Consider the following 228,781-nt stretch of genomic DNA (forward strand, 5'->3'; position numbering starts at 1 on the left):
TTCGGTCGACGTCGCCTCGCGCAGGCGTGACTGAGCATGTTCCAACAGTCGGCGCGTGGAGAGACCACCGAATTCTTCGAAGAACTGGGGTCCGAAAAATTGCGAGGCGTCGGGGAAGCTCAGGCCGCCGCCATTGATTTCCGAATGATGCGCCAGCCGCTTCGAGATGATGAGGCGCGCTTCCTCCGGCGTGCGGCTTTCGCGCAAGAGAACGGGGCCCGATTTCTCGATGCGATCGATATACGACTGCGCGACGAGACTGCGCACCTGACCGTAGAAGTCTTCGAGGCACGAGATAATGATGATGGCGTTGGTCAGCCGGTTGGCGATCTGAATGAGATCGCGGACGGCGCGCTGGAAGCGGTCCTCGGCATTGTCGAAGAAGCGCAGGTCTTCGACCTGATCGATGCAGAAGACCAGCGCAGCGCGATCGACGGTCCAGATGAGCGCGCCGAGTGCGGCGATGATTTCGAAAGCGCGATCCTCGCCGTCATTGGGATCGAGCGCGCTGACAGCCTCGTGCGCGATCGCCGTCAACTGGCGGCCGTTGAGATACTGCCTGACGCGCTGATCAATGCGTGGATCGCGGCGCTGCAGGTAAAGCAGCGCGCGCACGATGTTGATGTCGAGCTCGCGCGTCTGGAACTTGTCGCAGGCGACGATCTGATCGGCGAGCCGGAGAATGAAATGCGCGAGCTGCTTGTCGTCGAGCGTCGCGTCGCGAAGCTTCTCGAGATCTTGCGATGAGATGACCTCAGAATCGAGCACCATCCGGTTCGTCAGACGCGACAGCGCGGACTCGCCGAAGCGATCCGGGTCGTATGGCTTTTCGAGCGAGTGCACGAGACGGCGCAGATAGAAGTCGGCGTAGTTCTGCACATCCGGCGTCATCTGCGCGTAGCCGAAATAGCTCTGGCCGCTGCGATGGCTATCAGTGCGCAAAGCCCGCAACAGATGGGTTTTTCCAGCGCCCGACTGGCCGTGGAACAGCAGGATGCGATCCTGCACGTGATAGCCGCGCCCGGATGTGACCGTCGTGAGGAGATCGTTGAATTTCTGGCGTGCCTTGGCGTGGATTTCCGGCACGTCGACGGGGTCGGCGCGCCAGAGATCATCTTCCCAGGTAATGGAATGCTCGAACGCTTCGCTCAGCTTGTCAGGCGCGAGCGAAGGAGCAAACGTCGGCTTGAGGGAAGCGCCTTCAACACCCATTGCGTACCGGAATGCCTTCAATCTTGAACGCGCACAAAGTGCCAGACAGTGTTCTTGTAGAGGATCTTCGAGTCCTCGAGCGATTTGAGGTCGCGACCGTCTTTGAGATCAGCGGTCGCGAGTTCGAGCTGGCCTGAACGATGGGCTTCCGCGAGCATTCCCTTGAATGCAATCTCGGATAGTCCCCAGTCCGGACGCGCGTTGCGAATCGCCTTCCATACCAAAGAGATAAACGCCTTCCGGTTGCCTGGCCAGCCCTCCGCCACCGGTCGTGCCGCATCGACAACAGCGCGACAGAATTCGGGCATGTCGGGAGGAGACGCAACTCGATAAGGCGCTGGCTGGCTCTCTTCAAGAGGAGCGCGGTCGTTTGCGGGCTTCGGGGTGGGCGCACGCGTCGCACGCCGCGGCGGCTCGGCGCGCGGATGGCTGGGCTGCGCACGGGCCCCCTCGTCATTGGGCACCATGAGCGCCCGCAGCAGCGCAAGTTCGAGCGCGACCAACGACGGCTCGCGGCAACCGGCGATTTCGCATGCAAGCTGGATGATCAGCTTGCCGTCGCTCGCGATCTCGCGCGGCTGCTTGAATAGTTGACCGGCGAGGAGCCTGCCCGGTTTGGCCGGCAGGCCCGCGCCCTTGCCGAGGCCGGTCTTTATTTTATTGCCGAAGGCGCGTTCGAGGGCGACGATTGCGAGTTCGGCCCTGAGATCGGCTGGCGAGTGGACCCGCGCCGTCGATTTTCTGAAGTGATGCTGCAACACGAGTGCGGCGAGGCCTTCCGCCCGCTGGATCGCTTTTCTGACTGATGGTGTGTCGCTGGCTCGGAGCGCGGCGAGGATGAGGCTGGTTTTGACGTCGGCCCAGGTTTCGGGAAAGCCGCGCGCCGGGGACAGTATGACCTCAGCCGCCTTCATACCCTTGGCGCCTGCCGTCAGGCGCCCTTTCGCTTCGGTTGTCAGCTGTAAACCGGCGAGCGTGCTCAGCGCCAGCTCGGCGGCCTGACGAAACTCGGTGCCCGAGATCCGCGGGGCCAGCAAGGGCGCGACGTCGCGTTGAAGATCGGCGCGCGTCGCTCCGCCCACGGCGATGCGAAGCAGCAAAAGGTCGCGAACACCGAGATGGTTCGAAAATCCGGCCGCGGCTGTCCGCTCGGATTTTTCCATGGCTGATTGTTCGATGGCTGCACTCATCGAAAAGTCCCCCCGCGCGAATCAGATGCGCTGTCGCGACAACTTCGATGATTGATCCTTCACTTCCAAGGGCCGCCCGCATTTGACCCACAACGGTTCTATGTCCTCGAAATGCTCGACGGCGGCCGTCGCGTCAGGCTTTCGCCGTGCCTCGGTCAAAATCGCGACACCTTATTGAGGCGATTATGGCCCTGGGGCAGGGGTTCGAGTTCGCGAGGGGTCCGGCGTAATGAGTGGCTCTGAAAGTTCGCAGTGGCGCGAGGTCACGAGCGATTCGCATCTCGTTAGCGTTAACGGGCAGTTAACGGATTTCCGGCAATGCTGACCACAGCCGCACGTTTCGTGCCGGGAGTAGCCAAAATGTATCGCGTCGCGCTCACCGCCGGGCTTGTTTCCGCATTAGCGGGTTGCAGCCTTGGCTCCACATCCATCTCTTCGGGCTTTACCGATCCCGGCACCACCGCGTCGATCACGTCGTCGCCGTCCGCTTCGTATGCTCCGACGGTCAAAAGTGTCGGTCTCGGCGGCGAACCTTCAGTGCCGCGTGACGTGAAGGTCGCCGCGCTCGACAAAGCACCCACGGGCACGTTCGAGAAAGCACCTCCTGGCGTGCTTTCCGATCGCGACTATTCCCGCACCGCTCTCAACGCGGAGATGGCGCGCGATCTCATCAATGCCTATCGCAAGAAGAACGGCCTGAAGCCGCTGAAGCTCAATCCGGAGCTGACCGAAGCCGCCAAGTCCCATTCCCGCGATCTCGCGAAGTGGGACCGCATCTCTCATTACGGTTCGGACGGCTCAAATCCGTGGGACCGCGTGAAGCGCGCGGGCTATCGGGCACGCCTCACGGCTGAGAACGTCGGCACGGGCCAGGTCAATTTCAACGAAGTGTTGAAGGGTTGGGAAGAGAGCCCCGGCCACAACAAGAACCTTTTGACGCCCGATGCGCAGCACATGGGCATCGCGCTGGTTCAAGATCCAAAAACCGAATTCAAATCGTTCTGGACGCTGGTCATCGGCTCGCCGATGTAGTTTTGATTGGCGCTGGCGACTCTTTTTGGATGGCGCTTGCGACTCCGCTTCGCGGAGCCGGCCGCAAGCGCGGGCCTTGATATGGCCGCCAGCGCGGAAGACGATCAGAACTTCGGCAGGTTGTTCCAGATCGGCATTTGGATACCGAGGCGCCGCCAGACGACGAGCGCGTTCAGAGATGCCGCCGTCATCAGCGAAAGTGCAGTTGCTGCCGCTGCGCCAATCATGCCGTACGTCGGCACCAACGCCATATTGAGCGCGATGTTGAGCAGCGCTGCCGAGAAGAGCACGGTCGCGCAGAGTTTCTGCTCGCCCAGCATATTCAGAAGAAATTCAGCCGGACCCATTGCCGACCGGAACAGGAAGCCGACGACGAGAACGAACATTACCGGGTAACCGGCGTCGAAGTTCGGACCGAAGAGCGAAAGAAGCGGCATTCCCAATGCGAGGATGATCACCGCTCCGGCGAGCGACGGCCAGAAGGTCCAGTTGACCGAATCTCTCACAAACGTTCGCAGGCCGTCGTGGTCTCCGCGCGCGTTGAATGCCGCGAACTTGTGAGCGACCGCGCTTCCGACCGCATAGTGGACGAACATGATGAGGGCCATCGTCTTACCGGCCGCAAAATAGATGCCGACGTCGGCCGGCGCCATGAAGCGAGAGACGACGAGGATGTCGGTATTCTGGAGAAGCAGCTCGGCCGTCAGAATAACCAGGAGCGGCGCGGAGATCGTCAGCCAGGACCGGAAATCGGTCTCACGCGGCGCCGCCGGGACTGTCGCGCGCACGCGTTTGTTTATCGACAGTGCCTGAAGCAATCCTGCCAGCCACGTCGCGACGATCGCGCCGCCAGCCGCTGTCGCGGCATTCATCGGCAGTCCGGCTTGATTGGCGACGAACATACTTGCGAGCAGAAGCAGTGGCCTCAGTATGTATGGCGGCACGAGTGCTGTGCTCATCCAGCCGTTGCCGCGTCCGATGCCGTCCTGCACGTCTGTCAAAGCGTAAAGCGGGATGCAGACGAGTGCGAGATAGATGGGCAATAGGAAGTTCGGTTCGATGCGGTCGCTGAAGAGCCAGACTCCAAGAACGCCGAGGAGCATGACGATGGTGCCGCCTGCGAGCGCCAGCATGCGCACGCCCCAGATCAGGCCGCGGAGATGCGCAAAGTCGCCCGTTTCGCGGTACGAGGGTGCAAGGCGGATCGAGGCGTAATTCAATCCCAGGTGGGACATCGCTCCAAGGATCAGGACCCAGGTCCAGACCGCGACGTAGATTCCGTATTGCGCGCCGCCCATCCAGCGGGCGAGCACGATTTGCGTGAGATAGAGAAGGCCGGCGCTCAGAACGCGGACGGCAAAGGCCAGGATCGCGTCGCGCTGGGTGCGCTCGCGCTCGTCCTTAGAAGCGATGAGGTTGACGGCGAGTTTCGGGAGGCCGGCGATGATGTCTCGCGCTATTGCGAAAACCCTGCGAGGTTGTTCGACGCGCGTTGGCGCGGTTTCCTCGTTCGCGACGCCCCCGGCCGGGCAGAACTTCTCGGCTGTCGCGCTCTTCACGTGCAGTAAATTCCCGTCGTTCAGATGCCCTCGAGGCGATCCCGTTCGCGACTACGAACGAGTTCAGCGATCCCCGTCCATGCCCAAGCCCGTCCCGCGTCCCCTCGCTGTCCATGATAGAGGGCGAAGAATTCGGCGATCCCCGCAGCGAATGTTCCGTGTTTGCCCTCGAGAACTTCGGCCATGGCGCCGAGATCTTGTGGCGGTGGCGTAAAGTCCAGGTCGGTGTTCTGCGTCGGGCGCAACGGCAAGGCCATCGTAAGGTCCTACTCAAGGCTTAAATCCAGGTTGACGGATTTCGGAAAAGCAAGTTTGACGCCATATTGTGCTCAGTCGCAGCGCGCTTCTTCGGCCATGTGGTTAATCAGAGGTGAGGCGGCGCCACGAGGCGGCTCGCCTCTCAGCTGCGAAAAGCTAGGACGATTGCGAAATGACTTGGATTTTGAGGGCTTCGGCGTTCTTCGCGACGGTCTATTTTCCGCTGGTCGCGGCCGGACACGCAGCCGATCGTGGAGCCAATTATGACGCGTCCCTATTCCTGAGTTGTGCCGGAATGGAACTTGCCCAGAACGGGGAGCCGAAAGAGGACACGCCTGACGCAAATCCCGGTACACCGTCCGACGACGGATCTGACGGGGTGAAGCCATCAGCGCCCGGCGACAACGATAACGGAGAGGATGGGGCTGGTTCGGACCAGGCGTTGCCGCCCGACACGGCTCAACCGCCAGGCTGCATTTTTCGAAAAGGGCCGCTGGACCTGATCGTCTAGCCGCTGGCTTTGGCCCGGCTTATTCAGGGGAGGCTTGGGCGGCTTGCGGCTGGGCTGCGCCGGCCGATGAACTCGAAGGCGCGCCCTCGGCGTCGGGCCCCTTCAATGCCGAGCGAGCGTCGTCGTCGGCTTCGCCACTTTTTTTCGCGCGTTTGACCTTGGACGTTGCGACTTTGTTTTTCGACTTGTGTTTACCGGCCGACGTGTGCCGCTTGTGGCCACCACAGCCCCATGCCGCCACCGTATCGCGTACCGTGGTGATGCCTTTGGCGCTCGGGTCCATCGGCAGCGTATCGATGGTGGTCGTGTTGAAAAGCTGCTTCCAGTCGTAAGTCTGGAATCCGTACTCCAACAGGCTGGCGGCGCGGATCGCCCGTTCGTTGCCGGACGATTCACCGAGAACGACTGCCATGAGGCGCCGGCCATCGCGGGTGGCGCTGGCAACGACGTTATATCCAGAATCGCATGTGAAGCCGGTCTTCAGGCCGTCGGCGCCCGCGAACGTTCTGAGGAGGGCGTTGTGACTGCCGAGGCGCCGCTTGCCGATGCGCATGTCGGGCATTGCCCAGTAACTCGCATATTGCGGGTACTCGCTGACGACGGCGCGGGAGATTTTTGCGATGTCGCGTGCGCTCGTGAGCTGGCCCGGATCAGGCAGGCCGTTCGTATTGACAAAATTCGTATGCGTCATGCCAAGGCGCCGCGCCGTCGCGTTCATTCGGTCGATGAAGGCGCTTTCGCTTCCGGAAATGGCTTCGGCGAGCATGACCGTCACGTCATTGGCGGATTTGATGATAACCGCTTGCAGGGCTTGCTCGACCGACAGCGTGGCGCCGACGTTCAATCCGACCTTGCTGGGCGGTTGCAACGTCGCGACCAGCGAGCAGGGGATCTTATCGTCGAGACGGACTTTGCCCTCTTTGATTGCTTCGAAGGCGACGTATGCCGTCATCAGCTTCGTCAGCGAGGCCGGGTGCCAGATGTCGTCGATGTCCTCAGCATAGAGGACCTTGCCGGTTGCGGGCTCGAACAGCAGCGTCGGGTTCGCCGAAGCCGGAAGGCTTGCCGTCAGCCATATCAACAATGTTGCAACTATGCCGGCTGCGTGTGACCGCATGAACGTCCTCAGTATTCGCCAAAGCTCGGCTAGCATATTCGTGAAGATGGGCCAACCGAACCCGATTTTGCGCCGAGCTTATGATGGGTTGTGTTGCTCCTGCGGCGCTACCTGCGGATAAGCGCCCTATGAGCGGGGTTCAGAAATTCGCGATTTCCCAATACCGTGTCCAGGTCACCCGGAGACACTACCGCGTTGCTCTCGTTGGGTTCCCTGGATTGATGCGCTGCAGAGCAATTGTGGCATTGCCAGGCGCAATGCCGGTTGACATCTCCGGTTTAAATCGTGCCCAGTCAAAAATATATACGCCACATAATCACGGGTCCGGCGTTTCCGCATCATGCAGTACACCCGTTCCGAAGCCCTGCCTCTGCCCGAGACCAGCACGCGCGACCGGATGACGATTTTTTTCGCGCTCTCCCTCGTGCTGCTGCTCGCTTCGCTCGATCAGACGATCGTCGCAACAGCACTTCCGACCATCGTGCGCGAGATCGGCGGCTTATCCCATCTCACCTGGATCGTGACGGCCTATTTGCTGGCTACCACCGTCGTCGTTCCGGTTTACGGCAAGCTTGGCGACCTTTTCGGACGCCGCTTGGTGTTGCAAGCGGCGGTGATCATTTTTCTCGTCGGGTCGGCACTTTGCGGGATCGCGCAAAATCTGCCGGAACTCATCGCCTTCCGCATCGTGCAGGGTCTCGGCGGCGGCGGCTTGATCGTTACTTCGGTCGCGGTGGTGGGCGACATCGTACCGCCGCGCGAAAGGGGAAAATACCAGGGGTTCGTCGGCGGGATATTCGGATTGTCCACGGTGCTTGGACCACTGATCGGCGGTTACATCGTCGACCATTCTTCGTGGCGCTGGATCTTTCTGATCAACTTGCCGTTCGGCATCCTTGCTCTCTTCGTCATCAATAGAACGTTCCGCCCGCACCTCCAGAAGTCCAACATTTATATCGACTACGCGGGCGCCGTGCTGCTCGGGACGGCGCTCTCCATGCTCGTGCTCATCACGAGTTTCGGGGCGGTTCTCGTCAAAGAAGCGCCGGTCAGCCTGTTCGCGTTCTCGCTGCTTGGCGTCGCGTCACTTGCCTCGTTCATTTATGTCGAGACGAAAGCCATCGATCCGTTGCTGCCGTTATCGCTTTTCAAAAACCGGACATTCGTCATTGCGGCCTCCATTGGCCTCATTGTCGGGCTCGCTCTGTTCGGATCGATCACGCTCCTGCCGCTTTATTTCCAGATCGTCAAAGGCCTCGATCCGACGAGCGCCGGCTGGCATCTCACGCCCATGATGCTCGGCGTTTTTACCAGCTCAATCGTGAGCGGTCAGATCATCGCGCGGATCGGGCGCTACAAGATATTTCCGGTCATGGGCACCGGCATCATGACGATCGCGCTCATGCTTCTGTCGCGCATCACGATTGAAACCACGCCATTCACGACTTCGGTTTACATGCTCATGCTCGGGCTCGGCCTCGGCATGGTCATGCAGATCCTGGTCATGGCGGTGCAGAATGCCGTGGATTTCGAACAGCTCGGCGTCGCGACTTCAGGGGTTACGCTCTTCCGGTCGATCGGCGGTTGCGTCGGCGTTGCAATGTTCGGGGCGATCTTTGCCTTCGTGCTGCAGCGGGAAATCATGGCATCGGCGCCGGAACTCTCGGCGACGCTGACCAATCCCGATGCCGTGGTGGCGCTTTCGGGAGACATGAAGTCCGCCTACGACAATTTCTTCATCGCGGCGTTGCATCCCGTGTTCCGCACCGCGACGCTATTGGCGCTCGTCGCGTTTCTGCTGTCATTCGCTATCCAGGAAGTGCCGCTCCGAAGCAGTATCACGAGGGAGCCGTCATCTGATCCGCTGCTCATGCCGCGCGACGCGACCTCGCTCGATGAACTCGAGCGGATTGTGGAGCGCATCACGGCACGGGAAAATCGCTGGCGCGTCTATCAGGCGGCGGCGTCGCGTCTTGGCATCGAACTTCAGCCGGATGAGTTGTGGCTTCTGGCGCGCTTGGGCGAACGGGGCGGCCAAGCGGAGAAGGACGACATTCGCAAGCTCCTCGGTCCCAAGGAAACGCGGCCGCCGCGTCCGTTCGGCCGGCTCGAAGCCGCCGGTATGGCCCGCGAGGCGGGAAGCATCATCGAACTAACAGACAAAGGCCGATCGATTTACGAGCGTCTTCTTCGTCAACGCGAAGCCGACCTGGCGCACATGCTGCATGACTGGGACCGCAACGAGCATCCGGAAGTCGTCGCGATGATGAAAAGGATGGCGAACTCTTTTGCGAGTTCGCCACCGGTACCGCCCGCGTTTGCTATTTCTTCTTCGACAGCTCACTGAGTTCTGCAAATTCGGCGTCGCTCAGCTTGATGTTTGCTCCGGCGACGTTCTCTTCGAGATGTTTCACCTTCGACGTGCCGGGGATGGGCAGCATGACAGGGCTGCGCTTCAGCAGCCATGCGAGCGCGATCTGGCTCGGAACGGCGTTGTGCTTTTTCGCGATCGACTCGAGACGCGAGCCCGGCTTCGCGAGATCGCCAGCGGCAAGCGGAAACCACGGGATGAAGCCGATATTCTGCTTCTCGCAGAAGTTCAGAACGTCCTCACTGCTGCGATTGCCCAGGTTATAAAGATTCTGAACGGTCGCGACCTTGAAGAATTTCTGAGCCGCTTCGATTTCGCTTACCTTGACCTCACTCAGGCCGACGTGGCGGATGAGACCTTCCGCCTGCATCGATTTGATGGCGTCGAACTGCTCGTTCTGCGGAACTTTCGGATCGATGCGATGCAGTTGCCAGAGGTCGAGGCGCTCGACACCCAATCTGCGGATGCTCATCTTCACTTCTTGAAGCAGGTATTCGGGCCGGCCGAGAGGAATCCAGACATCGGGGCCGGTTCGTGCAAGGCCCGCCTTCGTCGCAATGATCAAGCCTTTGTAGGGATGAAGCGCTTCGCGGATGAGCAACTCGCTGACTTCGGGTCCGTAGCTGTCGGCAGTGTCGATGAAATTGATGTCGAGTTCGGGGAGCCTGCGAAGCGTGCGGAGTGATTCCTGCTTGTCTTCCGGTTCACCCCAAATTCCTTTGCCGGTGATGCGCATCGCGCCGAAGCCGAGCCGGTTCACCGTCATATCGCCGCCGATGGCGAAGGTGCCGGAATGATTTTTTGTTACGGTCGCTGTGGACATGGCTGTGTGCCTTTCTAGGGGGGTGGGGAGTTTGCCACGGGGCTTGGCGCCGCGGAAATCAGCGGTGCCAAAGCAATCGAACTAGCGTGTGTCGCGTGAATCCGGCAGAACCTCCTCGCATGCTGTTTGCACGCGAATGTCGCTGCCGATGTATCTGCAGATTTCTTCCTTACGGGCTGGATTGTTGCGGATGGCGGTGTCGGCGACCTTGTAGCCATATGTCCGCGCTACGGCGGCTAAGTAATTATCGCGGCAATATGGCGTTGATATCGGGCGGCCCTGAACAATCTGATAATCTTCGTTGCATTCTATGGCGCTTGCGGACGTGGCGGTGGCGGCTGCGAATGCCGTCGCTAAGAGGCAGATTCGTGCGGACTTCGTCATGCGCGATCTCCAATTTGCGCTGGGTGCATGCGGGCACGAAGCATGGGGCCGGGCTGGCAGGCCCGATTTTGCTGGCTGAACGCCAAATGCTGGGTCGCGTTCCCGGCCAATATGGGGTCGGTATATATGACGCTCAATACGGTCCGCGTGATGCGATGCCTGCCATGACATTTTCGAGTTTCTCGATCCGCCGAGCGTAACTCGTCTGCAGGCATGCGATATTTTTGCCGCAAGCGTCGCGGGACTGCAGCCACTTGCGCTGGTCGTCTTGGATGTCGCCGCGCTGTCCCATAGGGACGAGCGATGTCGTGATGGCAAAGAGCGTCGCCATCCGAGCTTCGCTTTGGCCGAGGTCGTATTCGCGGCAGATCGTTCGTTCAGCCGGCGATTTCGCTTTGCTGCAATCGAGCGGGGCATAGTCGCCGGCGTTGGCCGCCGCTGATGACGATGTGATGGCAATGGCCATCATTGCGGGCGCGATCCAACGCATATGATTTCTCCCGCAGCACGGCGTTTAGAACATCGAGGAGATAGACCGCTGCAGCGTATCGAAGCCTTTGCTGATGGACGTCTGCATGTCGTCATATTGGCTGGGCTTGCGTTTTGCGGTCTTGGCTTTCTTCGGCTTTGGCGGTGGGGCGACCGGGGCTTCGGCAGCGGGCGCCAATTCGGCCGATGACGGGTCGTTCGCCTGCGGAGGCGGCAGAACTTTATCGTCTTGGAAATGAATTGTGGAAGGTGCCGGCGCGGCGACAGCCTCATTGGTCGAGGCGGCCTGAATGGTCGTCACAGCAACCGCCGGAACGCGCGGTTCATCCGATGCGGGAATGGCTGCTACGGTTTCCTTCCGTAGCGTGAGCATTTCGGCGGGAGCCCAAGGATGATCGAGCATGGTGCGCTCGTCCGCCGATGACCGCTCGACGACTGCCGCAGGCAGCGGTGCCGCTGGAGGAGAGATTTCCTCGCGTACTTGCTGAAGCGATGCTGAGCGCGCCTCAGAACTCAGCGCGCCCGTCGATATCGCGCGGCCGCGAGCGCATACGGCGGTATCATTGGATTCGACCAAGGCGACGAGCGTATCGTCCGGGTTATCGACCGGCAGCAGCGCGTTGACCGTTTCAGCAAAGCCGCGCATCGCGTCCTTCGACGCGTCGCTCCAGATGCCGCTGATCGGACCATTGTAGCATTGAGCCCGCGCCAACGCCTTCTGCAACTGGCGCACGCGCGCACCGCGATCCGACGGAAGAACGGGCGCGGCGACGGGTTTGGTCAAGGCCGTCGATGCGATGTTGACGACATTAGCGGACGGGGACGGCGATGAGACGGGAACGGCTCTCACGAGCGGAGGCGTTGCGATAGCGTCGATGTGGGCGGGTGCGGAGACGCTGTCGGGTGTGGTGACAACGTAGAGTACGAGGCCCAGTGCCACCGTCACCGACAGGAGAAAGAAGCCTCCGGCCGTGCTGGAGAAACTCGCTGCTATTTTTCGAACGACGCTCACAGGCGATACTCTTCACAATACAAACGCTACAGACGCAAACCGACTGGCGACTTGAACCCCGACATACGGCCCGAAACGCTTTCGCCTTTCTGGCATGCGGTGGCATAAGCCGCAATCGAGCAAAACTCCGTGTGTGGCCAGCGCGTGTGACTTTTTAAGCCCCGCCGTTGAAGCCGCCTAGTGCGCCCGAGCCAGCTTCCACCAAAATCGGCGGGCAAAATCGGTTCGTTCGGAGCTGCGGGTGGCGAGCGGGTCACAGCAAGATTGCGAATACAAGATGGACGGGAAGAATTCCGCGATCCGTCTCAACGGCTTCCAATTTCTATGAAATTTCATGGCTGACGACGCCACTTGCCGGCGCAGGTTGTGATTTTAAATTATGGAGATAATTTATCTGGCTCGACTCGACGTCCTTGCGTTCTCGGCGTCGTGCGGAGCCGTCGTGATCAACATCTGAAAGGGAGCCACTGTGGCAGATCGTAAGACAGGTTCACGGATCGTGGTGACAGGCATGGGGCTCGTGTCGCCGCTTGGTGCGAACGTGGACGCGGCGTGGAAACGTCTCATCTCCGGCCAATCGGGAATACGGCGCCTCGATGAAGCGATCGTGCCGGATGTCGATTGCAAAGTCGGCGGGGTCGTTCCCGATATTTCGGAAGATCCGGAAGGATTCGACCTCGCGGCGGCGGTTCCCGCCAAAGACCGCAAGAAGATGGATCGCTTCATCCATTTTGCGATCGAGGCGTCGCGACAGGCCTTGACGCAAGCCGGATGGGCTCCGCAAGACGAGCGGTCGCGCGAACGGACAGGAACGGTCATCGCGTCGGGCATCGGTGGATTTCTTACGATTACGGACGCAGTGCGGACGGTCGACAATCGTGGCGCAAAGAAGCTTTCGCCGTTCACGGTCCCGTCGTTTCTCGTCAATCTTGCTGCTGGGAATGTCTCGATCCTCTATGGTCTCAAGGGGCCGATCGGCGCGCCGGTAACGGCGTGTGCGGCGAGCGTGCAAGCCATCGGCGACGGCATGCGATTGATCCGCAGCGGGGAGGCCGATGTCGTGGTCTGCGGTGGCGCAGAGGCGTGCATCAACAGAGTTGCGCTCGGAGCATTTGCAGCGGCGCGTGCGCTTTCGACAGGCTTTAACGACGCGCCGGAAAAAGCGTCGCGACCGTTCGACAGGGCGCGAGACGGCTTCGTGATGGGCGAAGGCGCGGGCATGCTCGTGCTCGAAAGCGAGGAGCATGCGCTCGGCCGCGGCGCTGTTCCGCTCGCCGAAGTCGTCGGGTACGGCACGAGCGCGGATGCTTTTCACCTCACCTCAGGCCCACCCGATGGGAACGGTGCATTGAGGGCCATGCGCGATGCACTTGCGATGGCGGGCCTTTCACCTGACGCCATCGGCTATCTCAATGCCCACGCGACTTCGACGCAGGTCGGCGATGCGGGTGAGCTTGCCGCTATGCGCACCATGTTTGGGCATGGACGCGGGCCTGCGATCTCATCGACCAAGTCAGCCACGGGGCATTTGCTCGGCGCTGCCGGTGGGCTCGCAGCTGTATTTTCCATTCTTGCTTTGCGAAACGGCGTGCTGCCGCCGACGCTCAATCTCGCCGATCCGGATCCGGAAGCCGAAGGCCTGGATCTCATCGGTCCCGAGGCGCGGAAAAGCGACGTCGACTATGTTCTTTCGAACGGGTTCGGCTTTGGCGGGGTCAACGCGTCAGTGATTTTCCGCCGTTGGTCCTAACCGTCGACTGTTGCGGCGGCCCTTAGCCGCCGCTCAGTTGGTCGGCCATCGCCGCGATCGTTCGGTCGTAGACGTCGGCCTTGTTCCATTGGGCGATGACGCCGTAGTTGTGCGAGCCAGGTTCCCAACTGCCGCCGCGTTGCCAGCCGTGGCCTGCGAGAAAGCTCGCCGTCGAAGCGAGGATGTCGGGTACGCTGTGGATCAAATCCTTCTTGCCGTCACCATCGAAATCGACGGCGAAGCGGATGTATGGGGTCGGTAGAAATTGTGTCTGGCCGATCTCGCCTGCCCAACCGCCGCGCAATTGTGCAGGCGTCAGGTCGCCTTCTCCGACGATCCGCAAGGCGTCGAGCAATTGGCCGGTGAAGAATTCGCTGCGGCGGCAATCGTAGGCCAGGGTCGCGAGCGAACGGATGATCGAATAGCGGGCGGTTGCGTCGGCGCCGTAATGCGTTTCGAGGCCCCAGATCGCGATGATCACCGCGCCGGGTACGCCAAAGCGCTGTTCGATGCGATCGAGCAGCGCGCGGTGACGCTGCATCAGCACTCGACCGCGATTGATCAATGCCTTGTCGACGCGCCGGGCATAGAACTGCTGAAAGCTCAGCTTGAATGATCGCTGCGAGCGGTCGAGGCGAACGACTGCCGGGTCATAGGTCACGTCGGAAAGAGTCGATAGGATCGTCCCGGATGCGATGCCTTGCGCTGCAGCCTGCAGTCTGAACCGCTGTAGCCAGTTTGCAAATCCTGCCGCGCCGCTGCCGCACTGAGCTGCCACCGCGTCGCCTGGTGCGCCGAGGAGCAACAGCCCCACGAGCCATATCGCGTTCAGCCTGATCCTGATCGGGGCAACGAAGGTGGACGGCATCGTTTCTGCTTTCGGATTCGCCGGGGGAAACATGAGGAAGGGCGGGCCAAGACGTCGAGTGCCGTCCTTACTGTCATATCTTCGCAAGGACGCCAAATGCGCATCTCATCACGCGGAAAATCTGGTGTTTTCAAGGATTGAGGAAAACTTGGGCCAATGGAGCTGCCCGGGAGCTGCTGTAACGCGGGGAACAGCTTCGGAGCGAGCTTCGAGGCAACGTGGCGTTTGCATCCGGAGGACTGAGCCCCATGATGATCCGAGCCGCAACAACTGATCCATTCTCGTTAAGCGACGCCGCTGCGATCATCGCCGGCCTGGTCGTCGTTGGAATTTTGGTATTTTGCATCTCGATTTGCGCGGAGGAGTCGCCGATTTCGGAATTTCTGCACCGTACGCAGGCGGAGGCCGATGCCTCCCGCTTCAACGAATTGCTCGGAGCTTTGGACGGGCCGCAGCGAACATCACATCCTCGTGCGGGAGTGGAGCACGGGGCGGCGCGTAAGGACGAAGCAATGAACGTGTCGCTCGGACGGCAATCGCGAACGCGAAACGAGATCAGGGTTTCAGATCGGGATTGAAGGCACGATCAGCGCAGATTCAGTGTGGGCATGAAACATGAGGGGGAGGAAGGGGCAGTCCCGCCGCCGCCCCGCCGTCGAACGATTGTCCGCCTTACATCTTGCAGATGGTCGCCTGTGCGTGACAGGTCGACATCACGCCGTCTTGTGTGCAGTGGTATTTGCGCGGGCCGAAGCTATAGCCTGGGGTGCCGCCGCCGGTCATCCAGACCATAAACACTCCCATGTCCGTCTGCTGAAGAAGAGATTCATCGGCCAGGAATTTTGCGTTGGTTTCGCCGAGGGGGGATGATCCCAGCGAAGCCTTTTTGAAGCATTCCTTGGCGTCGGCTGTGGCCGAAGCGAAGGTTGCGGCGGCGAGAAGCGCGAGCGTCAACCCGGAAATCTTGCGCATTGAATTCACTCCCAGTGATTGCGAGATCGCGCTCCAACCGTGCCACGCTCTCGCGAGCCCTGGGGATGATAAATGAGACGGATACCGCCGATTTCAGTGAAGTTGCGGCGTCTATACATCACATCGCGCAGGTTCTTCCCGCATTCTCCTCGGTCGGAATTGAGCACAAGTCGCTTTGCAAATTTGCGAGAATTTCTTCATCCGGCGGTTGGCGTCATGAGCCTCACGTGCGCCGAGATGGTGGGGCGCGTTCTATTGCGATCCGATGCCTTCGAGGTATTATTCGGGAGCGGTTCAACCGTCCCGGGTAAGGTCTCTTGATCGGGCGGAGCAATTCATAAGCAGGGGGCTACACGCTTATGCCTCGTTTGGGAGGAGGGTATCGCAGGGTCGATTCCCTCATCGGCCAACGTATCCGTCTTTTTCGACATGCGTCGGGGATTTCGGCCGAGTACATGGCCCGCGTTTCCGGAATGGATGTCGGTGACTATGCAAGCCGAGAGCTCGGCGAGGTCCGGTTCAAGACGACCGAGCTCCATGAAATTGCAAAAGCTCTGAAAGTCCGGCTGACGGACATTTTCGGGATCCTCGCCGACCCCGTCGATTAGTCGGCTGGCGGCAGACGGTCGATGAGATCGGCGAATTGCCGAAGCCGCATGGCGAGTTCTGCCGTGACATTGCTTTGCTGGCGGCGCTGGGAGGTATCCATTGCCTCGCGGATTGCGTCCACGATCCGGCACAGGTTCACAACCAATTCGTCGGGCTGGTCGTGTTCGAAGAAAAACGGGCGTTCCATTGATGTGACTTTTCTTATTTCAGGATGCTGCACGGACCGGCATTGGCACTAGCTCTAGCTCCCGCTCCCGCGGGAGAATGATGCTTCGTTCGCGCGGCTCGCGAACCTTGAGCGACAATTGGATATCCGGCGGGATGAGTGTGACCGACGGTGTCGGCAATGGCGCCGGCACGGCGCTTTTGATCGTGATCGAAAACGCTGCTGCCATTTCCAAGGCTAGCAGCTGCAATTCGAGGTTCGCCAATCCCATACCGATGCAAACGCGCGGACCGGCTCCGAACGGGAGGTAGGCTTTTCCCGTGAAGTTTCGCGTCAGGTCGAATTTGTCGGGATTGACCCAATAATGCTCGTCGCGGTGCAATTGCCAGGGGCAGAAGATCAACGCGTCGCCCGCCTTCAAAGGTATGTTCCGGACGGTGATGTCGGTTCTGACGTCGCGCGAGAACCAGTGAGCCGACGGGTAAAGCCGCAAAACTTCCCGCACGAACGCCAGACTCTTTGAGGCGCGCGGGAGAATTTCTGGCCGCAACTCGCCCGTGTCGTCGGAGGAGGCTTCGGCTTCGGCGGCCAGCTCTTCGGCGAGGCCGGGCACCGTGCCCAGATAATACATGATCCATGCCGCGGCCGAGCCTGTCGTGTGATGTCCGGCGAGCAGCATCGTCACGATTTCGTCGCGTATCTCGATGTCGGACAGCCCAAGCGCGATCAACGCGCCGACGGCGGTCGAAGATGCTGCGCGGGCGCGGACCCTCGCGACAACGGCATCAATCATTCTCCTCGCCAATTCCCGCTTGCGGCGGCGGGCGGCGGCCTTCCAAGGCGGAAGCGGCAAAACGCGAAACAGATCGTCCGCGAGATCGGATTCGACAAGGCGAACCGCCTCGACGATCGCTCGTTCGTCCCCGCGCGAAAGCACGTCCTTGCCGAACATGGCGATGCAAATCATGCGTAGCGCCAACGGTGCGGTCAGCTCGTGGGCGGAAACCTCCGATTCCCTCGAAGCGGAAACGGCGGCCTCGCGGATGGCGGCCGACATCTCAGGAACAAATCGCTGCGCGACGCCTTTCGCGAAAACCGAATGAAGAACCGCGCGGCGCTTGCGATTTTCTTCGCCGTTGAGCGTCAGCGTGCTCTGGCCGACGACCGGACGAAGCTTGCCGACGAACCGCCCCTTGTCGACGAGGATCTCGTCGGCCTTGAGCAGATGCCTGACGAGATCAGGATCGGTTACCAGCCATACTGGCTTTGGCCCAAGATGGAGCCTCACCAGCGGATCGATCGCCGATTCCGCTTGGGTCAGGAAGAACTTGAGCGGATCCCGATTGAACGACCTCAGGTCTGAGAACCAATGTTTCATCGACAATCTCAACTGTTTGGAGGAGGTCCATGAGCGCTTCGTAGGCTTCGCCGCCCTGCTCTTGGATTGGGATTTCGCCGGCGACTGCGGTGAGGCGCCGGCCTTTTCGATCGTTACCGATGTACTGGGGAGACCCGTAGCGGCGGGTCTTGATGCCGATTTGTCTGAGCAACCGTTCGTGACAGAGGTCGACGAGAGCGACCAAGGCTTTGGCGCCGCGCAGCCGCGCAAGGTGAAGCATCACCGCATAGGTCACGCCGGCGATATTCAGGTCCGGCGGATTGACGCCCAGACGGCTAATTTCCCACATATCCGGCTGTCTCGGATACGGGCGCTCGGTGGCGAGTTGCGGGAATACCGACAGGGCCAGATATTCGTGATCGCAGCGAATAGCCCGGAATCCGCTGATCAGCTTGCCGTCGGCATAGATGGCGCAATAGGTCGCGGTGGCGCCGTCGAATTGATCGATTTCAAGATTTCCGAATACCGGTAAGTCCCATTGCAGGGTGTCGACAAAGAGTTTCCTTCGAAACTCCTGAAATTCGGTCACGAGTGCCGAATTGCTCTGGACATTGCAAAGTTTCGCAACCAGTCTCGGTCTTTGGGTACTCATGGCCACTGCTGTGCGCAAAGTTTTCGACCTCATCGGCACTTGGTGTGCTGGTGTTTTCCGATAGGGAAGTTTTTCGCGAGATGGCTTGCTTGGGAAATCCCCTGAATGGGGGAGAGTCGGTAAAATGACGGTTGAAGAGGCGATATCCGCGGTCGAAGCTTCAAGCGACCTCGACGAACTCAGAGACACGCTGCAGAAAATTGCAGAGGACTATGGGTTTTCGTCATTCAATTTTCTTGATGTCGGGAATCCGCACCAGGATGTGCCGTTCTACATGGGCACGACGGGCGCCGCTTGGGAGAGCGACTACAAGTCGAACAAGTTTGTCCATGTCGATCATTGCGTGAAATTTGCGCGACGGACCAATACGCCATTTTCTTGGGATGAGGTGCCGCTGCCGAGTGTGCCGAGCGGGCCAAAGCCCGGCGCATACAAAATTATGGAAGCCGCGCGGGATCACGGATTCAATAACGGTGTCGTAGTTCCCTTTCACTACCGAGACCGCTTAGGCCGAATGAATTCGAGCCTCTGTTCCTTCTATTGGAAGGACACGATCAGCCGCTTCCGCTTCATGCTCATGCGCAAGAAGATCGATCTTCATGTGGTGCTGGTCTATTGGGTTCAGCGCGCTGTCGATTTGATTGCCGAAAAACACAGAGACGATCCCAATCGCTTGCTGGCGCCCGAGTCGGTGGCCAGCGTGCCGCTGAGCGATCGCGAACGCGACGCGCTTGCGTGGGCCGGCCGGGGGAAGACGGTCGGGGAAACAGCGGAAATCCTCGGTCTCAGTGAAGAGACGATCAAAAGTCATTTGCGGAACGCCATGCGCAAGCTTGGCGCATCGAATAAAACGCATGCTGCGGTCCGCGCTCTCTACCTCGGATTGATCGACTATTGAGCGTCTGTTGCTTTGAAAGCGAGGCGTGGCGAATTGTTTGGCAATGGTGGCTTAGGGGTGGGATTAGGGCGTAAGGCGGCTGCCGCTGCGACGGTCGCGTTCGCATTCGCATCGCTCCACGTCGCGGACGTGCACGCGGCCGAAGGCGGGCTTACCAACTATGTTCCCGGCTACTACGGAGACTTTGCGGTGGCGGTCGCGCCACCCAAAGGTCTCTACGTCTACGGAACAGCCTATAGCTACCAAGCGAAGCTGAAGGGCCCCGCGGTTCCGAACACGGTGTCCGCCAGCGCCATGCTCTATCTCGGCGGATTTCAATACGTCACCGATTACAAGCTTTTCGGCGCCACCGTCGCGTTCGGGTCGTATACGACTTTCCTCGATGCCAACCTCGAAGCGAAGCCTCCGCCGTTCAGCCTCGATGCGAGCGTCTCAAATCGCGGCGACACGAGTGTCTCGCCGCTCATTCTCTACTGGTCGTCCGGCAATCTATATGTGAGCGCCTATCAAGCGGTGATCATGCCGACAGGCCCTTACGATCGCGGCGCGGCGCTGAACTCAAGTCGGAATTACTACAGCTTCGATTCCGTGCTTGCGTTGACTTGGCTCGATCAAAAGCAGGGGTATGAGATTTCGCTCGTACCCGGCCTCATGTTCAACACTCGGAATACCGCGACGGATTACCGGACGGGCAATGAGTTCCATCTGGACGGCATGCTCAATCGGTATCTCTCGCAGGATTTTGCGATTGGCTTGCACGGCTACGTTTATTCGCAATTTACCGATGACAGCGGCGCCGGGGCGCCGAAAATCCGCAGCTCATCCGCGGCCATCGGGCCTGCGGTTCTCTGGAATACGACCTCTCTCGGCATTCCGGGCAAAATCGTCGGAAAGTGGCTGCACGAAGTCGACGCGACCAATCGGTTTCAAGGCGATATTTTAAGCGTGACCGCCGCGATCAAATTCTAGCGGCGAAGCAGCATGACGAGCGGGATTTACTTTTCGTTCTCGTCCATTTTGGCCAGGTCGCGCTTCTCCGCGGAGTCGCGTTTATTGCAGGCGGGTTTCTTCAGCGCATCGGCATATGTGCGATTGATCTCATTTTCCAGGTCGGCCAAATCAATGAAATGATCGGCTTGCCGGCGCAGTTCATCGGAGATCATGGGTGGGTCCGTCTCGAGGGTGGAGACGACGGTGACGCGCTTTCCCAACTCCTGGAGCGCGGCGACGAGGCTGCGAAGATCTCCATCGCCCGAAAAGATGATCATGTGATCGAGTTGATTGGCCATTCGCATTGCGTCGACGGCTAACTCGACGTCCATATTCGCCTTGAACTTCTTTCGACCCGATGCGTCGGTGAATTCCTTCATCGGCTTGGTGATGACGGAATAGCCGTTGTAATCGAGCCAGTCGACCAAGGGGCGCATTGCGAAGTATTCGGGGTCGTCGGGGATGGCTGTATAGTAATGCGCTCTCAACAATTGAACCTTGCTTCGGAAGAGGTCCAGGAGGCGCCGGTAGTCGATGTCAAATCCCAATGATCTCGCTGACGCGTGAAAACTCGCCCCGTCAATCAGGAGAAGGGTTCGTTCGTTCGGATAGAGCTTCATCTTTCTGCCTGGACTGACGCACGAGGTGATCCCGGAGCATCTTGCTCTTGGGGCTAATAATTCGATCTGGAAGACAGTCGGAAGGGGGCCGCCAGCCGATCGCGCGGTTGAAGCTGCAATATTAATCTTTATACGTAGCAATTACGGCGTTCTTAGAGAGACAAGCAATAGTCAAGTTGGGTCGGCCTTGAATTTTTTATCGATCCAGCGGGGCGGCGACTTGGGTTTTGTGCACTTGCTCACGAGACTTCCGTTGCCTGGGCTCGCTGATGGTTGCGATGACGCCGGGTCGAATTCGGACATAAAAAAGGACCCGCCTCTCCGGAGGACGGGTCCTTTCTCGTTTCGGTGTTTTACGGCTTTACGGCTTCGGGGCTGCCGGTGCGGGGGCCTTCACGCTCGTGTCGGTGTTCGGGCTGGTGCCGCTGGTGCCTGTCGAAGCGCCTGTCGACGGTGAGCTGGTATCAGCAGGTGTCGAGGGCTTCGTGGTGTCAGTCGCCGCGTTCGTCGTGGGATGATTTACGTCGGCAACTCTCTGGGTGTGATTGTAGTAATACCAACCACCTAGTGCGATAGCCGCGACCACGAGAAGGCCGGCAATCCATGATCCCGTCGAATTTGCTACGTCGTCTTGGCCGAGATTGCGCTCCCGGCCTGTGCGAGGATCTTCATATGACATATTGTTTCCTCCAAATTGCTTCGAAGGGGGAACGAAATGGGCGCCATTCGGTTCCGATTTTCCCCGACCGGGCTGGCCCACCGACCAGGCTTTGCCGGTAACGAATGATTGCGGTGTCTTGCTTGTTCGACTGCCCATTCAGCGGGGCGCGGCTCTGTGCAAGTTCGCGCAATTGATGCCGCGGGGGGTAGGGGCTCTCCCCATCGCTGTGGCGAATCGCGACTTACGATCTGACAGGCGGCCACCGGTGGCGGGCCGCTAAGAAATGTCGTGAGTGCAATGATCAACATCTTTGCAGTTTCGTAGCTTGGTGCACAGGTTTCGGGCAAGTGATCCGTGTGCAGCGCAAAGACTTGATGGCCGCCTGAACGGTCATTGCGCATACTTTCAAGGCCTTGGCTATATTTTGGTCAGTCTGGCACGATTTTTGTTTCACTTCTCGTCGGACCCTCAGTCATTTCACACGGGGTTCGGCCGCCTCCACGACATTGAATCGGGGGCACATGAAACCGATCACAGCTGCTCTATGGCCGTTCAAGCGTCCTGAGTTGCGCGAAGCGCCGATCTCGATCGACGTTGCGGATGTGATCGTTTTTCGAAGTCGGGATTTTCTCGAAAACTCCAACTCCAATTTTCTCTCGACGCTACTCGCCGTTCCTCGCCAGCTTCCGGGGAGTGAATTTTCACGCGTTAATACGCATGCGGATGAATGGATCACGGAAGAAATACTTGTCGACAATTTCAATCCCATTTTCGAATTCGATCAGGGAGATTTAGGCGATGCTGCATTCCAACATTCCCTTCGCGGAATTCACGAAGGGCAAAATTCCATCGACCGCTAAAATATTTCGTAGCATTGCCCTTGCGCTGTTCGTGGCAAGCTTTGTCAGTTGCTTCGCATCGTCGTTGTCGGTCGCGCAGGACACCGCGCCCGCAGCCGCCGCGACGCCCGCTGCTGCCCCTCCCGCCCCGCCCGCGCCTCCAGCTTGCGATGCGAAGACGCAGGAGAAGTGCACGGTGAATAGCGGCGACACCGCATGGATGCTGACTTCGGTTGCGCTCGTCCTGATGATGACCGTCCCTGGCCTCGGGCTGTTTTACGGCGGCATGGTGCGCAAGAAAAACGTCGGCGACACCGTGATGACGTCGTTCGCGATCACGTGTCTGGTCACGGTCCTGTGGGCAGCTTTCAACTACAGCTTAGCGTTCCGCGGGGGGACGCCGTTCATTGGGGGACTCGATCGAGCATTTCTGCAAGGGATATTGAGCGATATCGCGACGGGCACGACCAATCCAAGTCCGCTTGCGCCAACGATTCCTGAGACTGTTTACATTTGCTTCCAGATGACGTTCGCGATCATCACGCCGGCGTTGATTGCGGGCGCCTTCGCGGAGCGCATGAAGTTCTCGGCGATGCTTTGGTTCATCGCCTTGTGGGCGACCGTCGTCTATGCGCCGATCGCGCACTGGGTCTGGGGTCCGGGCGGTATTTTGAATGCAGGCAACGATCAGGCGTGGTTCAAGGTTCTCGACTTTGCCGGCGGCACGGTCGTTCACATCAACTCGGGTACGGCCGGGCTGATCGCCTGCCTTGTGCTTGGGGCCCGGAAGGACAGCGGTCCTGCGCACAATATCGTCCTGACCTTCATCGGGGCATCACTGCTGTGGGTCGGCTGGTTTGGATTCAACGCCGGTTCGGCGGTGACGGCTAACGTTCAAGCCGGCATGGCCATGCTCGTCACGCAGCTTGCGACCGCGATAGCCGCCCTTACGTGGATGCTTGTCGAGTGGTCGATGCGGCAAAAGCCGACGGTGGTCGGCATTTGCTCGGGCGCCGTCGCGGGGCTCGTCGCGATCACGCCGGCGTCGGGTTTCGTCGGACCGATCGGCGCCTTGGTGATCGGTATTGCCGCGGGCGTCTTCTGCTATTGGGGTACGACCGGCCTCAAGCACATGTTCGGTTACGACGATGCGCTCGATGCGTTCGGTGTGCACGGGGTCGGCGGCATCGTCGGCGCGCTGCTGACAGGCGTTTTCGCGATATCCGAATATGGCGGTACGCCGGGCTGGATCGAAGGCAATCCGCATCAGGTGATCAATCAGGCGGCCGGTATATCGATCGTTTTGGTCTACGACGTGATCGTTACCTTCATCATCCTGAAGCTTATCGATTGGACGATCGGTCTGCGCGTCGCCCAGGATGTCGAGCGCGAGGGTCTCGATTTGACGCTCCACGGCGAGATCGTTCACTAGGGGGAGCTGGCCGCATCTTCGGAGCCCCATGTTTTCGGCTCCGAAGATCGCGGTTTGCCAGGGCGCCTGCGGCGAGCAACATAATCGAGGCCACGGCCTCTCCATAGTTAGGGCCGGACCGTCCCCCTAACTACGTGAATTCTTGATGATGAAATTCGGATGGTGCCCCAGGAGGGACTCGAACCCCCACACCCTTGCAGATAGCAGATTTTGAGTCTGCCGCGTCTACCGTTCCGCCACTGAGGCATGCACCCGGATAACCGGGCGAAGCGGCGACATATAACGGCCTAGGCGGCCGCGTCAACGCGCGAAGACATTATTTGAGGGTATGAGTGACGCGGCCCGTTGCATGGTGGTGCTCTACGACCTGGATATGGTCGCCGATCTTGATGCCGCGCGACTTATAGGCGAGCACCCGGACGAGCTGTCCTGCGTCGAGCTTGACGATGACGTTTTCGCCATCGGCCGCGTTCTGCTTGGAGACCAGGGGCTCGATGTCGGTCACGGTTCCCTGGACATCTGAGTTCGAAACGGAGAGATCGAGCGTTTCGTAGCCGAATGCCAGCCCTATCGCAGCGACGACCGCGAGGGCGATGCCGAGCTTTTTCGCGCGGTCAATCCAGAGTGCTCTTTCGAGCCGCTTTCGAGTTTCTTCCCGCAAAGGCCGCCCTCCCCTAGTCGCGCTGCCTGTACCAGACCTGTCCCCAGGGTGTCACCAGTTCCGTGATGGTTATGGCGCCTCCGACCGGTATGTTCAGCGGGATTCTTGCGGAGACCGTGACCAGGCTGCCATCCGGAAGGCGCGCCGTGTAGTGCGGGGGCGTCGGAGGATACCATTTCGGAAGGGGGTTGCCGAAATCGACGGCGGTGACGGTGCCGACGACGGTTCCCTGCACACGGGAGAAGACATCACGTGCGACGCCCCAGGCGATGCCCGCGGCGAGCAACAGAAGGAATAAGACGACCCAGGTTTTCATCGGCCAAGCGTAACGAGATCCGGCCGACGCTTGCAAGCCATCGTCCGGGGTGCCTCCTACCCTCAGGCTGCCTTGGCGTAGCGGTCCACGAGCTTCACGATGTCGGCCATGATGTCGTTCAGCTGGAAGTCCTTGGGCGTGTAGACGGCTGCGACCCCGAAGGCTTTCAACGTCTTGGCGTCCTCAGGCGGGATGATGCCGCCGACGACGACGGGAACGTCATCGAGCCCTTCCTTGCGCATCCGCTCCATCACGTCCTTCACGAGCGGCACGTGAGAGCCCGACAGGATCGACAAGCCGACGACGTGGACACCTTCATCGACGGCCGCGCGTACGATCTGGCCGGGCGTCAGGCGGATGCCTTCATAGACGACCTCCATGCCGGCATCCCGCGCGCGGACGGCGATCTGCTCGGCGCCGTTGGAATGGCCGTCGAGGCCCGGCTTGCCGACGAGGAACTTGATACGCCGGCCGAGGCGGTCGGACACTTCGTTGACGCTGGCGCGTACCGTCTCCAGCTGTGTGCTGTCGCGGGCGACCGCAGCCTGGGCGACGCCCGTCGGCGCGCGATACTCTCCGAAGATTTTGCGCAGCGCCGTGCCCCATTCGCCGGTCGTGACACCGGCTTTGGCGGCCTCGATGGAGCTATCCATGATGTTGCGGCCTTCTTTCGCGGCGCGCTCGACTTCGGCGAGGGCTGCGGCGGCCTTTTTGGAATCGCGGCTTTCGCGCCAGGCCTTCAGCCTGCCGATCTGCTCGGCTTCAACCGCCGGATCGACGACCATAATCGCGTCGGTGCCGCCCGACAGCGGGGACGGCTCGGTCTCGGTGAATTTGTTGACGCCGACGACGACCAGATCGCCGCTCTCGATCTCGGACAGCCTCGATGTGTTGCTCTCGACGAGGCGGCGCTTCATGTAGTCGATCGAAGCGATGGCACCGCCCATTTTCTCGATGGTCGCGAGTTCGGCCTTGGCTTCTTCCTTCAGCGCCGCGACCTTTTTCGCGACCTCGACGGAGCCGTCGAAGATATCGCCGTACTCGAGCAAGTCCGTTTCGTAGGCGACGATCTGCTGCATGCGGAGCGACCACTGCTGATCCCACGGCCGCGGCAGGCCAAGCGCCTCGTTCCAGGCGGGCAGCTGCACTGCACGGGCGCGCGCATTTTTCGACAGGGTTACGGCCAGCATCTCGATGAGAATGCGATAGACGTTGTTTTCGGCTTGAGGCTCGGTCAGGCCGAGTGAGTTGACCTGCACGCCGTAGCGGAACATCCGGTGCTTCGCGTCCGTCACGCCGTAGCGTTCGCGCGTGATCTCATCCCAAAGCTCGCCGAATGCGCGCATTTTGCACATCTCGGTGACGAAGCGCATGCCCGCATTGACGAAGAAGGAAATGCGGCCGACGACGTTGCCGAACTCTTCCGGCGGTACTTCGCCCGAGGTTTTTACGGTGTCGAGAACGGCGATGGACGTTGCGAGCGCGTATGCGAGTTCCTGAACCGGCGTCGCACCCGCTTCCTGCAAGTGGTAAGAGCAGACGTTCGTCGGATTCCACTTCGGAACGTTCCGGGTCGAAAAGACGATCGTGTCCTTGATCAGTCGGAGCGACGGCTCAGGCGGGAATACGTAGGTGCCGCGCGACAGGTATTCCTTGATGATGTCGTTCTGAATTGTGCCGGTGAGCTTGTCGCGTGACGCACCAGTCTGGTCGGCGACGGCGATATAAAGCGAGAGGAGCCAGGCGGCCGTCGCGTTGATCGTCATCGACGTATTCATCTGGTCGAGCGGAATGCCGTCGAGCAGGGTGAGCATATCCCCGATGTGGGAAACCGGGACGCCGACCTTTCCGACTTCGCCACGGGCAAGCTCGTGATCTGAATCGTAGCCCGTCTGGGTCGGCAGATCGAAGGCGATCGAGAGGCCGGTCTGCCCCTTCGCGAGGTTTTTCTTGTAAAGCTCGTTCGACTTTTGCGCCGTCGAGTGGCCGGCGTAGGTGCGGATCAGCCAGGGTTTGTCACGCGGGGTTTTTGCCGCTTTGGTTTTCGCGTGGAGAGTCTTGGTGTCCGACATCGAAAGGGCGCCCCTGGGCTCGGTTCTAATTGTGTTGGCGGAAGGATTTACCGTAGCTGAAGCCTGTGAAAAGGCAAAACCGGCAGTTCGCCGCGCTTTGGCGCAGCGATACTGGGGAAGGGCTCGGTAGAACGGCAGTTGGTTAGCGCCGCAAGCGGGGGGCGCGGCTCGGGATCGAGACGGGCTTAATCCGGCTGACGCGATGTTCGTTGAGGAGGGTCACAAGCCACTTGCTCAGCAGGATAACGAGGAGCATCGCGAGAATGCCCAATGCTGTCGCAGTGACGGCGTTGGCGTTCTTATCGTATGAAAGCGCGATCATTTGCCGGTTGAAGAACGCCGGGCCTAGCAAGCCGCCGATTATCAGCAAAGGGACCGAGCTCAAGGCAAGTCCCGAGGAACCGATGATTTCGCGGATGAACCAGGCAACGATCGCGACAAATAAGAGCGTCGTGTAGATGGTGAAGGAGTCGGTATTCTTAAGCTGCCAAAAGAGGTCTTGCATGAGCCGCGTCCCAACTGCCCGAACGGGTAGGAAAAGGAAGCCGGAACAATAACCCTCTCTCGTTAAAGAGGAATTGAGCCGGCATTAACGGCGGCCTAACCCTCTTCATTGCAGCGCAAAAACGTGCTTCATACTGCGGTCCCCAAGCGAAGTTGGGGGAGAAACGCGAAGAAGATGAGCCATAACGGCCCTCGTCGCGGGGAAAAGGTCGGGAGACGCAACACCAATGTCGAGCCAGAAGTTGGCAGCAAAAAGCGACGTGGCCGATGCTCAGTCGGCGGCGGGCATCAAGAAAGATCTTTACGAGATCGGAGAAATTCCGCCGCTCGGGCACGTCCCGAAGAACATGTATGCCTGGACCATCCGCAAGGAGCGTGAGGGTCTGCCCGAGACGGCCATGCAAGTCGAAGTCGTTCCTACGTGGGAACTCGACAGCCACGACGTGCTCGTCCTCGTGATGGCGGCCGGCGTCAACTACAACGGCGTCTGGGCGTCGCTCGGCACTCCCGTGTCGATGTTCAGCGTCCACAAGCAGCCTTACCACATCGCAGGTTCGGACGCGTCCGGCATCGTTTGGGCCGTCGGCTCGAAGGTGAAGCGCTGGAAGGTCGGCGACGAAGTCGTTGTTCACTGCAATCAGGACGACGGCGACGATGAGGAGTGCAACGGCGGCGATCCGATGTTCTCGCCCTCGCAGCGCATCTGGGGTTACGAGACGCCGGATGGCTCGTTCGCCCAATTCTGCCGCGTGCAGGACCGCCAGCTTCTCGAGCGGCCGAAGCATCTGACCTGGGAAGAGAGCGCTTGCTATACGCTGACGCTCGCAACAGCCTACCGCATGCTCTTCGGCCATCGTCCGCACGTGCTTAGGCCCGGCCATAACGTGCTCGTGTGGGGTGCGGCCGGCGGCCTGGGCGCCTTCGCGATCCAGCTCTGCGCGACCTCTGGCGCCAACGCGATCGGCGTCGTTTCAGATGACGACAAGTTCGACTTCGTGAAGCAGCTCGGCGCCAAGGGCGTGATCAATCGCAAGAAGTTCAACTGTTGGGGACAGCTGCCGAAGGTGAACTCGCCCGAGTATCACGAGTGGCTGAAGGAGATGCGCAAGTTCGGCCAGGCGATCTGGGAGATCACCGGCAAGGGCGTCAACGTCGACTGTGTCTTCGAACACCCCGGTGAGACGACCATTCCGGTTTCCGTGCAGGTCGTGAAGCGCGGCGGCATGGTCGTCATTTGCGCTGGCACGACCGGCTACAACCTGACGATGGATGCGCGTTACCTCTGGATGCACCAGAAACGCGTGCAGGGTTCGCACTTTGCCAACCTCGCCCAAGCATCGCAGGCCAACAAGCTGGTCGTCGAGCGCCGCATCGATCCGTGCATGTCGGAAGTTTTCTCGTGGGAGCAGATTCCGAAGGCGCACATGCGGATGTATCGGAACGAGCACAAGCCGGGCAACATGGCCGTGCTGGTATCGGCTCCGACGACGGGTCTGCGGACTCTGGAAGACGTCATCGAAGCTGGGCCGAAGCCACAATAATCGTTTCGTCCTCCTTCGCCGGTCAAAGGCGAGGGAGGACGACGTTGTTTCCCGTAAAATTCCTGATTTTCGGGGTGGCACGCTTTACGTGCCGCTCATCGTGCCGAGGCGCAGCGCCTCGCGCTCTGCCGCCTCACGGCGCATGCGTTTCATTTCCAGTATGCCGCGATTGAATTCAGCGCCGAGAAGAATTGTTATCGCGGTGAACTGGAAGAAGATCAGCGCGATCATCAGCTGCGAGAGACCGGCGTAAAACAGCGAATAATTGCTGATTTTTATGTAGTACGACCAGAGCCCGGCGAGCGCGAGCCAGAGAGCGATCGTCAGGAATATGCCGGGCAATACGTCCATGACGCGCCGCTTGCCTGCCACCAACCACAAATGGAGCGCAAGCAGCTGAGCCGCCATCACGGCGCCGGCGACGCAATAGCGAATCGCGGGTCCAAAGCTGATCGAGTCGATGAGCGTTCTCACCCATCCGGCGGAAAAGTCTTCGACGATGGCCGGTCCGAAGATGCTTGGGCCGACAACGATAAACCAGGTGATCACGAGCGTCGATATCGCGTTGACGAATACGAAGAGCATGCTGATCAGCAGGCAGAGCGCGTAGGGGCGCTTCTCACGGACGCGGTATGCGCCGTTCAAAGCGGCGCGCAATGTTTCAACAGCGCTCGTCGCGAAGAAGAGGGCCAGAAATGCCGACGCCGTCAGAAGGTCGATCCGCTGCGATCCCATGACCGCTTCGATCTGCGGGGCGATGCCTTTGGCGACCGGCTCCGGCAGGATGGCAAACAATTGATTGATGGCGTCCTGCGCGAGTTCGCGGCCTCCGAAGATACCGGAGAGGGCGCCGAGAAAGATGCAAAACGGGAAGATTGAAACGACGAACGAAAACGCGATCGCGCCAGCCATCGCGAAGCCCGAATGCTCGTAGACCCGATAGAGAGCTTCGAACAGTCTTCGCATGCGCTTCATGAGTGATCTTCTCTCCCCAGGCTTTTCAGGCTTTTTATATTTGGTGGCGCGGAACCTAGTGTTTCGCCGCTCCGGGGTCCACTACGGACCTCACCGGTCAGGCCGAGGGCGGCAATTTGCACGCAGGTTCGTGGTCATCCGTAGATCTAGTAAACGGCGGGAACTTTGTTGAGTTCGCTATCGTTCGTGGCGCCTGTCGCGGGCCATACTCGCGCAATTAGGTCGCGGAGGGTTTGTTGCAGGCCGGGACCAGTTGACTAATCCTTCCCGACCGGCGAATTGGTCGCGGAGTACCGCAAGGGTAGGCAAAATACTGTGTTTCTTGCCTTGGTCTCATGCCTTGGCATTCTTCAGGAGAATCGCATGTCCGTCACGCCGATGAAGGCTGGAGCTAGCATCCTTGCCGGAGGAGCCGCGAAGCTCATCGAGCGGTGCGGGGAGGCCGTCGGCGGCGCGGACAAGATCCTGCAGGCCGCCAAGGCCGGGGTTCGGATCAAGATCCAGGAAGCAGGCGGCATCGACGAAGCGCAGCACACGGCGCATGGGCTCGCGTGGCTGGCGACGACCGTCGAGGGTCTCCGCCAGATGCACGACTGGGCGGCCCGCCTCGAAGGGGAAGGGCGCTTCGGCGAATTCGAGCAGCTGTTGCTCATCGCGGCCTTCGGCGAATACGCCGCGCAGGTGGCAAGCGGCATTCCTATGAGCCAGCTCGAGATCACGCGGCCTGAGGCGCTGGGCGTGCCGAAAGCCGATCTTCGCCGTTACGAGGATTCCGTTGCCGATCTCGTCGCTGAGGGCGGTTCGGAAGCGGTGAAGGCGCGTCTTGGAGAGCTGATTGCCGTTCAGCCCGACGCGATGACGTTCGGCGACACGGGTCTCGACGAGACGCACGCGCAGATCCAGGATCTGATGCGCCGTTTCTGCCTCGATGAAGTTTATCCGCACGCCCACGAGTGGCATCTCAAGAACGAATACATTCCGCTCGATGTCATCGCGAAGCTTGCCGAGCTTGGCGTCTTCGGCTTGTCGCTTCCGGAAGACTTCGGCGGCATGGGGCTTGGCAAGGAGTCGATGTGCGTCGCGTCGGAAGAGCTGTCGCGCGGCTACATCGGCGTCGGTTCGCTCGGCACGCGCGCAGAGATCGCGGGCGAGCTGATCCTCCACAACGGCACGCCGGAGCAGAAGGAAAAGTTTCTCCCGAAGATCGCCTCGGGTGAGTTGCTGCCGACGGCTGTTTTCACCGAGCCGAATACCGGCTCCGATCTCGCATCGCTCAAGACGCGTGCGGTGAAAGACGGCGACGTCTACAAAATCACCGGCCAAAAAACGTGGATCACGCATCCGGTCCGCGCCGACGTCATGACGGTTCTGACGCGCACCAATCCCAACGAGCCCGGCTACAAGGGCCTGTCGATGTTCCTCGCCGAAAAACCGCGCGGGACCGATGCAGATCCATTCCCGGCCAAGGGCATGACGGGCGGCGAGATCGAAGTTCTCGGCTACCGCGGCATGAAGGAATTCGACATTTCCTTCGACAACTTCGAAGTGCCGGCCGACAGCCTGCTCGGCGGCGTCGAGGGGCAAGGCTTCAAGCAGTTGATGATCACCTTCGAGGGCGCACGCATCCAGACGGCCGCGCGCGCTGTCGGCGTCGCTCAATGCGCGATGGACCTCGGTCTCAAGTATGCGCTCGACCGCGTGCAGTTCGGCAAGCCGATCTATTCGTTCCCGCGCGTCCGCAACAAGGTCGTGATGATGGCCGTCGAGACGATGATCGCGCGGCAGCTCACATATTTCTCGGCGCGGCAGAAGGATGCCGGCCGGCGCTGCGATCTCGAAGCGGGCATGGCGAAACTGCTCGGCGCGCGCGTCGCGTGGGCCAACGCCGACAACGCTCTGCAGATCCACGGCGGCAACGGTTTCGCCCTCGAATACCCAATCAGCCGCGTGCTCTGCGATTCCCGCATCTTGAATATCTTCGAAGGCGCTGCTGAAATTCAGGCGCAGGTGATTGCACGGCGTCTGCTCGAAGGCGCCAACTGAAGCCCTAAAGGGGGGAACGCTCATGCGGTTCATCAAGGTGATCGTTATCGGCGCGCTCGCCTTGGCGATGAGCGGTCCCGTCCTTGCTGAGGACGATGAGGATGGTCCGCTCGCTGCAAGCTGGGTTGCGATCGAGCTCAACGGCCAGCGCGTCGAGGGGCTCACCTTCGACTACACTACGGAAAAGGTCTCGGGGACGGGCGGCTGCAACCGTTTCAGCGGGCCGATTTCCATCGAGGACGATGCCATCCAGATCGGTCCCTTGGCGGCGACGAAGATGGCGTGCGGGGGCAAATCCAAAATCGAAATGCAGTATTTCTTGGCACTCGAAGCCGCGCGTTCGTTCGTTGTTGAAGGCGATGTGCTGACGCTGAAGGGCGACGACGGCCACGTGCTCGCTAAGTTCAAGAAATAGTGCGAGCGGGCGGCTATCGCCGCATTACCGGAGCCCAATGGCACGCTCTATTCTCATCACCGGGTGCTCTTCCGGTATCGGCCTCGACGCGGCGCGCACGATGCGCGAGCGCGGCTGGCGCGTCATCGCAACGGCTCGTAAATCCGAAGACCTCGCCCGGTTGAAGAATTTCCTCGGCGTCGAAGTTCTGCCGCTGGAGCTCGCGGATTCCCAATCGATCGCGACGTGTGCCATCAGCGCGCTGGAGATGACGCGCGGCAAGCTCGACGCGCTTTTCAACAACGCGGCCTTCGCGCAGCCGGGGGCGATCGAGGATCTGACGCCGAAGCTGCTGCGTGAGCAATTCGAGGTCAACGTGATCGGCACGCACGATCTGACCCGCCGCCTTATCCCGGCGATGCGCAAGAATGGTGCGGGCCGCATCGTCAATTGCTCATCCGTGCTCGGGATGGTCGTCGCTCCCTATCGCGGCGCCTACTGTGCATCGAAATTCGCGCTTGAAGCGTTGACAGCGTCGTTGCGGCTCGAACTCGAAGGTTCGGGGATTTCGGTTTCGCTGATCGAGCCGGGGCCGATCCGCTCGCGGTTCGTGGAACATGCACTCGCGCGGCTGCTCGCGACGGTCGATATCGAGAACTCGCCCCATCGCGACGTTTACCAGGCGCGTATCGATGCGATGAAGGCGGGAGGCAAGATGTCATTCAAGCTCGAGCCCGAAGCGGTGACCAAGCGGCTTATTCACGCCGTCGAAAGCGCGCGGCCGCAGCGGCACTACTACGTGACGACGCCGACGTATCTCGCCGCCGCCATGCGCCGGGTGCTGCCGCAGTTCGCGATCGATTATTTCACGCGGAGTTCCTGACGACTGCCGGCTATGTGGCCTTTGAGCCTCGATCGCCAGACGGTGAGCTTCTCGTCGAGCGTTTTCGTGTAGAGCGGGCTCGATGACGGCAGTTCGATCAGGTCGAAATCATCTTCCGCCACGATGCCGGGCTTCACGACGAAGCGGCGGAATAAATCGCGGGCCTTCTGTCCATTGAAAGCAATTGCCTCAATCGCCGGATTGGCTGCGAGGTAGGTGCCGAATGCGTTCGCGGTCGGATTGCGTATCGCTGAGTCAGCACTGCCGATGCGCTCCGCGCCTTCGAGCACATCCCAAAGTGCCCAGCGGTTGACGTTCAAGAGCGCCAAGCGCTTTTCATAGATCGGCGGCAGCTCTCTGTTGGCGAGGGCGGCAATCAGCGGCCAGAAATGGTTTCGCGGATGTCCGTAATACTGCTGCCGTCGCAGCGACTCTTCGCCGGGGAGCGTGCCGAGGATGAGCAGGCGCGCATTCTTCGGGCCAATCGGCGGGAAACTGTATTTGACGACCGGACTGCTTTCGATCTGCTGCCCTTTTACTCGCTCTGCAGCCATTGCCCTCACGCTCGATGGTAGGGATGTCCGGATAGGATCGTTGCGGCGCGGTAAAGCTGCTCCACGAGAACGACGCGCGCAAGACCGTGCGGAAGGGTCAGGGAGCCGAGGGAGAGCTTCACGGCCGCAGCGGTTAAGGCTCCATCGCCGTGGCCGTCCGGACCTCCGATGAGGAAGTTGCACGTCTTGGCGCCGCCATCGCGTGTCTCGCGGATGAGGGCTGCGAAGGCTTCGCTGGTGAAAGAGCGTCCTAATGGGTCGAGCGCTATTGCGACGTCGCCCGGGCCGATCTCCCGCAGGAGACGGGCCGCTTCTTCGCGCTTGCGCTCGTCGGCGCCAGCCGCGCGGCTTTCGGAGAATTCGCGGATCTCGATGGGGCCAAGGCCGAGCGATTTGCCCGTGCCGTTGAGGCGTTTGGCATAGCGCTCGACGATGGCGCGTTCCTCGGCGTCCTTCAGTTTCCCGATCGCCGAGATCGCGATGCGCATCAATCAACCGCCTCGCGGCCGAAGGTGCTCGGCCGCGTCTGTTTCAGGTCGTGCAATTCCGCGCAGTCAGTGCTGCGAGGAGTCGCCGCGCGATGCGTCCGGCGGGATCTCCGCCTGCCACATCTTTTCAAGGTTATAGAATTCGCGCACCTCGGGCCGGAAGACGTGGACGATCACGTCGCCCGTGTCGATCAGGACCCAATCGCAGGCCCCCAAGCCTTCCACCCTGACGCGGGTTTCGCCGCGCGCCTTGAGCTTTTCCCGCAGCTGTTCGGCGATGGCGCCCACGTGCCGGTCATTACGGCCCGACGCGACGACCATGAAATCGCCCAATGCGGATTTGCCTTTGAGGGGGAGGGAAACGATCTCCTCTGCCTTCGCGTCGTCGAGCCAACGGACGACATCATCGAGCAGGGCAGCCGAGTCCGGCGCCGAAGCGGCGGACGTGGCGGTTGAGGTGCTCTTACGAGCGGCCTCGGTTGTGGTTCGAATCAAGCGGCGAACGTCCTTTGCTGGTTGGTCCCGCATGTCTTAGCCTCCGGACGACCCGGAGCCACGCGGATATTACTGGGCGTCGCGCCGGGCCGCAATTGGAAACGACGGAAGTCGCAAAAATGTCATATAAGTCATATGCTTAGCTATTTAACCTCAAGCTCGGCTGGGTTCGCCGCGCGCAAAGCGGTCGAGGAAAGCCCGGAAAGCCGGATGGTCAGCAGCATCCAGGCGGGCGGATGCCGGTCGGCCAGGATCGCGGCTTCAGTTTCCGGCACGCGATAACGTTCGAGCGCCCGGGCGGCGGGAGAGGACAGGGCGGCGTGGCGCCAGTTCGGCCGATCTACGACCGCTATTGGCATGATGTCTGCGATGTGCCGCCAGTGCTGCCAACGGTCGAAATAGGCGAGATTGTCAGCGCCCATGATCCAAACGAAGCGGACTGCGGGGTAGCGCCGCTTCAGAAACGACAGCGTCCCGGCAGTGTAGCGGGTGCCTAGTTCGCGCTCGAAGCCCGTAATCTTCATCTTCGGTCCATGGGCGAATTCGCGGACAAGGCCCATGCGGCCAGCGAGGGGCGAAAGCCCGTTGTGCGATTTCAGCGGGTTGCCTGGCGTAATGAGCCACCAGACCTGATCGAGCTTCAGCCGCTTCATGGCCGCTTCGGCGGCGATGCGGTGACCGTCATGGGGAGGGTTGAACGTACCCCCCATTACGCCAATGCGTTGCCCCGGAAGACAGAAAGGGGTTTTGACGCGAAGGGAGCCGAAGCTTTGCAGCGGTATCTTTCGCGTCAATGGCGACGTGCCTCTCCGCGGTTCATCACTTCGGCCGGATCTGGCCGTTGCCGCGGACCTTGTACTTGAAGCTCGTCAATTGCTCGACGCCGACGGGGCCGCGTGCGTGCATCTTGCCGGTCGCGATGCCGATCTCGCCGCCAAAGCCGAATTCGCCGCCGTCGGCGAACTGGGTCGAGGCGTTGACGAGGACGATGGCCGAGTCCACGCGATCTAGGAAGCGTTCTGCCGTTGCCTCGTCCTCGGTGATGATGGCGTCGGTGTGCTGCGAGCCGTAACGCGCGATGTGGTCGATTGCTTCGTCGACGCCATCGACCATTTTCACAGCGATGATCGGCTCGAGGAATTCCTTGCCGTAGTCTTCGGGCGACGCCGCTTTGACGCGCGGGTCGGCCTTTTGAACGAATGCGTCGCCGCGCACTTCGCATCCCTCATCCAGCAGCGCCTTGACCAAGGGCGTCACGACATCGCTCTTGGCGTTCTTGTCGATGAGCAGGCACTCGGTCGCGCCGCAAACGCCGGTACGCCGCATCTTGGCGTTGACGACGATCGGCAGCGCGATGGTCATGTTTGCAGCTTTATCGACGTAGGTGTGGCAGATGCCTTCGAGATGCGCGAAGACCGGCACGCGCGCTTCGTCCTGAACGCGTTGCACCAAGCTTTTGCCGCCGCGAGGAACGATCACGTCGATGGCGCCCTCGAGGCCGCGCAGCATTGCGCCGACAGCTTCGCGGTCCGTCGTCGGGACGAGCTGAATGGATGCTTCGGGAAGGCCGGCAGCGCGAAGCCCTTCGACGAGGCAGGCGTGAATGGCCACGCTCGAATGATGGCTTTCCGAGCCCCCGCGCAGGATCGATGCGTTGCCCGCTTTCAGCGAAAGCGCGCCGGCGTCGGCCGTGACGTTCGGGCGGCTTTCATAGATGATGCCGATCGTTCCCAAGGGAACGCGCACGCGCTGGAATCTTAGGCCGTTCGGCCGCGTCCACTCGGCCAACACGGTGCCCACGGGATCCGGCAGCTCGGCGATTTCCTCAAGCGCTTTGGCTATGCCTTCGACGCGCTTTTCATTCAGAAGAAGACGGTCGACGAAAGAGTCGGGCCGACCGGCAGCTTTCGCCGCTTCGATGTCCTTGGCGTTGGCTTCGAGAATTTTGGGCGTCGCTGCGCGCAGAGCAAGGGCTGCAGCCTTGAGGGCTTTGTTCTTTTCTTCCGGCGTGGCGATGCCGAGGCGGCGGCTTGCTGCCTTCGCTGCTTGTCCGATGCCGCGCATCAACGCGGCCGTATCGTTCTCGATGCGCTCCGGTCTGTTCATGCTCAAGTCCTCGTCAACGCCATATCGTCCCGGTGGATGAGCGTGTCGCGTCCCTCGTAACCGAGGATTGCGGCGATCTCACCGGATCGTTTGCCCATGATACGCCGAGCTTCGTCCGCCGCATAGGCAACAAGGCCGCGGCCGAGTTCGCGCCCGTCGGGCGAGCGGATGATGACGGCATCGCCACGGCCGAACGTGCCATCGATCCGGGTTACGCCGGCCGGCAGGAGGCTTTTGCCCGTCAGAAGCGCCTTCGCGGCGCCCGCATCGAGAAAGATTTGGCCGTTCGGGACCAATTGGCCCGAGATCCAGCGCTTCTTCGCGGTGACCGGATCGGACTTCGCAATGAACCATGTTACGCGCGCGCCTTCGGAAATGGCGCGCAGCGGGTGGTAGATTTTGCCCGTGGTGATGACCATGTGGGTGCCTGCGGCCAAGGCGATCTTGCCGGCCGTGATCTTGGTCTTCATGCCGCCCTTGGACAGTTCCGTCCCCGCGTCGCCCGCCATCGCTTCGATCTCGGGCGTGATCTCGGTGACGAGGGGGATATGCTCGGCGCTCGGATCGTCGTTCGGGGGAGCGGTGTAGAGGCCATCGATGTCCGACAGCAGGACGAGGCAGTCGGCGGACACCATCGAGGCGACGCGCGCCGATAACCGGTCATTGTCGCCGTAGCGGATTTCGGCAGTGGCGACCGTATCGTTTTCGTTGACGACGGGAATGGCTTTGAGCGCGAGCAGCACTTCGATGGTGTTGCGGGCGTTCAAATAGCGTTGGCGTTCCTCAGTGTCGCCGAGCGTCAGCAGAACTTGAGCGGCCGTCAATCCGCGTGCGGCGGCGAGTTCCTGATAGGCGTGGGCGAGACTGATCTGGCCGACAGCCGCCGCTGCCTGGCTTTGTTCGAGTTCGAGCACGCCCTTGGGAAGCTTCAGCGCATGGCGGCCGAGCGCGATCGAGCCGGACGAGACGAGAACGATTTCCTTACCCGCCTTCGCGAGCTGGGCGACGTCGTCCATCAGGGAGTTCAGCCAAGCGGATTTGATGCGACCCGTTTCGCGATCGGTCAGCAGGGCCGAGCCGATTTTGACCACGATGCGCTTCGCGCCGGCCCATTCGGGTCGCGCTGTGAGCGTCGTGGCATCGGATGCTGACGTGGAGACCATGTCCAACTCGAGAAAAGGCGGCCGAAAAGGCCGGTGCACCGCCTGCTTATCTTCAAATGCGGGCGTTCCGGCAAGGGGCGGGCGCCGCATAGCGGCAATGCCGAAGGGTTTTTTACCAATTGCCTGCCGGAATGGCTAATCCGGCATCACGGGACGAACGACACGAACAGAAAGGTGCCGAAAATCACGAGGTGAAGGAAGCCAAAGAGCACGTTGGTCCGGCCCGTACCAAACGTCAGCATGCTCGTCGCCAGAGTCATGACGAGGAGAACGACGTCGTTTGTATCGAGACCGAGAACGAGCGGCTTGTGAATAAAGATATTGGCCGCCGCGATGGCCGGGATCGTCAACCCGATGGTCGCCAACGATGACCCGAGCGCGAGATTTATGCTCTTTTGCAGTTCGTCCCTTCTTGCGGCCTTTACGGCGGAGATGGATTCCGGCGTCAAAACGATTAGCGCGATGATGACGCCGCTGATGCTCGCCGGGGCGTCGGATTTCGACACGCCGAAGTCGATCACGACGGCGATGAGCTTGGCCAGCAACACGACAGCGGTCAATGCAACACAAAGCAGGAGCGCAGCGAGTGCGAGTTTGCCTTGCTGGCTTTTGGGTGACGAAGCGGCCCCCTCTTTTTCTTCTATGTGCTCGCCGACGAAGTAGCCTCTGTGCAGGACGGTCTGGGTGTAGAGGAAAACCATATAGAGCGCGATCGTGGCGACGCTGACGAAGATCAGCTGGCTTTCCGAATAGAGATTGCCTGGCGCTGTTGTCGTGTAATTCGGCAGAATGAGCGTCAATGTCGTCAGCACGATCAGCATGGCGAGATAGATCTTCGCCGACGTCACGTCGAAGCGCTGCTGACGGTAGCGAATGCCGCCCACAACGATGCAGAGGCCAACGAGGCCGGTGGTAACGATCATGACGACGGCGAAAACCGTCTCGCGCACGAGCGTCGGCGTCGCCTTGCCGGACAACATCAAGGCAACTATGAGCGCCAATTCAATGACTGTGACCGCAACGGTCAGGACGAGCGTTCCCAGAGGCTCGCCCATGATGTGCGCGACTTCTTCGGCATGGTAGACGGCTGCGAACACCGCGCCGATGAGCAACGGGACAAGAATGATCGTTTCGACTATACCGAGCGTGTGATTGGCGAAGTTCTCGTCATATCCCGTCGCTGTCGCCACAATGAAAAATAGCAGGCCCAAGACGGGCATTGCCCAGGTCCAAACTGGGAATCGGACCGAATGGGTCATGCGCTGGTTTTCCTGGATGCTCTATCTATTTGGGGACGTCTGGCGGGTAAGCTGATAGTGCGCGAATTGTGAGTGAGTTGAGCCCATCCCGCAAGTGATCCAGTACAATCAGCCGCAACTTTACGGCTGCCAGGGTCCCGGCGCCTCGGCGTCGGTCTCTTCTTCCGCCGTGTTTGCACGCGAAATTTCGCGCCCGATTGCGTAAAGCGCTTCCTTAACGCCTTGGCCGGAGACAGCCGAGAGCATCAGCGGTGTTTTGCGCGCCGCTTTTTTCAGAAGGTCGCGGCGCTCGATCAGGGTCGCTTCGTCGATCGCATCGCATTTCGAAAGCGCGACGATCTCTTTCTTCTTCTCGATGCCGTTGCCATACGCCTTGAGTTCGCGGCGGATGGTTTTGTAATCGGCCGCGACGTCTTCCGAGGTGACGTCCACCAAGTGGAGAAGAACACGGCAGCGTTCGACGTGGCCAAGAAAACGATCGCCGAGACCGGCGCCGTCGTGCGCGCCTTCGATCAGGCCCGGGATATCGGCAAGAACGAAATCGACGTCGCCGGCGCGTACTACGCCGAGGTTCGGGTGCAGTGTCGTGAACGGGTAGTCTGCGATCTTCGGTTTTGCGGCTGATACGGCGGCGAGGAACGTTGATTTGCCTGCGTTCGGGAGACCGACGAGCCCAGCATCGGCGATGAGCTTCAGTTTCAGCCAGATCGTCATCTCTTCGCCAGGCTGGCCTGGGTTGGCGTGGCGCGGAGCTTGGTTTGTCGCGCTTTTGAAATAGGCGTTGCCGAAGCCGCCGTTGCCACCTTTCGCAAGGCGCACGCGCTGGCCGGGCGTCGTCATGTCGGCGAGCAGCGTTTCGCCGTCCTCGGCAAAAACCTGCGTGCCGGGTGGAACCTTGATGGTGCAGTCCTTGCCGTTCGGTCCCGCACGGTTCTGGCCCATGCCGGGCGTTCCATTCTCGGCGAAGAAGTGCTGCTGGTAGCGATAATCGATGAGCGTGTTCAGGTTCTGCACGCACTCGACCCAGACGTCGCCGCCCTTGCCGCCGTCGCCGCCGTTCGGTCCGCCGAACTCAATGAACTTCTCGCGCCGGAAGGCGATGCAGCCGTTGCCGCCAGCCCCGGACCGAATGTAGATTTTCGCCTGATCGAGAAATTTCATGATGCCAAAGCTCTAATGGCCATAGTCCACGGACGACGGCGCTCGTATGAGATTGCAGGTAACTCGCATTGGCGCGCTTCGCACCAACCGGTTGCCGATCCTGAAAGTCTGAAGCCGAGCTTGCGAATGACGCGCGCCGAAGCTCCGTTGTCAGTCAGATGCTTGCATACGAAGCGGCGAACGCCGGCCTTAGCGAAACCGTAGGCCATGACCGCGCGAGCGGCTTCCGTTGCGTAGCCTCGACCCCAATAGGCCTTGCCGAGCCAATAGCCAAGCTCTGCATCGCCGTTCGCTTCGGCTGTGAAGCCGCAGATGCCGATCAACTCCCCTTCGCATTCAATACCGAAGACTTCCTCGCCCTCGGCAAGGCCGTTAACCCACTCGAGCGCGGCTTCTGCGGTGTACGGAAAAGGAATGCGGCCGGTCATGCTCGCAACGTCCCAGTCGCCAGCAAGCACGGCGATGCGGGCGGCATCACCGTCAACGACGGCCCTGAGGAGGAGGCGTGCGGTTTTCATGGTCCCGGCTAAAGTATGAAATTCAGATCACGATATGATCGCGAGCCAAAAAAGGCAAAAGGGGACGGCAGAGCCATCCCCATGGTCGTTGCAACTCTTCTGTACACTTGGCGACTCCGCTGGCGCGGAGCCGGCCGCCAAGTGCAGTCGGTATTACTCCGCCGCGATCGGCTTGGCGGGTTTGACCGAGATATAGATGCGGCCGTTTCGCTTGGTCGCAAATTCGACTGTGCCTTCTTCGACGGCGAAGATGGTGTGGTCGGTTCCCATGCCGACGCCTGCACCCGGATGCCACTGCGTTCCGCGCTGGCGGCAAAGGATGTTACCCGGAATGACGTACTCGCCACCGTAACGTTTGATGCCGAGGCGTTTGCTTTCGGAATCGCGGCCGTTACGTGTCGAACCGCCTGCTTTCTTTTGTGCCATTTCAAAGTCCTCGAATGGAGCGGCGGCTCGTTACGCGCCCGTGATGTCGGTGATACGCACGACAGAAAGGTCCTGACGGTGGCCCTTCTTCCGGCGAGAGTTCTTGCGGCGGCGCTTCTTGAAGGCGATCAGCTTCGGTCCGCGAGATTGCTTCACGAGCTCGGCGATGACCTTGGCACCCGATACAACCGGTGCGCCGATGGTGACATCTGCACCCGAGCCGACCATCAGCACCTGGTCGAACTCAACCTTGGCGCCGGCGTCGCCCGACACTCTTTCAATCGTGACGACGTCGTCTTTGGAAACGCGGTATTGCTTGCCGCCTGTCTTGATGACAGCGTACATGGCTTCTTCCTTTCGGCCTTTTAGGCCTGTTACCGCGCCCTGTGGCGCCACCGCAAAAACGGTGGACTTTCAATGATATGCTAGTCAGTGCTAGCGGGAGCCTCGGGCAGCGCATTCAACGCGGGCAATTTTCCTGCCCACGGTAGGCGCGGTTTATTGTCGAAGTGAGGCCGATTGTCAATTGCCATGCGGCGTTTCGGCCGTGCGCCCAACGAACGGAAATGCCGTCGTAATTCGTAAAGAGCATACCCATTTCATGGTCAATATATCGGCAACTCGAGGGTAAGACGGAACGGTTATGGCAGTTGCAGCTAGGGCTTCCGGGACGCTAGCTGAGTTGGCTGCGCTACCGCAGATTCCGGTCATTGAAACCGGGCCGGATTTTCCGCTTGCGACGCTTCGCGCGTCTCCGGGTAAGACGCACGCCCTCCTCGACATTGCCACCCGGCGGTATCCAAGGCGGCTTCTCGTCGGCCTCGACCAGGTTTCCCGGGCGTGGCTCGTCCGCTGGAATAACCGGCATCTCAATGAGATCGACATGATCGCGGAGCTGCTCGGGCGGCCGGGCGCCTACTTCTTTTCGATCAACTACGAGTGGGGGTGCACCTGTCGCGCGGCGCCATCGCCGGATCGTGACTCGGCGCGGCTTATTCGGGTTCTGGACTGGAAGACGCCCGGCCTGGGCAGCAATTTGGTTTGCGCCAAGGTTACGGGTGCTCCCGCGGGGCCCTTCGCTGTCGTGACGTGGCCCGGTTATACGGGGGTTCTGCAAGTCATGGCGCCCGGCCGCTTTTCGGCCGCTCTCAATCAGGCCCCTATGCGGGATCCGACGGGATTTTTCTATTTGGATTGGGCCGCGAACCGCCGCCGCGTTTGGAAGATGCCGCATCCGACGCCCGCTCATCTCTTACGGAGGGTCGCCGAGGAGGCCCGGGATTTCAGTGATGCGTGCCGGATGTTGAGCGAGCAGCCGATCTCTACGCCCGCGATCTTCACACTGGCCGGTATGGCGTCGGACGATACTGTCGTCATCGAGCGCACCGAAGACGCGGCGCGCGTGCGAGAGGACGACGCGGTAGCCGCCAATCACTGGCATACGCCGGGCTGGCGGGGCACGTCGCGCGGCGAAGGCAGCTGCGAGCGCGCAAACCTCATGAGGGAAACCGAAACTCTGTTCGATACCGAGTTCGGATGGCTCGTTCCGCCGGTGCTGAACGAGAAGACGCGTCTGGCGATGGTTGCGGATGCCAAGGCGGGCCGTCTCGTCGCGCGTGGATACGAGGCGACGGGCCCTGCGACGAGGACGCTCGACTTCATTTGGGATGCGGCTCTCTGAGCCGCTTGCGCAGAGGGAAAAGCGAAGCTACAAGCCCACTTCGCCGTTTGGCGCCGCGGCTTCCGGAGAGGTGGCAGAGTGGTCGATCGCGCCGCACTCGAAATGCGGAGTACTCGCAAGGGTACCGGGGGTTCGAATCCCTCCCTCTCCGCCATAAATTAATCCGCACCCGTCCGCCAGCGTCCGAATTTCCAGTAAAAATCAATGTATTGCCAAGTCTTTGAGAGTTTTTAATTGATGGGCCAAAGGGCCTCTAGCGGCCGCCGCGCTTAGGAACAAACTTAGGAACAGGCGCATGTCGGCGGGTTCGCGCCGCGGTGAGGAATCCCGCGCAAGAGAAGAGGTGGCTCCGCACTTTGTGCGGGGTTATCATGCTACCAAACCGGCAGATTGCGCGGGCGGCTCGAGGACACGTCCTCTTATCTCAGCATCTAGGGCGAGTAGTTCGCTTGAGCGAATAACGACCCCAAGGTGCATCATCGTGGCCACCGAAAACTCGGATGGCTGCGCGAGTATGATCTGCCCTCGGCTGGTTATCTGCGGCCCTGCGTAGAGCACTCCCACAAGCCGGACGCGGCCCGCCCCCATCATGTAGGAGTTGGTCCTGCGATCGAGATACCCCGCCCGGTCATGGAGAAATACAGGCGACCCCGAAGAACCAGGGAAACACGCCATATCGACCATAAATTCCGATTTGCCGTTGTATCTCTTGCCGAGGGATGTTGCCGTAATCCCCCTGCGCACGATGGGAAGGTTGTTCGCCTCGTCGGAAATCCCGTTAGGGCACCCGATCATCGTCACTTCTTCTATCGCGTCGAAATACTCCCAGTCCTCATCGGACGGGATCAAGTCTAGTCCGAGATAGACACAGAAGAGCGGCGTCTTACTCGCCATGGCCTGCTGCATGATTTGGCCGATGGGAATGGCACACAAATCCACGGAGTCATCTGGATGGCGAAAAACGTCTTGCCCCGTTGTAGGCATGGTGCACTGGGCGAATTTTCCGGACGGCTTGTTTTCATTGGCCAAGTGACAGAGCGCGGTAACTTCATCGCCCACTTCGATTACGTGTCTGTTCGTAACTATCGCCGGAACCATCGATTGACCGCGCACAGCAAAGTTCACGAAGAAGCCAGTGCCCGTTCCGCGCACCTCGCCACCGCCTTTTGTGACGAGCTTCACAGTTGAGTAGAGCATTTGCTCCGCAGGCGTGAGTTCCGGCATGTTGCCCCCAATGAAATAAGGAGCAAAAATGTTAGGTTGAGTCTTCAACACATCAAAAGGAAAGGCTCGCCTGGAAGCCATCACACACAGATTTTTTGGTGCTGCATCTGGCACGCACAATTTTCTTCTGCAACGGCGTTGCGGCGGCTTCATCGATGCGCTCGCGCGCCATGTCTGCATATTCGGGATTCAGTTCGCACAGGATAGCGTTGACCAGCCTCGTGTCGAATTATTCTGTCGTACTCGAGTTCTTCGAGGGTCGACGCAGGCTGCGGAATGATTTGGACAACAGCCCCATTAGTGCGTCGCGCGATGCGGGTCCAGTTGCCGTCTGAAGCTTTCAAAATTCGGCACAAGATCGGCGATGGCGAATTGGTCGAGATGCCACGCGAAAGCTTCCAGCGCATGACGTAGCGCGCATGCCGGCATCACGACAGATCGAGTGGTGGCCCGTCTTTGACGGCCAAAAACATCAGCGTCCGAAGGGCATAGTCGATTTGGAGCGATAATCTCATAAAAGATTCACATATACTGGATTTTCCCGCCAAGCTGTGCAAATAATTCATTTTGAATGCATCTTATTGCGGCGGGGCTTACATATCATGAGCAGATTCCCGCGCACAAGAATCCGGATCGACCGGAGTGGCCTAGCCGCCATCTCCGCGAGGGCCGCGCCATGACGTCGGCACCCTCACTCTATGGCGCGTCACCGATTTTCGACGAGCAGAGCCTGCCCGAAGCTCTGCGCAAGGATCACCGCACCAAGGCGGGCACGTGGGGGCTGCTGCGGGTGCTTGACGGCGAAGTGCGACTGATTTTTTTAGATCCGCCCAGCGAGCATCTGGTGACGCCGGACAATCCCGGGATCATTCCACCGCAAGCAAGCCATTACGTCGTGCCGCTAGGCCACATGACAATGCAGGTCGAATTCTACCGGGAACGCCCAAGCCTTGGCAGGAGCGTTTCCGATGGATGATCTCGCGTTGGCTCGCAGCCTGCATGTGATCGCAGTCCTGTTCTGGGTCGGCGGTGTCGGATTCGTCACCTGGGTTGTGATGCCGACGCTGAAGGCAACGGAAGCGCCCGAAGATCGGCTGCGCCGTTTTCAGCAACTGGAAGCACGCTTCGCCTTGCAGGCGCGCCTTTGGGTCGTCTTAGCCGGGGCAAGCGGGTTATGGCTGGTGATGCGTGCGGATCTGTGGAGTCGCTTCCTCGATATGCGTTTCTGGTGGATGCACCTGATGGTGGGGCTTTGGGCGATTTTCGCACTGATGTTGTTCGTCATTGAGCCGCTGCATCTGCATCGTAGCCTCGCCGTGTCAACGTCGCCGGAAGGAGACTTCCTGCGAATGATGCGGCTGCATCAGCTCTTACTTGCTGTCAGCATCATAACGATATTCGGCGCCGTGGGCGGTAGCCACGGACTTTTTTGAGCGGAGAGGGTTCGGGGCATGACGAGCTATCAAACGACCTTCAGCATCAAAAGGCTCTGGATCATCTTGTCAGTCGGCATGGTGGTCATGTTCGGCATCCTGCTGCTGCTCGGCCAGCAAATTTATCAGCAAGCTCCCCCCATTCCCGAAGCGGTGAAATCCGCCGGTGGTGAAACGTTGTTCACTCGCGCGGACATCGAGACCGGCCAAAATATCTGGCAATCGATCGGCGGCATGGAGCAAGGCTCGATCTGGGGCCATGGCAGTTATCTGGCACCCGACTGGAGCGCCGACTGGCTGCACCGGGAAGCGGAAGCACTGCTCGCCCAGCCCGTCGTGCCGCTACCCACGGGGGCATCTGCGACGCAAGCCGATGCCATGCAAAAGGCGGCGCTACAGGAAGAAATGCGCAGGAACACCTATGACCCGACGTCGGGCGTCATAACGGTGAGCGATGCTCGCGCCAAGGCGATCAAGCAGGTGCAGCAGCATTTCGTCAGCCTGTACGATGGCGGCGACGCCGAGTCGCTCAAACTCCGCCGCGACTATGCCTTCCCCGTCTATGGTCGGCTATCGACTATTGAAGCTCGTCAGCTCAGCGCCTTCTATTTCTGGACGGCCTGGGGAGCGACCACGAACCGTCCGGGCCAGACCATCACCTATACCAGCAACTGGCCGCATGAACCGCTGGTGGGCAACAGTCCGACCACCGGCACCCTATTGTGGAGCCTGGCCTCGGTCATCCTGCTGCTTGCGGCCGCCGGCGCGCTCATCGCGTATTACGCCAAGCAGTTTGACGTCTGGCGCGCCGACATATTGCCGGAAGGCGGTATGGCGACGGCCGACCTTCTCGGGCAAGCCGTCATCACGCCGTCAATGCGCGCCACCGCGAAATATTTCTGGATCGTCTGCGCGCTGTTCGTGGCGCAGGTGTTGCTCGGCATCGTCACCGCCCATTACGCGGTGGAAGGACAAGGACTCTACGGCCTGCCCTTCGCCGAATATCTCCCGTACACGATCACCCGCACATGGCACACGCAACTGGCGGTGCTGTGGATCGCTACCGCGTGGCTGGCGACCGGGCTCTATGTCGCGCCGATGCTCGGAGGACGGGACCCGAAGTTTCAGCGGCTCGGCGTCAATTTCCTGTTCGTCAGCCTGCTCATTATCGTCATCGGCTCCTTTGCCGGCCAGTGGGCGGCCGTCCACCGCTTCTTTGGCGACCTGACGGCGAATTTCTGGTTCGGGCATCAGGGCTACGAATATGTCGATCTTGGCCGCTTCTGGCAGATCTATCTACTCGTCGGCCTGCTTCTATGGGTTGCGCTGGTAGTGCGCGCGCTTTGGCCCGTGCTGCGGCGAGAGGGGAGCAAGTCGCTCATTTATCTCGTGCTGGTATCGGCGCTCGCCATCGGGCTGCTCTATGGTGCAGGCCTGATGTGGGGCCAACACACCAACATCGCAGTGATGGAGTATTGGCGCTGGTGGGTGGTGCATCTGTGGGTCGAAGGCATTTTCGAGGTGTTCGCAACAGCCATCATCTCGCTGCTGTTCGTGCAGATGGGCATCCTGCGAAGCTCCACAGCAACCGTGATGGTGCTGTTCGCGACGATCATCTTTCTGTTTGGCGGGGTGCTGGGAACCTTCCACCACCTTTATTTCAGTGGGACACCGACATCGGTGATCGCGGTCGGCGCGATGATTTCGGCACTGGAAGTGGTCCCTCTGCTGGTCGTCGGCTTCGAGGCCTACACGCGGCACAAGGTCGAGCATGAGGCCGCGTGGGAGGAGATCTATCACTGGCCGTTCATGTTTTTTGCGGCCGTCCTGTTCTGGAATCTCGTGGGCGCCGGCCTGTTCGGCTTCCTGATCAACCCGCCCATCGCGCTCTATTACATGCAGGGGCTGAATACGACGGCCAACCATGGTCATGCCGCGCTATTCGGCGTCTACGGTATGCTCGGGCTCGGCTTGACGCTCTACTGCATGCGCGGATTGACCGACGTCACCCGGTGGAACCGGAAATGGATCAGCATCTCCTTCTGGTCGCTGAATATCGGTCTGGCGATGATGACCTTCCTCTCGCTTCTGCCGCAAGGCATCCTACAAACCTATGCCAGTATCGAGCATGGCTACACCTATGCCCGCTCGGCAGAGTTCATCCATAGTCCGATCATGCAGTCGCTGGTTTGGGCAAGAGTGCCTGGCGATGTCGTTTTTGCGTTCGGCGTCTTCGCGTTCGCAGGGTTCATGTTCCGGGCATTCCTGCCCGGCAAAGAGCCGGCATCGGTCGCGGTGTCGTTGCGGTAGCCCCAACAAATGGGTGACGGTCTTGGGGCGGCCGACGGTTGAGCGACGCCTTAAATGTGAGAGTGCGATGTCGCGTCGCCGCGGGAGTCCAACGCAGATCGGCAGCTCGGCGTAAGTTGGGCGATGTCTGCTTTGGGTTTAGGAGCGGGCAACGCAGCCAACTGTATAGCAGCGACCGATCTGGCATTTCGGCGAGTCGGATCTTCGGCGAGTCGGATCGAAGACATCATTCGCCTTGAAGGAGATCTCCTGGCCGCGGCGTTTCTTGCTCGGTCGGCCCCGTAGTCGCAGCCGGCAGGCAAATCTGCAGAAAAGTCCCGCCGTCAGCGGTTGAGGACAATGCGAATGAACCCGAGAGTGCATTGACGCGCTCGCGCATCCCTTTCAAACCAAATCCCTCTGCTGACGAATCCGCTCGTCCGCGACCGTTATCTCGCACGCTCACTTTGACGGCATCGTCATGCTGCTGAGACACGTCGACCGTAATGATCGAGGCGCCGGAGTGCCGAAAGGCATTCGTCAGTCCCTCTTGGACGATCCGATAGACCGTCAACTTCGTTGTTTCGTCGAGCGTATCGATCGAACCATCGATTGCAAGTTCGAGGGCGACCGAGCTTTTGTTCCTCCGCCACATCTCGACCATCGCGCGAAGAGCGCCGCTCAAGCCGAGTTCGGAAAGGCCGGGAGGAGTCAATCTCTCGAGCACTCTGCGGTTTGTTTGCTGTAACAGGTCGACGTGATCGAGAATTTGGCTATTCAGCCGCTGCGTTCGCCCTAAATCCGGTTCAGCCTGCTCGAGTTCGCGGCCGAGAAGCATCCCGTCGGTTCGGATCGAGAACAGGTAGGGACCGAGTTCATCATGCAGCTCGCGAGCGATGTCGCGGCGTTCCTGATCCTGGATCAGGATCATATTGCTCGTTAGCCGCTGATTGTCCTGTCGTGCTTTCTGCAGTGCGGCAGCTAGGCCGTTCAGGCTTCCGCAGATGCTTTTGATCTCGGGTGGTCCCGCTTCGGGAACGCGAAGGTTGAACTCTCCGTCCGCCATGCGACGCATCGCGTCGCGTAGACCATTGATGGGTCTGAGAGAGCGATCTATAATGAGCCACGTCAGAGCGAGCGTCACCGTCGAGATGATGACGCCCCATTCGAAGATCCGGAAAATGGCTTCGAGAAGTTCCGAGAATTCATCGCTTGGTCTCGGCATGATGACGATGGTGTCGATAAGCCCGCCGTGGCCTTCGACGGGGATCCTGACCGGTACGAAAGGATGGCCCTTGTACCCGACGAGCCAGGATTGTTCGATGTCGTCCTGATTGGCGGGGCGTTCGGCCTCGGCCTGCGAAGCCAGCGACACCGATGCGTGACGCATATTCTTGAGTTCGCCCACAAGGTTTAGCAGCGCTGCTTTCGGGTCCTGCGAATCTTTGAGCGGCAACAGTGAGGATCGGATCAGCGTCTCGGTCAGCAGCATGGTGCTCGCGTTTTCGTCATCCACACGCGGTTTTGCATCGATGAGAATGAAAGCGATCATGCAAAAGAGTCCCAACGCCGAGAGAAGCGCGATTGCAAGATTGAGACGCAGCTGAATGGACATGGGAATGCTCGCAGCTGATCGGGAAAATTTCCCAGAAATTGGATATTGATAATCGGTCGTCGCTCGCTAGAACCAAAGTTGTTCTGGAAGTCAAGAAGAGCGCGAGCCAACGTGAAGCTTCTCGTGGTCGAGGACCATCCTATCGTCATCTCGGGTTGCCGGGCTTTGTTTTCGGAAGATGACGGAGTGACAATGATCGAGGCGCGCACGGTCTCGGCGGCACGCGTCGCGATGGAGGACGAGACGCCGGACGTCACAGTTGTCGACATCAATCTTCCCGACGGTTCAGGTCTCGATCTCACTCGGGAATTTGTCTCCAAGGATCCCAACGCACGGATCGTCGTTTTTTCGATGAGCGACACCCCGATGCTGGCTATCCAGGCAATCGAATGTGGTGCGAAAAGTTATGTCAGCAAGAACGGCAATCCGTTCGATTTGAGAGATGCCGTCCTCGCGGTTGCGAGCGGGGGCTCCTGGATATCCGATGAGCTAATCCAGGAGATGGCGCTTATCCGGTCGCGCGCGCCGGGGACGACGGCTTTACTCAGCGAGCGTGAGCACATCGTTCTCAGGATGCTGGCCCGGGGGCGCAGCATCGCTGAAATCGCCAACGATATTTCAGTCTCGTACAAGACTATTGCGGCTGATTGCGCGATGTTGCGCACGAAACTCAATGCGCGCACGTCGTCGGAGATGGTCCGCATCGCCGTTGAGCTAAAGCTCGTCTGAACGCGATCGAGATTCGGTCGGCGCTCAGGGCGAAAGATCTCTGGCAATTCGAAAGCCAAGCGTCTGATTGCGAAAGAACGGCCAATTCCGGAGCCGCATAGCGGCGCGCATCTGGCGCGGCTCATAAAAGCACGAGCCGCCCCGAAAAATGCGCAGTCCCTCAATCGCGCCAGGCTTGCCGCAGCTTTTTGATTGACGTGCGGAACCGTCTTTCGGACCCGTTTCGTAGTCGTCGCAGTAGTAGTCGGCGACCCACTCCCAGACATTGCCGTGGACGTTATAGAGGCCGAAGCTATTCGGCTTAAAGCTATCGACCGGATAAGCGCCTGTGCCATCGCGCTCGCTACCGCAGCCGCGACAGCAGGCCATCACCTCGCCGTTGTTCTTGACGTCTCGTCCCCACCAATACGAAGTCTTGCTGCCAGCCCGCGCCGCATATTCCCATTCCGCTTCTGAAGGCAGGCGATAGTGATGACCGGTCTTCTTGGACAGCCAGTCGGCATAGGAGGTGGCATCGTCCCAGCTGATACCGACGATCGGCTGATTGTCGCCCTTGATGTAGTCCGCCATGCTTTTGTACGTCACACCGCTGCCTGTGTAGATGTTGTGCTCGCCGCCAGGCTCGAGCCATTCAGGTGGCCGGCAGGCTTTCGCCTCGACGCAGGACATATATTCCGCAGCCATCACTTCGTATTTGCCGATCGCGAATGACCCGATCGAAACGCGATGCAGCTTCTCCGATGGCAAACGTTCGGGCTCGTCTTCCGGAGAGCCGATCTCGAATCCCGGCGGCGACGCTGGGATGACGACCATGTCCGGACAGTGCGCGGCGGGACAATCGTTGATCGTTTGCACAGCGGCCACGCCATCGGCCGCAAACGCTGGCCAGATGGCGATGATGAACGCTAAGGATACGAATGCCGGGAGTGTCGCGCATGCGCAAGCAAGAGCGATGTCGGTGAGACGACGCATTTTTGATCCATCTCTCGAAATTTACTGAACCAGCATACGCGTTCCGTCGGACGCTTCGGCTTCTCCCGCTTTGAGGTCACCGCACGACTCGCCGACATACTTGCCGACTTGCGTGATCGTTCGCTTGACGACGACGCTTTGAGCCTTCTGCTCGGGGTCTGTCGTCGTGCTCTGGATCTTGATCTCGAAAGCGGATTTGAAGTCACCCGACATGTTCGTGGTGCTCATGACCTTGCGGCCGTTATAGAGGCAATCGGAATTGACTTCGGTGGCGCCGCCCGCGGACTTGATGTCGTAAGACGTGCAATTTGCCTTGTGTTCGAGGACGCTCGCGGAAACGGTATTCTTTTCCATTTGGCCGTCAACGCAGAGCTTCATCGACTGGTCGCGCGGTCCGTTACCTTCGTCCATCACGGTCTTGAGCTCCCAGAGCCCGGCTTTTCGCTCAGGCAACGTCGCTTGCGCATCGTCGCTGGAGGCAGAGGAAGCGGAGAATGCAATAACTGGAAGAAGTGCAAGAAGCAGAGCTGTCAAACGCATGGGTGTCTCCGGAAGGGCGGCGGCTCTTTGTGGTTGGCGGAGTTCTTTCCATCCGCACGCAGCGGATCTCTAAGACCGCTTCGGCTCGGTGCGCAACGATTGGATGAAGAGGAAATAAAGTTTGGGAATTATTCCCATTGCCGGTGCCTATTGTTCGTTAGCAATCTCCGGTCGGTTCTGATGGACGGGTGAGACTCGGATGTCGTTCGCAAGAGGCCTGAGTTTCGTCGTCCTCGCCATGTGCGCGCTCTTGCCGGTGAATTGCCGAGCCGACGGCGTCGTTATCACCGATCCGTCGATCGTATTGGCCGGTCATACGAGCGATCTTTGGGTGGCTCAGTTCAGTCCCGATGGAAAGCGCGTTCTAACGGCATCAAGTGACAAGACCGCCAAGCTGTGGAACGCCGAGACCGGCGCCGAGATCGCGACGCTAAAGGGACACGAGCAAGGTGTGCGCAACGCTGCATTCAGCCCTGACGGAAAAATCGTTGTGACCGTCGCGCGAGACGGCTCCGGGCGCCTCTGGAATGGCGCGACCGGCGCCGCGCTCGGCGAACTCGTTGGTCATTCGGCGATGACGGAAGCCGTCACCTTCAGCCGAGACGGGTCAAAAATAGCGACGGGTTCCCTCGATACGACGGCCCGCGTCTGGGATGCCGGCAGCGGAAAGGAGCTTTTGAAGCTGACCGGCCACCAGGGCAACATCTCCGATATCGAATTCAACGTGGACGCCTCACGCATCGCGACGTCGTCAAACGACCGGACGGCCAGAATTTGGGACGCCAAGACTGGAGCATTGCTCTTCACGCTGGGCGATCACGGCGGCATGGTAACGAGCGTCGCATTCAGTCCCGATGGAAAGAAAGTCGCGACGTCGTCGAGCGATAAGTTCGTTCGCATTTGGGATGCAAACACGGGCACCCTCATTCGAAAGCTCGAGGGGCATCAGCGCGGAGTCCTGCGGGTCATCTTCGACCACACGGGAACAAAGATCTATTCGGCCTCGACCGACAAGACGGCGAAGCTGTGGGATGTCGAGACGGGAGCGGTCGTTGCGACATTCGCGGGGCACGATCGCTATGTCATGCGCCTCGCGCTCAGCGCTGACGGCACGCGTCTCGTGACGGCGTCTCACGACAAGACCGCGCGCGTCTGGGATGCCAAAACCGGCCTGCCTCTGGCGATCCTGGCCGGTCACCTGATGGAGGTCGAGGATGCCGAATTCTCGCCCGATGGACGCAAGGTCGTGACGGCGTCCTATGATGGCAAGGCGCGGATATGGGATCTGTCACGCCTTCCGGCCCAATAGTTCAATCCGATGATTGGAAGAGCGCTTTTCCCGAATTGGCTCTGTCGTCTGAGCATGTTCTGCGCGCTCCTGATTATATCGCCGGTATCGGTTTCTGTGCGCGCCGAACCGGCTGACAAAAAGGCCGAATGCACGAAGGATCTGATGTTCGTGTTCGACGCGTCAGGGTCGATGGGGACGACGGATCTTACCGCAAAGGAACCGCACATTGAGCGGGTGAAGAGAGCGCTCCATCGTATTCTTCCGGAAATTCCGCCATCCCGCCGAATGGGGCTGATCATCTACGGCGAGGGGGCCCACAACCAATGCGACAGCGTTGAATTGAAGGTTCGGCCGCAACTCAATGCTGGGCCGACGATCGTCGCCGAGGTCGACAAGGTTCAGCCCATGGGCCGCACGCCACTAACGCAATCGGTTCGCGATGCTGCAGATATTCTGGACTACCGGCACAATCCCTCGGTCATCGTTCTCTTGACCGACGGTGAAGAGACATGCGGCGGCAAGCCCTGTGAACTGGCTGAGGCGTTGAAAGCGGATTCAACTGATTTGACGATCCATGTTATCGGCTACCGTCATAGAGATGCGGCGGGGCTCGGAGCGATATTCGGCGCGCGCTGCCTCGCTGAACAAACCGCCGGCCTCTATCTCTCGGTCGAGACGGAGGATGAACTCGTCGATGCTCTGCGCAAGACGTTGACGTGTCCGCTGACTGCCGAAACGGCGCCGAAAGGCGGAGCCATCACGAAGGCGGAGATATCGAGCCCGTCGCCCGGAATTTGGCTCCGGCCGTATCTGTCGCGGTAAACTCGAGATCGGCGGGGCTCTCCGTTGCAAACGTGAAGCGGATATTGGGATCTTCCGAAATCGAAATTCCGCCCTCCATCGACCACAACACGGTATTGCCCTGCTTCACTTCGATGGCGTTGACGAAGCGAGCGGGCGTGTAGTGGCCGGTTGTTTTGTTCATCTGCATGCCGGTGAAGTTCGGGTGCTTGATCATCACGCGCGCTTCGCGCCAATCCTTGCCGTTGGAGTCGTCACGCAAGATCGTAAGATGCGCCTTTCCCATCTGTGCGAGCGCTTGTTCCGGTTCCTTTGAAGCAGGGGCCGAACATCCTCCCGAGCCGATGACGAATTTCGATGCCATGTGGAGCACGCCGTCCGTCGTCTCGAGAACAACGCGAACGCGGCTGAAAGCATCCACCCGAACGCGCGTTGCGAGCGTTCTTTCCCCGACGTCGGGTCCCTTTCTGAAGCCATCGCCAAAGGCGAAGTTCGCGGCGACCGGCACAGGGTTTCTGTCGATGATGAGCGTCAGCGTCTTCGCCGAAGCTGCGACCTTTGATGGAATTTTGATCGAAATAGGAACGACGGCGGCGTCGTCCGCCTGGTTCGGTGCGAAGATCTGGACACTCGCCGGGTCGTCTTGCACCGGCCTGTTGGCAAAGAGCGCTTTCTGAATTTCAGGCCAGGGGTCATCCTCTGCCACTGCCGAGAATGCGAAAGCCGTGAGGCCGGTCGCGGCGGAAAGAAATGCCGTCGAGAATTTGCGCAAAATGGATTGCATGGTTTCCTCTGCGATCGATGGCGAATGAGAAAACGACGACTGAGCGGTTGCTTGAACTATGAGGCTTAGAATACTCCTCTGCCAGCCGTTGCAATCGGCGTTTCGCTAGGGAAATATTCCCGATTATGTCGGGAGCGGCACCGGCAACGCATTGGGACGCGCCGCGGGCCGAGGACGCGCATGGCTGCTTGCCGTTGGATATTGCTTCTAGCTGTGGTCGCCGCTGCGCTCGTGCGTACCCCGGCAGGAGCCGTGGAGGGATCGGGCTCGCTCGCTGCGTCCGCCGCGACGTTGATCCAAAACTTCGCGGCCGCAGGCGCTGATGGCAAGTCGTCTCCGCTCCCTGCGCTGAGTGTCGCGATAGGGCGGGACGGAACACTGCTGTACGCCGATGGATTTGGAGACGTCGATGACCAGCATCGTTCGGCGTCGGCGCAAACGATCTACATGGTTGGCTCGATAACGAAGCAGTTCACGGCTACTGCTGTCCTTCGGCTCATCGAGAAGCATGCAGTTGTCCAGCGTGATGGTTCCCCGCTGACCACAGCTACGCCACTTGCCAGCCTGCTCGACGTTGCAGATGGCTGGACGCTCGAAGGGGGACCACCCATCACCGTGGGTAACCTCTTGTCGATGACGTCGAACCTCCCGAACTTCACGCGCCGGCCACCTCATGAGCTCGATCCCTGGGGAGCCGTTCCTGCGCGACGCTTGCTCGATGGCATAAAAGGCTATCGGCCGAGCGGTTTTCCCGGATCCTTCGAATACTCGAACACGAGCTACTTCCTGCTGTCTGAACTCATGGAAGCCGTCGAGGTCGATGGCGTGTCGCGCGACTACCGCCGCATTCTGCAGGAGGAAGTTTTTTCGCGCCTCGGCCTCGCAGATACGGGCTTCGGAAACGATCCAAGCTTTGCGCATCGCTTGGCAAGTCCGCACTACCGCCGGCGGCCGCGGTTCTCACAACCGGATTGGTTGAAAGGCAGCGGCGACGTTGCTTCGTCCGTCCTCGATATTTTCAAATGGAATAAGGCTTTGATGGAGGGGCGCGCACTGACGCCTGCTATGCGCGACGTCATGCTCTCTGATTCTGCGCGCGTCGATGTATGGACCTACTATGGTGCAGGTTGGTTCATCACGCACAAGGATGGCGTGGACCGCTATTTTCACAGCGGCACCGTCTCGGGCTATACGGCTTTCAACCTGATCGTCCGTCCCCGCACCGAACATTGGGTGTCGGTAACTCTGCTGACGAATAGCGACGGCGTGGAGGATCTCGACGTCTTGGCCGATAAGCTCGCGTCGCTCGTCCTTGCGCCTTGAAGACCCGATTTTCACGAACGGTTGAACTGAAATATCGCTCCCGGGATTTTGAGGCATAGAATTCGGGAGAATTGCCCGTGGCGGAATGTCGAAGCCTATCGGCATATTGCAAATGCCACGTTGAAAGGCGTCGAGCGGTTTTCTCCCGTGCTCCGCTCGGCGCCGATTTTTTTGGCTTCTATCGTCCGATGGCATTTCGGGGGCAAAACTGATCCCTATGCGTCGTGATAACATCACATCCGCGTGAACAGGAAGCCTTCCTATACGCGCTAGGAACAACTCCCATGGTTTCGGAAAAATTTGAACATTAGCGTCCTCACGCTGAAGTACAGCGGGCTGTTTCGCGTCAAGCGGTACAGCTGAATAACGACCCGACGCACGCAGTTAGCCAAATCACTTCGTCGTTTCTCAGTCCGCGACCAGCCGGTTCGCGGAACGAAGTCTCTTTGTTTGCTGCGAAGCCGGAAAAGAGCCGTGCCGTGATCGGCGAAAGCGGACCGCGGTGAAAATGAAAGGCTATGGAGGAAGCACAATGAGAATGAGTTCGCTCCGTTATTTTGCGGGCGGAATCTTGGCGGCGCTGATCGGGATTTCCGTTCCAGCGGTTGCCGAAGATGAAGTTGCGCAACGCGCGGCCAATCCCAACGAGTGGGCTGCGCCGGGCCGTGACAACGCCTTGACCCGTCACAGCCCGCTTAAGGACATCACAGCCGACAACGTCTCGAAGCTGCAGATGGTCTGGTCGCAATCGACCGGCGCGCTTCGCGGTCATGAAGGGCAGCCCGTGGTCATCGAAGACGTTGGCGGCAAGCCGATGATGTTCTTCGTCTCCGGCTGCCCCGAGATGTCGAAGTGCAATATCGTACAGGGTCTCGATCTTTCCGATCCCGACCACCCGAAGCAGATTTGGAACTACGTGAAGCAGACGGACCGTGACGAGACCGCAGTGCCGCGGGCATGCTGCGATACGGTCAACCGCGGCCCGGCTTATGGCGATGGAAAGGTCGTGTTCGGCACGCTCGACGGCTTCCTCATCGCTCTCGACGCCCAGACCGGCAAGGAAGCCTGGGTTGTCAAGCATGCGTGGCCGGAAAAAGGTGAGACGATCACCAACGCGCCGCTTATCGCCGATGGCCTTGTCATCATCGGATTCGGCGGTGACGAGTTCGCTGCCCGCGGCCGGGTCAACGCCTACGACCTGAAGACCGGCAAGCAGGTTTGGAAATGCTACTCGACGGGCTCCGACAAGGACGTCTGTCTGACGCCGGAAACCAATAAGGCCAACCCGCACTACGGTACGGCAGGCAAGGATCTCGGCATCCACACGCACGTCGGCGACGATTGGAAGATCGGCGGCGGTTCGGCGTGGGGCTGGTTCAGCTACGATCCAGAACTGAAGATGGTCTACTACTCGACAGGCAACCCTGGCCTGTGGAGCCCCGCTTATCGTTGCGCCAAGAAAACGCACGAGGAATGCAACACGGGCGAGTTCGACAATAAGTGGTCGATGACCATTTTCGGGCGCAAGGTCGATACGGGTGAAGCGGTCTTCGCTTACCAGATGACTCCGTTCGATCAGTGGGACTACGACGGCGTCAACGAGAATATTCTCGTCGACATGAACGTCGACGGCAAAGACCGTAAGACGCTTGTTCACTTCGACCGCAACGGCTTCAGCTATGTTCTCGACCGGACCGACGGCACGCTGCTCCGTGCCAACAAGTACGTCACCGTGAACTGGGCCGAGAAGGTCGACCTCAAGACAGGCCGGCCGGTGAAGGTCCGCGAGCACTCCCCGCTCGAACGTGGCCGCAACGTCAATGCCTGCCCGTCGGCGATGGGCGGCAAGGACCAGCAGCCGTGCTCGGTCGATCCGGCAGAGCCCAACAAGTTCTATTGCCCCACGAACAACTGGTGCATGGAGCTTGAGCCGCAGGAGCGCAGCCACACGCAACAGGGCACGGTCTACGTGTTCGCCAACGTGTTCATGTTCCCGGAGAAGCCCGGCGTCACCGGCAAGATCAAAAAGTACGATGTCTTGACCGGCCAGACCGATTGGGAAATTCCGGACCAGTATCCTAACTGGGGCGGCACGCTCAACACATCCGGCGGCCTGATGTTCTACGGCTCGCTTGGCGGAGATTTCCGTGCAGTCGATCGCAACTCCGGCAAGGTCCTGTGGGATCGCAAGCTCGCCTCAGGCATCATCGGCAATCCGATCACCTACAAGATCAAAGGCAAGCAGTATATCTCGATCTTGTCGGGTATTGGCGGATGGATCGGCGTACCCGTCACCGCAGGCCTCGATCTCAACGACAAGTTCGGTGCGATCGGCGCCACGGCCATGACCAAAGCAGCAAACCTCGACAAGATTCCCCAGGCCGGAACGCTCTTCACGTTCCGGGTGATGGAATAGTCCCGCTTCGCAGAGAATTCGATTGGCGCCCGGCGAATTGCTCGCCGGGCGCCGTCGTCGGTATGAGCGCCCCGAACAAGGCGCGCGATTTCAAAATGAGAGTCACCTCAATGGCTTTTGATCGCAGTCTGCGGCGTCCGCGGCGTTTCCGGGCTCTGGCGGCCACACTGTTGATGTCCGGCCTGAATATCGCCGGCCAGTCCGCTTTCGCCGCCGATGCCCCGACTGACAAAGACAAGCATCGTCTCGAGGCTGCGCTCGCTCGCCTCGAAGCGCAGATGCCGCTGACGTCTGCCGATCACAACGCGCTGAAAAAGGCCGCGATGGAACGGCGAATTCCGGCCCTTCGGGTCTGCGGCGATCCGGGTAACTTGCCGCTTTCGGATATCAATCGCGCGGGTTTCCAAAACAAGATCATAGAGCTCATCGCTGCCGAGATGGGTACATCCGTTACCTATTTCTGGCGGCCCTATCTCGAACGCGGAATCACACGGCAGACGTTCGAATCCGGCGATTGTGACGTCCTGCTCGATCTGCCGGTCGGCTTCGAGCGAGTCCTGACGACCGAGCCGATCTATCGGACGACGTACGTCCTCGCTTACCGCATTGATCGCGGCCTGAAGATCAAGGATCTCGATGATCCGCAGCTGCAGAAGCTTTCCATCGGTACGTTTCAGACGTCCGGCATTCGCATGGCGCTGGCTGAACGCGGCATACGCAGCAATGTGAGCCTTCACGTCCTGAGCCACAATTCTGACCTCGACCCCGCGGCCCAGCCCTGGCGGCAAGTGCAGGATGTCATCGACGGGAAACTCGACGTTGCGGCGGTGTGGGGGCCGTTTGCCGGCTGGCTGAAGACGATGAAGGGCGAGCCGCTCGTCATCCAGCCGGTCAATCTCGACGAGGATGATGTTCCGCTCGAATTCGACCTGACGATCGGTCTCCGGAAGATCGATTGGATCCTCAAGTACAAATTCGATCTGGCGCTGGAAGCGAAGAAGGCCGAGATCGAAAAGATACTGCGGGACTATGGCGTGCCGCTCGTGCAATGCAGCCGTTGCTTCGTCGCCGGGGATCTTCCGTCGCACGGCATCTATACGAAGCCCGTTATGGCGGCGAACCCTGTGCACGTCGCGATCGCGCCCGATCAGAACGTCACGCGTGAACGCCTCGAAAATTGGCTCAAAGAAGGAGCCGACATCAACCAGGAGCTGGCGAACGCTGTACTTGCCGATGACAAAGATCGCATCTCGTTCCTGATCGACAAGGGCGCCGATGTAAACAAGCTCGATCGCGAAGGGTATGCGCCGTTGCACATCGCTGCGCGAAACGAGCGTCCGGAAATCATTACTGCACTGATTGGCCGCAAAGCTGACGTCAACATAAAGGACCGGGACGGCTACACGCCGTTGCAGCATGCTGTGCTGCGTAACTCGCCGCCGGCCATAGAAGCACTGGGGAGCCACGGCGCCGATCTCGAGGCACGTACGCCCGCAGGCGTGACGCCGCTCGCTTTGGCGATCCTGGAAAGCAAATACAAGGCGGCGATCGCTCTCATCGCCGCCGGAGCAAACGTCGAGACGGCGGACGGAGAGGCGAAGCTCACGCCATTGATGCTGATTTCCGGCTCCGAAGACCGGGAGCTGACATTGGCCGCCGGAGTATCGCGAATAGAAAAGGTCAATCCCGGCGATCCAGGTCCGATTGATGTCGCCCGCGCGATGATCGCCAAAGGCGCGAAGGTCAACGACGTTTCGGGCTCGGGCGTGACGGCGCTTCTCCTTGCTGCCGCGCACAACAATGCTCCGATCGTCGGTCTACTGGCACAGGCCGGCGCTGATCCGAATTTCAAGTCACCGCAGGGTCAGACCGCTGCCGATCTCGCCCGCCAGAACGGCAACACCTCGGTCGTCAGCCTGCTTGGCCTTCTCTCTCAGGAGCGGAGCAATTGAGGCGCGTTGTGACAATCAATTTCGGGAAATTTCGGCAATGGCGAACGCGTTAAATGGAGAGTGTCGGTTGTCAGCCGAACCAATGATTTGAGCACTTGGGGTAAATTTGAATATGCAGGGAAGGATCGGCTCGTGAGAAATTGGAATTGGGTATCTGTATTTATCGCTGCCTTGATACTGGGCACAGCGGCGTTGTTCGTATCCGCGAACATCGTCATGGCCGATGACGACGATGATCCGCAGGCTGCAGCCAAAGCAGCGGCAGCCAAGGCTTATGAAGAATTCAAGGCCAGGAAGCCGACGGAGGTCACGCACAAGCCCCCGCTCGAAGTCGATAAGGCCAATCCCATTGGGACGATGAAGAACCCCTACACGGATCAGGCCGACAAGATCGAAGAGGGCAAGAAGCTCTACTTCTCATACAGCTGCAATGGCTGCCACGGTGGTGGCGGTGGTGGTGGCATGTGTCCGCCGCTCACGAATGAAACTTGGGTCTACGGCGGCGATGACGACATCCTCTTCCGGCTGATCTCGCACGGCAGCCAGGATCTGCAGAAGACTTACGGGCTGAGCCGCAAGGGTCAGGAAAGCGTTGTCGGACCGATGCCGCCATTCGGCGAAATCATCAAGGACGACGACGAATTGTGGAAGATCATTGCCTTCGTTCACTCGCTTTACAAAGGCTCGAAGAGGACCTGGTGACGAGGCAACAGCGAAGCGCCCCGTACGTCCTTGCGAGCACAATGCAAGTTGCCAAAGGGTTAGCATTAGTGCTGGCGGCATTCCTGATGTGTCTGGCTGATCCGGTGCGGAGCAATGAAGCTCCGCCCGGAGATGGCGCGCGCACGGCGCTTGGCATCACAATAGCTTACCTCGGGAAGACCTACGCCGAAGCCGAGCCGCTTTCCCTTGTCGATAAGATCTACACGGATAAGGGCATCCAGGGCGCGCGTGTTGGGCTCGTAGAAGACAACATGACTGGCCGCCTGATCGGCCAGCATTATGCGCTTGTCGAAGCCATTGTTCCGGAAGGCGAGGATATCAAGCCGAAAGCGCTCGAATTGTTCAAGTCGGGCGTTTCGTTGATCGTCGCGGACCTCGAACCGGCGGATCTTCTCGCCGTCGCGGATCTTCCCGAGGCAAACGACGCCATCATCATGAGCATCCGCTCGAGCGACGACAGGATTCGTAACGAAGACTGCCGAAAAAACATTTTTCACATCCCTCCCGATTGGGCGATGCGCGCAGACGCGCTCGCCCAGTTTCTGATCTGGAAGCAATGGCGGAAGTGGGCGCTGATCTCTGGCGAGATGCCGAAGGATAAGGACTATGCGGCCGCGGTGCGCCGAGCGGCGGCGCGCTTCGGCGGAAAAATCGTCGGCGAGAAGTCTTATGCGTATGTTGCGGGTTCCCGCCGCACCGACACCGGGCATCAGCAGATTCAGAAGCAGATGCCATTGCTCACGCAGGGCCTCGGCGATGCCGACGTCATCATCGTCGCGGATGTCGAGGAAAGTTTCGGCGACTACCTTCTGTTCAATAGCTACGAGCCGCGCCCTGTTGCGGGTACCCACGGCCTGACCGCCGTTTCATGGCATCGCTCCTATGAGGAGAGCGCCGCGACGCAGATGCAGAACCGGTTCGAACGCAAGACCGGCCGCGTCATGACGGAGCGCGATTATTCCGCCTGGCTTGCCGTGCGCACCTTCGGCGAAGCGGTGACGCGCACCAACTCGGCGGATCCGGGCGTGCTCCGGTCATACCTGCTGTCGGACAAATTCGAGGTCGCCGGGTTCAAATCGCAAGGCATGAATTTCCGGCGATGGGATCGTCAGTTGCGCCAGCCGGTCCTGCTGGCGGGGCCGCGGGCACTGGTTTCGATATCGCCACAGGAAGGCTTCCTGCATCCCAAATACCTCACCGACACGCTCGGCTACGACGAACCGGAATCGAAATGCCGACAGCGAAACTAAGGCCAACGATCATAGGCGTTGAATGATGCGATTAGGTTGGAAACTGGCGATTATTTCGTTCTGTATGGCTCACCCGGCACTCGCGGGCACAGCCTTCATCAGCAACGAAAAAGACAACACCATTACCATGCTCGATACGGGTACGCTGAAAGTGGTCAAGACCGTTCCCGTCGGAAAGCGGCCGCGCGGAATGGTGCTCTCTCCTGATTACAAAACGCTCTTCATCTGTGCGGGTGACGACAATCGCCTCGATGTGATGGATACGACGACATTTGAAATCACCAGCACACACGAGACATCAGGTCCAGATCCCGAACTGCTCGACATCGATCACGCCGGCAAGTTCATTTACATCGCCAACGAAGACGACGGCATGGTGACGGTGATAAGCGCTGCCGACGGGGCCGTGCGCGGAGAGATTCAGATCGGCGTCGAGCCCGAAGGTATGGCGGTGTCCCCGGATGATACCATCGTGGTTGCGACATCGGAATCGACCAGCATGGCGCATTTCATCGATATCAAATCGATGACGGTTATCGCCAACGTGCTGGTCGATACGCGCCCGCGGGTTGCCCGTTACACGCCCGATGGAAAAGAGGTCTGGGTCACTGCGGAAGTCGGCGGCACCGTATCGGTGATCGACGCGGATCAACGCAAGATCAAGCAAAGACTGACGTTCGATATCCCGGGGGTCCGGCCGGAGTTGATCCAGCCGATGGGCGTGAAGTTCACACCCGACGGCAAGCGCGCGTTCGTTGCCCTAGGCCGGGCCAATCGTATCGCGGTCATAGACACCGCCACATACAAGACGTTGAGCCTTATCCTCGTTGGCCAGCGCCCCTGGCATATGGACTTCAACGCGGATCACACGAAGCTCTTCACCGCCAACGGCCTCTCGAACGATGTCACTGTAATCGATGTCGCCAGCCTGAAGGCGGAGAAATCAGTCCCCGTTGGCCGCCTCCCTTGGGGCCTTGTCATCAAACCCTGATGTTTGCGTCATGTCGCTCCGTCAACGCCTCCTAATGAACGTCGCGCTCGTCCTGGCTCTAAGCCTGTTGATCGGAGCGTTCATGTCCTACTGGCGTGCCGCAGCAAAGATAGAGACCGAGCTGCATTCCGCATTCGTGGTCGGTGAACAGGTGCTGGAGGACGGAGTAAACGGGCTGAAGAGTTCTCCGAACCCCTATCAGAAATTGAGCGGCATCATTGAGCAGTTTAACAATGGACGCCATTTACGTGTGTCGCTTCTCGACATGAGCGGCGCCCGGGTCGTGCAATCGCATCTTGAGACGCCCGATGATCCGGCACCGGCCTGGTTTTACAAACTGCTCGGAGGTTCCCCCGAATCTGCACGGGTTCCGACGCCGCCGAATATTCAGGACTATTCTGCGTTCTTGATCGAGGCGGAGCCCCGCAACGAAGTGCAGGAGGTTTGGGAAGATCTTGCGAACAGCCTGTTCCTTGCGGCGATACTCGCCGGGCTTGTTTCAGCGCTGATCTACTGGACCGTTGAGCGCGAATTGAAGCCGCTCGATCAGTTGCGCCATGCCATCGCCAGAGTAGCGCAGCGCGATTTCAATTTGCGGCTCGTTGAAAGCGGTCCTCGCGATCTCAGGGCGGTTACGAGCGGCTTCAACCACATGGTGGGCCAACTCGAGCAGGCCGAGGCCTCGAAAACGTTGCTCGAAGAGCAGCTGTCGACCGTGCAGGATGAAGAGCGGGCGGAGCTGGCTCGCGATCTTCATGACGAAATCGGACCGCTTTTGTTTTCCGTCGGCCTCGATGCGGCGGCGGTGCAGAAGGCGCTCGGAGACAGCGCAAACCGCGACGTGGTCGAGCGCCTCGATTCCATTCGCGAAGCGGTGGGCCTTAGTCAGAGGCGCGTCCTTCAAATTCTCGGCAGGCTGAGAACCGGAACAGTCGAAGACCTCGGACTTGAAGCGGCCGTCCAGCGTTTGGTCGAATTCTGGACCTCCCGGCATCCGGGCTTGAATGTGCGCACGATTATTCCGGAGGGCGGCGTCAGCGCCGAACTCGATTCCGTCGTCTACCGCATCATTCAGGAGAGCATGAGCAATGCTGTTCGTCACGGCGATACATCGGTGATCGACGCCGCTGTTGCGCTGGAGGGCGACAGTGTCCGCGTATGGGTCGTCGACGATGGAGGCGGCTTGAAGTCAAATCGTTCGGGACACGGACTGACGGGCATGCGCGAGCGGGTCGCCGCGCGCAACGGCACTTTCAACATCGGGAATCGCCCAGACGGCCGCGGCACGCTGGTCGAAGCGCACTTCCCTTATCTTTCTACGACAGCGAGCGCACCGGAATCCTTGAGAACAGGCACGGGGATATGATGAAGATCCTATTGGTCGATGATCACGTTCTGGTCCGCCAAGGCGTCCGCCGCCTTCTCTCGGCGATTCCGAGTGCGGACATTTATGAAGCAGCAACGAGTTATGAGGCGCTCACGGTATTTCGCCAGCAGAGCCCCGATGTCGTTGTGCTTGACATCAGTCTTGCCGGATCGAGCGGCCTCGAACTTCTGAAGCGCTTTCTTATCGAAAACCCCAACGCCAAGGTCTTGATGCTCAGCATGCATGCCGAAGCGATCTATGCCGCGCGCGCCGTGCAGACAGGCGCTCGGGGTTATATTTCGAAAGGCGCGTCCGCCGAGGAGCTGGTAACCGCGGTGCTACGCGTCGGCGAAGGCAAGCGCTATGTAGAGCGGGAAATCGCAACGGACCTCGCTATGAAGCAGTTTTCCGGCGACGGCGATCTTCTTGAGCGCCTGACCATGCGCGAAATCGAAATTCTGAGGTTGCTCGGAGAGGGCAAGAGCCTTTCAGCGATCGCGTCGACCCTCAACGTCGCCTACAAGACCGTCGCCAATGCGTGCAGTCTGATGAAGAACAAGCTCGCGGTCGAGAGAACCGCTGATCTCATCAGAATGGCGCTTGAAATGCGCAAGAATTAGAAGCGCGGCTCGAGCTGAGCAATCCCGATCGCAATGGGAATGCAGACAAAAAACATCGGGAAATCATCCCGTGGTGGCCTGGAGGACTGACACCTAGTGTCCGGTTGCCACGCTTGCGGTGGGGTGGTGTGAAAGCCCGGTCCTCCAGGCTCTCTCGCCATCCTCCGCACTTTTGTCGGACGATGGTCTTGCTGCAAGTCTAACTCGCTTGTTTCGCCACCGGCCGACGCCAAAAGTTGCAACGTAAATTGCTCTCGCTCGTGTGGCCGCAAATTCGAAGCGAACCGGCGTCGAAAGACAACGGTGGGGCAGGGCATGCGTCTGCATCGAACTGATGGAGAGGAAAACCCATGAGCTTCAGGAAATCATTCCTGTTGGCGGGCGGGCTTGCGGTGGCGCTCCTTTGCGGCGCGGCAGTGCCAAGCTTTGCCAACGAGCAGATCGAACAAGCGGCAAAAAATCCGGATCTATGGCCTGCGCCGGGTCGCGACAATCAGCTCACCCGCCACTCGCCGCTTGCCGATATCAACACCGGCAACATCGATAAACTGCAGCTCGCGTGGTCGCAATCGACCGGTGCGTTGCGTGGCCATGAAGGTCAGCCGATTGTCGTCATCCATAACGGCAAGCCGATGATGTATTTCTCGTCCGGTTGCCCGAACATGGCACAGTGCAACATCCTGCAGGCGCTTGACCTGACCGATCCGGACAACCCCGTGCAAGTCTGGAACTACGTCAAGAAGACAGACCGCGACGAGACCGCCGTTCCGCGCGCCTGCTGCGATACTGTTCATCGCGGCGTCAACTATGCGGATGGCAAAGTCATCTATCACACACTTGACGGGTTCGTGATTGCGCTTGATGCGACGACGGGCAAGGAAGTCTGGGTCGTCAAGCATGCGTATCCTGAAAAGGGCGAAACGATCACCGGCCCGACGCTGATCGCCGAGAACCTCGTTATTGCAGGTTTTGGCGGCGACGAATTCGCAGCTCGCGGACGATTGACGGCATACGACATCAAGACCGGTAAGGTCGTGTGGAAGTGCCATTCGACCGGCCCCGACAAGGACGTATGCCTGACGAAAGACACCAACAAAGCGCACCCTGAATACGGCACGGCCGGCTCCGATATCGGCGTATCGAGCTATCCGTCGACGAACGGTGGCGAATGGAAAATCGGCGGCGGGTCGTATTGGGCCTGGGGCAGCTACGACCCCAAGCGCAAGCTCGTCTACTGGTCGACCGGTAACCCGGGCCACTGGAGCCCGTCGTATCGCTGCGGTGCCAAGACCCATGACGAGTGCAACGACGGCAAGTGGGACAACAAGTGGTCGATGACCATTTTCGCCCGTCATGTCGAAGATGGCTCGGTCGCCTGGGCCTATCAGATGACACCGTTCGATCAGTGGGACTATGACGGCGTCAACGAGAACATCCTCGTGGACAATCTCGATGTCGATGGCAAGAAGCAGGACGTTCTCGTTCACTTCGACCGTAACGGCTTCAACTACGTTCTCAATCGCGATGACGGCACGCTGTTGCGCGCCAACAAGTTCGTGACAGTGAACTGGGCCGAGAAGGTCGATCTCAAGACCGGTCGTCCGATCAAGGTCTATGAGCACTCGCCGTTCGAGAAGCATCGTAACGTCCAGGCTTGCCCGTCGGCGATGGGTGGCAAGGATCAGCAGCCTTGCTCGGTCGATCCGAAAGAGCCGAACAAGTTCTATTGCCCGACCAACAACTGGTGCATGGAAGACGAACCGCAGGATCGTACGCATACCCAGCAGGGTACCGTGTACGTCTTCGCCAACGTCTATATGTATCCTGAGAAGCCGGGCGTTACTGGCAAGATCAAGAAGTTCGACATTCTGACCGGCACGGCGGACTGGGAAATTCCCGATCCCTATCCGAACTGGTCGGGTACGCTCAACACCGACGGCGGTCTGATGTTCTACGGTTCGAACAGCGGCCACTTCCGTGCGGTTGATCGCAACACCGGCAAGGTGCTTTGGGAACGCAAGCTTGCTTCCGGCATCATCGGTAACCCGATCGCTTACAAAGTGGACGGCAAAGAGTACATCTCCGTCTTCCAAGGTCTGGGCGGGTGGATCGGCATCCCGGTTACCGCAGGCCTCGACATGGACGACAAGTTCGGCGCGATCGGTGCGACGGCCATGGCGAAAGCCTCGGGCCTCGACAAGATCCCGCAGGGCGGCGTGCTCTCGACCTTCCGGGTCTATCCGTAAGGATGATGTAACTGCAAAGGCGGCGTCCGGACCTCGAACAGGCCGGACGCCATTTCCGTTTACTGCACCGATGTGTGCGCGACATGCGGCCGAGCGGGCTTCGCGGGCTGAACCGAAATTCAACGCAACCCAAAAAGGTCAAAGAATAATGCGTGGCCTGAAGCTTCTTCTTATCAGCGCAGCATTCGCGGCAACGACTACGCCCAGCTTCAGCCGCGACTTGAGCTATCTGAAATCGAAGCCGTTCGATCAGCTCACTTCCGCCGAGCTGTCTGCAGCCAAAGAAGAAGCCAAGAATTTGAAGCTGACGCGCCTGGTTGCCTGCGCCGATCCGGGCAACTTGCCGCTGTCCGACAACAAGAGAGAAGGTTTCGAGAACAAGATCGCGGAAGCCGTCGGCCGCAAGCTCGGTGTCGATATCGCGTTTTTCTGGCGCCCTTACTTGGAGCGCGGTCTGACGCGTGAGACGTTCGATAACCACGAGTGCCAGGTCCTGCTCGGGATGCCGACGGATTACCCCGATCTTCTCACCACCGTGCCCATCTACCGCACGACCTACGTTCTTGCTTATCGCTCGGATAAAGGTCTCGACATCAAGAGCATGGACGATCCTGCCCTCCATCAGCTCAATGTCGGCGTATTCCAGCAGTCGGCGATGCGACAGGTTCTCGCCGATCACGACATCAAGGAAAACGTCGACCTGCAGATCGTGAGCGCCGACGCCGATCTTGAGCCCGAGAAGCAACCTTGGCGGCAGGTCCAGCGCGTCGCCGATGGCAAGATCGACATCGCCGCGGTATGGGGGCCGTTCGCTGGCTGGCTGAAGAAGAAAGGCGAGCCTCTCACCATTCAGCCCGTCAACATGATGGTCGACAATGTTCCTCTTGAGTTTTCTCTCGGATGGGGCGTCCAAAACACTGACGTCGTCCTGAAGCTCAAGATCGACATGGCGATGGAGGACGCCAAAGACGAGATCGCCAAAATTCTGGAAGACTACGGCGTGCCGCTTGTCCAGTGCTCGAACTGCATCATCGAAGGCAGCCTGCCGTCCCACGGTGTCATCCAGGAGACCCAGGGCGCGGCTTATGAGGATCGTTATCTCAAAGTTCAGGAGACCAGCAAGCGGAGTGCGAAAGCGGCACCCGATCAGATCGTCTCGCGCGAACGCCTTGAGGCGTGGCTGAAAGAGGGTGTCGACGTCAACACCGAGTTGATGAACGCCGTCGTTGGCGCAGACGCCGAGCGACTGAAATTCCTCATCGAGAAGGGCGCCGACGTCAATAAGCGAGATCAGCTTGGCGCCTTGCCGCTTGGCTCTGCAGCTAGCATCCGAAGGACGGACCTTATGGAGATCCTGCTCGATGCCGGAGCCAAGGCCGATGCGCAAGATAGTGACGGCATGACCGCGCTTCGTCACGCGATCAACGTCAATCACGTGCCGTCCATCGAACTGCTTGCCAAACGTGGCGCGGACATCGAAAGGGGCACGGAGAAAGGCTACACAGCGCTTGAAGTCGCCCTTGCGGACGGCAAATTTTTCGCAGCGAAGGCCCTCATCGATGCCGGAGCCAAGGTCAACGTCGGCGGCGGTGCCGAGAAGCTGACGCCGTTGATGGTCTGCGCGACACAGCTGCAACCGCAACAGCGTCTCAATCAGCTCGCACACGGACCGACGCCTCTCGTCATAGCCGAGGAACTCATCAAACGCGGCGCGGACGTCAACTCAGCTTCCACCGATGGCGTGACAGCTGTCATGATCGCTGCCGGACAGAACAGCGCGCCGATGATTGGCCTTCTCCTTAGGTCGGGGGCTGATCCAAAAATGAAATCGGCGGCGGGAAAAACCGCCCTCGACATAGCAACTGGCGCGGGCAATGAAGCTGCAGTCGGCGCGTTGAAGTTTCTTACTGGCTCGGGGACCGGGACGCCGGCCAACGAAGTCAAGACAACTCAGTGACATTCCGTGAAAGCGACAGTTCGACGTTTTGTGTGCCTGCTGCCGTTTGTTTTGGCGTTTGCGGCCGGCGCAAGTTCTAACCCCGCGATACCGCTTCAAGTCGAGATCGGATATCTTGGCCGCGACTATCCGGAGCCGCTGCCGATCTCGCTGGTTGAGCCGGTCATCACCGATCAGGGCGTCCAAGGAGCACGGCTTGGCGTCAGCGACAATCTCGCAACCGGTCGATTCCTCAATCAGTCGTATCATCTCGACGAACAGATCACGCCGAAAGATGGCGACATCGTCGCTGACGCCAAGGCGTTGCTGCAGTCGACGCGTCTGCTCCTAGCCGATCTAGAACCGGAGGATCTTCTCCGTCTCGCAGATCTCCCCGAAGCACGTGATGCAGTCATCATCAACGTGCGCACGAGCGACGATGATCTCAGAGGCGTTAATTGCCGCCGGAATGTTTTCCACGTCGCGCCGAGCTGGGCCATGCGCGCAGACGCGCTGGCGCAATACATGGCGTGGAAGCGGTGGAACACCTGGTTTCTTCTGCGGGGCGCCACAAAGGAGGACATTCACTACGCCAATGCAATGAAGCGCGCGGCGAAGAAATTCGGCAGCACCATTGCCGAAGAGAGAACGATCACATTCGATCCGGGTAATCGGCGCTCTGAAACCGGACACCAACAGATTCAAGCGCAAATTCCGATGTTGACGCAGTCTCCGCCGCCGCACGACATCGTTTTCGCCGCCGATACCGACGAGACGTTCGGAGAGTATCTACTCTGGCGAACTTCGGTGCCGAAGCCGGTCGCTGGCACGCACGGGCTCGTCGCCGTCGCTTGGCATCGCGCCTACGAGCAATACGGCGGCGTTCAGCTTCAGAACCGGTTTCTAGCAATGGCCAAAAGACAGATGACGGAGCGCGATTATATGGCGTGGCTCGCGGCGCGCGTTTTTGGCGAGGCGGTTACGCGCAGCGGGAAGGCCGATATCTCGAGTTTGCGCGCGTATTTGCTGTCGAAAGACTTTCAGGTCGCGGGCTTCAAGGGCCAGGGTATGTCGTTCCGCTCATGGGACAGGCAACTCCGTCAACCCATCATCCTGACCGGACCACGCTCTCTCGTCTCGATGTCTCCGCAGGAAGGCTTCCTGCACCAAAAGCATCTGACTGACACACTCGGGATCGATGCGCCGGAAACAGCTTGCAAACTTCCAGGATGAATCGATCAACGCATTGGAGGATGACGACTATGAACAAAGCTGCGACGCGGGCGTTGTGCGCCACGCTGATGCTAAGCGCCGCGCCATCCGCCTTTGCCGATAAGATCTTCGTTTCGAACGAGCGCGATAACACTGTGACTGTCGTCAACAGCGAGACGCTCGAGATCATCAAGAGCATTCCGACAGGAAAGCGGCCGCGCGGTATCGTCATCACGCCGGATTACAAAGAACTGATCGTATGCGTCGGCGACGACAACCGCCTCGATGTCATCGATACCGAAAAGCTCGAGGTTACAAAATCCTATCCGGCGTCCGGTCCAGACCCGGAGCTTCTTGATATCAATCATAAGGGTGATCGCATTTATGTCGCGAATGAAGACGACGGGCTGGTCACTGTCATTGACAGGTTCACGGGCCAAGCAATCACCGAGATTCCTGTCGGCGTAGAGCCGGAGGGAATGGCGGTCTCGCCGGATGACGGCCTCGTCGTGAATACGTCAGAACAGACGAGCATGGCGCATTTTATCGATGCGAAGACCAATCAGGTCTTGGCCAACATCCTCGTCGATACCCGGCCGAGGGAGGCGACATTCACCAAAGACGGCAGCGAGGTCTGGGTTTCGGCGGAGGTGGGTGGCACGGTCTCCATCATCGACACAAAGTCGTTCCAGATCAAAAAGAAGCTCACGTTTGATGTGTCCGGTATTCGCCCCGAACTGATGCAGCCAATAGGCATTCGCTTCACAAACGACGGCAAAACGGCATTTGTTGCGCTCGGACCGTCGAACAGGGTCGCCGTCGTCGATGTGGCGACGCATGAAATCAAAAGCTACATCCTCGTCGGACAGCGGCCTTGGCATCTCGCCCTGAAGCCTGACGGTACCAAGCTTTACGTCGCCAATGGCATGACGAACGACGTGACGGTTATCGATGTAGCGACGCTCAAGGCGGAAAAGTCGGTTCGCGTCGGGCGCCTCCCGTGGGGCGTCGCTGTCAAGCCGGATGCGAAATAGGCGTTTTTGCCGACTCGACGCCTTCGTCTTCGCACGAAAAAGAAAAGCGGCGGCCGTTGCCGAGCCACCGCTTGCTACTCAATCGAGAGACGGGTTTGTACTCGATTGATAGAATGCTATCGAGACGCCCGCCGAAGCCGGCGCCTGTCTGCGATCAGAACCTGACCTTCACGCCGCCATAGGCCGCGAAGGGAATGGCTGGTGTGATCGTCCGTGCGTTGTCTGGATCATATTTCAAGCCTTTGAGAGAGGGGTCAGGCCCACCTGAACCACCTTCGCCGGGTCCAGCTTCTTGAGCGAGCTCAGTATTGAAGTATGTCCCATAGACGCCGTACTGCTGATCGAACAGGTTCTCGATCAGTCCGTAGACCTGGATATGGTCGGTGACGTCGTAGGACGTATGTAGGTTGACTTTGACGCAGCCTGGCAGCGGCCGGTCATGGTTGCCTTCGTCGCCGTAGAAGATCTGGTCGCTGGCAGCGATCAGGTCAGAGCCGAAGGTCCACTTAGGCGTCAGCTTATAGTCGAAGCCGGCCTTGAAGCGATGGCGCGGAACGCCGGGCATACGGTTGCCGGGCCGGATGGTGAGGCAAGTGGGAATCTCATCATCGATCTCGCTAGGGTCTATAGGGCAGGGCGTTTCCTCATGCGGACAGCGAAGACCGGACCTGTCGGCGCTGCGCCATCTTCCGCGACCGCCGGCTCCGTGCCAGGGGCAGGTGGCGGCCCCGCCTGTTGAACGGGTTGCTGCTTGGCTTTCCGCGCGGCCTTCTTTGGCTTCGCAGTTGTTTTCTGCTGCTGCTGCTGGATAACCTCCACATCGGGAAGTTTTTGCCCCGGCTGAGATTCGTTGGCAGCGGGCGGCGGCTGTGGCGTTGCGCTTCCTGCATCCTGAGCCATGGCGCCGGGTGCAGAGAGGCACGCAAGCGTTGCCGTCGCGACACATATTTTTAATGACTTCATCGGTCCTTCCCCCGCGATACTCTCCCCCAGAGTTCCCTTTCCGGCGCGATCACGGCATTGCCGGTTGATCAGGCGCTTTCGGAAAGGGGTGCGAGATCAGATATTTGGCGTTTTTATTGCGCCTTATGCTGAAGTCGCATGCATAGGGTCGGCAATTCCACTCACGGGATGGAATTCCAAAGAATGCCGAAAGGTCGGGATTTGCTCCCGCCGAGATGGGCTAAAACGGAAGCGCCGTCTGTTTGTGGAAGTGAGCGCGCGCTCGTTTCAGGCGCCAAATGTACGCATGCTGCGGCCGAAGGTTCTACGTCCTTTGCCTGATTGCGTTTGGGTCGATCACTTTCGGCACGCTCCGCATGGAGAGCGTCCTTCTCGATGTCGATCCACAACGCGGGCAGCCCTTCGTGCAACTGTCCGATGGATCGGTTCGAAACGACTTCACCTTCGACGACGCTAAATGGGACGGAGTGTCATGGACGCCCGAGATCTCATCTTTCTCAACAAAAAAACCTTAGCCGGCTGGATCGTTTCGATCTGGAAGGTTCTGCGGCACGCGCTGATTCATCCAGTGGACGCCGTCTAAAATCCCACCAAAGGGATAGAGATGATAGTGGATCGCTCCCAGATCTTGATCCTTGATGCCAGTAGTGAGGTCTTTCCAGTAGCGGTCAGCGACAGAGCGGCGAAGCAAGTGGGACAATGACTGGCCATATCGCCTCGCTATCAGTGAGGATGTCGCCACTCCAAACTGCCTGGCAAACCGAAGGAGTGTGGAAACATCTGCGGGGCCGGGGACGCCGATACGTACAAGCGCTTCGATGCCTTCAGTGCGCAGCTGTCCGATCCATCGAACGACCGCATCGGTATCGAACCCAAATTGCGTCGTTATCTCCACAGTGCAGCCTGCATCCCGGAGAAAGGCGTACTTCCATTTGAGGGACTTCTGAAGGGTATCGGCATCAATCTTCGAGTGCCCTTCGGGATATCCTACGATCCCGACATGGCGAATACCGTAACGTTGCACCACACCGCTTCGAAGAATGGCTAATGCATCTTGGAACGGACCTGCCGGGCTAGAGGGGTCGCCGCCCACGAAGATGAAGCGTGATGGACGGGCTTCGGTGATCAGCCTTTCAAGCAGGGTATTGAGGTCATTCTCGGATCGCAGACGGCGCGACGAGATGATCGGGACGGGCTCGAATCCGCAGGCTCGTATTATCCGGGCCGCATTCACACGTTGCGAATGATTTTCATTTCCCAGGAATGCAATGTTGATCGGCGTTCCCGCTGGAATCACCGATGCTGACATCTCTACCTGTCTGATGTCCTTGCCAGTAACCTCCAGCGCGTACACCTCTGCTTTTTGCTGATTGCTCCTGTGCCTTGCATCAAGCATCGCTATCGCCTGAATTCTCCGAAAATTAGTCCCGCAACTTGTTGAGCACGCTGTCGAACGCACCCGCATCGGCACGAGCATTTAGCCCGGCCCATTTCCGCCGCCGCAGTCGTTACATTCGTTGGGATGGATCAGGAGCATCGGGGAAGGCATTCACGCAATCCATGCAGTTCTCGGTGAGGGCTTAGTCATGCGTTCGCACCCCTGAAGCGCGTCGCATTGGGGAGGAAAATAAAGGTTTGAATTTCGCCGATTTGCGCCGGTGCCCTTTGGCGGAGGTCATCCAAACTGACATCCCCCACTTTTCATTATATGCATACATTCTATATGGATTGTATGTCAATAAACCATACAGCTTGAGGGGCTTGGATGTGGAAGCCGAGGCTGATCGAGACTGCTCGGATGAAATATCTGGGCATTGTCGAGGCGTTGGAGGCAGATGTCCGGTCAGGCCGCGTTGCGCGGGGTGACCGCTTGCCGGCCCAGCGTGTCATCGCCGAAGCCTTGGGGGTCGACCTCACCACCGTAACGCGAGCTTTTACCGAGGCGCGTCGTCGGGGGTTGGTCGAAGCGCAAGCGGGTCGCGGAACCTTTATCAGCCGGACGCTCGATGGCGAGGCTGGTGCCCAGCCTCAGCCGTCGCTCGATCTGAGCATGAACATACCGCCCCCGCCGGCTTCGATCGATTTCCGAAGCATCATCCCGAAAGCGATAGCGGAAGTTCTAGGAAGTTCAAAAGGACTGCTAAATCTCAACTATCAGGAAAGTACGGGTGCGGAACCCGATCGCGTGGCTGCTGCCAACTGGCTTGCTCCGCGGATCAAGACAACATCCGATCGAATCGTAGTGACGGGTGGAGCGCAATACGCTCTTTTCGGGATTTGCGAGTTGCTACTGTCGCGAGACGACGTCGTCGCCGCAGGTGGGATGACCTTTCCAGGCCTGAAGGCGATCGGTTTTCATAAGGGGCTCGCTCTTGAGCCCTTGGAAATGGATGAGCAGGGCATCATTCCGGGGTCTTTCGAAAAAGTCTGCCGGGAGAATACACCGAAAGCCCTCTATGTCGTTCCAAACCTCGACAACCCGACAACCTCTACTTTACCGGAAGATCGACGCAGGGCTCTCGTCGAGATCGCTCGAAAGCACCGTGTGATTATTATTGAAGATGACCCCTATGGCCCACTGATGGCTGAAAGCAGGGTCACGCTGGCGGAACTTGCGCCTGATATCACATGGCATATCGAAACACTCTCGAAATGCGCTACGCCTGCCTTCCGCGTGGCCTATGTCGTCGCGCCGAGCGCCACATTGGCATTGCGTTTTGCCGGCATACAGCGCGCCACCATCATGATGGCGCCTCCCCTGATGTCCGCGCTGGCCAGCCGTTGGATCGCTGAAGGCGTTCTGGAGGACATCGCAGCGTCAATCCGGACAGAGAGCGTCGAGCGACAAAAGTTGGCGTCGGCAATTTTTAAAGGACTCGATTTCGCTGCCGACCCCAATGGTTATCACCTCTGGATGCGCCTGCCGGATCACTGGCGTGCTCCCGATTTCGCCGAATATGCTGATCGCGTGGGGGTTTCGATCGTGCCAAGCTCCGCCTTCGCGATCGTCTCCAACCCAATTGAAGCTGTTCGAATTTCTTTGGGCGTCGCGCCTGACCGTGGCGATCTCGAGGATGGTCTGACCCTGCTCGCAAATCTGATTTCACAACCATCGCTTGGTGCAAAAGCCGTTGTGTAGTTGTTTGAAAGATTATTCCGATGTCCACGATCATCAAAGCGGCTGTCGTTCAAGCTGCACCTGTCCTCTTCGATACACCGAAAACTCTCTCCAAGCTCGCCAACCTCACACGCGAGGCAGCCGGTAAGGGGGCGGAACTGGTGGTGTTCCCCGAAGCATTCGTCGGTGGATATCCGAAGGGCCTCGATTTCGGGGCTCGGTTGGGAATGAGAAGCCTAGAGGGCCGGGAGGATTTCCGGCGCTACCACGAGAGCGCAATCGATCTTCCGGGGCCTGAAGCCGCCCGTCTCGGCGAAATCGCCCGCGACAACCGGATCCATCTCGTCGTCGGCATTATTGAGCGCGATGGCGGGACGCTCTATTGCACCGCAGTGACGTATGCTCCTTCGGGTGAACTTATCTCCAGGCATCGCAAACTGATGCCGACGGCACTCGAACGATTGGTCTGGGGTTTCGGGGATGGTTCGACAATCGGCGTCGTGGATACGCCTCTCGGGCGCATAGGCAGCGTCATCTGCTGGGAGAACTACATGCCGCTCTTGCGTACGGCTATGTACGCCCAGGGTATCGAGCTTTACTGTGCACCAACAGTCGACGATCGTGACACTTGGCTGCCGACCATGCGCACGATCGCACTGGAAGGGCGGTGTTTCGTGATCTCCGCATGCCAGTATTTTACGCGGGGCGACGGACCACCAGATTACCGACCCATCCACGGAGACAACCCGGAGACCGTCCTTATTCGGGGCGGCTCCTGCATCGTCGACCCTCTCGGCAATATTCTTGTCGAACCCGATTTCACTGGAGAAACAATCCAGGTCGCGGAACTGGACCGGCGGATCATTGCGCGTGGCAAGTACGATCTTGACGTCGTAGGCCACTATGCCCGTCCTGATATTTTCCGGCTCTCCGTCGACACCAGGGCCAAGCCCGTCGTCGCTTTCACACGGTCTCCTAACCCTTCCATGGATGAAGCCGGGACAGAGCCTGACGTGCCCGAGGCGTCGAAATGTTCGGACTAACTGCTCTCGAGCTGGCACGCGTCCAGCCGCGCCGCGTCGGCTGGCTCCTGGTTCACAGTGCGGGACGATCTATTCCTCGTCTCGGCCTTTGCGCGCCTTAAGGTTGGCACCAAAGATGATCGTGCTCTCTGACAATCTTGTCGAAGTCGCGTTGGCGAACTATGCAGCGGGTACGGAGTGTGAGACTCGCGGGGAATTTTCCCGCGAGTCTGGAAGATCAGCCATCCTTTGCACCGCCCCCACCCTGCTAAACGCAAGCCATAAAGAGACCGGCGGAGCCATTACTCGGGGTAAGACTTTTCGCTGTATTGCTGCGCGCCGCTACGTACGGGCGTACCGGGCCGGCTGAATAGGATGAATGCCAGAACGTTGCCGGGATCCGACGAAGCGTCAGTGCGATGGGCTGCCAATCTGCCACTCACTTCGGTGGTATATTCTGCGACCACCTCGCCAAACATGTTTCGCTGTACGGCGATCGTCTGACCGGCTTTGACGTCATCGTCGAGCTTTGCATGAAACTCAACCAAGCCGCCATGCGTCGCGATGATCGGAAACGCGGCGTCGCCGATGAGCATGTTTGCGTCCGCCGCAGTACGGCCAATGGGCCCGCTTAGCACCCCGTAGTGTTTCAGTACATTCAACGTGCCTTCAACAAACAGGGCGATCATATCTCTATCAAGGACACGGGCCGCGCCAACTTCAGGCGTGAAGCACGGGATGCCGACATCGACAAACGCATTGTGTAGAACGCCTGGATAAGCTGGATCATCCCACATCAACCCAACGGGAAAGAGGTCCGCCATGGTCTTCACGTCGGGTAACCGGCGATCGCCGATGATAAAGGCGGCAACTTCCAGACCGGTCGTCCCGGTGTGGAAGTCAATCGCGAAGTCAGAGTTCGGCCTCAAGAGGCGGTTGAACAATAGGCCTGCGTGACGGTTTGTGGCACTCGCGCCATTCTCGTCTCCCGGCCACTCCCGATTCATATCGATGAGATCGGTACCGCGCCCCGAATTCGGCCACCGGCGCTGCATGCTTTCTATCGCCGGGCGCGCAATGTCTAGAACTGCCATGACAGTCCCGGACATCTGCGTGGGATCGAGCCGATCGATCACGGTTTGGACCGTTTGGATCGAACTCATCTCGTCGCCGTGAACGCCACTGGTCAGCGTGAATCGCTTTCCGGGTCGAATGCCCCTGGCAACGGCGACCGAAACATACCAAGGCTGGCCGCCGGGCGTCTGCACGCCCTGAAAATAGAGAAAATGTTTTGTGCCAGGCTCAAGGTCGGTGACGTTCAGTCGACTGACAACTTTCTTTCCCTGGACAGACTCACCTGTGTAAACGGTTCCTGTCGCTGAGCCACGCGTCTCCGTTTTCTCTTTGTGATCCGCACTGCCAGATTCACTGGCTAGGATGGTGGTCGTGCCAACGGCAATCGAACTCGTCATAAAATCGCGACGATCAATCTTGTCAGGCGACATAGCAGCGGCCTTTCATTGATGGATGCGATAGTCAAATGGCCGACCATTCTCGGGTGGCGATGGCGGAGCAATTATGAATAACAGGTGCCAAGCAATTTTTTGCATGGCGCGCATTATCAAGATTAACCGGCTGTGAAACGGGTATCCATCCAGCGGGCAAATCGAGTCCGTTATCCGGAACCCGGTGATGATAAGCGAGGTGCCCCAGGCCTCGCGATCGCTCTTTTTACAAGCCGATCGCGGGAAGACTTTTCCAGATCATGTATGCTGCGACCACGAAGATGAGTGCAGCGAATACGGTCGTCAGCATGCCGCGCTCTTTCGCTAGGTGAGTGGCAACGCGGGTGCCGGCCCATCCTCCGGCGATGCCGCCTGCGATGAATACGAGTGCGAGCGGCCAGTCGATGAGACCGGAATAGGCATAATTTATCGCGGTCGTGAGTCCGAACGCGGTGACGGCAATCAGCGATGTGCCTATAGCATTCAGTATCGGCATCCCCGTCGAACCGACGAGACCCGGCACGATGAGAAAGCCGCCGCCGATCCCGAAGAATCCGGAGAAGAGTCCGGTGCCAAGGCCGTAGCTGAGAACCTTCGGAGCTTTTTCACGATTGCATTCGGCGCCAGGGTTACCTGGATTGCCACGCCCCTTCAGCATCAGAACACCGATGAGCACCATGACCATCGCAAACAGAATGAGGAGCTTGTGGCCGTCCACCGCCTTGCCCATGGTCGAACCGAGCAGTGCGCCGATCACGCCGGAGGCCGCATACATTCCGCCGCAGCGCCATTTCACAGTGTGCGCGCGGGTATGACCTATGAGTCCTGTTGCTGCATTTACGGCGACGGCGAACGCGCTCGTTCCAATGGCGATGTGCGGGTTGGAAACGCCCACGAGGTAAACGATCAGTGGCACAGCGAGTATGGATCCACCGCCACCGACAAGAGCAAGCGTGAAGCCGACCACTGATCCCGAAGCGGCGCCGAGGAAATATTGCAGAGGCTCGAGCGTCACGCCGGCTCCTCGATGAGGTGCGGATGAACCATCCATTCGCGCCCCTTGAGCATCCCGCGCCAATAGATCGGCGGCAGAAGTCTCTCTTTGAGGAACCATGCGGTACGGCTCGGGCGCGTGCCGTCGATCAGCCAAGTCGGGAAACTTGGAAGCAGCTTGCCGCCATATCCAAATTCCGCGAGCACGATCTTGCCGCGTTCGACTGTGAGAGGGCAGGAGCCATAGCCATTGTAATCTGCGACTGGCTCTTTGCCCTCAAGCACTGCCAGCGCGTTGACCGCAACCACGGGCGCTTGTTTGCGGGCTGCGGCGGCTGTCTTCGCATTGCTCGTTCCTGCCGCGTCGCCCAAGGCAAAGATGTTTGGATAGCGAACGTGCTGCAACGTCGCCTGATCGACTTCGATGAAGCCACTGGGACCTGCAAGTGGGCTGTTGGCAACGAACTCGGGCGCCACTTGGGGCGGTACGGCATGAAGCAGGTCGAATGATCGCTCGATGCGCTGAACGGAGCCATCGGCGGTCTTGCTTTCGAGGGTCGCTATTTTCCTTTGGCCATCGACCGCAACCAGCTTTGATTCCAGGCGCAGGTCTATGCCGTATCGTTCGATGTAGTTTTTGAGCGCCGGCACATAGGCTGGAACGCCGAAAAGCACCGTGCCGGCGTTATGAAATTCGACGTCGATATCCTGAAGTACGCGGGCGTCACTCCAGATGTCGCAAGACAGGTACATCGCCTTTTGCGGTGCGCCGGCGCATTTGATCGGCATCGGCGGTTGAGTGAACAGCGCGCGACCGCGGCGGAATTCTCGCACCAGCCGATAGGTGTAAGGCGCCAGATCGTAGCGATAGTTGGACGTCACGCCGTTGGAGCCGAGCGCTTCAGCAAGACCCGGTATGGCGTCCCAGGCGAGCTTGATGCCCGGGGCGGCGACGAGCACGTGATATTTCACGATGCCTCCATCGGCGAGCTGGACCTGGTTTTGCTCAGGCAGGAACCCGGTGACGGCCGCCTGAATCCATTCGACGCCTTTCGGAATGACGCTCGCTTCGCTGTGCCGCGTCTGCTCGGGCGAGAACACGCCGGCACCGACCAACGTCCAGCCCGGCTGATAGTAATGGGTCTCTGCAGGATCGATGACGGCGATGGAGATTTTCCGGTTGCGCTTGCGCAAGCTCGCCGCTGTAGCAATTCCAGCCGATCCGCCGCCGACGATGAGAATGTCGTAGGTCATCGCGCTGGCTGCTTTAGCGCGTCGCTCGAGCGCCGGCATGATGGAGCTTAGGTCGTAGCCTGCGCGCTTCGCGGCTTCGATCGCGGCTACAGGCTCTTTCGGATCGGAATCGGCTAACGCCCACAGCGTCGCCGAACGCGTGCCGCTTCGGCAGAAAGCCAATACCGGGCGAGGGAGATGCGCGAGTGCATCCCGCATCGCGTCGGCATCGTTGCTCGTGATCTGCCCCGCGACGACAGGCACATGCGCGAACGCCATGCCTTTGCTTTCGGCAAGGCGGGACATGTCCGACGCCGTGGGTTGTCCTTTCTCTTCGCCATCGGGCCGATTGCATACGATCGAGCGGAAGCCCATCTTTGCGGCGTCGGCAATGTCTGCTTCCGTCAATTGCGGCGCGACCGAGAACGACGGGCTGAGTTCCTTGAAGGACATGAAAAAAATCTCCTGACTTACGCTCGGCTCGCGCTTCGCGCTGGAAAAATGAGGCTGTGAATTCGCATGCCCACAGCCATGGCTAATACAAAGAGGAGCGCCGACATCGGCTGGACCGCGAGGGCTGCTACGCCGGGGCCAGGGCAAATGCCGCCAATACCCCAACCGATTCCGAAAATCGCCGCACCGCTGATCAATCGCCAATCGACGTTGCTCGTCGAAGGAAAGCTATTCGAAGCGAGCGTCTTTGGGCTGCGCTTCAATATCTGCCAAGCAATTGCCATCGGCAGCAGCGCGCCGCCCATGACGAAGGCCAAGGTGGGATCCCAATTGCCGGTCACGTCGAGAAACGCGCGGACTCTCGCCGGATCGATCATTCCGGATATCGCGAGACCCGCGCCAAAGAGTACGCCGCTGAGCAAGGCGAGTAGGTTCTCTCTCGTCATGGGGATAATCCTAGCAGTCGCATCATCGTGACCGTGATCACGCCTGCGCTCATGAAGGTGAGCGTCGCGAAGATGGAGCGTTTAGAAAGCCGGGAAAGGCCGCAAATGCCATGCCCGCTCGTGCAACCCGATCCGAGCTGCGTGCCGAAGCCGACGATCGCACCTGCAATGAGCAGATAGGCCGGAGCGGGGAAGTTGGCGTTCACGCCGACGACAAGTTCAACCAATCCGGCCCCAATGGGCAAGCCGATGATGAAGGCCAACGCGAGCTGTCGCGGCGTTTGACCGGGCGATATGCCGAGTGCCCGTGCGAACAGTCCGCTGACGCCGGCGATGCGCCCGTTGCCGAGCAACATGATTGCGGCGGCGAGGCCGATGAGAAGTCCGCCGACGAGGCCCTCTACGGGGGCAGCCTGAGGAAAGCCTGGCATCACAGCACGTTCAGCGGGAGCTTCAGATAGCGAGTGCCGTTCTCCTCAGCCTCTGGAAGGCGCCCGCCGCGCATGTTGACTTGGACCGAAGGCAGAATGAGCTTGGGCATCGCGAGCGTCGCGTCGCGGGTTGTCCGCATGGTCACGAATTCGTCTTCGCTCACGCCTTCGTGCACGTGGATGTTGCCGGTTCGCTCGGCGCTGACCGTCGTTTCCCAGGCATATTTATCCCGCCCCTGAGCCTTGTAGTCGTGGCAGAGGAAAAGACGCGTCTCTCCCGGCAGCTGCAAGAGCCGGCGTATCGATTGATAAAGCTGATGGGCATCGCCGCCGGGGAAATCCGCGCGGGCGGTGCCGTAATCGGGCATGAACAACGTGTCGCCCGTGAAGACCGCGTCGCCGATGACATACGCCATGTCGGCCGGCGTGTGTCCCGGTACGTGGAGCGCAATGGCCTCGATCTCTCCGATCTGAAAGCGGTCGCCATCGGCGAACAGTCGATCGAACTCCGATCCGTCGCGTTCGAACTCAGTCCCGACGTTGAAGATTTTGCCGAAGACGTTCTGGACGCGAATGATCTCGCGTCCGATCGCCAGTTTGCCTCCGAGCACATTCTGCAGATACGGCGCGGCCGAGAGGTGATCGGCGTGCGCGTGCGTTTCCAGCAGCCACTCGACCTTCAACCCGGTGGCGCGGACATAGGCAATGATCGCATCCGCTGACTTCGTATCCGTACGGCCAGCCGCTTGGTCGAAATCCAATACGCTGTCGATGATCGCCGCTGCACGGGTGGCAGGATCATGCACGACGTAGCTCACCGTGTTCGTCGGTTCGTCGAAGAAGGCCTGGATAGCGGGTTTCACTGCGGATTCGCGTAAACTGCGGATCAAGGCGTCGGCTTGACTGACAACGGGGTCCATGGGCTATAGCTCCTACGAATTCATAATTTATGTAATTGTGTATTTTGCTTGCGTCAAGTGGGTGTGCTGTGGCAAGGAGGCGCCATGGAAAACACAGTGACGACGGGCGATAGGCCTCTTCGAATTGGAGATTTGGCGCCCAATTTCCGGGCGCGCACGACCCAAGGCGAGGTGACCCTCGATCAGTTTCGCGGAAGATGGGTGGTGTTCTTCTCACACCCCGCCGATTTCACGCCGGTGTGCACGAGCGAATTCGTGGCCTTGGCCAAGGCGGCGCCGCGGTTTGCCGAGATGGACTGCGCCTTGCTCGGGTTGTCGGTTGATAGTCTGTTCTCTCATGTCGCGTGGTTGAATGCGATCAGGGAGCTATCCGGTGTCGAGGTTCCGTTTCCTGTCGTCGAAGATCCGTCGATGGCGATCGGGCGTGCTTACGGGATGCTCGATGAAAAGGCGGCGGATTCGTCTGCCGTTCGCGCGGTCTATTTCATCGATCCCAAAGGGGTTATTCGCGCCATGAACTGGTATCCGATGAGCGTCGGACGATCGGTCGACGAGATGCTGCGTATGGTGGCTGCGCTTCGGCGCTCGCAGAGCGGAGACGCGCTTACTCCTGCCGATTGGCAGCCCGGCGACGATGTTTTGGTGCCGCCCGTCGTTCCCCAGGGCCGCCTGACGGCGGCTCTACCGCACGACTGGTTCTATCGTTTGAAAGCAGACAGATGACTACGCTTTTCGAATCTCGTGAACTCGCGGATGCGGCGACTGAAAAAATTCGTGTCTTCGCGCAGCCGCAGCGTCTGATGATCCTTTCTTATCTCCTCGGCGGCGAGCGGGGCGTAGCGGAGATCGAGAAAGCAACGGGCATTGGTCAGCCAACGCTCAGTCAGCAACTTGCGGAGCTTCGCCGTGCCGATCTTGTCGTCACGCGTCGCGAAGCTAAGCTTGTTTACTATCGCCTGGCTGGCGATAACGTGGTGCTTTGCGTGCGAACGCTGGAAGCGATGTTTGGTCGTGATGAGAGCGTCGGGCCGGCAGAGCGACAGGATCAGCAGAGCCTGCGCGCCGTCAAAACCGAGGCTCCGACCGTGGAGGTTTCCACCGGAGCAGCGGCCTTCGCGAGGATTATTTGAGTATTGGTTTCACTAGGCATCATCTAGTAATAGATGGCGCGTCTGGCCAAGTTGGAAATAATGAGAGTGACATGAACGAACTTGCTAAGTGTCCGGTGCACGGAACGCCGAAAGGTAAAACGCTGCGTTCCCGATCGAATTTCGATTGGTGGCCCGACCACCTCGACCTTAGGATCCTTCACGGCAACAGTTCGTTGTCCGATCCGATGGGAAATGGTTTCGATTACTCGGCCGAGTTCAAATCGCTCGATCTCGATGCCGTCATCAAAGACCTGCATGCGCTGATGACGGATTCGCAAGATTGGTGGCCAGCTGACTTCGGCCACTACGGCGGTCTTTTCATTCGCCTAGCGTGGCATAGCGCCGGTACGTACCGCATCACCGACGGACGAGGCGGTGCGGGCGGTGGCCAACAGCGATTCGCTCCTTTGAACAGCTGGCCGGACAACGCCAACCTCGATAAGGGCCGCCGTCTGCTTTGGCCTATCAAGCAGAAGTATGGACGCAAGATCTCGTGGGCTGACCTCTTTGTCCTCAGCGGCAATGTCGCTTTGGAGTCTATGGGTTTCAAAACCTTCGGCTTCGCTGGCGGCCGGGTGGATACCTGGGAACCGGAAGAGCTGTACTGGGGGCCCGAAGGGACTTGGCTCGGTGATGAACGCTACAGCGGCGAGCGTGAGCTGAGCGAACCCCTTGGCGCAGTCCAGATGGGGCTGATCTACGTCAATCCTGAAGGACCGAATGGAAATCCGGACCCGATAGCGTCGGCAAGGGACATCAGAGAAACGTTCTTTCGCATGGCCATGAACGATGAGGAGACCGTTGCCCTCATTGCCGGTGGCCACACGTTCGGAAAAACGCATGGCGCGGGCGATCCGTCGTTCATTGGCGCGGACCCGGAAGCGGCAGCTATCGAGAATCAGGGTCTCGGCTGGAAGAGCTCTTATGGTACCGGCTTTGGTGCCGATGCGATCACCGGCGGGCCCGAAGTGACGTGGTCGCAGACTCCGACGAAGTGGAGCAACTACTTCTTCGAGAATCTTTTCAAGTACGAATGGGAGCTCGAGAAAAGTCCCGCCGGAGCGTTCCAATGGCGAGCAAAGAACGCGGAAGCGTCAATTCCCGATGCATACGACCCAAAGAAAAAGCATGTGCCGACCATGCTGACGTCGGATCTCGCGCTTCGCTTCGATCCCGCCTACGAAAAGATCTCACGCCGTTTCTATGAGAATCCGGACCAGTTCGCCGATGCATTCGCTCGCGCGTGGTTCAAACTTACCCATCGCGATATGGGACCGGTTTCCCGCTATGTGGGGCCTTTGGTTCCAAAAGAGACGTTGATCTGGCAGGATCCTATCCCGGCAGTCGATCATGAACTTGTGAGTGAATCGGATGTCGCGGATCTCAAAGCGAAAATCCTTGCGTCCGGCTTGACGGTTCAACAGCTCGTCTCGACTGCATGGGCTTCGGCCTCGACGTATCGCGGTTCCGACAAGCGCGGCGGTGCTAACGGCGCACGTGTTCGGCTTGCGCCGCAGAAGGACTGGGAGGTCAACCAGCCGGCGCAGCTCGCGCTGGTGTTGTCAAAGCTGCAAGCGGTTCAGACGACATTCAACGGCGCTCAAAAGGGCAAGAAGGTTTCGCTCGCGGACTTGATCGTTCTGGGCGGTTGTGCGGCGGTTGAAAAGGCTGCAAAGGACGCCGGCGTCAACGTCTCCGTTCCCTTCGCACCCGGCCGTACAGATGCGTCTGAGGATCAGACAGACGTTCAATCCTTCGCGCCACTCGAGCCGCGCGCTGATGGATTCCGGAACTACATCAGTAACAAGCATCAATTCATGACGCCGGAAGAAGCGCTGGTCGATCGCGCGCAATTGCTCGGCCTAACGGGGCCGGAGATGACGGTGATCCTTGGAGGCTTGCGCGTTCTCGATGCGAACGTCGGTCAGTCGAAGCACGGAGTGTTCACGAAGTCGCCGGGCACGCTGACGAATGACTTCTTCTTGAACTTGCTGGACATGGGTACGGAATGGCAGCCGGCAGGCGAGAACTTGTTCGAAGGGCGGGATCGCAAGACGAAGGCGGTCAAGTGGACCGCAACGCGCGTCGATCTCATTTTCGGGTCGCATTCGCAGCTTCGCGCATTTGCGGAGGTCTATGGATGTGCCGATTCTCGAGGCAAGTTCGTTAGCGACTTCGCATCAGCATGGGCCAAAGTGATGAATGCCGACCGTTTTGACATTCATACGAAAGCCTAGAGGCATCGCACGGTTGTTACCACCATGAAGACCTCGACAAAGGCCGCCGTACGCGCGCAGGAAGTTGGCCTCGAGGTGACGTCTTAGATGCCGGCGGAAATTGATCTCGTCTAAGATCAGATCCGAAATCATCAAAAGAAGCGGTCGACACCTACTCGTCGGCCGCTTTTTTTGTGGGAGCGCTGGGTCCGAATCTACGATTTGGCGACGCCCTTGCGGCGACTGACCGGAACCGCCAGAAATTCGTCCTTCGACTGAGTTCTCCGTAGACTTGGGCGGGCGGGTCGAAGAGTCCGTCAGCCCATCTCGACACGTCGTTCCAGTCGGTGAATTCTGAAAATTGGACCAACGAAACAGAGTGTGGTCGGGCGGCGAGGATGGCTCCGCGTTGGCTTTTTGCGGCGTCAGGTCAAAAACGACTCATCGCATAATGACGATTGGTCACGCGACATAGGCTGCTTGAACACCACTCGATGTCGTCGGCATCGAGTGCTGCACGATGTCAAAAATCCTTTATTTTATCGGAACAATTTGATGCTTTGATCTGTCGTCGGCTTCCCGTTTTTCATCGCGAGCCAGAAGATCCAAGTCCTTCCATCTGCGGCAATCGTGATCGCTAGCGCCCGATTCTAAGCACATTCTGATGTTGAACGTGCAAGAAACCACGGGGGATTTCTCTAGTGAAACATCGATTTGTGCTGATTTTCATGGCTGCAGCCATGGCGACTATCTGTGTGCATCGCGCCGACGCGGCGTCTATCAAAATTGCTGGGCAGTCGATGATCTGCGGCGCAACGCCTGTGTTTTCGGATTCCAACCTTCCGATGGAAGGACGGTTCGTGCCTGGCAGGGGAATCTATATTAACCACACGCTCATGCAGAAGCAGCCGGCTGCCGTGCGCATGTTCGTGTTCAAGCACGAATGCGCCCACAAGTCCGTTGGCGGAAATGAGCTCGCCGCAGACTGTGGCGCTGCCCAAGCGGGTGCGCGCGAAAAATGGCTGACGCCGGAGGGTGTCGATACGGTGTGCAAAGCATTGGCTGGCGAGCGCGCGGGCGGAGGCTATCCGTCCGGAGCTGCGCGATGCGCAAACATACGAAAGTGCTACGCGAATTCGTCCGAAAAAATCGTCTTTCAAAAATCCAATACGCAAAAGGCGTCCGGCAGCGGACGTTTGCGGTCCGGATATTGAAATCAACATACAGAAGTGGCGGACGGAATGTTTTCTGTCCGCCACTTCAATTTCGATTTAGCGTCTGAGGCCGCCTCGGAACCCGCCTCTGAAGCCACCACCAAAGCCAGCACGGTGGAAGCCGGCGCCTCTCCAGCCAACACCTCCGCGCCACCCGGCGCCCCTCCAGCCCCAGCCTCTACGGAAGCCCAAGCCAGCGCCTCTCCAGCCCCACCCGGCGCCTCTCCAGCCCCAACCAGCTCTCCAGCCCCAGGGTCTGCGCCAACCCCAGCCAGGGCCTCTCCAACCCCAGCCAGCTCTCCAGCCCCAAGGTCTACGCCAACCCCAACCGGCATTCCAACCCCATGGTCTGCGCCAACCCCAGCCCCAGCCAGCAGCAACCGGATAAGTTGATCTCCAGCCATAGCCAGCGCCCCAACCCCAGGGTCTCCGCCAGCCATAACCGGCAGCAGCTACCGGAGCCGCACCGCTCCAGCCCCAGCCTAGACCGCATGCTTCTGCTGACGTTGTGAGGGTGCCGCCGCCAATCGCGAGCGCCATTGCACATATGGCAATTTTTATTTTTGATGCAGTTCTGATAGCCATTGATTTGCTCCTTAAGCTACCCGAGGGCCTTTGCCGCTCTTCGCGCAAACCGGCGCTCTACGGCGCAGTTCCCGCGTTCTTTTTTTTATGCTTAACCAATAGAATGCTCATCAATTTGCGGCAGCGCTCTTGCTGCGTAGACGTTCAAGAAAGATCGATTTTGTTGGGGTTTTAAGCGATTGCGCGCGTTCTCGTCCGACGTTGGCGGAGGCATGCAAAAGCTGACGTATGAAGCGGGCTTCGGCGCTACTGATCGAACGCGAAAATCCGTTTCCAATCATTCTTCATGCTGACAACGATCCAGCCGTTGCTCTTGGCCTCGTCCATCAATGCGTCAGTGAATGTTCCGACTTTTGATTCCGGCCCGTAAGCGTATTCACGTTCGGCGTCGTCGTGATGCACGAGCAGCATCAAGCGAGCGCCGCCGCCTGCCTGGGTGTATTCCAGCATCTCTCTGTCGCCGATCGAGTTGCCAAAGGCTGCAACGGGGCGCTGCCCGATGACGAAGTGGATGCCTTCGGGTTTGCCGGCTTTGTCATCATTGAGCAGCAGCTTGGGCACCTTGGTGAGGACCGGCTTACCAGCTGTGTCGTAGCCGAATTCCGTCGCGCCCGCGCTGCCGACCACCTGTTCCGGCGGGACGCCATAAACCCTCTGGGCGTAGACGCGCACGAAATCCTGGCCACCGCCGGTAACGAAATAGGTCTTGTAGCCATTGTCACGGAAGAGGCGCATCACTTCGAGCATCGGCTGATAGGTGAGATCCGTGTACAGCCGCTTGAAACGGGGGTGTTTGGCCTCTTCGATCCACGTCTTCACTTCGGCGTTGAAAGCTTCGACCGTCATTCCGGAGAGAGTAGCGCCGAGGATCTTCATCAGATCCTCTTTCGGCAACTTCGCCATTGCTTCCCGGTCGCCGGACAGCACGGTCTTGAAGGGTTCGACGGATTTCAGTTCCGGCTTTTTCTCCACCAGTGCCGGGACACGGTCGAGGCAGTACATCACCTGCGCGTACATTGGCTGCTCGACCCACGTCGTACCGTCCTGATCGAACGTAGCGATCCGCGCATCGGGCGATACGAACTTGGGGTTCGCCGGGTCGGTTGTGGCTTTTACGAATTCAATTATCGCCGTTTTGGCTGGACCGTCGTTCCACGATGGTAGCGGGTCGACCGCCTGTGCCAACGACACGTACGGCAGCAGCAGGATCCCGACGAGCGTGCCGAGGGCCAGTAGGGCACTACGCAAGCGGTGATCATTACGCTGCATGATGATGATCTCCGATCTCTGATGACGGCCGCTAGCAGCCGATTCTGAGAAACGTGAGATCGTAATCGTTGCAGCGTGCAGTCGCACGATGAAGAGCGATTGTTTCGTTAATGAAACTGCAATCCGCGCGACCTGCCGACAGGGCTTTCTCAGAAATGCAAGGTCGCGCCTATGACCGGACCTTGCTGGAGGACATTGAATTGGTATTCGGTGTTTCCAGAGCCTTGCGAATAATCAACCGACAGTGCGCGATAGCCGAGATAGCCATCGACGACGTGACCGTCCGCCGTGCACATTTTCCAATTATAGGTAGCGAGAACTTGCCAAGTTGGATCGCTGCCGACACCGAACCCTCCGACGTCGGCGCGAACCATGAGTTCTTGTCCCGGCGCGATCTGATTGCGCAGTCGCCCTCCGATAAACGGATCGACCCAGTCGACCGACCCTGATCGCGCCGTGACCCGATTGCCGGAGACAGAAAGGTCCCCGATATTCGCGCTCGCAGAGACGTTAGCGGTGACATCCGCAGCCTGATGCCAGTAGCGGCCGCCGGCAAGAAGATCGAGCGCAGTAGATCCCGTCAGCACCGGATTGCGGCCGGTCCAGACTTCGTAGGCACCGCCGAATTCAACGATCACCTCCTGGTAATCCACCGAAACGGCGCCTCCGAGCGAGGAGTCGATTATTTGGCGATCGGATGCACGAGCAAAACTCTTCGCGCCGCTGATGTTTGCGTACACAATGTCATTGAAGAGACTTACCGGGCCGTTGCGCGCTTCTGCGTAGCTCATCCAAGCCGGCAGCGTCGACCAATCGAGATGGCTGATAATTTCGCCTGCGGTAGCATTCACATCGAAGGTGCGTCCCCTGACTGCCATGTTTCCCGACAGCCAAGGTATCCAGCCGTAGGTCGTGAAAACGAAGGTCCATTCGCTCGTTGGAGGAGGCGGCTCTGTGAGGCGGCGTTGTTCCACGCTTCCGAGGTCGGAAGCGAGGGCGGGGCCGGAGTAGGCGGAAGCCAGAAGAGATAGAGAAGCGGCCAATAATATATTCGTTCGGATGAAATTCATTTGTCCGACCTGTGCAAAATCGAAATTTTCAAATCAATATCCGAACTATACCATCAGCGTGCGGAGCGAACGTCACCGCTCCGCCACAGCCATTGCGTCCGATGCAATAAATCAAGGTCAAGGAACAGATTCGGTTGATCTTCGCCGCGAGCCGAAACGATGCGAATATCCTCATCCGCGAACTCAACGCGACGATGATAATCGTGCGGGTCAGGATGCAGCGTTCAAGCGAGGCCCTCTTGCCTCAGCGCGATGTCCACGGTGGGGCGCGCGCGCATGTGTTCGGCAAGTGTCTTCAGCGGCTTCGGCACGTCTATTCCGATCTTCTCAGCCCAAAGTAGCGTGACGAAAAGATACGCGTCGGCGACGGTTGCGTGCTCGCCGAAGATGTAAGGCCCCTTAATGCGAGTAGCCGCGTAGTCGAATCTCTTGCGGATCGCGTCGAGGGATTTCGCTTTGTTCTTCTCAGTCGTGGCGGGATTGAAAAAGGGCCCAAAGGATTTATGAATTTCGCTCGAGATGAAGGAGAGCATCTCAAGAAGTCTGTAACGGCCGAACTGGCCAGGCGCCATGAGAGCGGGGTATTTGTCGGCAATGTAACTCAGAATGGCGATGTTCTCGGTGAGGACCTCGCCGTCATCGAATTGAAGCGCCGGGACGTAGCCCTTTGGATTGATATCGAGGTACGAGCGGCCATCGTCGACCTTGTGGGTTTTGAGATCGACTTTCGCGAGATCGAACTTCATTCCGGCTTCGATCAAGGCGATGTGGTCTGAGAGACTGCAGGCTCCGGGCGAGTAATAGAGGATCATGGATTTGCTCCTTGGTCGACAAACCCGCTCTAGCGGGTAGCCGTTCCAGGCATCCTTACAGCGGGGGCTCAAATTTAATTGGCGCCTAACCAAGAACTGCGACGGGGCTCGTCGTTTCCAAACTGCGGCTTAGTCTCGCTGAATTGTTGGGTGTCTAAAGGAGTTTTTCGCATGTCAAAGCATTCAATTTTTGCAGTTGTAATTGGTCTTTCTGCACTGGCTGCGCCAGTCGCGGCGGATGCTCATTGCCTCGGCCTCGATGGGGTGGGGAGGGGCGTCTCCGGGGTATTCGATCGCACCACGGGCTTCGTGCGCGGGGTCGGCTACCGGACTCAAAGATTGGGCGATCGCATGTTTGGTTGGCTGAACTGCGGTCGGGTTCTGTGAGCCCTATAGAAATACGGCGGCCTCATTGATTTTGAGGCCGCCGATTAAAGGCGGGGCTGGAGATGAGCTTCAGAAATCTTCAGCGAGAAATTTCATCGCGTCGTCTGTCATCCCATCAGTTTATACGCGCTGTGATCAGCAACGACGGGGTGGATGTTCAGTTGATTGGCGGCACGGTCAGCTGGGTGCTCTGGCGATCCAGTTTCGGATCGAGGGCTGAGGCAGTTTTGAAATCTCGATCTGCCGACTTGAGGTCTCCCGCGTCGATATAGGTGTCGGCGCGCACGAAGTACGCCAGAGCGTATTTCGGGTTGAGCGATACGGCGGCGCTGAAATCGTCAATGGCGGCGGCATAATTGCCCTGCATTTTTAAAGCAACGCCGCGATTGAAATATACGACCGATTCTTTCGGGTTAATTTTTATTTCGCGCGTATAGTCCGATATGGCGGCATTAAGATCCCCCTTTTTGCGGAAACAATTCCCCCGGTTGTTATACACGCGAGGATAAAGTGGCTCCAATTCAATTGCCTGGTTATAGTCGTCTATCGCGTGGTCGCAATCTCCGATGGCGGCGTACACGATGCCCCGTCCTACGTAGTAATAGGGTTCAGGGCTGATCTTTGCTGCGCTCGAGAAGTCCGCGATTGCGTGTTGAAAGTCGCGTTTTGCGAAGTATCCCAACGCGCGGTTGCCATAATATATTGCGAGATTGCGCGGGTTTGACGATTGAGACTCGATCATCACCGTGCAGCCCGCGATATGGGCGTCTGGGCTTGTCCCATTGTCGCAATCAAACGCTGCGTCTGCAAAGGCGGGGCCGCATAAAATGAAAAATAGCAATGTAATCGCAATATAGCGCATGTTGTTTTCCTCAAAACGAGGCAAAGGCGAAAGCAGTATTTTCCGAAAATATTCGAATATAATTTCTGGCGAAATCGCGCCGGATGGAATCAGAAGATACGCGATATGCGAGTCATATCAATATCGAATATGAGATCTCCCCAGGCTTAAGTGCAACCGCGGTGAAAGCGAACCGTTTCCCGTAACGGTCCGCATACTGCTCATCCGGCCAGGTGCTTAGTGGGAGCCGCTTGGATTAAAACGGGTGGGGGATCGGGCGATCCGAGCTCGAAATGCATAAATGCGGCGTTACGTTCAGATAGTTGGTCGGAAGTTTATGAAGCAGCGCGTCTGGCTCGGGGGCCGAGATCTGGAATTCGAGGGTGAGCAGGGAGATATCTATTTTGCGAATATCGCCGCTTTGGCTCAGGGCGGCGGCGAGCGTCATCTGGCGAGATTTGCAGCGCGGCATCTGCATGCGGCGAGTGTATGTTTGGACATCGGCGCGAATATAGGGCTGACGACTGCGAGCTTAGCGTTGGCCTGTCCAAAGGCCCATGTTTATGCTTTTGAGCCTTCTACGAGGAAGGCGATGCGTTTGCGCAGCAATCTCTCGGCCAACCGTTTGTCAAATGCGACCGTCGTCGAGTGTCCGGCCACCGCCGAGAGCGGAAGCCGCGCGGTGATGGATACAATCGATAACTGGTCCGCCTCGGTCTCCTCACCGGTCGATTTCATAAGATTGAATGTCGAGGGGAATGAAGCGAAAGTTTTGGCGGGGGCCGCCGAGACGCTCGTTCGAGATCGTCCTGTGATTTTCATGGAGTTCAATTCCGTCGCGATTGCCTTCGAAGCGAGGCGGAGCCCGCTCTCCTTTGCCGAGACGATCTGGGGATTGTTCGATGTCTTCGTGGTCGATGAAGACGGAAGACTATGGGAGCGCGATGCGCGTGCATTTGTTCTCGATAACATGCTGCGCCATAACTGCATCGACGACATCGTTCTGGATCTTAAGCCCGATCAGGATGCGCGGTCGATAAGGGATGCCTTGGCAGTTGAGTTTCGCGCAGAATGTGCGGCCGCTTGAGATCTCCTCATAACGAGGTGCGCCACCGACTAGCTTGTCGGTGGCGCGTTTGCTCAGTGATTGATGACAGCGAAGCGGAACGTGTGCGCTTCAGCGGCAATCAAAGCGGATCACGCTGCAGGGCCTGGCAAAGACAATGCGGTCCGCCGCCGCCCAATGTGAACATGGAGAGATCCGGATCGTAGACTTCGATCCCGAGCGCGCGCATGCGTGCGTTGAGGTCTTTGTTAGCGGCTGTCGAGAGAACGCGATCATTTCCGAGGGCGACGATGTTCGTGCCGAGCTGCGTGGAGTCATGATAGGAGACGGGCAGGATTTCGTAGCCCTTGGATTTGAGGAGATCCAGGAACCACCGCTGATGTGCATCCGGCGCGACGGCAACCAGCTTCTCGTTGATGAAGCCGACCGAAACATCGAGGTGCACGAAGTGCGGCGGGAATGGAACGGGATGAGCTTCCCACCCTTCGGCGGTAAACCACTCGCACATCTGCTCCGCTCCTTCTTTTTCGGAGCGCTCGCCACCATAGCCGCATAAAACGAAGCCCGGCTCGACGACCATGAAGTCGCCGCCCTCGAAATGGCCGGCTGTGATCATGTTCCAGATTGGAATTCCGGCTTCCTGGTAGAACTTGAATGTCAGAGCGTAATCGCCGCGGCGAAAGCGCGTCTGCGGCATGGTGATGACGGCGCCGAAAGGCGTCATCACGCTCGAATCCCGGGCAAATACGCCATACTTGAGTTCCGGCCGTGCATCGAGCCAATGGCAGGTTACGCCGGCGCTCTCATAGACATCGACCATTGCGCGATGCTGCGACATGGCGAGCTGCGCGTCGAAGCGTAAGCCGAGCGCCAGCGTTTGCCGCGCGACGGCGCTGACGGGGCGCCACTCAAAGTAATCGGGCTTTCCGAGAAGGACGTGCCGCAGCACTCCGGTCTCGGAATTCAATCCCCAGGGAACGGTGTTGGCAACGGAAGGTGCGATCAAGCTCATGCCAGGACCTCGTAATGCGCGTCGGTCGGTGCGCCGGCATTTATGCGGACGATGTCCTGCGGGCAGGCAGACATCGCGACGATGCAATCCATCTCGGCCTTGAGCACGACATAGTCGCCGGGCTTCGAGACCGGTTCTTCCCAGCCGATAGAGCCATCAGTTTTGATCGGAATGTTCATCCAAAGATTGAGCGGCGAGGGAACCTCGGACGGCGTCAAGCCGAGGCCCGCCATTCCAGCGCGGAGATTGTCGGCGCAATTTTCGTGATATGCCGTGCAGCCCAGGCCCTGGTAACGATAGATGTCGCAAGCGGCGATGAAGGTGTCGTGGATGCCCGGCGAAGAATCCGCTTCCAAGGACAGTATCGGCCGGCGCTTATTTGTCACGAGCTTGTCGCCAGGTTTTGGGCTGATCCTGTCGATCGCTGCACGCATATGTTCCATGGAGAGAAATTCGCCAAGGTCATGCGCGTTGAAGGCCCAGGTATCGACGACCTGATGGCCATGGGTGTTCACAATTCGGATCGATTGTCCCGCTTTCAGAGCAACGGCGCGACCCTGTCGCGCGGGAAGCTGTTGGAGTTCGCTCATGCCATCACCTGTGTCTTCGTCTTTACATTCGGGAATTCTTTGCGGATTGCGTCCGTGACGCCGATTGCATAATCGGCGGCGAGCAACTTTCCTTTCTCAGCCGCACAGCCGGTGGCCGGCGACAGCACGCCCGAGCACGGGACCCAGCCGGTTCGCGTCGGATAGACATCGTAAGCGGGGAAGTCGGCCGGCTTGTCAGTGGGCAGCGCCGCCATGTCGACGAGTTCGGGATGATGGTAGAGCATCAGAGACGTCTCCATCACGGCTGCATGTTCGAGAGCGAAGCCCGGGAAACCGTCTGGAAAAATCTTCTCGATTGTTTCCGTGCGCGTGAAATCCCAATACTCGAGCCGCAGCACTTCGAAATCGCGAATGCCCATGTATGAGAGTTCACGCATCGCAAGGTCGATGCCTTCGATCGAAAACATCATGTTTTCGTAGTGGCCGTTGATGAGGACGAGCCGGCGCGCACCGTGGCGCGCGAATTCCTTGATCACGTCCCGCAGAACGTGCGCGAGCGTATCGGCATCGAGGCTGGTGGTTCCGCAGTAATGATTGCCACCGCCCATTTTCGGCTGCGACTTGTAGCCGAAGGCGACGGCCGGAGCGACGATGGCATCGAGCTGCTTTGCAACGTCGACGGCCACCGCCGTCGCCAGCATCACATCAGTTCCCATCGGCAAGTGCGGTCCGTGCTGCTCGGTGGCTCCTACCGGCAACAGAATGAGAGCGCCACCTTCAATCCGCTTTTGGTAGGTGGTCCAGCTCATCTCGTTCATAAAAAGTCGGTCGCTCATGTTTTCCTTCTTTCAAACCATCGAGGCGCCGCCGTTGACGCCAATTACCTGTCCCGTCATGAAGCTCGAGCCGGGGCCCGCGAGAAACAGCGCGGCTTCGGCGATCTCTTCCGGCTTGCCGATGCGGCGAAGCGGATTGGCCGTTTCGAGCGCCTTCCAGTCCGGCGGCATGTTGTCGAAGTCGAGCAGCGGCGTGTCGGTCGGTCCGGGAGCGACCGCATTGACGAGTATGTTCGGGCCGAATTCCTTCGCCCAACAACGCACCATGGCGCTGATGCCTGCTTTCGACGCGCAGTAGGCAGCATGTTCTTCGCGGCCAAGCTGAGCGAGCTCAGAGCTGAACAGGATGATCCTGCCGCCGTTGCCGTGCTTCTGCATGGCGCGCACCGACTCACGAACCATGAGCAACGTGCCGATCAGATTGACGTCGAGAACTTTGCGCGCGTCGGCGATGGGCGTTTCGAGCAAAGGTGACATCAGAAAAATCGCCGCCGTATTGATCATGACGTCAATACCGCCGAGGGCTTCGTCTGCTGCCTTCACCGCCTCCACGACTTGCGCTTCATCCGTGATGTCGAGCGTGAAAGACGGGCCAGCGCCGGCGGAGATAGGGCTTAGATCAAATCTCGCGATGCGAGCGCCTTGGGCTTCGAAGAGATTGGCGATGGCGAGACCTATGCCGCTCGCCGCGCCGGAGACGATAACTTTTTTGTTTTCGAGCATGCTCATCCGAGAAATTCCCCGCGGTCGACGCCGATCGCTTGACCAGTGATGTTGTTTGACAGGTCGCTTGCGAGGAAAAGATAGAGGCCGGCGACATCGGCGGGTTCCATCAAGCCGGGCAGCGCCTGCGCCGCGACGACGTCGGCGAAAATATCGGCTTCGCTTCGCTCTGAACGTTCAGCCATGGTTTTGGCGGAGCGTACGGAGGCGACGGTTCGTACCCACCCGGGACACACAGCATTGACAGCAATGCCGTGCGGTCCGAGTTCACGCGCGAACGTGCGCGTCAAGCCGACGACAGCGTGCTTCGATGCGATGTAGGCGGCGAATTCACCGACGGCGCTTTTAGCCCAGACCGATGCCGTATTGATGATACGTGCGCCGGGCTTCAGAAGAGGCAGTGCGGCGCGCGTGACGTTCCAAGTGCCGCGCACGTTGATGTCGATAATCCGCGCAAAGGTGGCGTCGACTTCGTCGCTTGGATCCGTCAGCGGCGTGATGAGTTCGAGTCCGGCGTTGTTCACCAGAACGTCGAGTGTTGAGATCGAAGCAAATACGGTTTGCAACGCAGTCTTGTCGGTGATGTCGGTGAAGAAAGCCCGGACCGGGCGTCCGCACGCATCCGACAGGCGCAATGCCGCATCGGTAACGAGATCATCGTTTGCGAGGATCGCGACGTCGGCGCCTGCAATCGCGAACGCTTCCGCGACCGCAAAGCCGATGCCTCGACTGGCGCCCGTGATGAGCACCGACTTATTTTGAAGGTTGATCAAGCTCTTCCTCAGGGTCCTATACTTTTTCTTCTTCCCCGGTCGCAGCGCGCACCATTCTAAGGATGCGCGTTCGAAGTTTGAAAAATTGCTCGCTGTCGCGCAGTGCGATCGTGCGATCCGGGCCCAGCTCCGCCGATATATCGACGTCTTCGAGCATGCGTGCGGGCCGCTTCGAGAAGACGACGATCCGGTCTGCGAGAAACACGGCTTCGTCCACGTCGTGGGTCACGAAAATAATGGTCTTCGCGTCCTGGCGATGGATGCGGCGCAACTCGAGTTGCAATCCTTCCCGCCGCTGGGCGTCGAGCGCGCCGAAGGGTTCGTCCATCAGGAGAACTTCGGAGCCGGCCGCAAGCGTGCGAGCAATGGCAATGCGCTGCCGCATGCCGCCCGAAACTTTGTTCGGATAGAAGTCGGCGAAGTCGGTCAAGCCAACGAGCTCGAGATAGTGATCGAGCCGCTTCTTCTTGCGCTCCGGCGTCATGTCGTGCCGGTACTTCATGCCGTAGGCGACGTTTTCCGAAACGGTCAACCACGGAAAAGAAGAGTATGATTGGAAGACCATGCCGCGCTCGCGATCGGGGGCGCCGATCGGCAGTCCATCCAGGCGTATTTCGCCGACGCTCGGTGTTTCGAGGCCGCCGACCATCCGCATCAACGTGGTCTTGCCGGAGCCGGATGGGCCGAGGAAGACGACGAATTCGTTGCGTTTGATGGTGAGGTTGAAGAATGGAGCGACGACTTCGAGATCGCCGAAGTATTTGGCGACGCCATCGAAAACAAGATACGGAGCGGGAGCCACTTTGCGCCTCTCAAAGATAGCGGAACAAGCGCTTGTGAACGAGGCGCAGAATCTGGTCGGTGACTAGGCCGATCAATCCGATCGCCACCACTCCCGCCATGACTTCCGAAGTGTTCATGTAGCGGCGCGCTGCCCAGATGACGAAGCCGAGGCCGGTGTCGGCAGCAACGATTTCCGCGATGATGAGGTAGGTCCAGCACCAGCCGAGCGTGATGCGCAGATTGTCGAACAGGCTCGGCAGCATCGCCCGGAAGGCGACGTCCGTTAGCATCTGCCTCGGCCGTGCGCCGACTGTATAGGAAATCTCGACGTATTCCTGGGGTACGCGGCGCATGTCGTCAGCGACGAGCAGCACGAGCTGAAAGAATGTGCCGAGCCAGAGTAGGAAGATTTTCGTCGTCTCGCCGACGCCGAACCAAATGATGCTGAGAGGCACGAGCGCCGGGACCGGCAAGTAGCGGATGAAATCCACGATCGGCTCGAGTGCGGCGCCCACGCCGCGGAAGCTTGACATTGCGATGCCGATGGGAACCGCCATGATGACGGCTAGCGCAAATGCAACCCATATGCGCAGCGTCGAGATACCTGCATGCATCAGCAGGTTCTTGTGAAGGATCATGTTCCACAGCGTCTCGAGCGTGACGCTCGGCGGCGGGAGGAAGGTTGCGTTGATCAATCCGAGGCGGGTCGAAAGTTCCCACACGGCCAAGACGAACAGGGTCGAGCCGATGGCGGTGAGGATCTGTGCGCGTTTCGAAAGCGTTCCGCGAAATGCGAAGAACTGATTGCGTGGAGGATTTCTTCGCAGAGGACGCGGCGTGGATGCCGCGTTCGCGGCCGGCGCGTGAGGCGCCGCAGACACTGTCGCTTTGATGATGGTCACGCGATGATCCCGGAGACGGCTCTGTTGACTGTTGATTGCGCCGGGGGGGGGCGCTCCGTGGAGCGTTCCGCCCGGCACCGACTTAGTCTACTTCAGATCGGCTTCGGTGATACCGGCGACAATCGAATTATCGATCTGCTCGGCGGCTTTGAGGTTGTTCTCGGCAGCGCCATTCTCGATATTGAGCTGCATCACCTCATCGAAGGTTCCGTACAGCGTGCCGGGAGCGCCGGGCTTGCCGAAATAGCCGGCGTTTTCCTTGTGCCCGGTATAGACCAAGCTGCCTTCGATCGAGGCCGCGAACTCGTCTGGCGTCAAGTTGAAGTGCGGGGCCGCGAGCTTGATGAAGTCGGCCTTGTTCGTGTTGAAATATTCGACCGCCTTGAGGATGCCGATCATGAACTTCTTGTACTTCTCGGGATTGGCTTTGAGATCGTCCTGACGGGCGGTGATAATATCGACGATGATGCCCGGGTATTGCGCCGACGAGACCAGAATGTGGGGCTTGCGGCCCGGGACCTTATCGACGGCCTGGGACAGGTACGGCTGGTAGGATACGACCGCGTCAATCGACGAATCCGTCAGGATGGCGACGGTGTCGGCGGTCGCGATCTGTTTGACGACGAGATCGGACAGGGAGATGCCCTTCTTCTTCAATGCCATCTGGAGCAGCAAGCGCCCCGGAATGTTGGGCTCCGATGCAACGGTCTTGCCCTTCAGCTGTTCGACGGACGTGATTTCACCCGGGGTGATGACGCCGTCGCCGCCAAGCGATTCGTCGATGGTGCCGATGATGATGCCGGGGGTTTGGGCGTCACGCGGCTTGCCCTGATACTCGCCGACCGTGCGCATATCCATTTCGATGTCGCCGCGCGCCATGGCTGCCATGACGTTCGCGCGTTCATCTTCGAACTTGATGCTGACGTTGATGCCGAGCTTCTTGAAGTATCCGAGGTCCTGCGCCACGAAAACGGGGGCGAAGCCACTCCACGTCGGGCAGAGAATCCGGATGGTTTCGTCGGCCCGCGCCGCAGTCGCGGCCAGCGACACGCTCAATCCCAAGGCCATCGCAAATCCGGCCCCGGCAACTCGCCGGACGTTCATCGTCATGTGCATCGGCATACCCCTAAATGATCAGACCACCCGTGGTGATGAAATCTCGGGTAAATTTACATCGAAACCAATATTGATTATTGGAAGGATACATCGAAAACTGCCGATGTAATGATCGCAGGTGGTTGGAGAGGGAAGGATGCGCCGGCTCGACAATATCGATATTCGCCTGCTCCGAGTGTTCGCGACGCTGGTGGAGGCGGGCGGGTTCGGCGATGCACAAATTGCGCTCAACCTGTCTCAGCCGACGCTCAGCACGCATCTGGCGGCGCTGGAGCGCAAACTCGGGGCGCCGCTCTGTATCAGGGGGCGGCGTGGCTTTCAGCTGACGCCGTTCGGTGAAGCGACCTATCTCGCAACGCAAAAACTATTCGCCGATATCAGCTCGTTCGAAGAGCGGGTCAGCAAGCACAACGGGCAGCTCGTCGGGCGCCTGCGCGTGGGCATCGTCGACGGTGTCGTGACAAATCCCTATCTCGGTTTGCAGCACGTCATCGGCCGCTTCATGGAGAACGCCGAAAACGTCTTCATCGACCTGGAACTCGGCACGCCCCAGTTGCTCGAACAGGCCATCGCGGACGGCCGCCGCGATGTCGTCATCGGGCCGATGTCGCAAAAGGTGCCCGGCGTCACCTATGTCGCCATTCATCGGGAGCCGCACGGACTTTACTGCGGCAAGGGCCATTCACTCTTCGATATGCCGCCTGCAGCGATTACGCGGGAAGCCATCGGGGAGTCGCTCTTCTCCGTCCGCGGCTATCGCCATCTCGACGATCTTTATCGCGCCGATCATCCGCGCGCGACGGGTCAGGTGGTGCAGATGGAGGCTCAGGTGATGATGATCCTGTCAGGCCGCTTCATCGGCTTTCTGCCGCGCCATGTTGCCGAGGGCTGGGTGCGGCAGGGTCTCATGCGGGAGCTGAAGCCCCAGGCTTATCAGTTTCTGTCGAGCCATTTTGCCGCCTACCGCAAGAGCGACGACGACCGGCCCATTGTCCGCAGTTTCGTGCGCTTTCTCAGCCGGCACGCAAGTCAATTGCGCAAGCCGGCCGGCGCCGCGAAGACGGCTTGAACGAAGGGGCGTCCCTTGCGTTCTAGCTCTGCTTGGCGAGGGCGACGAGGACGGGCCGGAGTTCCTGCGCCGATTTCAGCGGATCGTCGAACCAGAGCCTGGCAACATCGTCTCCGCACGTCATATCAAGGCCTTCGGGGTCGATGGTCGCGAGACGCCAGCCTTCGGGGGAGGTCGCCCCAGATTTGACGGCGTAGCGCCCGACGGCGTCGGCGTGGTCGGCATTCATGTGCTCAACTGCGCCTTCTTCAGATTCGCTGAGCGATTGGAGGGCGTCGGCCGGCACTGCGAGGTCGCTCGCCGCCAATGCGTAAGCTCGGCCAAAGCCGCCGTTCAGCGAAGCGCGCGATGTTGCAAACTTCCAAAATGCAAAATCGGGGAAGTCGGCGTACAATGCGGCTTTCGGATTGCGCCTGAGAAATCGGCTTTTGACCGGCGCGCGTTCGGGACCCTGGCCAAGATTTTCGGCTGTTCCGATCAACGTCATGCGGGGATAAGCGAGTGGGTCGCCCTTGCCGGGCTCGCCGACCAGCAGCGAGCATCTGGGATCTGCCTCGAGGTTCGCAAAATGGCTCGAAAGCCGCGAGATGAGAAACACCGGCGAGCCGTCCATGGCGGTTGCGAGGCTCACGCGACTGACGGAGGGCGAGCCGTCAAGCGGATCTATGGTTGCCAGCGAAGCGTAACGGGCGGTGCGTACGAGCGTTTTTGCCTGGCGCCGTGCCGCGTCATCGACGGGCTGCAGGACATCTTTCTTTTTCTCTGTCATTTTTTGTTGCCTAGCTCGTTTAAATGAAACAGGGCGCTTGGCTAAGCTCGAACAAGCTTTTTGAATGGCTGCAGCGAAATCGATTTGATCCGCAAACCCTGGAGCCGGTTTTGTCACGAACAACGACCAGAAGAAAGGAGTGATTTCAAATGGCTACTTCGCCAGATCTCACGTGCCGAGTTATTCGTGCGGCGGATACATATGATGGGAAGCAGGGTCTGACGTACTTCTGCGGAATTGCCTCCGAGACCGTTGGGTCGAAGGGCATCTGCATGCATCTCTTGACTGTCCCTGCTGGCGCGCGGGCCAAGGTGCACCTCCATGAAAATCATGAGACGGCAATTTATATGCTGGATGGCGAGGTCTTGACGCTTTTTGGGCATCAGCTGGAGCACTGCATCCCGACGCGGGCTGGCGACCTCGTTTATATTCCCGCGGGCATCCCTCATCTGCCGGTGAACCTCAGCGATAAGCCTGCGTCCGCGGTGATTGCGCGTACAGATCCCAACGAGCAAGAGAGCGTCGTTCTGCTCCCGGAACTCGAGGCCCTCGCCGAGGAGAAGATCGTGTCGCTGAAGAACTCGGGTGTCGGGCAGTCCCCGTTGCCCTCGGGTGCCGCGCAGGTGCAGTCATAATCGCTCCAGTCATTCGCGACTTGACCTGCGGTTGGCCGGGGTGAAGGTGGGGCCGCTCTCGACGAAGATCGTCGCTCAAGCCGCCGGTTGATTTTGGGGAAGATGAAATGCTCCGGATTTTGGCGCTCCTGGTGCTGTGGACTTTCGGTGCCGGTCACTGCGCCGCGACCGAGCGCGTTCTCACGCTCACTTTCGGCGGCGAGGCGCGACGCGTTACGGCTTCCGAACTTTTGGCCAGGCCGGATACAACTTTCCTGACCGTTCCAAAGGACGCCGCATATCACCGCGAAATGAAGTATCGCGCGGTGCCGTTGCTCGCGCTTTTGGGGTCAGCGTTGAATGGTGACTTCGATACGATCGAAGCGCGGGCCAGCGACGGATATGCATCGCAAATTCCGCGTGCGCTGGTGATGAAGAGTTCCGCGGGCGGCGCTGTGGCCTGGATTGCCGTCGAGGACCCGGCTGCGCCGTGGCCAAAGCTTCCGGGGCAGGCGGTCAGCGCCGGTCCTTTCTATCTGGTCTGGGAAAATCCCGAGCGTTCCGGGGTCGGCGATGCGCAATGGCCGTTTTCGCTGGTGTCACTGTCAGGGGGCGAAGATCCACTCAAGCGCTGGCCGCAAATGGCCGTCGATAGCTCGGTCGCCGCCGCCGCGCCTGAGCGGCGGGGACAGATCGTGTTCGCCAAGATCTGCATGTCGTGCCATCGCATCGAGGGTGCAGGAGACGGCGAGATGGGGCCTGACCTCGGTCAACCTATGAACGTCACCGAATACATTACCCCCAAGGGGATCCGCGGCATTATTCGCGATCCGAAGTCGGTGCGCACGTGGCCGCAGCAGCAGATGGAGGCCTTCGACGAGGCGGCGATTTCAAATGGCGACGTCGACGCGGTCATCGCCTATCTCGCGTATATGGGTAAGCGCAAGTCCGCGCGAGACGCCACGCTTTCCAAACCGGCGCCGTGAGTTGCGTCAGGCGACGATTGTGTTTGTCGAAGCGGCGCCTTGGCTGTTGTCCAATGCTCCGGCAACGGCGTCATCGACGCGCTCGAGCCATATGAATTCCAGCCGATCGCGGGCGTCTTGCGGAATATCGTCAAAGTCGCGCCGGTTTCGTGCCGGTAGCATCACACGCGTAATTCCGGCTGCCGCCGCGGCGACGACTTTTTCCTTGATGCCGCCGACAGGCAATACGAGCCCCCGCAGCGAGATTTCTCCCGTCATCGCGGTGTCGTTTCTGATCGTACGATTTGTGAGGAGCGAGACGAGCGCCATGAACATCGCGACGCCGGCGCTCGGCCCATCTTTGGGCGTTGCGCCAGCCGGGACGTGCACATGAATCTCGCTCTTTTCAAAAACGGCGGGGTCGATGCCGAGGGATTCGGCGCGGTTCTTCACAAGTGTCATTGCGGCTTGTGCACTCTCGCGCATGACGTCGCCGAGCTGGCCCGTGAGGATCAAGCCGCCTTTACCTGGGGACCTGCTTGCCTCGATGAATAGGATATCGCCGCCAACCGGGGTCCATGCGAGTCCCGTCGCGACGCCGGGTACGCTCGTTCGCATCGCGACTTCATTCTCGAAGTGCGGTGCACCGAGTATATCCGTGAGGCTGGCCGGGGTGATGTCTACGTGGGCGTTGCTGTCTTCGGCGATCTTGACGGCGGTGTTTCTGAATACCTTGCCGACTTCACGTTCGAGTCCGCGCACGCCCGCTTCGCGCGTATAGCCGTGAATGATGGCGGCCAAGGCCGCGTCGTCGATCGTGACCTGCGCGGGTTTCAATCCGTTCGCTTCGAGCTGACGATTGACAAGATAGCGGCGGGCGATCTGCAGCTTCTCACTTTCGGTGTAGCCGGCAAGGCTGATGATCTCCATGCGGTCGCGCAACGGGCCCGGTATGGTCTCGAGCATGTTTGCCGTTGCGATGAAAACGACGCGGCTCAGGTCGAACGGGACGCCGAGATAGTTGTCGCGGAACGTGCTGTTCTGCTCCGGATCGAGCACCTCGAGCATCGCAGCCGACGGGTCGCCTTGGATGCCGCGGCCCATCTTGTCGATTTCGTCGAGCATCATCACGCAGTTGCGGGCGCCGGCCCTCTTGATGCCCTGAATGATGATGCCCGGGAGCGCTCCAACGTACGTGCGGCGATGGCCGCGGATTTCCGCTTCGTCGTGTACGCCGCCGAGACTGACGCGCACGAACGGGCGTTGCATCGCGCGCGCAATCGACTGGCCGAGGGACGTTTTGCCAACGCCCGGCGGACCGACGAAGCAGAGGATCGGCGCTTTGCCTTGCGGCGCGAGCTTTCGGACCGCGAGGTATTCGATGATACGCGTCTTGATCTTGTCCAGCCCGAAATGGTCTTCGTCCAAAATCCGGCGCGCATCAGCGATATCGATCGGCTTTTCTTCGGGTAATGTCCAAGGCAGCTCGATCAGCCAGTCGAGATAGGTGCGGATCATGCCGGTCTCGGCCGCGGCCTCGGGGAGCCTTTGATAGCGGGCGAGTTCCTTGCGTGCATGCTGCTCGACGTCGGCGGGCATCTGGGCTTTGGCAATGGCTTCGCTGAGTTCGGCTACTTCCTGCGATTTGCCATCGCCCTCGCCGAGTTGACGCTGGATCGTCGCCATTTGCTCGCGCAGCACCGCTTCGCGCTGACGGTCGTCGAACGCGGCTTTCGTCTGACGGCCAATCTCCTGTGCAATTCGCATCACCTCGATGCGCTCGGCGAGCAAGGTCGAGACGCGCTCGATGCGCGTCGAAAGATCGACTGTTTCGAGGATTGCCTGTTTGTCTTCGGGCGTGATGTCCATGTATCCGGCGGCCATGTCGGCGAGGGCCGCGGGCGTCGCCGTATTCTCGATGGCCGTTACCAATTCCGGCGGCGATTGCGGAAGAAGCTGCACCGCTTCGAGCGCCTGGCTTTTGAGATTGCGGAAGCGCGCTTCGATTTCGGTCGATTTCGTGTCGGGCTCTGGAATATGGACGACGCGCGCGACCAAAAACGGCGTGGCCGGGAGAAAGTCCTCGATGCGAATTCGCTGGACGCCTTGGACGACGAGATGGTGGTTTCCGTCCGGCGTCGCGAGGTAGCGAACGATGTTGGCAAGCGTGCCGATGCGATAGAGATCGTCGGGTCCCGGATCGTTGTTATCGGCATCGCGTTGCAGGAACAGGCCGATCTGGCGCTCTTCCCGCACTGCTTGCTGGACCGCCGCGATCGATTTGTCGCGGCCGATGGAGATCGGAAGAATGAGGCCCGGAAAAAGCACGACTTTGCGGACCGGCAGGACGATCAGAGCGTCTGACGGCAGGGCGATATTTGGAGCGCCGTTTCCTGTCCGGGGGGCGGCGTGGTCGCTCGCGCCGGCGGAGTTCGAGTCACCGAGTATCATTGAAATTACCTCAACCTGCCTTGGTCAGCGAGAATACCAAACAGCCATTCGATACGAATTGGCGGACGCCGTACCGGCCGGCCGGCAACTGCACGCGACGCTCGAAGCGGCCTTGCGGAAGTTCGAGGCGATGGATCACGGCGTTGCGAAGCTGTGGCGGGACAACGCGGCGGCCCGATACGATGAGAATGCCGTCCTCGATCGAGGCTTCGACCATTTCCGGATCGACGCCCGGAAGAGCGACAAAGACGAGAATTTCCCGCTCCGTCTCCAGCACATCAATTGGAGGTTCCCAAGCAGGCTCGTTCCTGGCTTCGGATCGCTGCAGAGAAAAAATCTGCCGGTGCATACGCTCCGCGCGCGTCAAGGTTTCCACGGCTTCGGCCAACATCCAGGTCATTGGATCTCTGTTCGACATGAATACTCTTTCGCTTGCGGCATGATCCGTCGAGAAAGTCGTTCCGTGAGGAGACTACCGTCATAAGATCGATCTGTCGCCAAGGAGGGCGTTCGATCCGGTCAGGTCCATTGATTGCAGCGTCCCGTCGGGTGATTATTTTTTAGTTACTGGACGCGCGGCGGTTCCATGTGATCGTCTTTGAAGAACCTGCGTGCGAGCGCCAGAATCTCGCCGTCTGACGGATGATCGACTGTTTCCACCCCTCGTATTTTGGACTTGAGCGCAGGTGCGCGACGGTCGATATGGTTCATGAGAGCGAGCTTTTCGGTCGCCGGGCCAAGGACAAGTATCGCTCCGGCGTCGGCCAGTGCGTCCGTTACGCGTTGCAAGAAATCGGGATCTTCGGGCGCGTGGCCGCTGCCGATGGTATTCGCCTTGTGGTGGATATGGCGCGTGGGATCTTTCGGACGGACCACGATCTCGTTTGCATCCGATAGGCTGAAATAGAAGATGCGGGCCTCGTGGTGGTCGATCCAGACGACGGCGTGAAAATGATGCTCTGACATGAGATCTCCGTAAGAATGAGTGGCCTCGTAACGTCGCTTGCCCCAGGCATCCCCGGGGCCGGTATTTTTTAATGTTTCTCAGGGAGCCTGTTCTTCAGGGACCTTCTTCGCCTTCGTCACTTTCTTCACCGTTTTGTTGGGGCTAGCTTTCGCCGTGCTTGGCTTTGCGCCGGCAGGCTTCGTCACAGACTTTTTGTTTTTGGCGGTCAAGGCTTTTTTGCCGGCATTTTTTTGGAGTGCTGGCAACTTCGCTTCGCGGAGATGGCCGCCAGCGCCGGAACTTGCTGCTTTCTTCGTCTTCTTGACGTTCTTGTCCGCTGTCTTGACCGGTTTCACCGGCGGCGGCGCTTTGGCGCCGGTCTTTGCCTTCTTTGAAACCTTCTTCGTGTTTGCCGGATCTGCAGCGATTTTCGTCTTCGCGATCTTTGGCTTCTTCTGGGCGGTCTTTTTGCTTACGTCCTTAGGGTCGTCGGTGGCTTTGGCGCCGGTGTTGTCGGCAACGTTCTTGGCTGAGCTCTTGCCGCCTATCCCGGCGTTGTGCCGTTCGACATCCTCCTTGGTGATTTCCCCTTCCTGCACGAGTGCTACGAGGCAAGGGGTCGATAAGCCGTCGCCGACTTTCCGCATGCACTGGCGAAGCTCTTCCGTGCCGACCGAGTACTGACTGCAGTGCTGATAGTAATCATCTCTACACGCCTGTCTGACGCTGTCGCTTACCGCATAGGCATGAGCGCTCGACAGAACGGAAAATCCAAAGGCGGCTGCCGCGAAAACGCAGCTTCTTTGAGGGCGCCAACTTCGAAAAATTGCGATGCGGCTTACCGGTACAATACGTTTTCGCAATCTAATAAACCCAGGTCGGATCTGAATTACGCTCGCGGACAATAATGACTGTGCCGACGACCGCAACCCGGCCGCTATTTGGCCTCTAGAACATGGTTATCAATAAACTGGTTGCAAGGATCGGTGATTGCTTGCAGGAAAGGCCCGTTACGTCGCCGGAGGCATATGTGCAACATCGTGCTCTATTTGCTTGAAATTCGCGCCACGTAACTCAATGTCGTGGCATTGGCGGATGCGTATTTACAATAAGGGGTGGGCCGCTCAGGTCCGAATGGCAGCGATGAAGACGATAAAAATAGTTCAAACAATTGTAATTTCCGCAGCAGCGCTGACGTTCTTCGGAATGCCGGGCCAGGCCTACACCCGGAAGGTCAAGGACGCATGCTCCGCCGACTACAGCAGCCTCTGTGGAAAGTACAAGCAGGGAAGTTCCGAGCTGCGTAGATGTTTCGAGAGCAATCGCAGGGTGCTTTCGAGAGACTGCATCGAGGCACTTGTCAATGCTGGAGATGTGCCCGCGCGATATCTCAGACAGCGGTAGTCGCATACTTGTCTCGGATTTGAGCGCGGAGATTGCCGAGGCGCGACACGCATATCGTATAAAGTGAGTGATTGATCGCAACGGCAGAAGCCGCAGGCCTTCTTGCGCAGCGAGGCCGTGATATCCACTTTCCCCGAGCGCCGACAATCAGGTGCGAGGGAGAAAGTGATGAAATATTTTCCGGCCGCTATCGTCTTTTTGATGCTTTCGGCTTGGGGCGCCAGGGCGGATGACATTGCCTGCGTCAGCACGACATTTCGAATCGTCGGTGCAAACGATAAAGTCTGTGTAAGCGGCTTCGATGATCCGAAGGCGCCGGGCGTCGCGTGCCATATCAGTCAGGCGCGAACGGGCGGTCTCAAAGGGACGTTCGGCTTGGCCGAAGATCCTTCGATGTTTTCCATCGCGTGCCGGCAGGTCGGACCGATCAGCGCCGACATTTCGAAACTTCCCGATCAAGCCGAAGTGTATTCGGCGAGCACGTCGCTTTTCTTTAAGCACACTCACGTGTTCCGGACGGTGGACAGGAAGCGCAATACGCTCGTTTACGTGGCGATCAGCGATCGGTTAATCGAAGGCTCACCCTATAACGCTATTTCGACCGTCCCCGTCATGCCGTGGGGCGCGCACTAGCCGGACTTGTGGAACCTGAGGGCCGAGCATGGGTTTTTGCCAGATGGGCGAACCCAGGAGGATGCTATGGCCGTTACACCCGAGAAGATCGAAGGGCAATCGGAGCGTGCTTCCTCGCCGCGCGTCCGATTTCCATGGCTTCTGGCGCTTGTTGTCGTCGCCGGTATTGCCGCTGTTGCCTACAGCTTCCACAGCGACAGAAGCCTGTCGGAGCGCACAGGCGTGTTGTCCGGAACGGATGTCGACAACGACGTCATCCCGAGTCTCTCACCCCGCAATTAGTTAGCAGACTGAGATCGTTTCGGAACGGCTCCGACGAGATGTTTCGACGCCGAGAGGCTTAGCGCGAAGATACAGGCGCACGGCTTTCTCCAGCAGACGATTGACGTCGCTGTACCTATTTCCGATCGAGAGAATGCAAGCGGCTAGCCGCTCTATTTCGCCGGGGCGCGTGCCGTCGAGGCGGAGTTCCTTTGCGGCGCGCGCGAGGACCAGGGTCATACGTTCGAGGGCTTCGGGCTGGTAGGCGTGAGAAGAGTCCATCGGTGCCTCCGAATGTTCTCCCCCACTTGCAACGTTGTAGCACATGTACGTGTCAGATCGAAGAAGGAGCGGCATCGGACATAAGCAATGCTCAAAGCATATGCCGATCAGCCGAGGTTGAAGGGAAGACCGTGCGTAACGTGAGAAAGTGCCGTCGTTAAGGCAGCATTCATTGTGTTCCTGTCGCACGCGACAAGAGGTGCAGACCTTGCTCGCTCAATGCGAGTTCGGTGCGTTGCGTGCGCGGATTTCGCCCGACGACGGTAACAAGCCCGAGGTCGCCGGAAAGCGCCGTGATCTCGCGAAGTGCAAGTGCGTGCGCGATGTCGAATTTTCTGGAAAAAGTTCTGGTGTCGTTGGCGATGCCGAAATGCAGGGCCGCGAGTATTGCGGCCCCCAAGGGGGATAGCGCCGCCTCTTCGGATCTCAAGGCCGAGACGGCCTCGAGAATCGTTTCTTCCGTGATTTCGTCTTCGCCGTCCGCGCTCATGCGGCCTTAGCTTGCCCGGAGAGGCGGAACGACACCAGCACCGATTTCGAAGTCGGCGTATCGCTCTCGGCACCGGCGATCGACAGCGGGACGAGCACGTTCAGCTCGGGATAATAACCGGCGACCGAGCCGCGCGGGAGTTCATAGGGAACGACGCGGAAGCTTTCCGCGATCCGCTCGACGCCGTCATCATGCCGTCCGATGATGTCGACGCGATCGCCGGCTTCGGCACCGATTTCCGCGAGGTCCGTCGGATTGACGAAGACCACGCGGCGCTCTCCGTAGACGCCGCGGTAGCGATCATCGAGGCCATAGACAGTCGTATTATATTGATCGTGCGAGCGGAACGTCTGGAGGACGAACGTGCCTTGCTCGGCGATCGCGAGCTGGTGCTCGGTCCGGTCGGGAAGCTCTGCGCTCGAGAAGGTCGCTTTCTGCGACGGTGTATGCCAGATGCGTTCCGCGGCGCCGTTGGGCAGGCGGAAGCCACGCGGGCGGCGAACACGCTTGTTGTAATCGTGGAAGCCAGGAATGGTGCGTGCGATCAGATCGCGGATGCGGTCGTAGTGATGCGCAAGGCCCTTCCAATCAACGGTCGCCGATCCAACCGTTGCTTCCGCGATGCCGGCGATGATGCCGATTTCGGAGCGAAGCTCGGGCGAAGCCGGCCGGTTGATGCCGCCCGATCCGTGTACCATGCTCATCGAGTCTTCGACGGTCACGATTTGCGCGACGCCGTCGGCATTGCGATCGATTTCGGTGCGTCCGAGGCAGGGCAGAATATAGCTGACCTTACCCGGAAGCAGATGCGAATGATTGAGCTTCGTCGCAATATTGACGGTGAGCTTCTGGTTCATCAGCGCTTTGGCGATCAACGGGCTGTCGGGCGTCGCGCGGGCGAAATTACCGCCGAGAGCGATGAAGGCCTGTGCTGATCCATCGAGCATCGCGCCGATTGCTGCCAGGACGTTGTGGCCGTTACGGCGCGGCATTGAAACGCCGAGTTCCTTTTCGAGTGCATCGAGGAATTGGCGCGGCGGCTTCTCGTTTATGCCGACCGTGCGATCGCCCTGAACGTTCGAGTGGCCGCGCACCGGACACAGCCCCGTGCCCGGCCGTCCGATGTTGCCACGCAGGAACATGAAGTTCGCAATTTCGCGGATGGTGGCGACCGAGTGGCGATGCTGCGTCGCGCCCATCGCCCACGTGCAGATCGTTCTGTTCGATCCGATATAGATTTGCGCGAGCTCTTCGAGCTGTGCTCGCGACAGGCCGGATTGACTTTCGATCTGGTCCCACGTCGTTGCGTCGACGCTCGCCTTATAGAATTCAAATCCCGATGTGTGCTGCTTCAGGAAGCTGTGATCGAGGACCGACGGGCGTCCCGCAGCGAGTGCCGCGTCATCTGCAGCGAAGACGGCCTTCGCCATACCGCGTACCGCGGCCATGTCGCCGCCGACGCGGACTTGAAAGTATTCGCTGGCGATCGGCGTCGAGCCGCCCGTGATCATTTCCAGCTTGTCCTGAGGGTCGGCGAAGCGTTCGAGGCCTTTCTCGCGCACCGGGTTGAAGACGGCGATGCGGGCACCGCGGAGGGCCGCACGGCGGAGATCGCCGAGCATGCGCGGATGGTTCGTGCCGGGGTTCTGTCCGATGACGAAGATCGCGTCGGCCTTCTCGAAATCCTCGAGCATGACCGTGCCTTTGCCGATGCCGACGGCCTGGTCGAGCGCGACGCCGCTCGCCTCGTGGCACATGTTCGAGCAGTCAGGAAAATTGTTCGTGCCGTAGAGGCGCACGAAGAGCTGATAGATGAAGGCGGCTTCGTTCGACGCGCGGCCGGAGGTGTAGAATTCAGCGCGGTCGGGGCTGTCGAGGCTATTCAGGACGCCGGCTATTTCACCGAAGGCTTCGTCCCAGCCGGCTTGCACGTAGCGGTCGGTCGCAGCGTCGTAGCGCATCGGATGGGTCAAGCGGCCTTCGCGCTCGAGGTCGTAGTCGGTCCAGGTGCGAAGCTCGCTGACCGTGTGCTTCTTGAAGAAGTCCGGCTTGACGCGTTTGTCGGTCGATTCCCAGGCGACGGCTTTCACGCCGTTTTCGCAGAACTCGAATGATGAGCCGTGCTCGGGGTCGCCCCAGGCGCAGCCAGGGCAGTCAAAGCCATCCGGCTGATTGGCTTTCAGCATCGTCACGGCGCCGGAAAGCGGTGTGCCGCTCGCGAGCAGCTTCTTTCCGCAGCTCTTCAGCGCGCCCCAGCCACCGGCCGCTTTCGACTTCTTGCCAATAAATTCAGGTTTGCCCATCGCACCTTCACTCGCGTTTGCCATCCCGGCACTCGTTGTGCATGTGCGAAATGATGGGTGTCCGCAACGCACGGGCAAGGAATAACCGTTATGCGGAAACGGAATATCACTAGATTTTTCATAGTTTTACTGCACCGCAAACGCGACGGCTCGGGCGGTGCCTCAAAAGGCCGCTCTGCCGACGACGCGCTCGTCCACGTCCTCAATGGAGGCAAGGAGACTTGCCGGGAGATCGCGGCCGCGCGGGATCGCGACGATCTCGAGGGGTTCGCTGACGCCGCGAATATCCACTTTGGAGAGGAGTTCGGGAGCGGGCGTCCACCCGGCGAGCCTTGCGACCTCGCGGGATATGACGACCTGGGCGCCCTTGTCTTTGGCGACGGCTTCGAGGCGGCTCGCGACGTTCACGGCACTGCCGATCACAGTCATGTCGACGTTCGGGCCGAAGCCAATCCGTCCCATTAATAGCGGACCGGCCTCGATGCCAATGCCGACGCGAAGGGGCCGTCCGAATTCAGCTTCCATCTTGGCATTGATGTGGTCCAGTGCGAGATCGATGTCTCGCGCGGCTCTGAGCGCCTGGCGGCAGCCGATTTCAATGCCATGCTTTTCGCCGAACACAGCGAGCAGCCCGTCGCCGATAAACTTATCGATCCAACCATCGTGGACGGCGATGGCGCTACCTGCCGCGGCGAAGACTTCGTTCAGCATAAAGACGATGTCGTGAGGCATTTTCTTCTGTGAGAGCCGCGTGAAATCGCGCAAGTCGAGCACGAAAGCGGCTAGCGGCTTTTCGATGCCCTCGGAACCGCGCTCCGCTTCATCTGCATCCGCAGGACTTGCCGTGGATGGCCTGAGCAACCTTGTGACCGTCATTGGGCCGCGCGGTCTCACCTGGCAGGCGAGGCGCACGTTCTGGGGCGCTCCGATGCTCGCAAGCGTGACTGCTTCGGGAAACGTTGCCGGAGGAATAGCGTCGATGCCTTCCTCGACCCGGACCCTGCATGTGGAACAGCGGGCGCGGCCACCACAAACGGATGCGTGCGGGATGCCGTTCATCCGGCTGATTTCGAGCAACGTCGGTCCGAATGTGCAGTTCGCAGAACCACCGCCGACGTAATTGATAATGAAGTGCGGCCAGTAGCGGCGTTGGATTGCCGGCCAGATGAGAAGACCGAGAGCCGCTGTCAGCATCGCTGCGAAGACGATGCGAACGATCAGGCGCATGGCAGCCAAGCGGTCGGCGTTATCGGGGCTTGGCCAATGAGAAAGCTGCTTCACCTCTTCAAACGTTTTCGGATCGGCGATCATCTGCGCGACGGCGCGGCCGCCGACCATGAAGCCGCCAAGCGCCGCGATCGGAATGGCGATGGCGATCAACAGCAGGAGCGGCTGGAATTTCCGGTATGGCGCGTAAAGACGCAGCCAGAAATGAATTCCCATGCACCCGTGTATCCAAACGACCAGCAGGAGCGTGCTTTGCAGCACGGCACTGTCCGGCCAGAGCCGCGCGAGCTCGTAGAGGTAGGTATCGTTCACTCCGAAGATGTCGCGCGCAAAGCGTGTGTTGACGATGTGCGGCAGAAGCAGAAATGGAATGGCGAGGCCTAGGGTGAGCTGGATGAATTCCCACGCCGGAAGGCGCAGAGTGGCGCGGTCGGAAAGCTTGTCGAGCGCAAGCACGATGTGTGTGAGGAGCGCGGCGGCGAGGATGATCGTGCCCGGCCACGAGCGCGTTACGATCCAGCGCCATTGCTGGACTTCGTACATCGTTTGCAGATCGAATAGCGCGAGGGCGTGATTGAGGAAGTGGGTCGTCGCAAAGGCAAACAGGATCAGCCCTGAAATGAGGCGGAGCCTTTGTCTCCAGTCTCCTCGCAGAAGGATCTGCATGGCGTCTCCGGTGAAGGGATTCCCCGCATCGCCGTGCTATTTCTCTTGGCGTTGGTCAAGCTAATTGTGCGCCGAAAAGATCCTCTTCGCGAGATATTATGTGGCGTGCTGCTCTAATGCGCCGCCCGAAGAGGAACGGGCACGGGGAGGGGGCGAATTTTCCCCGGCTTCCTCGCGTTCGAGCCGATCAGAAGATAAAGTCCGTGTTGATGAAGTTGCTGTCGTGGTCGCGGACGATCTTGTTCAATATGCGTTTTGAATCGTCCGTCTGCTTCGCGGCAACCATGGAGCGGATTGAGAACGATCTCAATGCGTCCGTCACCGACAGCGTTCCTTCGGCTGAATCCTTGCGTCCCGTGAACGGGAAGACATCCGGTCCGCGCTGGCATTGGCAATTGACGTTCACGCGGCACACCTGATTGACGAGCGGATCGACAAGCTTGCCGATGGTTTCTGGATTTTCACTGAAGATCGACACCTGCTGTCCGTGCTCGGACGTGATGACGTATTCAAGTGCGGTTTCCAAATCGTCGAAAGACATGACAGGCACGATCGGGCCGAACTGTTCCTCCCGATACAGGAGCATGTTTTCCTTGACCGGGTAGACGACGGCCGGCGCAAAGAGCGTTCCGCATACCGTTCCGCCGCCCTCATTGAGAACGCGCGCGCCTTTCGATTTTGCGTCTTCGACGAGCCGCGTCATGTGCCGAACTTTGGAAAGGTCGGGGAGCGGGGTTATCACCACGCGCTTTTCCCAAGGCATTCCGATCTTGAGCTTCTCGACTTCCGCGACGAGGCGCTCAGTGAAGGTGTCGACGATGTCGCGATGGACGATCAACATCTTGAGGGCCGTGCAACGCTGTCCGTTGAACGAAAGCGCACCCGTCACGCATTCCTTCACGGCGAGGTTCATGTCGGCGTCAGGAAGCACGATTGCCGCGTTCTTTGCGTCGAGGCCGAGGATGGCGCGAAGGCGGTTCACCTTCGGATGCATCTTCTTCAGGTGGTCCGCGACCTTGCTCGAGCCAATCAATGTGAGGACGTTGATTTTTCCGGATTCGAGCAGTGCGGGGACGATTTCCTCGCCCTTGCCGTAAACGGTGTTGATGACGCCCGGCGGGAACGCTTTCTTGAAGGCCTGGAGCAGGGGATTGAACAGAAGCACGCCATATGTCGGCGGTTTGAAGACGACGGAATTGCCCATGATCATCGCAGGGATGAGCGTCGCGAACGTTTCGTTCACCGGATAATTATAGGGGCCCATGCAGAGCACAACACCGAGCGGCGTTCGGCGGATTTGGCCGATCGTTCCTTCGACCACCAAAAAGCGCGAGTTGGCGTTGTCGAGTTCCTTCAGCGCTTCGATAGTCGCCTTGATGTAGTCGATGGTGCGGTCGAACTCCTTTTCGGAATCGACGCGGCTCTTGCCGATCTCCCACATGATGAGTTCGACGATCGTGGCTCGGCTCTCCATCATCAGCCGCGTGAATTCCTGCATGCAGGCGATGCGCTCGGAGACTGCCATCGTAGGCCATTCGCCCCGGCCGTCGTCGTAGGCTTCAACGGCTGCAGCTAGCGCTTCCATCGCCTCCGGAATTCCCGCCGTCGGATAGCTTCCCAGCGGGATCTGTTCGAGAGTTCCATCAGGTTTGCGCGCGCAGATCGCGGAGCGGACGGGAATGGTTTCGCCGGTCCAGCGCTTGAGTGCGCCGTCGACCAGTATATCGCGCTGATCGATGGGGGCGGGCGGGGAATGGGCCTTGAGGTTTGCAGCTTCGGGAAAGAGCGCTCGCAATTGGTCCGTGGTGACCATGTGCAGCCGATGCCTCCGATCGCTAGACGAGGAGATCATTGCGGAGAAAGGCGGAAGCGCATGCTTCCGGCCCCCACGACACTGAACCTCGCTGCGGGGCGATCGTTCCGCGCGTTCTCTCTAAAGGCCTTTAAAGACGATCTTAGCCGACGACGTGGTGCACGACCCCGTCAGGGGAAAGCCTGATAGAGCCAGGTTTCGCTCAGCGCTTCCCCCTTCTTCGCAAGGAAAGCGCGGAGATCGGCGGGCTGGCCGTCGAGGTCGCCCAAGTCGAACATCATGCGCCAGCGCTTGGTGCCGACAACGGGAAATGCTTCGACGCCGCTGATCGTGCCGTGGGATGTCGTGACGATCGTCTCCAGGCCGCCGTAGCGAACCTCGTCCTCCAAGGTCTTGCCTTCCACGTCGATCATGAATTTCCGCGAGCCCGGCTTGGTGTGGCGGAGATCGAGGTCGCGTCCGCCGAGACCGCCGATGCCTACGCGTGTGGCGACGATGCGGGCGACGTCGCCGGTCGGCGGCGAATCCAGACCCCAATACAACCGATAGCGCGCGTTGATGACCGATCCGGCCACGATCGGTTGTTCGGGATTCCAGAAGGCGACAATGTTGTCTTCGGTTTCGTTCGGCGTCGGCAACTGCACGAGCTTGATGGCGCCTTTGCCCCAGCCAGATAACGGCTCGACCCACATGCTTGGCCGCCTGTCATAGAATAGGCTGTCGTCCTGGTAGTTCTCGAAGTTGCGGTCGCGCTGGATCAGCCCGTAACCCTTGGGATTGTCGTCGAGGAAGCTATTGGTGACGATGCGGGGCGGATTGGAAAGCGGCCGCCAGATGCGTTCACCGCGGCCGGTCCACATGGAGAGGCCGTCGCAATCGTGAACCTCCGGGCGCCAGTCGCCCCGGAAATGCCCGGAATTTTCGCCGTACCAGAACATGCCGGTCAACGGGGCGATGCCGAGCAAACGAACGGGAGCGCGGAAATAGAGCTCGCACTCGATGTCCTGGATAGCGCCGCCCTGGCCCCCTTCGATGCGCCGGCTGTCCATCCGGTAGGCGCCGGTCACGCTCTTGCTCTCGAGCAGGGCGTAGATGGTCATGCCGCTGCCATTGGGCTCCAGCCAGAAGTTGGTGAAGCGCGGGAATTCTTCGGGCTCGCCGGTGTTGATGGCCAATCCTCGCGCCGATCCGCCATACTGGTCGTAGGGGTCGGAGGCGCGGAAATAGGAAGCGCCGAGATAGGCGAGCCAATCGCTCTGGCCGCCCCGGCTCATCAATCGAAAACCGGCAAAACCCGCCGACTTCAATTTTCTGAGCGGATGATCCGCCGGCATATTGAAGTAGTCGGGGTTGTAAACCACCTCGCGGGCCGAGCCATTCTCGAGCACGTAGATGCCGACTGGCTCCGCGTAGAACCGCCCTTGAGGGAAGAGCCGCACGGTCTGGGCGCCCGGCACGTCCCGCCAGAGCTCCATTTCCGGCTTGTAGACTGCCTGGGCGAACGTATCGAAAGTCATGCCCCGCAGCGGATCGCCGGCGTCCGGCTGGGGCGGAGGGGCGTAGGGGGCCTGAGATAAGGTTTTCGCTCTTTGCTTCAGGTCGTCGAAAGAAAACGGCTGCGGCGATCCGAGGACGGCGGCGCCAATCGGTGCATCGCTCATTGCGGAGCTGCTCCATCCCACCGCGGCGCTGGTTAAGGCGCCAGCCAAGACGTGTCGACGGTCAAGCATCAAGGGCATGTTATTCCGGTGTGACCTAGGTGGGTGGGAAATAACGGTGTGGCGTCGCCTATATCTGCTAGGAATGGGGATATTTCAACTAGGCGCGCGAGAGGCCCTCCGGCGGGGTCAGACTGTTCTGCCGGATGGTCATCCAAGACCCGGATCATGCCCCGGCGGCGAGACCTGAATTTGACGATATTTGGGCTGCGGCGTCCTACCGCTATAGCTTCCCTTTCTCACTCCGTCCGCGAACTCGGCGCGGGGTATCAGCGACGGATTTGGGAACCCCTTCCGCCGGCGTTAATGTTTCGTTTGCGATGATGCCGAGCAGCGGTGATATCGGTCGGCGGGGCGTTTCAATTCGGCACCGATCGGCAAAGGCTTGTTAGCCAAATTGTCGATTTCATCTCTGATGGTACTCGCAAAAACATAGGTGGACTTCAGATTAAACTCTCCGCAACTTTTTCTTTACATACCGGTCAGAGTGCTCGTGTCCTACAGGTAGATGTCGTGCGACGCCTCAGAGAAATTGCCGAGCCATGATGTTGAGCGGCGCCCCGCTTGCAAATGCTGATTACGTCAAGGAGAGGCTGCAAACTCTTCAACGGGAGATGCTTGTCGGAATTGCATCCGGCGAAAGCCTCCTGAACGTGATGACCATGCTTTGCCATGAAGTCGAAGCGCTCGCTCCCGAAGTCATCTGTTCCGTTATCAGCGTCGACGACGACGGCCGCCTCAGCTTCATTGCAGGCCCGAGCCTCCCCGGAGCCGGCGGATGGGTGGACGGGATTACCATCGGGCCCAATGTCGGCTCCTGCGGTACGGCAATTTTCCGGAGGGAGGCGGTTGAAGTTCAGGACATTCAAACCGATCCACTTTGGGAAGATTTCAAGAATCACGCGTTGCACCACGGGCTGCGTGCTTGTTGGTCGAGTCCCATCGAGGCGCCCGACGGACGGGTGCTCGGGGCTTTCGCATTTTATTTTCGCAAATCGCGCGGAGCGAGCGACCTCGAGCGTCTGATCGTTTCCAAGTGCGTGAACATCTGCGCAATGGCGATCGAGAGCACGGATGCGCGATCGCAGCTCAACGAGCTAGCGTTTTTCGATCCTTTGACGGGACTCGGCAATCGCGCGACGCTTCGGAAGCGGCTTACGCTGGCGCTGCAGCGGGCTTCGGAAATGGAGCGGTCCGTCGGCATTTTCCATGTCGACCTCGCCGATTTCAGGGCGATCAACGATCTTCACGGGCATTCGGTCGGAGACATCGTGCTCAGGAAAGTTGCCGATCGTCTCAGATCGGTTGCATCCGAGTCCGATTTGATCGTCCGTCTGGGCGGCGATGAGTTTCTGGTTGCCAAGACGGTCGACCCAGAGGATGGCGCATGCAAAGAGTTCGCCCGCCAGATCGTTGAGGGCTTGAGCGGCCGCTACGACCTTGAGAGCGGCGAGCGGATTTCCGTCGAAGCGGTCGTCGGCGTTTCTAATTTCCCTGCAGACGGAAAGGATCAGGATGCTCTGCTAGCGCATGCCGAGACGGCACGGCGCTGCGTCAAGAGAGGTGGATGCGGGTACGCGCTCTTTGAGTCGGCGATGCAGCGCGAGCAGCATCGGCGCCGCATCATGCAGCGTGACGTGGGGCTCGCTATCGACAAGGGTGAGCTGTCGATCGTTTTCCAGCCACAGGTCGATGCCCGAACGGTCGCGGTCGGCGGCTTCGAAGCTCTGCTCCGGTGGAACCATCCGGAGCACGGTTCGATATCTCCCGCGGATTTCATTCCGGCCGCCGAAGCGAGTGGCGCCATCATTCCCATGGGCGCCTTCGTGCTGCGTGAAGCCTGCAGGGAAGCCGCGCGCTGGACGGCGCAGCTCAGAGTTGCGGTCAACGTTTCAGCGGCTCAGATCGTCCAGGCCGATTTCGCGCAGCTCGTGAAGGACGTGCTGTCAGAAACGGGTCTTGCACCGGAACGTCTCGAGGTCGAGGTGACCGAGAGCCTTTTCATCCAGGACCTGGCGACGGCCAAGATGACGTTGCGCGAGATCAAGGATCTCGGTGTCAGCGTCGCCATCGACGATTTCGGGACCGGATATTCGTCGCTCAGTACGCTCAGGGCATTTCCGTTCGACCGGATCAAAGTCGACCGCAGTTTCGTGTCCGACATGACCAACAATTCGGATGCGGGCGCGATCGTCAATTCCGTCATTGGGCTCGGGCGCGCCATGGGATTGCGCGTCGTGGCGGAAGGCGTGGAATCGGACGAGCAGGTTGCGATGCTCCGGCTTGTTCGCTGCCACGAGCTGCAAGGCTATCTTTTCGGCAAGCCGATGCCGATCTCAGCCTATGCGCATCTGACCGGCCCGAAGCATCCGCGAACGTATTCGAGCGCTCTGCCTAGGCTTCGCGAGATTTAGCCGGCCTCTTTCGGGAAGGCGGTCCATGGATCGCTTCCTTCGGCCAGCAAATCCAAGATATCCGACGTGTGCTCGCCAAGCTCAGGGCTCGGAACGGTTGCGACGCAGGGTTCGCCATTCATGACGATCGGGCTGCGGATTGCCGGGACCGATGTTCCGTCGGCCCGGGTCAGGTCCTGGCGTAGTTGGCGCGCGATGACCTGCGGATCGGCGAACGTCTGATCGAGCCGGTTCACGGGTCCCGCAGGCACGCCAGCCGCCTCTAAGGCTGCCAACAGATCGACGGATGATCTCTTCACCGTTTCAGCTTCGATGAGTGGAATGAGAGCCGCGCGGTTGGTAACGCGGCGTGCGTTCGTGTTGAAGCGTTCGTCGGCTTCGAGGCCCGACAGACCCAGTACTTCGCAGACGCGAGCGAATTGTCCGTCGTTGCCTGCCGCGATGATAATTGGACGGTCCGCCGCGTTGAACACCTGATAGGGGACGATATTCGGATGCGCGTTGCCGAGGCGACGCGGCGGTTTTCCGGAAACGAGATAGTTCATTCCTTGGTTGGCGAGCACGGACACCTGCGTATCGAGGAGCGCCATGTCGATGTAGGCACCTTCGCCGGTCGCGTTGCGGGAATTGAGCGCGGCGAGGATGCCGACTGTCGAGTAGACGCCGGCAAAAATATCAGCGAACGCGACGCCGATTTTTTGCGGTTCGCCGTCCGGCGCGCCGGTCAGATCCATGATCCCGCCCATGCCCTGCACGATGTAATCGTAGCCTGCGCGGGGTGCGTAAGGGCCGGTCTGGCCGAAGCCAGTGATCGAGCAATAAATGACGCGAGGATTGATTTTCTTTATCGCGGCGTAGTCGAGGCCGTACTTCGCCAAGCCGCCGACTTTGAAATTCTCGATAATGACGTCGGCGTCTTTCGCGAGCGCCAGCACCGCATTCAGGCCAGCGGGCTGATCAAAACTGAGCGCGATCGATTTCTTGCCGCGGTTCGTTGCGTGGAAATATGCGGCTGAGGCGCTGCCTTTGTTACTCTCGACGAAGGGCGGACCCCACGTTCGCGTTTCATCGCCGCCCTCGGGCCGCTCGACCTTGATTACATGCGCGCCGAGATCGGCGAGCGTTTGTCCGGCCCAGGGGCCCGCGAGGACCCGCGCAAGCTCGAGGACGCGCAGTCCCGCGAGCGGCTTCGTACCTGCTGATGCCGTCATGCGAATGCCTGCAGGCCGGTGATGGCGCGGCCGAGGATCAATGCGTGAATGTCATGCGTGCCTTCATAGGTGTTGACCGTTTCGAGGTTCAACATGTGGCGCATGACCTGGAACTCTTCCGATATGCCGTTGCCGCCATGCATGTCGCGGGCCGCGCGCGCGATGTCGAGCGCCTTCCCGCAATTGTTGCGCTTGATGAGCGAGATCATCTCTGGCGCCATTTGCCCATCGTCGAAAAGGCGGCCGACGCGGAGCGCGGCCTGCAGGCCTAGCGTGATCTCGGTCTCCATGTCGGCGAGCTTTTTCTGTATGAGCTGCGTGGCGGCGAGAGGCTTGCCGAACTGCTTGCGGTCGAGCGTGTACTGCCGCGCGGCGTGAAAGCAGAATTCCGCTGCTCCCATCACGCCCCAAGCAATGCCGTAGCGCGCGCGGTTGAGGCAGCCGAACGGTCCGGCGAGGCCGGAGGCATTCGGCAACAACGCGTCTTCGGGCACGTCGACGCCGTCCATGACGATCTCGCCGGTGACGGACGCGCGCAAAGAAAGCTTGCCGGAGATCTTCGGCGCCGAAAGGCCTTTCATGCCTTTTTCGAGAATGAAGCCGCGGATGCTGCCGCCGTGTTCGGCCGATTTGGCCCAGACGACGAAGACGTCGGCGATCGGAGAATTGGTGATCCACATCTTGGATCCGGTGAGGCGGTAGCCGCCTGAAATCTTCTCGGCTCTCGTTCGCATGCCGCCGGGGTCCGATCCGGCGTCGGGCTCGGTCAGGCCGAAGCAGCCGATCCATTCGCCGCTTGCAAGTTTCGGGAGATATTTCTGGCGCTGCTCTTCGCTGCCGTAGGCATGGATCGGATACATCACAAGCGACGACTGCACGCTCATCATCGAGCGATAACCGGAATCGACACGTTCGATTTCGCGGGCGATCAGGCCGTAGGAGACGTAGCTCGATGCGGAGCCGCCGTATTCGGCGGGCAGAGTGCAGCCGAGGAGACCAAGATCTCCCAATTCGCGAAAAATGCCGGGGTCGGTCTTTTCCTGGGCATAGGCTTCGATGACGTGGGGCTGCAGCTTTCGCGCTGCGAACGATCTCGCGGTATCGCGGATCAGCTTTTCATCCTCGGTCAGCTGGGCATCCAGCAACAGCGGATCTTCCCATGCGAAACTTGAGCCTGCGGCCACTTTGGACTCCTAGATCGGCTTATCGTTGCCGCACTCTATATTGGGTCGGCTGTGCGTTGGGAAATGGGGAAGATAAATCTCAGTTATGCAACAGCGGGGGGATTCGCTATGTGCCCGGCGACACGCGTTCCGCGTGCCGGCCGCCGGTCACGGGATTGCCCGATTGCCCGGGCGGTGGTATCGGGCCGGTCGATAACGATGCCTGCCGGGATTTCGACCTCGATGCATCCGGCAGACGTTCTGGCGATGTTGAAGGATAGCGGATCATGTCCCGTCGGCCTCTCGTTGGCGTCATTTGCTGCACACGCATGCCGGAAGACCCGGTACAGGGCGTTGCCGAGCGCTACCTTCGCGCAGCGCCGTTCGTCGGCGCGGACTTCGTGCTGGTGCCCTCGCTGCCGGATATTTCGAACGCGGCATCCATTCTGAGCAGGCTGGACGGCGTGCTGCTGACGGGAAGTCCTTCCAACGTCGCCCCTCACCTTTACCGGAGCGCGGACGAGGGGGATGGGCCATTCGATCCCCGGCGTGACGAGATGGCGTTCCGGCTCATTTCAGAATCGGTAGAGCAGGATCGGCCGGTGCTCGGGATCTGCCGCGGCTTCCAGGAAATCGCGGTTGCCTATGGCGCGACGCTCAGGCGCGATCTCGGGGAAGCGCAGCGGGCGCAAATTCACCATACCCCGTTGGGGCTGCCGATCGCGGACATGTTCAAGTTGGAGCATCGCGTCGATCTCACGTCAGGCGGCATCCTGGAACGCGCGCTGGGAGGATCGTCGATCGTCGTCAACTCGGCGCACTTTCAGGGCGTGAACGATCTCGGGAATAAGCTCGCCGTTGAAGCGACGAGCGCTGACGGCGTTATCGAGGGCATTCGCCCGGCCGGTGGCGAACGCGTTCTTGCCGTGCAGTGGCACCCGGAATGGCGGGTTGCCGAGAATCCGATTTCGCGCGAGCTGTTCGCGTGGTTCGGGCTGCTGCTCAAAGGCGCGAGCATGCGCGAAGCGGCCGATCTCGTCGCCGAAAAGGCTACGCTCGGCTAGTGTTTCGCGGCGATGACGTGCTCCAGCGCTCCCTGGACGCCGGTAAGCAGAACCTGCACGCCGATGCAGAGCAGCAGGAACGCAGACAGCCGGGTGAGAATGCGCGCGCGCGCGGGCCCTAGCAAATCGACAACGCGCTCGGCGTAAGCGTAACAAATGCCGACGAGCAAAGCGATGGCGAGCGCGGCGCCGCAGACGCCGGCATAGAAGGGCAACAGCTCGGCGACAGGTGACGTGGGACGCGTGGCGCTCAAAGCGATCGCGACCGAGATTGTTCCGGGGCCCGTCGTGAACGGCATCGTCAGCGGGAAAAAGGCAACGTCGCTGCCCCATGCGCGAGCCTTATCGGCCGTCGCGTGATCTTGCTTGCGATCTTCGGTTTCCTGCGGATTGTACAACATGCGCCAGCCGCTGACGGCGACGACTGTGCCGCCTGCAACCCGCAGCGCATCGATACTGACGCCGAAAAAGCTCATCAGCGTGGCGCCGATCAAAAGTGAAACGAGCATGACAATCGCCGAGTAGAAGGCGACGCGCCACGCGAGCCATGTTCGTTCTGACACAGGCCGGCCGATCGTGATTTGGCTATAGATCAGCGCTCCGCCCAGCGGGTTCACAATCGAAAACAGCGCGGGGAACGCAATGAGGAAGTTTGCGGTGATCGCGCTCCAAAATTCCATGGGTGTGTTTATCAAAGGTTGCGCTTATCAATAAGGGGTGGGCAGATTGTAATTCTGTGGGCCGGTCTTTCTAGCGTCGAAAATTTGACAGCGATAGCCTCGCCGGGGCGATGGCTACCATGCGGATGATTGCTCGCCTTTGCCGAAGACTTCCTTCAGCCGTTGCGACGCCCCCGGCGACAGGAGTTCTGGTAGTGCGTTGAGCGCATAGAAGCCGTGCTCGGCGATTTCGGCGTTCGGGGGCGGGATCCTTTCGCGTCGCCAATGGTCGATCTTGAAAAGGACGATGTGATCGCCCGGATAGTCGTCGAAATGCGAGTAAATGCCGATGAGGCTTGGCGGTTTTGAGATGATGACGCCCGTTTCTTCGAGCAGCTCGCGCGCAATCGCCGTTTCGATTTCCTCGCCGCGTTCCACGCCGCCGCCCGGGAAATGCCAGCCGGCGCGATAGCCGTGGCGAACGAGGAGCACGCGCGATGCCTCATCGACAACGATCCCCTGAACGCCGAGCGTCACGGTGTCGTTGCGTTTCGGCAGAAGAGACGGCCATCGCATCAGCACGGTCCCGGTTTCCAGCCGTAGAGCCAGTCGAAGCCGGCCATGACACGATTTGGGGACGCGAGCTTCATCGTTGCGTTGCGTGCGAGCGCCATCGCGCCTTGCATGTGATAGATGCGGCCGTTTCGCTCGGAAGCTTCAGCTACCTTTGCGACGCGCGTGCGGCGAGCCTGTTCGTATTCGGCGAGCGCTGTTTCGATTTCGCCTTTTCGGGAGGCGATAGAGCGCGCCAAGGTCACCGCATCCTCGAGCGCCATGACGGCGCCTTGTGCGAGGAACGGCAATACGGGATGCGCGGCGTCGCCCAGCAGTGCGGCGCGGCCGGATGTCCAACGGTCGAGCGGCGGCATACGGTAGAGCGACCAGCTCCTCCAATTGGCCGCCCCGTTGACAAGTGTGCGGAGCGGTTCGGCGAAGAGGCGAACTTTCAATTTCACAGCGTCGGCGACGGCGGGAGAATCCCAGCCTTCAACGCGTAATGGGTCATCAGCGATAACGACGAGTGCGATGTCGCGGCCACCATTGACCGGGTAGTGAACCGCGTGCGCGCCCGGCGAGAGCCAAATATGCACGGCATTGGGTACAAGGTCTGACGGCAAATCCTCGGCTGGTGCGACGCTCCGAAAGGCGGTTTTACCGACCGGGATCAAAGCGGCTTTGCTGCCGTTGATCTCATCGCGGAGTGCCGACCAGAGGCCGTCGGCGCCGACGAGAAGCCCCGCGTCCAGAGTTTCACCGTGAGCGGTGATCGCGCGAACACCGGCGCGTTCGCTGGCGAAGGAGACGATCTCCGTTCCGCGTGTGACGGTGATGCGCGGCTCGGCTGCGGCGCGCGCTCTCAGGGCGATATGCAAGTCGCGGCGATGGGCTGTCCAGTAGGGCGCACCGTGGCGTTCCGCGATCCAGCGGCCAAGCGGGAGGCGGGTCAGCTCGCGGCCGGTTGCGCCGTCGCGGACGCTCAATACGTCCGGAGTCGCGATGGCTTTTTCCAGGAACTCGGCGACGCCGAGGTCGCGGAGAATCCGCGCACCGTTCGGTCCGATCTGGATACCGGCGCCTTCTTCGGGGAATTCGGAACGGCGCTCGCAGACTTGGACGTCGATGCCGTTCCGGGCGAGCGCAATTGCTGCAGCAAGTCCGCCGATGCCGGCGCCGGCGACGACGGCGCTTCCCAGGTCCGCTGTCATCAACCTTTGTCCGAGGCGATACCGCGGCCGGGCTTCATGGCGTTAAGCAGCGTCAGCTACGAGGCTGCCCTTCGGATCGCTTTCGTCGGCCTTCAGGCGCGGATCGAAGATGTAGAGCGTCGAGCAATAGGGGCAGAGAATTTGATTGTCCTGACCCATGTCGAGATAGACATGCGGATGGTCGAACGGCGCGCGTGCGCCCATGCAATTGAACTCTTTGACGCCAACGAAGATTCGCTCTGCGCCAGCATCGTTTGCCAAGTGTGGGATTACGGCCCCGGCCATGCTTCACCCTTCCGCGACAGGAGATGTTTGGCCGCACCATATCCTCGTGGCATCGATGATGGTAGGGGACATAAAAGCTTTAAAACTCCAAAACTTCCGGCAGTTGAGCGGTGGCGGGCGGCATGGACCACTTTGACAGCGACGGCGTCGATATCGCCTACCTCGATACGGGCGGCGGCGACGACGGAAAGCTTCCGGTTCTGCTCATCCACGGCTTCGCTTCCAATGTGGCGACGAACTGGGTGAATACGGGGTGGGTCACGTTCCTCACCAAGGCCGGTTACCGCGTCATCGCGTTCGACAATCGCGGGCATGGCGAGAGCCAGAAACTTTATGAACTCGTCGACTACGGGGCGCCGCTGATGGCGGAAGACGCGCGCCGGCTGCTCGACCATGTGGGCGTCGCGCGGGCGCATGTGATCGGCTACTCGATGGGCGCGCGGATTGCGGCCTTCCTGGCGTTGTCGCATCCCGATCGGGTGGTGCACGTCGTTTTTGGCGGTCTCGGCATCAACATGGTTCGCGGCATGGCGGGAACCGGGCCGATCGCGCGTGCGCTCGAAGCCTCCAGCATCGAGGAAGTTACGAACCCGGCTGCGCGGACATTTCGTGCATTTGCCGAGCAGACGAAGAGTGATTTGAAAGCGCTTGCTGCGTGCATCCGGTCGTCGCGCGCGCCGATCTCGGCGGAGATGGCGGGCGAAATCGCGGCTCCCGTGCTCGTCGCTGTCGGCGATACCGATGTGATCGGCGGGTCGGCGGAAGATCTCGCGAAGCTCATTCCAGGCGCGCGTGCCTATGCCATTCCGGGCAAGGACCACAATCGGGCCGTCGGCGACAGAAGTTTCAAAGCCGAGACGTTGGCTTTTCTGGCAAGCGATTCGATTTGAGCCGACGGACGCGACCTGGGCGACCTGATGACCGGGCGGACACGGGGGATAATCGCGACGCCGGGATCTAGGTCGGCCAGGCCCACGCCCGCACCGAGGCTCAATCGATAGCCCCGCCGAGAGCTTGCTGACCCGCCCGAAGCGTCTCTGATCGGTACGCGGTACATGCCCGATCGAAGAACGCGAGGACGGTTATTCCGGCTCGCACGCGGTACAAGTTCGAGCCCGCCCCAGCATCTCCGGGGGCGCTTTGCCAAATAACTGTGCTCAATGACGGGAGGATTTCAGGGATATGTCTGGGTCCTATTGAATGTGGATAACTTTTCCGAGGGGGCCGTCTGCGGCTTGACGGCCACGACGGCTGGCCGCCGCGAGTCCGCCGCACTCCGCCTTCGGTTCGACAAGCCCGAGGCCCAAATCCGTCTGAAAACGCAGCGATAATCCGTGACGATCCACGTCTTAACGCGCCGTTAACCCTAACGCCGTCTACTGCCCCCGTCATGGTCTCGCGTTTTCGTCTCAGCGTATTTTTTCCTGTCGCCGTCCTGATGCTTTCGGGGCTCGGCTTGCTATGGGGCTGCGCCACGGGGCCGAATTTCGTGGTCAAAGACGATCCTTGGCGCTCGCCGGAAGAGAGGGCGTGCCTTGCGTCGGGCGCGGTCAGGCAAACGGCGTTCATTCGTCCCCGGTCGGCGCTCGGTGGTCCGAGCGTTTGCGGCGCGGAAAGTCCATTCGAGATGTCGGCTGCGGATAACGGCCGTGTCGAACTCCGACCGCCAGCTTCGCTTCGCTGCCCGATGATCCCGCAGATCGATAGCTGGGTGCGAGACGTCGTCGAACCGGCGGCGCGGCGTCATTTTCGCCAGGAACTCGTTGGCCTGACGGTACTCGCGTCCTATTCGTGCAGGGCGATGAACAGCGTCGACGGGGCGACGATCTCGGAGCACGCCTATGCGAACGCCATCGACGTCGGTGGCTTCATTCTGGCGGACGGCCGGTCGATCAGTGTTCAGCGCGGATGGGGCGGCTCGGAAGGCGAGCAAGCTTTCCTGCGCAACGTGCATAACGGGGCCTGCGAATATTTCATGACGGTTCTTGGTCCGAACTACAACAGCTTACACGCCGACCATTTCCATCTCGATCTTGCACACCATGGCCTTACCGGGCTGAAGAATATCTGCAAGTAATCGGCCGCTTGCCCGGTGGCTGAGCGTGCAGACTGCATCCAAATCCGCTAGAAGCGCCGCATGACTTGGGATCACGAACCGCCTCCCGGAAGCCGGCGCGGCTATCACCACGGCAACTTGCGCGAAGCCTTGATGAAGGCTGCGCTCGATTTGATCGCGCTCAAGGGCCCGTCGGGGTTCACGTTCGCGGAAGCGGCGCGTGCGGCCGGCGTCAGTCCGGCGGCGCCCTATCGGCATTACCGCGACCGCGATGCGTTAATGGCGGACGTGGCGCGGCGCGCGTTCGATGCGTTCGAGGCGAAGCTGAAGCAAGCCTGGGCCGGCGGCACGCCCGATCCGTTCACAGCGTTCGAGCGCGTGGGGCGCGCCTATCTCGATTTCGCGCGGCTCGAGCCTGCGCAGTATTCGGCGATGTTTGAATCCGGCCTGTCGTTCAAGGCGTTTCCCGATCTGCATGTGGCGGGTGAACGCGCGTTCAATGTGATGAAAGACGCGTGTTCAGCGCTCGTTGCAGGCATGCCCGAGGCCAAGCGTCCGCCCGCGATGATGATGGCGCTCCACATTTGGGCGCAAGCGCATGGTATTGCGTCGCTCTTCGCGCGCGGTGACGAAGCGCGCCGTCCGATTCCGATGAGCCCCGAGGATCTATTGGACGCTGCGGTGCTCATCTATCTCGACGGGCTTGGCGCAAGGCCGAAGAAGAGCGGCTAGAATCGAGACCGAGACGCGTCGGGAAAAACTCCGGCGAGGAGTTCGGGGCTGTCGCACGATGATCCGATTGTCCGCGCCGCATCATTCCGCATACAAATACTCCAGGGAATTCGACTCGCGAATCGTTGTTCGCAGTGGGTGGTTACGCTCGGCTGCGGGCTGCAACGCTTGGCTGGTTCCCGGCGTTCGAACTTTTGAGTTTGCACGAACGCGTTGTTCAGAGCGTTTCTCACGATTTGAAATCGATATCTGAAGATGTGTCGGAGGTGGTGATGGCCGGCAAGTGCCCCAAGTGTCAAAACATGGTCGGTAGCGTGCGTGCAGAACAGATCAACATCACGAATAACGCGGGGAATGCGTTCGCCGGCGCCGCCTATACGTGCCCGCACTGCCAGACGATATTGGGCGTGACCGTCGATCCCTACGCATTCAAAAATGAGATCGCCATCGAGCTGATGAAGCGGATGAGGGGCGGGCGGTAGGTTTTCTCTGGGTCCTACCTATTCGTTTATGGGGGAGCGCAACAGAATGACATCACGGGTTGACGCGGTCATTCTGGCGCTGCAGTCCGTCCTGGCCGATGCGGAGCGGCGACGTGACATGTATTGGCAAACTCGGACGATCAACCGCTGGGTCAATCAGCTTCCCGGTGCATGGACGTGGAAATGGCGTCATCTGAAACTTCGGGGAGACTCACGCAGGGTCAATCGCGAGGATGCCATTGTTCATCTTCGAGCCACCATCGCCTATCTTGAAGCGAACCGCGCCAACATCGAAAGGCAGCCATTCCGCTGGCCCCATTGGCGCAAGTCCAAGATGCCGCTTCCGATTGAGCCAAGAAAACCTGAGATCAAAATAGTCGAAGGGCCGACCTCCAACACGCGACACTAGCGGTTGACCTATCGAACGACTGGTGGAAGATCGGCCCTCTAAAAAGCGGGGACGATAGAATCTTCGCAATGCGCGGGCCAACAGGTAAAACCGTTCCCATGACTCAAGATCTAACCACCTCATCCGTTCAACGGCAAAATATCCTCAACAACCCCTTTGCGTTGGCTGAGATAGAAAAAGCTATTGGGATCAGGGGCATAGAGTTCGAAGGCAAAAAGGTCGTTTTGCTTGACCAAGTCGCGTTCTTCTTTCGGGTAGATAGGCGAACGATTGAACGGATTGTCAACGCAAACAAGGACGAATTGACCAAAAACGGCTACGCTGTTGTCCGTGGTAACGAATTGATTCTGCTAAAGAAAGCTATTTCCGACAACCATGGTACCGACATCAATGTCGGTACCATCGCGCGGGCCTCAGTGCTGAGCGTGTTCGATTTTAAAGCCCTGATCAATATTGCGATGCTGCTCAGCGAAAGCGACCGGGCGCGCACCCTTCGAAAAGCGATGCTCGACATCGTCATGGACGTCATCAACGTCAGGGCTGGTGGCGGTACAAAGTACGTTAATCAGCGCGATGAGGAATTTATTGAACGTGCTTTTGCAGGAGAGGGATACCGAAAAGAATTTACAACTGCACTCGACAAGTTTGTCGAAATGGGAAAATCGAAATACCCGATCTACACTGACAAAATTTACCAAGCGATTTTCCTGGAAAACGCACGGACCTACCGGCGGATTATCAAACTTGAGCAGGGCGACAGTACCCGCGATTCCTTCTATGCCGAGATTCTGTCCCTCGTCTTCTCATTTGAATGCGGCATTGCCAAAGAACTTGAAGCTGAAAGCACTAAGGCGGGCAGGAAGCTCGACCCGTGGGAAGTGGATCAGCTCATCGAGGACTTCGCGTCCAGGTCGCACTGGCCGCCATTGATGGAGCACGCTCGGAGGAAAATGGCGAGCCGCGATTTGGCCTTGCGTGGTGTTACGCATTCTCCATTGGAGGGATACATTCTGCCTTTGCCTCGCGAAGAGTTTGAGCGCTTTCTCGGCAACAAGAGCAAGGAATTGACCAAACGACTTGAAGAGGCCAAGGACGTGATGAAGCGGCTCAAGAACCGCTGATGCTATGGGTCTACCTGACAATAGAGGACGTGATTGACCTTCACGCCGAAGCCATGAGGCAAAGCGGTGATCAGATACAGGGGATTAATCCTGAAAATCTTGCGATTCTTGAAGCCTCTCTGCACCACTTACAGAATGACGAATATTACGAAACTTTTGATGCGAAGCTCACTCATCTTCTCTTTTCTACGTGCAAAGCCCACGCTTTTGTTGAGGGCAACAAACGAGCGTCACTTGCCGTGGGCGGTGCATTCTTAGAACATAACGGTTTGCAACGCCGTTACACGCAGTTCATGAGTTTCATGGAGAACGTAATCGTTTGCGTGGCCGACAATAAGATTTCAAAGGAATTCCTTCGAGAAATCGTTGTTGCCTTCCTGCGGGAGGAAGAAGACGATGAAGAACTTTCGTTGAGGATACTTGAAGCGTTGGAGGCTGTGCTTCGCGATCAAGCGCTACGAGATGCCGAAAATCAACCGCCAGAAGTGTAGAAAATGCCCAAACGCAAAGACCCGAACTAGCCGCCTAAAAAGGTGCCCCTTTTTTCTTCCTGCGCTTCAGAGCATCCCTTACGCGAGCCGTTCCAACGGATCGCACCAACCTCTTTGATCCATCCAAGCCGTCCTGTTCAGCCAATAACACCGCGATTTCATTCGCCGTGAGACGACCTGCGAACGTCCGCTCCAGATCGAATATGCGCCGTAGTATCGGTCGCTTGAAAAAGCGCTCTGGCTTTCTCGCCTTCCTCAGCTGTTCGATATCGTAGTCAAAGGCTACCAGTTTCACTTCGACGAGGTTCAGCCGGAAGCGCAAGCGATATAGCTTTGCCTCTGCCGCCGCTATTTGCGTCAGGATCTTACGCCGTTCAGCTACAACGGCGCGGGTGGCGGGGGTGGATACCATTGCGCCAAGTTAGAGCGCCACCCACGTCTCAGCTTGGTCCACTTGCTACGCAATGCCGGAAAAACCTTCAGCACGCCCTTGAAGTCCCCACTTGCCGTCCCACCTATGTGAATGTAAAATACATTTACATCCTAACAAGGAGAGGGTGGCGATGACACAAGTGGTTCAGACGCTCGATGATTATGGCAGGCCCGCGTGGATTGCCGCGATGGTCTTGGGTTTCATCGTTTTCTGGCCGGTTGGGCTCACCATCTTGGCCTATATGCTCTGGAGTGGACGCATGAATTGCGGATGGCACCAAGGTCGCGGACGGTGGGAAAACAAGTTCGCCGGTCGCTTTGAACGGGCGCGGTCACGCGTCGAAGAAGAAATGCGGAATTTCGGCAGAGGCGCCGCTTCGAGCGGCAACAAAGCCTTCGATGATTATCGCGATGCGACCTTGAAGCGTCTCGAAGAGGAAGAGCGGGAATTTCGCGCGTTCCTCGAACGGCTGCGGCAAGCGAAGGACAAATCCGAGTTCGACCAGTTCATGTCCGAACGCCGCGAACGTCCGGCTCCGAACGAGGGCGCAACGACCTGATTGCCGTGGAATCGAGCGGGGCTGCTTTCGAGCAGCCCCGTTTTTTATAGGGAAATATTAGGCGAACGGAGTGACTTGATGTTTCATCATTTCTTTCACCCATTGGCGTTCTTCATGCACGCTGTGGGGATAGCGCTCGTGGTTGTGGCAGTCGTCATGTTCCTAATGGCTCGCCGCGGATTCGCGGGCCATCGCTGCGGACGGGGACGGGAGACATACCCGCGCCGCGATACCGATAATTCAGCCTTCGAGGACTATCGGCGGGCGACGCTGACGCGACTCGAGAAAGAGGCCGAAGAATTCCGGTCGTATCTCGACGGGTTGCGACGCGCCGCAGATGCTTCGGCCTTCCAAGCTTTTCTCCGGGCCCGGAAAAGCGGCGAATCATCTGCTTCGTAGCGATTTGCGGTTTCCCGTTCATCGGTTGCATACCGGGAATTCGCCTTTTTCCGCTTATGTTGCCGTTATTTTAGGGGTCTTGGCGACGCGTGTCGTTTATGCTTCGCCGTGACAGCCGCCGCGGGCTGGCACGTTTGAGGCGAACATACCCACGGACCATCGATGCCTTGGCAATTTCTAAAGAACGCCGTTGCGGCGTATGGTGGAGGTCTGCGCTCCGCCCTCGAGCACGTCAAAGGGGCGTTCGGCCTGGAGGGCGCCGGTACTCCCGCTCAGTCGCGCGTTGCGTTCACGATTGCGGTCGTCGCCCTTGCAGCCAAGATGAGCAAAGCCGACGGCGTTTCGTTGCCGATCGAGGCTGAAGCTTTCAAGCGGCAGTTCCAGGTTCCCGATAGCGAATGCGCGCACGTTCGCAAGCTCTACGAACTGGCGAGCCAGGATGTCGCCGGTTACGAGACATATGCTGCGCAGATCGCGCGCATGCTTGATGGGCAGCCGGATCTCAAGATATCCGTCCTCGAATGCCTCTTTCATATTGCGAGCGCGGACGGCGTCCTGCATCCCGATGAGGATCGCTATCTTGCCCATGTGGCCGAGATCTTCGGATTGACGCCGGGCGAGTTCCGTTGCGTCAGACGCGGGTTCGTCGTCGATGCCGACGGTCCATACGAAGTCCTGCACGTTTCGCCGACGGCCTCCGACGCGGAAATCAAGGCACGCTATCGCGAGCTCGTCAAAGGTCATCATCCCGACGCGCTTGTCTCAAAGGGCGTGCCGCCTGAATTCCTCGCGGGTGCAGAGCGCCGGCTTCAGGCGATCACCTCGGCATATGAGGCGATTTTGGAAGAGCGCGGCCAACGCGTCGAGAGAGCGCTGGAACCGACGACGTGAGCTTTCCGTCCGACACACCACTTTCGCACAACATTCATCCGGCCGAGAACCGCGAGGCGCGGCGTGGCGGCGCGAAGCCGTCGCTGCTCATTCTGCACTACACGGGAATGTCGTCAGCGGCCAAGGCGATCGACTGGCTCGGGCGCGCCGAAAGCGGCGTCTCGTGCCACTACGTCGTCGACGAAGCGGGGCGCATCACGCAACTCGTGCCGGAAGAGCAGCGCGCGTGGCACGCGGGCGTTTCGTATTGGCGCGGCGAGACCGACATCAACTCGCATTCGATCGGCATCGAGATTCATAATCCCGGTCATCAGCACGGGTACCCGGATTTTCCGCCCGACCAGATGGCGGCCGTCGTGGCGCTGTCGAAAGATATCGTGCACCGCCATCGCATCGCGCCCGAGAATGTTCTTGCGCATTCCGACGTGGCTCCCGGCCGAAAGATCGATCCCGGCGAAAAGTTCGACTGGCTGCTGCTGGCGAAAGAGGGCCTTGGCCTCTGGGTGCGTCCGTCGCCCGTTCGCGCGGACGATCCTGGCCTCGGGCTCGGGGACACCGGTTCGCGGATTGCGCGCACGCAGGAGCGCCTTGCGTCCTACGGTTACGATGTCGAGGCGACGGGCACGCTCGATGCGACCACGGAGAAGGTCCTCAAGGCGTTCCAGTTGCATTTTCGTCCGCGCCGGGTCGACGGCCGGCTCGACCGGTCAACGGAAGTGACGTTAGAGCGGCTGATCGAAGCCTCCGGTAAGCGCACCGCCGCTTGACGGGCGTCAGCCGCTGATGTTGATGCGAGACCGTGCGCCCACCGAGTTCGCGCATTCCGCAGAGGGAGCGGAAAACTCAAGCAATACCGAAACGGGATCTACCTTGTTCAAACCGCGGCGGCCAGAGTTCCTGGCGCTTATTGTTGCTATCTATGTGGCGCTGGTTCTCAATCAGCCCTTCTGGCGGAAATTTGCCGCTGTGGTCGCTCCGTCCGATCTCGGCGATTGGCTGTTCGCCGGGGCAGTAGTCGTGGCCTCAGTGCTTGTCGCATATCTTCTGTTGCTGGCGTTGTCGGCTAAGCCACTCCTGCGCATCCTCTTGCTGATCGTGTTGCCGGCGATGGCCGCCGCCGCATACTTCATGAGCGAATACGGCATCGTCATCGACGTGCATATGGTTCGCAACGTTTTCGAAACCGACACGCGCGAAGCGAACGATCTCATCACGCTCAAGCTCGTTGCGTATGTCGTTCTGCTCGGCCTGGTACCCGCGGTTCTCTTCTGGCTCGTGCCGTGGACGAAGCGATCGTATCGCGAGGAGACGGCAGCCAAGCTCAAGGCAGCCGCCGTTTCGCTTTTGCTTCTCGTCGCCGTGATGCTGCCTGCATGGGGCAATTTCATCTCGCTTGGCCGCGACCATCGCGAACTCAAGATGACGCTGACGCCCCTCAATATCGCTTCGGCGCTAACAAGCTATTGGCGGCAGGAGAAGCGCAAGCGGCCCAGGACCGTCACTGCCTACGGTGAGGATGCCCATCAAAGCGTTTCCGGCGGTTCTCGCAAATCGCTGTTCGTCATCGTAGTCGGCGAGACCGCGCGCGCCGATCATTTCGCGATCAATGGATATTCCAAGCCGACAAATCCCGGGCTTTCCAAGATCAGCGATCTCATCAACTTCAGCCAGGCTTACTCGTGCGGTACGGATACGGCGCAGTCGGTGCCGTGCATTTTCTCGGGGCTTGGCCGCAATGGCTTCACGAACGCCAAGGCGGACGCGCGCGAAAATCTTCTCGACATCTTCAAGCGCGCGGGCCTCGACGTCGTGTGGCGAGAAAATCAGTCCGGATGCAAGGGCGTGTGCGCGCGCATTCCGACGGAGACGCTGACCGGTCACAAAGTTCCGACGTTCTATGCGAGCACCCAGAACTTCGATGATATTCTCGTCGACGGCCTCGATGCGCGGATCGCGAAGCTGGAGCGCGATACGGTGATCGTTCTGCACATGATGGGCAGCCACGGTCCGGCCTACTGGAAGCGCTATCCGGAAAAGTTCGAGACGTTCAAGCCGGCGTGCAAGGAATCGCAGTTCAGCCGCTGCGAACTTCAGGATATCGTCAACGCCTACGACAACTCGATCGTCTACACCGACCACGTTCTGACGCGTCTCATCGAAACGCTGAAAGGGGCGGCGAGCCACGGCGTCGATGCGGGCATGATCTATGTGTCCGATCACGGCGAGAGTCTCGGCGAGAACGGCATGTACCTTCACGGTATGCCGTACGTGATCGCACCGGAGGCGCAAATTCACGTGCCTATGGTCGTCTGGCTTTCACCGGAGCTGAAGGAAGCTCGCGGACTCGATCAGGGCTGCATGGTCAACCGCAGCGGTGGCCGCGTCGGGCACGACAATATTTTTCATTCGAGTCTTGGGATCATGGGTGTCGCGACCCGCGTTTACGATCCGTCGCTCGATCTCTTTGCGCCCTGCCGGAAGCCGGCGTCCTGATCCAATTCGAATGAGATAACGTAGCAGAGTCGTGCGGCGACGCGACGATTTCGCCTTGCGGCGCGACGAAAATGATATCCCCGGCGGATCCGGACTCATGCATGATCCGTCTGCACAAGGTTCGTTTGTTTGAAAGTTCAGGCATGATCCGCAGGTTGGCAGGTCTGGCGTTGTCGATCTTGGTCTGCAGCGCTGGTTTCGCGGTTGCGGATCAGCCCATCGGTCCAGTGCTGAAGAATGCGGAGATGAACGCCCGCACCATTACGACCGTGCTGTTTCAGGCGAAGCCCGGCGCGAAGCCCGACTTTTCGGGGAAGAATCTCGTCTATCTCGATCTATCCGAGCTGAATTTCAAAGGCGCGAACCTCGCGAACTCGGATTTCTACGGGACGGATTTTACCGGCGCTAATCTCAAGGGTACCGATCTCTCGCATACGCGGCTTGACCGTTCGGTTCTTATGCGCGCCGATCTTTCGGGCGCCAATCTGACCGGCGCGACGATCCTTCGTCCGACGATCTATGCGGATCTCTCCAACAACACGCTCGACGCGCCGCGCTTCGCGGGCGCGAATTTGACGGAAGTGCACGTGCAGGCCGAACTCTCGGGGTCCGATTTCAGGGGCGCGGATCTGTCGAGGGCGAACTTTTATCCGCTCGAGGGCCGCCCCGGGGAAGGGACGCTGGCGACAGCCTATCGCAATATTCTGAAGTACTGCGATTTCTCCGGCGCGCGGTTGCGCGATGCCAATATGGAGCGCGCCGTGTTGTGGTTTGCAAAGTTCACCGGCGCCGATCTCAAGGGCGTCAACTTCAGGGATGCCGATCTCTCTCGTGCGGACTTCGCGGGCGCGGACATTTCCGGCGTAGACTTCACCGGGGCTGATCTCGACGGTGCGAACTTCGTTGGCGCAATCGGGATCACCGACGTCATAGGTCTCGACCGGGCGATCAATCTCGATCGCGCACTCAGATAGTCGCTCGAGAATTTCCGCGTGGCTGACGCGAAGCTGACTTATGCGCCAATCCGGCAAATGGATATGGCTTTTAACGGTTGTTAAACTGTTTATTCTCAATCTATTAACGTCACATGAGATGACCGGGGGGGCCGACATGTCCGCGCAGATTCATGCCAAGGTGTTCAGTCAGCGTTCGGTTGCTTTGATTGCTCTTTCGATTGCGACCGCATTGCCTATCGTTTGGGCTTCGGCCGCAAATGCAGTCAGTCTTCGCGTGAAGCTCGCCTGCTCGCGTGATTACTATGCGCTCTGCAGCCAGTACGCATCCGATAGTCCTGAAGTTCGCCAGTGCATGCGCGCTGCCGGTGAGAAGCTTTCTCCCCGCTGCATCAATGCGCTCATCCAGGCGGGCGAGGTGAGCCAGGAGGAAGTTTCGCACCGCGCCGCCCAACTCCGGTAGGGTTTTGGCTGTCGCGTGCTCACCCCGGTGGGAAGCCGGCCGCACGCGACGGCCGTGGTTCCGATTGGTTTGATTAATAGGAACTTGACTTGCGCGCCACGAACTTCGTTTATGTTGATCTCCGTCGGCCGCAAGCCTGTTGACGCGTAACAGGCAGAACCATCGGCCGCGTGAGCAACGAGGGCGGTGCACATGGTCAACCTTCTGCCGTGGCGGCAAATCGAGGTTCCGGAACCTCGCGCGGATGAGTTCTACGAAATTGACCTGTTCGACCGGCGATACCGCTTTCATGGATTGAAGGCGCTGCTCGGCGCCGCCGATTTCGACAAGGCCGGGGATCGCAACTGCGGTCTCGCCGCGAAGGACGATGTGGAGCGCGAGGCGGCGCGGTCGATCCTCTCGGGTTTGACGCTTCAACACCTTTACGATCGCCCGCTGACGGACGATCAGGGCCGCGTCGATTCGGTGATGCGGATCAATTACGGCATCGATCGCGATACGTTCGCCGAGATTGCATCGAAGACGCTCGGCGAAATCAAAAATCTTCTGCTCAGGACGAAGGGCTCGGAAGCCAAGCGCATCGGCGGGGCCCTTACAGGCGTGATGGCGGCAGCGGTCGCCAAGCTCATGGACGTGCACGAGCTCGTCTATGCCGCGAAGAAACTCAAGCGGTCCGGTAAGGCTCGCACGCTCGTCGGTGCTCCCGGCACGCTGTCGTCGCGGCTTCAACCCAACCATCCGACCGACGATCTCGATGCGATGTCGGCATTGATCTATACCGGGCTCTCGATGGGATCGGGCGACGCGCTGCTCGGTCTCAACCCGGCGATCGATACGGTCGAGAACATCAGCAAAACGCTCAAACATCTGGACAAGCTGCGCCGGGAGACGGGTGCTCCGACGCAGATCTGCGTGCTGTCGCACGTCAAGACGCAGCTCGCCTGTCTCGAGAGCGGGGCGCCTGTCGAGATCATGTTCCAATCGCTCGCCGGCACCGACCGGACACTGGTCGAAGAATTCGACGTGACGGCCGACGTGCTCGACCAGGCCTATACGACAATGGCGAAGCATGGACCGCTGGCCGGCGAAGCGGCGCAGTTCATGTATTTCGAGACGGGTCAGGGCAGCGAGCTGACCTACAGCAAGCACAACGGCATCGACATGACGACGACGGAGGCGCTCTGCTATGGGCTCGCCCGGCGCTATGATCCGTTCATGGTCAACAACGTTACCGGGTTCATCGGGCCCGAGACGCATCGCTCGAATTTCGAAATGATCGTGTCGAACCTGCAGGACCATTTCATGGGCAAGCTCCTCGGCCTGCCGATGGGCATGGCGCCGTGCTACACGCTGCATTCCGAGATCACGATGGAAGGCCAGCAGATTGCCGCCGAACTGCTGACGGCGGCCGGCGCCAACTATTTCATGGACGTCTATCTCTCCATCGACCGGATGCTCGCGTATTTCGATACGTGCGGGCACGACGATCAGACGATGCGCGAAGTTCACGGGCTATCGCCTGCGCCCGAATACCTTGAATGGGCGATCGAGCGCGGAATTTTTGCGCGCGACGAAGATGGGGAAGTCGAGCGCGGTCCGAACTGGGGCAATCCGAAGATCTTCTGCTCGGATGAAGAGTTCGACCGGTTGCGCAAAAATCTTCCCGCCGCTTACGGCTTCGAAAGTGCCGGGCCGCGGCCGACGGAGCAGGTGTCGCGCGCGATCAAGGCGAACCTCGCGGCAGCGCGTGAAGCAATTTATGCCGAAGTCACGCCGGAGCGAATGGGCACAATCGATTTCCGGCGTGTCGCGACGTTGGCCGAGAGCAAGGAAGCGCATCTCAGCCATCCGGACCGCGGCGCGAAGCCAGCGGACGAGATGATTGCGGAATTGAAGCCTGAAAGAGCCGACGTGCAGATCATCGTCTCCGACGGTCTCTCGGCGGAGGCCGTGCATCACAACATTCCGGATCTTCTTCCGGTTCTACTCGACGGACTGAAGGAGCAGCGGATCTCGGCGGGCAAGCCGATCCTTGCGCCTTACGGACGTGTGAAGCTCGCCGAAGCGCTGGGCGACGCGTTGCAGCCGAAGCTCGTCATCAATCTCATCGGTGAACGGCCGGGCGGCGATGCTTTGGCGTCGCGCAGCATGTCCGCATACATAGCCTATCGTCTTGATGATGACGCGAGACAGGATGCGGTCAAATTCAGCGGCAATCCGGACATCCGCTACGAATATACGGTGATCTCGAATATCTATTCGGGCGGTCTGCCGCCTGCCGAGGCGGCGGTGCAGATCGCCGAACGCGTCAACCAGATCCTGACGGCGAAGGCTGCTGGAAATCGCCTGGAACGCGCCATCCACGACCGTTCGCACAATATGCGGGCGGCAGCTTTTTGATTGCCCCGGGCGGCTCCCTTTGATTTGATTGCCCCGGCGACTCCGCTTCGCGGAGCCGGCCGCCGGGGCGGCCTTGTGGCGCGCGCGCCGGCCGCTCGAAACGGTCACACCCCTTGACGTTTCGGCTCGCACGTCGCTTACTCGGGCACCAGCCGGCTGGACGGCCGCTGTCGGACTTCGTTGTGGCGAAGCGGGCTCTAAAGGCTCGCGAGCAAACACTTCCGGCAGAGGAAAGTCCGGGCTCCATGAGGAACACGGTGGCGGCTAACGGCCGCCGGGGGCGACCCCAGGGAAAGTGCCACAGAAAACATACCGCCAAGCCGGGCCGCCTTCGGGCCAAGTCCGTCGGTAAGGGTGAAAAGGTGCGGTAAGAGCGCACCGCGCTTCTGGTAACAGCAGCGGCAGGGCAAACCCCACCGGGAGCAAGATCAAATAGGGGTGGGCGCGCGGAGCGGGAAACCGCTGACGCAAGGCGCGTTCTTCACGCTACCCACCCGGGTTGATTGCACGAGGCGCCTGGCGACAGGCGTCCCAGATGAATGGCCGTCGCGGAGGGCAACCTCCAGACAGAACCCGGCTTACAGGCCGGCTGGTATTTCTTCATCGGCATCTTTGTTCGGAATGCGCTCCGGGGCGACGACGAGCTTCCGGTAGAGATGCCACGTCGCATGGCCGAGGATCGGCAGAACGATCGCCAATCCGACGAGCAGCGGTATTGCGCCGAGCAATAGTCCAACCGCAACGATCAATCCCCACAATGCAATCGGTCCCGGATTTTCGACGGATGCGCGAACCGATGTTCGCACGGCTGTGCCGACGCTTACGTCGCGGTCGACGAGCATCGGGAACGACACGACGCTGATCACGAGCACGACGAGCGCAAACATGAAGCCGACGAGGTTACCGTAGAAGATGAGGTCGGTGCCTCTCGAAGTGCTTGTCACTTCATGGACGAAGTCGGAAAGGGACGCCGGCCCACCGCCCATTATCTGCGTGTACATCAGGTTCGCGGCGTAGAGCCAAGCTACGAAGAGCGCCGCCAAAACGAAGCCCAGGGTCAAGATCCCGCCCATTCCGGGACGGTGTACGACCTCGATCGCCTGGGTCGCATAGGGATCCTGCCCCTCCTCACGCCTGCGGCTCAGTTCGTACAGTCCAATCGCAACGAACGGACCGAGCAGGGCGAAGCCTGCCGCCATCGGGTAGACGAGCGAGAGCAGCCCATATCCAAAGAGGATGCGCGCGAGGATGATGCCCACGATCGGATAGATGAAGAACGCAAAGAAGACGTGCGTCGGCATCGCGCGGAAGTCCTCGAGGCCTTCGAGGAGAGAATTCCAAACGTCGGTTGTCGATATTTTCCGGATCGCCGGGTCGGTATCGCGCCAGAGCACGGACGCGGGCCATCGCAAATTCAGGCCTGGGTAGGAATGGGAACGTGCGGCTCCTGATCGAGGAATGGGATTCGCCATAGCGGCACCTGTCGAGTTGGGGTGCCAAGGGATCGATTGAGGGATCAATCATCCATGGCACCGGATGTGGGCGCCCCCCATCGCCTGCCGATTAGAGGATGCGCCCTTATTCAAACGCTTCAAATCAGGTCTGCGTTACCGCTAATTATTTCCAAAAAATTCTATAATTTTCAGTATTTTATGCCATTTATATCAATCTCTGCTTGAGGTTTGAGGGAGCTTTATTGGGGATAGTTGATGCAATTCCGCTTCGCACCACCAAATATCCTTAATAATCCGTTGACGACCATCAAATCCCATGCGATCCCATAAAGGCCCGTCCGCACCGGGCAGGACACCGTGGCAGGGCGCCGGTTTGGTAGAGGGCCCAAAATCGAGCGACCGCCACGGCCCCTTTCTTTCTTTTGGTTTGTTTCGGGCGACACGCGTTCCGCGCGCCGGCCGCCCGAAACGAAGCCGGCCCTGACGGCCGGCTCTCCGCAAGGAGAGTCGGCAGGGCCACCAAAGAGTTTTGTTTCGGGCAACACGCGTTCCGCGCGCCGGAAGCTTCGATTTGGTCCCGGCGACTCCCCTTCGGGGAGCCGGCCGCCGGGACGGACTAAACGGACTAGAGCGTAGCCAGGTACCTGAGTGGAGGACGAAATTCGTTAGCTGAGGGATGGACCGCTTTGTCTCGACATTCACAAACAAGATCGACGCCAAAGGCAGGGTCTCCATTCCAGCCTCGTTTCGCGCCGTTCTCGAGCGCGACGGTTACGCCGGCGGAATCGCGGGCGGTCTCTACTGCTACCCCTCGCTCGACGCTCAAGCGCTCGATGCAGGCGGCGAAAGACTTGCAAAGAAAATCGACGGGCTTCTCGCGGGCCTGCCGGACTATTCGGATGAGCGCGATGAACTGTCTGTCGCACTCTACGGCGACGTCCAGGTTCTCTCGATCGATGGCGACGGCCGCATCGTCCTTCCTGAAAGCCTTCGCGCCCACGCCAACTTGGACGCCGCCGTCTCGTTTGTCGGCCTTGGTGAAAAATTCCAGATGTGGGAGCCCAAGCGCTTCGAAGAGCGCCGGGCCGAAGCACGAAGCAAAATCCAGGTAACGCGAAAACTTTTTGCAGCGGGGAGCCGCCCGTCAGGTGACGGCGGCGACGAGGGGGCACGGGAATGACGCGCGGTGGCGGGGCAGAGGGAGCCTCGCAGGGGCCGGCTGAAAAGCCTCCGCGCCACATTCCCGTGCTCGTCTCGGAAGTTCTCGAGACGCTGGCGCCGAAGGACGGCGAGATCTACGTCGACGGGACATTCGGAGCAGGCGGCTATACGCGCGCCATACTGGGTGCTGCAAACTGCCGAGTGCTTGCTCTCGATCGCGATCCGACGGCCATCGCGAATTCCACTGGTCTGGTGGAAGAAGCGGGCGGGCGGCTGAAGGTCGTGGAATCTCCGTTCAGCCAGATGGAAGACGCCGTCCGCGAGCATCTATCCGGCGTGCAGGTTGACGGCGTCGTTCTCGATATCGGCGTTTCGTCGATGCAACTCGATGACGCCGAGCGCGGGTTTTCATTCCAATCGGATGGGCCGCTCGACATGCGGATGTCGTCGTCTGGAATGAGCGCCGCGGATTTCCTCAACACGGCGGAAGAAGAAGAGATCGCCAACGTGATCTACACGTTCGGCGAAGAGCACCGTTCGCGCGCAATAGCTCGCGCCATCGTCAGGAAGCGGGACGAGGCAAGGCTTACGCGGACGCGGGAACTCGCCGATATCGTCTCGCATGTGTTTCATGGGCGGAAGGTCGACGGTCGGCATCCGGCGACGCGGACGTTTCAAGGCTTGAGGATTTTCGTCAACGACGAGCTTGGCGAACTTGCCAACGCGCTGTCGGCGGCGGAGCGCTTACTGAAGCCCGGCGGGCGCCTCGTCGTCGTCAGTTTTCACAGCCTGGAAGACAGGATCGTCAAGAAGTTTCTCGTCGAGCGGAGCGGGAAGACGGCGGGCGGTTCCCGGCACTTGCCGCCGGAATCGATAAAATCCCGCGATCCGAGTTTCCGAATTGTTAACTCCCGCCCGTTAACACCTTCTAAAGGTGAATTGGAAGTGAACCCTCGTTCGCGGTCAGCACGTTTGCGGGCGGCAACCCGCACGGACGCTGCAGTTTGGCCGTTGGACTTAGACGCAATGGGGGTCCCTCGACACCGCTAATGCTGAGCTTGGAGACAAGCTGAACGGGAATTGTATCAAAATGCGTCTCTTGAATGTTGCCGCCTTCTTTTTTGCAGTCGCAAGCGCGCTGCTTCTTTACGCATTGAATTACGATACGCGCCGCCTCGAAGCCGAGCTGCAAGCGAAAGAGCGTTTGGCCGATCGCGCACGCAGCGACATCGCCGTGCTGAAAGCCGAACGCGGCACACTCGCGCGCCCCGACAGGATCGATGATTTGGCTCGCCGGCTTGGTCTTGGACCGCCGAAGCCTGAGCAGTTCGCACACGGACGGGAAGTATCGGAACTTAACGAGCGGGAACTTAACGAGCGCCGGGGCAGCGCCGATGGCCGTTGATCGCGATGACGTTCTGATCAGGGGTGCGACGGCGCACATGGTCAGCAGTGCGGGGACGCGTGCGCCTCTCGGCCACGGAGCCACGTCGGGCGCTGCACGCCGTCGAGCGGAGGCGGCCGTCTACGGAGTTTTGTTTTCGGCCTTCATGGTCGTCATTGCCCAGCTTTTCGTTTTGGCTGTCGGGCGGCGTACGGATATCGCGCTCGCGATTTCCGAACCGGTGGCGGCGACAAGCTTCAGCCGTCCCGACATCGTCGATCGCAATGGACGGTTGCTGGCGACGGACCTCGAAGCGCCCTCGATCTTTGCCGATCCGGGTGTCGTCTTGGATCGCGACGAGGTCGTCGAAAAGCTTTCGACCGTGCTTCCCGATCTCAACGCAAGCGAATTGCTGCGCGCGCTTTCGGATAAATCGCGCCGCTTCGTCTGGGTGCGCCGAGGCGTATCGCCGGGCATCGCGCAAAGGGTGCACGATCTCGGACTTCCGGGTGTCTCGTTTCGCTACGAGCTGAAACGCGCGTATCCCGGCGGCAAGATGGCCGGTCACGCGCTCGGTTACGTCGATGTCGACAACCGGGGCGTTGCGGGTATCGAAAAATACATCGACGACAAGGTCGGCGTCGATCCTGTTCATTCGGCCGTACTTTCGAACCGGCCGCCGGTGCGTCTCTCGCTCGATATCGGAGTTCAGCACGCGCTCGAGGATGAGCTTGACGATGCCATGCGGCGCTATCATCCGGAAGGTGCTGCCGGCGTCGTTCTCAATATCAAGACGGGCGAAATTCTCGCGAGCAGTTCGCTGCCGCGCGTCGACCCCACATGGCCCGCGCAAACGCTCAACGACAAGCGCGTCGATCGCATGATGGGCGGCACCTACGAACTCGGTTCGGTGTTCAAAACTTTGACGGTTGCGATGGCGCTCGACGAGGGGCTCGCGAAACCCGACACCGTTCTCGACGTGACGAAGCCGCTCGAAGCCGGACGTTTCACGGTGACGGACATGCATCCTTCGCGCAAGCCGCTGACGGTGACGGAAGTGTTTACCCACTCGTCGAATGTCGGCGCCGGAATGCTGGCGCTGCAGGCGGGGCCCGAAAAGCTGCGCGCCTTCCTGCAGAAAGCCGGCCTTCTCGATCAATTGCAGACAGAGGCAGGCGCGGTTGCCAGCCCGCAAGTACCTCAGCGCTGGAACCGGGCCACGACCATCACGGCATCGTTCGGGCACGGCATCGCCGTCGCGCCGTTACAGTTCGCGGCCGCAGCCGCTACAATCTTCAACGGCGGCAAGACAGTTCACCCCACGTTTCTCAGGAAATTCGACGCGGGCACGGCCGACGGCAAACCCCTGATCTCCGCCGCGACATCGCGCCAAATGGCTGACATCATGCGCGCCAACGTCATCGACAAGGACGGCACCGGACGCAAAGCCGACGTGCCGGGCTACAGGGTCGGCGGCAAGACGGGTACTGCCGATATTGCGAGCAAGGGCGGCTATACGACCAATGCGGTCATATCGTCGTTCCTCGGCGCGTTTCCGACGGACGATCCCCAATATCTGACATTCGTGATGTTGTTCGAGCCGAAGGGCGTTGCCGACACGGCCGGGCACCGGACGGGCGGAACGAACGCCGCACCTGTGACGGGAGAGCTGATCGCTCGCGTCGCAGCTCAGCTCGGCGTTGCGCCGCAGCTCGAGGTCGTTCGTCAATAAAGGTATTTCGGCCGCATTTGACGACCTCGATGGGGCTTCGTATCAAGCGTCGGGCCGAACAATAGGCAGACGAACATAGGGGCGAAAAGCGGGGTCATGCGGCTTAGCGATGTGCTTCCAGCCGATATCGAATTGCCGCCCGGCGCGGCCGATATTCAGGTCACGGGCATCACCGCGGCGAGCGCCGCTGTCGGGCCGGGCGCAATCTTTGCCGGTCTTCCCGGCACCAAGGTCGACGGCGCATCGTTCGTTTCCGACGCCGTTGCGCGGGGCGCGGCCGCAATCGTGGTCGGAAAAAACAAAGGCGTGACGGTTCCGCCCGGCGTCGCGTTGATAGAAGTCGACAATCCGCGCGCAGTACTCGCGAAAATCGCCGCAAAGCTTTCCGGAAGGCAGCCCGCGTGTGCGGTGGCGGTGACGGGCACGAGCGGCAAGACGTCGGTCGCGGATTTTACGCGGCAAATTTTTACGGCGCTCGGCCATAGGGCGGCGTCGATCGGGACGATTGGAATCGTGAAACCGGGCGGCGCGGTCTACGGGTCGTTGACGACGCCCGATCCGGTGACGCTGCATGCGACGCTCGCGGCCCTCGCCGACGAGGGCGTTACACATATTGCATTCGAAGCGTCGTCGCATGGGCTCGATCAGCACCGTCTCGACGGCGTGGAGCTTTCGGCGGCGGCGTTCACGAACCTCGGCCGCGACCACATGGACTATCATCCGACGGTCGAAGCTTATCTCGATGCGAAGCTTAGGCTGTTCACGGAGCTTTTGCCGCCGGGCAAGCCTGCGGTCATCAATGCCGACGGCGCGTGTGCGATCGAAGTTATGGCGGCCGCCAACGCGCGCGGCCTTCGCGTGCTGACGGTTGGTGCGCTGGGCGACACTCTGAAGTGTACGTCCGTCAAGCGCGACGGCTTCCGGCAAGTCATCGGCATCGTTGCGGCTGGAAAAGACTATTCTGTCGATCTCCCGCTCGTCGGCGCTTATCAGGTCGAGAATGCGCTGGTCGCGGCGGGTCTCGCGATCGCCGTCGGCGAAGAGACGGGCGCGGTCTTGAGTGCGCTCGCAGGGCTCAAGGGCGTGCCGGGCCGACTCGAGATCATCGGCGAGCGAAATGGCGGCCTTGCGATCGTCGATTATGCGCACAAGCCTGAAGCACTGGCCGCGGCGCTCGACGGTTGCAGGCCGTTCGCGACGGGCCGATTGATCTCCGTGTTCGGCTGCGGCGGTGATCGGGATAAGGGTAAACGCCCGATCATGGGGCGGATTTCCGTCGAGCGGGCAGATGTCACGATCGTGACGGACGACAATCCGCGCAGCGAACAACCGGCTCAAATTCGAAAAGAAATTCTGGCCGGCGCGGCTGGCGCGCAAGAAATCGGTGACCGGGCGGAAGCCATTTCGACGGCGGTGAAAATGATGATGCCGGGGGATGTCGTGCTTGTGGCCGGAAAGGGCCACGAAACCGGCCAGATCATCGGCGATCGCATCGTGCCGTTTTCCGATCACGATGAAATTCGGCGGGCGCTCGCGAGTTGACGAATTGATGCAACCTCTCTGGTCCTCTTCCGAATTGAGTGCTGCGCTGGGCGTCGACGCCGAAGGCGGGTCGGGCGCTCCGATCACGGACGTCTCGATCGATACGCGCACGCTACGTCCCGGCGATCTTTTCGTTGCGCTAAAAGATCAGCGAGACGGGCATGAATTCGTTTCGGCAGCGTTCAAGGCAGGAGCTGCAGCGGCGCTCGTAAGCGAAGCCTATTCGCGACAGCCGGGAGACGGCGCTTTGTTCCGCGTCGCCGATACGCTGCGCGGGCTTGAAGCGCTAGGCGTTGCGGCGCGGAAGCGATTAGGGCCCGACGCCCGCGTCGTCGGCGTGACGGGAAGTGCGGGCAAGACCGGCACCAAGGAAATGTTGCGGGCGTGCCTGTCGCGGCTCGGTGCAACGCACGCGTCCGAAAAATCCTACAACAATCATTGGGGCGTGCCGCTGACGCTGGCGCGGATGCCGCGCGAGACAAAATTCGGCGTGTTTGAGATCGGGATGAATCATGCGGACGAGATCCGGCCGCTGACGAAGATGGTCAGGCCCGATGCGGCAATCATCACGACTGTCGAGGCGGTGCACCTCGAACACTTTCCCTCCGTCGAGGCTATTGCCGACGCCAAGGGCGAGATCTTCGAAGGTCTGGCGCGGGGCGGCGCGGCGATCATCAAATTCGATAACCCGCATGCGAGCCGGTTGAAGGCCACTGCGGAGCGGCTCGGCGCGCGGCCGATCACGTTCGGGTTCGATGCCGGCGCCGACGTCCGGGGATCGAATTTCGTCGCGACCGATACCGGCGGTGACATGACGGTCGCAACCGGCGGCGGCAGCTTCCCCGTCCATCTCGCTATGCCGGGGCGGCACATTGCGGAAAATGCGCTCGCTGTTGCCGCGGCACTTCATTCCATCGGCGTCGATGTGCGGAAGGCCTTAGAAGCGCTCGCAGATCTCGCGCCTCCGGGTGGGCGCGGTGCGCGCAGCACGCTTCATATCGGCGCCGGGGAGGCGCTGCTGATAGATGAGAGCTACAACGCCAATCCGGCCTCGATGAAGGCTGCCTTGGCGACGCTCGCGGGGGTGCCGCGGTCCAAATTTTCGCGACGTATTGCCGTCCTGGGCGACATGCTGGAGCTTGGCAGCGAGGCGGCCGCGCTTCATACAGGCCTGAAAGGCGCAGTTGACGAGGCTGATGTCGATCTGGTTTTTGCGTGCGGGCCGCATATGAAAGGCCTTTACGACGCCCTACCGGCGGCCAAGAAAGGCGGATACGCTTTGACGTCTCAGTCAATCGGGACCGTGCTTGCCGAGACTCTTCGTCCGGGAGATGTCGTGATGGTCAAGGCATCCAACGGGACGCGCCTTGGCCCCGTGGTCGCGGCGCTCAAGACGAAATTTGGAAAAGACGAGCCCGCCACCTAGCCGGCGCGGATCACAAGGGGAAAGTTTTCACCGCATGCTCTATGCGCTCGTCAATTTCAGCGATCAGATCAGTGCGCTGAACGTCTTTCGCTATATCACCTTCCGGACCGGCGGCGCGATCTTCACCGCTCTCCTGTTCGTTCTGATGTTCGGACCGGCGATCATCGATCTTCTTCGCCTCAAGCAAGGCAAGGGCCAGCCCATTCGCACCGACGGGCCGCAGACGCATCTTCTGAAACGCGGCACGCCGACGATGGGCGGCTTGATGATCCTCGCGGGCGTCACGGTGTCGACGCTGCTGTGGGCGCAACTTTCAAACGGCTATATCTGGGTCGTGCTCGGCGTGGCGCTCTCGTACGGCGCCATCGGCTTCTATGACGACTTCCTCAAAGTGACGAAGCGCACGACGGCGGGTTTTTCCGGCCGTATCCGCTTCCTGCTCGAACTCCTCGTCGCGGCGATCGCCGGGTTCGCACTGATGATGCTCAGCCCGAAAGGTCTCAGCACCGATCTGACATTCCCATTCTTCAAGGACTTCGTAATCAATCTCGGGCCGTTCTTCGTGCTGATGGCCGTGCTCGTCATCGCGGGAGCCGGTAATGCCGTCAATCTGACTGACGGCCTCGACGGTTTGGCGATCGTTCCCGTGATGATCGCGGCCGCGACGTTCGGCGTCATCGCCTACCTTTCCGGCAACGCGAAGTTTGCGGGCTATCTGCAAATCCATCACGTGCCCGGCACGGGCGAGCTCTCCGTCATATGCGGGGCGCTCATCGGGGCGGGGCTCGGGTTTCTGTGGTTCAATGCGCCGCCCGCGATGATTTTCATGGGCGATACCGGCTCGCTCGCCCTCGGCGGCACGCTCGGGGCCATCGCGGTGGCGATCAAGCATGAGATCGTTCTGGCGGTCGTCGGCGGGCTGTTCGTGCTCGAGACGCTCTCGGTTGTCATCCAGGTGCTGTCATTCAAATGGACGGGTAAGCGTGTGTTCAAGATGGCGCCGCTGCATCACCATTACGAACAAAAGGGCTGGAAGGAATCGACGGTCGTCATCCGGTTCTGGATCATTTCCGTCATTCTAGCGCTCGTCGGCCTTTCGACGCTGAAGCTGCGCTAGACGCCAAACGACGCGACATACGGTAGAGTCTCGCCCCATGATTCGCGCGACGTCTTTCAAAGGTAAATCGGTTGCCGTGTTCGGCCTTGGCGCCTCCGGGCTGGCGGCCGCCGAAGCGCTGCGTGACGGTGGGGCCATCGTTGCCGCCTGGGACGACGGCGTGGCTGCACGCGAGGCTGCGATTGCTCGCGATATCCCATTGACTGATCTTAGTGTGGCGGACTGGGCGGGCTATGCCGCGCTCGTGCTGGCGCCCGGCGTGCCGCTGACGCACCCCCTGCCGCACTGGACGGTCAAAAGGGCCCGGGAGAACGCCGTCGAGATCATCGGTGACATCGAGATTTTCGCGCGCGAGCGCGCGTTGCACGCGCCGGGTGCGCCCTTCATCGCGATCACGGGAACCAACGGCAAATCGACGACGACGGCGCTCATCACGCACATCCTTCGGCATGCGGGGCTCGATGCGCAGATGGGCGGCAACATCGGCCGTCCTATCCTCACGCTCGACGGGCCGGAGCCTGGCCGGTTTCATGTCATCGAGATGTCGTCGTTTCAGATCGACCTGACGCCGACGCTCGCTCCGACGATCGGCGTGATGCTGAACGTGACGGCGGATCATCTCGATCGGCACGGAACGATCGACGATTACGCCGCCATCAAAGAACGCATCGTTGCTGGGGCGGATATCGCGGCCGTCGGCATCGATGACGACTTCGGATTGGCGATGCTGCGGCGGCGCGTGCCTGCGGGTCCGGCCATTGCCTTCAGCGCCGAGAAATCGCTCGCACCCGGATACAGCCTGCTCGACGATACGATCGTGTGCGCCAACCGCGAAGGATTAGCCGTCAAACTCGGTTCGCTCAAAGGCATTCCTACGCTTCGGGGGCGGCACAACGGACAGAACGCTCTCGCGGCGGTTGCCGCCGTGCGCGAGTGCCTGAATGCGCTCGGTCATTCGACCGACCTCGATTGGCAAGGTGCGCTGTCGTCGTTTCCGGGCCTGCCGCACCGCATGGAAGAAATCGGCCGGATCGGCAAGGTTCTCTTCGTCAACGACAGCAAGGCGACGAACGCGGATTCGACCGAGAAGGCGCTGCTCTCATTTCCGCGCGAGGTCTATTGGATACTCGGCGGCAAGCCGAAGGCCGGCGGCATCGAAAGCCTCGCTCCCTACTTCGAAAGAATTACGAAGGCTTACCTGATCGGCGAGGCAACGGATGAATTCGCCCAGACGCTCGACGGCAAGGTTCCTTTCGTGCGGAGCGGCACGCTCGACGAAGCCGTTTGGGCTGCCTCAACTGATGCTCAGATGAGCGACGGCGACGAACCGGTCGTGCTGCTTTCGCCTGCGTGCGCAAGCTACGATCAGTTTCGAAACTTCGAAGTTCGCGGCGAAAGTTTTCGGGGGCTGGTCGCGTCGCTCCCCGGGATCGTGATGCGAGCGGCCCCATGAAGCTCTCGCGTGCAGACCGCAGTTTGCTCGCCGAATGGTCGTTCACGATCGATCGCAGCCTGCTGATCGCGCTCGTCTCTCTCGTCATCATCGGGGTCGTGCTGTCGGCAGCGGCGTCGCCCGCGGTCGCGTTGAAGAAGGGCTTGCCGGCGTATTACTTCGTCGAGCGCCATATATTCTTTGCGGCGCTCGGCACGGTTCTGATGATCGTCATTTCGTTTTTTTCGCCGGCCGGTGTGAGACGGCTCGCAGCCGGGCTGTTTCTCGCCGCCGTTGCGGGCATGATCGCGGTGCGTTTTTCCGGTGCTGAGATCAACGGCGCGCAGCGCTGGCTTAACATCGGCAGCTATTCGCTGCAGCCGTCCGAATTCGCGAAGCCGGCGTTCATCGTCATCATCGCGTGGCTATTCGGGGAGGCGTCGTCTCGCAGCGACATGCCGGCTCTGCCGTTCGGGCTCGCACTCTGGGCTTTTTTTGCGGGCCTTCTCGTTGCCCAGCCTGATGTCGGACAGACGGTTCTAATCAGTTCGACGGCCGGTCTTCTTTATCTGCTGGCAGGGCTGCCTGCGGTCGGTGCCGGGATTCTCGTTCTCGTGGGAAGCGGCGGCATGTGGCTCGCCTACGAATATTTTCCGCACGTGCAATCGCGGTTCCTGAAATACTTCGGTTCGGCGCCGCTCGAGAGTTCGCAAGCGGGGCGCGCGATACAGTCTTTCGCTGAGGGCGGGCTGTTCGGCCGGGGGCCGGGCGAAGGCACGATCAAGTCCATCCTTCCGGATGCCCACACCGATTACATCTTCGCGGTGATCGGCGAAGAGTACGGAGCCATCGCCTGCGTCGCGCTGCTTGGTGTCTTCGCGTTCATAACCATCAGGGCCATGCGGCGGGCGGCGGGAGAGCCGAACGCGGCCGATCGGCTGGCCATACAGGGCCTGGCGCTTGTCTTTGCGCTGCAATCGCTGATCAATATAGGTGTGAATATCGGCCTTTTGCCACCGAAAGGCATGACGCTGCCATTCATCTCGGCGGGCGGATCGTCCATGCTGGCGCTGTCGATAACGGCCGGGATGCTTTTGGCGCTGTCGCGCCGGCGGCCCGATCCGCAGCGCCTCAAAAAGCCGCGATGGATTCCGGCCATCGACGAAGTACAAATCGCGGGACCTAATCCGAAGTCATGAGCGAGATTTGAATGACCGGCGTGCAATCGATAATGCTTGCCGCAGGCGGAACGGGGGGACATCTCTTTCCCGCATTTGCTCTTGCCGAGGAACTCAAGCGTCGCGGCATCGCCGTCGACCTGATGACCGACATGCGCGGCGATCGCTACGGCAGCGGTTTTCCGGCGCGTCAGGTCTATCAGGTTCCTTCGGCGACCTTGGCATCGCGTGCGCCGTCCGACATCGCCAAGACCGCTAGTGCGCTCGCGCGTGGAACGCGGGCGGCTTTTTCTGTCCTCGGTGCGGTCAAGCCTTCGGCGATCATCGGCTTCGGCGGTTATCCGACATTTCCGCCGCTTCTCGCGGCGCGGTTGCGGGGTATTCCAACGGCGATCCACGAGCAGAACGCAGTGCTCGGACGTGCCAACAAGCTGCTCGCCAAGCGCGTGACGGCAATCGCGACGTCGTTCGAGCGAACCAAGTTCCTCGAAGGAACGCTCGCTGACAAAGCTGTTCTGACGGGAAATCCGGTTCGCCAGTCCGTGATCGATGCGGCGGCGCGGCGTTACGAGGCGCCGACGAGCGACGGCGTCATTCGCATTTTGATTTTTGGCGGCAGCCAGGGCGCGCGCTTCTTCTCCGATACCGTGCCGCTCGCACTTTTTGCGCTTCCCGACCACATCCGGAAGCGTCTGCGCGTCGTGCAGCAGGCGCGGGAAGAAGATCTGGATCGGGTGAAAGAGGCGTTCGTCGAGGCGAGCATCAGCGCGGAGGTTGCGCCTTTCTTCGCCGATCTTCCGGCGCGGATGGCTGCGGCTCATCTCGTCATCGGCAGGGCCGGCGCATCGACTGTCGCGGAACTGACCGTTATCGGGCGGCCTTCTATCCTGGTGCCGTTGCCGCATGCGCTCGACAACGATCAGCTGAACAACGCTCGCCGGCTTGCCGAATCAGGGGGTGGTTGGTGCTTCGAGCAGCGAAATCTGTCGCCTGAACGCATCGCGGACGAGTTGGAAAAGCTTTTGCAGGCGCCGGGCGCCCTTGCGACTGCGGCGAACGCGGCTAAAACCGCGGGACGCCCGGACGCCGTCCGGAATTTGGCCGACTTTACTCTCGCTTTAGCGGGACGGAAGTATTCTGGTGCCGGGCGTGAGCGTTAGAGCACCTGAAGATCGTGATCCGGCGTTCGACATAGACTCATCGAGGTAATTTCCATCCATGCAGATGCCCCGCGACATCGGGCCTTTCCACATCATCGGAATCGGCGGCATCGGCATGAGCGCCATCGCCGAAATTCTGGTCGCCAAGGGCTATACGGTCCAAGGCTCGGATCAGAAGGAAAGCGCCAACGTCAAAAGGCTCCGGGCCAAGGGCATCCGGGTTTTCGTCGGCCATGATCCGGTTAACCTCATCGGCGCGCGTTACGTGGTTATCTCGACGGCGGTGAAGCCACTCAATCCGGAACTCATCGCCGCCCGCCAGAAGGGACTGACGATCATCCGCCGCGCCGAGATGCTGGCCGAGCTGATGCGGCTCTATTCGACGATCTCGGTCACCGGTACTCACGGCAAAACGACGACGACGTCGCTCCTCTCGCATATCTTCACGGAAGCGGGTGAAGAGCCGACGGTCATTACAGGCGGCATCATCAACTCGTGGGGGTCCAACGCACGGCTCGGCCAGGGCAAGTGGATGATCGTCGAGGCCGACGAAAGTGACGGCACCTTCACCCGGCTGCCGACGGAAATCGGTGTGGTCACGAATATCGATCCGGAGCATCTCGATTACTTCGGCTCGGTCGAGGCGATGCACCGCGAATACGAAGCTTTCCTGCGAAATATTCCGTTCTTCGGGTTGGCGGTTGCCTGCATCGATCATCCCGTCGTCAGGGACATGGTCGCGCGGCTGAACCTCAGGGCGGACGGTCGCCGGCTTTTGACATACGGGCAAAGCAAGGACGCCGACCTCGTTCTCGAGTCCGTCAGCATTTCCGGCAATACGACGACTTTCGACGCGAATTTGGCGGCGCACGTGAAGGGCGGCGCGAGACGCCTCGAGGGCTGGTCGGTGCCGATCCCCGGTTCGCACAATGCGCTCAATGCGCTTGCGGTGATCGCGGTCGCGACGCATGCGGGTTTGCCGGACGCGAAAATCAAAGCGGCGATGGCGGGATTTTCCGGCGTCAAACGGCGCTTTCAGTTTGCCGGTGAATGGAATGGCGTCGGGATCTACGACGACTACGGACACCATCCGGCGGAAATCGCGGCCGTGCTCGCGGCTGCGCGGGGCGGCAGCAAAGGCCGCGTGATCGCCGTCGTCGAGCCGCATCGATATACGCGCGTGCGCGACCTCTTCGACGAATTCGCCCAGTGCTTCAAGGACGCCGACAGCGTCGTCGTTGCGCCGCTTTATACGGCGGGCGAGAGCCCGATTGCCGGCGTCGATAACCGTACGCTGGCGGAGCGGATCAGAACCATTGGTGGGCGTCCGGCGGAAGCCGTCGATGATCCGAGCCTTCTCGTACCCGTGATCAAACGCCTGGCGCGGCCCGGCGATATCGTCGTCTGTCTCGGCGCCGGGAATTCGACCGAATGGGCGAACGCGCTTCCGGGATGGCTGGCGGAGACGCCTCAACGGACCGGGAGCGAGGGCTGATGTTTGCCGATATCACGGGCGAACTCATTGCCGCGATGCCCGATCTGCGCGGACGATTGAGCCCGAACGCCTCGCTCGCCGACGTTACGTGGTTTCGTGTCGGCGGACCGGCGCAGGTGCTGTTCACGCCGGCCGATGAAGCGGATCTCGCGTATTTCCTGAAGCATAAGCCGCGCGACGTTGCCGTTCAGGTTGTCGGGCTCGGGTCGAACCTGCTCGTCCGCGATGGTGGCGTTCCGGGTGTTGTTATCCGCCTCGGCCGTGGTTTTGGTGAGATCAAGGTCGACGGTCAACGATTGCGGGCGGGGACGGCCGTTCCGGATGTCAAAGTTTCGCGCGCGGCGGCCGAAGCCGGAATTCGCGGGCTCGCGTTCTACCGGGGCATTCCAGGCTCGATCGGCGGCGCGCTGCGCATGAATGCGGGCGCGCATGGGCGGGAGACGAAGGATTGCCTCGTCGGTGCGCGGGCCGTCGACCCGCAAGGCAACATTCATGTGCTTTCGCTTGCCGACATGGGTTTCACCTATCGCCACTGCGGCATCCCGAAGGATTGGATTTTTACCGAGGCGACGTTCGAAGGCGAGCCCGGCAATCCGGCCGAAATTCTCAAAGAGATGGACGAAGTCGCCGACTATCGTGAGAAAAATCAGCCGATCAAAGAGCGGACGGGCGGTTCGACCTTCAAGAATCCGGACGGACACAGCGCTTGGAAGCTCGTCGACCAAGCGGGCTGCCGGGGCATGCGCGTCGGAGGAGCGAAAGTCTCCGAGATGCATTGCAACTTTTTGATCAACGATAAACAAGCCACCGGCGAAGACGTCGAAGCGCTGGGCGAAACGGTGCGCGCGCGTGTGTTGGCTTCGTCCGGCATCACGCTCGACTGGGAAATCATTCGGGTCGGCGTGCCGAAGCCCGGGCGCCCTACCGGCGAAGCGCTGGCGGCTGAACGCGCGGCTATTCACGCGAACCAAAACTGATCAAACTGCCCACCGATGTTTCCTTTGACGTAAGCGAGCCAGCCATGAATGAACTCGGCCCGGTACCAAGCCGCACGCACAATCACGTCGCCGTCTTGATGGGCGGCCTTTCCGCCGAGCGCGAGGTGAGCTTGAGTTCCGGCGCGGCTGTTGCCGAGGCGCTGTTACGCGAAGGCTATACAGTCACGGAAATCGACGTCGAGCGCGACCTGGCCTCCAGGCTTCAGGAACTGAAGCCCGACGTGTGTTTCAACGCGTTGCACGGCAAATTCGGCGAGGACGGCTGCGTGCAGGGGGTACTCGAACTCCTCGGTATTCCGTACACGCATTCGGGCGTGCTCGCCTCGGCCCTTGCCATGCACAAGGAGCGGGCCAAGGACATCATGAAGCTCGCGGGTGTCCCCGTTGCAGAAGCCGTGCTCGTGACGCGCGGGGAGGCGCTGGAGGGCCATGTGATGGCCACCCCATATGTCGTGAAGCCGCTCAAGGAGGGGTCGAGCGTCGGCGTCGTCATCGTGCAGCCGGGGGCCGACCGGCCGCCGAATTCCATCGCCGCGGGCGGTTCGCTCGACGAGGTCGTGATGGTTGAGCGGTACATCGCGGGCCGGGAGCTAACCTGCGCCGTCATCGGCGATTTTGTAACGGACGTGATCGAAATATCGCCGCTCAGAGGGCTCGCTTTCTACGACTACGAGTCGAAGTACGGTCCGGGCGGCTCCAAGCACGAGCTGCCTGCACAACTTTTACCAGATATTTACCAGTTGGTCCGTTCCTTAACCTTAAGGGCGCATCAAGCTTTAGGCTGTCGCGGCGTATCGCGGGCTGACTTCCGCTTCGACGATACCGAGGGCGGAACCAACGAGCTGATCTGCCTCGAAGTCAACACTCAGCCGGGCATGACGGGAACCTCTCTCGTGCCTGAGCTGGCGGGGTATGCCGGCTGGTCGTTCGGTGACCTCGTCCGATGGATGGTCGAGGACGCGAGTTGCAACAGGTAGAGAGCAAGCAACGGTTCTGGTGGCGGGCAGCACACGATGCGCCAACGCCTGAACCGGATGCTGCTCGCTGGACCGAACAAACGAGCCGGACCGCGGAGGCGCGCAGCCCCGCGACGCGCGGTAGAAGCGCCACAAACCGCACGGCCAAGCGCTCGCCTTTGGATCTGCAAATTCCACGCGGAGAACGCCGCTTTCGCGGTTCGCGCCGCAATCAGCGCTGGATGAAGCCGGCGCCTATCGCCGCCGCTGCAGTCGTTGCCGTCTGCGCGGGTGCCTTCGCTTTGTCGTTCGACAAACTCGCGGCGATCGATTTTGCGGCAAAAGCCAACGACGTGATGATTGCCGCCGGATTCGGAATCGATCAGGTGAACGTTTCCGGCCAGCATTACGCGTCGGATTCCGACGTGTTCGACGCGCTCGATTTGCCGAACGTGAAGACATTCGCGGCGTTCAATTCGGACGCTGCACTGAAGCGCATCGAACGGATCGCGTGGGTCGATACGGCGCAAATTACGCGCGTTTATCCGGGGACTCTCGACGTCGTCATTCGCGAGCGGACGCCGGCTTTCATGTGGCAACGGGGGGAAACGAACTTCCTCGTCGATGCGACCGGGCGCACGCTCGGGCCTGCTGCTCGCGCGAACAATTGGAACTTGCCGCGCGTCGTCGGCGAAGGCGCGGACACCGAAGCCATTCTGATGCTTTCGGCCTTGCGGCAATACCCGCAGATCGAACGCCAATACGCCTATGGCGAACGCATCGCCGAGCGGCGCTGGCGGATCGTGCTCAAAAATGGAACGGCACTGGAACTTGGCGCCGATCGCGAGATCGAAGGTTTCCAAGAAGTCGCGACGGCGCGAGAGGCCTCGGCGGCGCTCAAGGGAGCACCGATGGTCGTCGATGTTCGGACGCCCGGCCGGATCGCGATCCGGCCTTTGGCCGGCAATTCCGCACGGACGGCTTCCAACGCTGGCGCGCGGACTATTTCACTCGCTTCAGAACGGCCCTAACGGAGATATTTGTGGCGGATCGGCGCAATTACCGGACCTTCGGGCTTCTCGACATCGGCACCAGCAAGACTGTTGCGGCCGTTGTCGTGGCTGAATACATCGCTGGCGAAGCGAAGCCTTCGCTGCGGCTGGCGGGGCTTGGCCTGCAGCGTTCGAAGGGCATCAAAGCCGGTGTTTTGACGGATCTCGACGAAGCCGAATCGGTCGTTCGCGGCGTTATCGGTCAGGCCGAACGTGCGGCCGGCATTTCGGTCGGGGGCTTCACGCTGTCGGTCGCCGCCGGGCGGCTATCATCGGTTCATTGCACGGCACGAACGGACGTCGAGACTGGAAGCGTGACGCAAGACGATCTGGCCCGGCTCATGGCGGCCGGGGAAAGCTACGCCGAACGCAACGGACGGACGCTGATACATCTCAATCGTCTCGGCTACGAGGTCGACGGCGCAGGCGGCGTGCGCGACCCGCTCGGGCTTTCGGCGCGCCGGCTCTCGGCGGGGCTGCACGCCGTCACGGCGGATGAAGCGCCGTTGCGCAACCTGCTTGTTCTGGTCGACAGATGCTATGCGAGCTGCGACGGCCTGGTTGCCGCGCCTTACGCGAGCGCGCTTGCGGCAACGACCGCCGAGGAGCGGCAGTTCGGTGTTACATGCATCGATTTCGGGGCGGGAACGACGTCCATTGCGCTTTTCGCCGACGGCGCCTTCACCGGAACGGACGTTATTCCGGTCGGAAGCCAGCACATCACCTACGACATCGCAAAGGCGTTGCAGACGCCACTTGCTGAAGCCGAGCGAATCAAAACGCTTTATGGCACACTTCTCAATGCCCAGTCCGACGAGCACGAGTCGTTTTCCTATCCGATCGCCGGCGAAGAGGACGATGCGAGCTACGAAACGAGCAGAGCGCGGCTCACGGATATCATCCGTCCGCGCGTGCAGCAGATCATGGGGCTTGTGCGCGAGCGTTTGGGTTCCAACGCGGCAAGCCGCTACGCGGGGGACAAGGTTGTTCTGACGGGCGGAGCCAGCCAACTTCTGGGATTGCCGGAATTCGTCGCCCACGAGTTCGGCAGGACCGTACGTGTTGGACGGCCAACGGATCTTCCCGGTCTCAACGCAAGCCTCGCGGGACCGCAGCTTGCTACGTTGTCGGGGCTGGCGCTGATCGCGGCGCGCGGCGACGGCGAACATAGCGTGGCTCGGGGCCGGAAGACGGTGACGCAAGGGTATCTCGGCCGTGTCGGTACATGGCTCAAGGGCGGGTTTTGAACGTGTCGCATAGAGGGCTGCAATCGTCGACGACGTGGGCGCGGGGGCTCATCGAATTCGTGCGAAGCGGCGAACTATCAAAGTCGGGGAAGCTATGAGCATCAAGCTGCAATTGCCGAAACTGGTCGACGCCAAGCCGCGGATCACCGTGATCGGCGTCGGCGGCGCGGGGTGCAATGCCGTCAACAATATGATCGCAGCCGGATTGCAAGGCGTGCAATTCGTGGTCGCGAACACGGACGCGCAATCCCTCGAGGCATCAAGTGCCGAGCATCGCATCCAGCTCGGCGTCAATCTGACGGAAGGGCTCGGCGCTGGCGCGCGGCCGGAGATCGGCGAAGCGGCCGCTGAAGAGGCGCTCGAAGAACTTCGCACGCATATTGCCGGCGCGCATATGGTGTTCATCGCAGCCGGTATGGGCGGCGGCACCGGAACCGGTGCTGCGGCCGTCATCGCCCGCATCGCGCGCGAACTCGGCGCCCTCACGGTTGGCGTCGTCTGTAAGCCGTTTCAGTTCGAAGGCGCGCGGCGCATGCGCATCGCGGAGGCGGGCGTGCAGAGCCTTCGCCATCTCGTCGATACGCTCATCGTCATTCCGAACCAGAACCTCTTCCGCATCGCGAACGAGCGCACGACCTTCGCCGAAGCCTTCGTGCTTGCCGACCAGGTGCTCTATTCGGGCGTCGCGTGCATCGTCGAGCTGGTGCTGAAGGAAGGCCTCATCAATCTCGATTTCGCCGACGTCAGGACCGTCATGAGCGGTATGGGCACGGCGATGATGGGTACCGGCGAAGCGACTGGCGAAAGGCGCGCGGTTCTCGCTGCGGAAGAGGCAATTGCCAATCCGCTGCTTGACGACGTGACGCTCCGCGGCGCCAAGGGTCTGCTGCTGTCGATTTCTGGCGGCCGCGAAATGACGCTCTATGAGGTCGACGAGGCGGCGAGCCGGATTCGGCAGGAAGTCGATCCCGATGCGAACATCATCGTCGGCGCGACGTTCGAAGAACAACTCGGCGACCGCTTGCGGGTGTCGATCGTGGCCTCGGGCATGAACCGGGCGGCCGAATCGATCGTCGGCCAGCAGGGCGGGTTGCGCGCGATTGCGGGATCGCCGGCTGCACAGCCAGCCACCGCGCCCCAGGCTTCGCAGTATCAAGCTCCGCCGCATCAGGCCCAGCAACAACGGCCCGCGCCGCATCAGCATAACCAGGGCGCTCCGGTTCCACCGCCGCCGGGCGATTTGCAGCGGCGTCTGGCCGAGGCTCTGCAACCTTCTAATGGTCAGCAGGGGCAGAATATTTCCCATTCTGTCCACAGCGAACCTGCACGACAGAATCGTGACAGTTGGATTGCCCCCGGGAACGTTATGATCGAGGACGGGCTGGAGAATTTTCCTCCCCTCTCAGGCAACGCTTTGTTACGTACGCCGCCGCTCCCTGCGGGGTCTCCGGCCCAAAATTACGACTCCCGATTCGAGCCGCAGGCACCCGCCGAAATTCATCGCGGATCGCGTCGTCTGCCGGGCATCGAAGAATTTCCTCCGCAGGCGCAGAAAGAATGGAACGCACACCACGGATCGGGTTCCCGATCGGGTGCTAGAGATGCAGAAGAGCCAAGAAAACCGGGGCTTCTTGAACGTTTCGCGGGCAGGGGAAGAAAATAGCGCGAAGGCCTGAAATTTGTTTTGAATGCGCTGCGCTTTCGAATTTAAATCGTGAAAAAAGCGTGGCGAGAGCAGGCGATTTTTCAGGCGGAAAACGCGGAGAAAATGGGGCTGCATCAAGACCGCGTCGACGTCAAGCATGGTTGCCAAACCGTAACACAGTGTAAGAAAGCGTGATTTGTCGGTGTTTGGCGAAGCAGTTAGCTTTTGTGCATCGACCACTTGTGATGCGCCTTTGATCAGAGCTGACACGGCCCAAAATAAGGCTGGCTCGCTCTGAACTTTAAGGGGATCGTCCAAACGGGGTCAGGGGGTTTGGTAGGCCGCATTAATGCTGGGGAGCAGCGGCCAGCCAAAAGAATGAGGGACGGCGCTGTATGTCGAATCGATTCATCGGTGCGCGGCAAACCACGCTTGCCCGCGAGATCCAGTTGACAGGCACGGGGGTGCACAGCGGAGCTCCGGTATCACTCACACTGCATCCAGCAGAGGCTGATACTGGGCTCCGCTTTCTCGTTACGAAACGAGGAAAAGTCATTTCGGAAATCGCGGCGCACGTAGCTAACGTCAAAAATCTTACGCTCTGTACCGTCATCGGCGACGGCGCCGGAACAACGGTCGGAACAGTCGAACATCTTCTCGCCGCCCTTCGCGGCCTTTCAATCGACAACCTCTATATCGAGATCGACAGCAAAGAAGTTCCGATCATGGACGGCAGCTCGGCGGTATTCGTCGATGCCATTGATCGGGTCGGCATTCGCGAGCTTTCCGAGCCGCGCAAATACATCAAGGTTCTGAAGCCGGTCCGCGCAGAGGAAAACGGCTGCTGGGGCACTCTCGAACCGCATGCAGGCTTCCGCATGGACGTCGAGATCGACTTCTCATCCCCCATCATCGGCAATCAGCGGCTCCAGTACGAAATGAGCCCCGGCATCTTCCGCCACGAGATTTCCCGCGCCCGCACGTTCGGGTTCATGAGCGACGTCGAGAAGCTGTGGAAGGCCGGTCTGGCGCTCGGCGCCGATCTGACGAACACGGTAGCGATCGGCGAAGACAAGATCATGAACAAGGAAGGGCTCCGCTATCCGCAGGAGTTCGTCCGCCACAAGATGCTCGACGCTGTTGGCGATCTGGCCCTTGCCGGTATGCCGCTGCTCGGCGCTTATCGCTCCTACAGAGGCGGCCATCGCCTGAATTCGATGGTCCTGCAGGCGCTGTTCGCTGACGCTTCGAACTGGGAAATCGCGCAGGCGCCTCGTGCTCGTGCTACCCGGTCGCCGGTTCATCTCGTCCCGCAGACCGTTGTCGCAGCGGAATAAGCGAACGGCGCTTGTTTCATGCTTGAATTGGCGCCCGATCTGGGCGCCATTCTTTTCGGCGGCAGCCCGGAATGCACCACATTCGGGTTTTAGCCTAACAAGGAGGGGCCGTTGGCGGGGATATGCTGACGATTCATCTTTCGGGGCGAGCTTCGGGGTGCTATCCGCATGCAGTCGTCGTCAGAGTTTGGCCGACGTTGACAACAACGTAAGCCAGTGTGGAAAAGCAACGCGGCGCATGATGAGAACGACGCGAGAAATCACAAGAGTTCTGAAGGCTGCGGCGATCGTAGCGGCGCTTGCCGTCGGCGGCTGCGCAAGCAACAAGCTGGATACTTCGGCTCTAAATCCCGATCCGCCCAGCAAAATGTTTGCTGATGCCGATGCGATGATGGCCAAAGGCAATTTCGACGACGCCGCTCAGAAATTCGAATCGGTCGACCGCGAGCATCCGTATTCGCAAGAGGCTCGCCGCTCCATCGTCATGGCTGCTTACGCTTATTATCGCGCGGGCAAGTCGCCCGAGGCGATCGCCTCGGCCGAGCGTTACGTCACCATGCATCCGGGCACGAAGGAAGCGCCGCTGGCGCACCACATCATCGCCTCTGCCTACTTCGATGATTTGAAGACCGCCAACCGCGATCAGACGCCAGCTCGAAAGGCGCTCGAACAGTTCAAGATATTGAAGAGCCGGTATCCTGAAAGCGAGTATGCGCGCGAAGCCGATAACAAGATCCGTATCTGCCAGGACAACCTCGCTGCGAACGAGATGGAAGTCGGCCGGTACTATCTCGACAAACACAACTACGTGGGCGCGATAAATCGCTTCAAGACGGTGGTGAGCGATTACCAGACGACGGCGCACGTCGAAGAAGCGCTGGCGCGATTGGTCGAGAGCTACATGGCGCTGGGCATCACCAAGGAAGCGCAGAACGCGGCGGCAGTGCTTGGCCACAACTATCCGGACAGCAAGTGGTACAAGGATTCCTACGCGCTGCTGCAATCCGACGGTTTGGCCCCGCGCGAGGATGGCGGATCGTGGCTCTCCAAGGCATGGAACTCCGTGCCCAAGCTCAGCGTACCTAAAATGAGCTTCGGGAACGGCTGATTTGCCGGTTTCCGTCTGAAAATAGCCTCGTGCTAGAATTTGAAGCGCGGCCGGAGATCCTGCCGCGCTTTCTGCTTTGCTTCCCGTGATCCGAGATCGTCATGTCTCCAGCAGGTTCAAAAAAGAGATCGAAGGGCAGCGCTTCCGCGCCTTCAAAAGAGGAAGCTCCCGAGGCGGAGATGGCTCGGCTTGTGGCCGAGATCTCGCACCACGACGAACTCTATTACCGGCAAGACGCGCCGGAAATTTCCGATGCCGAGTATGATGCGCTTCGGCGTCGTTTGGACGAACTCGAGAAGGCGCACCCCGAGCTTCGCCGCGCCGGTAGTCCGACGGAGACTGTCGGCGCCGCGCCGGTCTCGGCATTCGGTAAGATCCGCCACGATGTTCCGATGCTGTCGCTCGGCAACGCCTTCGACGATCAGGACGTCGTCGATTTCGTCGAGCGCGTGCGCCGCTTTCTGAAGCTTGGCGACACCGACGTCTTGGAGGTTACGGCCGAGCCGAAGATCGACGGGCTGTCGATTTCCATCCGCTACGAGGCGGGCGTTCTCGTCCAGGCGGCGACGCGCGGCGATGGCACGGAAGGCGAGAACGTAACGGCGAACATCAAAACGGTCCGCGAAATCCCGCACACGCTCAAGGGCCGCGATATCCCCGATGTTATCGAGATCCGTGGCGAGATCTATCTCGGGCACAAGGATTTCGAGAAGCTCAACGCGGCGCAGGCGGCGAGTGGCGACAAGGTTTTCGCCAATCCGCGAAATGCGGCTGCAGGGTCGCTTCGGCAACTCGATGCGTCGATCACGGCAAAACGGCCGCTGCGGTTTTTTGCTTACACCTGGGGTGCCGCATCGGAACTCCCCGCCGATACGCAAGCCGGCGTCGTCGCGGCTTTCAAGCGGTGGGGTTTACCGGTCAATCCGCTGATGCACGTCGCGACGAAGATCGAGGATTTGCTCGCATTCTACCGCGATATCGAGCGGGACCGGGCGGGGCTCGGCTACGACATCGACGGTGTCGTCTACAAGGTCAACCGGCTCGATTACCAGGATCGGCTCGGGTTCGTGTCGCGGTCGCCGCGCTGGGCCATTGCGCATAAGTTCGCCGCGGAGCGCGCGACGACAGTGCTCGAAAAGATCGATATTCAGGTTGGGCGGACCGGGGCTCTCACGCCGGTCGCCAAGCTTCGCCCGGTGACGGTCGGCGGTGTCGTCGTGTCGAACGCTACGCTGCATAACGAGGACGAGATCGCGCGGAAGGACATTCGCGAAGGCGATACGGTCGTCGTCCAGCGTGCGGGCGATGTCATCCCGCAGGTCGTCGAGGTTGTGCTCGACAAGCGGCCCTCTCATACGAAGCCATACGAATTTCCGACGGTCTGTCCGGTTTGCGGCAGCCACGCCGTGCGCGAGTCCGTGGAAGAAACCGGGAAGGCAGACGTCGTCCGCCGCTGCACCGGAGGGCTAATCTGTCCGGCGCAAGTGAAGGAGCGTCTCAAACATTTCGTCTCCCGGAACGCGTTCGACATCGACGGGCTCGGGGCGGAGAAGATCGAGTTCTTCTTCGATACCGGCCGTATCAAGTCACCGGCCGACATCTTCACGCTCGAGGGACGCGATCGGGATTCCGACGAGCCGCTGACGAAGGTCAGAGGGTTCAAGGAGACTTCGGTCCGCAAGCTTTTTTCGGCGATTGAAGCGCGGCGAGAAGTGGCGCTCGATCGCTTTCTTTTTGCTCTCGGCATCCGGCATATCGGAGAGACGACGGCGAAGGATCTCGCCAAGGCCTACGGCACGTTCGAAGCATTGCGAGCGGCCGTCGATGCTGCGATCGAAGGCGGCAAAGGCAGCGATGCTTATGAGGACATCGACAATATCGAAGGCATCGGCGAGACGGTCGTCGATGCGCTCGTCGATTTCTTCGGCGAGCAGCACAATCGGGAGCAGGTCGATGCGCTCTTGAACGAGGTGACGGTCAAGCCATACGAGCGGATCCAAACGAAAGCCTCGCCCGTGACCGGCAAGACGGTCGTTTTCACCGGAACACTGACGAAGCTCACGCGAAATGAAGCGAAGGCGCAGGCGGAACGACTTGGTGCGAAGGTTTCAGGATCGGTTTCGAAAAAGACGGATTACGTCGTCGCGGGGGCCGAGGCGGGTTCCAAGCTCGACAACGCGCGGGCTCTGGGCGTGACGGTGCTCGACGAGGACGGGTGGATCGCGCTCGTCGGGCAAGGTTGACGATCAGGCTGACGCGAGCGAAATGAAAATTTCGCCGTCGCGGATCGTTACCTCGATGGCTTCGTCACCGTCGGCGGCCTGTGCAAGAAGCGCGACGATATTTTCGGGCCGCGTCACGTCTAGGATCGCTTTTAGCGGCTCGGGAAAATGCGGTGCTGCGCTTAGTTCGTTGATCTGGAACATCGATGCTCTCCCTCATGCTCATGCATGTGGAGACCTAAGCGATTGCGAACATTTTTCGCTGTAACCGATGGGACAGGCGCAGCGCGCGAACTAGACCGGCTGCGTCGCCTGCTTCAGCCAATTGCGCGCGGACGGATCGAGACCCGGTCCGAGCGTCTCGAAGACGTGTTTGTGATAGGCGTTGAGCCAATCGCGCTCGCTCGTATCCAGCATTTTGGGAACGATCAGCCGGCGGTCGATGGGTGCGAGGGTCAGCGTTTCGAAAGCCATCATCTCGCGATCGCCGTCCTCGACGGGTTCGGGCTGCGTGACCAGGACGACATTCTCGATGCGAATGCCGTATTCGCCCACTTTGTAATAGCCGGGCTCGTTCGAGATCAGCATTCCGGCGTGAAGCGGCGCCATTCCCGCGCGCGATATCGACTGCGGGCCCTCATGCACGGAAAGATAACTGCCGATGCCGTGTCCTGTCCCGTGATCGAAATCGGCGCCGATTTGCCATAGCGCACGGCGGGCGAAGGGATCGAGATCAATGCCGCGCGTGCCTTTCGGGAACATCGCCGTGGCGACAGCGATATGACCCTTTAGAACGGCCGTGAAATGGCGCTTCATGTCTTCGCTCGGCTCGCCGATCGCGATCGTGCGCGTGATGTCGGTCGTACCGTCGGGATATTGTCCGCCGCTGTCGATCAGGAAGAGTTCGCCCGGACGCATCCGGCGATTGGTGTCTTCGGTGACGCGATAGTGGACGATGGCGCCGTTGGGGCCGGAGCCCGATATCGTCGGAAAACTCACGTCGCGCAGCATGTTCGTGTCGCGGCGAAATTCTTCGAGCTTCTGAACGGCCGTGATTTCGTCAAGCGTTCCATCCGCAGCCCAATCATCGAGCCACGCAAGGAAACGAACGACGGCGTGACCATCGCGGACGTGTGCGGCGCGCGCGCCGATGACTTCGGCGTCGGTCTTGATCGCTTTCGGAACGATGCAAGGGTCTTGTCCGCGAGAGATCAGCTTCGATCCGAGCTGCGCTTCGAACCAATAGGCTGCCGTCTCTGTATCGAGACGCACGGGTTTGCCCTTCGCCTTGAGTTCTTTCAAGCGTGCGGCGAGTGTCGCCGGGGAAAGTAGCTTGGCCACGGGCGCGACGGCGGCGCGGGCTTCGGGATCGAAACGGTCGGGCTCAATGAAGAGTTCGGCTTTGCCGCTCGCGGGCACGATTGCGAAGGCAAGCGCGACCGGATTATGCGCGACATCGCTGCCGCGAATGTTGAACAGCCAGCAGATCGAATCCGGCAGTGTAAGAATGACGGCGCTTTGACCCTCATCCTTGAGGCGCGTTTGCAGCTCAGCGACTTTGTCCGCCGGGGTTCTGCCGGCGAAGGCGATCGGTTGCGCGATCACGGGATTTTGCGGCGGCGCCGGGCGCGCCTTGCCCCAGATCACATCTATCGGATTTTTCGTGAGTGGCTTGAGCTTCACGCCCTTCGGGGCAAGCGCCTTTTGCAGCCGTTCAATCTCGCCGGCCGTATGGTTCCACGGATCGAAGCCGATGACCTGGGTTTTTCCCAAATGCCCGATCAGCCATTCCGAGAGCTTATTCCGCGGCAGCAGTGAAACTTCGAAAATTTTCGTGTCGGTTTCGGCGCCGGCTTGGACCGTGTAGCGGCCGTCGACCATGAGGACGGCGGATCGCTTCGTGACGACGGCAATTCCGGCCGAGCCTGAAAATCCCGTCAGCCATTTCAGGCGCTCGGCGCACGCCGGCACATATTCGCCCTGATGCTTGTCGGCGCGCGGAACGAGAACGGCGTCGATTTTCGCTTGTGCCATCCACGAGCGAAGCGCCTTCACGCGTTCGGCGACGCGCTCGGGCTCGGATTGGGATTGAAACGTCTGCAGCATGGGTCAGTTTCTAAGCGGCAGATTTCGAGTGGGCAATGGCGATTTCAGCGCCGCTCGAGAGTCAGTGTGGACCAACCCGTCAGGCGGTCGTGGCGGGCGAGCGAGAAGCCATGAGCACGATAGGTGGCGATGACCTCGGGGGCCTGAGGAATGAGAATGCCCGAGAGGACCAACGTCCCGCCGGGTATGACGGAACGGGAGATCGAGGGCGCGAGACGGATCAGGGGGCCTGCGAGGATGTTGGCGATGAAGAGGTCGAACGGCGCGCGGGTCCGGACTTTGGGATGCGCCAGGCCATTTCCAACGACGAGCGCGATGCGGCTCGCGGCGCCGTTGAGCCGAACGTTCTCGGTCGCGACTTTCACCGATTGCGGGTCCATGTCGGCGGCGATGATTTCGGCATGGGGCAAGGCTTTCGATGCGGCGATTGCCAGCACGCCCGAGCCGCAGCCGAGGTCGAAGACCCATTGAAACGAGCGCGAACGCGTCAGCCGGTCGATGGCGAGAAGGCATCCGAGCGTCGTCGCGTGATGCGCGGTGCCGAATGCTTCACCGGCGTCGATCAGGATCGCGTTCGGGCCGCCGGCTATGCGTCCCTTGTCGTGACTACCGTGAATCGTAAAGCGCCCGGCGTGGACCGGCGGCAGCGCGGCTTGCGAAATCGCGACCCAGTTGAGGTCGGGGACGGTTTCGACGGTGAAAGGCGGCAATGTCCCCTGGACGAGCGGTCCGAGTTCGGCCGCGAGGTCGCGGTCGCCGGCTTCGACGTCGAAGTAGGCTTCGAGACGCCACCGGTCGAGGCCATCTTCAAAGACGGTCAATGCGTCGGGCGGCGGCTCTATCAGGTCTTGAAGCGCGTTGCCGGTCTCGTAGGCCAGGGATCGGTCGCCAAACTGCGCCGCGAATTTTTTGAATGCCATTTGATGTTTCAGTTCGAGGGTCTGCCCTCGAACTCGTAGCCTTCCGTGCTGACGGGATCGGGTAGGTGGTCAAGGAACAAGTCCCACTTGTCGTCGATATGCTTCGCCGCTTCAGCCGGGGGCAATGTGACGAAGCTGCCGTCCGGCTTTTCGACGACGATGCCGTCGCGGATCAAGCGATCGAGCGCGTCGTCGATTTCGAAATCGATTTTCACGCCGAAGGTTCGGGTCAAATAACTCTCGATCGCAAGGTCGATGGACGGCAGATCGGCGCGCGTCGACTTCTCCTTTGCGAGAACGCTATAGAGCAACATCTCTTCTTTCACATCCTCTTCGGCGCCGCGGGCTGCGATTTTCAGGATGACGCCGCGGTTGTCGGCCATGGTGTGGAAGTAGAGGTTCTGCGCCATGATGACCATGTAACGCTGCTTCTGGTTAAGGAAGCCCATGGCTTGCCGAAAGGCGATGCCGCCAATGCCGGCAAGCGCACCGATCGCCGCGATCGGATTGCTCATCAATAGAGCGACCTTGCCGGCCGCACCGGCCGCGCCCATGCCGAGGCCGCCGCTGGCCGTCACACCGAGGCGAAGCTTGTCCATCGGCCGGAACCGGACTTCGGTGTTCGGGAAGATCATTTCGACGTCGGTGCGTGGGATGTTCTTGAAGAGCTTTAGGTAGATATTCTTCTCATTCATGCTCTTCGGAAAATGCGCGCGGCTGCGGGTAACGTATTTCTCGGCCGCCTCGCGCGAGAGCTTCATGTCGCGCATCGCTTCTTCGATGCACGCCTCGGCCGTCTTCAACTTGAACATCAAGCAAAGCCGCTGGAAGACCGGAACGTTGAATTCTTCCTTGCGCAAAAATTTGCGAAGGCGCCGCTTTTCATATTTCCGGTTCGTCGCGCCGCGATAATAGATCGCGATCCTCTCGAAAGCTTTCATATCGACGAACAGGTCGAGGCCGTAGTGGCTGTCGCGGGTCAGAATAATGTCGATGTTGTTTGGATCGATGCGCTCATAATTGGCCCGCTGCAGCAGGCTTTCGACGCCCTCGAAAACACGATGCTGTAATGCCGCGCGGTCGTCGTCGGAAAAGCTGCGCGTCATCAGCAGGTCGCTATCGGGCGAGAACGCCTCGTAAGTCTGTTCGAGATCGAGCAGCAGCGCAAAGTATTGCTGCTGGCGCCAGTAATCGAGGTAGCGGAAAAAGCGCCGGGCATCGGCAGCTTGTCCTGCCGGCCAGAGCCAAGGTTTCGTCAGCCGGTCCAATAGCGCAAAACGGGTTACCGGAATGAAGCGTTCGCGTTTACGCGTGTCGTCGGGCTTCAGGATATCGATCGGCTGCCTTTCGACATCCTCGTGGAGTTCGGCGGGCTTGGCCTCGAGGTCCGCCAAGTCAGCGAGCCGTTGAAACAGGCCTTGCCTCCGGCGTAACCGGTCCTCCGCAAAGTCTGCCGATGACATGCACTGACTCCCCGAACTTTTGTTTTTCGATCCAGCTTCTTACGCAATGAAGTTCATAGCGAGTCGCTGAAGTTGATGTCGAGCGTTGCAGCTCTTCATCGCGGAAAGATGACGAGCATTTCCCGGGGAGCGGTGCTCAATAGCCGCCCCTCTGCCAGTTGATTATACATCGCTAAGTTCCCTCGGGTCCTCAATTTTTCGGTTCATAACTTTCATTTTCGCCTTAGTAGAACCGATCTTTGGCTAGGATCATGCACAACTGGAATTAGAGGGGATTTCGTTTCAGGGGCGCACGTTATGGGGGCTTTGCGTATTTTGGCCTCGGGCCTTGCGGTTTGCATGGTCCTTGGGAGCGGTGGCGTCGTCGCCGCCGACGAACTCGTTCTACCTTATAGTTGCACGATGGACGGAGGCGTGCCTCGCCTCTCGCCCTCGGAAGAGAATACCTATCGCATCATCGGTCCCCGCGAGGACCTCGCTTTCCCGTCATGCTCAGGCTCGGCCGCGTGGACGTGCGAAACGATGATGATCTACAAATTTTCGATCAATTGCGGCGGGCAGCGTGTGGCCTGGTCGAGGGTCGCCGCGTCAGCTCGGGCGTTGGGCGTTCATTTGCCCGAGCGACTCCCGGCCGGTTACGCTCCCGTGAGCAAGCTGAGGGGCCGTTTTGTATTCCCAGGATTCGCGCATACCACGATGCTACCGCAGGTCGCGTCGCAAACTCTTGCAGCCGACGCGGTCATCTTGCCAGCCGCTCTTCGCTCAGAACGGGAGCCTGCGGCGACGCAATGGGTCACCGTCGTTGATCCGGAAGCTGCACCGGCCGCATCGCCAAGCTCGGGGAATGCCCTGAAAGTTGCGGGCGTTGTCTCCACACTGCTCGCCTCGCTGATGGCGGCCTGTCTGGTTTTCGTTCGCCGGCGGCAACTCGCGTCGTTCGAGTTTCTGCAATTTGCGGCAGGGGATGGATCGCTGCCGGCACGCGTTTGGGAGTTTGTGGCGGCCCCATTCGTTCGCGGAGCGGCCGCTTTCCGCAAGAGCTATAAAAGCTATGAAGCCGCGTCGGCCGACTATGGCGAGGATGGCGAAGATTCCAATCCGCTCGCTCAGCTGCATGTTCGATTGCATGAAACCGAGCTTCTTGTTGCGGGGCTTCCCAGAGATCTTTTGTTGCGTGATGTGCTCGCGTCCGAACTCGACAGCTTGTACGACCGCGCGTCTGAACTCGGTCGCCGCATCACGCAGATCGGACCGGAGAAGTTGCGATCAGCTTTCCGCGCGATTACTCGGGATCTCGACCGCATCACGCGCATTGCGCAAGGCGCAGCTCCCGCGCCGCAGGACGAACGTGCCGCTTCCCATGAGCCCGATGCACCGTCGACGATTTTTGAGGCTTACAGAATTCTCGGGCTCAATCCCGATGCGCCGGATGCTGCGGTGAAGAAAATCGTGGATGCGTTGCGGATGTCCTGGCACCCGGACCATGCGCGCGACGAGGCTGATCGCCGCTATCGCGAACAGCGGATCAAGCAGATCAATGCTGCGTGGGATTTATTGAAAGTCCGAACGGCGGCGGCAGCTTGAGCCGTATTCTCAAAATAACAACGGCACCGCTCGAGAGCGATGCCGTTGCGAGTCCGAATGCGTTTTTCTCTCAATTTCAAGATGAGTAGCGATGGGCGACCGGAAGGTTTCGAATTTCCTCCTCGGTCAGCGGTGGTGTGTCAGTCAGCAGGTAATTCCTGCGATTCGCCCGGCTCAAATCACGCTGCGCACCAATCCGCCGCGACGGAACATCCCCGTCCTGTCCGCGCACGACGCCTATCTTACCCCTTAATGGAAAGCGGTAAGTGCTCATTGGATAGCTCCTTTCAAGGACTCTACCCTCCCAAACGAACGTCCCCCGTTTCGGTTTCATGTCCCCGCAAATTTTCTTGTAGATCAGGGACTTGAACGCAAGACACGCCCGATCATCGCCGGCATGCCAGCGACGTAAACGACTGCTCTAGCTGATGAACCCCCACGCTCAACGAGCTGGGGATAACATGTTGTACAATTGCGGCAATACCAAGAAATTTCGCGGCAAGAATTGGACACGGTTCGAGCATTAGGTTTCGCAGAACTGTCATATCAGGTCAACGAAACTTGCGACGACACGCTTTATCTCGCCGTCGTCGAACTCGATCGTCAGCTTATTACCATCGACGTTAGTTACGGTTCCGTCGCCGAATTTTTCGTGGCGGACGCGCGATCCGGTTTTGAACGAAGGCGCGTTGGCGGTGGAAGCTGCAACAAGTTCTCCCTCAAGCGTCAGCGGTCCTCGCGATCTCTTTTTCTTGTCCTGCTTGCTACCGCTACTCCAGGACTGCTGAGCGCGCTGCCATCCCGGGGTATTGTAAGTCGATCTGAAGGGTTCGGATGAGCCCGGGCGATCGAAACGGCTTTGGCCGAAGCCTCCGCCATAACCGAACGGGTCCGGCCTGCCGCCGAATGGCGTCTCGCTTTCGACAACCTCGACAGTCGCCACGGGAAGTTCGTCGACGAAGCGGGAAGGGAGTGCCGACTGATAAAGGCCGTGCGTTCGACGGTTCTGGGCGAACGAAATCTTCGCAAGGCGTTTCGCGCGGGTGATGCCGACATAGGCGAGCCGCCGCTCTTCCTCGAGTCCGGCTTTGCCGCTTTCGTCCATCGAGCGCTGATGGGGGAACAAACCTTCCTCCCAGCCCGGCAGGAAGACGATGCCGAATTCCAATCCTTTGGCGCCGTGCAGCGTCATCAACGAAACCCGATCGCCATCGCTCCCTTGTTCGGCGTCCATGACGAGGGAGACGTGCTCGAGGAAGCCTTGCAACGAGTCGAAGTCGTGCATGAAGCGCACGAGTTCCTTGAGGTTTTCGAGGCGCGACTGGGATTGAGGACTCTTATCCGCCTGCCACATTGCCGTGTAGCCGGACTCATCGAGGATCTGTTCGGCGAGATCGGTATGGCGCATGTGTTCCAAGTTGGCGCGCCAGCGTTCGAATGACTGCGTGAGATCGAACAACGATTTTCGCGCGCGAGGCGTCAGCTCATCCGTTTCGACGATCTCTCGCGCGGCCTGATAGAGAGGAATGGCCCGGGCGCGCGCCAGCTCGTGGACGCGCTTGACCGTCGTGTCGCCAAGGGCACGCTTCGGCACGTTGACGATGCGCTCGAATTTGAGATCGTTCGCTGGGTTGGCGACGACATCGAGGTAGGCAATCGCGTCCTTGATTTCCTGGCGCTCGTAAAAGCGCGGGCCGCCGATGACGCGGTAGGGAAGACCGAGCGTGATGAAGCGGTCTTCGATGGCGCGCATCTGGGAGGATGCCCGCACCAGAACGGCCATATCGTTCAGCCGCTCGTTCTTGCGCTGCAATCTCTCTATCGACTCGCCGATGGCGCGGGCTTCGGCCTCGTCGTCCCAGAAATTCGCGACGGTGACTTTTGATCCGGCGGCGCCGTCCGTGAACAGGGTCTTGCCGAGCCTGCCGTCGTTCTTGGCAATGAGCCCGGAAGCGGCGGCGAGGATGTTTGCCGTCGAGCGATAGTTGCGCTCAAGGCGGATGACCTTGGCTCCGGGGAAATCCTTTTCGAAGCGGAGGATGTTGTCGACCTCGGCACCACGCCAGCCATAAATCGACTGATCGTCGTCGCCGACGCAGCAGATGTTTGGCGATCCCTTGGCCAGGAGCCGCAGCCACAGATATTGGGCGACGTTGGTGTCCTGGTATTCGTCAACGAGGATATAGCGGAAGCGGCGATGATAATCGGCGAGGACGTCGGGGTGATCGCGGAATAACCGGATACATTCGAGCAGCAGATCGCCGAAATCGCAGGCGTTGAGGTCCTTCAGCCGCGCCTGATAGGCCGCGTACAGGAGCGCGCCCTTGCCGGCGGCGAAATTGTAGGCTTCGCCTTCGGGAACTTTATCCGGGGTGAGGCCGCGATTTTTCCAGCCGTCGATCTGGTTTGCGAGTTGACGCGCGGGCCAGCGGTCTTTGTCCACGCCGTTGGCTTCGAGGACCTGCTTCAGCAGGCGCACCTGATCATCGTCGTCGAGAATCGTGAAGCCAGGCTTCAGGCCGACAAGCTCGACATGGCGGCGCAGGATTTTGACGCCGATGGAATGGAACGTGCCGAGCCACTGCATGCCTTCGAGCGTGCCGCCGATCAGCGTGCCAATCCGTTCGCGCATTTCGCGGGCGGCTTTGTTCGTGAACGTCACAGCGAGAATTTGTGACGGGTAGGCGCGGCCGGTCGCCAGGATATGGGCGATGCGCGTCGTCAGAACCCGTGTTTTTCCGGTGCCGGCGCCAGCGAGCACCAGCAGCGGTCCTTCCGTCGTTTCGACGGCGTCACGCTGTTCGGGATTGAGGCCATCGAGATACGTCGGCTGGCCGCGCGCCGCCGCGACCGCACGCGCCGAAATCGACGGGCTGTTCTTGTCGTCGTGGCGCGGAGCTTTGGGCGCGGGCGCCTCGGGGAGATCGAACGGCGGATCGTCGTCGTGCGGCAAATCTCCGCTTCCGGCGGCGTTCGGCTTCTGAATTGAGGTCATGGCACTCAGGTAAACCACCGAGGCTGATCGTACAACCGGCGCGGCGCGGCGCCGCGGCTTCGCCAACAGCGTTGCGGCAGCGATCCACAACTATTCAAGTGTTTGGAAAGCCGAACATTTCGGGGCGAGCGACGCGCACGGGTTTCCGGCATTGGGACGCCTTTCCGGGGAAAGGCGCGCGGGCGCTTTTGTCCATCGCAGCATAAATCCGACCTCGTTTGTGTGGCGATTGAGAATTCGGATTCCGGAATTGCTTTTCTTGAGTTTGGGAAAGGGGTGCTTCGGGAATTGGCCTCAGCGCCGGGGTTTCCAGATCGCGTTTGAGGTTCTTGCGTTCTGGATGCAGGTGTCGTGCGAGTTGCGTCGACTGCTCAAAACGACAGCTTATCGCTTCGCGTTTCTCGTGAGCCACTCGGTACATCCGCTAGAATCTCTAACGCATTTACAAGACATGTAAGCTTATGATCTAAGAACGCGAATTCGATTTGTCGTAACACTGCTGCACGCTTGTTGGAATTGAGCCAAATTTCGGGTTCAGAGTGAACTTCCGCCGTGCAATACAGGTGTACAAGGCAGGACGTTATTTCGATGTCCGCCAGTATGCGTTGCGTTTCGGGCGCGGCTCAAAGAGACGTTCATGAACAACGGGCTATTATACTTTGGCGGCCTCCTCGTCGTTGTTCTTGCGGCGCTTTTCGCCGTCCCCAATTTCGTCGACTGGAACGGTTACCGCGGTGTTTTCGAGGAAGAAGCATCAAAAGTGCTCGGCCGTGACGTCCGCGTCGGCGGATCGGTGAACCTGAAGCTCCTTCCGGTTCCCTACGTTCGCTTCGAAAAAGTCCGTATCGCCAACTTGACCGGTCAGACGGGTGAGCCATTCGTCCGTGCCGAGAGCTTTACGATGTGGCTTTCGGGTCCGGCAATCCTTCGCGGTGTTTTGGAAGCCAGCCAGATCGAGCTCGACAAGCCGGTTCTGACGCTCGCCGTCGATGATGCCGGTGGCGGGAATTGGACCAATATCGAGCTAAAGGCCGGCGATATGCCGTTCGTGCCGCATGACGTTGCGCTCCGGTCGGTTCGGCTCACCGACGGTGCCGTTGCCATCTACAATGCGGCGGCGGAGCGCGTCGCCCTTCTCGATGGCATCGACGGTGAGCTGTCTGCCGATGGTCTCAAGGGTCCGTTTCGCTTCAAGGGCTCAGTGTCGTGGGCTGGGTCCGCCCATGATGTGAAATTCGCGACCGATATTCCGACCGCAGACGGCGCGTTCGCGCTCAAGGTTTCGGCGCGGGGAGATGACTCGCCGACCGTCTACATGCTGGACGGGCGCGTTTCCGATCTGAGCAACAAGCCGACATTCAAAGGCCGGTGGACGGGGAAGATCGCAATTCCTGGCAGCGAAACGACCACACCGCCTGGAAAGGCTCCGCCGCTGCTCGATCTCGCATCGGACGTGACGGCCGATCCGCTCGGCGCGAAATTTGAGAAGCTCGCACTTTCGCTCGACGACACTGCCGCCCCGCAGACGATCACGGGATCGGCTGTTGCGACTTGGACAGCATCGCCCCGGCTTGATATTTCGCTGCAATCGAAATGGCTCGACATCGACAGGCTTGCGGGCGCTGGGCAGGGAAGCGCGTCCTTCGAGAAGCTCAAGCAACTTGCCGGCGGATTGATGCAATCCGTTGCCGGTGACAGTACCGCGACGGCGAAGATCAGCCTCGATCAGGTGAAGGTCGGCGGCGAAAACGCGGGTGGCCTGTCGATCGATGCGGTTCGGCAAGGCAATGTTACGCATCTCAAAACGTTCAAGGTGAGCCTGCCCGGCGGGTCGCGGCTCGATCTCGCGGGCGATCTCAAGAACAACGCGGGCAAGTTCAGCTTCGCCGGAAATGCGTTCATCGGCGGAAGCAGTTTCGGGCGATTGAAAGCGTGGGCGGAGAAATCCGGGGTTCCGATCGATTTCAATGCCGATGGCTCTTATTCGGCCGCTGGCAAGCTCGAAGTCGACGATACGCATTTCGCGCTGACGGATGCCTCCGGCGATCTGTCGGGGCGGGCGCTCGCAGGCGAACTCAAGATCTTGCGCGGAGACCGGCAGCAAACGGATTTGACGTTGCAGGCCGCAGATCTCGATACGCGTGAAGTTTTCCCGAAAATCGCAGCCGCTCTCGGCAGCGAATTCCGGCGGTCGCTCGGTCTTCGGAAAGTTGAGGGCGCCGAAGATCCCCGCGCCGTGTTGCCGGGCGACGTGCGGCTGCGCCTGATCGCGGCCCGGTTGACGGATGGAGACACGACCTATCGGGACGTCGACGTCTCGTTCACGATCGAAAATCGCGACATCAAGCTGCCGGTCGCGAGGCTCACCACGCAAAGCGGGCTTTCAATCGAACTCGAGGGACGCGTCGAGACGCGCGATAGCGGGCCTGCCGGCACGTTCGCATTCGATCTCACCGGCGCGACGCCAGAGTCGATGCATGATCTCGTCAGCAAAGCCGGGCTTGTCGCGGTGCTCGGCGAGGAGCGCTTCAAAGGCCTGAAGGACGGCAAAATCGCCGGGCTGATCCGGCTTGGTCTCAGGGCGCCCGGGGCGACGGATGTCACATTCGACGGAACGTTGAACGGAGCCCATCTCAACGGGACCGCGGAATTCGATGGCGGTCTCGCGGGCTGGCGCTTGCGGCCAAGCCGCGTGCGAACGGCGCTCGATGCGCCCTCTTTATCGTCGCTCCTGACGATGCTGGGACGCGCGCCGGTGAGCGAGGGACAAGGGGCACAACCGGCTCGCGCGTCGATTGTCACTGTCGGGACCATCGGCTCAGACGCGGACGTTCGCGCCGACGTTTCGTCTTCCGATTTCAATGTGAGTTTCAACGGGCATTCGCAATGGCCCGACAATGCGAATTTGGCACTTAGCGGAACGCTGGATTTCAAGGCGGCGCAGTTCACCGATGCGTTGGCAGCTGCGGGCGTTTCGCTGCCGAGCGGCGCCGAAAATGTGGCGGCGCGTGGTTCGCTCGAGATTGGCCGCACAGGGCCCGATTGGACGATTGCAACACGTGGCTTCTCTGTCGGCACGTCGACGCTTGCGGGTAATGTGACCGTGAAGCCCGATGCGGACGCGATGCGGATCGACGGTAAGCTCGAGACAGATCGCGTCGCGTTTCAGAGCCTGCTTGCAGCGGTGACCGATGCTCGGCCGGCTCCGCCTGCTTCGACCCCGACCGATGCGGCAGACGATGCTGCCGCTGACGCGCAGCCGATATGGCCCGAAGGATTGTTCAATTTCGCGGCGCTGGGCAACACGAACGGGACGCTGAATGTTGCCTTCAAATCTCTTGAGCTGAGCGGCGGTCTCGCGGCGCACGACGGCCGGATGACACTCACGCTCGCTCCCGGAAAGCTTATGCTGAGCGATCTCAGCGCAGTGGCTGCGGGCGGAAAGTTGAGCGGGAGCGTTGGTCTCGAGAAGGTGTCGAACGGTGTTGCTTTCACTTCGGCGCTGAAGCTCGATCAGGCGAAGCTCGCGACCGTCAGCGCGGCCGGGAAAGGCACGGCGACGATCGATCTCCATGCGGAAGCACGAGCGCAAAGTCCGGCCGGTCTCGTCGCGGTCATGACAGGCGGGGGCACAGCAAAGCTGGCGGACGTCGAAGTTCCCGGCCCCTCGACGTCGACGGTCGCGCAGCTTGTCGACGATGTGCTCGGCGGAAAATTGCAAAACGAGCAGCGTGCAATAACGGCCGGTTTCGCGGGCGCTCTCAATAGTTCGAAGATGACGCTCGGCAACCGTGACCTCGCCATGTCGATCTCCGATGGCTCGATCAAACTCGAGAAGTTCGTTCTCGACAGTGCCGACGGCCAGGCGGAAGGTAACGTCACGGCCGATCTCGCCACGCTTGGCATGAACGCTGCGTTCCAACTTACGTCCGTCGTCAGACCGTTGCCGCCGCCCGCAATTCCGCTGGCGAATTGGACACCGCCGCCGCCAAAGGGAACGTTGCCTGCCGTCGTCGTGCTGTACGACGGGCAACTCGACAATCTCGCGGGCGTAACGGTCAAGACCGACGTTGCCAATCTTCAGCGCGAGCTCGTCGTCAGGCAGATGGAGCGCAACGTCGAAGAGCTCGAACAATCGCGGCGCGTCGATGAAGAGCGTGTGCGTCTCGAGAAGGAACGCCGGAAGAAGCTCGCCGCCGAGCGCGCGGCGGCGCTCGAGGCTGCGAAGAAAAAGCAGATGGAACGATTGCCGCCGGTGATCCCGGAATCTGCCGGGACCGCGAACTCTTCGGCTCAGCCGGAGCCGCCGGACGCGCCATCGGCGATGCCAGCTCAGCCGCAACCACCAGCGGCGCCCGGTCCCGGCGCCAATGCGCAGCCAGCCGCTCCATCCGATCAGCAGGCAGAGCCGCAAGATGCGGCCAAGCCCGCGGATGCCGGCAATGGCAATACCGTGTTGACGCCGAATATATCGATTGAGCCCATTGCGCCCGAAGGCGGGAGCGGCGGGGATCCCAATGCTGCGACAGGCGCTGTCGTGATTGATCCGGTAACGGGCTTGCCCGTTCCGAAGCCCGAGCCTGCGGTCCGGCCATCGACGGGACGTTCGACGGTGCAGAGGCAGCCCCGACGCACCTCTTCCGACGAGGTCATGAAAAGCTTAGGCGGCGGCTTCCAGTAGCCGCCTTGAGCTTGCTTTCCGAAGTGGCGCTTGGAGGCGCTCGTCGCCGTCAGTTGTCGTCCATCTTGAGCGCGTTGATGAACGCCTCTTGAGGAATTTCGACCTTGCCGAATTCGCGCATCTTCTTCTTGCCGGCCTTCTGCTTGTCGAGCAGCTTTCTCTTACGTGAGATGTCGCCGCCGTAGCACTTGGCCAACACGTCTTTCCGCAGAGCCTTGATCGTCTCGCGCGCAATGACCTTGGCGCCGATCGCGGCTTGAATCGGAATTTGGAAGAGGTGCGGAGGAATGAGTTCCTTCAGCTTCTCGCACATCGAGCGGCCACGGCTCTCGGCGCGCGAACGGTGCACGATGATCGAGAGCGCGTCGACGGGTTCGCTGTTGACGAGAATGGACAGTTTGACGAGGTCGCCTTCCTCGTAATTCTTGATGTGATAGTCGAACGACGCGTAGCCGCGCGAGACACTCTTCAGACGGTCGTAGAAATCGAACACCACTTCGTTGAGCGGCAGCTCGTAGACCACCATGGCGCGCGAGCCCGCGTAGGTAAGCTGTTTCTGACGGCCGCGGCGGTCCTGACAGAGCTTCAGGACGGCACCGAGATAATCGTCGGGCACGAGGATGGTGGCTTCGATCCACGGTTCCTCGATGTGATCGATTTGGGGAATCTCCGGCATGTCGGCCGGATTGTGCATCTCGATCATCGAGCCGTCGCGCATATGCAAGTGATAGATGACGCTCGGCGCCGTCGTGATGAGATCGAGGTTGAACTCGCGCTCCAGACGCTCCGTGATGATCTCAAGGTGCAATAGCCCGAGGAAGCCGCAGCGGAAGCCGAAGCCCAACGCTGCCGAGCTTTCCGTCTCAAACGAGAAGCTTGCGTCGTTCAGGCGAAGCCTGCCCATCGCCTCGCGCAGGTCTTCGAAGTCGGCGGCATCGACCGGGAAGAGGCCGCAGAAGACGACCGGTTGCGCCGGCTTGAAGCCGGGCAGGGCTTCAGGGGTCGGATTTTTTTCGTCCGTGATCGTATCGCCGACGCGGGTATCGGCAACCTCTTTGATGGCGGCGGTGAAGAAGCCGACCTCACCGGGCCCGAGCTGCTCGAGCATTTCCTGTTTCGGACGGAAAATGCCGACGCGTTCCACCTGATAGGCTCCGTCCGTCGCCATCAACTTGACGCGCTGGCCCTTCTTCAGGGTGCCGTCGATAACGCGGGCGAGCACGATGACGCCGAGGTAAGCGTCATACCAGCTGTCGATGAGCATCGCCTTCAATGGCTTCTTTGGGTCGCCTTTCGGCGCCGGGAGACGCTCGACGATGGCTTCCAGAACCGCTTCGACGTTGAGCCCGCTCTTGGCGGACACCCCGATCGCGCCCGATGCATCGATGCCGATCACATCCTCGATCTGTTGCTTGACGCGGTCCTCGTCGGCGGCCGGCAGGTCGATTTTGTTCAGAACGGGGAGAATCTCGAGGTTGTTGTCGAGAGCTTGATAAACGTTCGCGAGGGTCTGGGCTTCGACGCCCTGGCTCGCGTCAACGACGAGGATCGCCCCTTCGCAGGCGGCGAGCGACCGCGAGACCTCGTAGGCGAAGTCGACGTGGCCGGGCGTATCCATCAGATTGAGCTGATAAAGCTCGCCGTTCTTCGCCCGGTAATCGAGGCGGACGGTCTGGGCTTTGATCGTGATGCCACGCTCGCGCTCGATGTCCATCGAGTCGAGGATCTGCTCCTTCATTTCACGATTTGAGACGTTGCCGCAAAGCTGGATCAGCCTGTCGGAAAGCGTCGACTTGCCGTGATCAATGTGGGCGATGATCGAGAAATTTCGGATGTGTGAAATGGCTGTCATGGGCGGGGCTCATAGCACCCGGAACTGACCGGCAAAAGGGGCGTTAAGCCACTGAGGTGATTATCGGGGCTGCGCCATCGCCGCATCGTCGATATAACTGGCGGGAGGACTGGCGGTGTGCGAGAAAACCCGTCGCGCCCCTTTGTGCTCCCCCGGCGCCCTTGGAGATCCGATATGGCGAATTCATCGTTCGAGGCGAACCCCGCTTTTACCAAGCTCGGGGAAGATACAAAGAAGGCTGTATTGCAGGCGTTCGACGCCATGGCCGACTGGCGGGCCGAGCTTGCCGAACTCGGCGAGAAAAACAGCAATGCCGTGTTCGACAAGATGGCGGAGGCTGCCAAAGCTCTCGGGTGGCCGACCGATTTCGTCGAATTGAGCCGCAAGCAGATGCAAAGCGCCTCCAAGCTGCAGCTACAGGCCGTGGACCAGGTCATGGACGTCTGGGAAAAGCAGGTGAAGGCGCTCGGCAACGCCGGGCAGGCGCCTGGCTTCCCCACGTTCCCGAACTTCCCGAACGTACCCGGTTTCGGAGCCGGGTCCGGTTTCCCAGGGTTCTCGGCGACGAATGCGGGAGCTTTTCCAGATTTCGGCGGCGGGGCAGTCAATCCGATCCAGTTCTGGATGCAGGCCGCGGAGATGTGGCAGAAGGGTTGGCAGCAGGCGATGTCCACATGGGTCGATGCCCAGCAGCAGGCGATGGGCGGCAAGTCCTCGGGCGGTAAAGGCAACTCGCGCTAATGCGCTGAAGTCGCCTCGTAATTCGAAAATTCTACGAAGTTTCAAGGCGTCGGTCCGTGTGGGGCCGCCGCCTTTCTAGTCTGATTTATATCGCAACGCCGCAACTTTTCGTGGTGCCGGGGCCGTTGCGGCTGCGTCTCGCTGTGGCTATCGTCCGCGGCGTTAAATATCGCACGCGGACTACGACTTTCCGCACAAAAACAAAAAGCAAATGCTGCGCGGAACATTGCTCCGCGCAAAAACGGGGAACGCTTTATGACGATGTCGAGCCCGGCTTCAGCTCCGGCCGCTACAAGCACATTTGGACGCGATTTTCTCGCATCCATCGTCGTATTTCTGGTGGCCCTGCCATTGTGCATGGGCATCTCGATCGCGTCGGGGTTGCCACCAACGACGGGCATCATCACTGGGATCATCGGCGGCATCGTCGTTGCGACGATTTCCGGGCAGCCGATGCAGGTCAGCGGTCCGGCCGCCGGTCTCACCGTTCTCGTCTATATGCTCGTCCAAGAGCACGGCGCCGCGATGCTCGGGACAATCGTGCTTTTCGCCGGGCTCATTCAAATGCTGGCGGGCTGTTTGAAGCTCGGCCAATGGTTTCGCGCCGTCTCTCCGGCAGTCATTCACGGGATGCTGGCCGGCATCGGTGTGCTGATCTTCGCCTCGCAGTTTCACGTCATGTTCGACGGCAAGCCGATGGGCAGCGGCGTGCAGAACCTCATCGGGATTCCGACAGCCTTCCTCGATGCGGTACGCGGCGGCGACGCACGTCAAACGGCCGGGCTCGTCGGCCTTCTGACGATCGTCACGATTGCCGGGTGGAGTTCTTACTCGCCCAAATCCCTGAAGCTGGTGCCCGCGCCGCTCGTCGGCGTTATCGTTGCCGTGGTTGCTGCCAAGCTCCTCGGTTTGGAGTCCATCAAGTTCGTCGATGTTCCGAGCAACATCTGGGAGTGGTCGCTCCAGATGTATCCGACAGCAGACAAGCTTTTCCGCATCACCGACCCTGCAATCCTGATTGGAGCAATTTCGATCGCCTTCATCGCCAGCGCCGAGACGCTTCTCTGCGCGACGGCGGTCGATCAGATGCACATGGGACCTCGCACAAAATACGACAAGGAGCTTTTTGCGCAGGGCGTCGGCAACTCGATCTGTGGCGTTCTCGGCGTTTTGCCGATGACGGGTGTCATCATCCGATCGGGCGCAAACGTTGCGGCGGGCGCGCAAACGCGGTTGTCGGCTATTCTGCATGGCGTTTGGCTTCTGCTTCTCGTCGCGTTCTTTCCGGCGGTTTTGAAGCTCATTCCGCTTTCCGCGCTCGCAGCTGTTCTCGTCTATACGGGCTATAAGCTCGCCTATCCGAAGATCGTGCCGACGTTGCGAACCTATGGATGGGCTGAAGTTGCGATCTACGCGGTCACAGTCATCACGATCGTGCTGACGAACCTGCTGGACGGCGTGCTCGTCGGGCTTGGACTATCGCTTCTGAAGCTCGTTTATGCGTTCTCGCATCTCGAAATCACGAAAGAGGAAGGGCCGGACAATCGAGTCGATCTGCACCTTAAAGGTTCGGCGACACTCGTTCGATTGCCGATGCTGGCATCCGCTCTCGAGGCACTCAAGCCCGGTGCGAACGTTCACGTTCATATCGGAGATCTCGACTACATCGATCACGCCTGCATTGATCTGTTGTCGAACTGGGATCGCCAGCATGGGTTGAGTGGCGGCTCGCTTTCGATCGAGTGGGACGCGCTCAAGAACAAGTATCAGCAACGCAGCGGAAACGCGTACGAGCGGGCTGCTGCCAAAGAGAGCGCTGCCGGGGCCGCAGCGGCTGCTGCGAACCCCGCGTGAGCCGAGGTACGGCAATCAGGGAGCGGTCTGCGCTTCCGGCGTGATATCAACAGGGGGCGGCGCGCTGACAGCGTGCCGCTTGCCCAATGGATCATTTGCCACTAGATTAGAATTATTCTAATTCTAGGATCTTGTGGTTCATGCGAAAGTTCGGTGATCTTGATCAGCGCGAAATCCTTGCGCTTGCGATCTCACTCGAGGAAGAGCACGGCCGCATCTATGCCGATTATGCGGCGGGCCTCAGCGCCGACTATCCGGCGTCGGCGAAAATCTTCTCCGAACTCGGAGAAGAGGAAAACGAGCACCGTCGTTGGCTGATCGATCTCTTCCGCCGCAAGTTCGGCGACCATATTCCGCTTATTCGCCGCCAGGATGTGTCCGGTTTCGTCCGCCACGATCCGATCTGGATGGTCCGGCCGCTCGGCATCGAGAAGGTGCGGCGCCAGGCCGAGCAGATCGAAGCGGAGACGCGGAGTTTCTACCAATCTGCATTGGCGCGTGCATCGGACGCCGAAATCCGAAAGCTTCTCGGCGATCTGATTGCGGCGGAAAACGATCACATCGAAATCGCGCACGACGTTGCGGCCGTCGAGCTGACGGATAAAGCCAAAACGCGTGAAGCCCAGGCCGCGCGCCGCTCGTTTGTGCTCAAGTATGTGCAGCCCGGATTGACGGGTCTGATCGATGGTTCGATCTCGACCCTCGCGCCGATCTTTGCGGCGGCCTTCGCGACGCATAACACTTGGCAGACATTTCTCGTCGGCATTGCTGCGTCGGTCGGCGCCGGCATATCGATGGCCTTTGCGGAAGCGCTTTCCGACGATGGCGAGATCTCGGGGCGCGGCCATCCGTGGCTGCGCGGCTCGGTCACAGGGCTGATGACCGCATTCGGCGGCATCGGACACACTCTTCCTTATCTCATTCCCGACTTTTGGACTGCGACGACAATCGCTGTCAGCGTGGTGTTGATCGAGCTTTGGATCATTGCCGGAATACGCTCCCGGTTCAGCGAAACGAGGTTCTGGAGGGCGGCTTCGGAAGTCGTCGTCGGCGGCCTGATCGTGTTTATGGTGGGCATTCTGATCGGCAGCGCGTAGACAGGACGGCGGGGAAGGCCTCACTGAAGCCACAGTCTCTTGACGCTTTGCTCACTGCTGGCAAAAGTGCCGGCGCCCATCAACGGCCGAAGGCATCTCATGCGCGCAGGTTTTCTCGTTTTCACGGTGGCATCCCTCATGCTGGCGGGTCTTTCCGCGACTGCCAATGCGGAAAGCGCGCCGCCCACACCACCGAACAAGCGCAATTGCCAGAACACGGTGCCGTTCAACACATGGCTCGCAGATTTCAAGCGCGAGGCGATCGCCGAAGGCATTCGCCCGGAGATCATCGAGGAAACGATCGGCGGCATGACGCCTGATCAGGGGACGATCAGCCGCGACCGGAAGCAGGGCTTCTTCTCGCAGACGTTCATCGAATTCTACTTCAAGCTCGCCACCAAAAACCGCGAGCAGATGGGCCGCACGTACCTGCAGCGTTATGCCGACATATTCGACCGCGCCGAGAAAGAGTTCGGCATTCCAGGCGCGGTTATCACCGGGTTCTGGGCGCTTGAAAGCGACTTCGGCGCCGGCATGGGTAAGCTGCCCGTTCTGCACTCGCTCGTGACTTTGGCGTGGGATTGCCGTCGCGGCGATATGTTTCGCGAAGAGCTGAAAGCGGCGATGAAGATCGTTCAGCGCGGCGATCTTACTCCCGATCAGATGATCGGCTCGTGGGCGGGTGAACTCGGTCAGACGCAGTTCCTGCCGCGTCACTATCTCAATCTTGGCATCGATTACGACGGCGACGGGCGCGTCGATCTCATTCGCAGCAATGCCGACGTCATCGGATCGACGGCGAAATTCCTGTCGGAGATGGGCTGGCGGCGCGGCGAGCCATGGATCGAGGAAGTGCGTCTCACAAAGGAACTGCCGTGGGAGAAGGCTGATCTCGCGATCCAGCTGCCGCGCTCGCAATGGGCGGCGTGGGGCGTTCAAGCTGTCGGTAGCAAACAACTCCCGGCGGATGGTCTTCAGGCTTCGCTGCTGCTGCCGATGGGCCGCAACGGCCCGGCGTTTCTCGCCTACCCCAACTTCCACGTTTACACGGATTGGAACCAGTCGCTTACCTACGCGATGACGGCGGCGCATCTCGCTGCGCGCATGGCGGGTGCGCCGAACCTAAATAAGGCTAGCGGCAATGTGGTTTCGCTGAGCTACGAACAGCTGAAAGAGCTGCAAAGCCTTTTGAAGCGTCGCGGCTTCGATGTGGGCGAGATCGACGGCAAGCTCGGCGCCGGCACGCGCAAGGCCGTCAAGGAAATGCAGATCAAGTTCGGTCTACCGGCCGACAGCTATCCGACGGCGGAGCTGATGAACGCGCTGCGCGGTCGCAGCTAACGAGCTTTATTTGATTTCGCTGGCGAGCCGATGAATTGGCCAGCCGCCTAACTCTCGGACTCACATACGGCGCGCCGATTTGCCCGCTGGCGCGACCGTCAGGAATGACGTCCGGGGCCGAATCGTGTCATGAGTGTGACCGCAGCGTTCCTTATCCAAGTTGCCAACACGGCAGCCGGACCGAGGGTGGCGGGGACTTTAGTCACGAGCACACCGTCGTAAGACGCGAAGGCTAGCCTCCTGAGGCGAGCTTTGGCGTCCGTTTCGTCGTTGGCCTTGATTTCCAAGACCCACTCCGCGTTGTCGTGACGATAGCTGAATAAGTGCGTCTGCATCGTTGCAACCAGTATGGAGGTAAGCCGATGGCTTACTACGTCTACAAGGATACCGGTGGCTATTGGCGCTGGCGTCTTGTTGCCAACAACAACAAGATCATTGCCAATTCCGGTGAAGGATACTGGAACAAGTCAGATTGCATTCACGCGATCGATCTTGTGAAGGGATCATATAGCGCCCCGGTGTACGAGGCTTAGACCGGAGTTGGGGACCAAAGGGCTCGCTTGGCGGCATTACCCCTTGGCTCCCTTCCCAGAAACTAGGGTGCCGCGCTATCGCGCGTCATCCCCCCACACATTACGAAATTCTTGTCCTTCACCGCAACCGTGGATGGAGTCGAGTTAACACGAAGTTACCCGCAACGCGGCTAGTTCCACGGACAAGAATACGATTCTGATTTTGTAGACAATGTTAGCGTCAACCTGCGTGAAACTGACGTGCAGAAAACCACTTCTGCTTTGTCTTGCTCTGTGAGCCGCCGGCGCAATTGTATTCCGTCACTGCAATTCGTGCAGCGCTGCGAACCTAGTGCAGCTTGACCTGCGGTTCGGTGCGGCGCGTGAGTATGCGCGAGAGCGTGTCGAGCGCGACCTTGATATATCCGTGCAGCGCGACTTCGTGCATCTTGTAGAGCGACCGATACATTATTTTGGCGAACCAGCCTTCGATGCGCAGCGACTTGCCTTCGATGAAGCCCATCAGGTTGCCGACGGTCGAATACTTACCGAGCGAAACCAGCGAGCCGAAGTCGCGATATTTGAACGGCGCCAGGTCCGTCGCGCCATTCATGCGGCGCTGGATCTGTTTGACGAGATGGCTCGATTCCTGGTGAGCGGCCTGGGCGCGGGGAGGGATCGGCGCCGTTTCGCCGTCGGGCACTAAATAGGCGGCATCGCCGATGACGAAGATGTTGTCGTCGCGCGTTGTCTGCAACGTCGGTTTGACGACGAGCGTATTCATGCGGCTGACTTCAAGACCATCGAGCTTCGATAAGACATTCGGGCCTTTGACGCCTGCGGCCCAGACGACGAGCTCGGACGGAATGAACTCGCCGTTGGCGAGCGTTACGCCTTCCGCGGTGACCTTCGTGACCGGACTGCCGACGCGGATATCGACGCCGATGCCGCGCAGAATGTCAGCGGTTGCCTGCGAAAGACGCTCGGGAAGGGCGGGCAAGATGCGGGGCGCTGCTTCAATCAGCGTGATCTTGAAGTCTTTCTCCGGATCGAGCTTGTCGAGGCCGAATTCGATCAGGCCGCGAGCCGCATGGTGCAGCTCTGCCGATAGCTCAGAGCCCGTTGCGCCGGCTCCGATGATCGCGACGTGGAGCTGGCCGTCCCTCACGGGGCCCGGCTGCGCGTAGGCGCGAACGCAGGCGTTCAACAGGCGCCTGTTGAAGCGCTCCGCCTGGTCGGGCGTGTCGAGCATGATCGCATGCTCCATGACGCCGGGCGTTCCGAAATCGTTTGAAATGCTGCCGATGGCGATGACGAGCGTGTCGTAGGGGAACCAGCGATCCGGCGTAATCTCGCGGCCGTCCTCGTCGTAGGTGGCGCCGAGGTGCACGCGCTTGTTGGCGCGGTCGATCCCGATCATTTCGCCGTAGCGATAACGAAATCCGTGCCAGTGGCCCTGGGCCTGATAGGACAGCTCGTGGCGGCCGGTATCCATGCTGCCTGCCGCGATCTCGTGCAGAAGCGGCTTCCAAATGTGCGTACGCGCACGATCGACGAGCGTGATTTCTGCCTTGCCGGACCGGCCGAGCTTCTGGCCGAGCTGTGTCGCGAGTTCCAATCCGCCCGCGCCACCTCCGACGACGACGATGCGATAGGGATGCTTTTCGACGGTGCCTTTGTCTGGCGATGTAGCGGGAGCCTGCAAGTTCATATTGGCCTCATGCGCAAAGTCATGACGGCGGCATCAGGAACGCAAGTCGCCGCCGGTTGCCTTCTTAACATCCGTTACTATTTTTTTGGTTATCGTTTCGATCGCCTGATCGGTCAGCGTTTCCGTCGCAGGCTGGATCGTTATTTCTATGGCGATGGATTTCTTGCCTTCGGCCGCGAGACTGCCGCCTTCGAAAACGTCGAACACGTTGACGGAACGGATCAAAGCCTTATCGGCGTTCGCCGCAGCTTTCACGACATCTCCGGCGGCGACGTCTTTCGGCACGATGAAAGCCAGGTCGCGCGTGAGGGGCAACAGATCAGACGCTGCAAGCGGCGGCTTGGCGCGAGATTTCTTCTTCTCCGGCGGCAGAGCGTCGAGGAAGATCTCGAAAGCGGAAACGGGGGCTTCAACGTCGAGCGCCTTGAGCGTCGCGGGGTGAATTTCGCCGAAGTAGGCCAGCACGGTCTTCGGGCCGAGCTTGAGTGCCGCCGACCGGCCCGGATGATACCAAGCTGGGGCATCGCGCGTGATCTGCGCTTTCGAAGGGTCGAGCCCGAGCGCGGAAAGTGCAGCGAAGACATCGGCTTTGACGTCGAAGACGCCGACGGGGTCGGCGTTGCCGTCCCAGTGCCGTCCTGCGCCCGTCAGGTGTGCCGTTCCGGCGCGTACACCGGCGGCGCTCGCATATTGATCTTCCGGCCGCTCGCCGCGGTAGGCTTGGCCGAGCTCGAAAAGCGCGACATCCGCAATGCCGCGGTTACGGTTGCGCGTCACTGCCGTCAGCAGGCCGGGGAGCAATCCCGGACGCATCGACGACATTTCGACGGAGATGGGGTTTCCAAGATCGAGAGCCGGTGCGCCACCGCCGAAATGGATGGCTTCCTCTTTCGGAATGAAGCTCCACGTCACAGCTTCGACGAAGCCGCGGGCGGCAAGCAAGCGGCGGCCGCGACGGGCACGCTTCTGCTTTTCGGTGAGGACGGCGCGGGCAATTCCGTCGGCGCGCGGCAGGGGCGTCGCCGGGATGCGATCGAGACCGGCAATACGGACGACTTCTTCGACGAGGTCGGCAGCGCCATGGACGTCGGGGCGCCAGGTCGGAACCGTGACCTTGGCGGCGTTCGGCGTGCCATCGATGGTGAAGCCTAGCGCATTCAGCGTATGCGAGATCTCGTCGTTCGAGAGTTTCACGCCCGAAAGCTTTTCGATGCGCGCGAAATCGAAGGAAATGACGCGGTTTTCGATAGGCTCTTTGCCCGCGATCTTGGACTTCGTCGGCTCACCACCGCAGAACTTCAGGATCATGTCCGTCGCGAGATCGAGGCCGGGCCGCACTGACGCCGGATCGACGCCGCGCTCGAAGCGATACCGGGCGTCCGTTTGCAGGCCGACCTTCCGGCCCGTCGCCGCCGTGCGGAGCGGATCGAAATAGGCGCTCTCGATGAAGACGTCGGTCGTCGTTTCGGTTGAGCCCGAGGGTTCGCCGCCCATGATGCCGCCGAGGCCGAGCGGACCAGAGTCGTCGGCGATGACGCACATGGTGTCGTCGACGGCGTGCTCTTTGTCGTCGAGGCCGAGGAACTTCTCGCCTGCTTTGCCGAGACGGGCGCGAACGGCGCCTTTCAGCTTGGCCGCATCATAGACGTGCAGCGGACGGCCGCGATCGAGCGAGATATAATTCGTGACGTCGACGAGCGCGTTGATAGGGCGGAGGCCGGCTGCCTTCAACCGCGCCTGCATCCATGCGGGCGAGGGTCCGTTCTTGACGCCTTTGACCAAACGTCCAGCGAATACCGGGCAGGCGTTCGCAGTATCCTTCGTGAAGTCCAGCTTAATGTCGATCGGGCATTCGGCCTTGCCTTCGACCGCGCCGAGTTTCGGCTCTGGCTTCAGCTTGCCCATGCCTGCTGCCGCGAGATCGCGCGCGATGCCGCGAACGCCGGTGCAATCGGGCCGGTTCGGCGTCAGTTTGACTTCGATGACGGGATCGTTGAGGCCCACGGCATCGATATAGCGGGCGCCGACGTTATCGGCCCATTCCGCCGGCAGATCGAGAATGCCATCGCTTTCCTCGGAGAGTTCGAGTTCGGCGGCTGAGCACATCATGCCGTTCGAGACGACGCCGCGAACGGGCTTCTTCTCGAGCGTGATTTTCGAGCCTGGAATGTAGGTTCCGAGCGGTGCGAAGACCGACACCATGCCGGGGCGCGCGTTCGGTGCGCCGCAGACGACTTCCATCAGCGGCTCGCCTTTGGCGACCTCGACCTGGACGACCTGCAACTTATCCGCGTTCGGATGTTTTTTGGCTTCGACGATGCGCGCGATCTTGAAGGCGCCGAGCGACTTCGCCGGATCTTCGATGCCTTCGACCTCGAGCCCGATCGCGGACAGCGTCGTCGCGATCTCGTCGACGGATTTCTCCGTGTCGAGGTGATCCTTCAGCCAAGAGAACGTGAATTTCATTGTTCGCGCCTTTAGGTCGACAGCCCGCCGCCGAGGGTCGGCACATCAAGCATCGAAAATCCGTAGTGGCTGAGCCACTTCAAATCGCCGGAGAAGAACGAGCGCAGATCGGGGATGCCGTATTTCAGCATCGTGAGCCGGTCGAGGCCGACGCCGAACGCGAAGCCCTGATACTTCTCGGGATCGAGACCGCAATTGCGAAGCACGTTTGGGTGCACCATTCCGCAACCCAGAATTTCGAGCCACTGGCCGGGTTTGCCGATCGCTTCGGCGCCGATGTCGACTTCCATCGAGGGCTCGGTGAACGGGAAGTGCGACGCGCGGAAGCGCATCTTCACTTCGTCGACCTCGAAGAAGGCCTTGCAGAATTCCTGCAGCACCCATTTGAGGTGGCCCATGTGGGTCGACTCGTCGATGACGAGGCCTTCGACCTGATGGAACATCGGCGTGTGCGTCTGGTCGCTGTCCATGCGGTAGACGCGACCGGGCGCGATGATGCGGATCGGCGGCTTCTGCGAGACCATCGTGCGGATCTGCACGGGGCTCGTGTGCGTGCGGAGCAACAGGCGCGAGCCGTCGGCCTTCGGCGAGAAATAGAACGTGTCGTGATCCTGGCGCGCGGGATGCTCGGCTGGGATGTTGAGCTTGTCGAAGTTCATCTCGTCGGTCTCGATGTCCGGACCTTCGGCGACCGAGAAGCCCATGTCGGCGAAGATCTCTACGACTTCGTCGAGGACCTGGCTGACGGGATGAATGCGGCCTTCCGCGACCGGACCAAGGCGAACCGGCAGCGTGACGTCGGCGCGCTCAGTCTTGAGGCGTTCGTCGAGCGCGGCGGTTTCAAGCACTGCCTTGCGGGCATCGAGCGCGTCGGAGACTTTCGACTTCAGCGTGTTGACCGTCTGGCCGAAGGTCTTGCGTTCTTCGGGCGGCAGCGAGCCGAGCTTGCTCATCAGCTCGGATACGCGACCCTTCTTACCGAGGGCCGAGACGCGGACGGTATCGAGCGAGGCCAGGTCGCCGGAGCCGGCAATCTCGGCCAAGAGGCTCGTTTCGAGTTCGGAGAGAACGTCAGAAGTGCTCATGCAAAACCTCGTCCGGGCGCGGGTCCTTGATGTCATCCCGGACGACGCGCGGCCTTTGTTTGGCAGGCTTGGTGCGCACGATCAACTCCGCGCGACGCCCCGGAGGCTCATATTCGTGAGCCAGATCGCCGCCTGAAGCGCTGGGTCCCGGCTCTGGGGCGCGACCGCGCGTGACGCGCGGTCGCTTCGGCCAGGATGACGATCGTTTTGTTAAGCTGCCTTTGCGACCGGCGAGCTGGCAGCTGCCGCAGCCTTGTCGACGAGGGCCTTGAAGCCCGCGGGATCGTTGATCGCAATGTCCGACAGAACCTTGCGATCGACCTCGATGCCGAGGTTCGTCAGGCCATTGATAAAGCGGCCGTACGTCAGGCCGTGCTCGCGGACAGCGGCGTTGATGCGCTGGATCCAGAGCGCGCGGAAATTGCGCTTGCGACGCTTGCGATCGCGATAGGCGTACTGCTGCGATTTCTCGACAGCCTGCTTAGCGACGCGGATCGTATTCTTGCGGCGGCCGTAAAAGCCTTTCGCGGCCTTGATTACTTTCTTGTGCTTGGCGTGGGCGGTAACGCCACGTTTGACGCGAGCCATGGGAGAAAACTCCTGGAATTAGTGCTTCAAGAAGAAAGAGATTTCATTCGGGGCTTGGCGCTCCCTACGGGGAGCCGGCCGCAAGCACCGGAGAGATCTCAGCGGTTGTAGGGCATGTATTTCTTGACGATCTTCGCGTCAGAATCGTTCAGCACGCCTGTGCCGCGCGCCTTCTGAATGAATTTCGCCGTGCGCTTGATCATGCCGTGACGCTTGCCAGCCTGGGCTGCAACAACCTTGCCCGTGCCGGTCATCTTGAAGCGCTTTTTGGCGCCGCTCTTCGTCTTCATTTTAGGCATTTTGCTTTGGTCCTTATATCGCTCACGGGCCGCACCGCCGATCGCTTGCGCGCTCGGCTGGCCCTCCGCGGGGGCGGCGCCTGCGCCGGGCCGCCTTGCGGCCCCGGCCCCTTAGGGTCCGAAGTGCGGAGGCGAGCTTGAGGCGCTCAGTGCCTGGGTTCTTTACGAACCGAAGTGCGATCACCGGGTGGCGATTGCACTCTCGGCCGCATCTCTGCGACCGGTCCTGCGAAGGGTGCTTTTTGCGGTTTCCGCTTGTTTTTCAAAAGCATAAGAACCGCCACGGCATGCCTCGCCGGGCGGCTCTGGACGGGTTTATAGGGGAGGCATCGGAACTTCGCAACATTTTCGGCAAGCGATGCGAAAAATGCAACGCTTCGCAGGTTTTCGGCGAGGGGCCGCGAAATTCTCACGAGTTACATTAGAACTAAATACAAAGTTAATGCGTTGTTAGGGGCGCAAATGCGCGAGGGAGACGGGCCGTGAAGCAGATCATCGATCAGATCGTCAGTTTGCTCCAGCAGGGCATCACGGCCATTTTCAGGTTCGTCGAGCTCGTCTGGCAGTGGTCGTTCGGCCAGATGTTCGAGATCTTTCAGTCGAATTGGCAGGCTTTGCCGGTTTGGAAAATCGCAATTCTGGCGGTCGTCGTCATCGCCATCATCTACGTACTTTACAAGGGCTTCTTCCAGCTTTGGGCGGCGGCGGAACAGATCTTCAAGGCGTTCGTCGAACTGCTGATGGTGCTCGTATCAATCCTGCCCTACGTGCTGATCGCCGGCTTGATCGCCGCGGGCGGAAGCTACATCATTCAGCACGTCAACATCTAAGCGGGATCAGCTCGACGATACCGATTGCAATTCGGTTTCCGCATCGGCGGGAGCATTGGTGTTCTTGCTGAACACGATGCGGCTGCGGACGTAATAGAGGGACACGAAACAGATCAGCACGGAGATCGTTTTCCCGTCGATGGGCGGGAGATTCATTTCGTGCACCGTCAGCCAGATCACGCCCGCCGTCAGCAGAAGACCGAGGAACGATGTCCCCGCGAATTCCATGAACACGCGATGATTGGATTTGTGCGACATGTCGTGATTGAAGACGAAGGCCCTGGTCAGGGCATAGTTCACGACCATTCCGACTGTATATGCGATGACGCTCTGCAGAATTGGCAGTCCGAAGATGTATGTCAGTGAGAGAAAGATCGTGTAGTCGACGACGGTCGAACCCAGGTTAACGCCGAGGTAGAGAAGGGCGTGACGAACCTTGGGATGCATTTCGAAGCCTTTTTGCGACTGATGGGCGGACGATGCGACACCTAAAGCGGACTGACAAGCGAACCGCTGTATCTTGGGAAACAGGAACGATTTTTTGCGCGGGCAGCTGCTCGTCGACCGCAGTTTTTAGGCTGATTTGATTGCGCCCGATCATGCGCCAAATGGACCTCGACCGGATCTTCTCGCGCGGCGATGCCGGAATTCATCAGCAAATTCGTGCTTACCGCTGATTGCGTCTCCTTCGCCGCTGTTGACTGGCGCCCTCACTCGGTTGTGGCAAACTAAACTCGCCCTGACGTGCGACCATCCTCAAGAGACTGCTCATGAGACTCGATCCGTTCATCGTGGCGATTTTCTTTCTTGCAGCGCTTCCCACCGCTGCCATCAGTCTGCGTTCCGCCACCGGTTGGCGTGCCGGTGTCGTCTTCGCGGCGTTTTATCCGGCGCTGGTCTTGCTGGTCGGCATTCTGATGATCGCGGCGTTCATTTCACTCGCCGCACTCGGTTTGGTCGACCTCGATTGATCTCTTCGTCGGTCGGTGAAGCTTAGGCCGCGCAAGCGTTTCGCGGGGAACAGCGCGCGAGAGCTTCGACGTGTGATGTCCGTTGCATCATCTTCAGTCTACGGATCAGAGTCATGTACCACATCGTTCATGTCGGATTGAACAACGCGGCCCTGAAACAGCTCGACGATCTGCGTCAGGCCTTTCCAAATCTCTACAATCGCCAGGATATTCTCCTGCAGCTTCTCGAAGAGGCTCATCAGAAATATGCGAAAGAAGCTTTGAAGCCGAAGCTGCAGATTGCAGCGTAATTCCAGAGTCTTACAGTACTTACTTCCATTAGCTCGCCGTTTGTAAACGAGGCGCGCCCGGCGTTAATGCGGTTTACACAAAGATTACAATTCTTTCTTTGCAGTCCTTCCTTATTCAGAGTTCATTCAGTCGTAGGCAACGACGGTTGCTCGCACGCTTACTCGCGTGCTGTTTAGGATAAGCGGAGATGAACATGCGTATTGCACCACTATTGGCAGCGTCCGTCGTTGCGATCGGTTTGTCTGCGGCGGGCTCTTCTTCTTCACAGGCCGCTCAGCTCGCACCGCTAAAGGGAATACAAGCAAGTCAATCACTTGCGACGCCGGTTGGTGTTCGCCGGTACTGCTGGCGCTGGCGTAATATCTGCGCAAGCCGCTGGGGTTGGGGCGGCCCGCGTTTCCGCCGCTGCATGTGGCGTCACGGATGCTGATCTTCATTTGACCGTGTGCGCGGCGTCGAAGAGCGATGCCGCGCATCTCACATTTGCTTGTTCGCCCGCCGCAGCCGGGTCGCGAGAAGGCTCATGACGCGGAGCGCGAATTGCGGATCGTCGCGGACGACCGCGAGAAACGCCGGCTTATCGATGGCGACAACTTCTGTCGGTTCAGCGGCCATTGCGGCAGCGCTTCGCGGTCCATCATCGATCAACGCCATCTCGCCGAAAATGCCGCCGGCTTGGACGTTTTCCAGCACTATCCCATAGGTAATGACGTCAACCCGGCCTGACCGCACCATGTACATGGTGTCACCGGGATCTTCCTCGAGGAAGATCTTTTCGCCGGCCTCGAAATGGCGGTAGGGCGCGCCAATGCGGTCGAGTATCGAGAAATCAAAAGGCCGGTCGTCGCTCATGCGGCCGCTCCCCCGAAGACTTCCGTCGGTCGGGCAAAGCTAGAACCGTCCGTGTGCGAGAGCAAGTCTCAGAGGCGGCGCCGTAACCGGGCCAGGACCAGCGGGCAGAGGTAGACAAGGGCGGGGCGGAAACCCCGCCGCAGTCACTTCATTGACGTCATTTGGGGGCGAGCACCATGACCATCTGGCGGCCTTCAAAGCGTGGTTCGCTTTCGACCTTTGAGATGGACTCGGTGTCGGCTTTCACGCGCTGCAGGACGGCCATGCCAAGCTGAGAGTGCGCCATTTCACGGCCGCGGAAGCGCAGCGTTATCTTGACCTTATCGCCATCTTCGAAGAACCGCTTAATCGCCCGCATCTTCACGTCGTAGTCATGATCATCGATGCCCGGTCGCATCTTGATCTCTTTCAACTCAACGATTTTCTGATTTTTACGGGCCTCGGCGGCCTTCTTCTGTTCTTGGAATTTGAACTTGCCGAAGTCGAGGATTTTGCAGACCGGCGGTTCCGCGTCGGGCGAAATTTCCACGAGGTCTAGTCCGGCCTCTTCGGCGCGGGCAAGTGCATCGAATTTTGCGATGACGCCGACGTTCTGGCCTGTCTCATCGATGAGACGGACTTCTCGGGCCCGAATTTGGTCGTTGATGCGGGGCCCTGAGTTTTCCCGGCTCTGAGGCTCGGGTCGCATTGGTTTACGGATGGTTCAACTCCTTATGTGGTTCCAATTATTGACCGAAGACGGATTCCCGGCTCAGTCAGCGGCGAACATGGGAAAGAACGGGCTCTCAAGTCAAGCGTGACGCGTGAGCAAAATTGCCAAAAGGCGTGCCTTCGGCCGTTTTCCGAACACTTTCCCGTCTTCGCAGGGCTTTTTTGCGGGGCAGATGGCCCTCAACGCCAGTGCTTCGCTATCCACGGGGTCGGCAGGACATACTTATAGGATCTCTTCCACGCCGCGTTGACAGGCCAAATTCCGTCGCGTGCTTCATCCGGATCGGGCTTGCCGTGGAACGCTACGACCTTTGCTTCGGGCGGGAGCCGAGGCGGAATGAAGAAATTCAGGGGCCAACTCGGCAGCAGCGAGTGTTTGAAGCTCAGGCACCATTCCGGGGGGAAGAAAACGACGTCTTCGCTCTCGGCGGAAATGTATTGTTGTTCAATCCGGTAGCGGCGCAGGATGGCTTCAGGATCGGCGTTGAACGTGTCGAAGATGTGAGACATCTTGCCGACAGGGAACCGATAGATCGAGGTATTGCCGACGCGCTCGTTGGGTTGGGTCCAGTTCTGGGCAACGCAAAAACGCCCGGGCTCGAAGTCGAAGAAGCCGTCTATCGATCCTGTGATTACAACGTCGAGATCAAAAAACAGTACGTCGCCTTCGAGATCGTGAAGCGGGTATTGCCAGAGAGATAGCTTCCGCCACGGCGTCGCAAATTCGCGCGCGGGCAAGTTGATCGGGGGAAGAGGTGCAATTTGCACCCACGGATCGACCCCTTTTGCGTCGTCAGTGAAACATATGAGGCGGGTTTCCCGCTGCGTATTGCGGCGGATCATCGATGCCAAGCGATTGAGGTATTCGATGCCGTATCGCGTACCCCATTTGATACAGATTATTGTTTGCATCGCCTCGCTTTTGACACTTATGACCACGTCCCCGTGGTTTCAACACATCCTGTCCGGTCTTTGATATCGGAAGTTTTCCGGACGCAAAAGCGCGCACAGTGAACTGTGCGAACAATAGTGTCAGTAACGGTGATAGCGGTGAAGAATTATGTCAGGCCCACTCAACCGGGCATTGCGCAAAATGTTCTTTGCAAGACGAAGGCGTTCAGTGGAGAGCTGACGGTGCCGACTTTTCCACGAAAATATCCCGTGCGCACCGTCACGGCGAGAGGGCCGCGACGATCAAAGACCTTTCACCCAGCTGGATGAGAGGCCTGACGGCGTCATTTTGCGTCGATCAAGCGTTGGTAAACGGCCAGCGTTTTCGATGTCAGCTGGTCCAACGTAAAGCGGCTTCGAACGTTGGCCGCTCCTCGTTCGCCATATGCTTTACGCTTCTCGGCCGGCCACTTCAGCATTGTTCCGATCGCATTGGCGACGGCCTCTGGATCAGCGTATGGGACGCGCAAACCGGACGCTTTGTCGGGTGAGACGTCGGGTTCTGTCAGCGCTACTTCGCGGCCGGGGCCCGTGTCCGAGACGATGATCGGCACGCCCATCGCTTGGGATTCGATGGCGACGCGCGGAAGGCCCTCCTGCTCCGAAATATTGAGCGCGATATCACTGATCCCGTAAGCGGCCGCGATGTCGCGCACGTGTCCGGGGAAACGTAATTGATGCGCGACGCCGAGCTTCTGCGCCTGTGCTTCGAGTTCTTCTTTGAAGGCCGGTTTTTCGACTTCGCCAGCCAAGACACAGACGACATCCGGCGCGCCGCGCTGTTTCAGAATTCCCAAAGCAGAGACGAGATGATGCTGCGCTTTGCGCGGCGTGATGCGGCCGGCGAGGATCAGGACGGGCTTGCTGCCGTCTGCATTCAGCAACTTTCGCACCGCAGCCAATCTTTCGGATGTCAGCAGCGCGGGATCAAATACAGTCCCATCGAAGGCACGATGAATAACGGCGATCCGCTCTTCGGGCGTATGGTAGCGGGTGCGGATGAGGTGCGCCATGTAGTCCGAAACCGCGATCACGGTATCGCTGCGTGCCATGACGCTATTGTAGAAATTCTTCACCCGGGTTTTTTCGGAATATTCGGAATGGTAGGTTGTCACGAAAGGCGTGCTGGTGCGCCGCGCAGCGTAAAGGGCGCTCCAAGCCGGTGCGCGGCTTCGTGCATGAATGATCGAGACGTTTTCGCGGCGGATGATGTCGGCGAGCTGCCGCGCATTCTTCAAGAGCACGAGCGGGTTCTTGGTGGCGAGCGGCATGGGAATATGTTCGCCGCCTGCGGCAACGATCTGATCGACCATCGGGCCGCCTGCGGACGCGACGAGAGCGCGGTGTCCGTTTTTGACGAGCGCGGTTGCTATCTGCAAGCAGCCGAGTTCAGCGCCGCCCGCGCGCATACGAGGAATGACTTGCAGCACCGTCAAAGTGTTTTTCATTTCAGCTCATCAATCGGAGTCGTTGAGGCCAACGATGGACAGTCCCTATAAGATTCCAGCCGCGGAACCGCAAATGCTTCCTGTCGGGAGAGGCGCGGAGGCGAGGGAAATCCCCTTTATTGCGCAGCATCCGGCGAAATCCGCAGGGCCCGGGCTTTTCTGGCTCTCGGGCTTCATGTCGGAGATGTCGTCGACGAAAGCCACAGCAATGGCTCAATGGGCGGCGGAGCATAATCTCGCGTCGACGAGATTTGATTATTCCGGTCACGGAATATCAGCGGGGCGCATCGAGGATGGAACGATCGGGCGGTGGCTCGAAGAAGCCGAGGCGGTCTTCTCAAAGGTCGCCAGCGGTGCTCAGATCGTCATCGGTTCGAGCATGGGCGGGCATATCGCGCTGCTGCTCTTGCGAAAGCTTCTGCGCGAGCGTCCAGACGAGGCAGCGCGGATCAAAGCGCTCGTTCTCATCGCGCCAGCGTGGGACATGACTGAAGAACTGATGTGGAAGCGTTTTTCCGACGAGGTTCGCCGCGAAATCATGGAGCGCGGATTTTTCAAGCAACCGTCCGCATATGCGGAGCCCTATACGATCACGCGCCGCCTGATCGAGGAAGGCCGCGAACATCTTTTCGCGCGCCAGCCGTTCGATCCAGGGCGGCCGGTGGTCATTCTGCAGGGTCTGCTGGATGTCGATGTGCCAGCCTCTCATACGCGCGAACTTACGACGTTCCTGACGGGCGACAGGGTCAAGTTGATCGAGGTTGCCGACGCTGAGCACCGGCTATCGCGGCCGCAAGATCTCGATCTGCTTTTTGACGAGATCGGCAAGCTGCTTTAGCGCTATTTGTCGTTGCTCGTCGAAGTGCCGGGATCGGGAAGTCCATTTTCGATCGCGTCTTCGATGCTCGTAGGTCCGGCGGAGGCGGCGATGGCCTCCGGCACGACCCAGATACGAAAGTTCTGCGTCGCGAGGCCGTTGTCGCAGAGGAGAGCACCGCCTTCGCTCCGGCAGCTCTTATCGGCCGGAACCGTATAGGCTCCAGCGGAAGCGCCGCGGCTTTCGCCGACCTCGATCACTTCGATACGCGCGTCGGGACCGAGCGGAACGGCGCGATAGACGCAGGCCGATTTGCCGGCGCAAGAATCAGCCGACGACTCTTCCGTCGTCGACAATGCGACCGCCTGGGTGCGCGGCATGCTGACGGCCGGTTCTTCGATGCCATTCGACAGCCAGCAACTGTCGTCGATGCAAATGATCGGGTCGGGTTTGAAACCGAGCGCTGCATCATTCGTATCGAGCACAATCAGCACAGTGGCTGGCGCTGAGCCGGGCTTCGGCGCCTCAGCGACAATTATCCGCTCGCTTTCCGGTTTCGGCGCGACAGCCGCAGCGACGGGCACAGGTGCGGGTTGTTTTTCGGCGACCGGGGTAACAGCAGGCGGCGGCGCGGGAAGGGGGGCCGCGGCGACTGGGGCAGAGGTGGTCGGGGCGGCGCGAACGGCCGCCGCGGGCTCAGCCGCAACCTGCTGTGGGCGGCGTTCCTGCTTCAGGCGATCAGCCTCTTCCGCGCCCGCGCGGCTCAGCATGTCCGCTTCATAATCGGCGTCAGGCTTAGCCGCTGCCGGCGCCAACTTCACCGACGGCTTCGATGCTGGCTTTGGTGCTGGCTTAGCGGCGGGTTCGTCGCTCGCACCGGAGAATTTCTGTGCAATTGCCTGTGCCGGATCGATGGGGTCGGCATGGACGCCAAGCGCGGTGGTCATCACTGCCAACGTCGCTACAAAGAGCGTTTTGATCGCCATGGAAATGCTCGTGGTCCCGCTCGCATCGGCGCCCCGATAGGGAGCGCAATTGCTGACGTCTTTATCCTCTATTCTGGCGGAATGGCGGAAAACGTGTGACGGAACGCTAAAATGCCGTTGGCTAGAGTCCCGCTATGGATTTCAGTCCTTCGACGTAGGTGGGATAGGCAAGTTTGACGCCCAGCTCGGCTTTCATGCGGGCGTTCGAAACCTTCTTGTTTTCGATATAGAAACTTCGCGCCGTGGACGACAGATCGGCATCGTCGGGGTCGGTCGCGGGCGGGCAGGGCACGCCCAACAGCTCGGCTCCATAGGCGATGACATCCTGGGGCGCTGCCGGAAGGTCGTCCGTCACATTGAAGATATGCACGCCGGGCGGAAGATCGATGCTCGCTTCGACCGCGGTCGCGATATCCTCGACGTGGATGCGATTGGTGAGCTGACCCGGTTTGAAGATGCGCCGTGCAGTGCCTGCTTTCAGTTGATCGATGGCGCTTCGGCCAGGGCCATAAATTCCAGGCAGGCGATAAATGACGAGGGCTTTTCCGGATGCGCGTGCGAGTTCGATCCAACCGTTCTCAGCTTTGACGCGACGCTGTCCACGGATGGTTCCGGGGCGCGTCTCCGTCGTTTCGTCGACCCAGCCGCCCGCTGCGTCGCCGTAGACCCCGACGGTCGAAAAATATCCGATCCAGCGAATGGACGGGCTCGCGGCAATCGCGGCGCCGTAGCATCTCAAGGCCGGATCGTCTTCAGCATCGGGCGGAATGGATAGCAGCACGTGCGTTGCGCTTTGAAGCGCATCGGCGACGTCGTGCAGAGCTTCCCTTCCGTCGAAAAGGAAAGGCTCGAAGCCCTGCTCGACGAGACGCTCGACTTTTTCGGCGTGCGCGGTCGTGCCGGCGACCGTCCAGCCTTCCTCTATGAGCCGCCGTCCGAGTTCGGTGGCGCAGTATCCCAGTCCGAAACAGAAGAGCCGGCTCATGCTAGCTGAGTTCCTCAATTGGCAAAGTCCATTCGGCGGCGACCTCGGCGTCGTGCTCGCGAGCCTCATAGCGTTTTCGCAGAGCATCGATCTCGGCGTCACTCGCAAGCCGGCGAGATGCCCAGATCGCCATCGCGCGGACAAGTGCGGAGTTATCTTCCATCAGCGGTTCGATAAGGGGAAGGAGGGATCGATCGCCCGAGTTTCCCGAAGCGATCAGCGTATTGCGGACGACGCGGTCGCGTCCTGTCCGTTTGATCGGCGTGCCCGCAAAGCGCAATCGGAATGCGGCATCATCGAGTGCAAGCAATTCGGCGAGGGGAGGATTGTCCGTTTCGGGGCGCGCTGCGTAACGGATCTCGGTGGCGGCGCTCGCGAACTTATTCCACGGACAGACGGCGGCGCAGTCGTCGCAACCGAATACGCGATTTCCGATGGGGCCGCGAAATTCAGGTGCGATATGACCTTTGTGCTCGATCGTCAGGTAGGCGATGCAGCGCCTCGCATCGAGCTGGTAGGGCGCGGGAAAGGCATTCGTCGGACAGACGTCGAGACATCGCCGGCACGAACCGCAATGGTCCTCGGTGGCTGCATCGGGTTCGAGTTCAGCCGTCGTCAATATGGCGCCGAGAAAGAGCCAGTTGCCGTGCTCGCGGGAAACGAGGATCGTGTGTTTGCCTTGCCAGCCGAGGCCGGCCTTCGCGGCGAGCGGCTTTTCCATCAGGGGCGCGGTATCGACGAAGACTTTGACTTCGGCGCCGGATCGTTCGGAAAACGAACGCGCCAGCGACTTGATCTTTTTCTTCAGAACGTCGTGGTAATCGCGGCCTTTGGCATAGACCGAAATCGCAGCGTTCGATCGATTGCGAAGGGCGTCGAGTGGATTGGCGGGCGGTGCGTACGACTGTCCGAAGATGATGGCGCTCTTGGCGTCCGGCCACAGCCGAAGAGGACCCGCACGCCGATCGGCATGGGTCTCCATCCAGTCCATGTCACCGTGGCGGTTCTCGCTCAGGAAGTGTGCCAGCCGAGCGGTTAGCTCCGTGTCGTCGGCCAAGCGCGCAATGCCGACGGCGTCGAGCCCAAGCTTTGCCGTTTCGGCGCGGATCATTTCGCCAAGAGCGGAGCTGGAATTTTGGGCTTCGGACATACGAGCGATTTAGAAATCGAGATCGGAATAGGCAAGGGGCGGCGCCGTTCCCGGAACGCGGTCGCCGAGCAAGGCTCGGAAGGACGGCCGGGATTTCATTCGCTGATACCAGACTTTGACGGTCGGATAGTCGTTCCACGGTATCTCGCCCAGGTAGTCTACGGTCGAAATTTGGGCTGCGGCAGCAAAATCGGCAAAGCTCAGCTCGTCGCCGCCGATCCAGCGGCGGGTGTCGGCGAGATAGCCCGTGTAGGAGAGATGATATTTAAGATTTGCGCGAACGGCACGAAGGACGCCTGGATCAGGCGCGACGGGGCCTGAGGGGCGCATCGAGCTGTAGACCTTCTCGACGAGAAGTTCTCTCGTCACCTCGCGATCGAACTTGCCGTGATACCAGTCGATAAGGCGGCGGATCTCCGCGCGGTCCTCGCGGTTGCCCGGAATGAGCGGAGGGGGACCTGGCGCTATCGTCGTCGCGCTCGGCAATACTTCTTCAGCGATGAACTCAGAAATCGAGTACGCGCCGCATAGCGTCAGGCCATTCTCGAATTCGAGAACCGGCATCTCGCCTGCGGGGTTCTTCGCAAGAAAACTTTGGCGCCATTCCCAAGGATTTTCATCGAGAAGCTGAACTTCGACGCCGTATTCGGCAAGCGCCAATCGAATGGACCGAGATCGCGGGCATAGGCGGTATTGCGTAAGTCGCGGGGGCATAGGATTCCTGTGCTGATGACGGCGGCACTATACACCCGCTGTCGTCGATTCGATGGCAACTCGGCTAAACGACCTCTTTGGCATCGCCACAATTTCTGTTAACGCTCGGCCGCTTTCGAGCGCGCGAAGGAGCACTGATGGAAACGTGGCAAGTCGTACTGCTCGGACTGATCGAAGGTTTGACGGAATATCTACCCGTTTCCTCGACGGCGCACCTTCTTCTTACCGAGCAGCTCATGGGGGTCACCTCTGCAGGGCGCACCTTCGAGGTGCTAATCCAGCTCGGCGCAATTCTCGCTCTTCTCACCGTCTATGCCGGAAAGCTTTGGCACATCGCGCTCGATTTTCCGACCAGCGCAACTACGCGACGTTTCGTTTTCGCGGTGTTGATCGCCTTCCTGCCGGCTGTCGTCATTGGTGTCTTGGCACATAAGATCATCAAAGAAGTTCTCTTTGAATCGCCCCTGATCGTGTGCACGGCGTTGGTCGTCGGCGGGATCATTCTGCTTGTCGTCGACCGGATCAAGTACAAGCCGCGGTTCACCAATGTGATGGACATTCCGCCGATGACCGCGCTGATCATCGGTTTTGCCCAATGTCTTGCGATGATTCCGGGTGTTTCGCGGTCCGGCTCGACGATCGTCTCGGCGGTGCTGCTCGGGGCCGACAAGCGTACGGCTGCGGAATTTTCGTTTTTTCTGGCGATGCCGACGATGACCGGCGCGTTCGCCTACGATCTTTACAAGAACTGGTCGATTTTAACGCCTGACGATGTGAGCCACATCGTGCTCGGATTCATTGCCGCGTTCATTACGGGCGCGATCGTCGTTCGCTACATGCTCGATTTCATTTCGCGGCGGGGATTGTCGTTTTTCGGATGGTGGCGGCTGCTGGTCGGTGGCATCGGACTGGGCGTGATCGCAGTCCTGCACTGAAGCCTCGATTGCGCTCGGCGACTCGCGCTCCGCGAGCCGGCCGCCGAGCGCATTAGCTAGCCTGTCAGGCCGCGTGTGACGTCAGCGGCTTCGTCAGGACGGTCCGGAGGCCTTCAACGTCCTTGGCGCTCCGCAGGCCTTCAAGGGTCGCCGGATCGCGGACGAGCCGGGAAATACGCGCGAGTGCCTTCAGATGGTCGGCGCCGGCGTGCTCGGGCGCCAACAGGAAGAACAGAAGATCGACGGGCTCACCGTCGTGGCTATCAAACGCAATCGGGCGTTCGAGACGCGCAAAGAGGCATGTGATCTTTTTCACGTTCGGCATTTTGACGTGCGGGATCGCAATCCCACGGCCGAGGCTCGTTGAACTCAGCCTCTCCCTCTGGAGGAGAGCCGCATAGATGTCGGCGGCGGAGGCGCCGGTCAGCGCTTCCGCCTTTTGTGCGAGGATGTGAAGCGCCTGCTTCTTATCTTCAGCCTCGAAACGCGGAAGAATCGCGTCGGCGGCCAGCATGTCTTCGATATTCATTCAGGCTCCATCCACAATGATATGGCCGTCAATGTGGCCTGCCGGGCCAAATTCGTACGGCATACACTGCATTGATTAAAATAAATAAACCGCCCTCAATCCGCATGTTCCGGCGGCAAGGCACCATTCGCCTTCGTCGCCAAAGGAAGATCGGCATCGATCCACCCAATGTGCCCGTCAGTGCGCCGATAAACGACGTTTAATCCCCCGTGGGCAGCGTTCCTAAAGATCATGAAGGACGCTTCCGACAGGTCGAGCTTCAAGACAGCTTCGCTCACCGTCATATGTCCGATGTTCCGCTGGCCTTCGGCGATGATCAGCGGATTCGCGCCGTCCTGCTCCGGCTCATCCTCATCGCTCAGGCTGACTACATAGTCCCGCGCCTCGATGTCGACCCTGCGGCGCGCTGCAGCAGCGGGGGATGTATGGTGCTTAATGCGGCTCTTATACCGCCTCACACGCGTCTCGAGGCGGTGGGCTGCGGCATCAACGGCGCTATAGGCGTCGCCGCCTTCGCCGTGAGCTTCGAGCAGAAGGCCGCTGGAGAAATGGACCGTGCAAGAGGTTTTGAAGACTTCACGCTCGCGTTCCAAACGGATGTGACCGTCTACTTCTCGCGCCAGAAATTTTTGGAGGACACCGCGAATTTTGTCGCCAGCGTAGGTCTGGAAGGCGTCGCCGATTTCGAGATTTTTACCAGTGATTTGGAGGGTCATGAAAATGCCTGTTCTGCACTTACCGAGGCTGAGTTTGCCGTTACCGAGCGTAATGCTCCGAGGTTCCGACCTGCCTTTCTTTAACCTCGGGGGCGTGTGACCGACACGAACCCAGGCTCTTGATGAATAATTAGCGATAGGCCCCCCGCCGGGTCCTGTCAAATCACGCTTTGAACTCGAATGTTACGAAAATATTTCGAATGTTCAGTGGGTTATGCGGCGCGATTCACGCGAAGTTACCCAAACGTTCAACGAGTTTCTTGTCGCGCCGGCGCTGCACGGATGAGGGAATGCGCATGGCCTCGCGATATTTCGCAACCGTCCGCCGCGCGATCTCGATGCCCTCACCCCGCAAGCGGTCCACGAGCTGATCGTCGGAGAGCACATCATCGGCGCTTTCGGCGTCGATCAGCTGCTTGATCCGGTGACGGACCGATTCAGATGAGTGAGCCTCGCCGTCGGCCGCCGAGGCGATGGCAGACGTGAAGAAGTACTTGAGCTCGAAAATGCCCCGCGGCGTCGCGATGTACTTGTTCGACGTCACGCGCGAGACGGTCGACTCGTGCATGGAGATGGCGTCAGCGATGACCTTCAGGTTGAGCGGCCGCAAATACTGGACGCCATACATGAAGAAGCTGTCTTGCTGGCGGACGATTTGCTCGGCGACCTTTAGGATCGTGCGTGCGCGCTGATCCAAGCTCTTCACGAGCCAATTGGCCGTCTGCAGACAATCGAAGATATAGCCTTTGTCGCGCTCGTTCGTCGCCGTTTTGGCGATGCGCGTGTAATACGAGCGATTGACCAGAACGCGCGGCAGAGTGTCGCTATTCAATTCGACGTGCCAGCCGCCGTCGGCAGCCGCGCGCACGATGACGTCCGGCACGACGGGCTGAAGCTGGACAGAACCGAATTTCAGGCCGGGCTTCGGGTTGAGCCGTTTGATCTCCCGGATCATATCGGCGAGCTCGTCCATATCGATGCCGATCGCTTTTTTCAGCGCGGGGATATTGCGGCTGGCAAGCAGATCAAGGTTGGCCAGGAGCTGCGCCATCAAAGGATCGTAGCGGTCCTGTTCTTTGAGCTGGAGGGCGAGGCACTCGGCGAGCGACCGGGCGAAGATGCCGGGCGGATCGAACGTCTGCAGTTTGCCCAATACGCTTTCGACCAATTCCAAGGGTGCGCCGAGGCGCTGCGAGAGTGCTTCGAGGTCGGCCGGGATGTAGCCCGCTTCGTCGACGAGATCGATCAGGTATTGGCCGATCAGCCGCTCGACGGGTTCGTTAACGGTCAACGGCAATTGAGCGCTCAGGTGATCTCTGAGCGAAATCTGGTTGGCAACGTAATCCTCAAGATCGTTGTCGCCGTCGCCGCCGTTATGCATGCGTTGGGAGACGCTGGCCCAGCTCAAGCCCGATGGGGGCGCCGCGGGCGAGCCGGGTTCGCCTGTTCCCGGCTCCTGGAAGACGTTGCCGAAATCGACATCAAGGCCGCCGGTATGGTCGCTGACGGGCTCTCTGAGATCGAGCCAGCGGTCGTCGGCGGCGCGTTCTTCGGCGCGTTCGACATTTGCATCATCGGCCGATTTGGCGTTGGCGGGGTCGTCGCGCTCGAGCAGGGGATTGCGTTCGAGTTCGGAGTCGACGAACTCAGTCAGTTCGAGATTGGACAGCTGAAGTAGACGGATCGCCTGCTGCAGCTGAGGCGTCATTACCAGCTGCTGGCCTTGTCTCAGCTCTAATTTTGCTGAAAGCGCCATGCGCTAATCCGTTGCTCCGTTTCGATAAAATCGGAGCCAGTTATACTCATCGCGCGTTAACGAACATATCGCCAAGGTAGACCCGCCGCACGTCTTCATTCGATATGATTTCAGAAGGCTTGCCCTGTGTCAGAACTTGACCATCATAAATAATATAGGCGCGATCAATCAGGCTTAAAGTTTCACGAACGTTATGGTCTGTGATCAACACACCAATACCGCGTTCGGTCAAGTGACGCACTAGTTGCTGGATGTCGCCGACGGCGATCGGGTCGATGCCGGCGAATGGTTCGTCCAGCAACATGAACGACGGCCGAGATGCCAGGGCGCGGGCAATTTCACAGCGCCGCCGTTCACCGCCCGAGAGCGCCATCGCCGCCGACTTTCTCAGCCGAGTGATGGAAAATTCCTCCAACAGGCTGTCGAGCTGCTCTTTGCGCGCCTTGCGGTTAGGCTCGATCAGCTCGAGGACGGCCATGATGTTCTGTTCGACCGTCAAGCCGCGAAAGATCGAGGCCTCCTGCGGAAGATAGCCGACGCCGAGGCGGGCCCGCTGATACATCGGCAGCTTGGTCACGTCCTCGCCGTCGATCGTGATGCGGCCCTCGTCGGCAGCGACGAGGCCGGTGATCATGTAGAAAACGGTCGTTTTACCCGCGCCGTTCGGACCCAAGAGGCCGACGGATTCGCCGCGTCCGACGGCCAGGTTCACGCCCTTGACGACCATCCGCTTGCGGTACGATTTCTTGACGTCGAAGGCGGTCAGCCAACCATCCGCACCTATAGCGTGCGGGTCGTCGGAGGGCGCGGCCGTGCGTTTGGCGCTGACGCCGTTCGTGTGTTCGCTCGCGCCGTTTGCGGCCGAACCGTTCTTCGATCGCAGGCGAATTGGTAAAGCCTTAAACACCCGATACCTCGCAGCCCTTGGTGCAACATCGCCGCGGTTTGAAATGTGTCCAAGCCGGTCGCAACGTCAAGGTGACGTACGGACCTGCCAGTTGTCCGCCTGGATTTTCGATTTCTTCAACTGGCCCGGATAGAAGACAGCGCTGGGGCGTTCGGCTTTGAAAACCTCGCCGCTGGCGTCGCTGTTGCGGCTCGTCATCAGCGCTCCACTCGTTGCCGCCGGCTCGGTCTTGATCGTCGCCTCACCGGTGTTCATGTCGATCACCAGCTTCGTCCCGTTCACGATATTCTTGCCTTGGGTCAGCACAACATTGCCGCCGAGCGTCGTGAGATTTTTCTTAACGTCGACTTCAGCCCAGTCGCCGGTCGCCGTCTGCCCATCCTTGGCGGTAACCACGACTTTTTTCTTGGCGGTGAGGTGCGTCAAAGAAGCGGCCGCACCGCCAGCCGCCTTGTCGCCGGTCGCACCGATCCCGGCGTTGCCGGTGTAGAAGGCAGTCAGCTCCTGCGACCGCATCGATATGTTTCCTTGCACGGCGGAGACGTTGCCGGTGAACAATGCCGTCTTGGCAACGTCATCGACGTCGAGCTTGTCGGATACGACATCGTAGGGCGAGTTCGCATCGGTCTTGAACGCGGCACCGAACGAGATCCCGCCGTCGCTCTGGTCCTGATCGTCATCGGTCTGTTGCGGGGAAGCCTTCGCCGATGCCCTCACGAAATGCGCGGTGATGCGCCCTGCGCTGATGCCGGAGGAGGCATCGGCCGGCGACGACAGTTGCATCTTGCTCGTCGTGCGATGGTAGGTCAGCCGGCGGCCTCGCAACACGTTCGCTCCCTGTGTCACGACGACGGGGCCGGTCAGAACAATGGTCTGCGCCTTCTGATCGTAGTCGACGCGATCACCGACGGCTTTCTTGTCATCGCCGTGGGTCAGCACGACGTCGCCTTCAAGAACGGCGGTGTTCGAGATCGTATCGAAGAGCGCCGTGTGACTGGTTGCCGTTTCGCCGTTCGGCTGTTTCAGCACCACGGTATCCGTGGCGAGGATTTGCTTCACCTTCGTTCCGCGATCGGCCTCCCCTTCCGGCGCGGCTTGAGCCGCGTTGCCGCCTTCCGGTGCAACCGCGCCTTCATACGTGACGGTCATTTCTGGCGCCGTCATCGTCGCTCCGGCTTGGGTTGCGACGACCTTGCCAGTGTAGAAAGCCGTTTTCTTGACGTCGTCGATGTCGAGCCGGTTCGACGTGACGTCGACGGGCTCTCCGGGTTTGCCGAACGGAAGCGTCTGTTGCGCGTTTTGATTGTCCGAGGCGGCAGAAGCTTCCTTCGGCTTCATGTGCGTCCGCACGTTGTCGACGAAGGTATATTCCTTTGCCTTCTGGCGAATGGTCAGCTGATTGGATGTGATCGTGCCGGCGCCCATTATTATGGTCGACGGCTGATCGGACGTGATGATGTTTTCTTTCGTCTTTATGGTCGCGCGCGTCAGCTTGGCGTTCAGGCCGCCATCGCCCTTAACGTCGATCGAATCATAAAGCTCGAGCACGTTCGAGTTGTTGTCGAACAGGCCGCGGCTCGCGACGAGATAAGTCTTCTGCTTTTTGGCGTCCATCAGTTCGCCGGTGATGCCTTCGAGATGAATGGCGGTCAGCGTCTTGAGATCTTGCTGCGCCGTTTCCGCCTTCACCCAGTATTTGCCACCATCGGCGTTGAAGCCCTGGTAGTGCGGGTTGTGCATCTTGAGATTGTCAGCAACGATTTGCGGAATTTCGAGCGGCGGGATCGAAGGACTTATGCCGGCGTTGCCAAGGATGTTTGCCGTGGCGATGACGGCCGTTGCAATTGCCGCGGCCGGAAGCGCGATCTTCAGCACGCGCACGCGTCTTGAATGGCGATGAGCCGCCAGTCTGCTTTGCGTGCGATCGCCGGCAATGACGATGCTGCTGCCTGACGCGCGGGCATGCCCACCGGCTGTAGCAGAGTTATCCGTGGTGACAGCCGCGCTGGCCATGTAGTTCCCCCTAAGACCCGCTAATCTCGCCGGTAATTGGGGAGACTTTGGGACCTTATGCTCCGAGCCCGGCCGCGACCGGGTTCAGTGTGCGAAAATATCGTCTTCCTCGAACCCGGCGAGGTCGAGGCGGGCGCGGGTCGGAAGGAACTTGAAAGCTTCGTTGGCAAAGCCTTCCCGCCCTTCTCTCGCGAGCATCACATCGAGCTTCGTCTTGAGCGCGTGAAGATGCAGCACGTCGTTCGCCGCGTATGCCTTTTGGCTGTCGGAAAGTTCGGATGCGCCCCAGTCGCTGCTTTGTTGCTGCTTCGACAGCTCTATTCCGAGAAGCTCGCCGACGAGATCCTTCAATCCGTGGCGGTCGGTGTAGGTGCGGGAAAGCTTCGAGGCGATCTTGGTGCAGTAGACAGGTGTTGTTGCAACTCCGAGGTATTGCTCAAGGACGGCGATATCGAAGCGAGCGAAATGGAAAATCTTCAGAACTTTTGGATCGGTCAAAAGGGCTTTGAGGCGCGGGGCGCTGTAGTCCTTGCCGTCGAATTTCACGAGATGGGCCGTGCCGTCACCGCTCGAAAGCTGCACGAGGCACAGGCGATCGCGATGGGGGTTCAGTCCTAGCGTTTCGGTGTCGATCGCGACGCCGTTCGGAAACGTAAGGCCGGCGGGCAAATCACCTTTGTGGAGCTTCGTCTTGGGCGCGGTCATTGTTTCATTCGTCCGTCGGTCGCCGCCGCAGCCGAGATAGCTCGTCGCGATGCCACGAGCCTCGCCTAAGTCATCTTGCCGGAGGCTAAATGATTGATGTTGTTACGCTCTAGAACTCAAAGCGAAGTAGGTCTGTAGCATTCGGCTGCCGCTGATAGCAAGGAGTCGCGTTTTTCGGGCATGAAGCCCGTTCCCCTGGCTCATCTGGTGGAGGTAGCGGGTGGGTCATATGTTGCCGCCGTAGCATTTGACGCGCCTTCCGTATCGATCGCGGCTTTGACCGACATCCCCGGCCGAACCAGCGCGCCGAAGGCCGGATTTTGATCGAGAGCGATCTTCACGGGTACGCGCTGGGCGGCCTTCGTGAGATTCCCCGTCGCAACATCCGGAGCTTGAGACGTGAAGATCTTGCCAGTTCCCGGCGCCCAACTCTCGACGTGACCCGTCACTTTCAAATCCGGAAATGCATCCACGGTGATCCGCGCGGGCTGCCCACTGCGGACCTTCGTCATTTGCGTTTCCTTGAGATTGGCGATGACCCAGATCTCCGGCAGGGAAACGACGGTGATGACAGGCGATCCGACACTCACGAATTGACCCGGCCGAACCTGGCGCTGACCGACGATGCCGTTGGCCGGCGATAGGATGCGTGTGCTGTTCACATTGTTCTGGGCAAGCGTCGCCACAGCTTCGGCGCCGCGTACCAGCGCTTCGAGCTGTCCCTGCGCAGTGTCGAGGCTTGCAAGGACTGTCTTTTGCTGATCGAGCTGTGCGCTGCTCAGCGCCATTTGGGCCGAGCTGCGTCTGGCGTTGTTTACTGCCTGCTCGACGCGCTGCGTCGTTCCGATGTCGCTGGTTTTCAACAGTTCGCGCTGGCGCTTCTCTTCGAGATTGAAACGTTCGAGGTCTGCTTGCGCGGCGTCCATTCCGGCTTGCGCCTGCCGTACGAGGCTCCGCTGGCTGGCCTTCTGATTTGCAAGATTGGCGAGGTTCGCTTTCGCCGACACGACGTTCGCCTGGGCCTGCGCAAGCGCTGCGTCATAGTCCGAAGGATCGATTTCCGCGACGACGTCGCCCTTTTTCACCGGCTGGAAGTCCTTGACCGGAACCGCCCTGATGATGCCAGAGACCTTGGCGGCGAGTGGCGTGACGTCACCCGCAATGAAAGCGTCGTCCGTCGTTTGGATTACGTCGTTCGTGGTTTCGCCATGGGCGGGGCGGGTCCAACGATTTTCGCTTCCAGTCAACTGCCACGCCAGAAATCCTGCGCATGCGACGGCCAGGATGCCCAGTATGGCGGAGCCAGGGGGGCGTTGCTCTCCTCGCGGGCCATCGGTCATGACTTTCTCCTGGTCTTCGTCGAAGAAGCGCCACAGCCGCTGAACACTCGTGTTATCGATCTGCTGCGCAATTCGTTCGAACCAACGCGCCGCAAGGAAGGGGCGATCTCAATGCCGAACGGAACCTTGTTACTTACAGATCCCGCTGAAGTTCCGTGTGCGTCTGTCTTTTGCGCGCCAGCAGCGACAACTTAGACGCGACAACCGTCGAGGAAGAGCTTGGCGCAGATGCGGGCTCGGCTCTTAATCTCTTCGGGCGACGGGGGCGGGCTCAGGCCGATCATGGCGGTGCGCTGCAAATCCATGACCATCATTCCGCGCAGTGCGCTGACGGTCGCGACAGGATCATCAAATTTTAGCAATCCGCGGTCGCGCTGGCGTTCGAGCCATTGCGTCATGGCTTTCGTGGTTTGCGCCACCGCAACGTCGTTAAAGGTCGCGGCAAGCTCGGGGCAACGATCTCTCTCGCTGATGACCAGTCGGAGCATGGAAATCGTTTCGCTGTCGAGCGCCAGGGAGCCGAAGGCGATGAGGAAATGCTCGACGGCATCGACGAGTTCGTAGCGATCGAGTTCCGAGGGATCGACTTTGAGCATGAAGCGGCCGGTCCGGTCGGCAATGACCTTCCGGAAAAGATCCGCCTTGGCCGGGATGAGCCGGTACATGGTCTTGGTCGAAATTCCGGCGCGCCGGGCCACATTCCCCATCGTCGTCGCGGCATAGCCTTTGTCGTGAAACTCAGCAGCCGCGGCTTCGACGAGGAGGTGGAGCGTCTCCTCGTCGGGCCGGATTTGGGGCCGTCCGCGGCAACGTTTCGAGGCCACTGCAATTTGTCCCATGACTATTTTCCAAATTCCTGTTGACTTCCATTTTATAGTGCCTATTTTGGAAAATATCAAGTTTCCTAATGGTCGCGATGCCGGCCAAACTGCAGCGTGTTGAGGAGCAGCCCAATGGGCCATCATTCCAATGCCATGATCGCGGACAGGCCGGTCACCGACGCCGAGACAGTCTTGTTTGTCCCGTCGACCGGGCAGCACCAGCCGGCAGATCTGAAGACGCCGGCTCCCGGTGCAAAGCCAGTTGAGCTGCAGCAAGCTGTCGCGTCCGCGTCTCCGAAAAGGTCGCGCTGGGGGCTTCTGGCCGGTGCGAGCCTCGTGGTGCTCGGAGCTGCCGCATATCTCGGCTGGGAATACTGGTCGGTCTGGCGTTTCCAGGTATCGACGGACGACGCTTACGTTCAGGCCGACAACACGACCATTGCACCGAAGGTGTCCGGCTATCTGTCGGACGTCCTCGTCGCGGACAATGAGGTCGTGAAGGCCGGACAGGTGCTGGCGCGGATCGACGACCGCGACTTCAGGGTCGCTCTCGATCAGGCGAAGGCCGACGTTCTCGGCGCCAAGGCGGCCGTCGCCAATAAGCAGGCGTCGCTCGACGCTCAACAGTCGATCATCGAAAGCGCAAAGGCGACGATCGAAGTCGATCGCGCCAATGAGACATTCGCCGAGCAGGACAATCAGCGTTACACGCACCTAGCCACCACCGGCTACGGAAGCGTCCAGAACGCGCAGCAAGCTACGTCTCGAATTGCGGCTGCTCGCGCATCGATTGCGCGGGATACGGCTGCCCTCGCGAATGCAAGCAAGCAGACCGATATTCTGAAAGCGGAACTTGCGCAGGCGCAGGCAACGCTGGCGCGCGACGAAGCCCTGCAGCGACAGGCCGAGTTGAATCTCTCCTACACGAACATTCTGTCGCCCGTCGATGGCACGGTCGGAAACCGCACGTTGCGCGTCGGTCAGTACGTTCAGGCAGGAACGCAGTTGATGGCGGTTGTGCCGACCGCTTCCGCGTACATCGTGGCCAACTTCAAAGAAACGCAGCTCGCGGATGTTCGTCCCGGCCAGGCAGTAAACGTCGAAGTGGACATGTTCCCGGGCGTCGAGATACCGGCGCGCGTCGATAGTCTTGCGCCTGCGAGCGGTCAGCAGTTTGCGCTTTTGCCCCCGGACAACGCGACGGGCAACTTCACCAAGATCGTCCAACGCATTCCGGTGAAGATCACGCTCGATCCGGGCAACCCACTCGCTGGAGAGCTTCGTCCGGGAATGTCGGTCTACCCGACGATCGAAACCAAGCAGCAGAGCAAATCAGGCACTTCTCTCGCAGCCAAGTGATGGCAAGGGCTGAGCCCCCCTGAGTTGGAGTAAGCAGCGATGGCAAGTGCGGATCAAACAGCGATACCGGCCGCCGAGTTTCCGAAGGCGGCCGGCGCCGGCTCGGTCGAAAAAGCAAGCCTGACGACTTGGATCGCAGTTATCGCCGGGATGATCGGCGCTTTCATGTCGATCCTGAACATCCAGATCACCAACGCGTCTCTTCTCGATATCGAGGGTGGGATTGGAACGGGCGCCGACAACGGCGCGTGGATCTCGACGTCGTACCTGATCGGCGAAATCGTGGTGATCCCGCTGACGGGCTATTTCAGCCGCGTCTTCGGGTTTCGCCGGTACATGATCGTCAGCACGTTCTTTTTCGCCGTCTTCTCGATGGCGTGTGCGTTCGCGCATGATCTCGGCACGATGATCGCGATGCGCGGGCTTCAGGGCTTCGCCGGAGGTGTGCTGATCCCGATGGCTTTCACGATGGTCGTGACGAAGCTGCCGAAGTCTCAGCAACCCGTCGGGCTGGCGCTGTTCGCGATTGCCGTCACGTTTGCTCCGGCCATCGGCCCGACGATCGGCGGGTATCTGACAGAGAACTACGGCTGGCAGAAAATCTTTTTCATCAATGCCATTCCGAGCGCGATCATGATCGTTGCGCTGTGGTTCACGCTCGAAAAGGACAAGCTGCAGCTTGGTCTTCTGAAGGAAGGCGATTGGGCCGGCATCTTTACGATGGCGATCGGTCTTTCCGCTCTTCAGACGCTGCTCGAAGAGGGAAACAAGGACGACTGGTTCGGTTCGCCATTCATCGTGAAGCTTGCGGTTATCGCATTAGTGTTTCTGGTCGCGTTCGTGTGGATCGAGCTCAAGGTCGAAAAGCCGCTCGTGGATCTCAGGCTGCTGAAGGACAGAAATTTTGGCATCGGCACCGTTGCAAACATGCTCGTCGGCTTCGCGCTGTTCGGCACGGTTTATGTTCTGCCTCAGTATCTCGGGCAGGTGCAGGGTTATAACGCCGAGCAGATCGGGAACGTGCTCGCGTGGACCGGTTTGCCGCAGCTTCTCATCATCCCCTTCGTGCCGCGGCTGATGAAGATTTTCGACGTTCGCTACATCGGCGTGGCGGGTATCGCGCTTTTTGCGCTGAGCTGCTTCATGAACGTGAATATGTCGCTCGATTATTCCGGCGACCAGTTCTTCATACCGAACATCGTGCGGGCGGTCGGGCAGGCTCTCATCCTGACGCCGCTGACTGCCATAGCGACCTCGGGCATCGCGCCGAAGGATGCAGCCAACGCTTCGGGTCTTTTCAACATGCTCCGGAATTTGGCAGGTGCCGTCGGTACCGCTGCGCTCGAAACCATCATCACGAAGCGCGAGCAGTTTCACTCGAACATCATCGGTCAATCCGTGAATGTTTATCGTGACGAGGTACGTCAGCGGATCGACGAGATGACGAATTATTTCTTGGCGCACGGTGTTTCAGATGCCGCCGCCGCACGACACCAGGCGATTGTCGCGCTTGGCAAGACCGTCAAGCGCCAGGCACTCGTCACGGGATTCAGCGATACCTTCGCGGTCATCGCCATCATGCTGGCGATTGCTGCGGTGGCGCTCCTCTTCGCGCGAAAGGCGCCACTCAGCGGCGGCGCCTCAGCGGCACATTGATTTTGCTACGAGCGAACGCAGTCAGGGCGAGGCGAAATAATTTGCCGCTACTCGTCGGCGAGAGACAGAGGACGCGCAACTTGTTCGAGCGGCTTGCGTTCGGCCGCGACTGCTTTGAATGCAGCGATGCCAGCAGCCAACAGCATCAATCCCGCGCCGATGAGATAGCCGAAGAACACGCTATTGCGTGATCCGGTATCGATAAGGTGGCCGAGGAAAGCGGGGCCGATGACGCCGCCGACGCCGGTTCCGACCGCATAGAAAAGCGAAATGGCGAGCGCGCGAACCTCGAGCGGGAACGATTCGCTGACCGTGAGGTAGGCTGCGCTCGATGCAGCTGAACCGAAGAAGAATACGATCACCCAGGCGAACGTCAGCATCGATTCTGAAACGAGATCGGCCGCAAACAAATATCCGGTGAGAGCCAACAGCACACCGGCGACGCCATACGTCGTAATGAGCATCGGCCGGCGCCCCCAAATATCGAAGAGCCGGCCGAGGAGCAGCGGTCCGAGGAAGTTGCCGACTGCAAAGGGGAGAAGATACCAACCAATTTTGTCGGTCGCGACGCCGTAGAATGACGAAAGAACGAGCGCGTAGGTGAAGAAGATCGCGTTGTAGAAATAGGCTTGCGCGGTCATCAGGGAAAATCCCACGATCGCGCGGTCGAGGTGCGTTTTGAGTATCGACCTCGCGACCTCCATGAGCGGCGTATGACTGCGCGTTTTGAGGCGCGTTGTTTTGAGGCCAGTGTTGTCGAGAGCGTGGTTGTCGTTTTCGAATCTCGCTTCTATTCCCTCGACGATCTTGTCTGCCTTCTTCGGAAGTCCATGCGTGATGAGCCACCGAGGGCTCTCCGGAATCCATAGGCGCAACAGGAAGATGAAGGCGCTCAATCCGCCGCCGATCAGGAAGGTCAATCGCCAGCCGGTGTCTGCCGGTAGGAGCGCGGTATCGAGCAGGACGACAGAGCCCAGAGCGCCGAGGGCTGCGCCAAGCCAGAAGCTGCCGTTGATGCTGAGATCGGTCCAGCCTCGATAGCGCGCGGGGACAAGTTCCTGGATCGTCGAATTGACGGCCGTGTATTCGCCGCCGATGCCGGCGCCGGTTAGAAACCGGAATAGCGAAAAGCTCATGAGGTTCCACGAGAAAGCCGTCGCGATCGTTGCGAACATGTACGTCGTCAGTGTGATGAAGAAGAGCTTCTTGCGCCCAAGCCTGTCCGTGAGCCAGCCGAAGAACAATCCGCCGAGCACGGCGCCAGCGAGATAAGCGCTATTCGTTATGCCGACATCGGTGTTGGTGAACTGGAGTGCGGGGCTGCTCTTCAAGGCTCCGGCTATGGAGCTGACGAGGGTGACCTCCAGTCCATCGAGAATCCAGGTTATGCCGAGCGCCGCGATGACGAGGACGTGAAAGCGCCCGAACGGCAAGCGATCGAGGCGTGAGGGTATCGTCGTTTCGACGACAGTCCCGCCTTCCACCTTCTCGCTTGCAACCGGCTTTTGCATGAAATCGCAGGGCTCGCTCGCTTCGGAGGGAAACGCGCGAGCCCTGTTGCGGTTCAAATCGGGTTGAAGGTTTAGACGAAAGCTTCCGAAGGCCCGTGAGGCTCATACGGCTCTTCGAGATAGGTGATTTCATCGGGCGATAGCTTGACCGATACGGCTTTTACCGCGTCCTCGAGCTGATGGGGCTTGGTCGCGCCGATAATGGGAGACGTCACCACAGGTTTCGTCAGCATCCAGGCGAGTGCGACTTGAGCCGCTGAGATGTCGCGCTTTTTTGCGACGTCGAGCACGCGATCGACGACAGGCTTGTCGATCTTCTTCGTCTTTTCGTAGAGCCGTTTCGCGAACGGATCGGCCTTGGCGCGCTCTGTCTGTGGTTCATCTTGCCAGGGGCGAGCAAGGCGTCCGCGTGCCAACGGCGACCAGGGCGTGACGCCGATACCCTCGGAAAGGCAGAGGGGCAGCATATCGCGTTCTTCCTCGCGATAGAGAAGGTTGTAATAGTTTTGCATCGAGATGAACTGCGCCCAGCCGTGGGCGCGTTGCAGACCGATGGCTTTCATGAACTGCCACGAGTGCATCGAGGACGCGCCAAGATAGAGCGCTTTGCCGGAGCGCACGACCTCGTCCAGTGCTTCGAGAGTTTCCTCCAGCGGCGTTTCATAATCGTAGCGATGGATGATGTAGAGGTCGACGTAGTCGGTGCCGAGACGCGTCAGGCTATCGTCGATCTCGGAAAGGATCGCCTTGCGCGAGAGGCCCTTGCCGTTCGGCCCAGGCCGCATAGGGGAAAAGACTTTCGTGGCGATGACTACGTCCTCGCGCCTAGCGAAATCGCGGAGAGCGCGGCCGAGCACGCGCTCGCTCTCGCCGTGCGAATAGACGTTCGCAGTATCGAAGAAATTTATACCGTGATCCAAGGCTGATTTGATGTAGGGGCGGCTGTCCTCCTCACTCAAGGTCCAGGTCCATTTCATGACGCCCGCATCGGATTGCCCATAGCTCATGCAGCCCAGACAGATGCGGGACACCTCGAGACCAGTGTGACCGAGCTTGACGTATTCCATGGATACCTCGCGGAAGTGAACGCATCGGGAAGCGTGCGGATTGGAGAATCCGTCATTTGGAAAAAAATCCGGCCCGCGCAAACTGCAGGCACCGACAATCAAAACAGCAATGATGAAGACAGCAATAAAGCAGGCGGCTCGTCAACGCTTGTCGATAGCCTGCTGCGGTCGGATTTTTTTGCCGCCGTCGAGCCACAGCGCTAAAGCGGTGGCTAATGTTACGCCTGCCACGGCTCCGGTGTGGCTCGCGACGACTTCGCCGGCCGCCCATGACAAGCCGATAATGGCAAGCAACGGGAGAAGGACATTGGCTCTGGATTTGGAAAGCGAAGAGGTAATGACCAAAGCGCCGAGAACAGCGCCAATGGCACCGAAATAATAATAACAAATGCCGCCGATGAAGACGATGACGAGAGTCACGCCGGCCGTCCCTTGGGAACCCGAATCGAGTGAATGCCTTCCAGATTCTACATCAGGGCTATAAGAAGCCTTGACGACAATTTAGACAAAATGCGTCGTTTATGCCGATCAATTCGGCAGATTAGCTCCAAGGGCGGAAAACTCCGTGAAACACCGAGACTGGCGGCGCTCTCAATTCCCGCGCTGTCGCGTGGTCGATGCGTTCGCGTTCAGCGCTCGTTCGGATTTCGGATCAAGACGACAATTGCACGACAGCCATCTACTTTGGGCATCTTGTCTGGATGTGCCGACATAGCCACGTAGCGGGAAAGCGAAATGGAGGCATCCGTGTCTGACGACGCAACGCCCGTCATTATTTTCGTCGCAAGCCTGTACGCTTTCGGGGCCGCAATTCTTTACGCGCTGGCGCGTGCTTGGGAGCAGGCGCTCTCGACGCGGCCGAGCAGCGACAACGCAGAGCGATACCAGAGCGAGCGTTTTCCGGCGGATGGGCCCGGCGAGCAGATCAATAGTCTATCGCGCAGCGCTAGCCGCGACGACGTCAATCATTGAAGGCTAGCATTGAAAGCTGGAACAAGTCTCGTGGGTTGCCTTGAGACTTTCGGTTCATCTCTTAGGTGCTGCGAGCCTTGAGCGGATATCGTTCGCGAAGTGGGCGGCCGTTAACTTCTCGCTGTTGGATTTCTGGTATCATACGTATACCTCATATCCTCCCCCCGGATTGAGGTCTTGAGCGTGGGCACTCGGCCACCCCCCACTTCCCCCCGCCGGGTGCCCACCACTCCATTCGAGTCGTCAGCGTGTTCGCGCCTACATTTCTGCGCGCAACGATCGCATGATGATGCGGCCGGAGGAATCTTCCGATGCGGCCCGTCTCGGCAGCTCTTCAGGGATCGCGCGTCGGGGAAGCCGTCTCACCCAGCCCGCCACCCGCGGCCGCACCGCGACACCCATCGTTTTATCTTGCTTGTTGTTGTGCTCGGCCTCGTCGAGACCTTTGACTAGCTCGCCGAGCGCTATCGAGGGCGCTTTCGGCACGATCATGTCCCTCGCTTGCGATGGGGAGCCGATGGCCTTCTGCGAAGCTAGTACAACATTCACCCGCGTCGGCCGTTGTTCCGATGAGGGAGCGCGCGCCAACTTTGTGAGGGCTTCACGGGCAAGAGCTTCTCCGATCGTCACGACGGTCCAGGAGCTGGCCACGATCAAAGCAATATAAAACAGCGACGCATAAAACCGATTTGACATGGCACCAGCCGAAAACCTCTGGCTTCGTGCCCCCACACAGCAGCCTAGCAGAATACTCCCAGCGGCCAGCGGTGTTCCCAGGTTGTGCTAAAAATCGCCTTAGCGAAGTTCGCGCAGTTGTTCGCGTCGGCCGATGACGATGCGATCAAACCCTGATAGCGGCGCGGATGGCGTCGAGGCCATCGGTCAGAGCAGCGGGGCCCGGTTGCAGAATAAGCGGCGATTTGATCTCGTAGATCTTGTTTTCGACGACCGCCGGTATGTCTTGCCATCCGTCCCGTGCGCGTATTTTCTCCGCTCTCACCTTTTTGCCGCACCAGGACGCGAGAATGATCTCCGGCGACCGGTGCGCTACGTCCGCGGGGGACACGATGCGATCCTTGGCGGCTGGCTCGCTGCGCTTTTCCGGAAAGATATCGTCGCCACCTGCAATCTCGATCAGCTCGGACACCCAGCACAAGCCGGTTATCATCGGCTCGTCCCATTCCTCGAAATAGACACGCGGACGGCGGGTTAGCGTCCGCGTTTCGCGCCGGACATTGTCGAGGCGTTCTTGGAACGAGCGGGCCAGTGCATCGGCTTTTTCGTTGCAGCCGATCAGCGCTCCGAGCGTCCGTATCATCGCGAAAATACCGGCGAGGTCACGTTGGTTGAACACATGAACGGCGAGACCGGCGCGTGCGAGATCCGCCGCGATCGACGCTTGAATATCGGAGAATGCGAGAACAAGATCAGGTTTCAGGGCTTCGATTTTTGGAATATCCGCCGAGGCAAAGGCTGACACGCGCGGCTTCTCGCGCCGAACTTGCGGCGGGCGAACCGCGTATCCTGAGACGCCGACGATCCTGTGCTCTTCTCCGAGCAAATACAGTGTTTCGACCGTTTCTTCGGTGAGGCAGACAAGCCGGCGGGCGGGAAAGTGGCGCATGTGATTTACACCGAAAGCGGGCGACGCGGGGAGCGATGAGTCATCATAGCGAGTCTAAGTCCGGCCGGGCGGCCAAATGGTGCTGCCTGTTTTTGCTTATGACATTCTGGCCTGTCGCTGCCACCTCTACGCGGGCCGCGGACACCGAACTGACCTATCTCTTTCACGAGCCGGCGATGCCGTCTGCCCGTCCGCCTCTGATCGTCTTGCTTCACGGAAGCGGCGCGGATGAAAACGATATGATCGGTCTCTGGCCGCAATTGCCGGAAGGCTTTGTCGTCGTATCGCCCCGCGCGCCATTTGGAGACCGGTCGAGCGGCTACCGGTGGTACCGTAAGGGAACATCAATCGAGGCAGACATCAGGCTGAGCTGCGATGGCATCGCCAAGCTTGTCGAAACAGCCGTAAACCGGTTCCACGCCGATCCTCACAGAGTTTTTCTGACGGGATTCAGTCAGGGCGCGGTGATGGTCTACCATGCCGTTCTCGGGGCGCCCGGCAAGTTTCGCGGCGCGGCTGTGCTCAGCGGCTCGCTTTACGCTTTCGATGCCCGCAAGCTTTTGCCGAAAACGGACTGGACGCACGAGTCGCTTTTCATAGGCCACGGAACGGCAGACGAGCGCATTCCATTCGCGAGCGCGAGGCACGCTCATGAAGCGCTCGACTGGCTCGGCGTTCCAAATGTGTTTCATTCCTACGAGCGCATGCACCACGAGATCGGGGATCGCGAAATGCAGGATCTCAATGCGTGGCTGGCTGGGCGCGGCGCGTCGTGACTAACTGCCAGCGAGCAACTTATCCTGTGTTTTTGTATCGAAATCGGCTGCGTCGTGGCGCTCATGCAGTTGGCTAGCGGGATCGCCCGATATGCGGTTTACCATTCGCCCACGTTGGACTGCTGGCCGTTTGCGAATGGCATCGGCCCAGCGACGGACGTTCTTGTATTCGTTGACCGAGAGGAACTCGGCTGCTCCGTATAGTGTGCCCTGCACTAGCGCGCCGTACCAAGGCCAGATTGCCATGTCGGCGATGGTATACTCGTTGCCTGTAACATACGCATTATCGGCCAAGCGGCGGTCGAGTACGTCGAGCTGGCGCTTCACCTCCATCGCAAAACGATCGATGGCGTATTCGATCTTCGTCGGCGCGTAGCTGTAGAAGTGACCGAAGCCGCCGCCCAGATACGGTCCGCTTCCCATCTGCCAGAACAGCCAAGAGAGGCATTCGGCACGTGCGGGAACCTCGGTCGGCAGGAAGGCGCCGAACTTCTCGGCGAGATATAATAAGATTGCGCCCGACTCGAAGATGCGCACCGGCTCGGGTCCGCTCCGATCCATCATGGCTGGAATTTTGGAATTGGGGTTCACCGCCACGAAGCCGCTGCCGAACTGATCGCCATCGTTGATATTGATCAGCCAAGCATCGTATTCCGCGCCGCTGTGCCCGAGCGCCAGCAGCTCTTCGAGCATGATCGTGACTTTCACGCCGTTGGGCGTGGCTTGCGAATAGAGCTGAAGCGGATGGCGGCCGACGGGCAAGTCCTTCTCGTGCGTCGGACCCGAAATCGGGCGATTTATGCTGGCGAATTGACCGCCGCTCGGCTTATCCCAAACCCAGACCTTGGGCGGCGTGTATTCCGTCATCTCTCAAGCTCCAATTTCGGCCGCGAGGCGATCGCAGGGTACGATCAGCATTATTCCAGCGGGCCAGTCAAAAAGAGGGTAACGCGCAATCCGCCATGCAACACCGGTCCCGCCGGCTGAGCGAACGGCAGGCCGGTCGCGTTGGCCAGGAATGCTTCGCTCGTCACCATGCCAACTCTCCAACCGGAGAATCGGTTGAGTAAAGTTTTGCCGAGCGATCGGTAGAGGGATTGAAGCTCGTTCCTGTCGCCGATCCGATCGCCGTAGGGCGGGTTGACGATGACGAGGCCCGGCGGACCGGCGGGCGGCGTGATTTCGGTGGCCGCGAGGTGTTGGAATTCCGTGATCTCAGTCACGCCCGCGCGTTCGGCGTTGGCGCGGGCCATACGGATCGCTCCGGCATCGATGTCGCTGCCGAAAAAGCGAAGCGCGGGCTTCGGCATGGCTCCAACACCGCGTAGCTGGTCCCAAGCTGCTTTATCGAAGGTTGCTAATTGTTCGAAGGCGAAGTGGCGCGAGCGGCCAGGCTTGAGGCCGGCTGCGATTTCCGCCGATTCGATGACGAATGTTCCCGAACCGCACATGGGATCCAAGACGGGCTCGGTCCCGACGAATCCGCATTGGCTCAGGAATAGGGATGCCATCGTCTCGCGCATCGGCGCCTTGGCGACGGCTTCCTTGTGGCCTCGCTTGTGCAGCGGCTCGCCGGAGGTATCGACGGCAATGGTGCAGAGATCGTCATCGATGCGCACCTTGATAATGACTTCGGCGTCGGGCGAATGCCGTGCGCCGAGTTCCTCGCGGATTGCCCTCTCTATCCGTTGTGCTGCAGCGCCCGAGTGATAGATGCGTGAGCCCTTGCTGCAGGACGCCTGAACGCGGAAAGGGACATCGGAACGCAAGACTTCGCCCCAGACCAGGCGGCGGGCGCGCTTGTCGAGCTGGGCGAGATGCATGGCGCGGAATTCGTCGATGCGGGCAAGGACACGGCCTGCTCCTCGGAGCTCGAGATTTGCGCGCCAGACATCGGGCCAGCCGCCTTTGAACGTGACGCCGCCAGTCGTGATCTTAGGCTCTTTGAATCCTGCGGCCTCGGCCTCTTTACCGAGTGCGGGTTCAAAGCCTGGAGTTGCCGAAAGGAAGATTTCGAAATCGCCATCTGTGGTCATCCCGTCTGCTTATCGGGAAGAGGCGTTCGCTTCGACAGTTTTCTCGCCGCGGCAGCGCCCTTAGGGAAAGGAGAGAAGCCGCTTCCCGTTAGTTCGCGCGAACTCTGCGACCGGCATCGTCGCCCGCTAATTCCAGCCGAAGATCGATTTTATGTGCATCCAAGCGTTCATCGCAGGGTTGCTCGATGTCTGCGCTTCCTTCAGAGCGGGAGGGTTCGTGGCAGTGGCATCAGGGATTGTGGCTTGCTGCGGCGGTTCGCTTCGAGATTGTCCGAGCAGGGCGTGCTTGGCATCTTTCAGGCTGACGTGCCTCGGGGTTGTGCCCTTGCATGTGTCGTCGCTCGCCACCTTGCAGTGCCGGAGACCTTCTGATTTGAGTAGCTTCACGCATGCCCGCTCGACAAGGACGTGCCCAAATGGGAGCGCTTCGACTTTTGCGGAATCGTCGACCACGCAAAGCCGGGTCGGTGCGGGCCCGTCGCAGCGGATGCAAACGGGCGAGCCGTGGCTGCTCGATGCCGCAGACGCGAGGATGAGGCCAGAGCTTGCGGCCACCCTCAATGCATGACACTGGGATTTTCCGACTGCCAAAATCTTCCCCCATTCCAAGCCGAAATTCGGTCCCAGGGGCGTTCGGATTTTGGCCGCGGCGTCTCAGTCTCGTAATATTGGCTCTTAACCTTCGATCGTAACCTTGATTTTTTGGGCAATTGGGCCCAAGGGCCCATGGGCGCGGCGAGGCGGGCCGTCCTTACATATCGGTAGCCGTTTGGCCGCAATTTCGTCACTCTCCGCAGAGAGTTCGACGGCCAATCGTCGAAAGTGGGCCGGTCGCATTAGCCCGCTCGCAAACATGAAGTCGCAATGCGGATTTTGATTATTGAAGACGATGCCGAGACAGCGAGGCTTGTCAGCGACAGCCTTTCGTCGAACGGGCATCAAGTCGAGATCGCTTCCGAGGGCATCAATGGCTTGAAGCAAGCGGCTGTCGGATCGTTCGACGTGTTGGTCATCGACCGGATGCTTCCGGATCTCGATGGCCTGAATGTCGTCCAGAGCTTGCGCCGTGCCGAGGTCACTTCCGGCATTATATTTCTCACTGCCGTCGGCGGCATAGAAGACCGTATCGAGGGCTTCGAAAGCGGCGCCGATGATTACCTAGTAAAGCCGTTTGCGCTGGGTGAGCTTCTCGCGCGCGTGACGGCGCTCGGGAGGCGGCCGCCAAGTCCGAAGCAGGACTTTCTTTTCAGGATCGATGACCTCGAGGTCAATCTCGTCAAACACGAAGTACGGCGCGGAGGTGAAGTCATCCATCTGCAGCCGCGCGAATTCAGGATGCTCGAGCTTCTGATCAAAAATCGCGGACGCGTCGTTACGAGATCGATGATTCTCGAACAAATGTGGGGGTTGGAGACGGACACCAAGACGTCCATTGTTCAAACAAACGTCAGCCGCTTGCGGTTGAAAATCGACCGGCCGGGGGATACGCCTCTGATCCGCACGGTGAGAGGCTTGGGTTACATCATTGATCAGCCGGCATAAGTTAACGCAACGAACGGCGTTTCGTCTGGCAGGTGTTGTCGCTGCCATTATCACGCTGACCAACGTCGTCATTTTTGCCATTTTATTTCTCGTCATCAGCGAGCAGCTCGGCCTGCATTTAAAAGCCCACGTCGACGAGGTGCGTGAAACTCTCGTCGATGTTCAAGGTGATGATGTCGAAGGATTTCGCGAGCTTGCGGAAACGGTCAGGCGGCATGCGCTGGTCGCTCAGTCGGACGAAGACATTTATCTGCTGACGGACGAGAACGGGAAATACATCGCGGGCAACGTCAAGTCGTTGGAGCGGTTCGATGGGTGGCGAACGATCCCGTGGGAGAATTTGCAACTCATCGGACAATGGTCGTCGCCGCGCGCGAGCGATGCCGTCATTGGAACCTGGACGCCCGTAAAAGGCGGCTATCTCTTTGTCGGAGACGGCAACGGCGATATCAAAGACGCACAAAAATTGCTGCTCACGGGCTTGCTGTGGGGCATCGGCCTGTCAGTAATTTGTGCGCTTTGCGGCGGCTACCTCATTGGCCTCAAGACGCAGCGGCGTGTCGAGGAGATGGAGCAGGTGCTCGATGCCGTTGCCTCCGGAGAATTCAACCGGCGCATCCCAAGGAATGCGGCGTCGGATGACATCGATCACGTGGCGGCTCTTATCAACGTAACGCTGGACCGATTGCAGAAGCTCATCGGCAACTTGAAGCAGGTATCGGTCGATATCGCGCACGATCTGCGCACGCCCATCAGCCGCATGCGCCAGAAGCTGGAAGTCGTCCGGTCTGGGCCTGCCACCATCGACACCTACAAAGCCGCCGTCGATGAGTCGCTCGGCGAGATCGACAGCATCGCGGATACCTTCGATGCGCTACTGCGCATTTCCGAAATCGAGGCGGGCGCCCGGAAGATGAAGTTCGTCGACGTCGAGTTGAGCGGCCTGTTGGCGAATATCATCGATGCCTTGGAAGCGGTTGCGGAAGAGCGTCACCATCGTTTGCGCGCGCTCGGCGGCGCGGGTGGTCCCGTGACGGTTCGCGGCGATAGGAGGCTTCTCAATCAGCTGTTCGTCAATCTCATCGAAAACGCGATCCTGCACTGTCCGCCCGCATCGGATATCGAGGTGGAGATGGCCGGCGACGCCCGGCAGCCGATCGTTCGGGTGCGCGATTCAGGACCCGGAATTCCCGCAGAAGAGCGCGAAAAAGTATTCAGGCGGCTTTACCGGTTGGAAAAAAGCCGGACCACGCGCGGGAGCGGGCTCGGCCTTAGCCTGGTTGCCGCTATTGCAGAGCTACACAGCGCCAAGGTGACGCTCGCGGATAACAAGCCGGGCCTCGTTGCTGAAATCATGTTCGATCAGGCGCCGCGCGTCAGCTAGCGGTCTGATGATAGCCGATCACACCGGTTCGCTTTTTCCAGAAATGGCCGAAAACAGCATCTGGACGAGGGCGACCGTGATGGCCATGAACACACCTGCAAAGATCACGTCAGACAGGAAGTGGCCGCCTTCCGTCATTCGCACAAAGCCGCACAAGCTTCCGAGCACGACGCCGGACGCGATCCAGGCGCCGGCCGCCGTGGGGAACAGGAAGGCGGCGACGAAACCCAAGACGTAGATCGAAGATGCTTCGCCGGAGAAAAACGAACAATTTCTTGGGCACTCCGTCGATTTGACCAGGGGGGGAGTAAACGATTTGTCTCCTCCGAATTCGACCACCATCTGTGGCCGGGCCCGCCCCCAATGGTCCTTGAAGCCGAGGTTGGCGACAGTCAGCGGTCCGACAAGAACGCAGATGGCGAGGAAAAGCCATTTATTCGAAGAGAGATTCAGCCACTTGCGTCCCGTCGAAAGCGTGATCACGCAGCCTACCAGCCCAACTGCGCAACCGCTGTAGAACAAGACGTTGAACAGGAACCGCGCCGCATTAAATGCAGTCGAGTCACGTCCGATGAATTGGTGGTTCGTGAAAATCCGTTCGGACACGGCGAGATCGAGCTTCGGATAAATCTGGAAAAGGACTGCGCTGGCGATGCCCACCGCCAGCCCGCCCAGGAAAAGGGTTTTCACGGTTCGGCGTTGGAGGTCGACCGGCGCAGCCGCCGCGTACGGCGCTGAAATTTCGTTTGAAACCAATGGCTTGCCCTCTCGAACCTTTCGGGTTGCAATCTCGAAGAGCTTTAAGCCCTGATCTGGGCGAATTTCTCTCAAATTCGTATGGTTTCCAACTTCGGCTCCGCTAACGTGAAAGGTCTGCCCGATCGGCCGGAGCTGGCGACGACCTTTGCTCGGACGACCAGCGCAACGACACGTAAAGCACCGTGAGCAAGAGCGCCAATGTCACGAGCGATGCGTATCCACGCGACATGCTCAGGCCTCCGGCGTCGAGTGGCTTCGTCAGGAAATCTCCAAAAGTCGCACCGAAGGGACGTGTAAAGACGAAGGCGATCCAGAACAAAAGGACGTCATTAATTCGCGTGAAGTAATGCAAGGCAGCCACTGCGAGGATGATGCCAGCGGTTACCACTGCGCCCTGGATAAAGCTAAGTCCAACGTTGTCTACGAGGTAATCACCGAAAGCTGTTCCAAGACTGTTTGAGAACAACACCGCCAGCCAGAACATCGACTCTGCGCTTGGCATCGTGATCGGATATACTCTGAGATTGCCTACCCGGTAA

Annotated in this window: 213 protein-coding genes, 2 tRNA genes, 1 other RNA gene and 2 pseudogenes (1 of these 218 cut by a window edge); 101 read left to right on the forward strand and 117 right to left on the reverse strand. The window is 59.9% G+C overall.

The features are described from left to right. Together K2Q04_RS06755 and K2Q04_RS06760 are read right to left on the reverse strand one after the other, a co-directional pair. Positions 1-1,212 (reverse strand): annotated as a pseudogene (locus K2Q04_RS06755) (AAA family ATPase); the annotation flags it as partial. 17 nt (positions 1,213-1,229) lie between these two features. Continuing rightward, positions 1,230-2,402, reverse strand: coding sequence for a hypothetical protein (locus K2Q04_RS06760; RefSeq protein WP_291161020.1), 1,173 nt, complete (start codon positions 2,400-2,402; stop codon positions 1,230-1,232). A gap of 318 nt (positions 2,403-2,720) precedes the next feature. Between K2Q04_RS06760 and K2Q04_RS06765 the strand changes: the two genes are divergently transcribed. Further along, positions 2,721-3,434 (forward strand): CAP domain-containing protein, encoded by a 714-nt coding sequence (locus K2Q04_RS06765; RefSeq protein ID WP_291161023.1) that lies wholly within the window; start codon positions 2,721-2,723, stop codon positions 3,432-3,434. A 104-nt stretch (positions 3,435-3,538) separates the two neighbouring features. On the opposite strand, the gene K2Q04_RS06770 is transcribed toward K2Q04_RS06765, so the two are convergent. Further along, complete coding sequence (locus K2Q04_RS06770; protein WP_291161025.1) at positions 3,539-4,993, reverse strand: lipopolysaccharide biosynthesis protein; 1,455 nt, start codon at positions 4,991-4,993, stop codon at positions 3,539-3,541. A gap of 20 nt (positions 4,994-5,013) precedes the next feature. Continuing rightward, the gene (locus tag K2Q04_RS06775) at positions 5,014-5,250 is read right to left on the reverse strand and encodes a hypothetical protein (RefSeq protein WP_291161028.1); all 237 of its coding nucleotides are present in this window, start codon (positions 5,248-5,250) and stop codon (positions 5,014-5,016) included. A gap of 173 nt (positions 5,251-5,423) precedes the next feature. On the opposite strand from K2Q04_RS06775, the gene K2Q04_RS06780 reads away from it, so the two are divergent. Then, entirely contained in the window at positions 5,424-5,762 is a 339-nt protein-coding gene (locus tag K2Q04_RS06780) for a hypothetical protein (protein WP_291161030.1), read from the forward strand. Between the two features lie 19 nt (positions 5,763-5,781). Here the strand turns inward: K2Q04_RS06780 and K2Q04_RS06785 are convergent, their stop codons facing one another. Further along, positions 5,782-6,879, reverse strand: coding sequence for a D-alanyl-D-alanine carboxypeptidase family protein (locus K2Q04_RS06785; protein WP_291161033.1), 1,098 nt, complete (start codon positions 6,877-6,879; stop codon positions 5,782-5,784). A gap of 340 nt (positions 6,880-7,219) precedes the next feature. On the opposite strand from K2Q04_RS06785, the gene K2Q04_RS06790 reads away from it, so the two are divergent. Beyond that, on the forward strand, positions 7,220-9,226 hold the full coding sequence (locus K2Q04_RS06790; protein ID WP_291161036.1) for an MDR family MFS transporter: 2,007 nt from the start codon (positions 7,220-7,222) through the stop codon (positions 9,224-9,226). On the opposite strand, the gene K2Q04_RS06795 is transcribed toward K2Q04_RS06790, so the two are convergent. The 4 genes from K2Q04_RS06795 to K2Q04_RS06810 form a co-directional block, all read right to left on the reverse strand. Further along, entirely contained in the window at positions 9,201-10,073 is an 873-nt protein-coding gene (locus tag K2Q04_RS06795) for an aldo/keto reductase (protein WP_291161038.1), read from the reverse strand. The genes K2Q04_RS06790 and K2Q04_RS06795 overlap by 26 nt on opposite strands. Positions 10,074-10,154: 81 nt before the next feature. After that, a complete protein-coding gene (locus K2Q04_RS06800) occupies positions 10,155-10,457 on the reverse strand; it encodes a hypothetical protein (RefSeq protein WP_291161041.1) in 303 nt (100 codons plus the stop codon). Between the two features lie 133 nt (positions 10,458-10,590). Continuing rightward, positions 10,591-10,947: a lysozyme inhibitor LprI family protein gene (locus K2Q04_RS06805; protein ID WP_291161044.1), complete on the reverse strand. Its 357-nt coding sequence runs from the start codon at positions 10,945-10,947 to the stop codon at positions 10,591-10,593. Between the two features lie 24 nt (positions 10,948-10,971). Then, a complete protein-coding gene (locus K2Q04_RS06810; RefSeq protein WP_291161047.1) occupies positions 10,972-11,958 on the reverse strand; it encodes a hypothetical protein in 987 nt (328 codons plus the stop codon). Positions 11,959-12,427: 469 nt separating this feature from the next. Here K2Q04_RS06810 and fabF point away from each other — a divergent pair, with 469 nt between their 5' ends. Further along, positions 12,428-13,708, forward strand: a complete 1,281-nt coding sequence (gene fabF, locus K2Q04_RS06815) for a beta-ketoacyl-ACP synthase II (protein ID WP_291161050.1) — start codon at positions 12,428-12,430, stop codon at positions 13,706-13,708. 22 nt (positions 13,709-13,730) lie between these two features. Here the strand turns inward: fabF and K2Q04_RS06820 are convergent, their stop codons facing one another. Further along, positions 13,731-14,576 carry a lytic murein transglycosylase gene (locus tag K2Q04_RS06820; RefSeq protein WP_291161053.1) on the reverse strand — a complete coding sequence of 282 codons (846 nt, stop codon included), beginning with the start codon at positions 14,574-14,576 and terminating at the stop codon, positions 13,731-13,733. A 248-nt stretch (positions 14,577-14,824) separates the two neighbouring features. On the opposite strand from K2Q04_RS06820, the gene K2Q04_RS06825 reads away from it, so the two are divergent. Then, positions 14,825-15,154, forward strand: coding sequence for a hypothetical protein (locus K2Q04_RS06825; RefSeq protein ID WP_291161056.1), 330 nt, complete (start codon positions 14,825-14,827; stop codon positions 15,152-15,154). Positions 15,155-15,248: 94 nt separating this feature from the next. Here the strand turns inward: K2Q04_RS06825 and K2Q04_RS06830 are convergent, their stop codons facing one another. After that, positions 15,249-15,548: a hypothetical protein gene (locus tag K2Q04_RS06830; RefSeq protein ID WP_291161058.1), complete on the reverse strand. Its 300-nt coding sequence runs from the start codon at positions 15,546-15,548 to the stop codon at positions 15,249-15,251. 455 nt (positions 15,549-16,003) lie between these two features. Here K2Q04_RS06830 and K2Q04_RS06835 point away from each other — a divergent pair, with 455 nt between their 5' ends. Then, on the forward strand, positions 16,004-16,156 hold the full coding sequence (locus K2Q04_RS06835; RefSeq protein WP_291161061.1) for a hypothetical protein: 153 nt from the start codon (positions 16,004-16,006) through the stop codon (positions 16,154-16,156). Here the strand turns inward: K2Q04_RS06835 and K2Q04_RS06840 are convergent. From K2Q04_RS06840 to K2Q04_RS06850, 3 genes are read right to left on the reverse strand one after another with little or no spacing between them, the layout of a single operon-like run. After that, complete coding sequence (locus tag K2Q04_RS06840; RefSeq protein ID WP_291161063.1) at positions 16,153-16,344, reverse strand: hypothetical protein; 192 nt, start codon at positions 16,342-16,344, stop codon at positions 16,153-16,155. The genes K2Q04_RS06835 and K2Q04_RS06840 overlap by 4 nt on opposite strands. A gap of 19 nt (positions 16,345-16,363) precedes the next feature. Next, positions 16,364-17,611, reverse strand: a complete 1,248-nt coding sequence (locus K2Q04_RS06845; RefSeq protein WP_291161757.1) for a cytochrome P450 — start codon at positions 17,609-17,611, stop codon at positions 16,364-16,366. Next, on the reverse strand, positions 17,562-18,314 hold the full coding sequence (locus K2Q04_RS06850; protein ID WP_291161066.1) for an acyl-homoserine-lactone synthase: 753 nt from the start codon (positions 18,312-18,314) through the stop codon (positions 17,562-17,564). The genes K2Q04_RS06845 and K2Q04_RS06850 overlap by 50 nt, the downstream gene beginning before the upstream one ends. A 124-nt stretch (positions 18,315-18,438) precedes the next feature. Between K2Q04_RS06850 and K2Q04_RS06855 the strand changes: the two genes are divergently transcribed. After that, positions 18,439-19,212 carry an autoinducer binding domain-containing protein gene (locus K2Q04_RS06855; protein ID WP_291161069.1) on the forward strand — a complete coding sequence of 258 codons (774 nt, stop codon included), beginning with the start codon at positions 18,439-18,441 and terminating at the stop codon, positions 19,210-19,212. A 33-nt stretch (positions 19,213-19,245) separates the two neighbouring features. Next, a complete protein-coding gene (locus K2Q04_RS06860) occupies positions 19,246-20,181 on the forward strand; it encodes a transporter (protein ID WP_291161071.1) in 936 nt (311 codons plus the stop codon). A gap of 26 nt (positions 20,182-20,207) precedes the next feature. On the opposite strand, the gene K2Q04_RS06865 is transcribed toward K2Q04_RS06860, so the two are convergent. Together K2Q04_RS06865 and K2Q04_RS06870 are read right to left on the reverse strand one after the other, a co-directional pair. Then, entirely contained in the window at positions 20,208-20,822 is a 615-nt protein-coding gene (locus K2Q04_RS06865) for an NYN domain-containing protein (RefSeq protein WP_291161074.1), read from the reverse strand. 361 nt (positions 20,823-21,183) lie between these two features. Beyond that, complete coding sequence (locus K2Q04_RS06870; RefSeq protein WP_291161076.1) at positions 21,184-21,501, reverse strand: hypothetical protein; 318 nt, start codon at positions 21,499-21,501, stop codon at positions 21,184-21,186. A 503-nt stretch (positions 21,502-22,004) separates the two neighbouring features. Between K2Q04_RS06870 and K2Q04_RS06875 the strand changes: the two genes are divergently transcribed. Further along, positions 22,005-22,343, forward strand: a complete 339-nt coding sequence (locus K2Q04_RS06875; RefSeq protein WP_291161078.1) for a hypothetical protein — start codon at positions 22,005-22,007, stop codon at positions 22,341-22,343. After that, entirely contained in the window at positions 22,282-23,754 is a 1,473-nt protein-coding gene (locus K2Q04_RS06880; protein WP_291161081.1) for an ammonium transporter, read from the forward strand. The genes K2Q04_RS06875 and K2Q04_RS06880 overlap by 62 nt, the downstream gene beginning before the upstream one ends. 160 nt (positions 23,755-23,914) lie before the next feature. Here the strand turns inward: K2Q04_RS06880 and K2Q04_RS06885 are convergent. The 5 genes from K2Q04_RS06885 to K2Q04_RS06905 form a co-directional block, all read right to left on the reverse strand. Beyond that, positions 23,915-24,000, reverse strand: a tRNA-Leu gene (locus tag K2Q04_RS06885). A 70-nt stretch (positions 24,001-24,070) separates the two neighbouring features. Further along, on the reverse strand, positions 24,071-24,415 hold the full coding sequence (locus K2Q04_RS06890; protein ID WP_092862681.1) for a hypothetical protein: 345 nt from the start codon (positions 24,413-24,415) through the stop codon (positions 24,071-24,073). Positions 24,416-24,428: 13 nt separating this feature from the next. After that, positions 24,429-24,731 carry a hypothetical protein gene (locus K2Q04_RS06895; RefSeq protein WP_291161087.1) on the reverse strand — a complete coding sequence of 101 codons (303 nt, stop codon included), beginning with the start codon at positions 24,729-24,731 and terminating at the stop codon, positions 24,429-24,431. Positions 24,732-24,793: 62 nt separating this feature from the next. Then, positions 24,794-26,803, reverse strand: coding sequence for a protein meaA (locus K2Q04_RS06900; protein WP_291161090.1), 2,010 nt, complete (start codon positions 26,801-26,803; stop codon positions 24,794-24,796). Positions 26,804-26,945: 142 nt separating this feature from the next. Then, positions 26,946-27,308, reverse strand: a complete 363-nt coding sequence (locus tag K2Q04_RS06905; RefSeq protein ID WP_291161093.1) for a hypothetical protein — start codon at positions 27,306-27,308, stop codon at positions 26,946-26,948. A gap of 226 nt (positions 27,309-27,534) precedes the next feature. On the opposite strand from K2Q04_RS06905, the gene ccrA reads away from it, so the two are divergent. Next, entirely contained in the window at positions 27,535-28,848 is a 1,314-nt protein-coding gene (gene ccrA, locus K2Q04_RS06910) for a crotonyl-CoA carboxylase/reductase (RefSeq protein WP_291161096.1), read from the forward strand. 84 nt (positions 28,849-28,932) lie between these two features. Here ccrA and K2Q04_RS06915 read toward each other — a convergent pair whose 3' ends face one another. Beyond that, positions 28,933-29,823 (reverse strand): YihY/virulence factor BrkB family protein, encoded by an 891-nt coding sequence (locus tag K2Q04_RS06915; protein WP_291161099.1) that lies wholly within the window; start codon positions 29,821-29,823, stop codon positions 28,933-28,935. 363 nt (positions 29,824-30,186) lie between these two features. Between K2Q04_RS06915 and K2Q04_RS06920 the strand changes: the two genes are divergently transcribed. From K2Q04_RS06920 to K2Q04_RS06930, 3 genes are read left to right on the forward strand one after another with little or no spacing between them, the layout of a single operon-like run. Further along, a complete protein-coding gene (locus K2Q04_RS06920; protein WP_291161102.1) occupies positions 30,187-31,866 on the forward strand; it encodes an acyl-CoA dehydrogenase family protein in 1,680 nt (559 codons plus the stop codon). 22 nt (positions 31,867-31,888) lie between these two features. Then, a complete protein-coding gene (locus tag K2Q04_RS06925; RefSeq protein ID WP_291161104.1) occupies positions 31,889-32,281 on the forward strand; it encodes an META domain-containing protein in 393 nt (130 codons plus the stop codon). Between the two features lie 37 nt (positions 32,282-32,318). After that, on the forward strand, positions 32,319-33,143 hold the full coding sequence (locus tag K2Q04_RS06930; RefSeq protein ID WP_291161106.1) for an SDR family NAD(P)-dependent oxidoreductase: 825 nt from the start codon (positions 32,319-32,321) through the stop codon (positions 33,141-33,143). On the opposite strand, the gene K2Q04_RS06935 is transcribed toward K2Q04_RS06930, so the two are convergent. From K2Q04_RS06935 to rplU, 11 genes are all read right to left on the reverse strand, one after another. Further along, positions 33,122-33,697, reverse strand: coding sequence for a DNA-deoxyinosine glycosylase (locus K2Q04_RS06935; RefSeq protein WP_291161109.1), 576 nt, complete (start codon positions 33,695-33,697; stop codon positions 33,122-33,124). The two genes, K2Q04_RS06930 and K2Q04_RS06935, sit on opposite strands and share 22 nt — an antisense overlap. A gap of 5 nt (positions 33,698-33,702) precedes the next feature. After that, complete coding sequence (rlmH, locus tag K2Q04_RS06940) at positions 33,703-34,185, reverse strand: 23S rRNA (pseudouridine(1915)-N(3))-methyltransferase RlmH (protein ID WP_291161111.1); 483 nt, start codon at positions 34,183-34,185, stop codon at positions 33,703-33,705. A gap of 66 nt (positions 34,186-34,251) precedes the next feature. After that, positions 34,252-34,713, reverse strand: coding sequence for a ribosome silencing factor (gene rsfS, locus K2Q04_RS06945; protein ID WP_291161113.1), 462 nt, complete (start codon positions 34,711-34,713; stop codon positions 34,252-34,254). A gap of 110 nt (positions 34,714-34,823) precedes the next feature. Continuing rightward, complete coding sequence (locus K2Q04_RS06950) at positions 34,824-35,474, reverse strand: nicotinate-nucleotide adenylyltransferase (RefSeq protein ID WP_291161116.1); 651 nt, start codon at positions 35,472-35,474, stop codon at positions 34,824-34,826. Positions 35,475-35,499: 25 nt separating this feature from the next. After that, positions 35,500-36,786 (reverse strand): glutamate-5-semialdehyde dehydrogenase, encoded by a 1,287-nt coding sequence (locus K2Q04_RS06955; protein ID WP_291161119.1) that lies wholly within the window; start codon positions 36,784-36,786, stop codon positions 35,500-35,502. 2 nt (positions 36,787-36,788) lie between these two features. After that, positions 36,789-37,949: a glutamate 5-kinase gene (gene proB / locus K2Q04_RS06960; protein ID WP_291161123.1), complete on the reverse strand. Its 1,161-nt coding sequence runs from the start codon at positions 37,947-37,949 to the stop codon at positions 36,789-36,791. Positions 37,950-38,095: 146 nt separating this feature from the next. Continuing rightward, a complete protein-coding gene (locus K2Q04_RS06965) occupies positions 38,096-39,208 on the reverse strand; it encodes an ionic transporter y4hA (protein WP_291161125.1) in 1,113 nt (370 codons plus the stop codon). Between the two features lie 120 nt (positions 39,209-39,328). Next, positions 39,329-40,369: a GTPase ObgE gene (gene obgE / locus K2Q04_RS06970; RefSeq protein ID WP_291161128.1), complete on the reverse strand. Its 1,041-nt coding sequence runs from the start codon at positions 40,367-40,369 to the stop codon at positions 39,329-39,331. Then, positions 40,366-40,887, reverse strand: a complete 522-nt coding sequence (locus K2Q04_RS06975) for a GNAT family N-acetyltransferase (RefSeq protein ID WP_291161131.1) — start codon at positions 40,885-40,887, stop codon at positions 40,366-40,368. Before K2Q04_RS06975 ends, obgE begins: the two co-directional genes overlap by 4 nt. A gap of 153 nt (positions 40,888-41,040) precedes the next feature. After that, on the reverse strand, positions 41,041-41,313 hold the full coding sequence (gene rpmA / locus K2Q04_RS06980) for a 50S ribosomal protein L27 (protein WP_045837380.1): 273 nt from the start codon (positions 41,311-41,313) through the stop codon (positions 41,041-41,043). Positions 41,314-41,343: 30 nt separating this feature from the next. Then, positions 41,344-41,658, reverse strand: coding sequence for a 50S ribosomal protein L21 (rplU, locus tag K2Q04_RS06985; RefSeq protein ID WP_092866026.1), 315 nt, complete (start codon positions 41,656-41,658; stop codon positions 41,344-41,346). A 298-nt stretch (positions 41,659-41,956) separates the two neighbouring features. On the opposite strand from rplU, the gene K2Q04_RS06990 reads away from it, so the two are divergent. Both K2Q04_RS06990 and K2Q04_RS06995 read left to right on the forward strand, forming a co-directional pair. Further along, positions 41,957-42,994: a hypothetical protein gene (locus tag K2Q04_RS06990; protein WP_291161136.1), complete on the forward strand. Its 1,038-nt coding sequence runs from the start codon at positions 41,957-41,959 to the stop codon at positions 42,992-42,994. Between the two features lie 64 nt (positions 42,995-43,058). After that, positions 43,059-43,148 (forward strand) — tRNA-Ser (locus K2Q04_RS06995). 215 nt (positions 43,149-43,363) lie between these two features. On the opposite strand, the gene K2Q04_RS07000 is transcribed toward K2Q04_RS06995, so the two are convergent. Next, on the reverse strand, positions 43,364-44,371 hold the full coding sequence (locus tag K2Q04_RS07000; RefSeq protein WP_291161139.1) for a serine protease: 1,008 nt from the start codon (positions 44,369-44,371) through the stop codon (positions 43,364-43,366). A gap of 523 nt (positions 44,372-44,894) precedes the next feature. Here K2Q04_RS07000 and K2Q04_RS07005 point away from each other — a divergent pair. The 3 genes from K2Q04_RS07005 to K2Q04_RS07015 are packed head-to-tail and all read left to right on the forward strand — an operon-like array spanning position 44,895 to position 47,961. After that, the gene (locus tag K2Q04_RS07005) at positions 44,895-45,194 is read left to right on the forward strand and encodes a DUF1971 domain-containing protein (protein ID WP_291161142.1); all 300 of its coding nucleotides are present in this window, start codon (positions 44,895-44,897) and stop codon (positions 45,192-45,194) included. Further along, positions 45,187-45,651, forward strand: coding sequence for a hypothetical protein (locus K2Q04_RS07010; protein WP_291161145.1), 465 nt, complete (start codon positions 45,187-45,189; stop codon positions 45,649-45,651). The genes K2Q04_RS07005 and K2Q04_RS07010 overlap by 8 nt, the downstream gene beginning before the upstream one ends. Positions 45,652-45,669: 18 nt before the next feature. Then, positions 45,670-47,961, forward strand: coding sequence for a nitric-oxide reductase large subunit (locus K2Q04_RS07015; RefSeq protein ID WP_291161148.1), 2,292 nt, complete (start codon positions 45,670-45,672; stop codon positions 47,959-47,961). Positions 47,962-48,187: 226 nt separating this feature from the next. Here the strand turns inward: K2Q04_RS07015 and K2Q04_RS07020 are convergent, their stop codons facing one another. Beyond that, positions 48,188-49,555 carry an ATP-binding protein gene (locus K2Q04_RS07020; RefSeq protein WP_291161151.1) on the reverse strand — a complete coding sequence of 456 codons (1,368 nt, stop codon included), beginning with the start codon at positions 49,553-49,555 and terminating at the stop codon, positions 48,188-48,190. A 111-nt stretch (positions 49,556-49,666) separates the two neighbouring features. On the opposite strand from K2Q04_RS07020, the gene K2Q04_RS07025 reads away from it, so the two are divergent. Beyond that, positions 49,667-50,284, forward strand: coding sequence for a response regulator transcription factor (locus tag K2Q04_RS07025; RefSeq protein ID WP_291161154.1), 618 nt, complete (start codon positions 49,667-49,669; stop codon positions 50,282-50,284). Positions 50,285-50,308: 24 nt separating this feature from the next. Here K2Q04_RS07025 and K2Q04_RS07030 read toward each other — a convergent pair whose 3' ends face one another. Together K2Q04_RS07030 and K2Q04_RS07035 are read right to left on the reverse strand one after the other, a co-directional pair. Continuing rightward, positions 50,309-51,256 (reverse strand): formylglycine-generating enzyme family protein, encoded by a 948-nt coding sequence (locus K2Q04_RS07030; RefSeq protein ID WP_291161157.1) that lies wholly within the window; start codon positions 51,254-51,256, stop codon positions 50,309-50,311. 21 nt (positions 51,257-51,277) lie between these two features. Then, on the reverse strand, positions 51,278-51,796 hold the full coding sequence (locus tag K2Q04_RS07035; RefSeq protein ID WP_291161160.1) for a DUF3617 family protein: 519 nt from the start codon (positions 51,794-51,796) through the stop codon (positions 51,278-51,280). Between the two features lie 199 nt (positions 51,797-51,995). On the opposite strand from K2Q04_RS07035, the gene K2Q04_RS07040 reads away from it, so the two are divergent. After that, on the forward strand, positions 51,996-53,105 hold the full coding sequence (locus K2Q04_RS07040) for a WD40 repeat domain-containing protein (protein ID WP_291161163.1): 1,110 nt from the start codon (positions 51,996-51,998) through the stop codon (positions 53,103-53,105). A gap of 144 nt (positions 53,106-53,249) precedes the next feature. Continuing rightward, positions 53,250-53,909 (forward strand): vWA domain-containing protein, encoded by a 660-nt coding sequence (locus K2Q04_RS07045; protein WP_291161166.1) that lies wholly within the window; start codon positions 53,250-53,252, stop codon positions 53,907-53,909. On the opposite strand, the gene K2Q04_RS07050 is transcribed toward K2Q04_RS07045, so the two are convergent. Beyond that, a complete protein-coding gene (locus tag K2Q04_RS07050) occupies positions 53,845-54,672 on the reverse strand; it encodes a quinoprotein dehydrogenase-associated SoxYZ-like carrier (RefSeq protein ID WP_291161169.1) in 828 nt (275 codons plus the stop codon). The genes K2Q04_RS07045 and K2Q04_RS07050 overlap by 65 nt on opposite strands. Positions 54,673-54,852: 180 nt before the next feature. Between K2Q04_RS07050 and K2Q04_RS07055 the strand changes: the two genes are divergently transcribed. The 12 genes from K2Q04_RS07055 to K2Q04_RS07110 all read left to right on the forward strand — a co-directional run bounded on the left by K2Q04_RS07055 (position 54,853) and on the right by K2Q04_RS07110 (position 71,741). Further along, positions 54,853-55,995, forward strand: coding sequence for a serine hydrolase domain-containing protein (locus K2Q04_RS07055; protein ID WP_291161170.1), 1,143 nt, complete (start codon positions 54,853-54,855; stop codon positions 55,993-55,995). A gap of 532 nt (positions 55,996-56,527) precedes the next feature. After that, positions 56,528-58,411 carry a PQQ-dependent dehydrogenase, methanol/ethanol family gene (locus K2Q04_RS07060; RefSeq protein ID WP_291161171.1) on the forward strand — a complete coding sequence of 628 codons (1,884 nt, stop codon included), beginning with the start codon at positions 56,528-56,530 and terminating at the stop codon, positions 58,409-58,411. Positions 58,412-58,521: 110 nt separating this feature from the next. After that, positions 58,522-60,363 (forward strand): quinoprotein dehydrogenase-associated putative ABC transporter substrate-binding protein, encoded by a 1,842-nt coding sequence (locus K2Q04_RS07065; RefSeq protein ID WP_291161176.1) that lies wholly within the window; start codon positions 58,522-58,524, stop codon positions 60,361-60,363. Positions 60,364-60,495: 132 nt separating this feature from the next. Next, a complete protein-coding gene (locus tag K2Q04_RS07070) occupies positions 60,496-61,065 on the forward strand; it encodes a cytochrome c (RefSeq protein WP_291161179.1) in 570 nt (189 codons plus the stop codon). A gap of 41 nt (positions 61,066-61,106) precedes the next feature. Next, complete coding sequence (locus K2Q04_RS07075) at positions 61,107-62,336, forward strand: ABC transporter substrate-binding protein (protein ID WP_291161182.1); 1,230 nt, start codon at positions 61,107-61,109, stop codon at positions 62,334-62,336. A 64-nt stretch (positions 62,337-62,400) separates the two neighbouring features. Continuing rightward, positions 62,401-63,327, forward strand: coding sequence for a PQQ-dependent catabolism-associated beta-propeller protein (locus K2Q04_RS07080; RefSeq protein WP_291161185.1), 927 nt, complete (start codon positions 62,401-62,403; stop codon positions 63,325-63,327). Positions 63,328-63,337: 10 nt separating this feature from the next. Continuing rightward, complete coding sequence (locus K2Q04_RS07085; protein ID WP_291161188.1) at positions 63,338-64,693, forward strand: histidine kinase; 1,356 nt, start codon at positions 63,338-63,340, stop codon at positions 64,691-64,693. Then, positions 64,693-65,313: a response regulator transcription factor gene (locus K2Q04_RS07090; RefSeq protein ID WP_291161192.1), complete on the forward strand. Its 621-nt coding sequence runs from the start codon at positions 64,693-64,695 to the stop codon at positions 65,311-65,313. The genes K2Q04_RS07085 and K2Q04_RS07090 overlap by 1 nt, the downstream gene beginning before the upstream one ends. Positions 65,314-65,663: 350 nt before the next feature. Continuing rightward, positions 65,664-67,559: a PQQ-dependent dehydrogenase, methanol/ethanol family gene (locus tag K2Q04_RS07095; protein WP_291161194.1), complete on the forward strand. Its 1,896-nt coding sequence runs from the start codon at positions 65,664-65,666 to the stop codon at positions 67,557-67,559. Positions 67,560-67,707: 148 nt separating this feature from the next. Next, positions 67,708-69,516 (forward strand): quinoprotein dehydrogenase-associated putative ABC transporter substrate-binding protein, encoded by a 1,809-nt coding sequence (locus tag K2Q04_RS07100; RefSeq protein ID WP_291161195.1) that lies wholly within the window; start codon positions 67,708-67,710, stop codon positions 69,514-69,516. A gap of 6 nt (positions 69,517-69,522) precedes the next feature. Next, the gene (locus K2Q04_RS07105; protein ID WP_291161198.1) at positions 69,523-70,728 is read left to right on the forward strand and encodes an ABC transporter substrate-binding protein; all 1,206 of its coding nucleotides are present in this window, start codon (positions 69,523-69,525) and stop codon (positions 70,726-70,728) included. A 29-nt stretch (positions 70,729-70,757) separates the two neighbouring features. Continuing rightward, complete coding sequence (locus tag K2Q04_RS07110; RefSeq protein ID WP_366935741.1) at positions 70,758-71,741, forward strand: PQQ-dependent catabolism-associated beta-propeller protein; 984 nt, start codon at positions 70,758-70,760, stop codon at positions 71,739-71,741. 154 nt (positions 71,742-71,895) lie between these two features. Here the strand turns inward: K2Q04_RS07110 and K2Q04_RS07115 are convergent, their stop codons facing one another. From K2Q04_RS07115 to K2Q04_RS07125, 3 genes are all read right to left on the reverse strand, one after another. Next, complete coding sequence (locus K2Q04_RS07115) at positions 71,896-72,369, reverse strand: TonB-dependent receptor (RefSeq protein WP_291161758.1); 474 nt, start codon at positions 72,367-72,369, stop codon at positions 71,896-71,898. After that, positions 72,366-72,704 carry a hypothetical protein gene (locus K2Q04_RS07120; RefSeq protein WP_291161764.1) on the reverse strand — a complete coding sequence of 113 codons (339 nt, stop codon included), beginning with the start codon at positions 72,702-72,704 and terminating at the stop codon, positions 72,366-72,368. Before K2Q04_RS07120 ends, K2Q04_RS07115 begins: the two co-directional genes overlap by 4 nt. Before the next feature lie 511 nt (positions 72,705-73,215). Then, a complete protein-coding gene (locus K2Q04_RS07125) occupies positions 73,216-74,100 on the reverse strand; it encodes a hypothetical protein (protein WP_291161204.1) in 885 nt (294 codons plus the stop codon). Positions 74,101-74,502: 402 nt separating this feature from the next. On the opposite strand from K2Q04_RS07125, the gene K2Q04_RS07130 reads away from it, so the two are divergent. Both K2Q04_RS07130 and K2Q04_RS07135 read left to right on the forward strand, forming a co-directional pair. Then, positions 74,503-75,843 (forward strand): PLP-dependent aminotransferase family protein, encoded by a 1,341-nt coding sequence (locus K2Q04_RS07130; RefSeq protein ID WP_291161206.1) that lies wholly within the window; start codon positions 74,503-74,505, stop codon positions 75,841-75,843. Positions 75,844-75,863: 20 nt separating this feature from the next. Beyond that, positions 75,864-76,865 (forward strand): carbon-nitrogen hydrolase family protein, encoded by a 1,002-nt coding sequence (locus tag K2Q04_RS07135; protein ID WP_291161209.1) that lies wholly within the window; start codon positions 75,864-75,866, stop codon positions 76,863-76,865. 281 nt (positions 76,866-77,146) lie between these two features. Here the strand turns inward: K2Q04_RS07135 and K2Q04_RS07140 are convergent, their stop codons facing one another. The 6 genes from K2Q04_RS07140 to K2Q04_RS07165 all read right to left on the reverse strand — a co-directional run bounded on the left by K2Q04_RS07140 (position 77,147) and on the right by K2Q04_RS07165 (position 82,825). Next, positions 77,147-78,316 carry a succinylglutamate desuccinylase/aspartoacylase family protein gene (locus K2Q04_RS07140; RefSeq protein WP_366935742.1) on the reverse strand — a complete coding sequence of 390 codons (1,170 nt, stop codon included), beginning with the start codon at positions 78,314-78,316 and terminating at the stop codon, positions 77,147-77,149. Between the two features lie 259 nt (positions 78,317-78,575). Then, the gene (locus tag K2Q04_RS07145) at positions 78,576-79,364 is read right to left on the reverse strand and encodes a sulfite exporter TauE/SafE family protein (protein WP_291161214.1); all 789 of its coding nucleotides are present in this window, start codon (positions 79,362-79,364) and stop codon (positions 78,576-78,578) included. Continuing rightward, positions 79,361-81,028, reverse strand: a complete 1,668-nt coding sequence (locus tag K2Q04_RS07150; protein WP_291161217.1) for a TIGR01244 family sulfur transferase — start codon at positions 81,026-81,028, stop codon at positions 79,361-79,363. The genes K2Q04_RS07145 and K2Q04_RS07150 overlap by 4 nt, the downstream gene beginning before the upstream one ends. A 17-nt stretch (positions 81,029-81,045) precedes the next feature. Then, entirely contained in the window at positions 81,046-81,474 is a 429-nt protein-coding gene (locus tag K2Q04_RS07155) for a DUF6691 family protein (protein WP_291161219.1), read from the reverse strand. Next, entirely contained in the window at positions 81,471-81,905 is a 435-nt protein-coding gene (locus tag K2Q04_RS07160) for a YeeE/YedE family protein (RefSeq protein WP_291161222.1), read from the reverse strand. Before K2Q04_RS07160 ends, K2Q04_RS07155 begins: the two co-directional genes overlap by 4 nt. Continuing rightward, positions 81,905-82,825, reverse strand: coding sequence for an MBL fold metallo-hydrolase (locus tag K2Q04_RS07165; RefSeq protein WP_291161225.1), 921 nt, complete (start codon positions 82,823-82,825; stop codon positions 81,905-81,907). The genes K2Q04_RS07160 and K2Q04_RS07165 overlap by 1 nt, the downstream gene beginning before the upstream one ends. 84 nt (positions 82,826-82,909) lie before the next feature. Between K2Q04_RS07165 and K2Q04_RS07170 the strand changes: the two genes are divergently transcribed. From K2Q04_RS07170 to K2Q04_RS07185, 4 genes are all read left to right on the forward strand, one after another. Then, on the forward strand, positions 82,910-83,548 hold the full coding sequence (locus K2Q04_RS07170) for a peroxiredoxin (protein ID WP_291161227.1): 639 nt from the start codon (positions 82,910-82,912) through the stop codon (positions 83,546-83,548). Beyond that, positions 83,545-83,955, forward strand: coding sequence for a metalloregulator ArsR/SmtB family transcription factor (locus tag K2Q04_RS07175; RefSeq protein WP_291161230.1), 411 nt, complete (start codon positions 83,545-83,547; stop codon positions 83,953-83,955). Before K2Q04_RS07170 ends, K2Q04_RS07175 begins: the two co-directional genes overlap by 4 nt. A 71-nt stretch (positions 83,956-84,026) precedes the next feature. Then, the gene (katG, locus tag K2Q04_RS07180) at positions 84,027-86,213 is read left to right on the forward strand and encodes a catalase/peroxidase HPI (RefSeq protein WP_291161233.1); all 2,187 of its coding nucleotides are present in this window, start codon (positions 84,027-84,029) and stop codon (positions 86,211-86,213) included. Positions 86,214-86,893: 680 nt separating this feature from the next. After that, positions 86,894-87,406 (forward strand): hypothetical protein, encoded by a 513-nt coding sequence (locus K2Q04_RS07185; protein ID WP_291161236.1) that lies wholly within the window; start codon positions 86,894-86,896, stop codon positions 87,404-87,406. Between the two features lie 831 nt (positions 87,407-88,237). Here K2Q04_RS07185 and K2Q04_RS07190 read toward each other — a convergent pair. The 5 genes from K2Q04_RS07190 to K2Q04_RS07210 all read right to left on the reverse strand — a co-directional run bounded on the left by K2Q04_RS07190 (position 88,238) and on the right by K2Q04_RS07210 (position 92,818). Further along, positions 88,238-89,260, reverse strand: coding sequence for an HAD family hydrolase (locus K2Q04_RS07190; protein ID WP_291161239.1), 1,023 nt, complete (start codon positions 89,258-89,260; stop codon positions 88,238-88,240). Between the two features lie 149 nt (positions 89,261-89,409). Further along, positions 89,410-90,303: a hypothetical protein gene (locus K2Q04_RS07195; protein WP_291161242.1), complete on the reverse strand. Its 894-nt coding sequence runs from the start codon at positions 90,301-90,303 to the stop codon at positions 89,410-89,412. Between the two features lie 251 nt (positions 90,304-90,554). Continuing rightward, entirely contained in the window at positions 90,555-91,142 is a 588-nt protein-coding gene (locus K2Q04_RS07200) for a glutathione S-transferase N-terminal domain-containing protein (protein WP_291161245.1), read from the reverse strand. 544 nt (positions 91,143-91,686) lie between these two features. After that, positions 91,687-92,391: a tetratricopeptide repeat protein gene (locus tag K2Q04_RS07205; protein ID WP_291161247.1), complete on the reverse strand. Its 705-nt coding sequence runs from the start codon at positions 92,389-92,391 to the stop codon at positions 91,687-91,689. Positions 92,392-92,626: 235 nt separating this feature from the next. After that, positions 92,627-92,818: a hypothetical protein gene (locus K2Q04_RS07210; protein ID WP_291161766.1), complete on the reverse strand. Its 192-nt coding sequence runs from the start codon at positions 92,816-92,818 to the stop codon at positions 92,627-92,629. Between the two features lie 45 nt (positions 92,819-92,863). Between K2Q04_RS07210 and K2Q04_RS07215 the strand changes: the two genes are divergently transcribed. Next, complete coding sequence (locus tag K2Q04_RS07215) at positions 92,864-93,457, forward strand: FkbM family methyltransferase (protein WP_291161760.1); 594 nt, start codon at positions 92,864-92,866, stop codon at positions 93,455-93,457. A 100-nt stretch (positions 93,458-93,557) separates the two neighbouring features. Here K2Q04_RS07215 and K2Q04_RS07220 read toward each other — a convergent pair whose 3' ends face one another. From K2Q04_RS07220 to K2Q04_RS07255, 8 genes are all read right to left on the reverse strand, one after another. Next, the gene (locus K2Q04_RS07220) at positions 93,558-94,448 is read right to left on the reverse strand and encodes a dimethylarginine dimethylaminohydrolase family protein (RefSeq protein WP_291161250.1); all 891 of its coding nucleotides are present in this window, start codon (positions 94,446-94,448) and stop codon (positions 93,558-93,560) included. Next, positions 94,445-95,038, reverse strand: coding sequence for an urea carboxylase-associated family protein (locus K2Q04_RS07225; protein ID WP_291161253.1), 594 nt, complete (start codon positions 95,036-95,038; stop codon positions 94,445-94,447). Before K2Q04_RS07225 ends, K2Q04_RS07220 begins: the two co-directional genes overlap by 4 nt. Then, positions 95,035-95,835, reverse strand: a complete 801-nt coding sequence (locus K2Q04_RS07230; protein WP_291161256.1) for a creatininase — start codon at positions 95,833-95,835, stop codon at positions 95,035-95,037. The genes K2Q04_RS07225 and K2Q04_RS07230 overlap by 4 nt, the downstream gene beginning before the upstream one ends. 12 nt (positions 95,836-95,847) lie before the next feature. Next, positions 95,848-96,564, reverse strand: a complete 717-nt coding sequence (locus K2Q04_RS07235) for an SDR family oxidoreductase (RefSeq protein ID WP_291161258.1) — start codon at positions 96,562-96,564, stop codon at positions 95,848-95,850. Then, positions 96,561-97,331, reverse strand: coding sequence for an SDR family NAD(P)-dependent oxidoreductase (locus K2Q04_RS07240; protein WP_291161260.1), 771 nt, complete (start codon positions 97,329-97,331; stop codon positions 96,561-96,563). Before K2Q04_RS07240 ends, K2Q04_RS07235 begins: the two co-directional genes overlap by 4 nt. Before the next feature lie 16 nt (positions 97,332-97,347). Next, positions 97,348-98,133 (reverse strand): ABC transporter ATP-binding protein, encoded by a 786-nt coding sequence (locus tag K2Q04_RS07245; protein WP_291161264.1) that lies wholly within the window; start codon positions 98,131-98,133, stop codon positions 97,348-97,350. Positions 98,134-98,143: 10 nt separating this feature from the next. Then, positions 98,144-99,016, reverse strand: a complete 873-nt coding sequence (locus K2Q04_RS07250; RefSeq protein ID WP_291161267.1) for an ABC transporter permease — start codon at positions 99,014-99,016, stop codon at positions 98,144-98,146. A gap of 87 nt (positions 99,017-99,103) precedes the next feature. Then, positions 99,104-100,126, reverse strand: coding sequence for an ABC transporter substrate-binding protein (locus tag K2Q04_RS07255; RefSeq protein WP_291161270.1), 1,023 nt, complete (start codon positions 100,124-100,126; stop codon positions 99,104-99,106). Positions 100,127-100,268: 142 nt separating this feature from the next. Here K2Q04_RS07255 and K2Q04_RS07260 point away from each other — a divergent pair, with 142 nt between their 5' ends. After that, complete coding sequence (locus tag K2Q04_RS07260; protein ID WP_291161274.1) at positions 100,269-101,201, forward strand: LysR family transcriptional regulator; 933 nt, start codon at positions 100,269-100,271, stop codon at positions 101,199-101,201. A 22-nt stretch (positions 101,202-101,223) separates the two neighbouring features. On the opposite strand, the gene K2Q04_RS07265 is transcribed toward K2Q04_RS07260, so the two are convergent. Further along, entirely contained in the window at positions 101,224-101,970 is a 747-nt protein-coding gene (locus K2Q04_RS07265) for a DUF2470 domain-containing protein (protein WP_291161277.1), read from the reverse strand. 149 nt (positions 101,971-102,119) lie between these two features. Between K2Q04_RS07265 and K2Q04_RS07270 the strand changes: the two genes are divergently transcribed. Together K2Q04_RS07270 and K2Q04_RS07275 are read left to right on the forward strand one after the other, a co-directional pair. Then, a complete protein-coding gene (locus K2Q04_RS07270; protein WP_291161280.1) occupies positions 102,120-102,605 on the forward strand; it encodes a cupin domain-containing protein in 486 nt (161 codons plus the stop codon). A gap of 107 nt (positions 102,606-102,712) precedes the next feature. Beyond that, the gene (locus K2Q04_RS07275; RefSeq protein WP_291161283.1) at positions 102,713-103,570 is read left to right on the forward strand and encodes a c-type cytochrome; all 858 of its coding nucleotides are present in this window, start codon (positions 102,713-102,715) and stop codon (positions 103,568-103,570) included. Between the two features lie 6 nt (positions 103,571-103,576). On the opposite strand, the gene lon is transcribed toward K2Q04_RS07275, so the two are convergent. From lon to K2Q04_RS07295, 4 genes are all read right to left on the reverse strand, one after another. Then, positions 103,577-106,000 carry an endopeptidase La gene (gene lon / locus K2Q04_RS07280; protein ID WP_291161286.1) on the reverse strand — a complete coding sequence of 808 codons (2,424 nt, stop codon included), beginning with the start codon at positions 105,998-106,000 and terminating at the stop codon, positions 103,577-103,579. Between the two features lie 10 nt (positions 106,001-106,010). Next, positions 106,011-106,418, reverse strand: coding sequence for an Hsp20/alpha crystallin family protein (locus K2Q04_RS07285; protein WP_291161289.1), 408 nt, complete (start codon positions 106,416-106,418; stop codon positions 106,011-106,013). Between the two features lie 146 nt (positions 106,419-106,564). After that, positions 106,565-106,966, reverse strand: a complete 402-nt coding sequence (locus tag K2Q04_RS07290) for a translational machinery protein (RefSeq protein ID WP_291161292.1) — start codon at positions 106,964-106,966, stop codon at positions 106,565-106,567. A gap of 78 nt (positions 106,967-107,044) precedes the next feature. Beyond that, the gene (locus K2Q04_RS07295) at positions 107,045-107,593 is read right to left on the reverse strand and encodes a hypothetical protein (RefSeq protein WP_291161295.1); all 549 of its coding nucleotides are present in this window, start codon (positions 107,591-107,593) and stop codon (positions 107,045-107,047) included. A 925-nt stretch (positions 107,594-108,518) separates the two neighbouring features. Between K2Q04_RS07295 and K2Q04_RS07300 the strand changes: the two genes are divergently transcribed. Both K2Q04_RS07300 and K2Q04_RS07305 read left to right on the forward strand, forming a co-directional pair. Continuing rightward, positions 108,519-108,983, forward strand: a complete 465-nt coding sequence (locus K2Q04_RS07300) for a CreA family protein (RefSeq protein WP_291161299.1) — start codon at positions 108,519-108,521, stop codon at positions 108,981-108,983. 66 nt (positions 108,984-109,049) lie between these two features. Next, complete coding sequence (locus tag K2Q04_RS07305; RefSeq protein ID WP_291161301.1) at positions 109,050-109,265, forward strand: hypothetical protein; 216 nt, start codon at positions 109,050-109,052, stop codon at positions 109,263-109,265. Here K2Q04_RS07305 and K2Q04_RS07310 read toward each other — a convergent pair whose 3' ends face one another. The 6 genes from K2Q04_RS07310 to K2Q04_RS07335 all read right to left on the reverse strand — a co-directional run bounded on the left by K2Q04_RS07310 (position 109,266) and on the right by K2Q04_RS07335 (position 117,686). Beyond that, complete coding sequence (locus K2Q04_RS07310; protein ID WP_291161304.1) at positions 109,266-109,526, reverse strand: hypothetical protein; 261 nt, start codon at positions 109,524-109,526, stop codon at positions 109,266-109,268. A gap of 169 nt (positions 109,527-109,695) precedes the next feature. Beyond that, positions 109,696-110,016, reverse strand: a complete 321-nt coding sequence (locus tag K2Q04_RS07315) for a hypothetical protein (RefSeq protein WP_291161306.1) — start codon at positions 110,014-110,016, stop codon at positions 109,696-109,698. Continuing rightward, positions 110,013-112,319: an FdhF/YdeP family oxidoreductase gene (locus tag K2Q04_RS07320; RefSeq protein ID WP_291161762.1), complete on the reverse strand. Its 2,307-nt coding sequence runs from the start codon at positions 112,317-112,319 to the stop codon at positions 110,013-110,015. The genes K2Q04_RS07315 and K2Q04_RS07320 overlap by 4 nt, the downstream gene beginning before the upstream one ends. 162 nt (positions 112,320-112,481) lie before the next feature. Next, positions 112,482-114,212, reverse strand: a complete 1,731-nt coding sequence (locus tag K2Q04_RS07325) for an adenylate/guanylate cyclase domain-containing protein (protein WP_291161308.1) — start codon at positions 114,210-114,212, stop codon at positions 112,482-112,484. Positions 114,213-114,399: 187 nt separating this feature from the next. Further along, entirely contained in the window at positions 114,400-116,025 is a 1,626-nt protein-coding gene (locus K2Q04_RS07330) for an NADP-dependent glyceraldehyde-3-phosphate dehydrogenase (RefSeq protein WP_291161311.1), read from the reverse strand. 170 nt (positions 116,026-116,195) lie between these two features. Continuing rightward, a complete protein-coding gene (locus K2Q04_RS07335; protein WP_291161313.1) occupies positions 116,196-117,686 on the reverse strand; it encodes a glucan biosynthesis protein D in 1,491 nt (496 codons plus the stop codon). 599 nt (positions 117,687-118,285) lie between these two features. Between K2Q04_RS07335 and K2Q04_RS07340 the strand changes: the two genes are divergently transcribed. After that, a complete protein-coding gene (locus K2Q04_RS07340; RefSeq protein ID WP_291161315.1) occupies positions 118,286-120,157 on the forward strand; it encodes an EAL domain-containing protein in 1,872 nt (623 codons plus the stop codon). Here the strand turns inward: K2Q04_RS07340 and K2Q04_RS07345 are convergent. Together K2Q04_RS07345 and K2Q04_RS07350 are read right to left on the reverse strand one after the other, a co-directional pair. Next, positions 120,154-121,368 carry a CaiB/BaiF CoA-transferase family protein gene (locus K2Q04_RS07345; protein WP_291161317.1) on the reverse strand — a complete coding sequence of 405 codons (1,215 nt, stop codon included), beginning with the start codon at positions 121,366-121,368 and terminating at the stop codon, positions 120,154-120,156. The genes K2Q04_RS07340 and K2Q04_RS07345 overlap by 4 nt on opposite strands. Next, positions 121,365-122,552: an acyl-CoA dehydrogenase gene (locus K2Q04_RS07350; protein WP_291161318.1), complete on the reverse strand. Its 1,188-nt coding sequence runs from the start codon at positions 122,550-122,552 to the stop codon at positions 121,365-121,367. Before K2Q04_RS07350 ends, K2Q04_RS07345 begins: the two co-directional genes overlap by 4 nt. A gap of 266 nt (positions 122,553-122,818) precedes the next feature. On the opposite strand from K2Q04_RS07350, the gene K2Q04_RS07355 reads away from it, so the two are divergent. Beyond that, positions 122,819-123,595, forward strand: coding sequence for a gamma-glutamyl-gamma-aminobutyrate hydrolase family protein (locus tag K2Q04_RS07355; RefSeq protein ID WP_291161319.1), 777 nt, complete (start codon positions 122,819-122,821; stop codon positions 123,593-123,595). Here the strand turns inward: K2Q04_RS07355 and K2Q04_RS07360 are convergent. From K2Q04_RS07360 to K2Q04_RS07375, 4 genes are all read right to left on the reverse strand, one after another. Continuing rightward, positions 123,592-124,275 carry a MarC family protein gene (locus K2Q04_RS07360; protein WP_291161322.1) on the reverse strand — a complete coding sequence of 228 codons (684 nt, stop codon included), beginning with the start codon at positions 124,273-124,275 and terminating at the stop codon, positions 123,592-123,594. The two genes, K2Q04_RS07355 and K2Q04_RS07360, sit on opposite strands and share 4 nt — an antisense overlap. Before the next feature lie 114 nt (positions 124,276-124,389). Further along, positions 124,390-124,830, reverse strand: a complete 441-nt coding sequence (locus tag K2Q04_RS07365; protein ID WP_291161324.1) for an NUDIX domain-containing protein — start codon at positions 124,828-124,830, stop codon at positions 124,390-124,392. After that, the gene (locus K2Q04_RS07370) at positions 124,830-126,020 is read right to left on the reverse strand and encodes an FAD-dependent monooxygenase (RefSeq protein ID WP_291161326.1); all 1,191 of its coding nucleotides are present in this window, start codon (positions 126,018-126,020) and stop codon (positions 124,830-124,832) included. Before K2Q04_RS07370 ends, K2Q04_RS07365 begins: the two co-directional genes overlap by 1 nt. A gap of 42 nt (positions 126,021-126,062) precedes the next feature. Continuing rightward, entirely contained in the window at positions 126,063-126,305 is a 243-nt protein-coding gene (locus K2Q04_RS07375) for a zinc-finger domain-containing protein (protein WP_092862999.1), read from the reverse strand. 122 nt (positions 126,306-126,427) lie between these two features. Between K2Q04_RS07375 and K2Q04_RS07380 the strand changes: the two genes are divergently transcribed. From K2Q04_RS07380 to K2Q04_RS07410, 7 genes are all read left to right on the forward strand, one after another. After that, positions 126,428-127,195: an alpha/beta hydrolase gene (locus K2Q04_RS07380; RefSeq protein ID WP_291161332.1), complete on the forward strand. Its 768-nt coding sequence runs from the start codon at positions 126,428-126,430 to the stop codon at positions 127,193-127,195. Positions 127,196-127,794: 599 nt separating this feature from the next. Continuing rightward, on the forward strand, positions 127,795-128,382 hold the full coding sequence (locus K2Q04_RS07385) for an extensin family protein (protein ID WP_291161335.1): 588 nt from the start codon (positions 127,795-127,797) through the stop codon (positions 128,380-128,382). 60 nt (positions 128,383-128,442) lie between these two features. Beyond that, the gene (locus K2Q04_RS07390) at positions 128,443-129,093 is read left to right on the forward strand and encodes a TetR/AcrR family transcriptional regulator (protein WP_291161337.1); all 651 of its coding nucleotides are present in this window, start codon (positions 128,443-128,445) and stop codon (positions 129,091-129,093) included. A 272-nt stretch (positions 129,094-129,365) separates the two neighbouring features. After that, positions 129,366-129,575 carry a hypothetical protein gene (locus K2Q04_RS07395; protein ID WP_291161340.1) on the forward strand — a complete coding sequence of 70 codons (210 nt, stop codon included), beginning with the start codon at positions 129,366-129,368 and terminating at the stop codon, positions 129,573-129,575. Between the two features lie 46 nt (positions 129,576-129,621). Continuing rightward, positions 129,622-129,984, forward strand: coding sequence for a hypothetical protein (locus tag K2Q04_RS07400; protein ID WP_291161342.1), 363 nt, complete (start codon positions 129,622-129,624; stop codon positions 129,982-129,984). Positions 129,985-130,052: 68 nt separating this feature from the next. After that, on the forward strand, positions 130,053-131,105 hold the full coding sequence (locus K2Q04_RS07405) for a DNA-binding protein (protein ID WP_291161344.1): 1,053 nt from the start codon (positions 130,053-130,055) through the stop codon (positions 131,103-131,105). Continuing rightward, positions 131,105-131,596 (forward strand): Fic family protein, encoded by a 492-nt coding sequence (locus K2Q04_RS07410; protein ID WP_291161345.1) that lies wholly within the window; start codon positions 131,105-131,107, stop codon positions 131,594-131,596. The genes K2Q04_RS07405 and K2Q04_RS07410 overlap by 1 nt, the downstream gene beginning before the upstream one ends. A gap of 34 nt (positions 131,597-131,630) precedes the next feature. Here the strand turns inward: K2Q04_RS07410 and K2Q04_RS07415 are convergent, their stop codons facing one another. Then, positions 131,631-132,008, reverse strand: a complete 378-nt coding sequence (locus K2Q04_RS07415) for a hypothetical protein (RefSeq protein WP_291161347.1) — start codon at positions 132,006-132,008, stop codon at positions 131,631-131,633. Between the two features lie 151 nt (positions 132,009-132,159). Between K2Q04_RS07415 and K2Q04_RS07420 the strand changes: the two genes are divergently transcribed. The 9 genes from K2Q04_RS07420 (at position 132,160) to rnpB (ending at position 140,784) form a co-directional block, all read left to right on the forward strand. Beyond that, positions 132,160-132,588: a DUF2852 domain-containing protein gene (locus tag K2Q04_RS07420; RefSeq protein WP_291161350.1), complete on the forward strand. Its 429-nt coding sequence runs from the start codon at positions 132,160-132,162 to the stop codon at positions 132,586-132,588. A 78-nt stretch (positions 132,589-132,666) separates the two neighbouring features. Next, complete coding sequence (locus tag K2Q04_RS07425) at positions 132,667-132,987, forward strand: DUF2852 domain-containing protein (RefSeq protein ID WP_291161353.1); 321 nt, start codon at positions 132,667-132,669, stop codon at positions 132,985-132,987. Positions 132,988-133,149: 162 nt separating this feature from the next. Then, positions 133,150-133,878 carry a DnaJ family molecular chaperone gene (locus tag K2Q04_RS07430; protein WP_291161356.1) on the forward strand — a complete coding sequence of 243 codons (729 nt, stop codon included), beginning with the start codon at positions 133,150-133,152 and terminating at the stop codon, positions 133,876-133,878. Further along, positions 133,875-134,645, forward strand: coding sequence for an N-acetylmuramoyl-L-alanine amidase (locus tag K2Q04_RS07435; RefSeq protein ID WP_291161358.1), 771 nt, complete (start codon positions 133,875-133,877; stop codon positions 134,643-134,645). The genes K2Q04_RS07430 and K2Q04_RS07435 overlap by 4 nt, the downstream gene beginning before the upstream one ends. Before the next feature lie 103 nt (positions 134,646-134,748). Continuing rightward, on the forward strand, positions 134,749-136,371 hold the full coding sequence (locus K2Q04_RS07440; RefSeq protein WP_291161361.1) for a phosphoethanolamine--lipid A transferase: 1,623 nt from the start codon (positions 134,749-134,751) through the stop codon (positions 136,369-136,371). Between the two features lie 143 nt (positions 136,372-136,514). Then, positions 136,515-137,345 carry a pentapeptide repeat-containing protein gene (locus tag K2Q04_RS07445; protein WP_291161364.1) on the forward strand — a complete coding sequence of 277 codons (831 nt, stop codon included), beginning with the start codon at positions 136,515-136,517 and terminating at the stop codon, positions 137,343-137,345. Between the two features lie 136 nt (positions 137,346-137,481). After that, entirely contained in the window at positions 137,482-137,787 is a 306-nt protein-coding gene (locus K2Q04_RS07450) for a hypothetical protein (RefSeq protein WP_291161367.1), read from the forward strand. Between the two features lie 192 nt (positions 137,788-137,979). Then, complete coding sequence (locus tag K2Q04_RS07455) at positions 137,980-140,187, forward strand: ethanolamine ammonia-lyase (protein WP_291161371.1); 2,208 nt, start codon at positions 137,980-137,982, stop codon at positions 140,185-140,187. A gap of 148 nt (positions 140,188-140,335) precedes the next feature. Further along, positions 140,336-140,784, forward strand: an RNA gene (rnpB, locus tag K2Q04_RS07460) — RNase P RNA component class A. A 293-nt stretch (positions 140,785-141,077) separates the two neighbouring features. Here the strand turns inward: rnpB and K2Q04_RS07465 are convergent. Next, positions 141,078-141,659, reverse strand: a pseudogene (locus K2Q04_RS07465) (DUF2189 domain-containing protein); the annotation flags it as partial. Positions 141,660-142,317: 658 nt separating this feature from the next. Here K2Q04_RS07465 and K2Q04_RS07470 point away from each other — a divergent pair. From K2Q04_RS07470 to ligA, 19 genes are all read left to right on the forward strand, one after another. Further along, the gene (locus tag K2Q04_RS07470) at positions 142,318-142,821 is read left to right on the forward strand and encodes a division/cell wall cluster transcriptional repressor MraZ (RefSeq protein WP_291161373.1); all 504 of its coding nucleotides are present in this window, start codon (positions 142,318-142,320) and stop codon (positions 142,819-142,821) included. Then, the gene (rsmH, locus tag K2Q04_RS07475; RefSeq protein WP_291161375.1) at positions 142,818-143,852 is read left to right on the forward strand and encodes a 16S rRNA (cytosine(1402)-N(4))-methyltransferase RsmH; all 1,035 of its coding nucleotides are present in this window, start codon (positions 142,818-142,820) and stop codon (positions 143,850-143,852) included. The genes K2Q04_RS07470 and rsmH overlap by 4 nt, the downstream gene beginning before the upstream one ends. Before the next feature lie 40 nt (positions 143,853-143,892). Next, positions 143,893-144,207 (forward strand): cell division protein FtsL, encoded by a 315-nt coding sequence (locus K2Q04_RS07480; protein WP_291161378.1) that lies wholly within the window; start codon positions 143,893-143,895, stop codon positions 144,205-144,207. Then, a complete protein-coding gene (locus K2Q04_RS07485; RefSeq protein ID WP_291161381.1) occupies positions 144,197-145,918 on the forward strand; it encodes a penicillin-binding protein 2 in 1,722 nt (573 codons plus the stop codon). Before K2Q04_RS07480 ends, K2Q04_RS07485 begins: the two co-directional genes overlap by 11 nt. A 96-nt stretch (positions 145,919-146,014) precedes the next feature. Continuing rightward, positions 146,015-147,460: a UDP-N-acetylmuramoyl-L-alanyl-D-glutamate--2,6-diaminopimelate ligase gene (locus K2Q04_RS07490; protein WP_291161384.1), complete on the forward strand. Its 1,446-nt coding sequence runs from the start codon at positions 146,015-146,017 to the stop codon at positions 147,458-147,460. A gap of 7 nt (positions 147,461-147,467) precedes the next feature. Further along, positions 147,468-148,886, forward strand: a complete 1,419-nt coding sequence (locus K2Q04_RS07495; RefSeq protein WP_291161387.1) for a UDP-N-acetylmuramoylalanyl-D-glutamyl-2,6-diaminopimelate--D-alanyl-D-alanine ligase — start codon at positions 147,468-147,470, stop codon at positions 148,884-148,886. Positions 148,887-148,920: 34 nt separating this feature from the next. Next, positions 148,921-150,003: a phospho-N-acetylmuramoyl-pentapeptide-transferase gene (gene mraY / locus K2Q04_RS07500; protein WP_092863047.1), complete on the forward strand. Its 1,083-nt coding sequence runs from the start codon at positions 148,921-148,923 to the stop codon at positions 150,001-150,003. A 37-nt stretch (positions 150,004-150,040) separates the two neighbouring features. Then, positions 150,041-151,456 carry a UDP-N-acetylmuramoyl-L-alanine--D-glutamate ligase gene (gene murD, locus K2Q04_RS07505; RefSeq protein WP_291161391.1) on the forward strand — a complete coding sequence of 472 codons (1,416 nt, stop codon included), beginning with the start codon at positions 150,041-150,043 and terminating at the stop codon, positions 151,454-151,456. Next, the gene (locus K2Q04_RS07510; RefSeq protein WP_291161393.1) at positions 151,453-152,634 is read left to right on the forward strand and encodes a putative peptidoglycan glycosyltransferase FtsW; all 1,182 of its coding nucleotides are present in this window, start codon (positions 151,453-151,455) and stop codon (positions 152,632-152,634) included. The genes murD and K2Q04_RS07510 overlap by 4 nt, the downstream gene beginning before the upstream one ends. 11 nt (positions 152,635-152,645) lie before the next feature. Next, positions 152,646-153,773, forward strand: coding sequence for an undecaprenyldiphospho-muramoylpentapeptide beta-N-acetylglucosaminyltransferase (murG, locus tag K2Q04_RS07515; protein WP_291161396.1), 1,128 nt, complete (start codon positions 152,646-152,648; stop codon positions 153,771-153,773). Positions 153,774-153,831: 58 nt separating this feature from the next. Continuing rightward, the gene (murC, locus tag K2Q04_RS07520; protein ID WP_291161399.1) at positions 153,832-155,268 is read left to right on the forward strand and encodes a UDP-N-acetylmuramate--L-alanine ligase; all 1,437 of its coding nucleotides are present in this window, start codon (positions 153,832-153,834) and stop codon (positions 155,266-155,268) included. Then, on the forward strand, positions 155,268-156,245 hold the full coding sequence (gene murB / locus K2Q04_RS07525) for a UDP-N-acetylmuramate dehydrogenase (RefSeq protein WP_291161402.1): 978 nt from the start codon (positions 155,268-155,270) through the stop codon (positions 156,243-156,245). The genes murC and murB overlap by 1 nt, the downstream gene beginning before the upstream one ends. 44 nt (positions 156,246-156,289) lie before the next feature. Continuing rightward, positions 156,290-157,243, forward strand: a complete 954-nt coding sequence (locus K2Q04_RS07530; protein ID WP_291161405.1) for a D-alanine--D-alanine ligase — start codon at positions 156,290-156,292, stop codon at positions 157,241-157,243. Next, positions 157,231-158,253: an FtsQ-type POTRA domain-containing protein gene (locus K2Q04_RS07535; protein WP_291161407.1), complete on the forward strand. Its 1,023-nt coding sequence runs from the start codon at positions 157,231-157,233 to the stop codon at positions 158,251-158,253. Before K2Q04_RS07530 ends, K2Q04_RS07535 begins: the two co-directional genes overlap by 13 nt. An 11-nt stretch (positions 158,254-158,264) precedes the next feature. Continuing rightward, positions 158,265-159,521, forward strand: coding sequence for a cell division protein FtsA (ftsA, locus tag K2Q04_RS07540; RefSeq protein WP_291161410.1), 1,257 nt, complete (start codon positions 158,265-158,267; stop codon positions 159,519-159,521). A gap of 94 nt (positions 159,522-159,615) precedes the next feature. Then, on the forward strand, positions 159,616-161,184 hold the full coding sequence (gene ftsZ, locus K2Q04_RS07545; RefSeq protein WP_291161414.1) for a cell division protein FtsZ: 1,569 nt from the start codon (positions 159,616-159,618) through the stop codon (positions 161,182-161,184). Between the two features lie 377 nt (positions 161,185-161,561). Further along, a complete protein-coding gene (gene lpxC / locus K2Q04_RS07550) occupies positions 161,562-162,503 on the forward strand; it encodes a UDP-3-O-acyl-N-acetylglucosamine deacetylase (protein WP_291161416.1) in 942 nt (313 codons plus the stop codon). A gap of 238 nt (positions 162,504-162,741) precedes the next feature. Beyond that, positions 162,742-163,611 (forward strand): outer membrane protein assembly factor BamD, encoded by an 870-nt coding sequence (locus K2Q04_RS07555; protein WP_291161418.1) that lies wholly within the window; start codon positions 162,742-162,744, stop codon positions 163,609-163,611. A 179-nt stretch (positions 163,612-163,790) separates the two neighbouring features. Beyond that, the gene (gene ligA / locus K2Q04_RS07560) at positions 163,791-165,854 is read left to right on the forward strand and encodes an NAD-dependent DNA ligase LigA (protein ID WP_291161421.1); all 2,064 of its coding nucleotides are present in this window, start codon (positions 163,791-163,793) and stop codon (positions 165,852-165,854) included. Positions 165,855-165,857: 3 nt separating this feature from the next. Here ligA and K2Q04_RS07565 read toward each other — a convergent pair whose 3' ends face one another. From K2Q04_RS07565 to K2Q04_RS07580, 4 genes are all read right to left on the reverse strand, one after another. After that, positions 165,858-166,037, reverse strand: a complete 180-nt coding sequence (locus K2Q04_RS07565; protein ID WP_291161422.1) for a hypothetical protein — start codon at positions 166,035-166,037, stop codon at positions 165,858-165,860. 90 nt (positions 166,038-166,127) lie between these two features. Further along, positions 166,128-167,939, reverse strand: coding sequence for an aminopeptidase P family protein (locus K2Q04_RS07570; RefSeq protein WP_291161425.1), 1,812 nt, complete (start codon positions 167,937-167,939; stop codon positions 166,128-166,130). Between the two features lie 44 nt (positions 167,940-167,983). After that, positions 167,984-168,859: a 50S ribosomal protein L11 methyltransferase gene (locus K2Q04_RS07575; protein ID WP_291161427.1), complete on the reverse strand. Its 876-nt coding sequence runs from the start codon at positions 168,857-168,859 to the stop codon at positions 167,984-167,986. Positions 168,860-168,867: 8 nt separating this feature from the next. Continuing rightward, on the reverse strand, positions 168,868-170,322 hold the full coding sequence (locus K2Q04_RS07580) for a TMEM143 family protein (protein ID WP_291161430.1): 1,455 nt from the start codon (positions 170,320-170,322) through the stop codon (positions 168,868-168,870). A gap of 339 nt (positions 170,323-170,661) precedes the next feature. Between K2Q04_RS07580 and K2Q04_RS07585 the strand changes: the two genes are divergently transcribed. Continuing rightward, the gene (locus tag K2Q04_RS07585) at positions 170,662-171,906 is read left to right on the forward strand and encodes a J domain-containing protein (RefSeq protein ID WP_291161433.1); all 1,245 of its coding nucleotides are present in this window, start codon (positions 170,662-170,664) and stop codon (positions 171,904-171,906) included. Between the two features lie 541 nt (positions 171,907-172,447). On the opposite strand, the gene K2Q04_RS07590 is transcribed toward K2Q04_RS07585, so the two are convergent. Beyond that, positions 172,448-174,901, reverse strand: a complete 2,454-nt coding sequence (locus K2Q04_RS07590) for an ATP-dependent helicase (RefSeq protein WP_291161436.1) — start codon at positions 174,899-174,901, stop codon at positions 172,448-172,450. 637 nt (positions 174,902-175,538) lie between these two features. Between K2Q04_RS07590 and K2Q04_RS07595 the strand changes: the two genes are divergently transcribed. Beyond that, a complete protein-coding gene (locus K2Q04_RS07595; protein ID WP_291161438.1) occupies positions 175,539-179,582 on the forward strand; it encodes an AsmA family protein in 4,044 nt (1,347 codons plus the stop codon). Between the two features lie 49 nt (positions 179,583-179,631). Here K2Q04_RS07595 and lepA read toward each other — a convergent pair whose 3' ends face one another. Further along, positions 179,632-181,434: a translation elongation factor 4 gene (lepA, locus tag K2Q04_RS07600; protein WP_291161441.1), complete on the reverse strand. Its 1,803-nt coding sequence runs from the start codon at positions 181,432-181,434 to the stop codon at positions 179,632-179,634. A gap of 174 nt (positions 181,435-181,608) precedes the next feature. Between lepA and K2Q04_RS07605 the strand changes: the two genes are divergently transcribed. The 5 genes from K2Q04_RS07605 to K2Q04_RS07625 all read left to right on the forward strand — a co-directional run bounded on the left by K2Q04_RS07605 (position 181,609) and on the right by K2Q04_RS07625 (position 187,000). Further along, positions 181,609-182,175 carry a hypothetical protein gene (locus K2Q04_RS07605; protein WP_291161444.1) on the forward strand — a complete coding sequence of 189 codons (567 nt, stop codon included), beginning with the start codon at positions 181,609-181,611 and terminating at the stop codon, positions 182,173-182,175. 255 nt (positions 182,176-182,430) lie between these two features. After that, complete coding sequence (locus K2Q04_RS07610; protein ID WP_291161447.1) at positions 182,431-184,029, forward strand: SulP family inorganic anion transporter; 1,599 nt, start codon at positions 182,431-182,433, stop codon at positions 184,027-184,029. Positions 184,030-184,169: 140 nt separating this feature from the next. Then, entirely contained in the window at positions 184,170-185,126 is a 957-nt protein-coding gene (gene mbfA, locus K2Q04_RS07615; protein ID WP_291161450.1) for an iron exporter MbfA, read from the forward strand. A 99-nt stretch (positions 185,127-185,225) separates the two neighbouring features. After that, entirely contained in the window at positions 185,226-186,467 is a 1,242-nt protein-coding gene (locus tag K2Q04_RS07620; RefSeq protein ID WP_291161453.1) for a lytic murein transglycosylase, read from the forward strand. 362 nt (positions 186,468-186,829) lie between these two features. Further along, entirely contained in the window at positions 186,830-187,000 is a 171-nt protein-coding gene (locus tag K2Q04_RS07625) for a DUF1508 domain-containing protein (RefSeq protein WP_291161456.1), read from the forward strand. Positions 187,001-187,328: 328 nt separating this feature from the next. Here K2Q04_RS07625 and K2Q04_RS07630 read toward each other — a convergent pair whose 3' ends face one another. From K2Q04_RS07630 to rpmI, 5 genes are all read right to left on the reverse strand, one after another. Further along, on the reverse strand, positions 187,329-188,690 hold the full coding sequence (locus K2Q04_RS07630) for an NAD(P)/FAD-dependent oxidoreductase (RefSeq protein ID WP_291161459.1): 1,362 nt from the start codon (positions 188,688-188,690) through the stop codon (positions 187,329-187,331). Between the two features lie 33 nt (positions 188,691-188,723). Further along, on the reverse strand, positions 188,724-191,156 hold the full coding sequence (gene pheT, locus K2Q04_RS07635) for a phenylalanine--tRNA ligase subunit beta (protein WP_291161461.1): 2,433 nt from the start codon (positions 191,154-191,156) through the stop codon (positions 188,724-188,726). Positions 191,157-191,167: 11 nt separating this feature from the next. Continuing rightward, a complete protein-coding gene (gene pheS / locus K2Q04_RS07640; RefSeq protein ID WP_291161464.1) occupies positions 191,168-192,241 on the reverse strand; it encodes a phenylalanine--tRNA ligase subunit alpha in 1,074 nt (357 codons plus the stop codon). Positions 192,242-192,451: 210 nt separating this feature from the next. After that, complete coding sequence (gene rplT / locus K2Q04_RS07645) at positions 192,452-192,829, reverse strand: 50S ribosomal protein L20 (RefSeq protein WP_290993618.1); 378 nt, start codon at positions 192,827-192,829, stop codon at positions 192,452-192,454. 98 nt (positions 192,830-192,927) lie between these two features. Next, positions 192,928-193,128 carry a 50S ribosomal protein L35 gene (gene rpmI / locus K2Q04_RS07650; protein ID WP_015596609.1) on the reverse strand — a complete coding sequence of 67 codons (201 nt, stop codon included), beginning with the start codon at positions 193,126-193,128 and terminating at the stop codon, positions 192,928-192,930. Positions 193,129-193,610: 482 nt separating this feature from the next. Here rpmI and K2Q04_RS07655 point away from each other — a divergent pair, with 482 nt between their 5' ends. Next, complete coding sequence (locus K2Q04_RS07655; protein ID WP_291161467.1) at positions 193,611-193,958, forward strand: hypothetical protein; 348 nt, start codon at positions 193,611-193,613, stop codon at positions 193,956-193,958. Between the two features lie 6 nt (positions 193,959-193,964). On the opposite strand, the gene K2Q04_RS07660 is transcribed toward K2Q04_RS07655, so the two are convergent. Next, positions 193,965-194,405: a GtrA family protein gene (locus tag K2Q04_RS07660; RefSeq protein ID WP_291161470.1), complete on the reverse strand. Its 441-nt coding sequence runs from the start codon at positions 194,403-194,405 to the stop codon at positions 193,965-193,967. Positions 194,406-194,728: 323 nt separating this feature from the next. On the opposite strand from K2Q04_RS07660, the gene K2Q04_RS07665 reads away from it, so the two are divergent. Next, positions 194,729-194,929: a hypothetical protein gene (locus K2Q04_RS07665; RefSeq protein ID WP_092863118.1), complete on the forward strand. Its 201-nt coding sequence runs from the start codon at positions 194,729-194,731 to the stop codon at positions 194,927-194,929. Between the two features lie 113 nt (positions 194,930-195,042). Continuing rightward, positions 195,043-195,219: a hypothetical protein gene (locus K2Q04_RS07670; protein WP_291161475.1), complete on the forward strand. Its 177-nt coding sequence runs from the start codon at positions 195,043-195,045 to the stop codon at positions 195,217-195,219. 478 nt (positions 195,220-195,697) lie between these two features. Here the strand turns inward: K2Q04_RS07670 and K2Q04_RS07675 are convergent, their stop codons facing one another. The 4 genes from K2Q04_RS07675 to K2Q04_RS07690 form a co-directional block, all read right to left on the reverse strand. Continuing rightward, positions 195,698-196,072 carry a cyclic nucleotide-binding domain-containing protein gene (locus tag K2Q04_RS07675; RefSeq protein WP_291161478.1) on the reverse strand — a complete coding sequence of 125 codons (375 nt, stop codon included), beginning with the start codon at positions 196,070-196,072 and terminating at the stop codon, positions 195,698-195,700. Between the two features lie 157 nt (positions 196,073-196,229). Beyond that, entirely contained in the window at positions 196,230-196,760 is a 531-nt protein-coding gene (gene infC / locus K2Q04_RS07680) for a translation initiation factor IF-3 (RefSeq protein WP_045837304.1), read from the reverse strand. Between the two features lie 203 nt (positions 196,761-196,963). Continuing rightward, entirely contained in the window at positions 196,964-197,695 is a 732-nt protein-coding gene (locus tag K2Q04_RS07685; protein WP_291161480.1) for a hypothetical protein, read from the reverse strand. A 323-nt stretch (positions 197,696-198,018) separates the two neighbouring features. Then, the gene (locus K2Q04_RS07690) at positions 198,019-199,182 is read right to left on the reverse strand and encodes a glycosyltransferase family 4 protein (protein WP_291161483.1); all 1,164 of its coding nucleotides are present in this window, start codon (positions 199,180-199,182) and stop codon (positions 198,019-198,021) included. Between the two features lie 73 nt (positions 199,183-199,255). Between K2Q04_RS07690 and K2Q04_RS07695 the strand changes: the two genes are divergently transcribed. Next, positions 199,256-200,020 (forward strand): alpha/beta hydrolase, encoded by a 765-nt coding sequence (locus K2Q04_RS07695; protein ID WP_291161486.1) that lies wholly within the window; start codon positions 199,256-199,258, stop codon positions 200,018-200,020. A 2-nt stretch (positions 200,021-200,022) separates the two neighbouring features. Here K2Q04_RS07695 and K2Q04_RS07700 read toward each other — a convergent pair whose 3' ends face one another. The 4 genes from K2Q04_RS07700 to K2Q04_RS07715 all read right to left on the reverse strand — a co-directional run bounded on the left by K2Q04_RS07700 (position 200,023) and on the right by K2Q04_RS07715 (position 203,834). Beyond that, the gene (locus K2Q04_RS07700) at positions 200,023-200,985 is read right to left on the reverse strand and encodes a hypothetical protein (RefSeq protein ID WP_291161489.1); all 963 of its coding nucleotides are present in this window, start codon (positions 200,983-200,985) and stop codon (positions 200,023-200,025) included. A 121-nt stretch (positions 200,986-201,106) separates the two neighbouring features. Next, positions 201,107-201,970: an SDR family oxidoreductase gene (locus K2Q04_RS07705; RefSeq protein WP_291161492.1), complete on the reverse strand. Its 864-nt coding sequence runs from the start codon at positions 201,968-201,970 to the stop codon at positions 201,107-201,109. Position 201,971: 1 nt separating this feature from the next. Then, entirely contained in the window at positions 201,972-203,120 is a 1,149-nt protein-coding gene (gene queG, locus K2Q04_RS07710; RefSeq protein WP_291161494.1) for a tRNA epoxyqueuosine(34) reductase QueG, read from the reverse strand. Between the two features lie 9 nt (positions 203,121-203,129). Next, a complete protein-coding gene (locus tag K2Q04_RS07715) occupies positions 203,130-203,834 on the reverse strand; it encodes a glutathione S-transferase family protein (RefSeq protein ID WP_291161497.1) in 705 nt (234 codons plus the stop codon). 137 nt (positions 203,835-203,971) lie between these two features. On the opposite strand from K2Q04_RS07715, the gene K2Q04_RS07720 reads away from it, so the two are divergent. Then, positions 203,972-204,769: an undecaprenyl-diphosphate phosphatase gene (locus K2Q04_RS07720; protein ID WP_291161500.1), complete on the forward strand. Its 798-nt coding sequence runs from the start codon at positions 203,972-203,974 to the stop codon at positions 204,767-204,769. A 64-nt stretch (positions 204,770-204,833) separates the two neighbouring features. On the opposite strand, the gene K2Q04_RS07725 is transcribed toward K2Q04_RS07720, so the two are convergent. The 8 genes from K2Q04_RS07725 to K2Q04_RS07760 form a co-directional block, all read right to left on the reverse strand. Then, a complete protein-coding gene (locus K2Q04_RS07725; protein WP_291161503.1) occupies positions 204,834-205,298 on the reverse strand; it encodes a PTS sugar transporter subunit IIA in 465 nt (154 codons plus the stop codon). 95 nt (positions 205,299-205,393) lie between these two features. After that, a complete protein-coding gene (gene raiA, locus K2Q04_RS07730; RefSeq protein WP_092863152.1) occupies positions 205,394-206,014 on the reverse strand; it encodes a ribosome-associated translation inhibitor RaiA in 621 nt (206 codons plus the stop codon). 226 nt (positions 206,015-206,240) lie between these two features. Beyond that, on the reverse strand, positions 206,241-207,770 hold the full coding sequence (rpoN, locus tag K2Q04_RS07735) for an RNA polymerase factor sigma-54 (RefSeq protein WP_291161508.1): 1,530 nt from the start codon (positions 207,768-207,770) through the stop codon (positions 206,241-206,243). Between the two features lie 46 nt (positions 207,771-207,816). Beyond that, a complete protein-coding gene (lptB, locus tag K2Q04_RS07740) occupies positions 207,817-208,677 on the reverse strand; it encodes an LPS export ABC transporter ATP-binding protein (RefSeq protein ID WP_291161510.1) in 861 nt (286 codons plus the stop codon). Between the two features lie 66 nt (positions 208,678-208,743). Further along, complete coding sequence (lptC, locus tag K2Q04_RS07745; protein WP_291161512.1) at positions 208,744-210,690, reverse strand: LPS export ABC transporter periplasmic protein LptC; 1,947 nt, start codon at positions 210,688-210,690, stop codon at positions 208,744-208,746. 84 nt (positions 210,691-210,774) lie between these two features. Further along, positions 210,775-211,395: a ribonuclease H-like domain-containing protein gene (locus tag K2Q04_RS07750; protein ID WP_291161514.1), complete on the reverse strand. Its 621-nt coding sequence runs from the start codon at positions 211,393-211,395 to the stop codon at positions 210,775-210,777. A gap of 200 nt (positions 211,396-211,595) precedes the next feature. Next, positions 211,596-212,735, reverse strand: coding sequence for an HlyD family secretion protein (locus K2Q04_RS07755; protein ID WP_291161517.1), 1,140 nt, complete (start codon positions 212,733-212,735; stop codon positions 211,596-211,598). A gap of 191 nt (positions 212,736-212,926) precedes the next feature. Continuing rightward, positions 212,927-213,574, reverse strand: coding sequence for a TetR/AcrR family transcriptional regulator (locus K2Q04_RS07760; RefSeq protein ID WP_291161519.1), 648 nt, complete (start codon positions 213,572-213,574; stop codon positions 212,927-212,929). A gap of 114 nt (positions 213,575-213,688) precedes the next feature. Here K2Q04_RS07760 and K2Q04_RS07765 point away from each other — a divergent pair, with 114 nt between their 5' ends. Both K2Q04_RS07765 and K2Q04_RS07770 read left to right on the forward strand, forming a co-directional pair. After that, positions 213,689-214,915 carry an HlyD family secretion protein gene (locus tag K2Q04_RS07765; RefSeq protein ID WP_291161521.1) on the forward strand — a complete coding sequence of 409 codons (1,227 nt, stop codon included), beginning with the start codon at positions 213,689-213,691 and terminating at the stop codon, positions 214,913-214,915. Between the two features lie 39 nt (positions 214,916-214,954). Next, a complete protein-coding gene (locus K2Q04_RS07770; RefSeq protein ID WP_291161523.1) occupies positions 214,955-216,571 on the forward strand; it encodes an MDR family MFS transporter in 1,617 nt (538 codons plus the stop codon). 47 nt (positions 216,572-216,618) lie between these two features. Here the strand turns inward: K2Q04_RS07770 and K2Q04_RS07775 are convergent, their stop codons facing one another. From K2Q04_RS07775 to K2Q04_RS07785, 3 genes are all read right to left on the reverse strand, one after another. Continuing rightward, positions 216,619-218,082 (reverse strand): MFS transporter, encoded by a 1,464-nt coding sequence (locus K2Q04_RS07775; protein WP_291161525.1) that lies wholly within the window; start codon positions 218,080-218,082, stop codon positions 216,619-216,621. A gap of 71 nt (positions 218,083-218,153) precedes the next feature. Further along, positions 218,154-219,149, reverse strand: coding sequence for an aldo/keto reductase (locus K2Q04_RS07780; RefSeq protein WP_291161527.1), 996 nt, complete (start codon positions 219,147-219,149; stop codon positions 218,154-218,156). A 141-nt stretch (positions 219,150-219,290) separates the two neighbouring features. Beyond that, the gene (locus tag K2Q04_RS07785; protein WP_291161529.1) at positions 219,291-219,569 is read right to left on the reverse strand and encodes a hypothetical protein; all 279 of its coding nucleotides are present in this window, start codon (positions 219,567-219,569) and stop codon (positions 219,291-219,293) included. A gap of 327 nt (positions 219,570-219,896) precedes the next feature. Between K2Q04_RS07785 and K2Q04_RS07790 the strand changes: the two genes are divergently transcribed. Then, positions 219,897-220,121: a hypothetical protein gene (locus K2Q04_RS07790; protein WP_291161531.1), complete on the forward strand. Its 225-nt coding sequence runs from the start codon at positions 219,897-219,899 to the stop codon at positions 220,119-220,121. A gap of 258 nt (positions 220,122-220,379) precedes the next feature. Here the strand turns inward: K2Q04_RS07790 and K2Q04_RS07795 are convergent, their stop codons facing one another. Both K2Q04_RS07795 and K2Q04_RS07800 read right to left on the reverse strand, forming a co-directional pair. Next, on the reverse strand, positions 220,380-220,817 hold the full coding sequence (locus tag K2Q04_RS07795) for a hypothetical protein (protein WP_291161534.1): 438 nt from the start codon (positions 220,815-220,817) through the stop codon (positions 220,380-220,382). Between the two features lie 145 nt (positions 220,818-220,962). Next, positions 220,963-221,745 carry a cobalamin-binding protein gene (locus K2Q04_RS07800; protein WP_291161537.1) on the reverse strand — a complete coding sequence of 261 codons (783 nt, stop codon included), beginning with the start codon at positions 221,743-221,745 and terminating at the stop codon, positions 220,963-220,965. Between the two features lie 98 nt (positions 221,746-221,843). On the opposite strand from K2Q04_RS07800, the gene K2Q04_RS07805 reads away from it, so the two are divergent. Then, positions 221,844-222,521 (forward strand): PHB depolymerase family esterase, encoded by a 678-nt coding sequence (locus tag K2Q04_RS07805; protein ID WP_291161540.1) that lies wholly within the window; start codon positions 221,844-221,846, stop codon positions 222,519-222,521. On the opposite strand, the gene yghU is transcribed toward K2Q04_RS07805, so the two are convergent. From yghU to K2Q04_RS07820, 3 genes are all read right to left on the reverse strand, one after another. Continuing rightward, entirely contained in the window at positions 222,522-223,388 is an 867-nt protein-coding gene (yghU, locus tag K2Q04_RS07810; RefSeq protein WP_291161543.1) for a glutathione-dependent disulfide-bond oxidoreductase, read from the reverse strand. It abuts the gene before it with no gap. Between the two features lie 50 nt (positions 223,389-223,438). Continuing rightward, a complete protein-coding gene (locus K2Q04_RS07815) occupies positions 223,439-224,557 on the reverse strand; it encodes a class I SAM-dependent RNA methyltransferase (protein ID WP_291161546.1) in 1,119 nt (372 codons plus the stop codon). A 126-nt stretch (positions 224,558-224,683) separates the two neighbouring features. Next, a complete protein-coding gene (locus K2Q04_RS07820) occupies positions 224,684-224,944 on the reverse strand; it encodes a hypothetical protein (protein ID WP_291161549.1) in 261 nt (86 codons plus the stop codon). Positions 224,945-225,421: 477 nt separating this feature from the next. Here K2Q04_RS07820 and K2Q04_RS07825 point away from each other — a divergent pair, with 477 nt between their 5' ends. Together K2Q04_RS07825 and K2Q04_RS07830 are read left to right on the forward strand one after the other, a co-directional pair. Then, positions 225,422-226,099, forward strand: coding sequence for a response regulator transcription factor (locus tag K2Q04_RS07825; RefSeq protein WP_291161551.1), 678 nt, complete (start codon positions 225,422-225,424; stop codon positions 226,097-226,099). After that, entirely contained in the window at positions 226,083-227,483 is a 1,401-nt protein-coding gene (locus K2Q04_RS07830) for an ATP-binding protein (protein ID WP_291161554.1), read from the forward strand. Before K2Q04_RS07825 ends, K2Q04_RS07830 begins: the two co-directional genes overlap by 17 nt. An 18-nt stretch (positions 227,484-227,501) precedes the next feature. On the opposite strand, the gene K2Q04_RS07835 is transcribed toward K2Q04_RS07830, so the two are convergent. After that, positions 227,502-228,239, reverse strand: coding sequence for a phosphatase PAP2 family protein (locus tag K2Q04_RS07835; protein ID WP_291161557.1), 738 nt, complete (start codon positions 228,237-228,239; stop codon positions 227,502-227,504). Positions 228,240-228,342: 103 nt separating this feature from the next. Next, positions 228,343-228,781, reverse strand: the 3' portion of a protein-coding gene (locus tag K2Q04_RS07840; protein ID WP_291161560.1) for a hypothetical protein. The gene runs 368 nt beyond the window's last position; the window shows 439 of its 807 coding nt (coding positions 369-807); the start codon falls outside the window, past its right edge — the gene reads right to left on this strand; its stop codon occupies positions 228,343-228,345.

Source organism: Hyphomicrobium sp. (assembly GCF_019753045.1).
Lineage (GTDB): Bacteria > Pseudomonadota > Alphaproteobacteria > Rhizobiales > Hyphomicrobiaceae > Hyphomicrobium_B.

Coding starts and splice junctions, on each gene's coding strand:
- lepA (WP_291161441.1), bottom strand. CDS start 181,434: ATGACAGCCATTTCACACATCCGAAATTTCTCGATCATCGCCCACATT.
- yghU (WP_291161543.1), bottom strand. CDS start 223,388: ATGACGGAATACACGCCGCCCAAGGTCTGGGTTTGGGATAAGCCGAGC.
- K2Q04_RS07400 (WP_291161342.1), top strand. CDS start 129,622: ATGACATCACGGGTTGACGCGGTCATTCTGGCGCTGCAGTCCGTCCTG.
- K2Q04_RS07775 (WP_291161525.1), bottom strand. CDS start 218,082: ATGCAAAAGCCGGTTGCAAGCGAGAAGGTGGAAGGCGGGACTGTCGTC.
- K2Q04_RS07050 (WP_291161169.1), bottom strand. CDS start 54,672: ATGCAATCCATTTTGCGCAAATTCTCGACGGCATTTCTTTCCGCCGCG.
- K2Q04_RS07275 (WP_291161283.1), top strand. CDS start 102,713: ATGCTCCGGATTTTGGCGCTCCTGGTGCTGTGGACTTTCGGTGCCGGT.
- K2Q04_RS06760 (WP_291161020.1), bottom strand. CDS start 2,402: ATGAGTGCAGCCATCGAACAATCAGCCATGGAAAAATCCGAGCGGACA.
- ftsZ (WP_291161414.1), top strand. CDS start 159,616: ATGAGCATCAAGCTGCAATTGCCGAAACTGGTCGACGCCAAGCCGCGG.
- K2Q04_RS07395 (WP_291161340.1), top strand. CDS start 129,366: ATGGCCGGCAAGTGCCCCAAGTGTCAAAACATGGTCGGTAGCGTGCGT.
- K2Q04_RS07330 (WP_291161311.1), bottom strand. CDS start 116,025: ATGGTCACCACGGACCAATTGCGAGCGCTCTTTCCCGAAGCTGCAAAC.
- K2Q04_RS07760 (WP_291161519.1), bottom strand. CDS start 213,574: ATGGGACAAATTGCAGTGGCCTCGAAACGTTGCCGCGGACGGCCCCAA.
- K2Q04_RS07345 (WP_291161317.1), bottom strand. CDS start 121,368: ATGACGGCATCAGCAGGTACGAAGCCGCTCGCGGGACTGCGCGTCCTC.
- K2Q04_RS07125 (WP_291161204.1), bottom strand. CDS start 74,100: ATGCTTGATGCAAGGCACAGGAGCAATCAGCAAAAAGCAGAGGTGTAC.
- ligA (WP_291161421.1), top strand. CDS start 163,791: ATGGCTCGGCTTGTGGCCGAGATCTCGCACCACGACGAACTCTATTAC.
- rpmI (WP_015596609.1), bottom strand. CDS start 193,128: ATGCCTAAAATGAAGACGAAGAGCGGCGCCAAAAAGCGCTTCAAGATG.
- K2Q04_RS07205 (WP_291161247.1), bottom strand. CDS start 92,391: ATGCGCTATATTGCGATTACATTGCTATTTTTCATTTTATGCGGCCCC.
- K2Q04_RS07365 (WP_291161324.1), bottom strand. CDS start 124,830: ATGCGATGGCCGTCTCTTCTGCCGAAACGCAACGACACCGTGACGCTC.
- murD (WP_291161391.1), top strand. CDS start 150,041: ATGATTCGCGCGACGTCTTTCAAAGGTAAATCGGTTGCCGTGTTCGGC.
- K2Q04_RS07210 (WP_291161766.1), bottom strand. CDS start 92,818: ATGACGCTCGCCGCCGCCCTGAGCCAAAGCGGCGATATTCGCAAAATA.
- K2Q04_RS06820 (WP_291161053.1), bottom strand. CDS start 14,576: ATGCCGTCCACCTTCGTTGCCCCGATCAGGATCAGGCTGAACGCGATA.
- K2Q04_RS07020 (WP_291161151.1), bottom strand. CDS start 49,555: ATGTCCATTCAGCTGCGTCTCAATCTTGCAATCGCGCTTCTCTCGGCG.
- K2Q04_RS07625 (WP_291161456.1), top strand. CDS start 186,830: ATGGCTTACTACGTCTACAAGGATACCGGTGGCTATTGGCGCTGGCGT.
- K2Q04_RS07340 (WP_291161315.1), top strand. CDS start 118,286: ATGATGTTGAGCGGCGCCCCGCTTGCAAATGCTGATTACGTCAAGGAG.
- infC (WP_045837304.1), bottom strand. CDS start 196,760: ATGCGACCCGAGCCTCAGAGCCGGGAAAACTCAGGGCCCCGCATCAAC.
- K2Q04_RS06850 (WP_291161066.1), bottom strand. CDS start 18,314: ATGAGTACCCAAAGACCGAGACTGGTTGCGAAACTTTGCAATGTCCAG.
- K2Q04_RS07815 (WP_291161546.1), bottom strand. CDS start 224,557: ATGACCACAGATGGCGATTTCGAAATCTTCCTTTCGGCAACTCCAGGC.
- K2Q04_RS07030 (WP_291161157.1), bottom strand. CDS start 51,256: ATGCGTCGTCTCACCGACATCGCTCTTGCTTGCGCATGCGCGACACTC.
- murG (WP_291161396.1), top strand. CDS start 152,646: ATGACCGGCGTGCAATCGATAATGCTTGCCGCAGGCGGAACGGGGGGA.
- K2Q04_RS07630 (WP_291161459.1), bottom strand. CDS start 188,690: ATGAACTTGCAGGCTCCCGCTACATCGCCAGACAAAGGCACCGTCGAA.
- K2Q04_RS06855 (WP_291161069.1), top strand. CDS start 18,439: ATGACGGTTGAAGAGGCGATATCCGCGGTCGAAGCTTCAAGCGACCTC.
- K2Q04_RS06900 (WP_291161090.1), bottom strand. CDS start 26,803: ATGTCGGACACCAAGACTCTCCACGCGAAAACCAAAGCGGCAAAAACC.
- K2Q04_RS07510 (WP_291161393.1), top strand. CDS start 151,453: ATGAAGCTCTCGCGTGCAGACCGCAGTTTGCTCGCCGAATGGTCGTTC.
- K2Q04_RS07190 (WP_291161239.1), bottom strand. CDS start 89,260: ATGCAGCGTAATGATCACCGCTTGCGTAGTGCCCTACTGGCCCTCGGC.
- K2Q04_RS07080 (WP_291161185.1), top strand. CDS start 62,401: ATGGCTCACCCGGCACTCGCGGGCACAGCCTTCATCAGCAACGAAAAA.
- K2Q04_RS07410 (WP_291161345.1), top strand. CDS start 131,105: ATGCTATGGGTCTACCTGACAATAGAGGACGTGATTGACCTTCACGCC.
- K2Q04_RS06780 (WP_291161030.1), top strand. CDS start 5,424: ATGACTTGGATTTTGAGGGCTTCGGCGTTCTTCGCGACGGTCTATTTT.
- rsmH (WP_291161375.1), top strand. CDS start 142,818: ATGACGCGCGGTGGCGGGGCAGAGGGAGCCTCGCAGGGGCCGGCTGAA.
- K2Q04_RS07295 (WP_291161295.1), bottom strand. CDS start 107,593: ATGCGGAAAGTCGGCGACGGCTTATCGACCCCTTGCCTCGTAGCACTC.
- K2Q04_RS06955 (WP_291161119.1), bottom strand. CDS start 36,786: ATGAACAGACCGGAGCGCATCGAGAACGATACGGCCGCGTTGATGCGC.
- K2Q04_RS07805 (WP_291161540.1), top strand. CDS start 221,844: ATGACATTCTGGCCTGTCGCTGCCACCTCTACGCGGGCCGCGGACACC.
- K2Q04_RS06870 (WP_291161076.1), bottom strand. CDS start 21,501: ATGTCATATGAAGATCCTCGCACAGGCCGGGAGCGCAATCTCGGCCAA.
- K2Q04_RS07230 (WP_291161256.1), bottom strand. CDS start 95,835: ATGAGCGACCGACTTTTTATGAACGAGATGAGCTGGACCACCTACCAA.
- K2Q04_RS07485 (WP_291161381.1), top strand. CDS start 144,197: ATGGCCGTTGATCGCGATGACGTTCTGATCAGGGGTGCGACGGCGCAC.
- K2Q04_RS07565 (WP_291161422.1), bottom strand. CDS start 166,037: ATGTTCCAGATCAACGAACTAAGCGCAGCACCGCATTTTCCCGAGCCG.
- K2Q04_RS07660 (WP_291161470.1), bottom strand. CDS start 194,405: ATGCATCCCAAGGTTCGTCACGCCCTTCTCTACCTCGGCGTTAACCTG.
- lon (WP_291161286.1), bottom strand. CDS start 106,000: ATGATACTCGGTGACTCGAACTCCGCCGGCGCGAGCGACCACGCCGCC.
- K2Q04_RS07765 (WP_291161521.1), top strand. CDS start 213,689: ATGGGCCATCATTCCAATGCCATGATCGCGGACAGGCCGGTCACCGAC.
- K2Q04_RS07585 (WP_291161433.1), top strand. CDS start 170,662: ATGGTCCTTGGGAGCGGTGGCGTCGTCGCCGCCGACGAACTCGTTCTA.
- K2Q04_RS07315 (WP_291161306.1), bottom strand. CDS start 110,016: ATGAGCGCGGACGGCGAAGACGAAATCACGGAAGAAACGATTCTCGAG.
- K2Q04_RS07610 (WP_291161447.1), top strand. CDS start 182,431: ATGACGATGTCGAGCCCGGCTTCAGCTCCGGCCGCTACAAGCACATTT.
- K2Q04_RS07480 (WP_291161378.1), top strand. CDS start 143,893: ATGCGTCTCTTGAATGTTGCCGCCTTCTTTTTTGCAGTCGCAAGCGCG.
- K2Q04_RS07075 (WP_291161182.1), top strand. CDS start 61,107: ATGCAAGTTGCCAAAGGGTTAGCATTAGTGCTGGCGGCATTCCTGATG.
- K2Q04_RS07800 (WP_291161537.1), bottom strand. CDS start 221,745: ATGCGCCACTTTCCCGCCCGCCGGCTTGTCTGCCTCACCGAAGAAACG.
- proB (WP_291161123.1), bottom strand. CDS start 37,949: ATGGTCTCCACGTCAGCATCCGATGCCACGACGCTCACAGCGCGACCC.
- obgE (WP_291161128.1), bottom strand. CDS start 40,369: ATGAAATTTCTCGATCAGGCGAAAATCTACATTCGGTCCGGGGCTGGC.
- K2Q04_RS07270 (WP_291161280.1), top strand. CDS start 102,120: ATGGCTACTTCGCCAGATCTCACGTGCCGAGTTATTCGTGCGGCGGAT.
- K2Q04_RS07470 (WP_291161373.1), top strand. CDS start 142,318: ATGGACCGCTTTGTCTCGACATTCACAAACAAGATCGACGCCAAAGGC.
- K2Q04_RS07675 (WP_291161478.1), bottom strand. CDS start 196,072: ATGAGCGACGACCGGCCTTTTGATTTCTCGATACTCGACCGCATTGGC.
- K2Q04_RS07200 (WP_291161245.1), bottom strand. CDS start 91,142: ATGATCCTCTATTACTCGCCCGGAGCCTGCAGTCTCTCAGACCACATC.
- K2Q04_RS07320 (WP_291161762.1), bottom strand. CDS start 112,319: ATGGGCAAACCTGAATTTATTGGCAAGAAGTCGAAAGCGGCCGGTGGC.
- K2Q04_RS07260 (WP_291161274.1), top strand. CDS start 100,269: ATGCGCCGGCTCGACAATATCGATATTCGCCTGCTCCGAGTGTTCGCG.
- K2Q04_RS07160 (WP_291161222.1), bottom strand. CDS start 81,905: ATGCCAGGCTTTCCTCAGGCTGCCCCCGTAGAGGGCCTCGTCGGCGGA.
- K2Q04_RS06775 (WP_291161028.1), bottom strand. CDS start 5,250: ATGGCCTTGCCGTTGCGCCCGACGCAGAACACCGACCTGGACTTTACG.
- K2Q04_RS07380 (WP_291161332.1), top strand. CDS start 126,428: ATGGACCACTTTGACAGCGACGGCGTCGATATCGCCTACCTCGATACG.
- K2Q04_RS07005 (WP_291161142.1), top strand. CDS start 44,895: ATGACGTCGGCACCCTCACTCTATGGCGCGTCACCGATTTTCGACGAG.
- K2Q04_RS07150 (WP_291161217.1), bottom strand. CDS start 81,028: ATGTCCTTCAAGGAACTCAGCCCGTCGTTCTCGGTCGCGCCGCAATTG.
- K2Q04_RS07620 (WP_291161453.1), top strand. CDS start 185,226: ATGCGCGCAGGTTTTCTCGTTTTCACGGTGGCATCCCTCATGCTGGCG.
- K2Q04_RS07670 (WP_291161475.1), top strand. CDS start 195,043: ATGTACCACATCGTTCATGTCGGATTGAACAACGCGGCCCTGAAACAG.
- K2Q04_RS07370 (WP_291161326.1), bottom strand. CDS start 126,020: ATGACAGCGGACCTGGGAAGCGCCGTCGTCGCCGGCGCCGGCATCGGC.
- K2Q04_RS06915 (WP_291161099.1), bottom strand. CDS start 29,823: ATGAAGCGCATGCGAAGACTGTTCGAAGCTCTCTATCGGGTCTACGAG.
- K2Q04_RS07590 (WP_291161436.1), bottom strand. CDS start 174,901: ATGACCTCAATTCAGAAGCCGAACGCCGCCGGAAGCGGAGATTTGCCG.
- K2Q04_RS07325 (WP_291161308.1), bottom strand. CDS start 114,212: ATGCAGATCCTTCTGCGAGGAGACTGGAGACAAAGGCTCCGCCTCATT.
- K2Q04_RS06840 (WP_291161063.1), bottom strand. CDS start 16,344: ATGGAACGCCCGTTTTTCTTCGAACACGACCAGCCCGACGAATTGGTT.
- K2Q04_RS06835 (WP_291161061.1), top strand. CDS start 16,004: ATGGCCCGCGTTTCCGGAATGGATGTCGGTGACTATGCAAGCCGAGAG.
- K2Q04_RS07225 (WP_291161253.1), bottom strand. CDS start 95,038: ATGAGCGAACTCCAACAGCTTCCCGCGCGACAGGGTCGCGCCGTTGCT.
- K2Q04_RS07045 (WP_291161166.1), top strand. CDS start 53,250: ATGTTCGTGTTCGACGCGTCAGGGTCGATGGGGACGACGGATCTTACC.
- queG (WP_291161494.1), bottom strand. CDS start 203,120: ATGTCCGAAGCCCAAAATTCCAGCTCCGCTCTTGGCGAAATGATCCGC.
- K2Q04_RS06875 (WP_291161078.1), top strand. CDS start 22,005: ATGAAACCGATCACAGCTGCTCTATGGCCGTTCAAGCGTCCTGAGTTG.
- rplU (WP_092866026.1), bottom strand. CDS start 41,658: ATGTACGCTGTCATCAAGACAGGCGGCAAGCAATACCGCGTTTCCAAA.
- K2Q04_RS07100 (WP_291161195.1), top strand. CDS start 67,708: ATGCGTGGCCTGAAGCTTCTTCTTATCAGCGCAGCATTCGCGGCAACG.
- rpoN (WP_291161508.1), bottom strand. CDS start 207,770: ATGGCGCTTTCAGCAAAATTAGAGCTGAGACAAGGCCAGCAGCTGGTA.
- K2Q04_RS07175 (WP_291161230.1), top strand. CDS start 83,545: ATGACTACGCTTTTCGAATCTCGTGAACTCGCGGATGCGGCGACTGAA.
- K2Q04_RS06825 (WP_291161056.1), top strand. CDS start 14,825: ATGATGATCCGAGCCGCAACAACTGATCCATTCTCGTTAAGCGACGCC.
- mbfA (WP_291161450.1), top strand. CDS start 184,170: ATGCGAAAGTTCGGTGATCTTGATCAGCGCGAAATCCTTGCGCTTGCG.
- K2Q04_RS07780 (WP_291161527.1), bottom strand. CDS start 219,149: ATGGAATACGTCAAGCTCGGTCACACTGGTCTCGAGGTGTCCCGCATC.
- K2Q04_RS07290 (WP_291161292.1), bottom strand. CDS start 106,966: ATGTCAGAGCATCATTTTCACGCCGTCGTCTGGATCGACCACCACGAG.
- K2Q04_RS07825 (WP_291161551.1), top strand. CDS start 225,422: ATGCGGATTTTGATTATTGAAGACGATGCCGAGACAGCGAGGCTTGTC.
- K2Q04_RS07720 (WP_291161500.1), top strand. CDS start 203,972: ATGGAAACGTGGCAAGTCGTACTGCTCGGACTGATCGAAGGTTTGACG.
- K2Q04_RS07135 (WP_291161209.1), top strand. CDS start 75,864: ATGTCCACGATCATCAAAGCGGCTGTCGTTCAAGCTGCACCTGTCCTC.
- K2Q04_RS07170 (WP_291161227.1), top strand. CDS start 82,910: ATGGAAAACACAGTGACGACGGGCGATAGGCCTCTTCGAATTGGAGAT.
- K2Q04_RS07390 (WP_291161337.1), top strand. CDS start 128,443: ATGACTTGGGATCACGAACCGCCTCCCGGAAGCCGGCGCGGCTATCAC.
- K2Q04_RS07035 (WP_291161160.1), bottom strand. CDS start 51,796: ATGCGTTTGACAGCTCTGCTTCTTGCACTTCTTCCAGTTATTGCATTC.
- K2Q04_RS07130 (WP_291161206.1), top strand. CDS start 74,503: ATGAAATATCTGGGCATTGTCGAGGCGTTGGAGGCAGATGTCCGGTCA.
- K2Q04_RS07375 (WP_092862999.1), bottom strand. CDS start 126,305: ATGGCCGGGGCCGTAATCCCACACTTGGCAAACGATGCTGGCGCAGAG.
- K2Q04_RS07770 (WP_291161523.1), top strand. CDS start 214,955: ATGGCAAGTGCGGATCAAACAGCGATACCGGCCGCCGAGTTTCCGAAG.
- K2Q04_RS07305 (WP_291161301.1), top strand. CDS start 109,050: ATGGCCGTTACACCCGAGAAGATCGAAGGGCAATCGGAGCGTGCTTCC.
- rlmH (WP_291161111.1), bottom strand. CDS start 34,185: ATGCGCATCGCGATCTCGGCGATCGGGAAACTGAAGGACGCCGAGGAA.
- K2Q04_RS07595 (WP_291161438.1), top strand. CDS start 175,539: ATGAACAACGGGCTATTATACTTTGGCGGCCTCCTCGTCGTTGTTCTT.
- K2Q04_RS07530 (WP_291161405.1), top strand. CDS start 156,290: ATGAATGAACTCGGCCCGGTACCAAGCCGCACGCACAATCACGTCGCC.
- K2Q04_RS07165 (WP_291161225.1), bottom strand. CDS start 82,825: ATGGACCCCGTTGTCAGTCAAGCCGACGCCTTGATCCGCAGTTTACGC.
- K2Q04_RS07090 (WP_291161192.1), top strand. CDS start 64,693: ATGAAGATCCTATTGGTCGATGATCACGTTCTGGTCCGCCAAGGCGTC.
- K2Q04_RS06805 (WP_291161044.1), bottom strand. CDS start 10,947: ATGCGTTGGATCGCGCCCGCAATGATGGCCATTGCCATCACATCGTCA.
- K2Q04_RS06965 (WP_291161125.1), bottom strand. CDS start 39,208: ATGACCCATTCGGTCCGATTCCCAGTTTGGACCTGGGCAATGCCCGTC.
- K2Q04_RS07255 (WP_291161270.1), bottom strand. CDS start 100,126: ATGACGATGAACGTCCGGCGAGTTGCCGGGGCCGGATTTGCGATGGCC.
- K2Q04_RS07455 (WP_291161371.1), top strand. CDS start 137,980: ATGGTCAACCTTCTGCCGTGGCGGCAAATCGAGGTTCCGGAACCTCGC.
- pheT (WP_291161461.1), bottom strand. CDS start 191,156: ATGAAATTCACGTTCTCTTGGCTGAAGGATCACCTCGACACGGAGAAA.
- pheS (WP_291161464.1), bottom strand. CDS start 192,241: ATGAGCACTTCTGACGTTCTCTCCGAACTCGAAACGAGCCTCTTGGCC.
- K2Q04_RS07015 (WP_291161148.1), top strand. CDS start 45,670: ATGACGAGCTATCAAACGACCTTCAGCATCAAAAGGCTCTGGATCATC.
- raiA (WP_092863152.1), bottom strand. CDS start 206,014: ATGACCCTCCAAATCACTGGTAAAAATCTCGAAATCGGCGACGCCTTC.
- K2Q04_RS07110 (WP_366935741.1), top strand. CDS start 70,758: ATGAACAAAGCTGCGACGCGGGCGTTGTGCGCCACGCTGATGCTAAGC.
- rsfS (WP_291161113.1), bottom strand. CDS start 34,713: ATGCGGGACCAACCAGCAAAGGACGTTCGCCGCTTGATTCGAACCACA.
- mraY (WP_092863047.1), top strand. CDS start 148,921: ATGCTCTATGCGCTCGTCAATTTCAGCGATCAGATCAGTGCGCTGAAC.
- K2Q04_RS06905 (WP_291161093.1), bottom strand. CDS start 27,308: ATGCAAGACCTCTTTTGGCAGCTTAAGAATACCGACTCCTTCACCATC.
- K2Q04_RS07235 (WP_291161258.1), bottom strand. CDS start 96,564: ATGAGCATGCTCGAAAACAAAAAAGTTATCGTCTCCGGCGCGGCGAGC.
- K2Q04_RS07155 (WP_291161219.1), bottom strand. CDS start 81,474: ATGACGAGAGAGAACCTACTCGCCTTGCTCAGCGGCGTACTCTTTGGC.
- K2Q04_RS07085 (WP_291161188.1), top strand. CDS start 63,338: ATGTCGCTCCGTCAACGCCTCCTAATGAACGTCGCGCTCGTCCTGGCT.
- K2Q04_RS07000 (WP_291161139.1), bottom strand. CDS start 44,371: ATGAAGCCGCCGCAACGCCGTTGCAGAAGAAAATTGTGCGTGCCAGAT.
- K2Q04_RS06765 (WP_291161023.1), top strand. CDS start 2,721: ATGCTGACCACAGCCGCACGTTTCGTGCCGGGAGTAGCCAAAATGTAT.
- K2Q04_RS07725 (WP_291161503.1), bottom strand. CDS start 205,298: ATGAATATCGAAGACATGCTGGCCGCCGACGCGATTCTTCCGCGTTTC.
- murC (WP_291161399.1), top strand. CDS start 153,832: ATGCAGATGCCCCGCGACATCGGGCCTTTCCACATCATCGGAATCGGC.
- K2Q04_RS07795 (WP_291161534.1), bottom strand. CDS start 220,817: ATGTCAAATCGGTTTTATGCGTCGCTGTTTTATATTGCTTTGATCGTG.
- K2Q04_RS06935 (WP_291161109.1), bottom strand. CDS start 33,697: ATGGCTGCAGAGCGAGTAAAAGGGCAGCAGATCGAAAGCAGTCCGGTC.
- K2Q04_RS07450 (WP_291161367.1), top strand. CDS start 137,482: ATGTCCGCGCAGATTCATGCCAAGGTGTTCAGTCAGCGTTCGGTTGCT.
- K2Q04_RS06865 (WP_291161074.1), bottom strand. CDS start 20,822: ATGAAGCTCTATCCGAACGAACGAACCCTTCTCCTGATTGACGGGGCG.
- K2Q04_RS07065 (WP_291161176.1), top strand. CDS start 58,522: ATGGCTTTTGATCGCAGTCTGCGGCGTCCGCGGCGTTTCCGGGCTCTG.
- K2Q04_RS07300 (WP_291161299.1), top strand. CDS start 108,519: ATGAAATATTTTCCGGCCGCTATCGTCTTTTTGATGCTTTCGGCTTGG.
- K2Q04_RS07695 (WP_291161486.1), top strand. CDS start 199,256: ATGCTTCCTGTCGGGAGAGGCGCGGAGGCGAGGGAAATCCCCTTTATT.
- K2Q04_RS07430 (WP_291161356.1), top strand. CDS start 133,150: ATGCCTTGGCAATTTCTAAAGAACGCCGTTGCGGCGTATGGTGGAGGT.
- K2Q04_RS06800 (WP_291161041.1), bottom strand. CDS start 10,457: ATGACGAAGTCCGCACGAATCTGCCTCTTAGCGACGGCATTCGCAGCC.
- K2Q04_RS07055 (WP_291161170.1), top strand. CDS start 54,853: ATGGCTGCTTGCCGTTGGATATTGCTTCTAGCTGTGGTCGCCGCTGCG.
- K2Q04_RS06925 (WP_291161104.1), top strand. CDS start 31,889: ATGCGGTTCATCAAGGTGATCGTTATCGGCGCGCTCGCCTTGGCGATG.
- K2Q04_RS07265 (WP_291161277.1), bottom strand. CDS start 101,970: ATGACAGAGAAAAAGAAAGATGTCCTGCAGCCCGTCGATGACGCGGCA.
- K2Q04_RS07690 (WP_291161483.1), bottom strand. CDS start 199,182: ATGAAAAACACTTTGACGGTGCTGCAAGTCATTCCTCGTATGCGCGCG.
- K2Q04_RS06930 (WP_291161106.1), top strand. CDS start 32,319: ATGGCACGCTCTATTCTCATCACCGGGTGCTCTTCCGGTATCGGCCTC.
- K2Q04_RS07360 (WP_291161322.1), bottom strand. CDS start 124,275: ATGGAATTTTGGAGCGCGATCACCGCAAACTTCCTCATTGCGTTCCCC.
- K2Q04_RS07665 (WP_092863118.1), top strand. CDS start 194,729: ATGAGACTCGATCCGTTCATCGTGGCGATTTTCTTTCTTGCAGCGCTT.
- murB (WP_291161402.1), top strand. CDS start 155,268: ATGTTTGCCGATATCACGGGCGAACTCATTGCCGCGATGCCCGATCTG.
- ccrA (WP_291161096.1), top strand. CDS start 27,535: ATGTCGAGCCAGAAGTTGGCAGCAAAAAGCGACGTGGCCGATGCTCAG.
- K2Q04_RS07555 (WP_291161418.1), top strand. CDS start 162,742: ATGATGAGAACGACGCGAGAAATCACAAGAGTTCTGAAGGCTGCGGCG.
- K2Q04_RS07605 (WP_291161444.1), top strand. CDS start 181,609: ATGGCGAATTCATCGTTCGAGGCGAACCCCGCTTTTACCAAGCTCGGG.
- K2Q04_RS07355 (WP_291161319.1), top strand. CDS start 122,819: ATGTCCCGTCGGCCTCTCGTTGGCGTCATTTGCTGCACACGCATGCCG.
- K2Q04_RS06790 (WP_291161036.1), top strand. CDS start 7,220: ATGCAGTACACCCGTTCCGAAGCCCTGCCTCTGCCCGAGACCAGCACG.
- K2Q04_RS07310 (WP_291161304.1), bottom strand. CDS start 109,526: ATGGACTCTTCTCACGCCTACCAGCCCGAAGCCCTCGAACGTATGACC.
- K2Q04_RS07420 (WP_291161350.1), top strand. CDS start 132,160: ATGACACAAGTGGTTCAGACGCTCGATGATTATGGCAGGCCCGCGTGG.
- K2Q04_RS07570 (WP_291161425.1), bottom strand. CDS start 167,939: ATGCTGCAGACGTTTCAATCCCAATCCGAGCCCGAGCGCGTCGCCGAA.
- K2Q04_RS06785 (WP_291161033.1), bottom strand. CDS start 6,879: ATGCGGTCACACGCAGCCGGCATAGTTGCAACATTGTTGATATGGCTG.
- K2Q04_RS07060 (WP_291161171.1), top strand. CDS start 56,528: ATGAGAATGAGTTCGCTCCGTTATTTTGCGGGCGGAATCTTGGCGGCG.
- K2Q04_RS06975 (WP_291161131.1), bottom strand. CDS start 40,887: ATGAAAACCGCACGCCTCCTCCTCAGGGCCGTCGTTGACGGTGATGCC.
- K2Q04_RS07490 (WP_291161384.1), top strand. CDS start 146,015: ATGCGGCTTAGCGATGTGCTTCCAGCCGATATCGAATTGCCGCCCGGC.
- K2Q04_RS07405 (WP_291161344.1), top strand. CDS start 130,053: ATGCGCGGGCCAACAGGTAAAACCGTTCCCATGACTCAAGATCTAACC.
- K2Q04_RS06920 (WP_291161102.1), top strand. CDS start 30,187: ATGTCCGTCACGCCGATGAAGGCTGGAGCTAGCATCCTTGCCGGAGGA.
- K2Q04_RS06880 (WP_291161081.1), top strand. CDS start 22,282: ATGCTGCATTCCAACATTCCCTTCGCGGAATTCACGAAGGGCAAAATT.
- K2Q04_RS07685 (WP_291161480.1), bottom strand. CDS start 197,695: ATGCAAACAATAATCTGTATCAAATGGGGTACGCGATACGGCATCGAA.
- K2Q04_RS07415 (WP_291161347.1), bottom strand. CDS start 132,008: ATGGTATCCACCCCCGCCACCCGCGCCGTTGTAGCTGAACGGCGTAAG.
- K2Q04_RS06830 (WP_291161058.1), bottom strand. CDS start 15,548: ATGCGCAAGATTTCCGGGTTGACGCTCGCGCTTCTCGCCGCCGCAACC.
- katG (WP_291161233.1), top strand. CDS start 84,027: ATGAACGAACTTGCTAAGTGTCCGGTGCACGGAACGCCGAAAGGTAAA.
- rpmA (WP_045837380.1), bottom strand. CDS start 41,313: ATGGCACAAAAGAAAGCAGGCGGTTCGACACGTAACGGCCGCGATTCC.
- K2Q04_RS07445 (WP_291161364.1), top strand. CDS start 136,515: ATGATCCGCAGGTTGGCAGGTCTGGCGTTGTCGATCTTGGTCTGCAGC.
- lptC (WP_291161512.1), bottom strand. CDS start 210,690: ATGGCCAGCGCGGCTGTCACCACGGATAACTCTGCTACAGCCGGTGGG.
- K2Q04_RS07220 (WP_291161250.1), bottom strand. CDS start 94,448: ATGAGCTTGATCGCACCTTCCGTTGCCAACACCGTTCCCTGGGGATTG.
- K2Q04_RS06795 (WP_291161038.1), bottom strand. CDS start 10,073: ATGTCCACAGCGACCGTAACAAAAAATCATTCCGGCACCTTCGCCATC.
- K2Q04_RS06990 (WP_291161136.1), top strand. CDS start 41,957: ATGGCAGTTGCAGCTAGGGCTTCCGGGACGCTAGCTGAGTTGGCTGCG.
- K2Q04_RS07750 (WP_291161514.1), bottom strand. CDS start 211,395: ATGACCGCGCCCAAGACGAAGCTCCACAAAGGTGATTTGCCCGCCGGC.
- K2Q04_RS07495 (WP_291161387.1), top strand. CDS start 147,468: ATGCAACCTCTCTGGTCCTCTTCCGAATTGAGTGCTGCGCTGGGCGTC.
- K2Q04_RS07140 (WP_366935742.1), bottom strand. CDS start 78,316: ATGACGAGTTCGATTGCCGTTGGCACGACCACCATCCTAGCCAGTGAA.
- K2Q04_RS07715 (WP_291161497.1), bottom strand. CDS start 203,834: ATGCCCCCGCGACTTACGCAATACCGCCTATGCCCGCGATCTCGGTCC.
- K2Q04_RS07120 (WP_291161764.1), bottom strand. CDS start 72,704: ATGAAGTCATTAAAAATATGTGTCGCGACGGCAACGCTTGCGTGCCTC.
- K2Q04_RS07580 (WP_291161430.1), bottom strand. CDS start 170,322: ATGTCATCGGCAGACTTTGCGGAGGACCGGTTACGCCGGAGGCAAGGC.
- rplT (WP_290993618.1), bottom strand. CDS start 192,829: ATGGCTCGCGTCAAACGTGGCGTTACCGCCCACGCCAAGCACAAGAAA.
- K2Q04_RS07700 (WP_291161489.1), bottom strand. CDS start 200,985: ATGGCGATCAAAACGCTCTTTGTAGCGACGTTGGCAGTGATGACCACC.
- K2Q04_RS07335 (WP_291161313.1), bottom strand. CDS start 117,686: ATGAGCGATGCACCGATTGGCGCCGCCGTCCTCGGATCGCCGCAGCCG.
- K2Q04_RS07040 (WP_291161163.1), top strand. CDS start 51,996: ATGTCGTTCGCAAGAGGCCTGAGTTTCGTCGTCCTCGCCATGTGCGCG.
- K2Q04_RS07425 (WP_291161353.1), top strand. CDS start 132,667: ATGTTTCATCATTTCTTTCACCCATTGGCGTTCTTCATGCACGCTGTG.
- K2Q04_RS07755 (WP_291161517.1), bottom strand. CDS start 212,735: ATGACCGATGGCCCGCGAGGAGAGCAACGCCCCCCTGGCTCCGCCATA.
- K2Q04_RS07575 (WP_291161427.1), bottom strand. CDS start 168,859: ATGGCATTCAAAAAATTCGCGGCGCAGTTTGGCGACCGATCCCTGGCC.
- K2Q04_RS07010 (WP_291161145.1), top strand. CDS start 45,187: ATGGATGATCTCGCGTTGGCTCGCAGCCTGCATGTGATCGCAGTCCTG.
- K2Q04_RS07285 (WP_291161289.1), bottom strand. CDS start 106,418: ATGTCGAACAGAGATCCAATGACCTGGATGTTGGCCGAAGCCGTGGAA.
- K2Q04_RS07095 (WP_291161194.1), top strand. CDS start 65,664: ATGAGCTTCAGGAAATCATTCCTGTTGGCGGGCGGGCTTGCGGTGGCG.
- K2Q04_RS06895 (WP_291161087.1), bottom strand. CDS start 24,731: ATGAAAACCTGGGTCGTCTTATTCCTTCTGTTGCTCGCCGCGGGCATC.
- K2Q04_RS07705 (WP_291161492.1), bottom strand. CDS start 201,970: ATGAGCCGGCTCTTCTGTTTCGGACTGGGATACTGCGCCACCGAACTC.
- lpxC (WP_291161416.1), top strand. CDS start 161,562: ATGTCGAATCGATTCATCGGTGCGCGGCAAACCACGCTTGCCCGCGAG.